Source organism: Lactobacillus isalae, assembly GCF_947539375.1.
Classification (GTDB): domain Bacteria; phylum Bacillota; class Bacilli; order Lactobacillales; family Lactobacillaceae; genus Lactobacillus; species Lactobacillus isalae.
In genome coordinates this window covers 57672-288357 of record NZ_OX443569.1, presented here as the reverse complement: position 1 = coordinate 288357, position 230686 = coordinate 57672, and the positions used below count along the sequence as shown (strand labels likewise).

The following is a 230686-nucleotide window of genomic DNA, read 5'->3' as shown; positions in this document are numbered from 1 at the left end:
CCCCATGGGCCAAAACTTTTACATGCTTTAATACCAGTTCCTGCGCCACTAGCAGCTGATAAAACAGTATCTCCCCATCGATTTCCACCAACAATCTTTGATAATTCTTTGTCATTTAATTTCATTGTCAAAATCCTACTTTCTTATCTTGCCAAAACCACCTGTTGCAGCTGTAACCCCTGTCCATAAAATAGGAAGATAATGGGCACCAGCTACAGCACATGCAGGTCCACAAATTGTACCACCAACTGTAGCCCCAATCATAGCTGATCCCACTGCTCCTCCCACATTTGTTTGCCAATTATTTCTTCCACCAACAACGACTGCTAAATCTTTATGTGATAAATAATTAAATTGTTTCATGATAGAAACCTCCTAAAATTTTATTTATATGCATAGCTTACTAAAGTTATCATCTTAAGATATAAAATTGACCAATATTGTTCTATTTGTGTCTAAAATTACTTTTATTAACTAAATTAGTATTTTTTACTTATTATTCCTTACCTTATCCAAAAGATATTTTAAATACGTACTCCTACCGGTCATTATCGTCACATTCCCCTGCATCCCATATTTAATATTCTCATCATTAACTTTTGCAGTCGAAATAATTTCGTACATATTTTGTTTATTCATGTTCACAGGATAGACTCCAATTTCCTTTACCTTACCAGTCAAGTGTCTAGTTAAGCCATCTCCAGTAGGTACAGAAAAGGTTAACGACTGTCCCTTTTTAATAGTCGAGATTTTATCACTTGTCACATAAGTTACAATTTTTACTTTGCTTTTAGGTTTCATAACAGGCATTAAACTAATCCCACCACCTTGATCAACATGAGCTACCCACTTTTGACCATATTTCGTAACGACTTGTCCCTCATCATAGTTAACATTTTTCCGCTTAATTACAACCGTTGGTTCAACAACGCCAACCGAAGAGACTGTATTCTGCCTAACTGCAAAAAAAGATCCAACAAATAAAAGTAAGACAAAAATAGCTGCTGGAATAATAATCATAGTCGAAAAATTTCTATACTTATAGGAATAGAATTCGGTACTTTCATAATTCTTTGCATCCATCTGTACTCACCTATCCCTTCACTAAGTCATAATAAAAGCCATGCATATTCATCAATTCGCTGTGACTGCCTTCTTCAACTATCTGGCCACGATCAATTACAACAACCTTATCTGCTCGTTCCGCAATTGCCAGACGGTGTGCGATAAAAATAATTGTCTTATCTTTGAGCTTCATCAAATTATCAATTACTCTCTTCTCAGTAATTGTATCTAAGCCACTTGTTACTTCATCAAAGATAAATACCTTTGCAGGAGATAATAATGCCCGAGCAATTGTTAACCTTTGTTTTTGTCCACCAGATAGAATTTTTGCATTTTCATCTAATTTTGTTTCAAATTGCAAAGGTAGATTAGCTATTTCTTGGTCAATCTCAGCAATCTGACAAGCCTCTATTACATCTTCTTCAGTGATATCTGGCCTACAACCTAACAACAAATTCTCTCTAACTGTTCCAGAAAAGATATATGGGGTTTGAGGTACATAATTCACATATGATCGCAAGCTATGCTTATTAATCTCACTTGTTGCATGGCCATTTAAAATGACTTGACCCTTACTTGGCGAAAAGAAATCTACTAACAACTTAACCATTGTTGATTTTCCAGATCCACTCATTCCAACAATCGTTAATTTTTCGCCCTGGTTAATTTTTAGATTAATATCTTTTAAGACATCTGCACCATAACCATAGCGATAATCCACATTCTTATATTCAATATTTCCTTCTAGGAGCTTACAATCTTCAATAGCAGTCTTCTGATTGAATTCACTTTTTACTTGATAGACCTCATTCAATCGATTTTGAGCAACACTAGCTGATTGAAGTCGCGGTTGCAGATTAATAATATTTTGCAGTGGATCAATAAAATATGCCAGCAACGCATTAAAAGTCATCAACTGACCAATGCTCAATTGTCCTTGCATTACAACTTTTGCACCAACCCAAAGAATAATTACATTAAGAGATAATTGAATAAATGTCTTGAGTGCTGTCTGCAAGCTCTCAGTTTTGCTGTATTTAAAAGATTTTTTTAAGTAATCTACAAACTGACTATCAATTCTTCTATATCTTGTATTCTCACTATTTAAAGCTTTAATAGTTTCAATTCCTTGAATATCTTCAATAACTGAGGAACTCAAAACAGCGTTACTTTCCATTTGTTCATTGTTTAATTTTTCGAACTTCTTAGTAAAGCCTAGAATTACAACTGCATATACTGGTAAAGCTAATAATGTAATCCCAAATAATGTCATATTTTGTGCTGCTAAGACTAATCCCATCACAATCACAATTGAGAGGTCTAAGAAGAGCGAAATAACAGTACTTGCTAGAGCATCAATAATTCTACTTGCATCAGAGAAACGTGAGGTTATTTCACCAGTTCTTCTAGTCACAAAGAATTCCATTGGTAATTCAAAAATATGTCTAATATATTGAAGATTTAAATCAATACTTAATCTTTGACCTAAAACATTTAATAAAAAATTCTGTCCATAAGAAAAGATTGAATTAAAAATATAAGCAATTAATAATCCAACAGCTAAAATTGAAAGAGTCTGATAAGTTCCATCTGGAATATAAGTATCAATTATTCCTTGAACAAAGTATGAACTACAGATACTAATTATGGTCATTAATAAAGCGGCTAAAATGATGTTAATCATCAGCCGCTTTTGTTTAAACATATATGGAAAGAGAGACCATAGGTTATTTTTCTTTTCTTTAATTGGTTCAAAATCTTCATTTGGAACCATAAAGAGTGCAATCCCTGTCCATTCTTGAGCGAACCTATCTTTAGGCATCTTTACCACACCAATTGATGGATCGGGATCCGCAATTACTAAATAGTTTTTAGCATTTTTAAGAACTACATAATAATGAAGTAATTCCCCTTGCTTAAGAACATGTGCAATAAAAGGATATTGAATACTATTCTCATTAAACAAAGACATGTCAGCTTTTACGGCTTCAGTTTTGAAATTTAATTTTTGCGCTGTCTTCACTAATCCCCAAGCTGTGGTGCCTTCAAGATTAGTGCGAGCTTCATGCCGTAAATGTGCTAAGGATACACGAGAATGATATTGTTTTAGAATCATTGCTAGACAAGCAACCCCGCAATCCATCTCATCGACTTGTGGCACGTATACGGATTTATATTTTAATAACATAAGTCTTACCTTTTATTTAACATTAATTTCTGGATATTTACTTAATAAATCTTTGACATTTCTTCTATAGCTACGAGCAAATATTACTTCATCGCCATTTGGAAATGTTATTGTTTTTTTCGAAAAATCAATGCTATCAATGTTATTTGGATTTACTACACTAGATTGAGAGACCTTAACTAAAAAATCATTTTCATCATCAACTTTTGAAATATTACTTCTAAATTCAGCTGAACCAGTTTCAGTTATTAAAGTAACCTTGTGTTGTGTAGGGCTATTTTCAAGATAATATATGGAGGTATCTTCCACCTTATTTATCCTGCGACCTACCTTATAAACAAGCTCTTTTCTTCCAGATTTTGTAAGATTGTTAATGCTTTGAACTGCATCCGTAATTGTTTCTTCTAGACGTTTCATCATATCTTTTTGGTCTAGCGCCTTATTAATATAATCGATTGCACCAATTCGTCTTCGATAAGTTAACGGTGCATACTTATCATAAGCAGTAACAAAAATAATTTGTGCATTAGGATCTTGTTTTTTGATAAATTCTGCTAAATCTACTCCATTCTTAGCTTCAGAGCTTTGACTTAATTCAATATCTAAGAAGTAGATCGCATTCTGAATATCCTTAGCTACTACATAACTTACAACTTGCTCAAAGGTAGTGGCAACTTGCTCTACACTAATCTCCACATTTTCATAAGCTGTATTGTCTTCAACAAAATTATCAACTGCATATCTCACATTATTTGCTAAATTATTCGCTAATGTTCTATCGTCATCACAAATAATTACTGGATATTTCAATATTTTTTCACTCCTCTGGTTCAATTACGAGATAGAAATCAAAGTATTCCTTTGGCACTTCATAAGAAATAGTCATATTTTCGTATTTATTCTTAATATTATTGATATTAGCTAAACCCACGCCAGAGTGACTTTTCTTAGTTGAATAACCACGTTGCTGGATCTGTTTAAGTGAAATTTTCGATTCTCTTCTTTTATTTTGAATTTCATATTCAAACTCACCATTATCATTTGAATTGATCATAATTTCAATATGGGCTTCTTTATTCCGCTCCAATAACTCTTTACTTTCTTCAATTGCATTATCACAACTTATACCAATAATTCTGACTAAATCTAATTCATTAATATTTTTAGGTAATTTAGTAATTTCATCGCTACATTCAAAATTATATGGAATATCTTCGCCATACATTTCTGTTAACTTAGCAATAATGATACTTTTCAGAGACTTTATTTTTATATGATTAACATCTCTATATTTTTCAAATGCTTTTGCATTTAAATTAGCCTTAGTATATTCATCAAGCTTTTGGATTACTTCTTTGGTATTCCCTTCTTGTGCACTGATTTTTAATGAGTTAAACATATTTTGGTAATCATGTCGAAAAGCACGAAGTTCATCTTCGCTCTCTTCTAAATATTGCGTGTATTCTTGAAGTTGTTTTTGCTCTTTTATTAGTTTGTCTTCTTGGGACTTTTTTAAAAGTATCTTTTGATTTTTTATCATCAAATAATACAACCCTATTGAAAAAACAAATTGGATTGTCAAAAAGGATATAAAAAAAATTGTAACGGGAGGAACATTTTTGGTTTCAGAATATACAATAGCAATAACTAGAGATACTAGATATAAATATATTAATAACCAAAAGAAAATTCTAAAATTACTACCTGTTAACTTTTTTCTAATCAAATCTGCCGAAAAATAGATACTTAAATATGTAATTATAAAAAAGAAAAAAATGCAGCTTAAATTAATCCATTCAATTACATTCTTTGATACAACAATTTTTTCAATTATGTCTAAAGAGATGCCTCGTAATAACTCTATAATTAAATCCACACTAAAAATATACACTAGTACACCACTAATTAGTGTAAGATTATTATTTCTCCTATGAATAATGTTCAGAATTATGATGGCACAAAGATTATAGATCAAAATAGTTTTATAGCCATATATACTACAAATAACTCCAATAGTTATTAACAGTACATAAAACAAACAATAAGTTTTTGATATCTTTAATTTAGTAACTTTATAAAAAAGAACTATATCTAGTAAAATGGATGCTAAAACAGCTAATAGATACAACCATGTCATTTATCTACCAAATTTCCACCATTTTATTTTACAAACACTTGATGGAATAATATAACCATTCACTGCTCTCCCACCAGTAACTTCACTCATTTCTTCTTCAGTTAAAGTAACTTTCTTAACAATATTTTCTTTTTTTATTTCTTTCATTGTTATTCTCTCCTCTAAAACAATTAATAACATTTTTATGTCTTAAATATTACCATCTTTTGCTATCTAAAAAATCAAAAAATACCAAATTGGTCAATTTGATGACTAATTTAGTATTTTTCTCTATCACATACTACTAGTAAACCTGACAATTTTTTAAAGAGAATTAGTTTTATACATATTAAATGAGGAACAATATATTTATTTTTTGAAAAATATTGTTCAATTTTTTCATAATAAAATAACTGATTCGGTATCAAATAATTAAATTGGTAAAAAAATTAGTTAATTTGGTACATTTTACACAACCAAATAATCTAGAGACTAAGATATAAGCGTAAACAAAATTAATATAACAAAGGAGAAAGATTATTATGAAATCTTTAAACGAATTAGATAATTTAGAAAAGATTGTTAGTGATGACGAATTACAAAAAGTAATGGGAGGTAACTGGAGAAAAGATATGATTCATTACTTTAATAATCCGGGCGTTAGAAAATTTTGGGGTGCCGTTGGTAATATGATTGAAGGCGGAGCAAATTCTTGGTCAAGATAACTTTAAGACGTTAACAAACTAATACTATAAAAGTGCTGCTTATTTTCGTTTATGATATTAAATGATAATATGAAAGCACTTTTTATTTTCAACTAACTCTCTAATTTAATCGTTTTTAATGATTATATGTACAGAATGAGGAGAAGCGAAAATGCTTAGATATAAAAGTACTAATCAAAATAAGTTTTATACTTTTAATAATGAGGAAATTCAAAATCCAATTCAGCTTACAGGTTTAATTATTGTAAAGAATCAAGAAAAATATATAATTGATTCTTTAAATTCTTTGAATAAAGTATGTGACCGAATCGTAGTAGTAGATACGGGATCTACTGATAATACGGTTAAAAATATTAAAAAATTTTTCCCAAATGTACAACTCAAACATCTGGAGTGGAGAGAAAATTACGCCTATATTAGAAATGCCGCATTAAATTTTGTAAGAGATGGCTGGATTTTTGTTCTTGATTCTGATGAAACTTTTCAGAAAATGTGCACGTACGACGAATTGCACAATTTTTTAGGCTGGCTAGAAATTAACAATGCTAATAAAGAACTAATCTGTACTACCAAATGTTGTAGCAATGGATATAGTTCATTTGTTCGAAAGAAAAATTTATATAAAATTTCCCCTCACCTTAAATATCATGGGATTGTCCATGAAGAACTTGTATCAGACAAATCAAATTTACAAATTATAGATACTGATTTAGAAGTATTAAATAAAGGAACAGATAGAGAGCAAGTACAAAAATTTGATAAAGAAAAAAGATATTCGCGTCTCTTGTTACAACAAATTAAATTAGAACCTCAAAATCCAAGATGGTTATCATTAATGTCCTTAAGTTATGTAGACTTAGGGCTGGTTTCTGCGGACTTTTTAAGAAAAAAGTATCAATATTTCTTATTTAAAGATAAAGTGAATGATTTTTCACTTGAAAATATAATAAAAAATAAGTATTTAAAATATAATCTGTTTAGATATGTAATGTTATTAGTTTTGTATTATAAAGATTTTAAATCTGCACTAAGTGGTGCAGAAGCAGGTATAAAATTATTTCCTTCTGACTCAAATTATGTGAGTCTATACATTTCAGTAAAGAATGAGGAACTAAATTTAGAATATAAAAAATTATTGAAAATGTCCCTCAACAAATTAAATGACTATAAGAATCAACTAGAGCTTGTTCATGAAGAATCTCAAGGATCAGAAAATGCTCTCGATGAGTTAATGGTGCGTTTATTAGTAAAATTAGGATATTATGGTGAAGCAAAGCAAATTTTAAAATCCATAGATGTTCCAGTGTACAGAAATAATTTGAAGGCAGAATTAGAATTATTTAATTTAGCATAAGCTCTTATTTAGTAAAAAACAATAGACCCTTGAATAAATTAAGACATAAAATCTTCTATTTTTAACTAGTCCCAAAATATATCACTATAAAAAACATATTTGTCAATATTCTTGCCTATAAATCTATCACAGAGCCTAATTTTAAGGTATTATTGTAATAGTTTAAAAAAGGAGATTTTATTGTGCAAAGTAAACGCCCTATTATCATTGGAATCGCTGGTGGTTCTGGTAGTGGTAAAACAACCATCGCCCATGAAATTTATGACCAATTACAACAAGACGACCATATCTTAATTATGACGCAAGATTCTTACTACAAGAACAACGACAACTTATCAATGGCAGACCGTAAAAAAATCAACTACGATCATCCAGATGCCTTTGATATGCCACTACTTGTTGAACAACTTCGTCAATTAATGGACTATAAGGCAGTTGAAATGCCAGTTTACGACTTTACTGCTCACACTCGAAGTGAAAAAACTATTCACACTGAACCAGCTGATATTATTATCTTAGAGGGCATCCTCGTTCTTGGTGAAGAAAACTTACGCGACCTAATGAGTATTAAAGTCTTTGTTGATACAGACGACGATATTCGTTTCATTAGACGTTTAGAGCGCGATACTCAAGAACGTGGTCGTTCAGTTAATTCAGTTATTACCCAATATTTAAAGACTGTTAAGCCAATGTACAATCAATTTATTGAACCAACTAAACGTTATGCAGACATCATCGTTCCAGAAGGCGGAGAAAATGATGTTGCTATCGATATGCTTACTACTAAGATTCGCTCAGTTTTAAGTACAGTCAAATAAAAATAACCTCGTGGTTTTCCACGGGGTTATTTTTCACCAAAAAAGAAACTCATTATAATTCCAGCAATCAGACTTCCACCTATTAATCCAAGATATTCTGACGTTTTTAGTATTAAGCTTTGGGTTTCACTCCAATTAGAAATTCCCATTACTATAGAGCTTATTACAAAGAATGAGACTGTATTAATAATAACTGATTTCAAGCTACTATAAATTCCTAAATTTTTCTGCTTAGATTTCTCTCTTTTCACCATTCTTCCCCTATTCCACCACATTATCTCCATCTACTGTTGTCATTGTTAAGACTACTCCAGATGGTTGTGGATCAAATGAAATATTATTTAGTCCATTAGCTGTTCTGACACGAGCATATTTTAAATTTGCACTCCAAACAGTATTATTTCCTTCGATATTCTTTATCTCATAATCACTCTTAAAAACAGCATGATCTAACGTAAAATTACCAGCTTTTAAATTTGCGCTGCCTTCATCAATTGTTACGTCAGTTAAATTCATATCGCCATCTGTAACATTCAACACTACTCGTGACAAGATTGAGCCAGAGACTTTAATTTCTCCATCATAGGTTGCAAGCTTTCCATCAGCTAAATCGCTATTTCTTACAGTCACGTTACCATCAGTAGATTCAAGTAACGATTCCGCTATTGCAACTCGTCTCACTCTCACTCTACCTGCAGTAGACTTGAGATATGCCTTTTCAGCTTTAATATCAACTATTTCGATATTTCCGCTATTAGTTTGAATATCTATGCTATCTAGTGTCACTTCTTGAGGAATGACAACTTTTAACTCAGCTTCTCCTCTTTCAAGCAAATTAATCTTCTGCTTAAGCTGCAACTTTCCATCAGATAATTGGACAAGAGGCAAGTAAGGTTTTTTTCCTATAAAACTAACACTAAAATTCTCCCCCTGCTCAATGATTACATCCCCCACGCCTAACTTTATTTTTAGCTTATAAAATTCTTTATTAGTTAATTTAACATCAACAATTTCATCTTTTTTATTTCCTTTAGAAAAAAGCTTTTCAAAAAACATAGCCTTCCCCCTAACTTACGCCTTAATTAAATTATCATTAATTATATTAATCTAGTTTAATAGATGCAACTATTACATAAAAAACAGCGTTGAAATTTCAACGCTGCTTTATTGTCTTAAGCCATTTAATTTGATTATCAAGCCTACTAATAGCACGCTCTAAAATCAAATAATGTCCATAATTTCTTTCTCTTTGTTCCCTACTACTAAATAAGCTGTTTTCTCTATCTTTTAAATGCTTAAGCTGATTTTCTAGTAGTCCAAGCTGCTCTTTAACAAGAACAGAAATTCTAGGATCATTTGGGTCTTGAATAAAAAATAATTTTAAGGAAAATAAATCTTCCATAACAGGTAATTCTGTAATCGGAATATCAATCCAGTCATGCAATTTTTCTTCTCCCTGCTTAGTTAAATGATAATATTTTTCTTTTTCATTATTACTATCACTCACTTGCTTAATCCAATTATCCTCAACCATTTTTTTCAACTCAGGATAAATCTGACTATGAGAAGCTTTCCAAAATTCTCCAATTTCATTTTTAAATTGATTAGTAATAAACTTTCCAGTCGAGTTAGGGTTTTGCCCTAAAATTCCTAAAATAATATAAGGTAAAATTCGCTTTTTTGGCATCTAATCTTCTTTTCTGTATGTGGTATTTTTATTCTACCAAAAAAGTCGTCTATCTAATTATTTTTCAAGATAGTTATGCCCATCCTTCTTAATAATCTGATAATTTTCATCGTAGTAATTGCCATTTCTAATATCATCAGTCATTTCCTCATAAGGAGCTTCTGCAATAGTTTCTTCATTATTTACTCCAGCATCCCCAATATAAGTAATCTTCGCGAATTCTGGAACTACCATCTTAGGATAAGTTTCATATTTTTTTCGTGACTCATGCATTAAGTCAATGTGATCATTCTGATAGCAAACTGTAATTTCCGGATGATCTTGCACCCACTTAGGGAAGAAAATAGTTCCATTTAATTTATGTTCATTTGGAACAAAATCTAATGCGACATCTGTACCAGTTGGTTCAGTCCAGGCAATTTTGTAAATTCCATCAGTTAAGAGATTAATATTAGCTTCTTGATCCTTTACCCAACGTCCCTTTACCATACCGCCGTGAATACGATAATCAACGGTATGATCGTTTTTACAATACCATTCATATTCCCAGCCATTATCATAAGTATAGATAAAGTGAGTACCTACAAAATCATCCAAAGTTTTAAATTTTTTATTCATCTTATTTAAATTAGTCATTTTTATCATCCTTTTTAGTTTTATGTTTTTATCGACATATTTTATTATATGACTATATCGACATAAAATGCAAATAAAAAAATAGAGAACTATTTTTCAATAATTCTCTATCTAGTAAGTATATTTTTATTTAGTTCCTGGTCTCTTCTTCTTTTCAACCTTAGCACCTTTAGTCATATTATCGTTATAACCCCAGAACCAAGTAACGATAAATGAAACAACAATTGTGACTGCACTAGCAATTAAGAATGTATAGAAACTTGATAAGTCAGTTGGATGTTTTGGATTAAAGAATGAAGAAAATCCAATTAATCCACCAGTAAAGCCATACATTGTTCCGTGCATTAAACCAGTAACAAGACCACCAAATGCAGAACCAATACATCCAGAAATAAATACTTTCTTGTATCTTAAACTAATACCATAAACAGCTGGTTCAGTAACACCACACATTGCAGAAATAGTTGAAGCAAAACCTAATTCCTTTAGGTCTTCCTTCTTAGATTTAATAGCAACTGCTAATACGGCAGCACCTTGAGCAATCATTGATGAACAAATAATTGCGTTTAATGCACTTTCACCAGTTCCGGCAATTTGTTGAGCAACAAGTGGAACGACACCCCAGTGCAAACCAAAAATAACCAACACTTGATAAAATCCACCAATAATGAAGCCGCCAACCCAGCCAGATGCATGAACTAACCAGTTAATGAAGACAGCAATACCGTTAGCAACACCTTGAATAATTGGACCAGTTACCATCAAAGTCAAAGCTGATACAACTAAAACAGTAATTAATGGAATAAAAATCATTTGTAAGTATGAGGGTAGCCACTTTTTAAGCCAATCTTCACATTTTTTAGCAAGCCATGCAGCTAAAATCATTGGGAAAATTGAGTAAGTGTAGTTCAAGAATTCAAACTTAATTCCGCCTACTTCAAACATCGTCTTAAAAGCTTTACCCCATTCAACCAATTGCGGATAAACCAGCACACCACCAATTACAGCTGCAATAATTGGGTCAGAGTTCAATCTCTTAGCTGCGCAATATCCAACAAGAATTGGTAAGAAGAAAAATGCGGAATCTGCAATTGCACTAGTAGTTATATAGGCTGTACTCTTTACACTAAGTAAACTACCTAATTGCGGTAATGTAAATAATGCCAAAATTCCTTTAATAATACCAGCTGCGGCAATTACACCAATGATTGGACTCATCGAACCGGTAATAAAGCCAATTAAATTACCAAAAGCCTTTGAAACTGGATTCTTACCATCATCTTCTGGAGCAGGAGCTGCTTCACTATCTAATGGTCCTAATTGTTTAACTACTTCGTCAAAGACATTAGCCACTTCATTACCAATTACAACCTGGTATTGACCTGAAGCATGCATAACGTCTAAAATTCCACGTTGATTCTTTAGAGCCTCATCATTTGCCTTGCTCTCATCCTTTAAGTAAAAACGCAAACGTGTAATACAGTGAATTACATTATTAACATTATCTTTACCGCCAACATTTTTAATAATAAAGGCTGCTAATTCTGGATAAGATAACTTTTTACTTGAAGTATCTTCTGTTTCAGTTGCTTTTAAATATGCAGTTGCTACTACTTCGCCTGCTTTTGCCTCACCTTCAGTTACATCAAGCCCTGAAATTTTATCAGCTGAATTAGTAATTAAAACCATGATTGTTGTATCTAAGCCCTTAGCCTTGATTTCATCTAAATCCATTTCAGCAATTTCATCGCCGGCTCGAACTTCTTGACCATCTTCAATCTTAATAGTAAATGGTGCACCCTTTAAGCCGACTGTATCAACACCCATGTGAACTAATACTTCTAGACCTTCATCGGTTACAATTCCGATAGCATGTTTAGTATCAGCAACCATACTAATTTTTCCTGAAACAGGTGCTACAACCTTTCCAATTGTTGGAGTTAAACCAAATCCATCCCCCATTGTTCCCTGAGAAAAAATTGGATCAGAAGTCTTAGCTAAAGCAATAACTGCTCCAGTGGCTGGAGCTAATAAATTAGTAGTATCTTGTACCATAATTTTCAATCTCCTCCTTGAAAGAATTCGCTTTCATTTATCTTGATTTAAATATTATGCTTGTCTGTACATGTTGTCAACATATTTTTATGAAAAAGCTTACTTTTCTTTAAAACTAATATTTTGATGCAAAAAAATATTTTGCTTTACTTGTCTAATCAAGTGTATATAATTAAAGACAAAGGAGGATTTTTTATGGCCCAATCAAAAGCCGGAGTTATCGCCCAAGATTTAGTTGACAAAATTAAGCATCAACAATATAAGCCCGGCGAATATCTCCCTAGTGAACACCAACTAATGGAACTTTATGGCGCTTCAAGAGAAACCATTCGTAAAGCTCTCAATAGTTTAAATGATCTCGGATTAATTCAAAAAATACGAGGAAAAGGATCAATAGTGTTAAATTTAGATCGTTATACATTTCCTATTTCTGGTATTAGTAGTTTTGCGGAATTAAATAATCAATTAGGACTTAAAGCTGAAACTAAAGTTTTACTTCTAAAAAAAGAAGATGAATTACCAGCTCAATTTATAAGGTATTTTCCAGAAGAAAAAAGCAACACAGGTTTTCATCTTGAACGATTACGTTTAATAGATGGACAAGCAGAAGTATTGGACTGTGATTATCTACTTTCCCCTCCTGTTAGTGCTCTTCCTATGGAAGCTGCGAAAAAGTCTATTTATGACTATTTAGAAAATAAACAAAAATTAGATATCTCCTATGCAACAAAAGAAATTTCTGTCTGCAAAGTTGATAAAAGAATTCAAGATTTACTTCAACTAGAGAACGAGCTTGCAGTTTTAGTCGCAAGTCGAAATTACTTAGCTGATACAACTAAATTTGAATTAACTTTGTCTTACCATAAACCTGATAAATTTAAATTTGTTGACTTTGCTCGTAGAAAAAAGATTAAGCTTTAGAAAGGTACTATCCAATGAATAATTTAGGCAATAAAGTAATTTACCAAATTTATCCAAAATCATTTTATGATTCAAACAATGATGGTATTGGAGACTTACGTGGTATCATCGAAAAAATCGATTACATTAAGAAATTAAATGTAGACTTCATTTGGTTTAACCCATTTTTTGTTTCCCCCCAGAATGATAATGGCTATGATATCGCCGATTATAAAAAAATTGATCCTCGCTTTGGAACGATGAGCGACTTTGAAGAACTGGTTTCTAAATTAAAGGCAGTTAATGTTAATGTGATGCTTGACATGGTCTTAAATCACTGCTCAACAGAACATGAATGGTTTAAAAAAGCCCTAGCCGGAGATAAAAAATATCAAAAGTTTTTCTATCTTAGAAAAGGCAAAGACGGACAACTACCTAATAACTGGCAATCAAAATTTGGCGGTCCTGCATGGTCAAAATTTGGCGATACTGATTATTACTATCTCCATCTCTACGATCCAACTCAAGCAGATCTTGACTGGCATAATCCTGAAGTTCGTGCTGCCTTGATAGATGTTGTAAACTTTTGGCGTAACAAGGGAGTTCATGGCTTCCGCTTTGACGTAATTAACGTTACTGGAAAGGATAATGTACTCGTTGATTCAACCGATCCAGTTCAAGAAAAATCTCTTTATACTGACACACCTGTGGTCCAACAATACTTAAAAGAACTAAATGCAAAATCATTTGGGCAAGACCCAGAATCAGTTACTGTTGGAGAAATGTCATCAACTACCATTGAAAATTCGATTGCTTATACTCGACCAGAGGATCACGAACTCTCCATGGTCTTCACCTTCCACCATCTAAAGGTTGATTACAAGAACGGTGAAAAATGGTCTAAGATGCCTTTTGATTTTAAGAAATTAAAAGATATTATGCTTACATGGAACAGCAAGATTGATCAAGGCGGTGGCTGGCAAGCTCTCTTTTGGAATAATCATGACCAACCTTGGGCTTTAAACCGTTTTGGTAACACAGGAAAATACCACAGCAAATCTGCCGAAATGCTCGCTTTAGCTCTTCATCTTTTGCGCGGAACGCCCTACATTTATATGGGTGAAGAGATCGGTATGATGGACCCCCATTACCTTTCCATGAAAGACTATGTTGATATTGAAGCCTTGAATGCCTACGACGCATTAATCAAAAAAGGACTTTCTGAAAAAGAAGCTTTTGAAATCGTTCAGTCTAAAGCACGGGACAACTCAAGAGTTCCAATGCATTGGGATAGTTCTAAATATGCTGGTTTTAGTGATCATAAGCCTTGGCTCATGCCAACAGACCAAGATAAAATCAATGTCGAAAAAGAACTTAAAGAAGGTGAAATTTTTAACTTCTATCAAAAATTAATTAAACTTCGAAAATCAGAAAAAATAATTTCCGAAGGCCACATTAAGCCAATTTTGATGGAACACCCACAAGTTATGGCATATGAACGCTATTTAGATCATTCTGATGAAAAACTTTTAGTGTTCGCAAACTTCTATGAAAAAGAAACTGAAGTTACGGTACCAGCAGACTATTTAAATCAAGCTGGTCAAATTCTAATTCAAAATTATAATGAAACTTTTGTTTCTCTTCCTTCAATTTTGCATCTGAAACCTTATGAAGCTTTAGCAATCAAATTTTAATTTAAGAAGATCATAATGATCTTCTTTTTTTCTTAAAAAATAAAACTCCTTTTTGCGTAATTAAAATTAGAGATCTTTCTCTAATACACTTAAAGGAGCGTTCTATGAACAAAAATGAGCTTGAAAAGCGCGTTGATGAAGCAGATATCACTGCTGATCCAATTTTTAGCTGGGTTATGGAACAAGGAACTAATTGCCGCGACCTTTTGCGGGCAATTGCACCTGAATTGCATATTCAAACTGCTAATTTTGAAACGCAAAAAAGATTGAAATTTCACCCTGCTATGCATGGCATTATTCCAGATATCTACGCTACAGACGACAAGGGACGAGTCTTTGATATTGAATTACAAATGACTCTGCCAAACTTTTTAGGAAAGCGAATGCGGTATTATTTTTCAATGATGGATCAAAGTCTGTTTATGCAAGATGAAAATTATCGCAATTTGCCTACTACATACTTAATTTTAATTCTGCCAACTGATCCTCTTGGGCTTGATCAGTATCGCTATGATACGACTTGGAGCACCAAGGGATTCAAGTATGATCCGCTAAATATTGGTCAAAAATTAATTTTACTTAATGCAAGTGGAACAAAGGGAAAAATCACGTCACGTCTACAAGGATTTTTCGATCTAATGCGTGGTAAAATTAATACAAATGATAGCTTTATTCAAAAGCTACAAAGCGACGTTGAGAAATACAAAACCAATCCAGAAAGAAGGAAAGAACTCATGGATTATCAAATGAAACTTGATGACATGCGATATGTCGGCGAAAAAACCGGTAAAGAAGAAGAACGAATTGATGCTATTAAAAAGATGATTAATGATTATCGTGACTTAAGTGCAGACAATCAAACTATTCTTAAATTTCTTACTAAAAATTATGGTGCATATTTTTCTCAAGAAGAATTAAAGCAATTTATTAAAAATAATTAGATAGTCAAACAGGCCACATGAATTTAAGTGTTCATGTGGCCTGTTTTCAATTTCTCAATCTTTATTTAAAAAAGTTTACAATACCAGTAAACAAGATTACTGTACTTATCATATAAATTTGCCATATGGTTAGATTGCTATCATCTTTACCCAACTTTTTTGCCATTTTATGTCCACGACGATACATTAAAATAGAGACAATAATCAATATAATTCCAAGAATAATGTAAAAAATATGAGGAATTTTAGGGTTAGTATCTCCTAACATAAACATCATAGGCACAATAATAAATACACCACTGACAAAAGTACCAAAATATATTACATATGGTGCTGTTGCGATTTTTTTAGATTTTTTATCCCATTTATAAAATTTAAATGTTCTATACAATTCAAAAAATCCCAGTAGCATTGTTACGATATATAAAGCTGTTAATCCCCAATCTTTCATTTTATATACTCTTTCTAGTAGCTTAGCCTTATAAATATTTATTTCATTATAAACTATTTTTCTATTTTTTAAGTAAAAAGGATCGAACATGTAAACTTATGTACTAATTTAGTATTTTTTACATCAAATTAGTCTATTTTTTAGATACAAAAGGCACGTGAACTTAACTCACGTGCCTTCTTTCATAACTAATACTTACTTTGCAAATGCTTAGCGATCATTGATAATGAGAAACAAACAATGAAATACATAATTGCAATAATTACATACATTGGAATCAAATATGTTGTATTTTGACTGTAAATAATCTGCGCATGGAACAGTAACTCAGGCAAAACAATAATTGTTGCCAAAGATGTGTCCTTGACTAATGACACAAATTGAGACAAAAGTGATGGAATCATCTTATTTAAAGCTTGCGGAATGATCACATGATACATTGCCTGCATGTAAGTCATCCCATTTGAGCGAGCTCCTTCCATTTGGCCTGGATCTACTGCCGCAATCCCACTTCGCACAATTTCGGCAAGCATTGCTCCTTCAAACACAACCAGGGCAATAATTGAAGCTACCGTTGGATTAGTAATAATACCTAATTCAGGTAATCCGAAATACGTAAAGAAAATTATTAGCAACAATGGCAAATTTCTAATAATATCAATCACAAAACCCACAATAGCTGAGAGATACTTGATCTTCACATATCTAATAAAGCCAAACACTAAACCTAGTATAAAACTTAAAGCAATCGAAATTAATGATACATATATAGTCACCCACAAACCTTGTAAGAGAAAGCGAATGTTAATCCAAGAATATGCATGAATAAAGTTTTCCATCTTTTTCTCCTTCCTAGGCTAATTTCTTTTCTAAGTGACGCATGTAATAACTTAATGGCAAGGTCAAAACTAAATAGAACAGACCTACTACGACATATGTATTAATGGTTTCAAAAGATGAAAAAGCAATTACATCTGCTTGATACATCAAGTCAAAACCAGCTACGAAGGCTAAAACTGACGAGTTCTTGATTAAGTTAATAAATTGATTACCCAATGGAGGAATCACAATCTTCAAAGCTTGTGGCAAAATGACGTAACGCATAGCTTGCGTATAAGTCATCCCATTTGAGCGAGCTCCTTCCATTTGGCCATCCCCAACTGAGTTAATTCCTGCTCTAACAGTTTCTGCAATAAATGCTGAAGTATACAAAGTCAATCCAATTGTACCAGCTGCGAAACCTGATACCTTAAACCAAATTTGCGGTACAACAAGGTAGAAAATCATTGTAATAACCAACAAAGGAATATTACGGAAAATCTCGATGTAGACATGAGCTACTGCTCTTCCAAATTTATTCGGTGCAACTTCTAACAAGGCAAAGCCAACCCCAAGAATTAAACTAAAGAACAGAGCAATTAGACTACATAAAATTGTGTTCCAAAAGCCTGATAAGAATTCAGACCAGTGATTTGTTAAAATTCCTATCACGAATTTTCAACCTCCTTAATATTAAATCCTGGAATACCACTAAACCATTTAACTAATAAGCGATGATATGTTCCATTTTTCTTTAACTCATTTAGTGCTTTATCGATATGATCAGCAAACTCATTTTGTCCTTTTTCTACGGCAATACCATAAGGCTCGCTTGTATAAGTACCACCCACTAATTTATAGCCCTTGTTTTCACTAGCAATACCTGCAAGCAATCCATTATCAGTTGTCATTGCTTGTCCTTGACCGGCTTTTAAAGCTGTAAAGGCTTGTCCATAATCATCATATTCTAAAACTTTTGCTTTAGGTGCAAACTTTTTAACATTATCAACTGCTGTAGTTCCTTTAACTGCTAAAGCAGTTTTACCATTAAGATCTTTAATATTCTTAATAGTTGAATCATCTTTAACCAATAAAGATTGACCAGCAATAAAATATGGCTCACTAAAAGTTACTTGTTTTTTACGATCAGGTGTAATCGTCATTGTTGCTAAAATTGCATCAATATTTCCATTTTTAAGTAATGGAATTCTTGTCTTGGGAGTAGTTTGCACAAATCCGGCTTTTGCACCTTTGCCCAACATTTGCTTGGTTAGTGCTTTTGCCAAGTCAACTTCAAAACCTTCAATTTTTCCAGTTTTAATGCTCATTAAACCAAACAAGCGAGTATCAGCCTTAACACCCCAGGTAATAGTCTTACTATCTTTAACTTGGTCATAAACATTACTTGACTCCTGTTTTTTTGCGCATCCAGTCAAAGTAATCAACAAAACTAATACTAAAGGCAAGATAAAAATCTTAGTTGATTTTTTCATTTTAGCCACCTAGCTTTTCAGTAATAACCTTACTTAAAAACTGACGAGCACGTTCAGTCTTGGGATGTTCAAAGAATTCTTCTGGCTTAGCATCTTCCAAAATTCTTCCTTGATCAAAGAAAATCAATCTATCGCCAACTTCACGTGCAAATCCCATTTCGTGAGTTACAACAACCATTGTAATTCCTTGATCTGCAACATACTTCATAACGTCTAAAACGTCTTGAATCATTTCTGGATCAAGAGCACTTGTTGGTTCATCAAATAAAATAGCCTTAGGTCTCATGGCTAATGAACGAGCAATTGCAACACGTTGTTTTTGTCCACCAGATAATTGTCTTGGATACATATCAGCTTTTTCTTCAAGTCCTACTTTTTTCAAAAGATCCATCGCAATATCATGATTTTCTTTATCTGGACGGTGTAAAACAATCTTTGGAGCTAAGGTTATATTTTCAAGCACAGTATGGTTGTCATACAGGTTAAAATGTTGGAAAACCATTCCCACATTTTTACGAATTTTATTCAAATCTGTATGCTTATCAGCTAAATCATAGCCAGTAACCATCAGCTTTCCAGAATTGATTCGCTCTAATCCATTCATTGTACGAATCAAAGTACTCTTACCAGAACCAGATGGTCCAATAATTGAAACAACTTGACCCTCTTCAATACTCAAATTAATATCCTTTAAAGCATGAAATTTACCATAGTACTTGTTTACATGCTTAAAATCAATAATTGCAGCCATTGTGCTTTCCCCTCTCTTTTTTATTCACGTTTTTCATTTTACTCTAAAATTACTAAAACTAACTTTAAAATGATTCAATGCCTGATTAACTAAGACTTACCTCTTTATCATAGATTGGAGTAAAGAAAAAAAGCCCTTCGCTCCTAAATTTCTCAGGACGAAAGGCTTCTTTCCGCGGTACCACCTAAATTGTCTATTTAAAGACCAACTTTGACTAGAGCACAGACATGCTCCAGCGGCTAGATAACGTACCGCTTACGGCTAAACTTACTCTCTTACTAGATTTCAGCCAGCAGCATTGTAAAAGTGTCTTTCAATAATTCAGGGTCTGCTAACTTTTCCACTACCGTTAACTCACTAAAAGAAATAAATTATCTACTTTTCTTTTCATCGCTTTTTAAATTTAAATGTTGATTACATTTAATAATATTTTTTCAAAAAAGGCAAGTAAAAATTTTATTTTTCGCCTTCCGCTTCTTTAATATTGAAGCCCGGAATACCGCTAAACCACTTCTTTACCAAGGCATCATACGTCCCATCTTTTTTTAATTTTATCAAAGCCTGATTAATTGCATTTTTCATTTGCGTTTGGCCCTTATTAACCGCAATTCCATATGGTTCACTGGTATAAGTACCACCCACTAATTTGTAGCCCTTATTTTCTGTTGCAATTCCGGCAAGCAAACCATTATCCGTAGTCATTGCTTGTCCTTGACCAGCCTTTAGGGCAGTAAAAGCCTGACCATAGTCGTCAAACTCTAAAATTTTGGCCTTTGGCGCAAATTTTTTAACATTAGCTACTGCTGTTGTACCCTTGACAGCTAAGGCAGTTTTCCCATTCATATCTTTTATGCTCTTAATTTTCGAATCATCTTTAACTAATAAGGATTGTCCAGCATAAAAATATGGTTCACTAAAATCAATTTGTTTTTTACGCTCTGGTGTAATCGTCATTGCTGCTAACACAGCATCGATATTACCATTCTTTAGCAATGGAATCTTAGTTTTGGCTGTAGTTTGTACAAATGTTGCTTTAGCATTTTTTCCAAGCATTTCTTTGGTGAGCGCGTTTGCTAAGTCAACTTCAAAACCTTCAATTTTTCCAGTTTTAATACTCATTAAACCAAACAAACGGGTATCAGCCTTAACGCCCCATGTAATTTCATTGCTCTTTTTAACTTCTTGATAAACATTGCGCGTATTTTTTTGGCATGCCGAAAGTAGAAAAACGCTAAATAAGACAATAAATAAAGAAAAGAATCGCAGCTTTCTCTTCACTTTTTTACTTTCCCCCTAACTAAAATTAGAGGGAAAGACTCCCTCTAATTACTATTCAAATGCCATTTGATTAGTATATAAGCCGTAATAGAAACCACGTTTCTTAATTAATTCATCATGGTTTCCTTCTTCAATGACATTTCCATCTTTCAACACTACTATTTTATCTGAATTTAAGATAGTCTTCAAACGGTGGGCGATAACAAAGCTCGTTCTTCCAGCAATAACTGCATCCATTGCCTTTTGAATCTTAGCTTCAGTAACCGTATCAACATTGGAAGTTGCCTCATCCAAAATTAAAAATTCTGGATCAGTTAAGATAGTTCTTGCAATTGAGATTAATTGTTTTTGTCCAGTAGAAAAGACTGAGTTCTCTTCTGAAACTTGAGTATCATATCCTTCAGGCAGCGTCATGATAAAATCATGAATATTAGCTTCTTTGGCTGCTGAAATCACTTCATCGCGGCTAGCATTTGGCTTTCCGTACCTGATATTATCCTCAACCGTTCCAGTAAATAAGACTGAATCCTGTAAAACAATTCCAACATTATTTCTTAAGGATTCCAGCGTGATATCACGTACATCGACACCATCAAAAGTTACCTTGCCGCTATTTACATCATAAAAGCGGTTGATCAAGTTCATGATAGTAGTTTTTCCCGATCCTGTTGGACCAACTACAGCAACTGATTTTCCTTTATTAACGTCAATGGAAACCCCATGTAAAATTTCTTTATCAGCGTTATAACCAAAATGAACATTTTCTAACTTCACGCCTTGTTTGATACCTTTTAACACTTTACCATTCGGTACAGTGTTTTCTTCATCTTGTTCTTCAACAGTTGCTAACCTTCTTGCACCAGTTAAGGCAAGTTGAGTCATAGAATAAATAGAAGTCAGTTGAGTTAAAGGCTGGAAGTATGTTTGAGAATACTCAACAAAGGCCACAATTAAACCTAAACCAACTGCCCGGCTTACTTGCCCAGTAACTATTAACCATGCTCCTCCACCAATTACAATCGCTAAGTTTAATAAAGAAATTCCTTGTAATAGTGGGAAAAGCATTCCGGAATAAAATTGACCCTTAAACATAGCGCTACGGACATCGTTATTGTATTTTTTAAAGTTTTGAACAGATTCTTCCTGCAAGCCATTAGTAATAATAACTTTTTCACCATTGATCTGTTCATTAACATAACCGTTTAGATCACTAATTTTATCTTGCTGCTTATCTAGGTAAATCCGTGCCTTTTTCATAATGACTAAACTAATAATCAAAATAAATGGTGTTGTAGCAACCGTAAACCAGGCCATGGTTGGATTTACGATAAACATCATAATAATCGTTCCTATTAATAACGCACCTTGAGAAATAATTTCGAAAATTGCATTGTTCAAGGCGTTAAAAATATTATCTAAATCTGAATTGAACAGGGATAATAGTTTTCCATCCTGATGAGTATCAAAATAACGAATTAGCATCCTTTGAAACTTAGCAAACAAGTTCTCTCTCATGTCATTTGTAGCATTTGCAGTAAATTTTGACATTACCATCCATGCAATGAATGAAGCAATAATTCCAGCTGCATATACGCTGACCATTGAGCCTAGAGACTGATAAAAACTGCTCAAATCGTGACTACGACTAGCTACCTTGCTGACAGCCTTAGTTAATTCTTGAACAGCATTTCCCAGGAAAAGTGGTCCCAAAACCTGACTTAACGTTGAAATCAAGGAAAGGACTATAACTATCGTAACTCCCTTCCAGTAGTTCTTTAAATACTTAGCAAAATACTTTAATGCTTTCTTAGTATTACTCATCAATTTCACCTCTCTTTTCCTTAGCTTTTTGCGTGCGATAAATATCTTGATAAATTGGCGAAGTCTTTAATAATTCTTCATGAGTTCCTTCTGCAACCAGCTTTCCATCGTCTAACACCAAAATCTTATCAGCATTCATTACTGACACAATTTTTTCAGCAATAATTACTGTTGTTGTATCCTTTAAATCGTGTTCTAATGCTTCTTGCACCAGCTTTTCGGATTTAGCATCTAAGGCAGAAGTTGAATCATCTAAAATTAAAATAGGCGGTTGCCCGATTACACCACGAGCAATAGAGAGCCGTTGCTTTTGACCGCCAGAAAAATTAGCTGAACGCTCTTCGACTTCATGATCAAATTCATCAGAATACTGACCAATAAATTCTTGTGCTTGAGCAATTTCTGATGCACGCTTTAATTCATAATCAGTTGCATCTTCTTTTCCTTGTCTTAGATTAGAAGCAATCGTTCCTGAAAACAGAATTGCTTTTTGCAAGACCATCGAAACTGTATTACGGAGTGATTTTTCACCTATTGTTTTTAAATCCTTTCCTCCGATCTTGATTGTTCCCTCAGTAGGATCATAAAGTCGAGGAATAAGCTGAGCTAAAGTACTTTTACCAGATCCAGTCGCACCCACAATTCCAACCATTTCACCTGGTTTTACCTTAAATGAAATATTTTTTAAAGTTGGTTTATCACCATCAGGATAAGTAAATGAAACATTGTCAAATTCAATGCTTCCTTTTTCTGGTGCAGTTGATGCATTAGGATCAAATTGAACATCTGGTTCAGTTTCAAGAACTTCCTCAATTCGTTTCAAAGAAACCATTCCACGAGTAAAGTTCATAATCACAAAACCACCAATTAAAATTGCGAAAAGTAAAGTTAAAATATAAGAAACATATGGTGATACCACAGCTACATCAGTTGGATTTAAATTAGCGCTACGTCCTACTAAAAAGACAACCAATGCAATTACTAAATAAGCAATTAACATAAATGCAGGCATAATAGTAGAAATCCAGTAACCAATTTTAATATTTAACTCATTCAAACCATCAGAAGTCTTGTTAAATCTCTCAATTTCATTTTCTCCTTGATTAAATGATTTAACTACACGAACTCCCTGCAAGTTTTCTTTAACATGAGTAGAAATTCTATCCATATATTTTTGGAATTTGGCAAATAACTTATTCATGTTTTGGATAACGATATAGCCAACTCCCATCATTAAGGCCAGCATTAATACAGGAGCCCACCAATAACGCGGAATGGTAATAATACTTAATACAAAAGATCCAATTAAAATAATTGGCATTCTAAGCAGCTGCATGAATAAGATCATCATCATATTCATCACTTGGTTCATATCGTTAATTAAGCGTACAACTAAGGAGCCACTAGAGAACTTTTCAATATTTCCAAAAGAAAAGCTTTGAATTTTAGCATAAGTTTCTTCACGTAAATCTGAAGTTATTCCTTGGGCAATTTTAGCAGCATAGTAAACATTAAAAATTCCCGCAATAATTGCTAATAATCCGAGTACTACTAACCCAATTCCATCTCTTAAGACAGTATCGTGATTATCAGCTAGAATTGCTTTTTGAATATTTTCTAACAATCTTGGTTGCCATAAAGTCGCAAAAGCAGAAATTAAAATTGTAATAATTGCTAAAATAATTTCCTTACGATAATTTTTGAAGTGTGGCTTCAAAACTCCCATTTATTTTTCTCCCTTCTTTCCTAAACACTTCCAAAAAGTGTCACTCCATTCTTCATTAAGAGCTACTAACTGTTTCATTTTTTTTACACCCATTTTTTGAGTAATTTTATCTTCTATTTCAAATAAAGAGGATAATTTTTCTTCAGCGTACTGTTTACCTGATTCTGTTAATTGACAATACTTTACACGATTATCTTCTGGATCAATTGTCAACTCTAAATAATCCTGTGCTTGTAAGCGATGAATTCCCTTATTAATAGATTGTTTGGGCAAGTCGCTTAAATTAACTAAATCTTTTTGAGTTAATTTTTTTCGCAATAATAACTCATATAAAATTATCGTTAAATATGTTGGCATTCCATGTCGTTTTTCCCATTCAAGATATGCTTTATTTCCACGAGTAATAGCAAAATTCATCTTTTCAGTATCAGTTAACTCCATAAATTCACCTCGAAAAAAATAGTCTCTGCAGATACTAATCTTTCAACTATATTAGTATCTGCAGAGACTATTTGTCAATATTTTTTTATTCATTTCCACAAAAAGTTAATTAACAGCTGATCTACCTCTTTATTTTCATGCAATTTACTATGTTGGGCATTCTTTCCTTTAATTTCAACTTCTCTATATGATTTTGCACGCCCGTTAATTAAATATTTATAGCTCTGCGCGGAAGCTACCGAAACGGATCCATCAGAATTTGAACCGTCTTCTTTATTTCCATAAATATTCAAAACTTCAATTTGTTTTGGATAATGCTTGCGCAAAGGCAATAACTGCTTAAAACCATCGCTATAGATATCTGGTTGACCAGTTTCTTTGTTTTTAATCTTAGCTTTTTGTCCAGCTTCTTCGCCTAAGTAGCCATCATAATGGCCAGCAATTGATACAACTTTATTGATCTTAGGTAATTTTTTATTGTTATAGTTTTCATTAATATAGTTAGCGATCTGTAAATTTCCCATCGAATGACCGACTAAATTAATTTTGGCATAGTGATATTTATTAGAGATTGCAGTAATCACATCTTTTACATATGAAGTTTTTCCACTTTGATTATCTTCTAAGTTAACCTCAATAATTGGATTTTTAGCATTTTTAGAAATAGTTCCATTAAGTTTTACGGTGCCATTTTTACTTACATCAGCCCGAATAACAGTATTAGTCACGCCAGCTTTTTTAGCCGCGTTTGCCATATGTTTTTCAGCATTTGCGCTAGATCCCCAGCCATGGAAGAAAAAGGTCGGGATCGTTTTATTATTAGTTAATGAAGCAGTAATTTTTTTAGCTGGAACTTCCTGTACCTTTTGACTACATCCCGCTAAAATAAATAAAGCAACAAAAAAACTAGCAAGATAAATTTTTTCTTCTTCATAATTGTTTTCCTCTCACACTTACTTTTCTCTAGTATACAAGGACAATTATTAATTAAAAAATATTTATTCTCACTAGTTTACTATTGCTAAAAGCTATATTACTTTGCTTCTTTTGAAAGGGTCTTTAAACCAGGCAACGTAATCATTACGATGAAACTAATAATGTATAAAGCTGATAAAAAGCCCATTACTACACCAAGATTATACCTATCCATCAAAATTCCAATTACTACTGATGAAAATCCACCAATTGCTCTACCAACATTAACAATAATGTTATTAGCACTAGATCTAATCTCAGTAGGATAGAGTCTACTAATCACAGCTCCATATCCGCCAAACATTCCATTTGAGAAAAAGCCAACAACAGCACCGATTACTAAAAGAGTCACCATATTTTGAGCCAAACTCAAAGTGTAGACCATTAATGCAGAACCAATTAAGAAAATTGCAAAAGCTCTTCGTGGTCCAAAATAATCAAATATTGAACCAAAAGTCATCATCCCGATGCTCATCCCAACGATTGTTGCAATCATCCAAAGACTAGAATTTGAAACATTTAAATTAAGTTGTTTTTGAACAATTGTTGGTAGCCAGTTCATCAAACCAAAGTAGCCCGCAATTTGTACAGTCATCATAATCATTAAGCCGATAGTCTGCCAAGCAAGACGAGGTGTAGAAAACATCTTTTTAGCTACATCTGATAACAATGAGTTCTTTTCATTTTGCTTAGCCTCAATAAATTCCTTACTTTCATGGACGTGTTTTCTAATAAAAACAGTTAACACAACTGGAATGATTCCTACTAAAAATAGCATATGCCAACCAGCAGTTGGAATAATCCAAGCAGCGATTAAAGCTGCGAAAATTGCGCCGATTTGGCCACCAATTGCTGCAATGGATGTCATCTTACCGATTTGCTCTTTATGAAAATTTTCAGCAATTAAGGCAATTCCAACGCCATATTCACCGCCAGCTCCAATACCTGCTAGAAAACGTAGTCCATAGATCATATAAATATTGTTTGCAAAAGCCATTAAAGCAGTCGCAACCGCAAAAATGATCACTGTATGACTAAAAGTCTTAACGCGTCCAATTTTATCTCCCAAAATTCCAAAAGCAATTCCGCCAACTAACATTCCAAGGTTAGTAATTGTAGAAATAAAACCGGCCGCTCCACCTGATAAGTGCAGATCAGCAATCATTGAACTCATTGCAAACGATAAAAAAAGCACATCCATATTCTCAAGAGCAAAACCCGAAGAAGTAGATGCAATAACCCACTTCTGATTTTTGCTTAGACTATGTCTGTGCTTTACCATTGTATCCATATTAAATTCCTCCAAAACGAATGCTCTCTGTCATTCAATTATTTCTTCAGAATTCATTCTACACGTTTTTCGTAAATTTACAATTTGAAATTATAAATCTGGATCTCTTCTAAAGTGTAATGGAGACTTCTTTATTTCTTTAGTAATTAATTTACCAATTAATTCTTGATAATTCTTAACTGCAGTATGTGCTAATTCTTTGTTAGCTTCGTTGATCAAAGATAATCTCTTCTTTGCATCCTTTTCTTTGTCAATCTTGACATCATACTCTTGCCGCATTTGACTTAATTTTTGTTGAGTTGCATTTCTAGTTTGATATAGTTGTAACCCATACTTTTCCCATGAACGGTCTGCCAAAACTTGAGCTTCTTTGTAAATCCAATAAGCTGAATTAGAACTATACTTATCCTTGCCATGCTTATAGAAGCTTGGAACAATACTGCCTTGTGGATAGAATGGAACATATACATTTTGACAAGTTATGCCAAGTGATAACCAGTGAATCCAATCCTTACCTTTAAGTTGTAACAAGTGAGATTCTTCAGTAAAGTCAACACTAATTGGACGATAAATAGCTGTATCCTTATTAACAGGATTTGCGACATCATATTTGGTTCCATCATAGTGATCTCTTAATACTCGTTGAGCATCAGTGATAGAAATTGGGTGATCAGCTTTTTGAATAAATGGAAGATCAAAACTATTTGGATCTTGTTTAATCGATGGACTTAAAATTCTTTGCCCGGTCCAAACACGAGCAGTGTTGTAAGTGGCATCTAATAAATTATGGGTTCCAAAAATTCTACGCCAATTAAATGGCTTGCCATTTGGCCATAAATCATTTTCTTCAACGAATTTTTGTAAACCTGGTGAAGTAATGAAATTGTCTGAATCATTAAAGTCAATTTCTTGAATTGCTAATTCATTAGCAGCAACAGCATAGCAGTCATCTGGAATACGTTGAGCTACCCATGTATGTGCGGTACCAATTTCAAAGTACCAAGCTTCATTTGGATCAGCCAATAAAATACCATCAGATTCACCAGCACCATGTTTCTTTATGATCTCACCAAAGCGTGCAATAGCTTCACGAGCGGTCTTTACGTAAGGCAAGATACATGTAACCATTGCTTCTTCAATAATACCAGTCTTCTTAAATGGATCATAAGCCTGTACTTGATCGTTAGCATAGGTAGTTTCCGTGGCACTCATTGCTACACCAAATTGGTTAATGCCTGATTCCTCATAAACACCCTTTTTATCACTCCAGTTAGGTGTTGATGAATAGCCATATCTATGAGTTGGTAAATCCATTTCAAACTTGTTCAAATTTGATTTGAAATGATTATTAGGAATATCTTTTTCCTCATGAAAAGCTAAGTGCTTAGCACAATTCGGCTTGTCATCTTCATTACGACCAATAATAATACTGCCATCAGTGGTAGCATTTTTTCCTACTAAAATTGATGTACATGCACTGTGATTATTTTCTTTCATTAGATATCACACTTTCATTTTAATAACATATCTTATTCAATTAGTATTGTATTACGATATCCTATTAAGCTTTAATAAAAAGCATTCAAAATAGCAGAATCTTATGCCCACATAAAACAAAAAAAGATTCGAAAATTATCGAATCTCTTAAGTAACTATTTAATTTTTTTATCTATTCAGCATCTGCCATCAAATTATGAATCTTTTTAGTAAAGAAGAACATTACTACACCAAATAAGACACTTACGATACCAACGGCTAAGAAGTATGCTACTTCTGTTTTACTTGAATAGTATTTAACAATTTGTGAATTGATTGCCTGTCCTGTAGCATCTGCTAAGAACCAGAGACTCATCATTTGAGAACGGAATGCTTTTGGAGCTAAACGAGTTGTTACGGATAAACCAATTGGAGAAATAAGCATTTCAGCAATTTCAACAATAAACCATGAACCAACTAACCAGAATGGACTAACGCGACCATTTGTTCCATAAAGCATACCTGGCAATGCCATCCACATGTAGGATAAACCAGCAAATACCAAACCAGCTGCGAATTTTCCAGCTGCACTTGGTTGCTTCTTCCAGTTATCCCATAGCCAAACGAAGAATGGGGTTAAAATCATGATGAACAATGGGTTTAATGTTTGGAAGTTAGCTGCAGTAAAGTGCCAGCTTCCAATATGAAGAACAGTTCTTTGAGCAGCAAACAAGGCTAAAACAACAGAACCAGATTCTTCAATTCCCCAGAAAATAGAAGCAGCGATGAACAATGGAATATAAGCCCATACTTTTGAGCGTTCTTCTTTAGTCACCTTAGGACTTCTAAGCATTAAAACAAAGTAGTAAATTGGCAATGCAATAGCAACAACAGTAATTAATGTAATGATGTTATCGATATTTAATTGACCAAATGCAGCCAATAAGCCTAAAACAATCGCTAATGCTAAAACGCCTAAACCGATTCTCTTTAAGATCTTATTACGAGTTGCTGGATCAATTGGATCAGTTGGATGCATTCCATCTTCAGAGAGATACTTTCGACCGCCCCAAACATATTGTACTAAACCAAAAAACATTCCAACTGCTGCTAAAGAAAATCCAGCATGGAAGTTAAAATGATTTCCAAATAGATTCAAGCCGAATCCTTCACTTGCCCAAGGAACAAGCCAAGGAGCAAGAGCCGAGCCTAAATTAATACCAAAAACAAAGATACTGAAACCTGCATCCCGTCTGCGGTCATCTAATGAGTATAGACCACCAACCATATCAGAAACATTAGGCTTAAGTAATCCTGTTCCAACCACAATAAAGGCAATTGATATGTACAATCCAAGTTCTGCCATTGGTAAAGCTAGGATTATGTGTCCAATCATAATTAAGACACCACCAAAGAAGACAGTACTTCTTGCACCCCAGATTCTATCTGCTAGCCAACCACCAGCTACCGTAGAAAGATAAACTAATGATCCATAAATAGACATAATCGAAGCGGCAGTCGTCTCATTCATGCCAAGTCCGCCACGTTCTACTGCATAGTACATGTAGAAGAGCAAGATAGCACGCATACCGTAGTAACTAAATCTCTCCCACATTTCTGTAAAGAACAGAGTAGACAAGCCACGCGGCTGTCCAAAGAACGTCTTCTCTGTTGTTGAATTATTCATTAAAAACTATCCTTTCTGTTTTATGTGTTTTATTCACACAGAAAGGTTTATTTTATAACTATTTATAATAATTAGTCAAATCGGTATAGATCAATATGAGCAATATGAGTATTTTGAAATTAAAAAATACTCATTTTAAACTCATCTACTCAGCACTATAAACTTTGCTTTCAAATGGCTTTAAAATAACCTCTCCCCTATCTTTTTTATCTCCTATAAGGTCAATTAGCTCCTTATCTAATTTAATCTTTGTCTCTTTATTAGAAAAGTTCTGAACAAACCAATACTGTGTATTCTCATTTTCACGCACTTGAATCGAAACTTTATTGCTAGATTTACAAATTGGCAAATCTGGAATCAAATCACTGGCTACTTTTTCATAGAATTTTTCTAGCAAATCATAATCAGTACGGCAAGCCAGATAATATCCTTTTCCTAACCCATCTTCGTGTTCCACAATAGCAGGCGTATCTCGATAGAAATCACTAGTATATTTTGCTAATACCTTACCCTTACAATTAATTAGAGTCTCACAATAATCATGTGCCTGATATTCATGACCATCAAAATTCAATGTGTTGCTTTGCCCCTGATATAAAACATCAGTCTCAAGCGGTTCTACTCCGTAAATTTCTTGTAATTCTTTGGGCCATTCATCCATATAAGCCAGATCATTTTCATCTACAACGCCGCTTATATATGTTCCAACTATTCTACCGCCATTCTTGACATAGCTAGCAAGTTTCTTCAAATAAGCTTTACTCATCAAAAAGTGCATTGGATCAATTAGCAACGTATACTTTGAAAAATCATCTTCAGGACTAACAAAATCAACTGGAATATCATGGTCATAAAAGTATCGATAATGTTTTTGAATTGTTTGCCAAATCTTTTTATCCTTACTATAGCTTTCAGCATCTTGCAAAGCCCAATAGCTGTCATAGCTAAAAACAATAGCAACTTTAGGTTTAGCATAATTAGTATTAATAATTGACCTAATTTTCTCCAGATCTTTTCCAACCTTCACTACATCTTTAAAGGCACGTGTTTGCTCAGGATGGCGATGCTCTATTACCGCCCCATGAAACATTTCAGACGACCCGCGAGAAGCTCGTAATTGAAAATATAATACTCCTTGACTACCATGTGCAATATCCTGTAAACTAGCTAGTTCATGCATCCCCGGACGTTTTGCTCGGTCAACGCTATGCCAATTAACACGAGATGGGGTATTTTCCATTACTAAAAAATTCTGATGTTTTAAACTTCTAAAGAAATCATGAATTAAACCAACATTTCTTCCTAATTCTGCCGTAGTTTGACTATCATTGCCCCAGGCAGGATAAGAATCCCAAGAAATAAAATCTAAATGTTTTGCAACTTTTTGATAATCAAAGCCAGCAAATGGGTCCATTAAAGGATTGCCCGCCATCATATTTGTAGTAACTGGAATAGTAGGGGTTATCTTTTTCAAGGGTGCTGTTTCATTATCAATAAAGGAAATTGTTTGATCAGTTACAAATCTCTTCCAGTCCAGATTCATCCCTTTATTACCCATCTCGCTTAACGGACTAGGCGGGTTAACTTGTGACCAATCGTTATAAGTGTGACTCCAAAAAGTATTCCACCAAGCATGATTCAGATTATCAAGAGTGCCATATTTGTTCTTTAACCAATTTCTAAAAGCATTTTTACATAAATTACAATAGCATTCGCCTGAATATTCATTAGAAATATGCCAAAGCACTAAACTCTTTCTTTGACCAAAATGTTCTGCTAATTTCGTATTAATCTCGCGCACTTTTTCACGATAAATGGGCGACGTCAAACAATGATTGTGACGCCCACCAAAACCACGCTTATTTCCCAGGTTATCTGTTCGAAGAACTTCAGGATACTTTTGGGCCAGCCATGCAGGACGAGCACCACTTGGCGTTGCTAAGACGACATGACCATTCATTTTTTCTACTCGATCAAATATTTCATCCAACCACGAGAAATCATACGTGCCTTCTTCGGGCTCTAACTTTGCCCACGAAAAAATTCCTACTGTCACTGTATTTATCTTTGCTTGCTTAAACAGTGCAAAATCTTGATTAATAATATCTGGTTCGTCCCACCATTGTTCAGGATTATAATCTCCGCCGTGTAAAAACTGGTTGGTATTTAAGATACGTTTCATGATTTTATTCCTTGTTTCTTTCTATCTGCAATTCAGAAAACGTAGCTATCCTTTAAAATAATCATACCGCTTTTATTCTGCGATTCGACCATTATTAGTACTTAACTTTCGATCTTCTTTTCCTGCATCATGAATGATTAAATCAAATTTTTTCACTACATCACTATATGCTTTAATCTTGCCATCCTTCTTTTCAACAACAATTGTTCCAATCTTTACACCATAATTATTAGTGATAATTGTAGAAATCTTACCGTCTTTCATTTCATATACATTGACTATCGGATGATCTGCATAGTCATACATGGTTTTATCGTTATAGTGACCAGTAACAATTACTGAATTAGGACGAGCTAAGAGGGGCAAGGTAATATCATCAAACTTCTCTTTATACCATCTACCACCCTCATAAACTTTCCCAGTTAAGAAACTGATCCACTTACCTTCGCCTTCCGGAACATAAAAAGTAGCTAATCCTTGATCATTAAAAATTGGAGCTACTAATAAGTTGCTTCCAAACATATATTGCATGTCTAAATCTTCACAGCCAGGATCATCAGGAAATTCTAAAACCATGGATCTTAAAATTGGTGTGCCATGATAGTGTGCTTCGTTTGACATCGCCATTAAATATGGCAATAACTTTAACTTTAGATTTGTGTATTTCTTAGTATTTTCAACTGACTTTTCTCCATATAACCATGGAACCTTATAAGTAGTTGAACCATGGTAGCGTGAATGTGAACTAAGCAAACCGAATTGAGTCCAGCGACGATATAGATCTGGTGTAGCGGTTGCTTCAAAACCAGAAATATCGTGAGACCAATATCCAAATCCACTCATCCCAAATGATAAGCCACTGCGCAATGTTTCAGCCATTGACGAATAATTAGAGGAAGAATCTCCACCCCAATGAACTGGATAGCATTGACTTCCAACAGTAGCTGATCTTGCAAATACTAATGCTTCTTTTTTACCTTTTACATCAGCAATAGCTTCCGTTACAACCTTGTTATACAAAAGAGTGTAATAGTTATGCAGCTTTTGAGGATCTGATCCATCAAAGAATTTAACTCCTTCACTTGGAATTCTTTCACCAAAGTCTGTCTTAAAGACATCTACGCCCTGTCTAAGAAGTTCCTTTAAGTAACCCTGATACCAGCTAACTGCATCTGGGTTAGTAAAGTCCACAATTGCCATACCGGCTTGCCACTTATCCCATTGCCAAACATCCCCATTTGTCCGCTTAATAAAGTAGCCATTTTTCATTCCTTCGTCAAACAACCGAGATTTTTGTGCGATATATGGGTTAATCCAAACGCATACCTTAATTCCTTTGTCATGAATCTTCCTAAGCAATCTTTCTGGGTTCGGAAATACATCCGGATCCCAAACAAAATTACACCACTCGCTTGGCTTCATCCAACAACAATCAAAGTGAAATACCGATAATGGAATTTTTCTCTCTAACATTCCATCAATAAAACTCATTACCGTTTTTTCATCATATTTAGTTGTAAAGGATGTAGTTAACCACAAGCCATAACTCCAAGCTGGCAATAAAGGTGGCCTGCCAGTTAAAGCAGTGTAATGATCTAAGACTTCTTTATTATCATTTCCACCAATGAAGTAATACGACAAAATTTGGTCTAGCACAGAAAATTCTACTCGATCGACTTGCTGAGAGGCAATTTCATAGGATACTTTCTCACTTGAATCAACAAAAATTCCATATTTACGATTAGATAGGTACAAAGGGATATTCTTATACGACTGCATCGTCTCAGTGCCACCATCTGCATTCCACATCTCTATTTCTTGTCCATTTTTAACAAAATTAGAAAAGCGTTCGCCTAAACCATAAATTTTCTCACCAGGTTCAAGTACGAAAGAATTAGACATATGTACGTTGCCCTCTGGATCAAAAATCCTAGCAATTGAACGTGGAGCAACTTCTGCTTTCAATTCATTTTCATAATAATAATCAAAAAGAATTTGGCTACCCTTCATTATTTCCAAACGTGTTTTTCCAGACTTAACTATAAATTTTTGATCTGTTTCCTTTATTTCCGGGGAAATATTTTTATCCGCGTTTAATTTGAAATTTGGGCCATGATCAATAACGCCCCGATAATTAATAATTTTAGTATTAATGATATTTTCTCTTGGAGATGAAATTTCTAAAGTTAGCATTCCATCGTCAAGAGTCATTCCTGAATCTGTAATTTCTTTAAAAGGCACCCATAATATTAGTTTATTATTTTCAATTTTGCTATCAAAAACACTTTGACCATAGTCAATTGAAAAGCCATCTTTAACTAACCAATTTCCATTTAGATATTTCATTTTTATTCTCCATGTTTTAACAAACTGAGTTTATTACCATTAGTCAAAATTATCTGTTGATACCAGCTATAACTCTTTTTCGGAATTCTTTTCAATGTTCCGTTTTGTGTATCATCTTGGTCAATATATACAAATCCATAACGTTTTGAATAACCATTCAGCCAACTAAGTAAATCAGTAAATGACCAGGCACAATAGCCTATTAAGTCGACCCCATCGCTAATTGCTTCTTTCATAGCCATTACATGGTCAGCCAAATAATTTATCCGATATTGATCATTAACTTTTCCATCTTCAAGCACGTCTTTTGCTCCAAGACCGTTTTCTGTAATCATAATCGGTAATTGATACTTTTCATATACCTGTCTTAACGCAATTCTAAGTCCAGTTGGATCAATCTCCCAACCCCACTTAGTCTTATCAACATAATCATTTTCAACATTATTAAACATAGGTACTTCTGGATTTTTAGCTTGATCGCCCTTAGGCTGCATCAAATATGGATCTACTTGGTTAAATTGCTTTTCCTTATTTTTTGTGTTAGATTTCTGTAATCTATTTTCTTGAACTGTTCCACCATGATAATAATTGATACCTAGAAAATCCGGATGTGCCTGAGAGTTTTCTAAGATTGCTCGATCTTCTTTAGTCACATCGGGCATTAAGTTAAGATTTTCCAGCTGCTTTTTAATAAAAAATGGATATTTTCCTCGGCAATAAACATCTAACCACCAATTATTATTGAAATCATCAGCGTTTAAAGCTGCTAGGACATCCTCAGGATTATTAGTCTTAGGATAAACGGGACCATAACCAAAGCTAGGACCAATCTTGCCAGTTGGAACCATTTGATGAAATTTAATAGTTGCTAACGCATTAGCCAAATTTACATAATGATTAGCTAAAAACATTGTTTTTACATCTTGCTTCTTCGGCGGATGAGTTCCCCAACGATATCCCATTGAAGTAAAAACATTTTGTTCATTAATTGTTACCCAATATTTGACCTCATCACCAAACTCTTTAAATAATAACTTGGCATAATTAACAAAAGCAGTGATCGTTTTTCTAGATTCCCATCCCTGATATTTTTCTTGTAAAGCTAAGGGTAAGTCCCAATGGTACATCGTAAGAATTGGTTCTATTTTATTTTTTCTCAATTCATTAATTAAATTATGATAAAAAGCTAATCCTGCTTGATTAACTTTACCTTCCCCATCTGGTAAAATTCGGCTCCAAGAAACAGAAAAGCGATAAGCCTTCAATCCCTGCTTAGCCATTAATTTAATATCTTCTTTGTAGCGATGATAATGATCAACTGCGACATCACCAGTTGTACCTTTAAAAGTATTACCTGATTGATGAGAGTATTTATCCCAGATAGAAAGGCCTTTTCCACCTTCTCTAGCTGCTCCCTCAATCTGATATGCAGCTGAACTTGCACCCCATAAAAAACCTTTTGGAAAATCATCTAATTGCTTATGATACATCTTTCTTACTTCCTATATATGCCCAGTAGGCTCCATATAGACTTGCATCATTATAAAAACGACAAGATTGAATTTCTGTTTCAAAATCTGACCAATTTGGAATTTGAGCCAGTCTACTTTTAAGAATTGGAATTAATTCATTATTTTGACTTAGCGCCCCACCAATTAAAAATCGCTCTGGATTCAAAGTACAAGCTAAATTAAAAATACAAATTGCTACATAATTTGCCCATTTTTTAACTACTTTTCGAACTTTTGGATTATCAAGTTCAGACATGACTTGATAATCTTCTACCAATTCACTGGGAACCCCTCGCATAGTTGCATAATCGTTAATCAAAGCTGATGTTGATGCTAATTCATGTGCTGTCATAAATTGATGTGCTGAGTAATCCGTAATCATCATTCCAAATTCACCCGCAGAATAACCTGGCCCGCGTAATAATTTATCATTAACAAATATTCCACCACCCACGCCATGTCCTAAAGTAATAACCACAAAATCTTTAACATCTTGGGCATTTCCATTTAGTTTTTCTGCGATTGCGGCACAATTTGAATTATTCTCAATAAAAATTTCAATGTCTTGGTTTATATATTGATGTAAATCTTCACTAATATTATGTCCGTCTAAAAATCTTAAAGAACCTGCACGAATAGCAATTTTATCCTTCACATTGATAAAACCTGGAAAACTAATACTGATAGCGTTAATTTTCATGTCACTTTCGTCCACTAAATCTGCTATAGACTCGTAAAAATCCTTTGCTGATTTTTTAGGAACTTGATATTGACCCTTTTCAGTTAAATTTCCTTTTTCATCAAAGAAACCATAACGGATAAATCTTTGACCTACGTCAAGTGTTAAGATTGCCATAATGCTTTCTCCTTTTTAAGTTAGTTAATTATCTTTACTTACAACACAAATAAAGCATATACTAATTATTAAATAATGTAAACACTTTCATTAAATAAAACTTGTATAATAGTACATATATTTTCAAAGGAGTTAGGCCTATGTTTATCAATAAGCATACTATGCGTTTAAATAATGAACGCTCTGTAATTAGACATGTCATTAATTATGGTCCCATATCAAGAAGTAAAATTTCTCGTGATCTTTCGATTAATAAGGTAACTATCTCTAGCATTCTTGAAGACTTACTTTCACAGCAATATGTAGTAGAAATTGGTGAAGGTGCAAGTACTAAAAATGGTGGTCGTAAGCCAAAACTAATTGAATTCAATAAAAATTTTGGCTATTTCATTAATATTGAAATGGGTCAAGATTATGTAAACATCATGTCCACCTGGGCTAACGGCCAAATTGCAAGATTTGAAGAAATATCAATTATTGATAAATCAGACAGCCAAATTTATCAAACTATCAAGAAAAAAATACGTAATTTTGCGTTAAAAAACACTGTCCATCATCTTCTAGGTATTTCACTTGCTGTTCATTGTCGCGTTTTAAATAATGTTTCGCAAAAGCCAATTTTAAAAGAGATTGATCTATCCCAAGTTTTAGAGGAAGATTTTGGAGTACCGGTAGTTTTGCTTAATAGCGCTAATGCAGCGGCAATTTTTCAAAGGGACTTCTCTTCAAATAATGAAATAAAAAATTTAATTTCACTTACTATTAATGAATCTATTGATGCTGGAATAATAATTGATGAAAATCTTTACCTCGGCAATCAAGCAGCAGCAGGCGATATTGAAGACATGAAGTTTTTAATACAAATCGATAACAAGATAAAGGAAATTAATCCAATTTCTTATTGTTCTCAAGATGCTATTTTAAAAGAAGTATATAAGGATAAGGGATTAAATAATCTTTCTTTGCAGCAAGTTGCCAAATTATATGTTCAAGGAAATGACCAAGTTGTTTCTTCAATTAATCAATTTATTAATGGTCTTTCCCTTGTATTAAACAACTTAATTGCTAGTTATTCTCCTCAAATTATTTTTCTTGATTCAACTCTAATTGAAAACTTGCCACTACTATTAATACAACTCCGTAATCATCTTCCAATTTTGCAAAAAACAGATACTAAATTAGAAATTTCACGGCAATCTACTTTTGCTCCATTGCTCGGAAGCTATTCATTTTTGATGAGACAAGTCTTTCATCTTGGTACCAAGCGCTTACGTCTAATTCCTTAGACATAAGCCTTTTTTTATGATTTTAGAAATTAATTGTTGACATTTTTGAAGAAAGGGCTTACATTTTAGATGGTTAGTTAATTAACTTTACTTACTTAAATGATTACTGGTTATCTTTTTTTGGAGGTCTAACTCATGCAAAACAGTAAGTTCATGAACCTTATTAGGTCAAAAGTCCTGCCAGCTCTAGGAAAATTTGGCAATAATAAATATATGATCGTCTTAAGAGACGGTATGATTATTTCGGTTCCATTTACTATCTTTGGCTCAATCTTTATGATTATTGCCAATCTTCCTATTAATGGCTGGAATAATGTTATTAAACCTTATCTTCCAATTTTAAATGCGCCAATTAATATGACAACTGGCATGATCGGTTTAATTGTTGCAATTGGTATTTCATATACTTTAGCTCGAGAAAATAAAATAGATAAATTATCCGCATCTGTAATCGGTGCTATTGCATTTATTATCTGCGAATTAAACGATAAGATGGCTCTTGACCCAGCCAACTTAGGCTCAACTAGTATGTTTACGGCTATCGTCATCGCTCTCTTATCCGGAACAATTTATGATTTCTTTATCAAACATAAGATTGTCATAAAATTGCCCGACTCTGTTCCACCTGCAGTCGCAAGTTCCTTTGTTTCGTTAATTCCAGCCATTGTGATCTTGGGGCTTGCCTGGGTATTAAGATGTTTACTTCACCTAGATATTAATGCCTTTATTACTTGGATCTTTTCACCATTTACTGCCGGTCTTGGTAGTTTCTGGGGAATGGAAGTTTTACTATTCTTTACTCTATTTGCTTGGACTATTGGTATTCATGGAAACAACACTGTCGGTGCTATTTCTGGTCCTGTTTATGGTGCTTTCTTAATGGATAACATGCATAAAGCTATGAACGGAGCAGCAGCTACCCACATTACCGCTGATGGATTCTTAAACTTTGGTATGAATATGGGTGGTACTGGTGCTATTTTAGGATTAGTTATTTGTATGATGTTTGCTAAAAGTAAACGCTATAAGCAACTAGCTCACTTAGGATTTGTTCCATGTATCTTCCAAATTTCTGAACCTATTATGTTTGGTCTACCAGTTGTTTTAAACCCTATGCTTTCAATTCCGTTTATTCTAGTTCCTATGATTTTACAGGGGATCTCATACTTCTTAATTAAATTTGGCGTCATTCACATGGTAATTGCCAGTGTTCCTTGGACTACTCCTATCTTCTTAAATGGTTTCTTAATCACTGGTGGTGACTGGAAAGCTGTTGTTTGGCAAGCAATTTGTTTAGCCTTTGCTGTTGTTTGCTACTGGCCATTCTTCAAGGCCTTAGACAGACAAGCTCTTAAAGCTGAAAATAGAAGCGAAGAAAATAGTACATCACAAAATACAGCCGTAGGTGATGCCGTAAAAGACTAAAAATTATTAATAAATTAAATGTATGCAAAAACAGATGAATTTTAACTGATATATGATAATCCTATATATTTATCTACGAACCATATCAGTTATGCCATCTGTTTTTTATTCTAAAATACGCTTTTTTTGACCACTCTTAGATTTAGCCTTATAGTGACAGTGAAAGTGTGCACATTTTTATTAAGTTTAGTGTTATTTTTTCATAAATATCGAGGTATAAATTATGAAAAAGAATATTCAATACAATGTAGGACAATGGTTACCTAGCGACCAAGAGTTTTACAATAAATGGTTAAAAAAGGTTCTAAAAGAAGCAGAAAGCGAAGAAAATAAAAAATTACTTCCACCAGTTCAAGCTTTAAAGAATCTAATTGAATCTGATAGATATTTATACAATATTACTCAGATGATGTTTGATGAAATACCTGAAAAATATATTGATACTCCAATGGGAACACCACAGGTTCGTAATTATAAGCAAATGTTATTAATGCTTAATCGTATTATTCAAAGAGCACCTGAATTTAATACTACTGGACTAGTTGGAACACCAATTAATGCAATTTTAGATTATCCAATGGCTACTAAAGCCGGATATGTCTTCTTTATGAATCCAAAAATTAACGAAAAATTAAGAGATATATTAAACTATTGGGGTAAATATCTACAAACTCCAGCCTCTACCTATGTTCTTAATACCTCTAAAAATGGATGGTTAAGTGACTATGCATTAAATGAAATGTCTAAAGTAGCTGATGGTGATAAATTTACCACTATTTTCAAATGCGAATCCGATGATCGAGAAAAGCATTTGGGATTTACCTCATGGGATAACTTCTTTACCCGTTTATTTAACCCTGGAATTCGTCCTGTCCAAGATCCAGATGATCCTGATTCTATTGCAAATGCTTGTGAATCCGCACCATTTAGAATTGCTCGTAATCTTCCAATGAAAGCAAAATTCTGGATTAAGGGCCAACCATATTCATTAATGGATCTTCTTCACAACGACCCATGGACATCTAAATTTGAGGGTGGCACTTTATATCAAGCATTTTTAAGCGCTTTAAGTTACCACAGATGGAATAGTCCAGTTAGTGGAACAATTGTAAAAGCTTATAATTTACCAGGTTCATATTATTCAGAAAGTCTATATCAAGGATTTGAAAATGAACGTGGCGCCGATCCTGTTGCAGCCAACGACTCACAAGCCTTTTTAACTGCTACCGCTACTCGTGCTGTCATTTTCATTAAAGCTGATAATCCAAAGATTGGCTTAATGTGCTTTGTTGCCGTCGGTATGTCCGAAGTTTCAAGCGATGAAATTACTGTACGCGTAGGTCAACACGTTAACAAAGGCGATCAACTAGGCATGTTCCACTTTGGCGGTTCAACTCATGTACTTCTATTTAGACCAGAAACTAATGTTGAGTTCAATTTACATGATCAAGAACCTGGTTTAGGAAGCTCAAATATTAAAGTCCGTGAAGAAATAGCTCGTGTTAAGTAAGTTAGATTTTTAATTAAAAGAAAGAAGATCTCAAAATGACTAAAGCTAAAAGTCATAAAATTGGTCTCTTTGGTTTAATAGCTATGGTAGTCGGTGCCATGATTGGTGGCGGGATTTTTGATATTCCACAAAACATGGCTGCCTCATCATCCCTAGGTGCCGTTATCATTGCTTGGATTCTAACTGGTATTGGCATGTTTGGACTTGCTTTTACTTTCAAAATCTTAGCCGAAGAAAGACCAGATTTGAATATCGGTATATATTCTTATGCACGCGCCGGTTTTGGTAAATATGTTGGTTTTAACTCGGCATGGGGATACTGGATTGAAGCAATTACAGGAAACGTTGCTTATGCAGTTATGCTGAATGACTCATTCGGTCGTTACTTTCCAGTTTTACTTAAACACCAATGGCCAACTGTTATATTCGGTATTGTTTTAATTTGGATTTATAACTTCTTAGTTCTGAATGGTGTCAAAGAGGCTACTTCCCTCAACACTATTACTGTTATCATCAAATTTATTAGCTTAGGCATTATTTTTATTTGTATGCTAATTTTCTTCCGTTTCCCAACATTTTTCTGGGGATTCTGGGGACAAGGCCTACATTTAGGAAACTTTGTTTCACAAATTAAATCTCCAATGTTAGTAACATTATGGTGCTTTATCGGGATTGAAGGAGCGGTAGTTATTTCTAACCACGCCAAAAATCCAAAAGATGTTGGTAAAGCAACCGTTTTGGGTTATTTAACATCATTAATTGCCTACGTTTTGATTAGTATTGTCGCTTATGGTATTTACCACCAACCAACTCTTTCTAAACTAACTGATCCATCTACAGCCTATATTATGAAAAACTTATTAGGTCCATGGTTTATAGACTTCGTAACAATTTCTGTAATTATTTCTGTTGGTGGTTCATGGGTTGCATGGACAGTTATGATGGCACAGCTTCCATACGCTGCAGCTAAAGGCCATGTATTACCAAAATTCTTTGCTCATGAAAATAAGAAAAAAGTACCAAGCACTTCTCTATATATTTCCAGTGTATTAATGTCTTTATTCATGATCTTAGTTGTTACAGCTAACAATGTGTACTTAGCTTGTATCGATATTACCGGGGTAATAATTTTACCTTGTTATCTTCTTAGTTCAATGTATTTGTGGAAAATCGCTCAAAAACGGGAAATATTCACTAATAACTCTAAGAAGAGAAATGAAAGCTTATTTATCGGTATTCTATCAACGATCTACTGTTTATGGCTATTATATGCAGCTGGATTAAATTATTTATTAATTTCAACCATTATTTATGCTGTAGGTATTATTTTCTATTACTTTGCAAGAAAAGAATATGATAAAACTAAAGCTCCTTTATTTAACAAATGGGAACTGGCTCTTGCCATTATCATTTGTATTCTTGCTGTTATTTCTATTTATCTTCTAATTACTAAGAAGATTGCATTTTAGTTAATTATTATAAGGTGGTCAAAATGAAAAAAGATATAAAGTTTAATGTTGGACAGTGGTTACCTAGTGATCAAGAATTCTACAATAATTGGCTAAAAAAGGTTCTAAAAGAAGCTGAAGCAGAACAAGATCAAACTCTTTTGCCACCTGTTCAAGCCTTAAAAGATTTAATTGAATCTGATAGATATCTTTGGAATTTATTTCACATGATGTTTGAGGAAGTTCCAGCTAAATATGTAAAAACTCCAATGGATACTCCAGCTGTTCATAATTATCATCAAATGCTCAGAGTTATTAATCGGGTTATGCACCGAGCTCCAGAATTTAATACTACTGGACTAGTTGGGTTTCCAATTAATGCAATTTTGGATTATCCAATGGCTACAAAAGCGGGATATGTTGCTTTTATGGATCCACGTGTTAATCAAAAACTACGTGATATTCTAGATTATTGGGGAAAATTCTTGCAATCTTCAGATTCAACTTATGTTTTGAATCGTTCTAAAGAAGGTTGGCTTGGAGATGAAGCATTAAAGAGCATGTGTGATGCCGCTTATGGCAAAAACTTTCATGATATCTTTGCTTGTCCTAATAATGATATTGATCAACAATATGGATTTAAATCTTGGGATCATTTCTTCACCAGAACCTTTAATCCTGGAGTTCGTCCTGTAGAAAATGCTGATGATCCAGATTCCATTGCTAACGCATGTGAATCAGCTCCTTATAGAATTGCTCATAATTTACCTCTTAAGGCAAAATTCTGGATTAAAGGACAGCCATATTCACTTATTGATTTGCTTCATAATGATCCGTTAACTTCTGAATTTGTTGGTGGTACGCTATATCAGGCCTTTCTAAGTGCATTAAGCTATCACAGATGGAATAGCCCTGTTAGCGGTACTATTGTTAAAGCTTATAATTTATATGGTTCATACTATTCAGAAACATTACCACAAGGATTTGAAAATCCAAATGGTCCTGACCCTGCTGCTCCTAATGATTCTCAAGCATATATTACTGAAACTGCATCACGTGCTGTTATCTTTATTAAGGCCGATAATCCAAAGATTGGCTTAATGTGCTTTGTTGCTGTTGGGATGGCAGAAGTATCTGGCAATGAAATAACTGTTAAAGTTGGTCAACATATTAATAAAGGCGATCAACTAGGCATTTTCCACTTCGGTGGATCAACACATGTTCTTCTATTTAGACCAGGTGTTAATGTTAAATTCAACCTTCATGGTCAAGAGCCAAGTTTAGGATCACACAACATTAAAGTACACGATGAAATTGCTCGAGTAGAATAAAATATTTAAATTAAATAATAAAAACAGGAGATAGCTTCATTCTATCTCCTGTTTTTATTATCACTTATTTTTCTTAGGCCAAAAAATCGCCAAAACACAGAAAATGCATCCTAGTATAAATACCCATATTAACGGATAATCCCATGCAAAAAATGATTCAATATCACTTGCAGTATAGCGAACTATCAAAACCAGAAAACTAATCAAACATAGCATCCAGCACGTAATTGTTATCTTCCTAAAAAAGCTTTTCCAATCCATTAAATCACCTTAAAACTATCTAATTTTTCTTGTGTCATATCACGAATAATTGCAGTTGCTAAATCAACTGAAGCCTTAAAATCTTTATAAGCAGAGAAACAATATGGAGAATGTTCATAACGCACTGGAATTCCAATCACAATTGTTGGCGCACCATATTCATAGTAAATCGCAGCTCCATCTTGTCCTCCACCCGTTCTTACAGAACGTGTATATGGAATATGATTTTTATCAGCTAAATCGCAAGCATATTGTTGGAACTTAGGATTTGGTAAAAATGTAGTATCCATATCTCTAAGCATTGGTCCCCGCTTCAATCCTGTTTGCGATAACCATTCTGGTTCAAAAGTATCATCGGCTGGACAACTTTCTAACACAATACATAAGTCTGGCTTGATCTTTCTTCCAGTTACATATGCACCGCGTAACCCGACTTCTTCTTGACTGGATAAAGCAGCAATAACGTCAAAATTGGTCTCTTCACCTTTTAAATTGTCCAAAACGTCAATCATTGCGCCAGCGCCAAAACGATCATCAAAATCCTTACCAAAGAAAAGACCTGATTTTTCATGATATTCGCATTTTACATCTACAAAAATTGGACAACCAGTATCAATTTTATAATCTTTAATTGTTTCTTCCCTACTTGATGAACCAACGTCAATTGACATATCAGCCACTTCCGGAATTGAATTTCTTTCAGCTGCGGTCATGAAGTGCGGAGGCTTGGTAGCAACTACGCCGGGGATATACTCTCCGTCACGATTTCTAATTTTCACTTTTAAAGCGGGAATATTATATTTTACCCATCCACCTAGTGGAACAAATTTAATTAACCCATTTGGTCTAACTGCTTGAGTAATGAATCCTACTGCATCAGAATGTGCATCCATTTGAATTACAGGACGATTTCCCTTATTTTCTTTTTTCGCAGCATATACATTAAGCATTCCATCAACCGTAATATTTGCAGTGTTTTGAGCATAAGTCGAAAACAATTTTACAAATTCTTCTTCAAATCCAGAGGTTGAATTTGCATCAGAAAATTCTTTTAGCATTTCAATTTCTTGTTCTTTTTTCATTATTTTCCCTTTCGTAAACGCTTTTATTCTCATTATATTTGCTTCTTTAAACTTTTTAAAGAAATTCTTTGCAAATTTTAAATCTTATGCCTACCTTTATTTAAAAATTAAAAGGTATTCTATTAGACAAGTAAGGGAACTTCTACACCTTACTTATTCTCCCAAAATAACATACGACATTAAAAAAGTAGACTTCTAATCCCCCGAAGATCTACTTTTTTATTTTGCTGTTAAAAATATCATCAATTTTCCTAATTTTTTGCTATACTTATGACAAAATTCATATCATAAGGAAGTTAAAAAGCATGAAAAAGCTGATTCTAGTATTATTTTCAACCTTATTGCTCACTGCTTGTGGCAATAATTCGTCTAACAATAATAGAACTAAATATTCTAGTTCTAAATCTTCAAGCATTACTTCAAAAAAGAGCAAAAGCGTTACTCCTAAACCAAATTTAGATAAAAAATATCCAGGATTTAAACTAGCTACAATTCCAAAGGCCTTTCAAGGAACTTGGTATCAAACAGATATCTATAGCAAGCAAGCTCGAAAATTTATCATTAACAAGCATACGATTATGAACTCTGTTGTTTATCAGAAAACTGATCCCAACTTAAATTTGAATCATCGTTCTGAAAAGGATAATAAAACTTATGCTGGAGATGCAACGATGATTTCTTTTGAAGATAAAAATGGAGCTCAGTGGTTACGTGCGCGTGGCTTTTTAGATACTGTAGATATTATTTATATTACGGGTACTTTTAAGGGGAATACCTGCCTTTATCTAGCATATTCCTCTGGTGATATTCACAGCGCAATGTTTAAGGATAAAAAAGCTGCTTTAAAATATCGTAAGTATGACTTTTCTACAGTTACTAATTCAAATAATTAGTTCATTGCATTAGAATACCCAGCCAATTGAATATAATTTAAAACATTTAATATTTTTTGTGCATTTTTATCTCACAAATTCATTCATTAACTTCGCTCTTCTTTACTTATAAAATAATATACAACACCAAAAGTAGACTTCTAAATTCTTAAAAAGTCTGCTTTTTTAATTTAGATAATTATGAATTTTATGTTTTATAGACAATAGAAAATTATTCACTAACAAACTTTAGAAAAATCCATAAAAAAAGAAGGTGACTTCCGTCACCCTCTTTCTTCAAAATATTCAGTTTTAGTTCTTCTTCTTACGATCAATTGCTAATGTAATGATACCTGAAAGAGCAAGTGCTGCTAAACCAACAACTGTTGTTAAGTTAGAATTCTTCTTTTCACCAGTTTGTGGCAAAGTTTTAGTTGCTTGTTGTGATACAACCTGTTTATTTGACTTTGGAGTCTTGTAAGTTGCACTTGGTGTGTGCGCTACACTTGCAGTTTGCGACAAGACAGGAGTTTCAACTGACTTCTTAGTAGTCTTAGTAGTTCTTTCTTCCATCTTATTCTTGTTGTCAGCACTAGAAACTTTAACAGCTTGGTGTTTAGAATCTTCTGATGATGCAGGTTCTTCGCTTGGTTTTACAACTTCTTTGTAAACGTAAGTTACATCAACATCCTTACCATCAACAGTTCCAACTGGGCTTTCGCCTTTCTCTACACGAGTAAATTCGTAGGTCTTACCATCGTATTCAATAGTTGTGTCTTTCTTACTGTTTTCGTCGTAAGATTCGCCATTCTTGTAGTCAACTGGGTCCTTAACTGGATCCTTGATTACATTGCCATCTTCATCAACGTAGTGAACTGTTACGTGGTAAGTTTCTTCTGTTGGTGGAGTTACTGGAGTTTCCTTCAACTTGTAAACGTAAGTTACATCAACGTCTTTTCCATCAATGGTACCGGCTGGAACGTCGCCTTCCTTTACACGAGTAAATTCGTAAGTCTTGCCATCGTGTTCAATAGTTGTGTCTTTCTTACTGTTTTCGTCGTAAGATTCACCATTCTTGTAGTCGACTGGGTCCTTTACTGGATCCTTGATTACATTGCCGTCTTCATCAACGTAGTGAACTGTTACATTGTAAGTTTCTTCTACTGGTGGAGTAACCGGAGTTTCCTTCAACTTGTAAACGTAAGTTACATCAACGTCTTTTCCATCAATGGTACCGGCTGGAACGTCGCCTTCCTTTACACGAGTAAATTCGTAAGTCTTGCCATCGTGTTCAATAGTTGTGTCTTTCTTACTGTTTTCGTCGTAAGATTCACCATTCTTGTAGTCGACTGGGTCCTTTACTGGATCCTTGATTACATTGCCGTCTTCATCAACGTAGTGAACTGTTACATTGTAAGTTTCTTCTACTGGTGGAGTAACCGGAGTTTCCTTCAACTTGTAAACGTAAGTTACATCAACGTCTTTTCCATCAATGGTACCGGCTGGAACGTCGCCTTCCTTTACACGAGTAAATTCGTAAGTCTTGCCATCGTGTTCAATAGTTGTGTCTTTCTTACTGTTTTCGTCGTAAGATTCACCATTCTTGTAGTCAACTGGGTCCTTTACTGGATCCTTGATTACATTGCCATCTTCATCAACGTAGTGAACTGTTACGTGGTAAGTTTCTTCTGTTGGTGGAGTTACTGGAGTTTCCTTTAACTTGTAAACGTAGGTTACATCAACGTCTTTTCCATCAATGGTACCGGCTGGAACGTCGCCTTCCTTTACACGAGTAAACTCGTAAGTCTTACCATCGTGTTCAATAGTTGTGTCTTTCTTACTGTTTTCGTCGTAAGATTCGCCATTCTTGTAGTCAACTGGGTCCTTTACTGGATCCTTGATTACATTGCCATCTTCATCAACGTAGTGAACTGTTACATGGTGAGTTTCTTCTACTGGTGGAGTAACCGGAGTTTCCTTCAACTTGTAAACGTAAGTTACATCAACGTCTTTTCCATCAATGGTACCGGCTGGAACGTCGCCTTCTTTTACACGAGTAAATTCGTAGGTCTTACCATCGTGTTCAATAGTTGTGTCTTTCTTACTGTTTTCGTCGTAAGATTCGCCATTCTTGTAGTCAACTGGGTCCTTAACTGGATCCTTGATTACATTGCCGTCTTCATCAACGTAGTGAACTGTTACATGATGAGTTTCTTCTACTGGTGGAGTAACCGGAGTTTCCTTCAACTTGTAAACGTAAGTTACATCAACGTCTTTTCCATCAATGGTACCGGCTGGAACGTCGCCTTCTTTTACACGAGTAAATTCGTAGGTCTTACCATCGTATTCAATAGTTGTGTCTTTTCTACTGTTTTCGTCGTAAGATTCGCCATTCTTGTAGTCAACTGGGTCCTTTACTGGATCCTTGATTACATTGCCATCTTCATCAACGTAGTGAACTGTTACGTGGTAAGTTTCTTCTGTTGGTGGAGTTACTGGAGTTTCCTTCAACTTGTAAACGTAAGTTACATCAACGTCTTTTCCATCAATGGTACCGGCTGGAACGTCGCCTTCCTTTACACGAGTAAATTCGTAAGTCTTGCCATCGTATTCAATAGTTGTGTCTTTTCTACTGTTTTCGTCGTAAGATTCACCATTCTTGTAGTCGACTGGGTCCTTAACTGGATCCTTGATTACATTACCATTTTCATCAACGTAGTGAACTGTTACATGGTGAGTTTCTTCTGTTGGTGGAGTTACTGGGGTTTCCTTCAGCTTGTAAACGTAAGTTACGTCAACATCCTTACCTTGAATAGTGCCAGTTGGATTGTCGCCTTCCTTTACACGAGTGAATTCGTAAGTCTTGCCATCATGTTCGATAGTAGAATCTTTTCTGCTGTTTTCGTCATAGGATTCGCCGTTCTTGTAATCAGTAGGATCCTTAACTGGGTCTTTGATTACATTGCCGTCTTCATCAACGTAATGAACTGTTACATGGTGAGTTTCTTCTACTGGTGGAGTTACTGAAGAAATTGTGTAAGTTACAACGGTAGTTCCTAAATCAGTTTTATCAGAATTTGGATCTACGGTGATTGCAGGAACTGATTCAATATCAACCTTGTCATAACCAACTTCACTAGGCTTCTTGGAATCTACACGCGCCATAGTACTATCAGGAGCTGTCCATGGATCAGTTTCAAGAATTGTTACCTTACCATCCTTATTAGTAGTTGAGAAAATATTTCTAGTAAAGGTTACAGTTTGCTTGTAAGTGTTCTTACCATCTGGTGAACCATTTACATCTTGGTAAGTCTTGCCACCATCTTTAGTTCCGCGGTAGACAATAGTTCTAGTGAAGGTCTTTGTTTCTTGCTTAACGTCAACCTTTGGTAAATCATGATCTTCATCTGGACCTGTTTCATGCTCGTTCTTTTCGTAAACTAATTGAAGGTCCTCAGGATTATCTGAAGTTGGTGTCAAAGTAATCTCGTCAGCCGTACCACTAATCCAGTGCCAAGTACCAACCATATCATCAGAAGTTGCGTACTTGTCGCCCTTGTTCAAAGTAATGTACTTCTGAACTACTTCATCCATAGTTTGAGTGTCATGGTTCCATTCAATATTGCCAGCTTTAGTAGTTGCAACTTGTGTAGTCTTACCATTTGCATCCTTAACAGTTTCTGGAGTGGTAGTTTGACCAGTTACCATATCTACATAAATATGACCATCAAATTCAACTTTTTGAGGAACTGCATCCTTCAAAGGACTCTTGGCATCATTATTTGCAACAAAGGTAATAGTGCGAGTAAATTCCTTATGTAAATCGCTAGGATCAACGGCACGTTTTCCATCTGGATCTTTTGGCACTTCATCAACTGGAGTGTTTGGTGTAATGTCCTTAACTGCGTGCTTCAAGTATACGTATTGATCTTGGACGCCATGAGTTAAAGTTTGCTTACCGAGTAAATCACCCTTGGCATTATCAGATAAACCAACTAAAACATAGCCAGCTTTTTCATAGTCTGCTGGACTCCATAACTTGCTGGTTGCATCTGGAGTATCACCAACAAAGCTACCTTTGTCTTCACCAACGTTTTGTACTAAATAATCAGTAAGTTCATGACCGTCAGTTGGAGCATAAGTAGTCTTATCTTCAACGCCGTTAACATCAATGTAGTGAATGTTGTATTGAGCTTTTTGCTTGTAAACAAGGGTCTTGTCGTCTGGATTCTTAGAAGCTGGAGTTAAGTCAACTTCACCAGCCTCACCATCAACTAAGTACCAAGTACCAATCATATCGTCAGAAGTTGCGTATTTGTCGCCTTTCTTCAATTCAATAGTTGGTTGGTTAATAGCACTAAACTTATCATTTAGCTTATCCCAACTAATAGTACCATCCTTAAGAGTAGCTACTTGAACATCCTTGCCATTAACATCTTTAACAGTTTCTGGGGTAGTTGTTTTACCAGTTACAACGTCATAAGCGATCGTACCGTTGAATTCAGTCTTTTGATCGGTTTGACCCATTAAAGTTTGACCGTCAGTTGTATTAGCCTTGTAGAAGATAGTCCGGTGGAATTCTTTATGTAAATCACTTGGGTCTACAATTGGATTGCCCTCTGGATCTTTTGGCACTTCATCAACTGGAGTGTTTGGCGTAATGGTCTTCACTGCGTGCTTCAAGTATACGTATTGATCTTGGACGCCATGGGTTAAAGTTTGCTTACCGAGTAAATCACCCTTGGCATTATCAGATAAACCAACTAAAACATAGCCAGCTTTTTCGTAATCTGCTGGGCTCCATAACTTGCTGGTTGCATCTGGAGTATCGCCAACAAAGATACCTTTGCCTTCACCAACGTTTTGTACTAAACGATCAGTAAGTTCATGACCGTCAGTTGGAGCATAAGTAGTCTTACCTTCAACGCCATTAACGTCGATGTAGTGAATGTTATATTGGGCCTTTTGCTTGTAGACCAAGTAACCATCAGCAATCTTATTAGGAGTATCGCTCTTCCAAGTGTCGCTAGTTGGATCGCCGTAAGATACTTCACCGTTCTTGTCAGTTGAAACTAAGTACCATTCGCCTCCATCAGTTCCACGCTTTGCAGCTTCGGCAGCATCTAAGGTAATAGTTTCTGGAGTTGTAATGGCAGCAAAGTTCTTATTATCTGTTGTCAAGCCAGTACTCTTGTCAGCATTTACAGTCCAAGTAATTGCAGGAACCGGATCAGTATTAGCGGTATCTACAATCCAATCGCCATTTGCATCTTGTTTTGCATTTACGCGGTTGCCTGTTACAGCATCCGTATAGTAAGTACTGCTAGTTAAAGTTACATTTTGTGTGGTGTCATCTTGTAACTGCTTGCCGTCTTCACTATTAGCTACATAGTGAATGGTACGGTTAGCAGTCTTAGTATCAGTATGTGCAACAGCACGGTGAACCAATTTAACTACGCGCTTTTTATGTTGCAAATTGCGGTTATTATCATAGACATCTTCAAGTTCATAAGTTAAATCATCTGGATCACTTGAAACTAACACATAACCATTATCGGTGTAAGCTTTTAAGACATCAGCATAGTTTAAAGATTTACTTGACTTTAAAGTACCTGATGGATCAACGTTGATGGCACTTGCATCATAAGTGTTGTCGTCAGCTTGATAGCTGTAAGCTTCGTACTTTTGGTTTTTATTATTTTTCTTATCCTTTGGGGTAGTGTGTGGCTTGCCAGGAATGTATTCACTGTTTAAATCTACCTGCAAGTCTTTACTTGCAGTGAAGTTAGACAAGATAGATGCATTTGCATCCCCGTTAGTTACATCTTCAAAGGTAATGTCCACCGGTTGATCGTGATAGTAGTAAATAGTAGTTGTAGCAGGGTTATTTACAGGAGCAACGTTAACACCACCAATACCTTTGTTAAACGCTCCTTGTACTGTGGAATAGGTGTTTGTATCAGTAATATCATCACTACCCGTGTCTGGTACATCAGGATCAAAAGTATGCCAACCATCTATTTGCTTTACTGGCTCGCCTTCAAATAAAATAGTCCCACTTGGATATATCGGAGTTGCCTTTCCGTAATTATTTAAGTTGCCTTGGTTATCTGTGATTAATCCTAGGGCCAAGTCAACATATCTGCTATTAATTGTATCATGAAGTACTTTGGTTTGATCTTTGGTAGTTTTTAAATCATCAGGTAATAGTCTTGTTTCAAAGCTATTGGCATCACTAATATCTGTTTGATTTACCCTATTATTATCAATTTTTGGCAAATTACTGAAAACCGGCTCACCCGTATGATTGATAAATTGCTTAGGCTGGGCTTGATTATATTTTCCATCATTATAGTAACCATTTTTAGTAACAGAATCAGCAGCCTGATCGTTTTTATCATCTTGTTTGTAATAATACTTAAACTCAACTGTGCGCTTTAATTCGGTCCAGTGGTAAATGTTCACAACCGAAATTTGGTGATTAACATAAATATTATAAGTCTTGCCAGCTTCAATAGGATCATCAAGATTAATAGCTTGTTCATCTTGATCGGCTAATTTATAACCAGCTAATGCAAAATGAGCTTTCTTATAATCAAGCCACTTATTATACTGATCAACTAATTGGGTTTGCAGATCTTTAGTATACTCTGGTGTTGTCTCATAGCGAAAATGATAACCTCCAAGAGTATTATCGCTAAATGAAGAATAAACTACCGGTGATACCCCAATTTCAGTAGGAAGGCCAGCTTTATCAGGAACAATTGCAGTACCTTGGTCTTTATAAGCTAATTGCTTTTGGGTATCTTGATCAATTTGCGCCTGAATTGCATCCCTAATTGATAAACCATCTGTAAATTTTCCAGTGTAGGTGAATGCTACTCCCTCACCTCTATTTACATCAGGTGTCTTTAGATCAGTATCATCATAATCATAAATATTAAGAGTTGCCGTAACTTGTTTGGTAGGTTCAGCAACTTTAGATTCTTTAAGAGCAGAAGCCACTACTGGTTGTGCAGACTGAAGATTCAAAGTAGTAGTTTCTTTAGAATCTTGAGCACTCTTATTAGTAGTTGCAGTTACGTTATTAGATTGATCTTTTTGAACTTGATTACTTTCTTGAGTTGAAGCAATTTTATCTTCAGTAGAATCTTTTGAAGTTTGAGTATCATCTACATTGCTTTCAGAAGTCTTATTTGCTTCGAAATTCACATTATCTTGAGCAGTATGATTGCTTGTAGTTACTTGCTTGTCTTGATTATCTGCATTGCTTGCATTAATAGTCGCAATACTATTGTCATTTACATTACTATCGGCATGAGCTACTTGCGTACTTACGCCAAGCATTAATGAGGTACCAAGTAATACACTGGCAGCCCCAACGTTAAACTTTCTAATGCTGAAACGTTGCTTTTCATCAGCTAAATTTTTATTTAAGTCTTGGTTTCTTTTAGAAAGCATATTTTTCCTCCCACAATCAATTTCAATTTTTTTACAACAATATAATAAAATAACACTATACTATTTTCAATATTTTTTTAATATTTTCTATACATAATTATTTCCTATAATTTAATAACATATTTTTGAAATGATTTATTTAACTCAAAATAGCACAAGTTGTAATTACAAGTAGTTAGACTATAATTATTACTAGTTTTAGTTGTAATTTAAACTTTTTCAAGCAGGAAATCTATGAGAAAACGTCGCCCAGCCAATCTTTTTTATCATATTGGCAAATTAGAAAATATTTTAATCAATCAAAGATTAAGTTCAATTAACTTAAGAATGTCACATGCACGCGTACTACGTTATATTCAAAAACATCCCGGCTGCATTCAGAAAGAAGTCGCTGATTATCTTTTCTATCAACCAGCCAGTTTTACTAACGTAGTTAAAATGTTAGAAAAAAAGCAAATGATTAAGCGTAAAACCAATCCAAACAATGGTTTGCAAAAACAGTTATTTCTTCTACCAGCTGGTAAAGATGTACTTAAACAAGTAAATAGTGCATTTGAAGAAGTTAATGAATTAGTTAGCAATGTCAATTCGGATACTCTATTAGAGCTAGAAGCAATTTCTGCAAACTTAGAAAAGCAAGTTCAAAACATAAAAAATAAAACTATATAATTTTAAAAAAACGGAGGAATCTAATAAAAATAAAATGACAACAAAAAAAGATAAACCAATTTGGAAAAAGAATCTTTATGTCCTTTCAATTGCAGTTTTTATTGCGGGAATTGCATTTTCAGAAATTATGCCTTTTTTACCACTTTATATTGATACTCTCGGACATTTTACTCATCAACAACTCAACTTTTGGTCTGGATTCATTTTTTCAGGGGTATATTTTGTCTCAGCACTTATTTCACCCTGGTGGGGAAAATTAGCCGACAAAAAAGGGCGAAAACTAATGATTCTGCGAGCTTCTCTAGGAATGGCAATTGTTCTTGGAAGTATGGGATTAGTTACCAACGTCTGGCAACTATTCTTCCTAAGAATGCTACAAGGAGTTTTTGCTGGTTTTGTTTCAAATTCAAATGCTCTAATTGCTACAGAAACTCCAAAAGAAAAATCCGGTCAAGCCTTAGGAACCATGGCCTCATCTTTTACTGCGGGAAATTTACTTGGACCATTCTTAGGCGGAGCTTTAGCTTCTGCATTTAGTTACCGTATTACTTTCTTTATCACTGGTGGTTTATTATTAATCTCCTTCCTTCTTTCTCTATTCTTTGTTCATGAAGATGGCTTTAAGCCAATAACCGAAAAGAAACTTGATAAGGCTAGTGGCGTTATTGCAACTCTTCGCTCTCCGGCTCTGATCTTGGGTCTACTATTAACAACCTTAATTATTCAAGCAGCCAATAATTCAATTAATCCGATTGTTTCTCTATACGTTAAGCAATTAATGAATGGAAATGGTAATGTTGTTTTTGTTTCTGGAGTTATCGCAGCTCTCCCTGGCATTGCTACTTTCTTAGCAGCTTCTAGATTTGGAGCTTTAGGCGATAAAATTGGTACTCATAAGATTATTATTGGTGGTTTTATCGGAGCAACGATTCTTTTCTTTTTAACAGCTTTTGTTCATAACACTATTCAGCTCGGTATTTTAAGATTTTTAGTAGGATTCACTGATGCTTGTCTTTTCCCACAAGTACAAACTTTACTAACTAAAAACTCCCCAACGGCCGTTACAGGAAGAATTTTTTCATGGAATCAAAGTGCAATGTATATTGGCAACATTCTGGGTCCTCTGCTTGGTTCATTTATTGCTGGTATTTCAAGTTATAGCATGGTATTTATTGTCACAGCAGGTATTGTGGTCTTAAATTTGATTTTGTTCAATTTTAATGTTGTTAAAAATCTGGCAAAATAATTTAAAGTAGCATCCCTCATAAACTTGAGAGGTGCTATTTTTAACGACAATTTTAATCTATACTAGATAAAGTAAAAAAATATAAGGATCGATTTTAGATTTATGAATATCAAATTTAAAAATAAGTCACCGGGTTATTTTTAGTAATACCGCATAATTACTTATTACTAGAAAAGAGAGAAAATTTAAACGTGGATGAATTAAATGATTTAAACCCTAATAAGAAATTTATTTCTTGGCAGACTTTATTTTTGATGGCGCTCTGTACTGTTATCGGCTTAGACGATATCATGTTCAATTTTCAAAACCAAGGAATGGCAGTTATATTTTCCTGGATTGTAATGGTTTTATTCTATGTCATTCCTTACTCTTTAATGGTTGGACAATTAGGTTCTGCCTTTAGTACAGAAGGCGGAGGGCTTTCTTCATGGGTACGTGGAACTGATGGTGAATTTCTTGGATATTTCACTGCTTGGACTTATTGGGCAGCTTCAATTCCTTATGCTGTTGATTCAGCTAATGAAGTTATCGTTGACTTAGGTTGGGCTCTTACTGGATCAGAAAAATTTCAAGATCAAATCCCCAACTCTTTATTTGCCCTACTAACCTTTGTAACTTTTATTGTCTTCATTATTGTTGAACACCATTTTTCAAATTCAATGGAATTTTTATCAACAATTGGTGGCGGCTTAATGGTAATTATGACCATTCTTTTTGTTGTTCTTGCCTTTGTCGGCTTAGTAAAATCAGGTGGTCATATGGCAACAACCAATTTCACTTGGAGAGACATTTTCCCTAAGTTTGACTGGCACTATTTCTCAACGATTGCCATGTTAATTTATGCTATGAATGGTGCTGAGTTAGTTGCGCCATATGTAACTAAGATGAAAAGACCACAGTACGACTTCCCGAAAGCAATGATTGCTCTAGCAGCAATGACTGCATTTTTAACAATTTTGGGCTCATTTGCACTTGGAATCTACTTTAATGCCAACCATATGCCTAATGACTTAAAGATGAATGGTGCTTACTATGCCTTTAAGATGATTGGCCACCAATATGGTTGGGGAGACTTCCTTCTTTACTTCTGGGCTTGGACATCCTTCTTCTTCAACTGTGCTTTGCTAGCAGTTTTACTCGATGCCATGACTAGAATGCTTATCTCTGATACTGGGGATCGCTACATGCCTAAATTCCTTCGTAAAAAGGATAAGAATGGTTTACCAATTAATGGATATATATTAACTGTAGCTTTATCATCATTCATTATGATCTTAGGTATCTTTTTGCCTGACATGAACGATATTTTTAACTGGTTGCTTAACTTAAACGCAATCGTTTCACCAGGTGTTACCTGTTGGATCTTCTACTCATTTATGCGAGTTAGAAAAGATTCCAAAAAATTCCCTTCAAAATATGTCTTTATTAAAAACGACAAAATTGCCTATGCTGTCGGACTAATTCTCCTTCTTGTTACTGCGATAGCAACAATTATGGGAATTACACCACAAGATGTACCTGAGGGTAGCAACATTTGGTGGTATGAATTAATTATCAACATTGTTGCAGTAATCGTTTTGATTGGTTTAGGTACAATCTTACCTGGAATAAGAAAACGTGAAGTTGAATACGGGATTGCCTTTGATAAAGTGCAATGGATTTCAATGATTTCAATCATTATCGTTTCTATTGTATTAGGTCTCTACCTTGGTGGATTAAAACATCTAGCTGCACGAGGAATCTACATTGCTGTTGAAGGTGTACTTAGTTTACTAATTGTTTGGCTAATTGGTAGAAGAAAGCCCAACCTTGCTAATGGTTTTAAGGCTGAAGAAGATTAACAATTAACTTTATTAATTATCGTGAAAAAGCATATTCTGTGATAAGAACCATATTTCGATATTCAATCGGAGTATGGTTTTTTGTTAATTCCTCAAAATTAATTTATAAAAAATAATTTAATTTGCGTAATAAATATATGGGATCACTCCTCAAATATCTCTAGAGAGGACTACTCATATGGTAAAGAAAATCGAGCCCTGGTTTGGGTTCACAGAAGATAAGGTCTTTGGAATGGTGATGGAAAATAAAGAATTCTGCAAGTATTTGCTAGAAATCATCATTCCAGATTTGAAAATTAAAAAAATCGATTGGTTAGACAAGCAGGTCGAGATTAATAATCTTAAGCGCAAGAACGAAGCTAAAGAAGTTAGACTTGATGTATTAGTCACAGACCATGAAGGACGCGTGTTTAATATCGAAATGCAAACAACGGATCAGGACGAGATTGGTAGACGAATGCGTTACTACCTTTCCAGACTTGATTTACGTTATACTTTAAATAAAGGAAAAACCTATCGAAATTTGAAAGACGCCTATATTATTTTTCTCTGCAATTTCAAACCTAAGAAAGACGATAAATTTTATGAGTCGTACCATAACTTACTCTGATCAAGATAAGTCGAAACAATTGCAGGATGACGTGACAAAGATTATCATTAATTCACAAGTTTCAGCTGAAGGACAAAGCGAAGATTTAAAAGCATTAGCTAAACTGATGAATAAATGAACCAGTTAAATTAAATAAACATTTTGATTACGCGCAAAGAAGAATCAAAGAAATCAATGAAGATCCAGAAACGAGGGAAAAGATTATGCTTTACGAAACAAGAATGTTAGAACGTGAACAAGCCGCTGGAAAAGCTGGATATGAGCAAGGGAAAATTGATGTAGCTAAGGTTATTCTTGAAAATCAAATGGATAATGGGAGTACTTTAGAGCAAGCTACTGAATATATAAGAAACTTAAAGATAATTCCTAATGAAAAATTAGAAAAAATTGTTGCTATGTATAAATAGTAAAAAATGCTTAGGAAATTTATATCCTGAGCATTTTTTATAATTATTTATTTTGATTATACGCAAAGAAGAATTAAAGAAATCAATGAAGATCCAGAAACGAGGGAAAAGATTATGCTTTACGAAACAAGAATGTTAGAACGTGAACAAGCCGCTGGAAAAGTTGGATATGAGCAAGGGAAAGAAGAAGGAAAAATCGATGTAGCTAAAGTTATTCTTAAAAATCAAATGGATAATGGGAGTACTTTAGAGCAAGCTACTGAATTTATTAGAAATTTAAAGATAATTCCTAATGAAAAATTAGAAAAAATTGTTGCTATGTATAACTCACCTAAAAATTAATACATTTATATTTTTAGGTATAATTTTAAAGTTGTAGGAAAAGCCCAATCTCTTGCAATTTCATGCACGACTTACATCTATTTCTTCCAGCACAATAGATGGGCATGATCTTCACATGGCTGATATCAATCAAACACAAATAAAAAGGACGAGTATTCAAAATAAAATACTGATCCTTTTATAAATTATTTTAGTCCGATTGCGTAGTAATAAGATATCATTTCAGCAAATACGTATAATACTGCTCTACTATCTACTCGGTGAAGTGTATTATCATCATGTTCAACATGCGTGGATGGCAAAACAATTGAATTCGAAACTTGAGATAATAATTTACTCTCTTGATTCATTGTTATTAGATAAGTGCGTACCCCTCTTTCGCGAGCCTTTTTTATTAGCTTGCCATATGTACTTTGCGGAGCCGTTACAGAGAAAATAATTAACAAAGTATTTTTATCAACACTATTAGCTAAATAATCTATTTTAATACTAGTATCAACGGCATCTAAAAACTTATCCTCCGAATACATTGAATAGACTAGTTGTTTAGCTGACAAAGCCGTATTACCATTACCGATTGATTTAATATTTTGAAATTCTCTTAAGTCCTTAATTAATGGTTTTAAGAAATTATCTAAATCTAAATTTTCTAACAAGTGAAAAGATCTAATATATGCATGAATAATAGGATTATGAGTAGATAAAGTAGAGGGATGCTGCTTCTTAGATTCTTCTTGTTTTTGCAATGCAAGCTTAAATTCTGGGTATCCACTATATTCAAGTTTATTAATAAATCGTTGAATGGAGGCAACAGAAACTCCTAAATCTTTTGCTGCTTTTTGAATAGAATTATTAATTATAGTTTGTGGATTTTTTGTTACCGCCTGATACACTTTCTTTTCGCTTTTGGTTAAAGAAGTGTAATATAAGCTAATTTTGTCTTCTAATTTCATTAATTATTCCCTATTTTTATTTTTAGCACTTTCCTCAAGTAACTGTTTATCATACATCTTAATAAATGGTGCAATTATAGCTAGATCAATAAAGAATTCTATAAACCATACCACTCCAGCACGCCAATCTAAAGTAGAGATAATTGCATAAAGCGGAGCCGGCATAGTCCATGGTAAGCTCAAAACAGTTTTATTCATCAAGCCCAGTTTAGACGCATAGTAAGCAATTGGCAAATTAATTAATAAACATATAAAACTTGGTATAAATGTAAACAAATTCATAACAGTAGGAATACCAAAAACCTGTGGCTCATTAATATTAAATAAATTTGCTGGTAAAGAAAATCTTGAAAGTGCCCTTAATTTGGCTGACTTTGAAAAAAGTAACATACTCCACAAAATTGCACAATAAACAACTGCTTCTCCAAAAATAAAGTGAAAGTTATTGGCGAAAATATTAGTTACAGGATTACCAGCAGCATATTGTTGCATATTTTGTGCAATATTTGCAGTAATAATAGGAGTAATTACAGCACCAATCATATTATCGCCATGAATACCAAAGAACCAGAAAATCAATGCTAATTCACATAAGAATAGCATAGCTGGTAAAGATGCACCCACATGTAAAATAGGTTCAAAAATCTTAAATATTAAATCAGTCAAACCAGCATGCAACCAAGCTTTCGATGCGCTATTTAACCCCATCCAAAATATCACATTTACTACTAATGGCATCATAGCTTGAAATGGAGCGGCAACATTTGGAGGAACAGCGCTTGGTAATTTTATAGTCATTTTCTTTTTATCCATCCAATGACTAATTTGAACACTGAGTAATCCAATTATGATCGCGGCAAACATTGAATTGGTACCTAAACCAGCTAAACTTATATGCCATTGTTGTGCTTTATCCATGGTTGGTGGCGTAGCGACACACATAAACGACATTAAGGAAACTAAAGCGGTTGAGAATGGTGGCATTTTATAATGCTTTGCAAGTTCATAAGCCACGCCTAATACTACATAAACAGAAATAATCCCAATAGATAAATTATAAGGCACTAATAAAGCATTATTATTTGCTTTTGCCCAATAATACCATCCTAATAAGACTTGATAAAACCAGTTTGTAGGTTTTATCAGATCTGGACTAACTGGTGGACTAGCTAATAAAGTAGAAAAACCACCAATAATAGTAAAAGGAATAAGATTAGTTAATCCATCCCGTAAAGCAGCTAAATGCGGTTCATTTGACATTTTAGTAGTTACAGGAACTATTTTTTCCTGCATAAACTTTTGCATTTTTACTGTATATTCATTTGAACTTTTCACAATGATTGCCTCCTTGCATTAATCATTATTCTGGTTCTCTTTTCACCTGTATGATATCGCTTTCTAATATAAATATCAATATAAATTTTAATTTTGATATTTATATCATTGGTGACTATAATAAAACCTAGAAGGAGGCAAACTATGAAAGTTGGTTTTTCTATAAAAAAAATAAATCCTAATATTGGATGTCAAATGGAAGGATATGCGCCTCGTAATTCTACAGGAATTCATGACGATTTAACTGTTTCTGCTATATTTATAAATAATAGTTTTATTTTGATATCTTTAGATTTAATTGCTATTCCAGGTTTTAGAGTAGATCAAATAAAAAGAAAATTGCATGAAAAATTTGATATTAATAATAATCACATCATTATCAGTGCTATTCACACACATTCGGGTCCTACGATAACTGACCTATTAATTGATTATCCAAAAATTGATGCTGAATATTGGAGATTAATAAATAACCAAGCTATCAAAGCAGTTAGTGATGCCAAAAAAAATCAAAGTGAAAGTACAATTTCCTTAATTAATTACAAAGTTCCAGATGGAATATACGCAAATCGAAACAATCTTAAACTTCCATACAATAATAATATCTTTGAGCTTCGCTTTAGTAATAATAAAGTCATTAAGGCTAGTTTATTATTAATTGCTACACACCCTACTGTACTCAATATTACTAACACTCTAATATCCGCCGATCTAATTGCAGGAATTAGAGAACAATATAGAAAGATTCATGACATTATTCCAATGTGTATGCTTTCAGATTGTGCTGATACCAGTACTAGATTTACTCGTAAAGAAAGTAGCTTTAATGAAATTACTCGCCTTTCAAATATAATTGGTGAAGCATTACAACATCCCCTAAAAGAAAAAACATTATCGTGGGATCTATTAGCAATCAAAAGAGTAGAACAAAAATGTAACTACGATCCTATCAGTAATCCTAAAGCAATCGATCTATATCAAGAAATTCAAAAAAAGTATAATACAGCACCAAATAAAGAGGAAAAAGAAAAATTAGTAGGTCTATTAGATACTTATAAACATATTCGGTATTTTGGACATACTCATTTTTCAACATCTGCATATATCTATGAATTCAAAAATTTCAGAATTATTACTTATCCCGGTGAATTAGTTTTTGCTTTAGGAAATAAAATTAGACATATTGACGATAAACCAACGCTACTCATTACATTGGCAAATGATTATCGCGGATACTCTGTAGACAAGCAAGAATTTGGTAAATATTTTGAAAGTTATAATAGTGTATTTTTAAAAGGAATGGCAGATGAATTTGTCGATAAAATAATTGCAACTTGCGCTGTTTTGAAATAATTTCGCTACAAACAAAAAATGTCTGGAAATCCAATATAATTTCCAGACATTTTTTTCTACTTTCAAATATACTTTAAACTTATAAAAACATACAAAAAATGAAGCATACCCTATTTCAACATAAAAATTAGTTCAAATTGGAATACACTTCAAAAAACTTTATTAATTAATTTTGTTTTTTAGTAATATTTGGATGATTCTTCTGCTCTCTAACTGCAGTTGGAATGCCACCCATTTTAGCTAATCTCTTTTTACCTAAGAAGAAATAAAGTATAGCAGTTACTGCAGCAACAACAACTGAAAGTAAAATAGTTTCCCAAGTAAAGTTAAATATCAAATAGCAAGCTACTAATAAAGCCAAAATTGGAATGGTATAACCACCAGGAAGCTTAAATCCATGGTTTGGATATTGACCTGTATGCTTAAATTTAATCACTGCAAAAATTGATGGTACATACTGAACGAATGAAGCTAAGACAATACATCCAACTAAGAAGAGGTATGATTGGGTAATTAAAAGTAATGTAACAGCTGCTGTTAAAATAATACCAACCCATGGAGCATCAAATTTATTTTTCTTACCTACCCAGTTTGGTAATAATTGGTGTTCAAGAGATAAGGAAGCAATTAATGCTGGTGTATTAAATGAACAAGTAAATGCCACACCAAAAATACTCAATAAAACTCCGACAACAATCAATACATATCCCCATTCACCTACGGCAGCCTTAAAGGCATTAGCAACAGGAATCGTATACCATGACATCTTGTGTCCTAAAATTCCAATAGCAATCAAAAGCATTAATATATATAGAATACTTACACTTACCATAACTGCAACCAACGCACGTGGAATATTCTTAGCAGGATTTTCCATTTGCGAAGCAGCAATAGGAATAAAAGAAAAGCCACTAAATAAATAAAATACAACACTGAATGCCTCACCAAAATGATGAGAAAATGCACCAATGCTCTTTGTAGCTGCAACTGGAACAACGGGATGAAAGTTCATCGTATGCATAAAAAACATGCCAACAACAATAAAGATAATAATTGTTGCTAACTTTGCAACAGAGGAAGTATTATCAATCACTTTGACTAAGCCACGACCAAAGAAGTTAATTATTGAAAAAATAATAATTAATCCAATACCTGTTGCAAAATATGTCGAACTTTGATTATAAGCAGGAATAAAGCTCTTTAAAGTTGTTAAAAAAGCAACAACTTCGGCTGCATAAGTACAGCATCCCAAAAACCATGTAAATACACCTAACTCATAACCCGCAAATCTTCCGAAGGCATTATAAGAATATAACCAAGCAGCTCCTGAACCAGTAAATCGACTTGCTAAATCTGCATAACAAAGCGCAATTAATCCAACTGTCAGTGCAGCACAAAGCAAAACGACTACACTTAGCAAATTCATATCCTTATACATAGATTGCGGAAGTAAAAATGCTCCTGAACCTATAATTCCATTAATTCCCAAAAAGTAGATCGACATAAATGTTAGCTTTTTAGGAACATTTTTTTTAACCATAATCCTTACCACCTTTGAAATTATCAATTTATTAAAGTTACATACTTACTCTCATCTTCAACATAACAGTCACAACCTAAAAAAACAAATTTTTGTACTTATATAGTCAATAAAAATAACAAAAATAATTTTATAATCTATATGTTTTGCTTTTGTGAACAGTTATTTAATCATTGAGAAATAGATGATTTATATTCAAAATCATTCTAAATATAAACTGGTTTTACGCTATTTTCTCAATAGCGTAGTCCTCTTAAAACCGCAAGATCATAGCGCTAAAGACTAATATATTGCTTTTTTTTTTTTTATTATACTAAAGGCGAAAAGTCTAAAAGGGCGTTATTTATTAACGCTTAGTGTTTTTTTAAGGAGGACATTATGGAAGATTTTAGTAGCAAAGAAGAAGAAAAATTAGAAAAACTAGGAGCCTTTGAAATAAGCAGAAAAATGTTGGCTTTAGCTCAAAAAAATAAGCAAAGCAATATTTTCTTAAATGCAGGTCGAGGAAATCCAAATTGGATTCAAACTATTTCTCGGTTAGCTTTTGCGCGCCTAGTACAATTTGGAGTGTATGATTCAAAACAAACTATTGACAACGGTATAATGGCCGGCTATATGCCAACCGAAGGAATTAGAGAAAGATTATTTGCTTTTTTAGATCCAGATAAAAATGAAGAAGATAAATTCCTAATTGATGCTGTTAATTATTGCCAAGATACTTTAAATCTTAACCGTGATGACGTAGTAGCTGAGTGGGTCAACGGTGTAATTGGAAATGATTATCCAGTACCTGATAGATGTCTAAAAAACACAGAAATAATAATCAATCATTATCTTCAAGGTCTGTCATATGAAGGAGCAGACTTAGCGAATAAAACGCAGCTATTTCCAACTGAAGGTGCCACAGCAGCAATTGTATATGCATTTCATTCCTTATCAGAAAATCACTTACTAAATAAGGGTGACAAGATTGCTATTAATACTCCAATTTTTACTCCATATCTAAGAATTCCTGAACTAAATGATTATGATTTGGTTGAAGTAGATTTACATTCATATGAAAAGAATAACTGGGAAATTAATCCAAAAGAAATTGAAAAATTAGCAGATCCATCAGTAAAAGCCTTTATTGTGGTTGATCCAACAAATCCTACTTCAAAAGAATTTGATAAAAATGCTTTAAACGCAATTAAACAAGCCACTACTAAAAACCCAGATTTAATGATTATTAGTGATGAAGTATATGGCGCTTTTGTTCCCCACTTTACTAGTATTTACAGTGTTGTTCCATATAACACTATGCTCGTTTATTCATATTCTAAACTATATGGTTGTACTGGCTGGAGACTCGGCGTTATCGGTTTAAATAGTAAAAACGTATTCGATCATAATATTTCTAAATTGGATGCTGCAGATAAAGAAGAATTGAATAAACGGTACGGTAGTAACGTACTAGATCCTGCAAATATGAAATTTATTGATCGTTTAGTTGCTGATAGCAGATCAATTGGCTTGTACCACACTGCTGGTTTGTCAACACCACAACAAATTATGGAAAGTTTATTCTCATTAAGACATATGTTAACAGCTACTCCTGACGGAACAAGTGATCCATATATTGAAATTGCTAGAAAGCTAGTTAATAAGAGATATCAAGATTTACATAAAGCTATGGGTGCTCCAGAAGATAACACTGATACAAATACACATTATTATTCATTAATTGACGTCTACAGATTAGCTGAAAAAACTTATGGCAAAGAATTCAGAGATTACTTAGCAGATGACTTTCAACAAGTTGATTTCTTATTGAGATTAGCTGAGAAGAATGGTGTCGTCTTAGTCGATGGTGTTGGATTTGGTGCAAAGCCAGGTGAACTAAGAGTGTCACAAGCTAACTTACCAACTAATGACTACTCTGTAATTGGAAAACAAGTATTAGATGTATTGAAAGATTATTACAAAGAATTTGAAAGCACAAAAAATAATAAATAAAAGGTAGATGAGAAAAAATGAATGTATGGCATTCAATATGTAACTTTGTATTAACAAATCCTTCCGTAGCCATCTTCCTTACTTTAGGATTAGGTTATCTACTTGGTAGATTTCACATTAAGAGTTTTAAACTTGGTGCTACAGTTGGTGTGTTACTAGTAGGTTTAGTTATCGGACAAATGGGTAAATTCCAAATTGCACCTGTTGTTAAAAACCTCTTTTTTGATCTCTTTATCTTTACTATTGGATATGAAGTTGGTCTAGTCTTTATTGATAGCTTTAAGAAAAAAGGTATTAAATTTATTATTCAAAGCATTGTCTTTTCAGTAATTGCTTTTGGAGTAGCTTTTGGTTTATTTAAGGTATTTCATGTTAAATTTGGTGAAGCTGGCGGCATCATTGCAGGAGCTTTAACTCAATCAGCTTGTATTGGTACTGCTAATTCTGCAATCGAAGCCTTACATATTTCTTCTGCTGCAAAGCAAGCAGCAATGTCACAAGTAGCTATTGCTTATGCCCTAGCCTATGTATTTGGTACTGTCGGTGTCTTAATCTTTTTAAAGAATATTGCTCCAGCAATTCTTCATGTCAACTTAAAAGAAGCAACTAAGAAATACATTGAAACTAATCATATTAAATCTCAAACTCAAGGTGTTAAACTCTCTTCTAACATTCGTATAAGAGGCTTTGAGATCACTAAAGGTTCTAGCTTAGTTGGAAAAAGCATTCAAAACTTCGATAAAGAAAATATAGGATTAATTATTGAAAAAATTTACAGAAACAAACAACCTTTAACTAGCTCTAAAGCCGTATTAAAGCCAACCGATGTAATAATTACAGTTGGCAGTATACAAGGATTTGCATCTTTTGTTAATACATACACTGAGTTAAAAGAAATCGATGTTAATAATTACCCAATTCAATTAAAGAAAGTAACAGTGTTATTAACTAAGGAATATTCATATAATACCTTAGAAAAATTCCTTGCTAACGGTGTTTTAATTGATAGTGCACAACACGACGGTAAAGATATAAAAGATTATACAAAATTGACTACTGGCGATCATATCACACTTGTTGGTCCAGAAAATTATCTAAAAAATAATATTAAACTGATCGGATATGTAAAAGCTGCCGGTACTAAGACTGATGTAAGTTTTATGTCGATTGGGATCTTTTTAGGTATCTTATTGGGAGCAATTGTTATTACAATTCACAAAATTCCTTTAACCCTTGGTGGCGGAGGAGGTGCCCTATTTGCTGGCCTATACTTTGGATGGTTACAAGAAAAACATCCAAATATCGGAGTTATTCCTCCTTCAACAGCTTGGCTATTAAAGAGTTTAGGCTTGAACCTATTCATTGGCGTTGTAGGTCTTGAAGCTGGTAGCGGATTTGTTACTGCCCTAAAAGAAATGGGATGGCTAGTATTCGTAATCGGTGTACTTGTATCAATTTTGCCTCATTTCTTTACACTACTTATTAGTAAATTCATTTTAAAGATGAACATTGTTGATAATATCGGTTCACTTTGTGGATCCGGAACAATCACCGCTGCTTTAAATGCTGTAAATGCTGAGACTGATTCTACAGTATTTGCACTAAGTTATACTCCTACTTATGCTTTAGGTAATATTTTCTTAACCGTTATGGCTCCATTAGTTGTAGCCTTATTAGCATAAATCTCATATTAAGTAATTACTTATTACATAGCACTTATATTTATCACTATCTGTTTACCACATGATACAAATGTTTTTAGGTATGGTCATAATTGTATCAGAAAATTCCCGCTATCAACCCTTACCATAAGTAAAAGGCAATTATAGCGAATAAAGTATTTACTCTTCATAGTTAGTAACTAAAGTATCACCTTTCATAAAATTAAAGTTAACATACATACGATTACGGGAATAAAGCTATTACTTATAAGCTTCTAGTTCTTTAACAATTATGACTATTCTTAAACATTTGTATCACAAGATAGTCCGTATTTAAAATTTTTGAACTTTCAAAGTAAGCGATTAATGGTTAAATATACTCCTGAAAATAAGTAATAACTAATTACAATAAATAAAAACATATTTCGAGTTTTATTCGAAATATGTTTTTTAGTATAAGTTACAATTTCTTATAAAAATAAATATGTGTTACATGTACTAACTATTTAATTGATTCTTTAATATTCTAACAACTATAGAGTAAATTCTCATTAAATAACATAAGAAGTCTTTTTATTTGCTTTTTTAGTACCTACCCTCTATCTTAAGAGACGAATAGATTAATTATTATTTTGACTTGCAAGTTGTTATATATAACTATCTATTTTAATATTTCAACTTTCTATTTTGATGAGAGCTCGTGGATATCGCTAGTTTTAGCGTTTTTTAAATCTATTAATTATAACATAAGTTATATTTTATATAGATTTTCACAAGCTAAGCATCTTTTTAGTTAGCTTCTTTTGCCTTTCTAGTAAGGAGTTGGTATTTTCATGGAAGACGAAAAAACCAAAACAAAAAAGACCTATATATCCGTCCTTGCCTTGACAATGATGAACGTATCAATGGTTGCTGGTCTTGCTAATGATGTTCAACAATCATTCTACGGACTTGCATCAGTAACGTACTTCGCAATCGGAGCTATTTGTTTCTTCATCCCAACTGCTTTAGTTGCGGCTGAACTTGCTTCTGGTTGGAGTAACCGCGGAGGAATCTTCCGCTGGGTTGGTGAAGGTTTAGGTAAAGGCTGGGGACTAACCTGTTTACTTATTCTATGGTTCCAGACAATGCTGAACTTTGGAATGGGAATGCCTAGTTTTACTGCAACGATTATGTTCTATACACCGAACTATGATGCCGCTGTAAAATTTGCTCAAAATCCACAACATGAACTATTGATCATGACAGGCTGGATCATTTTATATTGGCTTTTAACCTATTTAGCAACCAGAGGTGTTAAAACATTCTCTAATCTTGCTAAATACGGAGTTATCATCGGAAGTTTAATTCCTTTAGCAGTGATGGTTATTTTAGCTATTGTTTGGGTAGCTCAAGGACATACTCCTGCTATTCCAATGACACCAAAGGGATTAATTCCTAAGTGGAATGGAATGAGCACCTTAGCTTTAGCCGCTGGGGTATTCTTCTCATACACCGGTATTGATATGAATGCAGCCCACATCAAGCAACTAAAGCATCCTGAAAAAGACTTTACTAAGGCAATGTTCATTTCTATTGTTCTTGCCTTCTTAATCTTCGTAGTCGGTACTGTCATTATCGCAATGATTATTCCTGAAAAACAAATTAACGTTTTATACACTCTCTACTCTGTATTCAGAATTTTAGGATCGACTATCGGAATGCCATGGTTATACATGGTCCTTGTTTGGGCATTACTATGTAATACCATTGCTATGGTTGTTACGAATATGGCTGGACCTTCATTTATGTTAGGTCAAGCTGGTGGTAGTGGATTTTTACCAAACTGGTTCCAAGAAAAGAATAAGCACAAGATGCCAGCACACTTAATGTATACGCAAATCGCAGGCATGACGATTATTGCTTACTTAGTAAAATTAATTCCAAATGTTGAAGGATTCGTTATTTTGCTAACTCAGACAATTACCGTTTTATACATGATTTATTACATTCTCATGTTTACTGCATTCTTACGTCTACGTTATGACCAACCTAACCGTCCTCGTTCATTTAAAGTTCCAGGTGGTATGGTTGGAGCATGGATTGTTGCAGGAGTTGGCTTAATTTCAAGTGCTTTCGCAATTGTTTTAGCCATTTATCCACCTGCACAAGTTAAATCAGAGGTTGGTTCTCCAACGGTTTATATTTCAGTCATTTTAATTTTAGTTGCAGTTATTCTTGCAATCTGCTTTGGCTTATATCAACTTTCAAAGCATCACGATTGGGTTGACCCAAATAATGAATTTGCTCCATTTACTTGGGAAATTGAAGGTCTTAAGAAACCTGGCAAGGTATTGTCAAACGTACCTACTACAGTTATGTCAAAAGATCAAAACCCAATGGGAATGCCGATTAAGCGTCCATATAAGCCAGATGAACAAGTTTCTGATCATGTAGTTAAAGCTGATGAAAACAACGATATTTCTACTGATGAAAACTAAATAAATTATCGATTTTAAAGAAAAGAGATTATTATGGTACAAATTGATAATGAAGATTTAAAACAAGTTAGATCAGAATTTTTAGATACTCCAAAGTATCGTAACACTCAAAATGCCGTAATGAAGAACGGCATCAAGAAGTCAATTACAAATCAAAGTGAAATCAATTCACACCCATTTGTATTCTCAATTGATGTTGATTCAAATAAACTTTTAAACCAAAAACAATCTGGTCGTTGCTGGGACTTCTCAGGTTTAAACTTCATTCGTTACCACATTGAAAAAGAACACCACATTAAGGACATGGAATTATCACCTAGCTACGTTTACTTCTACGACAAGCTAGAAAAAGGTAACTACTTCTACCAAAACATTATTAACACCGCTGATCGTCCATTGTCCGATCGTCTAGTTAACTGGTTACTTACCACTCCACAACAAGATGGTGGTGACTGGCAATTATTAGTAGACTTAATCGAAAAATACGGTATTGTTCCAATGGAAGCCATGCCAGAAGATGCAGTTAGTGCTAACTCAACTGAATTAAACCGTATGTACGATAGAAAGTTACAAAAAGATGCTTTGAAATTACGTGATTTAGCTAACAGCGACGCATCTGATGAAAAGATGAAGAGTGTTCTACGTCGCTTAAATGCAGAAAATTACCGTATCTTAGCCATTTCTTTAGGTACTCCTCCAGAGAAATTTACTTATGAATACCGTGATGAAAACAATGAATATCACACCACTGGTCAAATTACTCCATTAGAATTCTTCAAGAAGTTCGTAAACATTAACTTTGATGACTACGTTGAATTAATGAACTTACCTGGTGAAAACTATCCATACAACACCCCATTTGGCGTTGAAATTTCTGGCAACATGGTTGGTGGTCAACCAAGCCGCTACTTCAACGTTTCAATGAAGGATATGGAAAAGACTGCCATTGAACAATTGAAGGATGATGAACCTGTATGGTTTGGTTGTGACGTTCTTCAAGAATGGGCACCAGATGCTGGTCTTTTAACTGAAAAAGTCTTTGACTGGGATCGTTCATTTGGCATTAAGTTAGGCACTGACAAGACTAAGAGATTTGAATATCGTGAAAGTTTACCAACACACGCAATGCTTATTTCAGGTGTTGACATGCGTGATAATAAGCCAATCAGATGGAAGATTCAAAACTCTTGGGGCACTAAGCCAGGTCACAAAGGTTACTTTATTATGGGTAACGACTGGATGGAACAATACACTTACGAAACTGTAGTCAACAAGAAGTACTTGACCGATGAACAACTTGCTGCATACGAAAAAGAACCTGTAATGCTTCCATACTGGAACGCAATGAACCCAATTTAAAGAATAATTCTTTAGAAAGGACGATTATATATGGCATGTACCACTGTTATAGTTGGTAAAAAAGCCAATATTGCTGGTTCTACAATAATTGCACGTGATTGTGATGCAGAAGCTTGTAACGTACCAGTAAAGTTTGTAGTTGTTCCTGCCAAATCAGAAAAACAAACTTTTCACTCATATGTAACTGGTTTAGATATTCCTTTGCCTGAAAATGCACTTCGTTATCAAATGGCACCCTTTGTAGACTATAAGATTCACGGTCAATTCGGTGAATGCGGAATTAATAGTGAAAATGTAGCTATGAGTTCAACTGAGAGCCTTTATGGTAACCCTCAAGTTTTAGGACTTGATCCACTAGTAAGTAATGGGATTGGTGAAGATGCTTTATTAAGTATTGTCTTACCTTTCATCCACTCTGCTCGTGATGGTGTGCAATATCTTGGTAAATTAATTGAAAAATATGGTTCACATGAAGGCAATGGGATTGCTTTTAGTGATAAAGATGAAGTTTGGTATATGGAAATTCCAACCGGTCACTATTGGGTAGCCGAAAAGCTTGATGATGACAAAGCTGCTGTAATTGCTAACCAAGTTTCTCTTCAAAACATTGATTTTGACGATAGTAGTCGTTTCATGTGGGCACCTGGTATTCGTGAATTTGTAAAAGATAATCACCTTAATCCAGATCCAAATGAATTTAATTTCCGGCATATTTTTGGCACTTCCAATGCACGTGATCGCTGCTATAACACACCACGTGTTTGGTTTGGACAACGTTATTTAGGTCATATTGCTTTCTCACCTACCAGCAATAATTTAGACTTTAGTTTTAAACCAGACCGTAAATTAAAACGTGAAGACGTTGGCTATGTTCTTAGTTCTCACTATAATGAAACTATTTATGATCCATTAGCCGATGATACGCCAAAAAACGACAGAACTAAATTCCGCCCAATTTCAATGGCAAGATGTGCAGAATCACATATTCTTGAAATTAGAAATAACGTTCCAGCCGGAATTGCTGGAATTGCTTGGTTTAACTTTGCTCCAACTGCTTTTAATCCATATATTCCATTTTATGCTAATGCAAACGGTACTGCTCCTCAATATGAAAACACTACTGATGCATATAATTCTGATCAAGCTTATTGGCTTTCAAGAACAGTTGCTGCCTTGATTCAACCAAGTTATAACGAAATGAAATCTCTATTAAATGGCTTAGATGGTTTCTTGCCTACTGCCGATCAACTTACAAATCATTTAGTTCATCAAACTGATATTGAAGCTGAAAAGTTAAGTGGACAAAAGTTAACCCAGTACTTAACTAAAGCTAATGCTGCTAATGCACAAAAGGTTCTTGACCTTACCCATAAAGCTGTTGGTAATTTAGTAAAACATGAGTTAACTTTATCTCGTTTAAGTTTTTCAATTAATACTGATCGACTACAAAATTAATAAAAAAGCTAGGTGAATTCACCTAGCTTTTTCTGTAATGTTGATATTATTTTAGGAGATGAAAATAATGATGGATGATGCAAAGGATAAAGAAAAAAAGTCTATCAAAAAGATTTATATTTCTGTTCTTGCACTGACATTAATGAACGTTACCATTATCGCTGGGATCGGTAATGATGTTCAGCAAGCCTTCTATGGTTTGTCTTCTGTAACTTACTTTGCCATTGGTGCTATCTGCTTCTTCATTCCTACTGCTTTAGTAGCTGCTGAATTAGCATCAGGTTGGAGCAACCGTGGTGGTATCTTTCGATGGGTTGGTGAAGGTCTTGGTAAAGGCTGGGCACTAACTTGTTTATTAATTCTATGGTTTCAAACGATGATTAACTTCGGTATGGGGATGCCTAGTTATGCTGCTACGATTATGTTCTATACTCCAATGTATGACAAGGCCGTACAATTTGCACAACACCCTCAACACGAAATTTTAATTATGACGGGCTTCATTATTTTATATTGGATCTTAACATTTATTGCAACCAAAGGTGTTAAAGCCTTTTCTAATGTCGCAAAATATGGTGTTTTGATTGGTACCTTTATTCCCTTAGCCTTAATGATTATTTTAACCATTGTTTGGTTATGTGAAGGTCACCAACCTGCCATTCCAATGACACCAAAGGGATTAATTCCTAAGTGGAATGGGATGTCTACTTTAGCCTTAGCTGCCGGAGTATTCTTCTCATACACTGGTATTGATATGAACGCTGCCCACATTAAGCAATTAAAGCACCCAGAAAAAGACTTCACTAAGGCTATGTTTATTTCTATGATCTTAGTGTTCTTAATCTTCGTTGTTGGTACTGTAATTATTGCGATGATCGTTCCAGAAAACCAAATCAACGTTATTTATACGCTAAACACTGTCTTTAGAACATTAGGTGCTACTATCGGAATTCCATGGTTATACATGGTACTTGTTTGGGCTAGTTTATGTAATGTTTTAGCTAGTGTTATTACTAATATGGCTGGTCCTTCATTTATGCTTGGTCAAGCTGGAGGTTCTGGCTTCTTACCACATTGGTTCCAAGAAAAGAATAAACACGAAATGCCTGCTCACTTGATGTACACACAAATTGCCGGCATGACAATCATTGCCTACTTGGTTAAGTTACTTCCAAATGTTGAAGGCTTCGTTATTATGTTGACTCAGACTATTACTGTTTTGTATTTGTTCTACTACATCTTAATGTTTACTACCTTCTTGAAATTACGTTACGACCAACCTAACCGTCCAAGAGCATTTAAAGTTCCAGGCGGAAAATTCGGTGCATGGTTTGTTGCAGGCCTAGGCTTACTTTCTAGTGTATTCGGGATTATTTTAGCAATCTATCCACCAGCACAAGTCAAGGCTGAAGTTGGATCTCCAATAATTTATATATCAGTTATTCTGATTTTAGTAGCACTAATTTTAGGAATCTGCTTTGTTATGTATCAACTTTCAAAGCACCACAACTGGGTTGATCCAACTAACAAATTTGCTCCATTTACTTGGGAAATCGAAGGTTTAAATAAACCTGGTAAAGTTTCTTCTAACGTTCCAACTGATATTATGTCTAAAGATCAAAACCCAATGGGGATGCCTATCAAGCGTCACTACAGCCCGGATGCTCAAGTTTCAACCAAAGTTGTTAAGGCTGCTGAAGATAATAAGCTTACCCCACCAGACGCAAACAATTAGTTTTATTAGAAAAGAGATTGTATTATGTCTGAACTTAATCCTACTGATTTAAAATCTATTAGATCAGACTTTCTTGATGATCAAAGATTTCGCATTACCCAAAATGCAGTAATGAAAAATGGTATTAAAAAAGCGATCACCAATGAGCGTGCAATTGAAAATAGTAGTTTTAACTTTTCAGTTGATGTTGACTCAAATGAAGTTATGAATCAAAAGCATTCTGGTCGCTGCTGGATGTTTAGTGGTTTAAATTTTATTCGTTTCTTAATTGAAAAGAAACATAATTTGAAAGACATGGAGCTTTCACCTGACTACCTATTCTTCTACGATAAGTTAGAGCGTGGTAACTACTTTTATAACAATATTGTAAAAACTGCTGCTAAGCCTCTATCCGATCGTGAAGTTACGTTCTTGTTATCTACTCCACAAGAAGATGGTGGTGACTGGTCATTATTGACTAACCTAATTGAAAAATATGGTTTAGTTCCACATGAATTAATGCCTGAAACAACACCAGCATGGAACACAACTGAAATAAATCAAATGTATAACAGAAAACTAGATAAAGATGCAATGAAATTACGTGATCTAGTTAATAACAACGCTTCTGATACAAAAATTAAGAGTGTAATTCATCAATTAAATCAAGAAAACTATCGCATCTTGAGTATTTGTTTTGGTACTCCTCCAGAAAAGTTTACTTACGAATATCGCGATAAGAACAAGAATTATCACACCACTGGTGAAATTACACCTTTAGAATTTTACAAGAAGTTTGCTGATGTTAATTTAGACGATTATGTCGAACTCATGAACTTACCTGGTGGTGGCTATAAATACAACCAAACTTATGGTATTGAACTATGTAATAACGTTGTTGGCGGTAAAGACATTCGCTACTTAAATGTTCCAATGGCTGATATGAGACACATGGCAATTGAACAACTAAAAGACGGTGAACCAGTTTGGTTTGCTTGTGACGTTTTACAAGAATGGAATAATCCTGCTGGCCTACTTTCCCTAGGCGTTTATAATTGGAAACGTTCATTTGGCATTAGCCTAGGTAAAGACAAGGCTACTAGAGTTCAATACCGTGAAAGTATGCCAACACATGCCATGTTAATTTGTGGTGTTGATTTACATGATAATGAACCTACTAAGTGGAAAGTTCAAAATTCATGGGGCGACAAGCCTGGTCACAAGGGTTACTTTATTATGGATAATTCTTGGATGGACCAATATACTTATAACACTGTAATAAACAAGAAGTACTTATCTGCTACCCAATTAGAAGCCTACGAAAAAGCAGAGATTAACCTTCCATATTGGACTGCAATGTTATCTGATTAGTTTTTAATCTATTGAAAACGAAGGTGAATGCTATGACATTAACAGATACACAAAATAAAATCGTTGCAAAAGCTAGTAAAAAAGATATTAATGGTTGGCACTACTTATCAGTTCAAGGTGATCCATACGAAATCGGCTTTCAACATGGCTATCTTTTAACTGATGAGTTTAGGGATGCAATTCGCGTCTATACGCATATGACACTTGAACTGTATGGAATGGATTATTCATTCTTTGTAGAACAGGCTGTTAAAATGCATAAAGATAAAATTCCTGAAGAATATATGGAAGAGATGCAAGGAATGGCCGATGGTTTCACTGCTAACGGCTTTGAAACTAGTGTTGATGACATTATTGGTTGGAATGACTGGATGGAATTAACTGGCTATTGGTGGCCACAAGTTGCAGCCGATTATTCTAATAATCCACCTCAAGGCCCACGTGGATCCCACTGCTCCGGTTTTGTCGCAACTGGTTCTGCAACTCGGGATGGAAAACCGGTAATTGCTCACGAAAGTTTTGATGACTTTTGGAGCGGTCAATACTTTAACGTTTGTGAAGAAGTACATCCAACTAATGGTCATGCATTCAAGATGCAAACTGTTCCTGGTTATATCGATTCAATGACTGACTTCTATGTTACTGATGCCGGTTTAGGAATTACTGAGACAACTATTGCTGGCTTTGTTGGCTATGATGTAAAAGGTATCCCAGAATTTATTCGTGCTCGCAAGGCTACCCAGTATGCTAATAATATTGATCAATGGGTAAAATTAGTTAATGAAGGTAATAATGGTGGCTATGCAAATATTTGGCTCCTTTGCAATATAAATACTGGTGAAATTGCTCGCTATGAACAAGGATTAAAACATCAAGAATTATTAGAGTCAACCGATGGCTTCTATTATGGCTGCAATGCTTGTCACAATCCACGTATTCGTAATCTAGAATGTGTTGATAATGGATATAACGATACTCGTCAGCAAACCGGTGCTCGTAGAGCACGCTTTGAAGAGTTACTACCAGAAGTATCCGGCACTATTGACGATGGAGTTGCCAAGCGAATCTTAGCTGATAAGTATGATCCATATCTAGGTTATCAATGTGCTTCTTCACGTAATATTTGTGCTCACTATGACGTTGATCCACAATACTACGCTGACGATCCACATGGCGTTTGGAATATTCCATTCTTCCCAGGTGGCTCATGTGATGGTAAATGTGCCGATGCTACAGATATTAAGAACTTAAATATGTGGGGCATCTTTGGTAGAGCTGATGGCGAACCATTTGACGCAAAAGACTTTATGAAACAACACCCAGAATGGAACTGGCAAAAGGGTTATTTATATGACAGACCAAGTCAACCTTGGACCTTATTCGATTAATAATTTTTATAAATAACATAACCAAAACTACTCACGCAAATAGGGTTAAGCATTAAGCTTAACCCTATTTTGTTAATTATTTATTTGTTTACCATTTGCTTAATTTTTTCAAAAACGAATTGCATAATAGCAACCCAAGTTAAGGCAATTGCAACAGAACCACAAACATCTGATGGATAGTGAGCATATACATATACTCTTGAAATCATTACAATGACTAACCAAACAATTAAAAGAAAATCAATCCAAAAACGTTTAGTTCTATCTTTCAAGACAACTGGCAAAAGAACCATAATAATCCAAATTACAATCATTCCCATCCCTAAGGTATGACCACTTGGAAAACTAAAACCATCGTCAACTGCCAAGTGCTGGACTGGACGTGCTCTTTGAATTAAGTGTTTAATTACCCAACCTACTGCATCCCCAGTAATCATTGTTAAAACCAAATTAGTTGCAAGAGGACGTTGTTTTCTAAACCATAGAATTACAGCAATTAAAACCATCCAAACTAAATCAACCTTAGTATCAGCTAAAAATGTAATCTTTAGCATTAGACCTTTTAAATTAGGCACAATATGAACTAATCCTTCAAAGAAATTATCGAAGGCATTAATCCAACCTAAATGCAAAATAATTGAAATAGCAAGGATTAAACTGATTGGTAATCCCCAATATATTGCTTTTGCGTACTTTTTCATTTTTACTCCTATTTCCATTAATGTTTTTTATTATTTTACCACTTAATTGACCATATATGATTTTTACATACGTTTTCATATCATATATGAATTTTTATTATTTTATAACCAATAAAACAGCTTCTCAGTTAATACAACAAAAAATAGGCATACTCACAATTAATGAATACGCCTAATTCTTTATTTATAATCAATTTAATCTTTAATAGTTAATGGCTTAAGTTGCGCTTCAATCTCATCTAAACCCACTCCTGCTTGAATTAAAGAAGCAGCTGTATAAGCTCCTTCAATTAAAGCTGTGTCATATAAATGAATTTTTTTATCACTCATTTCCATCGCCATTTCAAGATTCATTTTTGCACTTCCTAAGTCATAAAAAGCTAAAATCTCATCAGCTTGATTATCCTCAAAAGCTTGCATGATCTTTTCCATACTGGTGCCAATATCACCATCATTCATACCACCTGCGGTAGTAATAGAAACATCCTTTGCAACTTGATTTAGTAATTTTGGTAATCCCGTTGCAATTTCTGGAACGTGAGAAACTATTGTAATTCCTAAACTCATAGTAAGTCCTCCGTTTCAAGAAGAGCTTCAAATAGATATCCACTTGACTCAGAGCCTGGATCAATATGTCCCTTTGAACGCTCGCCTAAATAACTAGCACGTCCCTTTTTAGCAACCATATCTTTTGTTGCTTCAACAGCTTTATGAATTTTGTCTTCTGATAAGTTACCCGCTTTAACTTCTGGAACTGATTCACTCCAAACATCAACCATGGTCTTATCACCTGGCTTTGCTCCACCACGTTTTTGAATTCCAGCTAAGGCTGCTTCAAGTAACTCACCAAGATCATCTGTTGAACTACTCTTTTTTGCCATCTCAAGAAAAGCTGTTCCATAAAGTGGACCCGATGCACCTCCAACAGTAGAAATTAATACCATCGCAATTGTTTTGAATGCTGCAGGAACATCAGCTGGCTTAGTTGCCAACTTATCTTTTACTGCTTTCATTCCGCGGCTCATGTTAAAGCCATGATCTCCATCTCCGATTGGGGTATCAAGATCACTCAAATATTGTTTATTGTTTTCAATCTTATCAGCAAAATCATTCATCCAACTTGTTAATGTATCAACCGTTAATGTCATTTTTATTCCCTTCTACCATGCAATTGTTTCAACTGGAAAGTTCAAATAATCAAGCCATTTATCTTCTTTAATCTCAAATAAGGTCAAAGAAATACCAGCCATATCAAGTGATGTCATATAGTTTCCAACTTTCATAAAGCTTGGCTTAATATTGAAATCTTCTAACTTATTTAAAACATCATTTGCAAAAATATATTGCTCCATTAATGGAGTTGCACCCATGCCATTAATCAAACATGCATACCTCTTGTTACCGTCGAGATGCATCTCTTCATTTAACTTTCCGACCAATTCTTCAACTAATTCTTTAGACGGCTTAATTTTCTCACGGCGATAACCTGGTTCACTGTGAATGCCGACACCATACTCGATTTCATCTTCTTTTAAAACAAAACCTGGTTTACCAACTTCGGGATTGGTCGCTGCAGAAAGTGCCACAGCAATTGTCTTAATGTTTGGCAAGACTTTCTTAGCTAGATCTTTAATTTCATCTAAACTAGCGCCTTGTTGCGCAGCTGCTCCAAGAATCTTATGCATAAACAAGGTACCAGCAACTCCACGTCTACCTTGTGTGTATAAACTATTTTCTACTGCAATATCATCATCAACAACGATTGACTTTACTTTAATGTCATCCATCTCGGCTAAGTCTTTAGCCATATCAAAGTTCATTACGTCACCTGAATAGTTTTTAACTACCATAAAGACGCCATGACCTTGATCAACTGCTTTAATAGCAGCGTAAATTTGGTCAGGAGTTGGTGAAGTAAACACCTGACCACAAATAGCAGCACTCAACATACCTTTACCAATATAACCAGCATGAGTTGGTTCATGTCCAGAACCACCACCGCTAATAATACCAACTTTTCCTTTCATTGATTCTTTATCAGAACGAACAACGGCTTCGGTGTCAGGAATTTTTTCAATAAATTGTGGATAAGACCTTGTCATTCCTGATACCATTTCTGGTACAACATTGTGTGGATCATTAATAATTTTCTTCATGTTTTTATCTCTTTTCTTTTTTGAAAATGCTTTCACAGCTTATTATAACTTAATCCACCTTCTAAGTTTAATTTATTACTTAAAATAAAAAGCAGCCACAAGGTCTGCTAGGATATTCCATTTTTTTAGCAAAAATTGTATAATTATAAAAGAAAAGGAGCTAGTGAGTGTCGGTCACTAACTCCAATCGTAACTTAAGATGACTTTTGAGTTTAGCTAATCCTTGTGATTAGCTTTTTTTATTATTGCGTAAACAATAGCTACGCGAATATATATAGATATTTTATAGAATTAATCTAAATCTTTTCCATTTGAAGCTATGACATTCTTATACCAATAAAATGAATCTTTAGGATATCGTTTCAAACTACCATATCCTAGATTATCCATATCAACATAAACTAAACCATATCTTTTATCCATTTCACCGGTACCGGCTGAAACTAAATCAATACATCCCCAAGGCGTGTAGCCAATAACAGGAATCCGATCTATCAAAACAGCTTTCTTGATTTCCTTAATGTGGTCTCGCATAAAACTTATACGATCTTTATCATGAACTATATGATTTTCTTCTAAAGTTTCTCTTTCACCAATACCATTCTCTACTATAAATAATGGTTTTTGATATCTATCAAAAAGCTCATTAAGAACAAAACGTAATCCTTCGGGATCAATCGGCCAACCCCAACTAGTTTTATCCAAATAGGGATTAGACGCACCTTGTTGTCCACCAGTTGTCGTTAATTGCTTTTGATTAGAACGATATATAGTGGAACGGTAATATGAAAATGCCAGAAAATCTGCGGTATTATCTGCTAAAATTTTTTTATCGCTCTTATCCTGCTTTAACTGAAAATGATATTCATCAAATATACTTTGGGCATAGTTAGGATAACTTCCTCGCATTAAGACATCCGAAAACATTAGTGCTTTACGTCTAAATTGATATGCTCCCATTACATCATCAGGTTTACATGTTGCAGGATAGATCCCAGATAAAGCCAACATAACACCGATTTTAAAATTAGGATTTATTTTTTTCCCAATACCTTTAGCTTTGGATACTGCTACCATTAAATTATGCAATGCTTGAAGTTTTATTCCTGCATCTGCAGTAGGAATCTCACCTTGATTTGCGTTTGCACTAATCTTCTTTTCAGCTGAAAAAGTGCCTAAAGTCCAATATCCACCTAAAACATTAATTTCATTAACTGTTATCCAATATTTAACTTTATTTTTCCATCTGTGAAAACATGTTTCCGCATATTTATCATAAAAATCAATTAGTTTTCTATTTTTCCATCCACCATACTTCTGTGCTAAATGTACAGGCATGTCAAAATGAAGGAGGGTAACTAATGGCTCGATATTATATTTATTTAATTCGTCAATTACACGATCGTAAAATTTCAACCCTTTTTCATTTGGCGTATTTTCATCTCCATTTGGAAATATTCTAGTCCATGAAATTGAAAATCTAAAAGTTTTAAATCCCATTCTTGCCATCAATTTAATATCTTCTTTATAGTGATGATAGAAATCGGTAGCTTTATGACTTGGATAATAACAATCATCTTTAAAAACTGGTGTAGCACCTTGAGGAAGTCCTTCCCCCTCTACAATATAACCATTACTACCATCCTCTTTGTTATAGTATATTCTACGAGGATGTGTATAATCACCATTAGTTAAGAAGTCTCCTACACTCAAGCCCCGACCATCTTCATCATATCCGCCTTCATATTGATTAGCAGCAGTAGCTCCACCCCATAAGAAATTTTGGGGAAATTCTTTTTTATCCATTTTGAACCTCCATAACTGGTGCTCCAACAGATACGATTCCAGTAGGATGAACTCTAAATTCTTTATAATTACCGCTATTTGTTACTATCGTCATGACTATCGGATCATATCCTTCTTTTTTAATTTTATTAATATCTATTTTTTCAATTAATTGTCCCTGTTTCACATGATCTCCAACTTTAACCAAAGGCTTAAAACCTTTTCCTTTAAGTTCAATTGTATCAATACCAATATGGACTAAAACCTCCATTCCATTATCACCAATAATACCAATTGCATGTTTGGTATCCTCAGGTAATACTGAAATCTTTCCTTCAATAGGAGCAACAATATTTCCATCATCAGGGACTACTGCGATTCCCTTTCCCATTACTTCAGAAGCAAAAGTATCATCTTCTACCTGCTTAATTGATTTCAAATTACCGACAACAGGTGATACAACTTTTAAGTTGTCATCTGAATTAATAGGCGCTTTTTCATTAATACCACCGAAAAGAAAAGAAAGAATAAAAGATAAAGAAAAACTAATAATTACTGCTACTACCGCCCAGATAAAATTCATTACATTATCTTTATCTACGAATGCAGTTAAAAATGGTAATCCAGGAACTCCCATAGCAAAACACTTTACTCCAAACCAACCAATTAGAGCACCAGCAATTCCTGCGGAAAACATACTAAAATAAAATGGCTTTTTATATTTCAAATTAACGCCATACATAGCTGGTTCAGTAATTCCCATCAATGCAGAAAATCCTGATGACCAAGCTAATTGTTTTATCTTTGTATCTTTACTACGTAAAGCAACTCCAAAGGCTGCTCCTGATTGTGCCAAATTTGTTACCTCATTAATTGGAATGATCATATTGTCGTATCCCATAGTCGCAATGCTATTCATTGCAACAGGCGCTAAGGCATGGTGCATTCCAGTTAAAATCATTAAAGAATAAGTTGCGCCAAAGATAAATCCAGCTAGTGGTCCTACAGTCTTAAACATTTGATTTAATACATTCGCCACTATTGTACCAGCATATTGTCCTAAAGGCCCTAATACAACTAATTCAATTGGTACTGTAATAAGAAATGCAATCATCGGTGTAAACATGAAGTCCAGTACTGATGGCATCCATTTTTTAATCCATTTATATACATACTTGAATAACCAGACGCTTAATATAATAGGAATAACTGAGTTATTATACTTCACCCATGGTACTGGAAAAATATTTAAAAAATTAATAGGAGTAACTGCAGCTTTTGTCCCCACCGCATTAGCAGCATTTATTATTGTTGGATAAAGTAAAACACCTGCTAACGCTAATGCTAGATACTCATTAACTTTAAAGAATTTTGCTGCTGATACAGCTAACAAAAATGGTAAGAAATAAAATACGCAGTCAGAAAGAACATTAAGTACAATATAAGTACCATTCGTAGTATTAATCCACTTTAAAGCTACAGCTAATGTGAGAAATCCTTTAATTAATCCTGTTCCTGCCAATGCAGGTAAAATGGGTGTAAAAATACTAGTCAAACAGCTTATCATTTTTTGCCAAATGCCTTTTTTATCAGCATTATTTTCACTAGTATTTTTATTTTGAACAAGACCTTGGATAGCTTCAAATACATCGTTTACTTTACTACCTACAATTATTTGAAATTGATTACCAGACCATTGAGTTCCAATTACTTCAGGTATTTCTTTAATATCCTGCTCTTTTATTTTATTTTTATCTTTTACAGTAAATCGTAGTCGCGTTACACAATGCCATGAACTATTAATATTATCTTTACCGCCAAGATCTTCAATTATATTTTCTGCTAACTTCTTATATTTCATAATTGCCTCCTAGAAAATACCCAACAAAATTCATGTGCTTGCTAGGTTATGCCTGATCTACAATCAGTAACAGTCCTACTTTCTAGTTAATCGCCAAATATGAATAGTTAAGTATAGTATTTCTTCTTCATCAATCTTCCAAGATTTATCTCGATTAAGTAATTCTGCAACTTTTGTCGCAGTACTATAACATTCAGGAAAATTTTTAACTATTACGTGGATTAATTCAGTACTTATCTTTTCTTCATTCGTCTTTTTATTACTCATTTCTCTAGTAAAAAAATATCTAATATGAGTTATAAACCTAGAATAGTTGATCGAATTTTTATCGATTGAAACTTGCATAGAGTAAGAAATGACACGAGTAATCTTTTCAATTAATTCAGTCATTTCTAATGTTTCATCAAGATAAGAATCATTAGTTGCTGCATTAACATAATGCAATGTTAAATAATTTGCTTCTATTTCTGGCAATGTAACATGTAATTTTTCACGAATAATTCGTAATGTATATATAGCAGCTTCATATTCTTTTGGATATATATTCTTCAATTGAAAATCTACATGTTCAATCTTCTTATACTGAGGATCTTTTTGCTTTTGAATAACAAAATTAACATGATCAGCTAAAGCTAAATAGTTATAATTGCTTAATTTAAATCCTAAAAATTTTTCAATTTTAGAAGAAATATTTGTAATAACTAATAACACCTGTGGATTTATTTTTGATAAAACCTGCGATATAGCTTGTTGGGAGCCAATTTCTTTTTCTTCTGCTCTAAATCTTTTTTCTATTCTTTCATTTCCTATTGCATCTCCTTTTTTAAAACCAAATCCCAGACCCTTACCGACTAATACCCATTCTTTTCCATCCTTATCCAGAGCCAGAGCCATATTGTTATTAACTTTCTTTTTATATTTCATATTCATCTCTCCGTTCAAAGGAATAAAAAAACCTATTACAATACACCTGTATGTTTAGGTATTGTAATAGGTTATGCCTGATCGAATCAGTAACAGTCCTTTAATACTATATTCATAGTAAAACTAATTGTAAGCGGTGTCAATATTTTTTTTTTATAAAATAACTTCTTTAGACTTTTTCCGACTCTTTCGATAGTTCATCACATCATTGTTACCCCAGCAATTCTCATACTTAAAACCAGTAAGATCTTCTACTACTTTCTTAGTTTCTGGGGTAACTTCTCTCATTGAACCACCACTACGTAATCTCTTAATTTCATTCAAAATAATCGTATGATTTTCAACATTTAATTTACAAATATAAGAAAAAGCAATTCCTAACAATAACAAGCAAATTGGGACAGCTATATATAAAATCATCAACGCATTTACTGTTGTAGCTGACTGAATCTTTGCGCCTGGTTTAAATCCGGTAACTTGCAAAACGACACCAACAATTAAGGTAAATAGAGAATCTAAAACTGTATCTAAAGTTGTATTAATACCTGCAAATTCACCTTCTCGACGCTTCGAAGTTACCATCTCGTCAATATCTGGTATAAAAGTAAAAATATATTGTGATGAATTAACAACTCCTGTAATACCGAAATTCAACGCAATCATTGCCACAATCCACCATAAACTTAAATGTGCTGGTCTAAAGATAGCCAAGCATCCGATGAACAAAAAAACGGCAATTCCGGACCAAGCACCAATACGATATGAAAGCATCCCATTTGTCTTGCTCTGCAGCCACATAAAGAATAGTAAAAACAAAATACCAAAGAAAAATCCAACACTAGTCGAAACTGCAACATCAGATGGTGTTAATAACAATACAAAAATAATAAAGTAAGTATTAATATCACCACGAATTGTTCTAAAAAGTTCCTCACTTTGCCACATCAAAACATAAGTCCAATAAGATTTATTTTTAATTGCACTAAAGAAATTCCAAAAAATATTAACTAATCTTTCCCATAATCCTAACCCATTATTTTCAAGAATAGTTGATTCATCTACTGGCCTTTCGTAAACTGAATTATAGAAAATTATCAACATAATGGTACCGATAATGTCGTAAATAATTGCTGCAATTACAAAACTTTTCAGATTGTTTTGACCACAAAGCTTAAAAATCCAAGCAATGAATAAAGAACCGAAAATACCAGCAATTGCACTACCGGCTTGATTAAACCCAACTAATTGTGCTCTTTGTCCAGAACTTTCTGACATTTCTGAAGTCAAAGTCAATTGAGAGGTAGAAAGCATTGGCGTTACAAGGAAATACAACATGAAGAAAATAAAATAAAATGGTGTTGATAAACCAGGTATCCACATTACAATATAAGTAATTGCTTTAAGGGGTATGCCAATTAGAAACATTGATTTACGCCTACCGTGTTTACGTCCAAATTTTGTTTGGTATAAACGATCTGAAAAATAGCCATAAATTGGTGTAATAACCGCACCAATGATTTTTGCTGTCGTAAACATCAAAGTTACAGTAACAATTGGTATTTTCAAAAATGTTGTATAGTAATACATTAACCATGTTGTGACCAATGTCATCATAATATTAGACATTTGAAATGCTGAAAATCCTAATTTACGCCACATAGGAATCTTTGTATTTTCTCCACCTAGCGCTAATTTTTGTAATTTTATTTTCTTTTTATACATTTCTCTTACACTCCTCTCCTAATTGGATTGCGTCATACATTAAATATCCATCAGTAGTAAAACTAATAGTATTAACTTGATTTTGCTTTAATTGATCATAATTAATCGGCACTGTTATCAAATGATATCTTCCACTCTTTAACGCTGAACGATATGCAGTTCGATCATTTTCAAATCTTTCAGAAAAAATCTTTTTTCCATTTAAATTGATATTAATCAGGACCCCATTTCCTTGATCCATTTGTTTTTGCGTTGCTCCCGCTAAGGCAAGCTTAAGTACTAAATTTTTATTAGATAAATTATTAGAAGAAAATTCAATATTCCATTTTCCACTATCATTTTGGAGATAATACCAATCATCATTTTTATCAACTTGATATGTTAAATTACTTGGCACTAATTTTTGCCAAACATAATTACGCAGCTGATCACTATACTTAAATCCATCGGTTGTATGTGAAGGATAACCAATTTGCCAAATAGTTTTTGTAGATGGATGAATTTCAAATTTTCCTAAATCAATCTTTCTTTGATTGATTGAAATATCTTTTATCAATAAATGTTTATCAAGATCTGTACCATCTAAAGCGTAAGCATATAAGGAATAGCTATCTGGTCGAATATTTTTTAAACTAAATTTTCCTTTTTCATCTGTCTTAACACAATAAGTACTAGAATTTTGGTGCTCGATAAGTGTCTTTTTATCCTTAGGATTACTAATCAAAATGATTTCATATTTTTTAGAAACAGCTGAACTAATCTGACCAATAACATTGCTTAACTCTAACGGATAATCTTGATCATCCAACCAGAAATATGGCCAAGCCTGTTTTTCTTTCTTACTTCTTTTTACTACATCTTCAAATGAACCATTATTTAAATATAGACACCATGGTCCATACATTTTCTTAAAGTCAGTTGACAGAACATTCAGGCCCTTACCAAAATGTTCACTAAATAAGTAATTCAAGATTAATCCATCATAATGAATCATAAGATCTTGATTTAACGGGCCTGAACCATAAAAAGATTTATCTGGTGTAATTAGCCATGCACCAAAATTATCTCCTGCTTGTCCCCAGAAATCTGTGTCTTTATAGTACCCAGCATAATCATATTTGGAATAAATCTGACTGTTTGAAAACAGATTTCCTCGCTTCATCTTATAAGTCTCATCTTGGATTTTTTTACCTGTAAGCATTTCCTTCGATGAAGGTTGCCTGCCGAATCGAACTCCATTTGTACTCCAATTAAACAAACCTTGATTGAACCGATAAACAGTTCTTAATTCATTTACTTTCAAGGAACGATCAGTATTGTTCCATGCCTTAACATACGAATAAATGCCAGAATCGTTATTTTTCAAAATGATATGATATTCAATTCCAAGTTCACTTTTTGAATCAATAAACGCCAAATGAATCATCTGATCATTATTTTCAATAGTTTTTATTTGATCAATATGCATATGTCTTGTTTTTCCATCCATATGATAATCACAATAAAAACTATGATTTTTATCGGGATCATGAGGTTCGCCTTTTAAGTCTTCTAAGACATTTTTTCCTTTATACAGAAGCTTTGTGACATAGCCTTGTTTAGTGAAAGTTATTTGTACTTCATTATTGCTTAAAGATAATTCTTTATTACTATCTTCTATATGCGCTTTTGATTTAGATAACATCGCTCTTTCTCCTAATAAAAAAAGCCAAACATAATATGCTTGGCTTTTATATATAATTAAAATATTACTTTATAAAACATGATGTCTTTCCTGTCCAGGAGTTGTTTGAAACATCTTTTTATACTGTTGAATAAAGTAAGAAATATTCGAATAGCCAACTAACGAGGCTATTTCATCAATACTAATCTCTGGCTTAAAATCTACCAGTGTCTTAGCCATTCTCAAGCGAAAACGTGTTAAATATTCCATTGGAGTAACCTCAACTTCGGCTTTAAATAATCTTACAGTGTGAGGAATAGAATAACCACTAAGTGATGCAAGCATCTCATTACTTATTTTTTCTTGATAATGAAGCCTAATGTACTCAATAATTTTATTGACTATTTTACTTTGCGAAAAATCTAATTCATTAATATAGGCATTACGCTTTAAATACATCAAAAATGTATAAATTAAGGTAGATTGTTCTAATGAAGATAAATAATCATACGTCGTAAATGACTTGTAATTATTCTCAATAAAATTCTCCAGATTTTTATCGAGATCCTGATAAATTTGAAATTCATTTAAATCAAGAAATGATGCCAAGGAATCAATCATTGTTCCTTCAAAAGTTAAAAATGACGTTATCCAAATTTGATCTGTATCAGGATAGCAAGAATAGGGAGTATATGGTCTCATTAGAAAACCTTGATGGGGAGATAATTTGATTACTTGTTGACCGATTTTTATAAAACCAGTACCTTTATCTGTTTGAAGCCAATGATAATATCTAAATCCATGAGGACGATAAACTTTATGTTGTATCCACTTTAATCCGATATCATAAAACTTTAGTGGATATTCGCTTTCTGAAGAATTGAATTTTATACTCATCTTATCTACGCTTTTCATCTATAGTTACAATTTAATTGTAGCATAAGATGTATTCGCTTACATTTTATTAAAAAAGAAGTCTCTAATACCATCACCTAATCGAGGAATAAATTCATGTCCATACTCTGGAGCCAAATAAATTTTCTTTTTAGACGTAATCCGATTAAAAGCAGCCATTTGTGTTTAAGGAAGAACTTGCTTATCCGAACCACCCATTTCCCACAATACTTGAGCTTTTATTTTATCAGCAAAAAATTTAACATCGATATAATCTAAAAGAGTAAATAAATCTTTTTCTTTTTTATGAAGAGGATTGCGATAATGAAACCAATAAGATAGTTCGCCAAATGCTGTCGTTGGCCCATACTGATATGCTTTTCGATAGTCCGACAAAAATGGATACGCAACTTGAACCTTATAAATTTCTGGAACTAAACCTGCACATGCTAATGCTAAACCTCCACCTTGAGATATTCCTTTAATGAATATTTTCTTTTCATCAACATGAGTCATATTCATGAGAATGTTTGCAGCGTGGCAAGTATCTAAAAATTGACGATAAAAGTATAATTTCTCCGGATTCCAATTTTCAACACCGCGAATAATTAGTCTATTCATAATATCCCCTTTTACAGAAATATGATCTTCAGATAAACCTCCTTGTCCGCAACAATCTAAAGCAAGAACAATAAATCCTTCAGCTGCCCAACCAACTTTATCTTCAAAATCACCTGCACTACAATGATAACCATGAAAGTACAATAGTCCAGCATGCTTACCAGTTAATTTTTTAGGCACAATTAGCTGAGCATGAATTTTGGCTCCACCGATTCCATAAAAATATAAATGATAAAAATCTACAATATTTGAAGGCTCACTTACTCTTTGCAGTTCATAATTAAAACCTATTTCGTCTACTTTCCTTTTCCCTTGATTCCAAATCTTGTCAAAATCTTTTGGTCTTTCACCGACTCCTTTATAATTTTTATACTTATCTAAATTAGTTAACATAATCATTTCCTTTCACTCAGAAAGGTATTTCCTACATTTTTAGCAAATTCAACAAATTTTTCTGGCCAATTTGTTACGCAAGGAACAATATCGTGACCACTTTTATGGGCTGTTTCAATAGTCCCCAAGCTTAATCCATGACCACCTTCTGGATAAATGGTCAAAGCAAATTTGATATCATTTTGTTTCAAAGCGTTCGCAAACATTAAACTATTATTTACAGGTACAACATCATCTGTTGCTGTATGCCAAATGAAACTTGGTGGGGTAAATCTATCTACATGCAACTCTAAAGATACTTCATTTAAATACTCAATTTCATTTGCTTTGTCTTTACCTAGCAAATTAACAATTGATCCTCGGTGAGCATACTTACCTGCTGTAATTACAGGGTAACCTAGCAATAATCCATTAGGTTTAATTTCTTCAGCTTGATAACCATATTTTTGTAGAAAATCCGTATGCCAATAAACTCCTAAGCTCGCTGCTAAATGACCTCCAGCAGAAAATCCCGCTACCCAAATAGCATCTGGATCAATATGAAATTCTTTAGCATTTTTTCTAACATCTTTTATTGCAGTACTTAATTCAGTTAAGGCTATCGGAAAATGTGCCGGTGCTAGGCTATAATTCAATACAAAAGCTTGAAATCCATAAGACATCATCTTAATTGCAATTGGCTCGCCTTCTCGATCTGCAATTTCTTCATAGCCCCCACCAGGACAAATAATAATTGCTGGTCTTTTCCTACCTTGAGCACATTTCTCTGTGTTTTGAATATAGCAATCTAATACTGCTTTTTCAGAAAGTGGTGAGCTTATTTTTTGTGAAAAATACCTCATTTTATCTCGTCTCTATTCTTTATTAGTCTTATTAACCACCTTTAGTTTTGCGGATACTTTCTCTAATTCTTTTTTACTTAATGGATACCAGAAAGTTAAAATTAAAGCGCCGATCATTAATAAAACAAATGGAACTAATGTTGCTAAAGCATAAATTCCTTTTAAAACTTCTGGTGATTGAGTCAAACTACCAGTTGTTGATGCTTTATAGCCAATGGCTGTCAAAATTGCACCACTAAAGAAAGAATTCAAGGTTTGTGCAATTTTACGTCCAAACATATTTACACTATAAATAGTCCCGTCTTCACGCATCCCTGAAACATATTGATGATAATCGATAACATCAGTCATAAAGGCCCAAGTCATAATATTAAACATAGAGAAACATAGAGTGGTAAAAAAACTTAAAACTAAGTAAAGCCATACATTGTGAATCTGCATAATATAAACAATCAAATACAAAATTGATGACATAAATAATGCAATTGAAACAATTTTCTTTTTACCAAATTTTGAAGCTAATGGTTTTGCAAAGAATGACAGCACAATCGTATTAGCATAGTTAAACAGCAATGCAATTGATAAAGCTTGCTTACTTTGGAAGTAAGTTGAAAACATATAAGTAGTTAAGAATGATGAAAAACTAGTTGATAAAACAATAACAATTTCTGCAACTAAAAATGAAATTAAAGCACGATCTTTAAATAATGAAGCAGCTAATTTTCCACCTTTAACTGGATTTTTATGTTCAACCACAACTCTTTCAGTGGTTAAAGTATACATAATAGTGTAGCAAATCATAGCTAATACAAAACAACCTATTGCACAGTAGAATAACCGCGTACCAGATAAAATTTGTTGTCCAGTCTTTGAAGTTGTGTAAACAAGATATGGTAAAACAAAGCCTGTACCGCCAGCACCAATAGCAGACCCTACGCTACGATAAATTGAAAGAGATGTTCTATCATCTGGATCAGAACTAATCGCTGCAGCTAATGATCCATATGGAATATTAAAAGCCGATAAACAAGCAATATAAAAAATACTTGCACATGAAATATATGTAATTTTTGCTCCCATTGACCAGCTTTGAATAAAAGGCATATAGATCAACAAAACTGACAAGCCTAATGCCCACTTCATTGATTTAATCCAAGGATGGAAACGTCCTTTCTTTCCTAAATGACGCTTATCAGCCATTCTACCAACAGCTAAATCAGTAAATGCACCAACAATTGTTGTAACTGATAAGATCGTCCCGCTAATAACTGGCGAAATTCCCAAAACGTTAGTAAAATAAATTGATTCAAAAGAGGCTAAAATTCCCATTAAAAAGGTAGTCCCAACATCACCAAAAGCATAACCAATTTTATCTCTCAACCCAAACTTAGGTATTGGTTTTCCGCCATTAACTTTTACGGCCAATGGTTGTTCATCACTCATTGCATCCATATTTATTTCCTCTCTTTCTGAATTTAAAAATTTGATATGTGTATGGTTCAAATTTATGTAATCCTACACCTATTTCTTCATTATTTTCGTTAAGTATTTTTTCTTTATCTACTCGAATATCCCTACCTTTATCAGACATATTGGCAATAAATATATACACAAATTCATCATTTTCTCGTTCATATTTATAGATACCATCATCCATTTGTTCAACAATTTGCTCACTGTTTGGTTTAATATATTTATTAATTACATAATCCCAAAAACAACTTTTCATACAATCTTCTGGCATTCCACCTATGTAGATTACATTTTTATTTTGATAAGTAATTGATCTCTTTCCTGCTACAGGGGCGACTGTCTTTACTTCTTGTATTTCATGATTAGTATCAAATAAAGTAACTAAGCCATCAAACCTGTCCTCTTTTTCGCCTATTTGAACTCGAGCAGCGGTCTTTTCTTCACTAGAAAGATATTGGACGACATTTTTTACACCTAGCCAAATTCCTAGTTGCCCTAAGCCATTATCATTATTGTGCCAATTTCCTTCAAAGGTTCTATCTCCTGTCAAAGGTCCTAAAATTAACTGTCCACCTTTTTCTGTAAAATCCTTGAATTTAGTTAATAATTTTTCATCAACTGAGCGAATATACGGAGCAAGAATACAATTAAACTTATTAAAATCTGCATTTTGCTGAATTACTTCAACTGATATTCCACGTCTTGTAATTGCTTCGTATACTTTGGTAAAGATTGAGCGATATTGATACATTCCACCAGATTCGGTATTCATTCTACGTTTTGTTTCATCAGAATAAATAATGGCTACTTTAGATTTTTTAATAGTAGTTTTTTCTAAAATTGGCTTTATCTTATTTAAAATTCTTTGACCTTTCAAAACATCGTCATAACCTAAATCTGGGGCTCCTGCTTGTGTAACAACTGCACTATGCGTTTGTTCAACTCCGACACGTTGGGCTCTGTATGGCCAATATAAAATTGAATTTAATCCAGCCGCATATCCCAGGAATACTTCTGTCGGAAGATATCCTTTAGGATAAGGCGAAACATAGTTACCAATATATCCAACATGAGAAGTACATGTCTCTAATAAGTAAAAGTTGTTGTTATTTTTAATATTTCTAAATAAATCTAAATTAATAGGGAAGTTCCAATATTGATCAAACCTAGGATAAGTGTCGTATCCCGCAATATCTAATTGATTAAACAATTCAAAATTATTCAAGTTAAAATTCATTGAAGAATTATGAGTTATCGGCACTTGAGTATTAGCAATTAGTATTTGAATTGTACCTGAAGCAAAATCATTAATTGTATCTGCGGTAAAATCAGCAAAAGTATTTTCTAAACCTGTATTATGCGTAAAGGGCGTTTCAGTTGGCATAACTACTGAATCAAAACTTGGATATCTTTCACTCCATAGATCTGTGCCCCAAGATTTATTCAAATTATCAATTGTTCCATACTTTTCTTTTAGCCACCTCGGCCATAATTTCTGACATGACTTACAGAAACATTGATCAACGTGACACTTATATTCATTATCAATTTGAATAGCGACTATATTATCAAATTCATTAACTACCTTCGTGATTTTCTTAGTTAACCCATAAACCTTCTTTCTAAAAATCAAATTATTCGTACAAACATGCTGTCTTGAACCATGCTCATCAACTTGACCGTCTTTGTTAACTATTCTCGCTTCTGGATAATGTAGAGTAAACCATCGAGGGGGAGTTGGGGATGGAATTCCCAAGATCACATTAAGATGATGCCTCTTTAATTTCTCTAATAAGTTTCGAAGATATTCCATATTATAGTGATTTTCTTCTGGTTCTAATTTACTCCAGAAAAATTCACCAATTCGAACCGTATTAAAACCAATCTTTTCCATATGGTCCATATCTTCTTCATTGATTTCATCACTCCATACTTCAGGATAAATTGAGGCTCCATATAAGTATTGAGAGCGATTAGGTTTAATAAATTTACGATATAACCAATTAGAAATAAAATTTTCAAATAATTGTTGCTTTATACCTGACTTGAGTTGCTGTTCATTATCGCTATATTTAACGGATTCTAAATCACTCTGTTTTCTAACATCACTTAAATACCATGAATTAAGAAAACTGTATACATCTAAAACCGGTAATCTATTTTTCCAGGCTAGATTATGAATAGCCATTCCATCGGAATCTTTATCAAAATAATTTTGATAATAATTAAAATAACGATACTCTGTTGCAAGAGCGACTTTAACTTTTTTCTTCAAGAAATAACTAACTTGAGCTTTTATATCACCTCTTACATATTCTGGGTTAAATAAATGACCTAATCCTAGGATAACAACATCATCTTGATTAATATCAGTTTTTTTCCATTTGTTGCCTTTATACGTTAAACTCTTTATTTCAAAATTACTTGAGGGAGAAAATTTTTGCTTAATTAAATCCAAAATACGTGATGGATTTATCACAATATTGTCATTATTTTGTATAAAAAATATTTTCAAATTTTTCTCTCCTTTCTCAAAAACATCTTTTTATTGCTAAATTATTTTTGATATCCTTTTGATTTAAGCGCTTTCATTGATATCTATAATTATTATCTATTATTTTGATTGATATAAATACCAGAACTTTATCAAATAAATGTTGTGATTTGATCATTTTTATATTTATAATTTCTTTTAACCGCATAATAAAAAAGCTAAGCCTCCCGCAAAAAAAGCGAGAAAGCTTAGCTTTTTTAGATCAATATAGATTTTAGTTAACATCTTTCTGATTTAAATATGCATACATCTAATTTTAAAAGCTTTAAATCTTAAATTTTAAAATTACTTCCTTATTTTTTACTATTTTCTGACACTCAGATTTTTTCAATTTATCGGATACTGTATATTTAATTTTCCGTGGAAGCTTTACTTGATATAAAAATACTGAGTCTTCAAATTTAGTTGACGTTTTGATCAAACCATGAATTGTATTGAGTGATGTATTTATATTTGAAATCTTGGGTGTTAAATATGGATTGATTTTTATTTTGTCAAATCCTTCTGCATATTCATCAACACAAATTCCACCAAGAGCTTCATAATACCATTTTAGATAACTCGCAAACATTGCATGATTAGCAGAATCAGAAGTTTCATTATTTCTGAGTTTTTCTTTTAAAACTTGATCTCCACTCTTAAGCATTGATTTAAATCCTACTTCACTACCTTGGATTAGCCAGTCATAAACAATACTATCTTCTCCCATCTTGTGAAGCTCAGTATACAATAATGATTGTCCAAAAATACCACAATTAAATAATTTTCGATTTTCTTTAATTTTTTGAACTAATCCTCTTTCTAATTTCTTTCGATCACCTAAATTAAGTGCTAATGCAAAAGCATATGACGTTTGAGTCCCTTGACCAAATGAACCATCATTATTTAAATATAATTTTTCTATTCTCTTTCTTATTGCTTTATTCTCATTACTTAAATTAATAGTTTCTTTACCTAATATATGATTTATCTTTAACTTAAGTTCATTAAACATAAGAATTGTACAATAACCTACAAAAATCTTATCTGGAGTTGAATCATAAAAACCAGTAATAATTGGGCTTCCGTGATCACCAATGCATCTTTGAGCTAAATCAGATAAATTCCAGCTCATTAAATATTCATATTGCTTTTTTATTGTTGAATAATAGGTATTTAACCAACTCTTATCCTCATAAAATTGATAATCTTTATACAACATATACGGAAGTACCAGCTGCCAAAGCAAAGGACCTTCTCCTCGGCCGGTACCTTGACTTTCTATTCCCACATAAGGTGCTGTTTCAGGGATACCACCCGCTATTGTTTGACCATAAACAAAATCAAGAATCACTTTTCTATTAAATCTGCTTAGATCGAATGTAAAAAGCATAGATGTCAACAATTCAACTATGTCTCCTCCATACTGCAAACGTTCTCTAGCACAGTCCTCAAAAATTCCGTGGACATTGTTCAATCTCGTTGTAACACCTACATGATATAAAGTATTTAAAAATTTATCATTTGTCTTTACATCACTTATTCGAGCTAAATTAGTATGAACCGGAATAGCAAATATATCTACAATTTCTCTAGGAGATAGGCCCAAAATTTCAATATATCGAAAAGAATGATACGTAAATTCATTTTTAAAATCCGTCGTACCTGGATAAACAGCGAGCCGATCTTCTTCATAAATTTTTTTCGGTGCTCCTGGACCACCACTCACACCTTCAATAGCTCCAATTCCTCCAGCAAATGATGTCGCGTAGTCTAACTTTCCATCTTTTTTAGTTTCACAATATCTAAAAATTACTTTTTTCGTATCTTTACTATTAATTTTAATTTTTAAAAAGCCAGAGATGGTTTCGCCAAAATCTACTATTAAGCTTTTTGAGCTTTCGCTCATATTTTTTACCGGTAAAGAATCGAATTCTCGTACTTTAGGAATAAAACTTTTTTTGAATGAACTTAGATCATGTTGAGATAAAGATATAGTTTTAATTTGTATCTTCTGTCCTTGATAGTGGGAGTCTACATATTCACCCATATATAAATTATTAAATATTCTGTTTCCAGTTACTGCCTTCCAAGTACGATCCGTGGTTAGTAAAACTTTATCATCTGCTAGTAAATTTAATATAAATTTTGGCTCACCGGTATCTTTTATTCCTTCTCTTAAATTATGTTTCGCAAAAAATAGCAAAGGAAATGGATTATACATTCCACTACCTAATTCAATTTCTACTTTATTTTCTCCAATATGAATTAAATTCGTAACATCATACTCGTCAAAATATTTACATTTTGAGTAATACGTCCATTCATTATTCAAGACATCTTGTGTTACAAGTTTTCCATTAACATAAGCAACATAATAGCCCAACGCGCATATTCTTAACTTTGTCTGTTTAACCTGTGCTAGATTAAATTTTTTGAAATATTTTATAGTTGGATTTTTTTGATAATAGTTAGCTGCATTCTTTCCATAATCAACATGTCGCCTAGTTAACCATTTACCATCAAAAATGCTCATATATTTATTCTCCTTCCTTAGCCAAAATTTTTCTATCAGCAATTTTTACAAAAGGAATCCAAATTAAAGTTACTACAATTACATCTATCAATTGTAATAAAGCTCCAGTCCAACTACCGGTTACTAGAAATCCACTAACTAATACAGGAGTGGTCCATGGAACTTGTACTAAGCCACTAGGCACTGGAACTAACTTCAATGCAAATGCAGTATATGAAATAATAATTGCAGCAGCGTTACTAAATACAAGTGGAACAAAATATGTAATATCTAACATTAAAGGAATACCAAATAAGGTAGGCTCACCAATATTAAAAATGTAAGGAACTAAAGCTACTTTCTTTAATGCTTTATACCTTGCACTATGAGCGACAATAGCAATAGCTATAATTGCACCAATAACACCAATTTGAACATATTGATCCCAAAAGCTTTGACAAATAATATTTGGAGCAGTGTGATGTGCTAAAGTAGCTGTTTTATTTTGATCTTGTAATACCTGCAATACTGGTGTCATTACACCATTTACAATACTATCTCCATGAATACCAAAGAACCATAAAAACTGTGCAAAAGTTTTAGCTAATAATACTCCGATTAATGATCCACCAATCGCCTTTAATGGCGTTCCCAAAAAGACATTAATCAAATCAAGGGCACTTTTTCCAGAAAACTGATCTAAACATAATCTAATAATCCAAAAAGTTGTAATTACAGCTAATGATGGAACGATTGATTCAAATGGTTTTGAAACTGCTGGTGGAACTGAACTAGGTAATTTAATTGTTATACCTTTCCTAGCAACCCATCTATATATAATAGCAGCAAGAATAGCTACAATAATGGCTAGAAAAATTGATTGAGCACCGACATGAGCAACGTTTAATAAATTATTACCCGCTTTATCTTGCTGATAAGGCGTCAAAATAAAAAAGGCCACTAAAGTTGTTAATATTACAGGCATCATGTCTAATTTCATTTGATCAGCTAAGTTTTTAGAAATTGCTATCAAAACAATTAATCCACCAATTACTAAACTTGCATCATTTACAATGTTTAATTTAGCAGCAAATTGAGCGGTCGTTAAATGAAACAATGAAGCCATCCATTGCGCAACTGCAGGTATTGGAAACGTTCCTATTATCAAAAATACAGATGCAATAATTGTGAATGGAACGTATGCCAGCATCCCATCTTTAATTGCTTGAATATAAACATTCGAATTAAAGAAACTCGTAATTTTTCCGAGCTTTTGCTGAATTTTTCCTGTATTCATATTCTCTTCCCCCTAAGATCTTTATTCCTTAACTGGTTCAATTACTATTGTAAGCGGTATTATATAGAGAGAACAATGACATAAATTTTATATAAAAGTATCAAATATACAGGTTTTAATTATGAATACTAAATTACTAGATCTTTTACTTGAGCCATCTCCAATTGAAATAGAACAGCTTCGAGACCATAAATTTCACAGTGATATACCAAAAGAACTCCAATTTTCTATCCAAAAACAACAAAAAATCCCAGTACTAACTTCAAATTTATTTAAAAATCAAAGTATATATGTTAAAAAACACAATAGATTTGCTCCTTATCCAACTCATATGCATACATTTTTAGAATTAAATTATGTTTTGCAAGGAACAGTAAAAGAAAAGGTTAACAACGAATTTATAGTACTAAAGAAGGGAGATTTACTTCTATTAAATAAAGGTGCTATTCACTCAATAGCACCTCTCGATAAAAATGATTTAATGGTCAATATAATTTTTAATAGTCAAAAGTCTGATTTTCAAAACTTAATTCAGCAAGATCATGATTATTTAAAACAGGTCTTTCTTACTACAATCTTGAAATCTAATTTTCTAGTTTTTCGTCACAAAAATATTGATGATTCTTTAAAAAAATTAACTAATATAATTATTGAAGAATATTATTTTCCTAAAGAATATAGTACAGAAATATTAGCTAATCTAACTAATACGTACTTTCTGCTACTCTATCGTAATATTCAAACTACTTCTAAATTTTCAACACAACATACTGAGAACGACATATTATTGATTCTTTTACATGAAATAATGGAAAACTATAACTATATTTCTCTAACCCAAGTAGCTGAAAAATATAATTACAATAAAAATTATTTAAGTAATTTGTTTTCAGAAAGACTAGGACAAACTTTCTCACAAGTTCTCATAAAAAAGAGATTATCTATCGCTTACAACCAATTACTCACTACCAACAAGTCTATATCAGATATTCTAACCAACGTTGGTTTTACTAATAAGACATTTTTCTATAAAAAATTTGAGAAACAATTTCAAATGAAACCTAGTGAAGTCAGAAAAAATAATTAAATTCAAATTTTATTATTAGATCATACACATAAAATGAAGAACTATAAAAAGCTAAGCATCCCGCAAAGAATAGCGAGTACGCTTAGCTTTTTTCTATACAAATTTTTAACTAATCAAAAATATCTAAGCCCAAGCCTTCAACAATATCTTTCAATAAACCTAACCCAGCAACACTATTGCCAGCCTGATCAAGAGCTGGACTAAAGATTCCAATACCATATCTACGTGGAGCAGCAGACATTAACCCACCGCCAACTCCACTTTTAGTTGGAACTCCAATCAAACGAGAATAAGTTCCCGATTGATTATACAGGCCTGTTGTCATCATCAATGACTTAATACATCTTGCTTCCTCAACAGAAATAATTCTCTTATTATCCCAAGGTTTCACACCGTTATTAGCAAGAACAGCTCCTAAATTTGCTAAAGAACGTGCTGTCACCATCATTGAACATTGCTTAAAGTACGTATCCAAGCTCGTTATTAAATCTCCAAGCATCATATTCTTAGATTCCATATAATACGCAAGTGAACGGTCAAGATTACCAGTTCTTCTTTCTGAATGATAAATTATTTGATCTAAATAAAGATTAGGATCATTACAAATATCCCGAGCAAAAGAAAGTATTTCTTCAAATGCATCTTCGCCAGTCTTGCTTACTACCATAGAAGTCGTAGCAATCGCACCAGCATTAATAAATGGATTCAGCGGATACTTTGCCTTTTCAATCTCCATATTAAGAATTGAATTAAAGGCAAAACCAGTTTGACGCGATCCAACATGTTTGAATACTTCTTGAATCCCCATTTTCTTTATAGCAAGCATTAAAGTGATTACTTTTGAAATACTCTCGATTGCAAATCGCACTTCACTTTGTCCCGCTTCACCAATTTCATTATCGGCTAAATCATAAAGGGCAACTCCTAATTGCTTAGGATCAACCTCTGCTAGGGCAGGAATATAGCTAGCAACCTTGCCTTCCTTTTCTTTAGGTAAATTCTTTTCAACTAATTTCTCTAATTGAATCATAGCGATCTCTTTTCTATGAAAAATACACTCTCACTTTAAGCATATATGATTCGATTAATTAGGTGAAATATTTTTTACCAAAAACCAATTATTTTAGTCCAAAGCAGACCGCCACCGAGCCATACAATATTAAAAAATACACCGAAAACTGCGGATAACTTCCACCAATCTGATGATTTTACATATCCTGTAGTTGAAAGAAGTGCTGCTGGTCCAGCTGAATAAGGAGTAGTTGAACAAAAGATTGAGCCTGCAAATCCAAGCATTAAGCCCGCCATTAATTTTGGTACACCCGCTCCAAGAGCAATTGAAAGAAATCCTGCTAATACTGCTGAACTCTGAGTAGTAATAGATGGAAACATATAGTGAATATAGAAGTAAACTAAGAATAAAATTACTAAAACACAAACCCAGTTAACGCCATGAAGCATTAGGCCTAATTCCTTTGAAAACCAAGGGAAAAATCCTAACTTCATTAATTTTTGTGACATGAGCATCACAATTGATAACCATACAATCAAACTCCAGGCGCCCTTTTGTTCAAGCATATCTTTTACCGTGATTACACCTGAAATCAACAAAATTGAAACTGCAATAAAACCAACTAAAGTTGCATCAATTCCAATACTTGAGCCTAATAGCCATAAAAGCAAAGCTAAGACAAATACACAAGCCATAATTTTTTCAGCAGGTGTCATTTTTCCCATTTTTTCAAGTTTTTTACTTGCCCACGCATTAGCGTTGGGTGTTTCTTTAACTTCTGGTGGATAAATTTTATACAAAATAAATGGTACTAAAATTAAAGAAATAAGTCCGGGAACAATTGCTGCCAAGAACCACTGCATCCATGAAACAGTAATTCCTTGAGTTTTAGCAATACCTAAAGCAACCATATTTCCAGCTAGTCCAGTTAAAAACATAGTTGAAGTTACAATATTTACTTCGTACTCGTTAAAAATCAAATATGATCCTAACTTTCTTTGTGTACCTTCTTTTGGATCTGACCCCATTTGTCTAGATAAGGCATCAATAATTGGGTACATAATGCCGTTGACACGTGCAATATTACTTGGAATAGCAATTGCCATCAAAGTTTCAACGGTTGAAAGTGAATAAGCCAATCCAATTGTTCTTTTACCAAAAGATTTGATAAATAGATAAGCAACACGTTTACCCAAGCCTGATCTAATAAATCCAGCGGACATGAACAAGCACATTGCAATTAGCCAAACAGTCGTATTACCAAAAGATGCAGATACTTCTTTAATATTAAAAATATGAAGCAACGTACCAATGGTAACAGCCACCAAAGTAGAACCAACCATCGGCAATGGTTTAGTAATACATGCCACAATAGTAGCAATAAATAAAGCAAATAAAAGCCATGCAATTGGTGTTATTGCGGTTGGTCTAAAAGGCGTAATAAACCACAACACACATCCAATAATTACTGGAAGTATAAATCCCTTCCAATTTACTTTTGCCAACATTTTCTATATTCTCCCCTAACCAAAGCTATTTGCTTTTACGAGCATTTTCTATAGCTTGTTTAACAGCATCTTTAAATGCTCTACTAGTTGTACTTGCACCAGAAACTGAGTCCACATCAACTGAATTATGGTCAAGCATTTCTTTAGTCAATTTTGGTATTGCCTGACCACCTAAATCACCGGATTCTTTTTCTTGAAGTGTTTCGATATTCTTTAAGTTTTGATTTTCATCTAAAGTTACACGAACAACAATTGGAAGATCATTAATTCCCTGATCGCTTGACCCAATTCCTTGATTTTCACCAGCTTCAAAATGCTGCTTAACTTGATGTGCATCACTCTTTAAGTCTTCAGGAACTCTACTTGCGCTAGTAACAGTATCTGGAAGATCTACATTATTCTTTATTTTTGCTGCATTAGTTCCAGCAATTTTTCCTGAAATTAATAAGTCGGCAATTGAATTTGCACCTAAGTATTTTGTAGCAAAAATATCCCCTAATTCTCCGGCTTCATATAAATTAGGAATTACTTTTCCATCAAGTCCAATTACTTCACACTCAGAATTTCTTTGTGCACCACCATGTGTATGTAAAATATTATGGCGTACAGGAATAGCATAATATGGACCTTCTTTTAAAGATCTCATTGTTTGAATTTTTCTGTTCAAAAACATGTCTCGTTTTTTAACATCAGTTAAAAAATTAAAATCTTCAACTGCCTGTTTTAAGTATGGAGCATCAATCTTTTCAGATAATTCTTCAATTGAATCTGCCTTAATTGCATATGAAATCAATTCTTTAATTTGATCTGCCTTAGGTGACTGATCTTTAGAAAGCTGTTCATATTGAGCCTGATCCATAATAATATGGGGATGATTTTGATTAGGAATCATAACCCAATTTCCATGATTGTACTTGTAGCCGTGACGATCTTCTTCATCTTCTCTAAAGTAACGAGTACCATCATCCCCTGCTACAAAAATTGAGCCATTAAATAAGCTCTTCCAATTAATCATGTAAGCAAATTTCTCTCGTGGTTCATTTTGTCTAAGCGATAAGCCATGCGAATCATAATTAGACATATGCCATAACCGTGCACCTGCTTCAATAGCAAGATCAATACCCTTACCACGGTTATACAAAGTACCTATTGGAGCAAGAGAACCTTGACCAAGAAAATCTTGAACCATATCTTGGTTATTTTCAAAACCACCTAGGCTTAAGACAACGCCTCTTTTAGCAGCAACATTTACTTCTTTATTATTTCGCTTAATAACAACTCCAGTTACAACATTAGTATCAGGATCTTGAATCAAGTGTTCAGCGGGTGATTCAAACCAAATATCAATTTTATCTAGCCGATCAAAAACTTGCTTGCGGAGTAATTTCCAAAATCCACCATTGTACATTCCCTTAGTCATACTTTGAGATTGCATTGAAGCTGCATCTTTATATTCTGGATATTCTCCGTTTGGTCTTCTGCCTGTTGGTTGAGCTTCAATTCCAAAGTACTTTTTTGAGTACTCCTTCATCTGCATTACATTCTTAATAAAAGTATCTAAGGCAGCTTCATCATATTTAAATGGATAATACGTTTGCTTGTAATATTCCTTTAACTGATCAAAATTTGATCCCCAAGCAAAAGCACCACCAGCGTATCTAGTATTACCGCCTTCACTTCCTTCAGGAGCAGCATCAATCAAAAGAACTTTTGCATTATTATCAGCAGCAAAACGTGCTGCCCCTGCTCCGGCGCCACCAAATCCAATTACAATTACATCATATGTAGCATCCCAAGATACTTTCGTCTTATATACCATATGCTATTATCCTCACAAACTTGTTTCATCCTTTACACATAGCAATTTATATCTCTTTATAAACTTTTTCTAGTGGGTAATTGTGAATAAAAATCGGTTAGTTAACTCTTTAAAACGGCATAATATCATAGCTTCCTTGTAATTGTGAAAAATGTAACTTATAATTAAAAAAGATTAGTTTATAAAAAATATTTATAAAAGAGATAAGAATATGAATGACAAAGATCTATTATATTTTTGCAAATTAGTTGAAACGCAGAATTATACTCTAACTGCTAATTCATTTAATGTTACACAACCAACAATTTCGATGGCAATCAAGCGACTTCAAAACAGATTTGATGACCCTTTGATTTTTCAAAAAAATCGCAAAAGTAAAATTACACTTTCACCAGCAGGTGAATTACTTTATCAGAAAGCAAAATATCTTTTAAAAGAAATAGCAAGTATCGATTACGACGTTAAACACGCTAATATTAAAAAAATTAGAGTAGCTTTTTCTGGGATTGCTGGTAGTATTTATATTCCCGAAATTATAGAAAAATTTTATAAAGAAGATATTGTTAACCTGTTAGATGCTCGCTTAGAAAGAAGTGCTACCGCATTTAAAGATTTAAATAATGGCGATGTAGACGTTGCTATCTATTCTTGGATGGTACCGATCAACGATCCTGCCTATTTTATCCGTAATTTAGATCGGACTGAGTTAGTTATTATTACCGGTAAAGATGACCCTTGGAAAAATAAAAAAATTATTGATGCCCAAGAACTAAGGAACCGCAAGTTTGTGGCTAGACAAAAAGGTTATCTAACTAGAGAATGTTTGGAAGAAGAGGCAAAGCTCGGCGATTTTACTCCAAACATTTTATACACGGCTCGAACAATGAAACTAATGATCGATTTAGTTAAAAGAAATGTTGGTATTGCTCTAGCAATGGAGAATTCCGTTAAAGATGAAAAAGATCTCCACATAATTCGCTTGCGTTCAGGACAAAAACTCTGGGCATACATGCAAATTGCAATGAGAAAAAGTTTTATTCCTAATAAATATCAAAAACAAGGAATTGATATTCTTCGAAAGTTTCATCTAAATTAAACAAAACCAGCTAAGCACTAAATGCTTAGCTGGTTTTTAATATCCCCAATAATATGTTGAATCGGGATCTTCTGTTTGTTTTAAATACTCATCAAAATATGGAAGCGTATATTGTACTAATCCATACCCAGCTGGAATTATCAACTTTCGTTCAATAGCTTTTCTTCGATATTGGGCTACAAAGACTTTATCTTTTCCTAAAATCTTTACTGCATCTTGAAGTCGTTTATTTCCCTTAACTGCTAATAAATATTTTCGACCCCATTCCGATAAATCAATAAAGATTTTCTGATATGCATTATCAAATAGTTGCAATTTTAGAAATCAAATCATTAATTCTAGTATCTGTATCAAGAAATATTTTAGGGACATCACCAAATGTGGGATTAAAAGGATTATTCACCTTAATGTTTCCTTTCATTTTTAAACTCTTTTAAACTTCTCTATCAAAAAAAGCCTAAATATCTTTATTCAATGCTTAGGCTTTTCACTATAATTATTTTTTTAATCAATAGAAGGAATTGCTCGAGTTTCAGCTAATTTCTTATACCAATATGCACTCTTTTTTGCATAACGCTTCTGCGTCTTAAAATCGACATAGAATAAACCATAACGCTTAGAATAACCGTTTGTCCAAGAAAACATGTCTTGTAGCGACCAGACAAAGTAACCATTAACTGGCATGCCAGCTTCAATTGCCTTAGCAACCTGTTCCATATGCTGTTTTAGATAATCAATTCTTGGAGTATCATCAATAACCTTATCCTCTCCTTCAAACTTATCCTTATAGCCCATTCCATTTTCAGTGATATATATTGAATGAACGAGTGGATAATCATCATAGACGCGCTTTAATTGATCATACATCCCTTGCGGATAAATAATCCAGTCCCAATCAGTTGCTGGTAGATCTTTAGGGTGAACCTCTTCACCAACACCTTTCATACGATTAACGTCCGTCCCCTTTTTACCAGTACCGTTATGAACAATTTCGGTATCGCCATGATATTCTTTCATAAACTTCGAGAAATAATAGTTAACACCAACAAAATCTAATTGTTTTGCAGCTTTAAGAAGTATTTTTTCTTCTTCTGGCTTGATATCAATCATTTGTTGACCATTAGCATCAATAATTTCTTTCACTAAGGCAAGAGTATGCTTAGAATATTTACCAGCTAATGTTCCATCAAGATAAAACTTATTTTCTAAAATATCTTTCAATTCAGCTGCATGTCTATCGCCTTCACTGTCTGTTGCTGGATAAACTGTCTGAAGAGCATGAACAATACCAATTTGACCAGTATAGCCTGCTTCTTTATAAGCATTAACAATGCGTGCATGAACTAAATTCTGATTATATTCAGCTTCAAAGCACTTAGCAAATTGATCCCTATATGCTGGTGGAAAAGTACCACTAACATATTGTTGACCAGCCATTGAAGTTGGTTCATTAATTGTAATCCAGTATCTAACTTCACCTGCATATTCCTTAAAACAAAATTTTGCATATTCAACAAAAGCATCTAACATTTCTTGAGATAACCAACCGCCTTTATCCTGCAAAGCTTGAGGCGTATCAAAATGATGAAGCGTTACAAAAGGTTCAACGCCTTCTTCATGACATTTCTTAAACAACTTATGATAGTATTCCACACCTCTTGGTTCAATCTTTCCTTCGCCTTCTGGAAAAATTCTAGCCCAATCAATTGAAACCCTTATCGCATTAATATGGAACTTTTTACATAATTCCAAGTCTTCTGGATAACGATGATAAAAATCACATGCTGGATCTGGATTAATCGTTCCTTGCTCCCGCAAGTACTTATCCCAGATCACTTCACCTTTACCGTCTTCGTTTGTTGCGCCTTCACATTGGTAGGCAGCGGTTGCTCCACCAAAGTAAAAATCTTTTGGAAATTTAAACTGTTGCATTTGGTACACTTCCTGTTGTATCTTCATCTTTCTTTTCATCATTTTTACCAGCTAAACTGTCAACTACAAACTTAAATGCCTTATCAGGATTTTGAGTTAATTCAATGTATTGCCGTCCTGTAGTTGTGACAAGTTTTGAGCCGTCATGATCAGCAATTTCTTGCAAGTTACCCTTCATACTGTCCATTTGAGGAGCTAAAATAATTAAATCCATATCGTTAATAATATCCATATGCTGTCCATAAGCACGAGCAGCTGCATGAAGTGGTAAGTTACGTTCTTTGGCCATCTTGTTTAATGCTTTGGCTAAAATTCCAGAAGTACCACCACCGGCACAAATAACCATAACGTTGGTATCTTTAGTAATACCATCTTTAGCTTCTTTGTCAGTAGCTGCAAGAGTAGCAGCTGCATCAGCAGTAGAATCACTAACTACGCCAGCAGCTTCTTCTTTAGCGAGCTTAGCTTGTTCTTGTTTGTACAAATCATTGTCGTAGAATTTAAAGAATGGAAGCCAAATTAATGTATCGATAACTAAAGTTAAGATTACATAAACAAATGACAAACCTGCAAAACCAGAAGATACGATAATACCTATTGGAGCTGGTACAGTCCAAGGTAATGTGTTATACAAAGCGTTCATATGAAGAACTTGAACAAAGAATTTATAAGCACAAACATTGAACATTGGTGTTACCAAAAATGGAATGAAGAATACTGGGTTCATAATAATTGGAGCACCGAACAAGATAGGTTCGTTAACTGAGAAACATCCAGGAATAACAGCAGCTTTACCAGCAGCCTTGTTTTGAGCTGATTTAGCTAAAAGTAAGAAGATAAATGGAACTACAAAAGTTGATCCAGTACCACCCATATTCATAATGTAGTCTTGACAGTTAATAGTTAAGGCATGGCTTGCTTGCATTCCTGCATGAACTAATTGTTGGTTTAAGCCAACGTTAGTCGTTTCAATTGCAGCTACAGCTGGTGCAACAATTGAAGGACCTTGTACACCAACGAACCAGAAGAATGCCATCGCACCAGCAACTAATGCCAAACCGCCATAAGTATCACTTGCGTGGAATAATGGTGAAAGAACTTTTACCACACATTCAGATAAGTTAGCACCAAAGAATTGATTTAAGACAATTTGTACCAACCAGAATAATGCTACTGAAAATGTCATTGGAAAAATATCTTTAAACGTTTGAGCAATATTTTGTGGTACTACATCTGGCATTTTAATAGTTACATTATGTTTGATACATTGATAGTAAATATTAGGTACAATCAAACCAACAATGTATGAAGCAATTAATCCCTGCGTACCTAAGTAAGTTAAATCTAATCCATTCTTACCAACTTTTATAGCAATGATAATAAATGAAATTTCAGCAGCTAAGATAACATTCATTGAATTAATTTGGTTTGTCTTAGGTAGCTTTAAGTTCTTATAATCCGTTAAATTCTTTGCACAGGTTGCAGTTACATATAAAGCTAACAATCCCATTGAATAGTTGTAAGGCAAAACCAATGCATTCTCTACTGCCTTAGGCCAATAAAATCCCCATGCGTTTGGTACATAAGCAATCAATGTAAACAAACTTGAAAACAAAATAATTGGCATAGCAGCAATAAAACCGTCACGAATTGCTGAAACATATGGATTAGCAGCTATCTTTTCAAACTTAGGCTTCATCTTATCCATTGTTTTGGTAAAACCATTCATCTTTTCTTCCTCCTCTTTCACAAATTTTTAAAAACTATTTGTTTTTAATCACTTTATTCAATACTTTTTCCTTCGAGCTTATTTACTCGTTCATAAAGATTAATAATTGTCTTCATCTGGTCCTTCAAAAGCATTGTAGTCATCAATGTATCTTGACCGTGAACCATAATGAAGGTCACATCCATATCATCTCCTCCAGCTTCTTTACTCAAAAGCTTAGTTTGTTCATTGTGAGCTAAGTTGATTGATTCTTCCGCCTTCTTAACAAGTTCTTTTGCTTCAGTAATCTTTCCTTCACTAGCTTTATCCATTGCCTGCATTAAGTAAGTTCTTGCATCACCTGAATATGCAACAATTGAAAAACCAGTCATTGAAATTTCTTCTTTAGTAATTTGATTTTCTGCGTCCATTTTTCTTCTCCTTAGATCAATCTCTGAATATGAATTGTTAAATATGTTTGTTCACTTAACGATAACTTTATTTCTAATTTTTCCTGCATTAATTCTTTTATTCTCTGAACTATTCTCCAAGCTTCTGAATAACTGGCTTCTATTTCTCCAATCATTCCCTCGGAAATTGGTAAACTATCTGGTTCATGATTATGAAGTCGATCAATAAAGTATTTCAAATGAACTAATAATCTATCGTAATCATTAGCATTCTTTTTCGTTCGATATATTCCATTCCTCTCTAGTTCTTTTTGAACAACCTCAATAATTTCATCATTTTCTGTCTGACTCTTTTCTTCTTTAACGCTTCCACTAGTATGAGCATTGATAAAATGAAGAGCGATACTCTTATGTTCTGATTCTGGGAAAGAAATATCTAAACCATTTTGAAATCCCTTAATTACATCATCTGCAATTTGATAAGCAACTGGATAGTTATCACTTAAATCTGGTAAATAATTAACATTATCCTCACCATTGATTAGACGCTGATACGCACCAAACAAGTGCGTTGTCAACGTTACATAAATATAAGGCTCAGCAGCAAAATTATATTTAGCCTGAACTTGATCAATTAAGTCATAACTAGTAGTTACAAAATCTAGCGGAACATTGGATAATAACGTAGTTAAATCATTAACCGTATTTTTATCTTTTATTTCAAATACCTTATCTACACTTTCTTCTTGAATTAGATCTCCTTTTTGTTTTTGAAAAGCAATCCCCCTTCCCATAACAATGTTTTGTTTACCTTCTCCGGTATGAACAATGGCAACATTGTTGTTTAATATTTGTATGATTCTATATTCCATACCTTATTCCTCCCAGAGAAAACAAAAAACCGCGAAATTTCAATACAGAGTACAGGCAGTTATTCTGTATCAAAAGTTCGCGGTTTTGCCTAATCGTATTAGTTACAATCCACATTTATTTTTGCTTACATATGTATAATAGCATTCAATCCCATTAATGTAAACGCTTTTATTAGTAATATTTTATTAAATTATCATGTATATATAAAAGAGACTGTTTTCTAGCAGTCTCTTTTTATGTGCGGTTTTTATAAAAATATAAATATTATTTTTTTAATTTCTTTTTTCTAAAAGTTTCTACTTTCTATTTTTTTACGTCTAACGGTCTACCCTTCCAGTCATAATACTTACGGCTGAGACGATTCTTCTTGTTATCAAATACTACTAAGCGATAAAGAGCATAGATAGTGCCAATCATTGCAAAGCCTTCAATAAAAATATTTTTAAAGAAAAGTTGTGGAATATTAATAGCAATTACAAATATTGTCCAATATAATACTCGCTTACGTCGTGCTTCTTCTTCGCGACTAACTTTCTTAGTTTTCATCATAATCATCTCTACCGTTTCTAAACAATACTTTTAATTATGCTTCTTTAGCAGCTGCAGCATATTTAGCATTACGCTTCTTCATTTCTGTTGAGTACCACCAGAAAATTAAAACATAAGCTGCAATTGCCAAAATTGCGTAAACAATAAACATGCCTTGTTGTTTCCAAGCATTACCTACCAAGTAGCCTAAGAACTTTTCGATAGGACCTTCCATAGTAGTATCTGATACTAATGCGTGGGCAGGGATGTTAGCACCAACTTGGTGAGCTACTTGAGTTACAAATGGAGCAACTAAAGTACCTGCCCAAAGGAAGATTGGTAGTTCAATCGTACCAATGATAATCATTCTAATGATCTTACCACGAGTTACGACTAGTAAGGCTGGAGTAACACCCATGGCGATAATACCACCTAAAGGCATTAATCTGTTGCCTGGAATAACCATAGCTTCAATCATCATAATTGGAGCTAAAACATTGGCAGCTGCCCAAATTTCTGCACGTCCAGCGATGAATGGCCAGTCAAGACCAACATTGAATGTACGTCCCTTGAATTTTGAAGTAGCAAAGTTTGAAATACCTTGTGATAATGGTTCAACAGAAGCAATGAACCAAGAACCAATAACTGAGAACAATTCAATACATGCACCGGCTGTAAAGGAAAGAGTAAACATTGTCTTCCAACCTTGTTCAGTTGTGAAGTTATAGCCAGCAAGTAATGAAACAAAGATACCTAAGTAAACACCAATTGCGAAACGACTGCCCCAGAAACCAATTTTTTCATTTAATTTAGCTGAGTCAAAGTCGTATTTATCAAGCCATGGTAAACATTTATCAAAGAACTTATTGAAGACCATGATTACTGGATTCATCATGTAGTTCATGTGAGTAGTAGTCATTGGGTTGCTTGATGGAGCATCTAGCAAGTCGTCAAAGGTTGGCTTCATTAAGTCTGAGTTGACGATCTTTAAGTAACCAATAAGTAAAATTAATAAAGTTGCTAACCATAGTGGTGCTCCGCAGAATACTGCGAATAAACCAACGAAAGCTGAGTGCCAAACATCAAAGATATCAACATCTAGTGTGTTAGTTCTCTTGAAAATCAACATTAAAACATTCAAGATGATTAAAACTAACAAGAAGTACAAAGTATATGGTGAACCCCACGTAATAGTAGCAAGTGGCGCCCATCCCATATCCATAATATCTTTGTGCATACCAGTATTCTTAACGAATTGGTTCATCGCTGGTGCAAAACTGGTAGTCAGCAAATTCATAATATCGCCGATCGCTGTTAAGGCAATGGCTAACTTCATACCACCTTCAAGCGCCTTACTAAATTTAACTCTGAAACACAGAGCAATGATAGTAAGAACAACCAACATGATTGTCGGCGCTCCCATATCAATTAAAGGCTTAAAGATAGCATTCGCAAAATCAATTATCGCGTTCATTTTCTATTCCCCCAGGAATAATTGCTATTCGTTTTCTACCTTCTTAACTACCTCTTCAACCTTGTCATAGACTGGCTGAGCCATTGCTGGAATTCTGTAAAGAATTGGACCTGCTTCAATTAAAGGAATTTTAGGTTCAAATGCTAGATCCGTTTTAGCAATAGTCAAGTATGCATCATAATGGTTAAGCATGTCCTCATTTACATCTTTAATCATTACTGCATCAACATGAACATTGTGACCGCGTTTTTTCATTTCTTCTTCAACAGCATCTTTAATTTGGTGTGAAGAGTTAACTCCTGCACCACAAGCAGCTAATAATTTAACTTCCTTTGCCATAATAAATACCTCCCAAAAAACATATTTCCTATTCTTGCTTAAAATTCTCACTCATAAAATCAAATATTTCTTTAGTTGAAGTGAGATTAAACAGCCTAATTAAATCTTCAACTGGCGTTGTGGATAAGAACCCCATAATCTGTGCCAATACATTTGCTTGCCCTTCTGGATCATTGTTTAGAATCATAAACAAAAATTTCACTTCTAAACTTTCATCTGGAGCAATCATGTTTTGAAACTTGATTGGATCTTTCAAAGCGATTGGAACAATCAAGCGAGCATTTACAAATTCACCTTCTGTATGAGGAATTGCGACATTTGGCAACTCTTTAGAAATTGGCGATGTGTCAATTCCAGTTGGATAATGCTCTTCTCTTTCAATAATATGCGAAAGGAAATTTCCTTTTACATAGCCAGCTTTTAATAATTTGCCATAGACTTCTTCTAAGACTTCTTCCTTACTTGTCTTGTCGCTGGTATAAACTGCGTCAGGAGCAAATAAACTAGTTGCCACTGTCATATGAACCACCTTTCCAGTATCTGTAAATGAACTTTTTTGCTTTTGTTTTTATGTGTTAGTTTTTGTTCATTTACTACACCATCATCATATAATATTGTTCGATAAATTACAAGCGCTTTCATAAATAATTTTTAACTTATTTTAGCATAAAGAAAATGGAGCATATAATCATATGCTCCATAAGTTTCTATTACTAAAAATTGAGGGAAATTTATAAATATTGTAGTTTATTGCTATTTCATTTTATTCGTCAAGGGGCGTAGTTTTAATTACATCCCCACTTAAACCGACTTGATAACCTTGTGCAATTTTATCCTTTCGAGAAGGATGGACAACTTGAAATTTTCCACGTTTAACTACTCGTGGATTCAAGCTTTTAACGCCTTGAGGGAGAACAGCGTTAGTTCCATGAATTACAGCAACAATTACCTTATAGCCTTTTTTAGTTATCTGAATCGGTGCATAGTGCAGAGTATCATTATAGAGTTCTACAATTGTACCTTTTGGCATATAAAACATTCTAGCTTCAGTATTCGGATCAACAAAATGCTTCTCTTCTAAAGTCTCACGTTTTCCAAGCACCATTAACACATCATCAAGCATAATGTTCACTTCTGAACATTGGTGATATTCAAATGCTGTAAAGATATCGGAATGCCCTAAGGTAACACCAGCGTCAATTGGAATTTCGCCGAAAATATCACGCTTAACAGCAAGCATGGTATAAGTATCAGCTAGTTCAGGAATATTAGCGATATACTTCATGCCAGTCTCAGGAATTGGGACATTTTCCATTACTTTATAAACATCATCTAAGTTAAAGTCATTAGTATATAGTACACCGTACTCTTTAAATGATGGATCGTCTAAAGTTAAGATCTTATATTGGGGATTTGCTTTCCTAAATTCTTCTAATTTACTCATATTATTACCCCATTCTAGCTAATCGTGGTAAACACCTTCAGCCCACTTCTTGTTTTCTTCATCAAAGAAGTGTTCGTTATCTTTTTGATCAGGATTTGGTTTAGCAATGTTATCAATCTTTTCAATTAACTTCTTATTTTCTTCAGTTGGTTGATACTTTTCATTCAAAAATGCATCAGCAATGTAGAAAATAAAGTCTCTTCCTAAAACAATTCCGCCCATGCCTAAAACATTAGCATTCAATTCACGCTTAGCATACTTTGCTTGCACAACATCGCCAACCATTGCTGCACGAATGCCTTCGTTCTTATCAGCTGCAGTTGAAATACCGATACCAGTACCACACATTACAATACCAACATCAGCTCTACCATCAGCAACTGCTTCAGCAACACGCTTACCATACATTGGATAGTGAGTTCTAGTGTTGTCATAAGTACCAAAGTCTAACACTTGGTAGCCTTCTTCTTTTAAGTGGTCAGACAATGCCATCTTAATTGGTGTAACAATATGGTCATTTCCCAATGCAACAACAGTATGCTTATCAAGCTTTGGGTCTACAAATTCTGGTTGTGGTCTATCATTATCAAACATTCTAAAGCCTCCTCTAAATCATCTTTTCAAGCATGTCTAAGCGAACTTGGTGACGTCCACCTGCATATTCAGTATGCAAGTAGTAATCAATGATTGATTCGGCAAGTTTTTCACCAACAACACCGCTACCAATTGCCAAGGCTTTAGCACCATTGTGCATCGCAGTCATATGACCCGTTCTTTCTTCGTTAACATCAGCAGTTACCATGCCTTTTACTTTATTTGATGCCATTGCTGATCCAACACCATATTCATCAAACATGATGGCCTTTTTAATACCATGGTCCAAAACTTCATGCGTAACTTTTAAGCTAGATTCAACAAAATCCTCAGCTGGTTCTGGTGTTACATCTAATACTTCATAACCACCATCTTCTAGGTACTTTTTTACTTTTTCTTTTAATTCAAACCCATTCTTATCACTACCAATAACAACTTTCATGTTGTTCTCCTTTCGCTATTCACTACCCTGATACAAAGTCGTGATTTGGCTATAATGCTTTACAATATCCGGATCAAGTCCAGGACTGGTGATTAAGCCATCAACATCATATAAGTGATAAAACTCATAAAAGTCATTACGGTTAATTTTGTGATAATCAGCCACAACATACTTTTTACGTGAGCGATTCAATCCCAATCCTTGCGTTTGTCCTTCTTCTAAGTTAGCAGTCATCATCGAGGTGTCCTTAATTCCGTTTACGCCTACAAAGCCACGATCAAAAGATATTCCTCTTAACTGATTATTTGCTAATGCCCCAATGAAGGCACCACTAACTCGACGATATGATCCACCAATTAAAATTAGTTCATAATTGTTCGAATTCTTTTTAGCAGCTTCAAATACCGGCAAAGAATTAGTAACAATCCGCAAATTTTTTTGATTCAATTTAGCAACCATAAATTCTAAAGTCGTTCCTGGTCCAACATATATCGTCTCGCCATCTTGAACAATTTTACTTGCTATTTCAGCAGCTGCTTGCTTTTCAGAAATGTTAATTTCTCTCTTTTGCATATAATTCTTTTCAACTGAATCTTGTTGAGAAATTACCTGTGCTCCTCCATGAATTCGCATTACCTTTCCAGTAGTGTTTAATTCATTTAGATCCCGTCTAATTGTCATATCTGAAACTTGCAGTGCCTTAGCTAATTCATCAACAGTTACAAATTTTCTATCAGTTACAATTTCTAAAATATTTCTTAATCGTTCTCTCTTTAGCATTATTCACCTTAATTCTATTTGGCTAACTAACTCATTACATCTTTATTATATATGTTCATTTGTGTTTGTCAAAGTTAATTTATGTTCATTATTAATTTAGATAGTCAAATAGCCTTTCTAAGCCGTATTATAGCAACGATATCGCTTACATACGAAATATTTAAAAATTTTTATGAACTTTTAAATTAACAAGTTAGAACAGCTAGAATTTTATACTTGACTTTTTTCCTATAACTTAGTTAAATAAAAAAGAAATACAAGTGATGACCTTTAATTTAGTCCCGTGAGGCTATCAAGGAAATCTGCGCGTAAACTATTTTGGCATAGTTTTAAACAGAAACGACTATCTTAAAGGAATTCTTTAGATAGTCGTTTTTTCTTTAGGTCATCCAAATGTCGTTTTCAAGGAGGAAAAAATGAAAAAGATGCCTAAAGACACATTTCATAATGATGATGCGATCTTAGACGTTTATGAAAAACCTGAACTTGGACAAGGAATTTTGCTTTCAATGCAGCACTTGTTTGCCATGTTTGGTTCAACCGTTTTAGTTCCAATTTTAGTCGGAATCAATCCAAGTATTGCCTTGCTTTCATCTGGTGTAGGTACATTAGTCCACATGCTTCTTACCCACTTCAAAATTCCAGCATACTTAGGTTCAAGTTTTGCCTTTGTTGCTACTATGCAAGCCTTAATGAGACAAGATGGCTATCCAGCAATTGCTCAAGGTGCGATTGCTGCTGGTCTTGTATATGTAATTGTAGCCTTAGTCATTGCAAAAGTTGGTTCTGATTGGGTTAACAAAGTTTTGCCACCAATTGTAGTTGGTCCAATTATTATCGTAATTGGTTTATCTCTAGCAACTACTGCCGCTAACGACGCCATGATGAAAGGCACTAAGTACAACTTAACTTACTTTGGAGTTGCAATTTTCACATTAGTTATGACGTTAATTTTCCAAATGTGCTTCAAAGGTTTTACCAGTTTAGTTTCAATTATGCTTGGAATTGTCTGTGGTTATGCCTTATCTTGCGTCTTAGGAATTGTTGACTTCTCTGGTGTAGCAAAAGCTGCTTGGTTCTCCATGCCTGCTTTAGATGTACCCGGAATCAGCTACCACTTTAAATGGTACCCAGCTGCGATCTTAACTATGGCTCCAATTGCCTTTGTTACTATGACTGAGCACATGGGACACATTATGGTTCTTAACTCCCTAACTAAGAGAAACTTTTTCAAGAATCCTGGTCTTCACAGAACTATGATGGGTGATGGTCTTTCAACAATTATTGCTGGTTTCATTGGTGGTCCACCTACCACTTCCTATGGTGAAAATATCGGTGTATTGGCAATGACTAAAGTACACTCAGTTTGGGTATTAGCCGGCGCTGCTGTTTTTGCAATTGTTTTCAGCTTTGTTGGTAAGGTCGCTGCGGTTATCGAATCAATTCCAATGCCAGTTATTGGTGGTATTTCTTTCTTATTATTCGGAACTATCGCATCTAACGGACTCAAGATCTTAGTTGATGACAAGATTGACTTTGGTGAAAAACGTAATATGTTAATTGCCTCAGTTATCCTAGTTATCGGGATTGGTGGTGCTTACCTTCAACTTGGTAATTTCCAATTAACTTCAGTTGCTTTATGTACAATCTTCGGTATGTTAATGAACTGGATCTTACCTAAGAAAGCAGCTAGTGAAAAAGCATTAGAAGCAGAAAAGAAAGAAAAAGAGCAAAAATACTTTAATTAGCTGAATATATGTAAAAGCTAGAATCCGTATAATGTGAATTCTAGCTTTTTTAGTAGTTCTTTAATTGATGGGATTTTACCAAAACTAGGATTAATAGGATTATTCATCTTTACACCTAATATCTAACTAATTTTTATATATCTCTGTATATCTTGCTTTATTATTGCTTTAAAATAAAAATAATATAAAAAATACGAGGAGGAAATAAAAATGATTAAATTAATTGCCTTGGATACAGACGGTACACTTTTAAATTCTAAAAATAAAATTCTCCCCTCTACTAAAGCTGCAATAAAAAAAGCTTTAGATCAGGGAATCAAAGTTGTTCTTTGCTCTGGTCGACCAATCGCTGGTCTTGCACACTTCATGAAAGAACTTGGAATTGAAGGCAGTGATCAATACGCTGTCACTTTAAACGGTGCAATTACGAGAAATGCAGACGGCAAAATAATGACACAAGATCTAGTTAATAATGAACTTTACCGCAAACTAACTAAATTTGCTAAGGAGCAAAAAGTTCCTTTTAATATTGTTGATCCAGATTCAAGAATTATTACTGCTGATCGTGACGTAGACTACTTTGAATTACTACAAGCCTGGGAAAATACTGCTCCAATGTTCATTAGAACCCCTGATGAAATGCCTAATGATTTTCAGATTTCTAAAGGATGTTTTGTCGGCGATAAAGATCTTCTTGATCAAGTTGAGCCAGTATTAAGAGCAAAGTTCAGCCACGAATTATATATCGTTCGTGCAGATGACCATTTCTTAGAATGCTTACATCCTAATGTAAACAAAGGAAGTGGTTTAAAAGAATTAGGCGAAAAGATTGGCATCAGTACTGATGAAATGATTGCATTTGGGGATGAAAGGAATGACATTTCAATGTTTGATGTTGTAGGAACTGCTGTTGCAATGGGCAACGGAAGCAAAGAAGCAAAAGATCATGCAGATTTTGTTACTGCGTCAAACGATGATGACGGTATTGCTAAGGCTTTAAATAAGTTTGTTTTTTAACAAAAAAATCGATCCTTCAATCAGAAAGATCGATTAATTATTTTACCAATATTGATTAGTTAAGGTCTTAACCTTTTGCTTAGCAATTAAGTAGTACCCAACTGCTGCAATTGACCAGCCCCATACAATATGGCCGAAGAATTCAGAAAAGTGTTCTGCAAATGGCATTTGCCAAGGTGCTGGTGTAGTACCAAGAACTGGCATGATAATTAGATGCCATGCGACCCAAATAATAATTCCATATAATGCACCTTCCCAAAGGCCAGCCCATGCAGTTTTCTTAAATTGAACCATATAAATCAATAACCAAGCAAAGAAAATTGAAAAGCTAAAGTGCAAAATTAATGCAACCCAGAAAACCTTTTGATCAGTATTATAAATTACATAAGCATGAGTGAACTTATAAGAAGCACCAATTTGCTGCAACATATGTTGTGGCGGATTAACAAGGTCACGAGCTAAAGTTCTCGGCGGTAAGATCTTCTCCCAACCAATCTTAACCATTCCAGAAATCATCCCAGCAATAATACCAAACCAGACGCTCTTTAAAAAGACGCGCCAACCATTTGAACTTTTATTCATAGTTTTCCCCTCTTTTATGAATTACATAACTAATTATAAAAAATAAGTTCAATTTTTCAACACATCCTTAAATATATTATTGCTAGAAACATGTAACTAAAGGAGATTATTAAATGACAAAACTAATTGCCGTAGATATGGACGGTACTTTTCTCAGAGACGATAAAAGTTATGACAAAGAAAAATTTGCTGAAATCTATCAGGAATTAAAAAAAAGAAACATTAAGTTCACGGTTGCAAGTGGTAATCAATACTATCAAATTATTTCTTTCTTTAAGGATTTTCCTGATATGGTTTACGTTGCAGAAAATGGAGCTTTAGTTAGAACCGAGGAAAAAATTTTATCATTGCACTTTTTCCCAAAAGAAACAGTTAAAAAGGTCGAAGAATTTCTTTTAAATCAAGCTGAATTACAATTTTTGGTATCAGGAGCAGAAAGTGCCTACTTCCCAGTTCAATTCACCGACGATTATTACAAAATTTCTACTAAGTACTACTACCGCTTAAAGAAAATACATGACTTTAGTGAAATCGATGATAAAGTTCTGAAGTTTTCTATCTCCTGCCCCGATGAAAAAACAGATTATTATGTTGATTTTCTAAAGAAGAATCTTGGTGATTGCTGCAATGTAACAAGTAGTGGTCATGGTGATATTGATCTTATCTTACCTGGAATCCACAAGGCACATGGCTTGGCAGAATTAGGTGAAGTACTTGAAATTCCTCTTTCTGAAATGACTGCTTTCGGTGACGGCGGGAATGATTTAGAAATGGTTAAAGAAGTTGGCGATGGCGTGGCTATGTCAAATGCAGATCCAGCGTTACTAAAAATCGCAGATCATACAACAACCTCAAACAATGAACAAGGTGTTCTCACCTACATTAAAAATAATATTCTCTAGTAAAAGGCATTTCTTTATATTCAGGTAATATAATTTGTAAAGTGTTATCAGTGATTAGTTTATCTTCTGTATCCCAAACTAGATAACTTAATAATTGAAATGCATATGCATAACCAGCTGTCATTCTAACAATTACAGTATTTAACTGTTTAGTTCTATCTAAAAATATTTTTGGGACATCACCAAATGTTGGATTAAATGGGTTCAATTTTCTCACCTCATTGCTTTCAGTACTTTTATACTGTTTTATACTCTTTTATACTTTTTCATAAAAAACAGCCACTCAATAATTGAGTGACTGCAAATATTATTTTTCAATTCTAAAGCGATAAAAGCCTAAACTCATTTGCTTCAAAGTCTTAGCAAAATCCTTTTTGTCAAAATGATTTTGATCAACTAAAGCTTCAAATTCACCATCTGCGTCAACTAACATCTGATGAGTTCTACGCCATCCATTCTTTTGATAAAAACGCAGACGGCTAACACGTTGATGATAATTCTCGGCATCAGGATCAAGTGGCTCAATATCTAATACAATCTGTTGCTCTGGACATTTTTCCTCAAGCATATGTAAAATCTTACTTCCATAACCATTGCCCCGTAATTCCGGTTCAACAGCTAAGTAGGCTAGATAAACAGTATTGTCACTAATGTAGTAACAAACCATCCCGCAAAATACTTCTCCATCATAAACAGCATTAAGTTGGAGTTTCTTTCGCAAGCTCATTAATACCATTGAGATCCATGAGAATCTTTCCCATTCTGGAAAAGCACTATAATATAAATCTTTAACTTTATGATAATTCGTAGAGCCCCATCGGGCGGGTTGTTCGTCTAAAATAAGAATCCTTCTCTTTTCTAATAAATAATTTACTTCTCTAATTAAAAAATACTTTTATCTAAAAAGCAAATTTCTAATGCTATACAAAATAGGGACAAGCTAATCTGCTCGTCCCTATTGCTTTTAATAATTAAATTTTTTCTCGTCTAAATCAACTTATACTTCTTAAGTAACTCTTCAACGTAGGTTCCCTTAACTTTCTTCAAGCCTTCTTTAACCATCAATTTTTCAGGTAAAGACAAATCAAGCTCAGTTAACTTCTTTCTGTCGTTCAAGTAATACATTGCATTCATTAACATTCTCACATCAAAAGCAGATGCAAATACTTCAGGAACACCGCGATCTACATTAAGCAAAGTATAAACAGCTTCCATAGCAGTACGTACTGAATATTCAGTAGTAAAGACAGTATCTCTTTCAGTTTCAGCAAAATTACCGATAAAAGCTAAGTTCTTAGACTTGTCTGGTACTACTTTTGGACGATCGCCTAATGCACGTGGCATGAAGTAAGAAGTAATATATGGCATATGATTTGGAATTGTAGTTGCATCAATTGCCATCTTTTTAATTTCTGATTCAGGAACTCCCATGTGATAAAGCCATTCTTCACAAAGTTCAATACCATCACATTCAGGCATTGTCTTTTTGACATAGTTACCCTTAGTATTTGAATACAAGCCATATAGCCATACAATTAATTCATTTGGCTTTTGCTTATGGAACTGCGGCTGACGACTAATTGAATAACCCAATAGCCAATTAGAGTCCTTAATCGTTGTTGGTCCACTAGTTACAATTGAACCAGAATGTGGATCCTTCTTATTAACCTTTTCAATATAAGGCACAATATCATCATTAGTGAAAGTAACTGTAGCAGAAATTACCCAGTTAGCGTCAGGAATATTTTCACAGAATTTTTCTGGATGACCGAAGTCCTCATCTTGAGCTGCTAAATTCTTCCATAATTGCCAACTTGGTCCAAGCTCATGTTTCTGTTCCGCTGGGTGGGTATTATCGCCATATGTTGTACTTTCAGTAATTGAGCCATTAGTTACGAAAACTAAGTCATTAGGGGTTAACTTAATAACTTTTTGTTCGCCCTTTTCAGTCATCTTAATCTCAGTAGCTACTTTTTCATCCTCAGTTCGGTTAACAATAATATTATCTACAATTGTATCGTAATGGAATTTTACTCCATGCTTCTTTAAGTAACTAATCAAAGGCATAATTAAATCTTCGTATTGATTGTACTTGGTAAAGCGAAGTGATGAAAGATTCTTCAAAGTTGCTACATGTTGTACAAACCGCATTAAGTAACGACGCATTTCCATTGCACTTGCCCAAGGCATAAATGCGAACATCGTTTGCCAATAAAGCCAGAAGTTTGACTTAAAGAATTCATCATCAAAGACTTCATTAATCTTCTTATCTTGTAAATCTTTTTCTGGTGTCATTACTAAGTTCAAAATTTCCTTAACAGCCTTTGGTGAAAGAAGTAAATCACCGTCAGTTGGTAATTCTTGACCTCGATTTTCAATGACACGGGTCTTTGAGTAACATGGATCTTTTCTATTTTCACGATAAAACTCGTCTAAGACACTTTGATCAGGATAATCCAGTGATGGAATAGATCTAAATAAGTCCCACAAAGTTTCAAAATGTGGTTCCATTTCACGGCCACCACGCATTACATAAGCTTGATCAGCCACGTTATAAATGGCGTCCATACTACCACCAGGAAGAGCCAATTCTTCAAGAATATGAATCTTATCGCCCTCCATATGACCATCACGAATCAAGAAAACAGCAGCCGCTAAAGCAGCTAATCCTGATCCGACAATATAAGCTGATTTATTATCTACATTTTTTGGCTTTTCTGCATTGATAAAAGCTTCATAATTTCCGTTGCTATAATGCATAAGACACACTTCTTTCAATAATCGTTACACTTGTAACCATTTATACTTTATATCATAATGATAGCGCCTACATTTGTCAAACTTGTTTTTTTGAGAGAAGATAGACAATTATGAATAAGAAAAGTCTCAAAACTCAACATCAAATCGAAAATGCACTATTTTCACTATTAAAAAAGCATCCCTATAATTCACTCAGCATTTCTCAAATAGCTAAACAGGCTAACGTATCCAGGATGGCTTTTTATCGCAACTATGAACAAAAAGATCAGATCTTAATTACTTTTTTACGTGATCAATATCAAAAATTTATTGATGATTTATCAGACCACAAGCTAACTAGCTTTGAAGATCAATTAGCAGTCTATTTTAAATTTTTCAAAGATCATCCTGACCTAATGAAATTATTCCTTAATGCAGGTTTAGAGGGTGAACTGCTTAATCAACAAACTAATTTTTTAAAGGAATTAATTAATTATTCCCACCCTAATTTAAATCTTCCACCGTATGCGATTAGCTATCAATCTGGTGGTATTTATATGCTTTTAGTTTGGTGGGTTGGCCATGATTATCAAAAACCAGTTAGTGAACTACTTTCTTATATTGAAAGTCATATTGTGCTTAATAGTTAATATAAAAAATCAGATCTTAATTTATATTTACTCTTAAGATCTGATTTTTTATAATCTTATTTATTTATTTCTTTTGTTTAAACATCCATGGAAATAAATCTTTCTCATGATATGCGAGTTTCCAAGAATTATGCGGATTATTACCTAACATTCCTGCATTATAAATAGTTTCTCTAATATTTTTATTACCCGCCTTTTTTATCACTTTTACAGTGTGTCGAGTACCATCAGGATTCACTACATTATCATCAGCTGCAGCAAATGCCCAAATTGGCATATCTTTTAATGCGTTCGCTTCATTCTCAGTCGGTTCCATATAGCGTCCTTTACCTGGGGCTTCTAAAAAATATTTTTCATCATTATAAATATAGCCACAACATGGAGCAATTGCCGCAAACATATCTGGATTTTTTTCTGCAAAATGCCAAGTACCTGCTCCACCATTAGATAAACCTAGTAAATATACTCTCTTTTGATCTATATTCTCTATCTTAATTAGATAATTAATCAAATCCAACAGTGTTTCACGTACACCCTTTCTAAACCAACCATTTAATTCCTTTCTCCAGGTGGCTTGGGGTGCTACTACAACTGCATCTTCATGACTTTTCACATATCTAACAATTTGTTCAGTAACATCATTTCCCCATAGTGGATATCGATCTCCATAGCCTCTTTCACCAGATCCATGAAGAAATACTACCATCGGTCGTTTCTTAGATTTGCTTTGACTCGTATATAAATAATAGGATAATGTTTCTTTTCCATGATAGAAATTCGTTGCAAATTTTTCTGCTATCGGATCTTCTTTAAACCTTGAAACAATATTATCGTCTAAATTATCAATATGAACTGATATTTCTGGTAATACAAAATGATCTTGAAAATTTGTACCAAAATGTATTGTAGCTAATTTATCATTTTGACCAAAATAAAATTTATTTTTCGAAATCTTCTTAACTTCAACTTTTTCACCATGAATAGTAAACTTCACATTGTTTAAATCAATTTTTCTATCTGAATTAAGACTTGCACTCGTTACATAATCCCCATCTGGCAATACTTCTCTTTGAAATTCAACTTTAATAGTCATTATCTTACACTCTCCAATCTTTTAATTGTTTTCTTTGCAATATTAATTGATAAGATAATTGCCATTCCAGCTAATACATAAAGTATTACGTTCAACGTTAATGGGAAACTATATGAATGTGACATATCAAAGAATAAACCATCAACACTAACAGCAGCTGCACTGGATACCGAACCAACCATAGAGATAATTGAAAGAATATTTGAATAATCTTTACTACCAAATTGTTTTCTAATGAAATAAGGTAATGAAACTAACATAATACCTTGTCCCAGACCTAAGATAAAACCTGAACTAATTAAAAGCACATTACTTCTCATCATTAATAGGCCACCCCAACCTATAACACCAAATAAGGTGTAAATAGCGATCACAATAGAATTATTAAACTTATCTAGAAAATAACCAATTGAAATCTTACCGGCTGCTGCTCCAAGCATCACACCAGAAACCACAGTAGCACCTACTGTTAAAGGCAACCCTATATTTACAATATGCGCAGAAATATGTTGTACAAAACCTGCAATAAATTGAAGAGAAATCATTGCAAAAACTAAGCAATAGAACATCGGTGTTCTTAAAGCTTGAATTAGTGTCAAGCCTTTATTGTTGTTTTCACTACTCTTATCAACTTGTTGGTCCTCATATCCATAAGCAGGATGTTTCTCGTCAGGCTGACCTTTAATCGTTAAACAAAGTGGTACTAAAATTATTAAAACTAATATTCCTTCTAATAGAAGACCATTTCTCCAACCTAAAGATGTAATAGCTGCACCAATTATTGGATTAAATACAGTACCTCCAAATGCTGAAACACCCAGCGCAATCCCCATTACGGTACCATATTTCTTCTTAAACCAATTCCCCAGTAATACTGGTGTAGCAAGTCCTAATGCAAATGGCTGAGCAATACCTATTATTGACCAAGCAATATAGAACATTGTAATTGATTGTGCCCTATTTAATAGAATTAAGCCTAATCCCATAATTGAAAAACAGGTTGTCAATAACCACTTAAGATTGACCTTAGACATTAATTTACCTGCAAACAATAACGTAATGGCTTGCGCAACATTTTGAAAAGTAGTCATTAAAGCTACCTCTGCCCGTCCAGTATGAAAAGCTGTACCTATTGGTGCATAAAATAAGCCTACCGTATTAATAATCAAACCAAAACCAATAAAATTAATTAAGGCACATACTATAAACATCCACCAAGCGTACTTTGTAGATTTTTTCGCCATAATATTTTTCTCCTCGCTTTTTCTGCATTTCATTTATGAATACGCTTACATAATAATAAAAAACGAGCCTTTCTGTAATTCTTATCTTATCTACAATATGGCATCTATTATCTCATTTATTTTTAATATCTTTTTTTAACTCTGAGGCAGTTTGTCCGTATAATCTTTTAAATGTCCTATTCATCGTCTTTACACCAGAAAAGCCATTTAAAGAAGATAAATCTGTCAAATTATATTTTCCACCTAACATTTGCGAATGTGCATTTTGAGCTCTAACGTTATTGATATATTCGTTAACAGTAATTTCCATCTCCTGCTTAAAGAACCTAGCTAAATAGTTTTTAGATACGTTGCACTTTCTAGCTAGCAAGTCTAAATGAAGATCTTCTGTATAATGGTTATTAACATACTGCGTTATAAATTGTAATCTATTTACAATATACGCCTTTTTACTATTTTTCATCTTACTTGGCATATCTACAGTAAACTTTGTTAATAAAATCAATAGAATTTGATCTGCGAGTTTTTGCATAATAATAAACTTAAATTCATCATCTGATTCTGCCATAGCGATAAATTGGTTTAGCAGGCCCTGCAATTTTGCATAATATAGTCTTTGTTCTGCATTAAACATGGAAGGATCATTAAGTTGAATAACTTTGTTTACAATATTAGGATAGAGTCTTCTTATTGTATTAAAAGGGAAAATGATTCCTAGAGCTGTATGATATTTTTGAATTCTATTTGAAGATCCGTGTATAACTTGAGAATTAACTATTAATATACGTCCAGCCTTAGTTCTATAATGTGTTCCTGCTATATGAAAATCGTCAATCTTTCCTGTCTGGGTATAGCTTAACTCAATGCCACTATGCCAATGTGGGGCAACATATGTCTGCGTATTTTGATTAACAAATAAGCAATACCAAAATGAAAGAGGATCTGTTGGTATAACTATTTCGTGTAAATTTTGTCTAATATTATAATCCATGACTATAACCTTTTTTGGTAAATATTATCCTTTTTACTAAAACTTTTGATATTATCTGCACATATTTTACTATATAGTGCAAAATAAAAAACATTCTCAAATTTCGACTTAGGCCAAAACTTTTAAAGAATGCTTTTATCTTTTTTCAATTAATTATCTTTATAGCCACATTTAGAAATAAAATAATTAGCTAACTCTTTTTGTTAAAAATAAAATTCAAAACAATCGCAATTAGGAGCAACCCAGTAGCACACCACATAATTTCTTGCAGTCCTAAATGAAAAATATTTCTCATTGTTGGCAATAACCTTTGTGGCAAACTCTTAGCGGAACTGGCATCACTCAATTTATTAAGCATACTCATCGTAATCCCTGAATTTTCAGCTACACCTTTAGCTAGCCGCATATTCATAATAACGCCATAAACAGCTGCCATTACAGTTTGAGCCAAGATTCTGATTAAATAAGAAAGCGATGTTGCTGGTGCCATATTCTTCTCACTAGCATCAACTTGCACTTTAATTTGAAGCAAAACGAAAATAAATCCTACACCAAAACCAGAAAAAGTTCCGATAATAGAAAGCCACCAAATATTAGTATTTTGAGGAGCAAGTGCCAAGCCTAATGATGAAATCAAAATACAAATTAATCCCATTGAAAGCAATGTTCGATTGTTAAAATGAGCTTTCAGAGGATTTACTACTAAAGTTCCCACTACATCAACTAACGAGTTGGGAATTAAAGTCATTCCACCAATCAATGCAGTTGTTCCAAGCAAACCTTGTGCCCACATTGGTAAATATGTATTGATTGCTAAAAATGCACCCCAGCTAAAAATAAAAAGTAAAAAGTCTCCAACTAAAGCTCGATTTTTAAACATACTAATTGGAACTACAGGATTTGGATGCCCCTCTTCATGCATAAAGAACAAGATTAATAATACTAAGCCTGCAACAATTAAACTTGCAACAATCCAAGCTTTAGTTAAGCCAAGCAATTGAATCCCTAATAAAAGTGATGTTAATCCTGCAATGATTAGAAATGAACCAAGTACATCAAACTTCGGAGTTTCTCTAATTTTTCCTTCATGATAATAGACTAGTGATAACAAGATCGCTAATAAGCCGATCGGAATATTAATATAAAAGACCCAATGCCAGGAAAGAGAATCTACTAAATAACCACCTACTAGTGGTCCTACAATCGCTGCCACACTAAAAGCAGCACCCAAATATCCTAGAATTTTGGTTCTTGCCTTAATATTATCAAAAATAAAGCCGGCCATAATATAGGGAAGTGATCCCATTCCCCCAGCACCGATGCCCATTAAAGCACGTGCTAAAAGAAAGAAATACATATTATCAGCCAAGCCCTGAAAGAGCGAGCCTAAAACAAAAAAGAGTAGCGACAGCTCAAAGGTGGTTTTATTACCAATTTTTTCACCAACTTTAGTCCAAATCGGAGTTGAAACGGACATTCCTAAGAGCATAATTGCAATAATCCACCCCATAAATTGAATTCCATGTAAGTCTGCAATAATGGCGGGAATTGCTGTATTAATAATCGTACTATCTAACCCTGCCATTACATTAGCCAATACCATGGCAAACGTTACCATCGTTACTTGCTTTTTTGTCATATCTACACCTACTTTTCTAAAAAATAAAAAGCCCCAATTATTTCGCAATAATCAAGGCTAATAATCTATTTAAAATATACTTGCTCACTTACTCAAAAACAAGAACTATTTTGAAGAATTTCGAATTTTTTTGTTAGGTTGCTTAAAGTTAAAATAGAAATTAAAGATAGTAGCAATTAGCAGCAAAATAAATGAAACTGCCATAATTTCATGAATACCACCATGAAAAATTTCACGCATTTCTGGTAACAATTGTTGCGGCAAAAGCTTAGCGGACTTGGCATCACTTAATTCATTCATCATGTGCATCGTTATGTTATGATGCTGGCCAATACCACTAGCTAAAGCCAAATTCATAATAACACCATAAACAGCCGCCATAACGGTTTGAGCTAAAATTCTAATCAAGTAAGACGTCGAAGTGGCTGTTGCCATATCTTTTATCCCTGCATCAATCTGTACTTTTACCTGAAGTGCTACAAAAATAAAACCAACACCAATTCCAGAAAAAGCTCCTACTACAATTAATACCCACAACGGTGTTTGATTGTTCGCTAAGAAAAGTCCTCCAGATGAAATCATCATTGTAATAATCCCAATCATCACTAAAGTAAAAGTTCTAATTTTTTCTTGAATTGTAGCAACAGTCTGGGAAGCAATAATTTCAACAACTGAGTTAGGAATCAAGGTCATTCCACCCATTAAAGCCGACATCCCTAAAAGTGCCTGTGCCCACATTGGTAAGTAAGTATTTACAGCAATAAAGGCTCCCCACGTAGTCGCAAATAAGATTAAGTCTCCATTCAAATCTTTATTTTTAAAGATAGATAAAGGAATAATTGGGTTGTCTGCCTTTGCCTCGTGGAAAAAGAAAAAGATTAAAAGAACTAAACTGAATAAGATTAGTCCAACTACAATCCAAGTTGCAGTTAATCCTAAAAGCTGAATTCCCATTAAAAACATAATTAAACCACTAACGAGTAGAAATGCACCACCTAAGTCAAAGACTGGCGCTGATTTTGGCGTTACCGGCTTGTAGTAAATTAATGAAATTAACAAAGCCACTAATCCAATCGGAATATTGATATAGAAAACCCAATGCCAAGACAAAGCATCAATTAACCAACCTCCGACTAATGGTCCAAGAATTGCCGCCCCATTAAAGCTTGCTGTTAAATATCCCAAAATTTGAGTTCTCTTTTTGATATTTGGAAAAACATATCCCGCAATGATATAAGGTAGTGATCCCATTCCACCGCCACCAATACCCATAATCATTCTTGCGACTAAGAAGAAATAAATATTGGGTGCTAATCCTTCTAATGTTGACCCCAAGACAAACAATGCTAGAGCAATTTCAAAGGCTAACTTATTGGTGATTTTCTCACCAATTTTAGTCCAAATTGGAATTGAAACTGACATCCCTAAAAGATAGATCGCTACGATCCAACCCATAAATTGAATTCCATGTAATGCCGATACAATCGCAGGAATTGCAGTATTCGTAATTGTCCCATCTAATCCAGCCATCACGTTTCCGAGCATTAAAGCAATCGTAACCATCGTGATCTGTTTTTTATTCATTAAATAACTTCCCCCAACAATGAAAAAGAGCTCTATTACATCAAGTAATTAGAGCTAAGACATTTATCTTTATATTATGCAAATATTTTGCTCAAAAATGCAAGAATCTTAAAAAATATCTATGATTTTTCCAAAACTTTCGGTATAATCAGTAGCTGTGTTTATTTTTCACTTATTTTTTCAAGAGAGGAAAAAGTATCTATGGAACATAGTTGGATACTCAAGTATTTTGCCGAATTTTTCGGTACTTTAATTTTAGTATTATTTGGTAATGGTTCAGTTGCAAACTCCTTCTTAAAGGGTACAACTGGTAACGCTCCTGATGGTAAAGCTAACGGTGGTTGGATCTTAGTTGCCTTCAGTTTTGGTTTTGGTGTAATGCTTCCAGCAATGTTATTTGGTTCAATTTCAGGTAACCACATTAATCCGGCTGTTACTATTGCACAAGCAGCTGCTGGTAACTTCCCTTGGTCACAAGTTGCTCCTTACATTGCTTGCCAATTATTAGGTGCAATTTGTGGTCAATTGCTTGTTTTAGCCGTTTACTGGCCACACTTTAAAGAATCTACTAATCCTGATATCGTATTTTCTTGTTTTGCCACTAGCGATTGTACTAACAGCAAGTGGAACGGTTTCGTTTCCGAAGTAGTTGGTACTGCAGTTTTAATGTTTGTAGCAATTGGCCTTTACAAGGGGATGTTCTTCAAGCAAGCTGTTGATATTGCTAACATCGGTGTCGGATTCTTAATTACTGCTTTAGTTATGGCACTTGGTGGTCCAACTGGTCCTGCTCTTAACCCAGCACGTGACTTCGGTCCAAGACTTGTCTACTCACTCCTACCAATCCCTAATAAAAAAGGTGGCGCACACTGGAGTTATGGTTGGATTCCTGTTGTTGCTCCTACTTTAGGTGCAATTATTGGAATTTTCCTTTACAAGATTCCTTTCGGACTTTAATTAAATGAAAAAGGTAGATCGATTGATCTACCTTTTTTTAGTGCTCAAATACCTTATTAGCTCTTCTATTAAATGCATAAATAGCAAATAAAGAAACAATCATTGCTGTACCGTAGATTAATAGAATTAATCCCCATGGAGATGCCTGTGCTTCCATCGTTCCAATATTGGGCTGTAAATCCCATAAGAAGTGTATAACGATACACAACCAAATGCGATTAGTAAAAATGTGAACGTATGATAATATTAATCCGCTAGCTGCAGCGTAAAATACTTGTTGCATAGTAGCATTAATAGCTGCTCCATGCATTAAATTAATTAAATGGAATAATCCAAATAAAACAGATGAAGCTAAACAAGCCCAGACTAAAACATATTTTCTATTTTCAAAAATTTTAGCAAATAAATTAAATAGTAAAACTCGGCATAAAACTTCTTCGCCAATTCCTGCAGCCAAAGCAACACAAATGGATCCCCACATCATTTCAGGCATTGACTCAAAAACTTCTGCCCAACTTACTACGCTACCCAATAGAGCATAGAGTAAGATCACTAGAGCACAAAAAATAATTGTGACAATCTTTACTTTTCCTTCTTTAGGCAATTTAATAAAAACTTTGTCTGTCTTATAGAACTTTTTAAACATTATTGCCAAAACGCAGACAATACCTAAATACAAAATTTGCATCCAAATCGATTGAGACTGAAATTCTAATCTCCCTGCTAGGGAATAAATCACTAGATAAATTATAGAAGCAATTAGCATCCATTTAATTGATGCATTTGTTTCACTGATTGCTAAATAACTATCTTTTTTCATTATCTTTCCTCAACTTTTAACCTATAAACCTATCAATGTAGCCAAACAAATCACTAAGGGAATAGTGATAATTGCCACCAAAGTCGATAAACACATTAATTTTGTTGGAAACTTCACATCAAAATTACTGAGCAAACTAAAGAGAACTACAACACCTGCAACGGGGCAAGACGCCATAATTAACGTAGTCATTTTGGCAATTGCTGGTAATGGCAAAACGCATAAGATCCCTAAAATAACTATTGGAAAAAACAGATTTCTAATAAAAACCCCGCTCCAAGCTAATTTATCATGCCAATCCTCTTTTAAATTAATTGCACCAAGATTTGTACCAATTACAATCATACTTAAAGGTGTATTCAAATTAGCGATATAATTCATCGGATCTGAAACCACATCAGGCAATTTAAACTGTGTTATGAACAAAATCATCCCAATGACTGCCGCAATAATATTAGGATTAATCACGGCTTGCCCTAAACTTTCTCTAAATGACTGTTTCTTTTGTGTAAACATCCTAATTCCGTGCGTCCACATGAAAATGTTATAAACAATCAAATAAGGAACTGCAAAAAAGACCGCTTTAGTTCCTAGAATTGCCTGTACTAAAGGAACTCCCATGAAACCGGCATTAGTATAGGTGCCTGCATAACGCAATACTGTTCTTTTCTGACGATCTTTAACCCAATTTTTACCAAAAATAGCATTACTAGTAATAATTTTAAAAACAAATAAAAAAACTACAAGCGAAAATACCAGACCAAATTGTAATAATCTAGCAGCCGAAAAGGATTGTCGAAATGAGTTAATAATCAAACAAGGAGACACTACATATAAAAGTATCTTAGTTAGGTCCTTAACTGTTTGCTCATGTAGAAACTTAACTTGATAACAAATCCAACCAACAATCATCAAAATGAACATAATTACTACTTGTTTTGTTGGTAGTAATAAAGACATCAAAGTCCTCCATTCTTAAAGCTACAATTTTCTAAGTGATCATTAATTAATCCAATAGCTTGCAAAAAAGAGTAGATAGTTACCGGTCCAACAAATTTAAAGCCTATTTTTTTCATTTCTTTTGAAACTTCTTTTGACAAATCATCTGAGGCTGGAACATCTTCCATTTTTCGCGGATGATGCATTATTGGCTTAGGAATGAATTGAGTAAGAAATTCACCCAAAGTTTGATTTTCTTTTTCGAGTTTAACTAACATTTTTGCGTTATTAATTGCTGCATTAATCTTTAAGCGATTACGTACAATTTCTTTATCTTGCATCAATCGTTCAAAATCATTCTCATTAAATTTAGCAACTTCATGATAATCAAAATTTGCAAAAGCTTTTTTAAAGTTTTCCCGTTTATTCAAAATTGTTTCCCATGATAATCCTGATTGAAAACTTTCTAAAACTAACATTTCATATAGATAGTTTGAATCTAAGTTTAATTTTCCCCATTCTTGATCATGATACTTTTGATACAGAGGATTTTTACTGTTTCCCCAACTACAACGTCTTACTTCCATACCTGCCATCCCCTTTTCACCAATTATAACAAAATAGACAGACCCAATAGTCTGTCTATTTTTAAAATTTTTCAACCTGATATATTCGATTCATCAAAGTAGTCAGATCGCTGTTTCGTTGATGATAGGCAACAGTCAAATAAAGACAATTGCTTGTTACTTGTATTCCTTCAAATTCAGTACAAAAGTCTAGTGCATCTAATTTTAAGCTGTTGTCTAGATTTACCACTGACCATTTACTTGAATCAGATATTCCCCAGGGAATTTTAACAATTTCACGTGGTTTACCTTGTTTTGGAAATCCTAAGAAAGTTGTATGCGGACTGGGCTGACTGGAAATATAAATGTCTTTATTATCATCGATGCCGTAGCCTTGAATTGAAATAATCTTCTGATCGTTAAAATGCGGAATATTAAATGCACCTAAACAATTCAAATTTTGAATATTAATATCTTCAGATTTTTCTTCTGCCTCATCTAACTTTTCATTAACTTCATTAAGATCATAAATAGCAAAGTGTCCTGTATGATTAATGTCTATACTTGCAATTAAGAAATATTGACCATTTGGTGATACAGCTGCTTCTACTCTAACTAAATCTTTCCCAGGATAGGCTACACCTCCATCACCATAGTTTGAACCAGCTCTATTAAGATAAGAAAGTCGTGGCAATTCAGTATTATTAGTAAAAGTTTGAGTTTGATATCCAGAAACTGCTACTCGCGCAATCTGAGTAGTCCAATAGGTATTGCCATGCCTTTTAGGCTTAGTACCAACAAACCACTTGTTATCTTCTCCGCTTTGTACCCAAGTTTGAGTATGTCCACCTGCTGTACCAGCTGAATTTGGTCCTTTTAAATATAAAATTGGCTGCTCCTCATTAAAAGTCACAGTTTCACTGTCATTGGGAGTTTGATAAACAATAATGTCACTCTGTTTATGAAGTAGTTGTAAAACAAAAACGTTACTTCCATCGATTGCTGAAGCCTGAACAACAACGTGATGTATATTTTCTAATTTATTTACTAAACGTATTTGTGTCTCTTTTCCAATCATAACTGGACAAATCCTTTCTTTATCTATCCTGCTTTCAACTTTATTATGAGCGATTTGAATCTAGACAACAAATAAAGTAAACTGCTAACATAAATCTAATTAGGATGGAGAAAAAGATGAATCAAAAGAAGATAAATATTTTTACCTTTAGTGGCATCTGGAGTTTTATTATTGGAATCTTAACTGCTTTATATTTAAATATTATCAATTACATTATTGATTTTATTTGGGGATATTTTAATCATCATGTCTCTTCTCCACTACACAATTTTTATCCTTTTCTTATTTGTATACCCATGGGAATTATTATTGGAATCTTAGTCAAGAAACTAGGTTCTTATCCACTCACTATCGAAGAGGTACTCCATAGCGTCCGAAGTACTGGCAAACTTGACTACCATTCTTGGTGGAAATCACTTACTCTCGGTCTATTATCTTTAGGTGCAGGCGGAAGTATTGGTCCAGAAGCCTCAACTACAGTTATTTCCTCGGGAATGATTAATTGGTTGGGCGATAAAATCAGGATCATCTCTTCTAACTATCATGGCTGGATCCATTTCTGGCAAGTTGGAGTCTCAAAAGAAGAACTTGCTAACTCGCCTAAATTTAGCGAACTTTTCAAATCCAAGACTCATAAAAAATGGTTTATAATTTTTAATATTTTAATTGGACTACTTGGAACAATTTTAATTTTTAAACTCTTTCCTGAAGAAGGAGCTTTTGGCATTCATAAACGTCCTATTACTTGGTCATGGTCTATTATTTGGTACGGCATCATTCCAATCTTAACTGGGCTAGTCTTTGCCTACTTTTTCTTATATTTAGAAAAAGTATTTACCAAGTTAGAATCTTGGAAATTGTCACCAATTTTTAAAGCAGGTCTATGGGGACTTATTCTTAGTTGCTTAACTTTGATTACCAACTACGCCTTATTTTCTGGAGAGTTTCATATCGTACCATTTTCTAAGACTGCACTTTCATATTCTCCTTTGTTTTTGCTTTTAATCGCACTAGTTAAAACTCTTTCTACCCATGCCGGTTTTGCATTAGGCTGGAGAGGCGGTAAGATTTTCCCTGCTATTTTTGCCAGTGTAGCTGTTGGAGCAGCTGTAGCTCAGTTCATCCCAATTCAACCAGCAATCACTGTATCATTAGCAGTAGTTGCAAGTATTACGATTATTTTAGAAAAGCCGCTACTTACAGCTATTTTATTAATCTTCTTACTTCCAATTTCTTTGGCTCCATTGATCTTTCTTACAGCTTATGTTGTCATCTTGATCCATAAATTTATTTTGTCCAAAGTTGACCTAAAATCTTTTTTCTAATTCAATTTTGTTCCTATGTCAACATGACCAACCGTCTTCTTTAATTTAATATTTTGGCCATTAAGATTAGTAATAATTAACATAGTAGTCAAATCATAACCTTCTTTTTCAATAGTCGCTCTATTTACCTTTACGATGGGTTGACCGGCCTCAACTTTATCACCCTGATCTACTAAAATATCAAAACCTTTTCCTTGAAGGTTTACCGTATTAATTCCGATGTGAACTAATAGTTCTACTCCTTTTTTGGTAGTGATACCAAATGCATGTCCTGTTGGAAACAGAGCTGTTATCTTACCATTAGCTGGGGCACAAACAAAGTCACTATCTAATTTAATTGCCACTCCTTTACCTAATGCTCCACTAGCAAATGCTTCATCTTTTACTTCTGCTAAAGGCTCTAGTTCCCCTTTAGCCACAGAGACGATTGCATCATCAGGATATTTTTTACGAACTGGTTCTGTTAATTTCTTTTCTTGCTTATCATCAATTCCTAAAACAAACGTTACAGCTGCCGCTACCACAATAGTAGTAATAATTCCGACTACAATGGCTAAAGCAGTCTTTTCAAAAACTGGAATTGCAAAAATATTTGAATATCCCATAATATACGCACGCGCACCCAGAAGGCCTGCTACAATACCACCCACGAAGCCTCCAGCCATGACGCCATACATTGGCTTTTTATATTTCAAATTGATTCCATATAATGAAGGCTCAGTAACACCTGCTACAATCGCACTTACTGCTAAAGACCATGCCTCACTTTTTAGTTTTTTATCTTTAGTTTTAAGTGCTACACCAATATTGGCGCCACCCTCAGCCATATCATGAAGTAGAAAAGCTGGTTTTAAAATTGGGTCATATCCCGGATTGCTGATTAATTGTGGCATAAATGGGGCTAAGGCTACGTGCATACCCGTCATTACTAACCAAGGTAAAGCTGCTGCCAACAAACCTACAGCTAATGGGCCAACGGTTTTACTTAAGAACATCACTGCTATAGCAATTCCTTGTCCAAGGATATCTCCAAGAGGACCTAGTATTAAATACCCAAGAGACCCAGCAATAAAAATAGTGCCCATTCCAACTAAAACAGATTTAAAAATATTAGGTACACTTTTATTCAAAAATTTTTCTACCCAATATGCTAACAGAGAAATAAGTAACGCAGGCAACAATGAAGTCCCATAATTAATTACCTTAACCGGTAAATTAAACAAAGTGACATTTATTGAACCCGGATATGCTGTTATACGGGTTAACAAATTTCTAAAAGTTGGATAAAGCAACGCAGCTGTCGACATCATTGCATATGCAGGTGTACTACCTAATTTTATTGCAGCACCATATGCAACCATAATTGGCATAAAGAAGAATGGCGCATCTGCTATTGCTGAAATCAAAATATAGTCGGTTGACTTAGCAAAAGCGGGACTTAAAAATGTAACAATTAACAATAAAACAACTTTTAACATACCACCTGCAATTAGACCGGGAACCATAGGCGTAACCGCAGCCTGAACAAAACTAAGACTCTTATTTCCTAACGTTTTCCAAGTCAATCTTTCTTCTTTGGACTTCTTCAAATTTTCATTATCTGGTGAAATAGTAGTCAATTTAAAGTCATTATTAATCGCCTCAAAAGTTGGAATTAAATTTGGTCCTAAAATCACCATATATTGCCCACCAGAGTAAACTACACCCAAAACTTCTTTAATGTTTTCTAATGCTTCTTTATTAACTTTTGATATATCTTTAAGTATAAAGCGCAGACGAGTCGTACAATGAGCTAAGCTTTCAATATTATTTGGGCCACCAAGATTTTGAATAATTTCCTTTCCCAATTCATGATACTTCATTTTTATTCCCCCATTTAAATACATACGAACTTATCTTATCACCTATAAAAATCGTCCTCAATAAAGCCCTTAAGGAAATAATATTATTATTATAAAAATAAGTGGGAGAATAGCATTGGTTTAACGCAGACACACTAAATGATATTTGTAAATTTCTAATATTTTAAATTTTAATATGTACAAAAAAAGACTCCCTCATGGAGTCTTTTTCTAGTTATTAAACTTCTTTTAGAGCATCGTCAATTGGCGTGTTCCCACTACTCATCGGAATAACCTTATCAACTGTATTTGGATATTTCAAAATTTCAGCTAATGTTTTAGCAACATCAGGAATGGGATTTGAATCTGATGGCTCAGCATCAAGTTGAATATTACCAGTTCCTGCTTTTTCAGTGAGATTGCTTGGTTGTAAAATTGTATACTCAAGTTTAGTTGAATTCATCAAATAAGTATCAGCAAAGAACTTAGCTGCAAGATAATCTTCAAGTCCTGGAATTTTTTTCCAAGCATCTGTATCTAAGCTAAGCATTGAACTAAGCATAATATAGCGTTTCACACCAGCTTTTTCTGCAGCCATCATGGTCTTAATTGCACCCATTGCATCAGTTTGAATTAAGTCTTTACCTCTTGAACCAGCAGTAAAATAAATAACGTCAAAACCGGCTACTTGCTTAGCAATGTCATCAACATCAGCATGCAAATCTAACTTATCTGCCGTAACGCCATCAAGTTTAATAATATTTTCTGGATGACGTGCAGCTGCTGTAACAGTATTGCCGTCTGCTACTAAATCTTTAATTAAATCAGTGGCTACTCTTCCGGAGCCACCAAATACAAAAATTTTAGCCATAATTTTCCTCCTAAGAAAAACATTACAAGGTAATCATAGCTTACTTTTTATTAGTAGTCCAAAATTTACACTTATTTTTTAGTAGCACATTGATACAGACACATCTAATTTGCATATACCTCATGCTTTAAAATTCCCACATAAGGTAAGTTTCTATACAAACCATTATAATCTAACCCGTAGCCAACTAAAAACTCATCTGGAGCCTTAAAACCATAATAATCGGCATGAAAATCTACAACACGAGTTTCAGGCTTATCAAGCATTGCAACAACTTCAACGCTCTTAGCACCGCGATCCTTCATCACTTCACTAAGTGCTTGTAGGGTACGACCAGTATCAATAATATCTTCCATAAAAATCACTGGACGTCCCTTTACATCTGACTTAATATCTTGCGTAATCTTTACTTTTCCTGTTGATTCAGCGCCAGCATAACTAGAAGCCTTAATAGGATCAATAGTTAACTTAAAATTCAATCGCTTAATCATATCACTAGCAAAAATCATGGCACCATTTAAGACTGGAATAACAATTGGTTCTTCATCTTTATACTTTAGGTTTAATCCTGCAGCCATTTCATCCATACGACCATCTAAGTCGTTTTGAGTATACAATATACGTTCGATATCGTTATTCATTCTATAATTCCTCTTCATTAAAATCGTCAATGATGAAATTTTAACATAAATAGAGAGATTTTTTTAGTCTTTTTACACTTATTTATTAATTATTTTTGTAAAACCATATAAAATTGTTCGTATTTATCAAAAGCAATAAAATTATTTATAGTTTTTTAGACTTTCTCTTAAACATAAGTCACAAAAAATTCACAAATCCACTCTAAGATGGATATCAATCAAGTAAAGAAAGGAATGGTTTACATGATATTATTAATAATTTTAGGTATTAGCGCTGCAGCAATATTAGCTACAAACGCGGCTATTGTAAATAAACCAGTTCCAGTTCCTGTAAAGGTTCGTAGGAAATAAAACCATAACTCTATTCTTCATTTTCCTCTTTTTTAGTATTAAACAAAAACCTCGTTGCTACTTAGAACAACGAGGTTTTTGCGTTTTCTTATTCTTTTCTCTGATAACTATTTTTAATGCCTAGCCTTTGACGATATTTAGAAATCGTCCTCCGACTAATTTGAATATTTCTTTCTTTAAAGCTAATTACTAATTGATCATCACTTAATGGAGTACTTTTATTTTCTTTTTCAATTAGTTTTTGTAGCATCCCTTCAAGTTGCGTTTGAGTTACGTTATTAACGCTCTTTCGTGGAAATAATAATTTAAGACTAAATATTTTTCCCTGACACTCTACATATTTATCTTTAACTGCTCGACTAATGGTACTGGTAGCTAGATTTAATTCTTTTGCTACCTCATCTAATTTCACACTTACTAAATCCTCTTCATTCATAGAAGACAAGTATTTCCTTTGTTTTTTTCCTAGAACTTTTCCCAATTTTAATAATGTTTCTTTACGTTGTTGAATAGCGAAATATAGATTATCAAAATTTCTTTTTTGACTAACAAAATATTTTTTATCTTTATTTTCACTATTATCCTTTAATTTGGAAAAATTTTCTTTGTTAAAAATTATTTCTGGTAAGTTAGAACTAGAAGTAGTAATCATTAGTTTGTCATTATCAAAATAGAACTTTATATCAGGAATAAGATATTGCGCTTGTTCACCAACCTCATATTCACTTGCAGGCATTGGATTTAAAGTTTGGATTGATTTCAAAGCTAATAGTATTTCTTTACGCTTAAATGAAAGTTCGTTCCACCTATTTGGATCAGCTATTTTTTCTAATTCTTCATGTTCTAATAAACTCAATGCTAATTTATTAAAATTAACCTTATTTTTAGCTTGAATTAATAAACACTCAGTTAAATCCTTAGCACCTATTCCTAAAGGGTCTAATCTATGTAACTTTTCTCGTCCTGCTTTAAGTTCTGCTAGAGAAAATATCGATCTACTTTTTAAAGACTCTAACTCGACTCTTAAATAACCATCACTCTCTAAATTATAAATTAAAAAAGTAACAACTTTCTTTTCTTTATCAGACCAATCGCTCATTCTTACTTGGCTTAATAAATGATCTATCAGATTTTCAGTATCTTCAGATTGAATCCAATCTAAGTTTTGCAATTCTTTCTTTGTATATTTCAGTTCAACAAATGGATTCTCTTGTGCAAATTCTTGAACTACTTCGCCTAAATCATGAGCATTATACGATAAAATTTTCAAATTTTGTTGTAGCTTTGTAGACAAAAAAAGTCGAGTCACAAGCTTTTCCTGTACTTTAAGTGCCATACCTTGAGCTTGTATCATCAACTTTTCTCCTAACTAAATACTTACCATTTGTATCCGCATAATATTTTTATTCATTGAAATATCTTCAATAACTTCTGTATAGTTTAATGAATGAGGAATTTCTATCTCGTAAATATTAACATAGATCAGTCCTTCTGGCTTTTGTGTAACCTTAAAGTTAACATTCATTACAGTAATATGATTTTTTTCAAAATAATGTTGAATAAATTCTTTTGTTTCAATTTTATGTTTATATTGTATTTCTAGCCTTTTCATAGCATGAACTTGAATTAATTTCTTTGAAAAAACTAAAACCAAGACTACTGCTACCGCGCCAGCAATACCTATTGTATAGTCTCCCATTCCAATCGCCAGTCCAATTCCTGCAACTGCCCAAAGACTAGCAGCTGTTGTTAAGCCCAATACTGTTCGATGTTGAACTAATATTGTGCCAGCACCTAAAAATCCTATTCCTGAAACAACTTGCGCAATTAACCTTGCCTCGTCTGCTCTCACTATTCCAGCAAGCTTAGGTTGATGAATAGCGATTTGAATAGCATCATAACCGATCTTCTCCTGAATTAAAGCAATAATACAAGCGCCAGCACAAACCAAAGCATGTGTCTTAATTCCAGCAGGACGATTTTTATGTTCGCGATCATAGCCAATGACACTAGCAATGAAAACAGAAAGCGCTAAGCGCACAATTATTTCAGGGAGCGTCACTGCTACATGCATTTTAAACCACTCCGATTAAACCTAAAACAATAGAAAGAACTAATACCCCTAACAAAATCCAGTTAACATTGACTTTCTTAGATAACAACCAGTAACAAACAAGAGTTACAACCAGCGGTACCAAGCCAACCCATAGTTGATCCAAGTAGGTCTGAATCTTAATTGGCTTACCACCTTCAATTGGAATACTTAATTTAGATTCAAATTTAACCATAGTTGCTGTCATACAGCCAATCATTAATAAACCCAAAGTTGAAGCTGCCTTATTTAATAGCTTCATACTGCCACTCTTATACATATCTTGTATAAAAGTATCTCCGACAGTAAAGCCCATATAAGTTAAATAGTAACGCGTAGCAATTGAAGGGATATTGTAAATCAATAAAAATAAAATTGGACCTAAAATAGAACCTTGACTTGCTAAGCTAATACCAACACCTGCAGCAATAACTCTTAATACACCCCAGAAAATTGAATCACCAATTCCTGATAATGGTCCCATCAGAGAAGTCTTAATAGCAACCGTAGAATCTGGATCAAAATTTGGATCTTGCGCAGTTTTCTTTTCCATTGATGCAACTAAGCCCATTACAAAAGTACCAACATTTTGTGTAATATTGTACCAAGTTGTATGGCGCATCATTGCTTTACGATGTCCTTCTTTATCTCCTTTAAAATATTCGTCTAAAGCAGGCATGATTGAATACATGAAGCCTGGTGCATGTGCTTTTGTAGCTCCAGCTCGGCTAGCAAAAACTGTAAAGGAGCGCCAAAAGATTTTGTTGATTATTTTTCTGTCTTTAGGTGAAACATTCTTAGTGATTTTCATGAGAAAAAGTCCTCCTCTTCTTCATCCATTTGATTATTTGCTTCTGTATGACTAGCTGTATTTGCAACTGGTACTGCTTTTTGCTTATTTTCAATGTCCATAATTTGCTTATCACGAATCCATTGCAACACAACAATAATAATTCCGATTGCTGCTACGGCTACTGAAGGTAATTTCATATAAGCTGCTAAAACAAATCCTAAGAAATAATATGGTGATAATTGTTTACTCCATAGCATTCTCATCAAGATTGCAAAACCAACTGCTGGTAATAGTCCACCTGTTGCAGATAATCCAGCCATTAAATTAGCAGGAATTTGATTTACTAAGTGTTGAACTGGACGAGCACCAGCTAAGACTGCAAAGAAAGTTGCTAAAGAAAAAGTAAAGTAATTAATAAACCACATTCCGAAATGCAATCGCGTTAATCCTTTTGGATTATCATCTGCAGCTACTTTATCAACAAGTGGTGCAAAAATGTTCATTACGACATTCTTTAAAAACATTGAAATAAAAGCTGCAAACACACCAATTGGCACTGCTAAAGCTAAAGCAGCTTTAGTATCTACACCTAATGTAATAGCAAACGTAGTTGCTAAAACAGTAGCTGTAACAGGTTCAGATGAAATTGCACCACCAATATCGACAGCCCCCATAAAAATAGCTTCTAGTGATGCTCCAATTAAAATACCTGTTCGAATATCACCAAACATTAATCCAGCTATCATCCCTACAACTAAAGGACGTTCAATCATTGTTTGTCCCCAAAGCCAGTTACCGCCTAAACAGACAAACACACAAATCGCTGCTAGCGTTGCTGTATGTAACATATTTTTACCTCCTCGTTCTAATTAGCATCTTTCAAAATAGAAGAAATTGGAGTTTTAGCATTATTTGGTACAATTTGATGAAAGACAGGAATATCAAGCTTTGCTAGTTCCTTTAATGCTGCCAATTCCTCCGGTGTCATCATTAACGTTGATGATAATTGAATAGCATTTTCAGCATCTTTAGTAAAACGACCAACATTAGCTACATTAATTCCTTCAATATCTTTTACATTTTGAGCAATTTTTAGAGCATCTTGAACATTATTAGTTAAGGCGAAAATTCTCATTTTTGCTCCCTTAGGATTATTAAAGACTTTTATTGCATCCTCAACATTGCGAATTAATAATTTTTTTCCAGTTGGCGTAGCCATCTTCAAAGTCATCTGCACCATCTCATTGTTTGCCGCATTATCATTAGCTACTACAATTCCTGGTGTATTCAATTCTTTAGTCCAAACCAAAGCAACTTGCCCATGAATTAAACGGTCATCTACTCTTAATTGTGCAATCATAATTTTTCTCCCTTTTAAAATTTATTATGCAAAGAAGTCATTATCTGATTCTTGCTCTTTTTTATCATTTTTAATTTCAATTAATTCAACTTGACTTTGTTTAATCAAATCTTTTAGGTGTTCCTCAGTTAAAGGTTCACTATCTAGTAAAACTGACATAATTATTGCTAAATTCATTTGAGTAACAATATAAATATCTTTTTCATTAGCAGCCTCAAGCATCACCTTTTGATTTACGCTTCCTCCTTTTAAATCGGTAAAAATTACCGCTGGTCTTTTAGCTGACTTAATAAATTCTTCAATTTTAGGAGTATAGTCACTATCATCAACGTAGGCATCAATTACTTTCACTTGTTTTCCCATTCCCGTAAGGATGTCCAACGAGCTTTGTAATCCACTTGCAAAGTGTCCATGGCTAGCAATTAAAATATCCGTCATATTTTTAGCTCCTCTCTTTTTATTCTTTACACCTATTTATTAGCAAAAAGCGTGCCAAGTGATTAAAAGGCCTATTTTACAGCAAAAAAAATAAAGTGTTTATTTCTTAAACACTTTATCTTCCGTGATTAAACACTAATTAGTTATTAAATTTATTCATTAATGAATTGCTTAAATAGTTCATATAAAAGCGATATTTCATAATTGGAGATATGAATATTATATTTGAGCTCAATGGGTTGAAAAATACTATGCGAGATTTTGAAAAAATCTTTTTCAGCCTCTGTCTGTGGTTCTACCTTAACCTCCGCTGTTTTTTGAACCATTAATCTTTCAATCATTAATGCAATATGCATATATAAATTTAGCTTAACTTTTCCATCTAAATTCAAGCCATAGTACCCTTCATATTTGCTATTGATCACTTCAACTTGTCTAATTACAACATCCGGATTTAAGAAAGATAAACGTTCAGAAATACCCTCTTTAGAAAAGAAGCGTAATAATTGCTGACTAAAGAGATCAATTTCTTCCGAATTCATATAAGGAGCTAACCAACGTTTTAAATTATTTTCACCGCTCGCATCCAAAAGATCGTATAAATTCATATGCTTAAATTTAACAGCTTCTAAAATATCTAGCGTAGTTAGTACAAAAAGCGTTCGATCAAAATATGCCCACTCTTTTGATTTAATCTTTTCTTTTAAGGAACTATAGTCAACTGGAATAACCTTAATTTCTCTAGGTAAAAATGGTTGAATAATTTCACTAACTTTTTGCGCAATCCCCATCCCTGAAATACAAGAAACAAGAATATTAGGTGATTGAGAAAATCCTTCATAATACTGAACGCCTATCTCATAATCACGATCAGCAGCTTCCGCAATTTGCTTAAATGAAACATTTTGTTGCATTTTTAAGCCTAAATCAAGAGCCGTTAATGTTGTTAAATTATTAACTACTAATAAATCTCCATCTAGATGTGAACTAATTTCTGAATATAATTGACCTAAAGATCCCATATCAACCATTAAAATGAAGCCTTCTGTCGTATTAAAAGACGCCAGCAATTTTTTAGCTTCATCAATAATCGGATCAATCCCAGTATCAATTGGCATATCTAACGCATCAAATACATAAGTTCCACATAACGAATTAACAACAGTCTGAATACTCGTGGCAGTACTTTCACCATGAGCCACTATTAATCCACGAAGCCTAATCCTTTCATCTACGTGATCACTTAATAGAAGTGCCAAAATCAACTCAAGAGTTTTTTGACTTCTCAATACTAATACAGGTAACTCGCTATAAAATCTTTCTGCTACATGTAAAGAGCGAGGAATTATACTAGAAAATTCTTCACGTAAATTAGTAATTATTTCATCCTTTATTTCAAAATGATACCTATAAAGTAAATATAGGACTGGTTCTAAATATGAAGTATTAGACAGACCAAATTGCTTTTCAATTATCTGATGAAATAGTTTGTTATGTTGCAAATATAAACCTGATTTAATTGATTCTCGTTCTACAAAGCATTTTAGACTCTGAATTACTAATTTACATTTACTTATCTCTTCATGAGAATAGTTATTTTCGAGCTGTTTTAAACTATTTTCTAATTTCAAAAAACTTTGTTTAATCAAACTATCGCCCGAGCGTTCAAGTGGACAAGTAGGATCGATTAATAAATTTCCATATTCCACAAAATTAGGCAAATCGTCTATCATAATATTATCTAGCTGGATTTTGATTATTTCACTATTTTCTTGGTCACGATAAGCTGCTGCGCACGAAACTTTAATAATATTCTTTAAGTAGCCAATATTTCCGGGATGTTTAATCTTCAATAATGTAGAAACTACATATTTATCTACATCAATTTTTCTTTTAATGAGACGTGCTTCTTGGTAAAAAATATAGCGTAACAATTCTAGTCTTTCATCAATTGGACGACTAGCAAAATCTGGTAATTTAACATGAACAGGAACACGTCTTAAAAAAGTCGTTAACAAAACTTCTTTAGGATCTTCAGTAGTTGCCATTATTAAACGAACTTTTGACTTTATCGCACGTGAATTATCCCCCATTGGATAAAATTGTCCCGAATCAATAAATGAAAATAATTTTTCTTGATTTTCACTGCTTAACCGATGTACCTCATCTAAAAACAAATATCCACCATTTGCCTGCTTTAGAAGCCCATCCTTCGCTTGATCAGCTCCCGTATACGCTCCTTTTACATAACCAAATAACATGCTAGAAACAAGTTCTGGATTATTAGCATAATCAGCACAATTTAAAATAATATACGGAGCACTCTTTGCAATAATTCCTCTACTTTTTGCAAGTTGAAAAATTTTACTAGCTAAATAACTTTTACCTACTCCAGAATGACCCGTAATTAAAATATTTAGCCCATCTGGAGGATACATAATTGCAGCTGAAATTTGCTCGATAGCATATCTCATAGATCCACGATATCCAATAAAATCGTCAAAATCGTGATTCAAATTGGGAGTACTCTCCTTTTTGATCCATTTTACTGGACGACCAGAAATTTTCCGGATTTTCTCTTCTCTAACTAATTCATTTAAATAGTGACTAACTACAGATCTAGATAAATTTAATCCAGCAGCTAGTTCAGTAGTAGTTAACGCATGATCATGGCTAAGCATATTTAAATAAGTTAAGACATTGTTTTTTCCTTTATCCATGATTTTTCTCCATAAATTTAATGTTATAAGTATATCATAATTATGAAACCGATATCATCAACTATGCTCGTATACGTTATATAAAAGAAACTCAACTTAAATTAAAAGCCTCGTTGCTATTTAGAGCAACGGGGCTTTTTGCATTTCTTATCTTCTAATAAATTTCTGATCACTAGCTGGTATTCCATTTTCATCTGAAATATAGCGTTCCACATGCATGTGAAGATCATATTTTTCACGTAAATCTGCCAATTCCTTCATCATTGGAGACGCATGATGAGCATCAAGTGACTTTTGATCTTTCCAGCTATCAATTAAAAGGATCGTCTCTGGATCATTTAAAGGAATGAAATAGTCATATTTTTCATTACCTGACTCTTGCCTAATACGATCTGCTACACCTCTTTTTTCCATTTCTTCAGCAAATTTTCTGGCACTTCCATTTTTACCTGTATAATAAAGATTAACTGTTAATGACATGGTTAAACTCCTTCTTTCCTAATGTGAAAATCTCTTTATTTCAATTCAGTTAATGTTTTTTCAAACTCTTTACTAAAAGACGATTTCTGAATATTTTTACTAATAAAGTAAACAATTGCTTGATTATCAAAAGCTGAAAAAGCAATTCGGGCAGACCCGACAGTACCAAGGTTTAATCGAAATTCATAAATTTTTTCTTTATTAATTCTTTTTCTGCTAGCTAATTTAACCTTAGTCATCCCTGTTTCTATCTCTTTAGTAATAGCTTTCTCAATTAGCTCTTTTATTAATGTTCTTTGCTTATTGTATTTTTTTAAAAAACTTTTACACCCATGTTCATCAAATTTTATTTGCATTTTTATATATCCAAACAAAAAAAGACCCCAGAAAATCTGAGGTCTTTTTCTAATATACTTATTGATTATTCTTCGTTTAATGAAGCTTCATCAAATTGAACTGATGATTCCTTTGAGTCGATTGGTGCAGTACCCATCCATGAAATCATTTCCTTCATAGAATCAGTAATTGCGTCAGTACCAGCTCTCAAAAGCTTACGTGGGTCGTAACCCTTGTTGCCCTTGTCTAAGTCCATCTTGTCTTCGATGTACTTACGAGTTGCAGCTTGGAATGCTAATTGGAATTCAGTGTTGATGTTGATCTTAGCAATACCTAATTGGATTGCCTTTTCGATTTGGTCTTGAGGAATACCAGAACCACCGTGAAGAACAAGTGGTTCACCTGGTACAGCTTCTGCGATTTCCTTCAAACGATCGAAGTTCAAACCTTTCCAGCCTTCTGGGTAAACACCGTGGATGTTACCAATACCACAAGCAAGCTTGTCAACACCAGCAGCAACGAAAGTCTTAGCGTCTTCAACAGATGCTAATTCACCGCCATCGGCACCTTGGTTTTCACCAATCTTACCGATTTCAGCTTCAACAGAGATACCTCTTTCGTGAGCTAACTTAACGATTTCCTTAGTCTTAGCTAAGTTTTCGTCAGTTGGTAAGTTGTGACCATCAAACATAACTGATGAGTAACCAAGTGCGATACATTCCTTAGCAGATTCGAAGTCACCGTGGTCCAAGTTCAAAATAACTGGAACGTCGATGTCCATGTTGTCCATTTCGTTAAGAACTAAATCCTTAACAGTCTTGTAACCACCCATGTACTTAGCAGCACCAGTAGAAACTTGAATCAATAAAGGAGTTCTAGTTTCCTTAGCACCTCTTAAAAGTGCGCGAGTCCATTCAAGGTTGTTAGTGTTGTATGCACCTACAGCGTAGTGGTTTTCACGAGCAGCTTTGAAAATGTCATTACCATTTACTAAATAAGCCATTAAAAAAATACCTCCTAAATTTTTAACACATCATTAGTTTAACCCATTAGTGCAAAAATTAACATACTTTAGCTCAAAAAATTTCAGTGAATATTTTTTATTAAAAAAATATTACATTTCTTTTGGCGCATTTACACCCAAAAGTCTCAAAGCTTCAGTTAAAACGATTGAAGTTGCTTGAACTAATGCAAGACGAGCATTTAATTGATCATCTTCATCCAAAATTCTTACATTTGCATAGTATTTGTTAAACTTCTTACTTAAATCTAACGCATATTTTGCAATTATAGATGGTTCAAATTTTTCTGAAGCTTTTTCTACAATAGCTGGGAAATCAGCTAAAGCTTTAGCAACTGCAAATGACCAATCATCATCTAAGTTCAAATTATCCATTGAGATTTCTTTATTAGCCTTGCGCAAAATACTTTGTGCTCTAGCGTTTGTGTATTGAACGTATGGACCAGTATCCCCTTCAAAACGAACAACTTCTTCTAAGTCAAAGTCAAAGTTATCCATTCTATCATTCTTTAAATCATGGAATACTACTGCACCGACACCAACATCATGAGCAACTTGATCTTTATTAGATAAGTTTGGATTCTTTTCTTCAATTTGTTGTTGTGCCAAAGAAACAGCATCTTTTAATACCTTATCTAAGAAAACAACATTACCTTTTCTTGTTGATAACTTCTTTCCACCTTGAGTAATTAAACCAAATGGAATGTGGTGAATATTATCAGCCCAATCATATCCCATCTTCTTTAAAACTTGCTTTAATTGCTTAAAGTGACCACTTTGTTCGCCACCAGCAACATAAAGAGACATAACGAAGTCATATTCTTTTTTACGGTATAATGCAGCAGCTAAATCACGAGTCATGTATAAACTTGAACCATCAGATTTCAAGATTAGAGCTGGGTTTTCATCTTCACCCAAGTTAACAACCTGAGCTCCGCGAGATTCTTCTAGTAGTCCCTTTTCTTTCAATTCATCAACTACAGGTTGCATTTTATCGTTAAAGAAAGCTTCACCATTATAAGAATCAAAAGTTACGCCTAACTCCTTGTAGATACGATTAAATTCTTGAAGAGAAACTTCACGGAACCATTTCCATAATTTAATTTCTTCTTCGTCCCCATTTTCAAGTTTCTTAAAGGCAGCACGTCCTTCATCATCTAACTTAGGATCTTTTTCAGCCTCTTCATGGAACTTAACATAGTAATGGAAAAGATTAGTAATTGGATCTTTCTTAACGTCCTCTTCATTACCCCATAAGCGGTAAGCAGTAATTAATTTCCCAAATTGGGTACCGTAATCGCCAAGATAATTAATCTTAATTGGAGTGTAACCAACCTTTTCTAAAGTCTTAGCAATTGAATTACCAATAACAGTAGAACGTAAGTGTCCCATTGACATTGGCTTAGCAATGTTTGGAGAAGACATATCGATTGGGACATTACCTTCACCTAATTTTTGATCACCAAAATGATCTTTTTCAGTTAAAACATCATTTAAAGTTGCATTAACAAGCTTAGCATGATCAATTGCGAAGTTAACGTATGGACCAACTGCTTGAATACTAGTAAAGTTATCATCACTAATTTTTTCCGCAATGTCTTTTGCAATCAAAGCTGGATTCTTGTGTTCAATTTTAGCCAAAGCAAATGCTGGAAAAGCGTAATCTCCCATCTTTGCGTTCTTTGGTCTTTCAATTAACATTGCAATTTTTTCTTTAGGTAAATCTACCTGTTCACTAACTAAATCAACAACTTTTTGTTTAAAATCCACTTATAACACCTCTTACATAAAAAAAGTCCCTTCCTAGACAATCTAGAAAGAGACGAGAAAGTTTCCCGCGGTACCACTCTATTTGATACAAAGTATCCGCTTATTAATTGATTTTAAAATTATAGTTAAACACGCCTTCGTATTGTTCTATTGTCTAACTCACACCAAACATAGACTCGCTGAAAATAGATTCAATATTACTACTTTTAACTCTTTGTCATGAAGATTATATCAGCAATCTTAACTTATGTGCAATATTAAAACGAATTCATAGTCAAAATTTAATTAAAACAGTAGTTCAACAATTTCTTTGTTTCTGAAAACCGCTCAACATCATTCTGTGCACCGAGAATTACAGTAATTACTCGCTTACCATTTTTATTCACTGTACAAGTAAAGCATGAACCAGCTTCATCAGTTGTTCCAGTTTTCAAACCATCGATAGGATAATTTGGATCATAATCTGAAAGTCCGTTTAACATTTTATTGCTATTAGTCATTAAAGTATTTCTAAAATAAGCTTTTGATATTTTAGTTGTGTTTAAAACATCAGGATACTCAACAATTAATTTTCTAGCTACAATTGCCATATCATTAGCACTCATTTTATTTTCAACTGTAGTTGTCATTCCAAAGAAATTTTTCTTTTTCTCTGGTAAACCATCAACTGTCACAAATTTAGCATTATGAAGATTCCATTTCTTAGCTTGAGTGCGCATTTGATTTAAGAAATTTTCCTCATTTCCGCTGACTGCAATTGCCAGTAAGTGTGCCGCATTATTAGCTGATTTTATCAAAGCTGCATCATAAAGCTCTTTAACAGTATATTTTTGACCCAAGCTAAGTGGCACACTAGCATAATCAGGATTAGACCCTAAGTTAATGATTTCTTGAGTGGGACTAACGGTTGTATCCCAAGAGATTTTCTTTTCTTTTATTGCTTTTAGAGTTAGGTAAGCAGTTAACAACTTAGTCATTGAAGCAATCGGCAAACTTTGATTGGCATTTTTTGCGTAAATTACTTTTCCGTCTTTAGAATTAATTGCAACAGCAGCTTTAACATTTAAGCTGACTTGATCAGCATGATAATTTGATGGCATTTTATTTGGACCAAAGTTGTTTTTCCATAGCAAAAAACAAATAGCAATTACTACTATTCCTATTATCCACAAGAAATTTTTCTTAGACTTTTTCTTTGCATGTCTCATCCTGTCACCCATTTCTTGTTATGCATTTTAACTTACTTATCTTTTACTACAACTTTTGTGCCTACAGGCAATTTTTCATATAACCATTTAGAATCTGGCAAACTCAAACGAATACAACCATGAGAAGCCTGAGTTCTCCCAAGCTTTTTTGCTTCATTTTTCATAATTTTATTGTCACCGTCTATTGGGACAGAATGAAAGAGATAAGTCCCATGACCATGCCAGCTCACATAGGTACGAGCACCTACTTGAAGACTCTGATTGAAAAAGCTAGCTCCTTTTTCTGCTTCAACTGCATAAGTTCCAGTTGGTGTGGCAGATTTACCATGATGATAGACTCCACAAGATGCAAGCATAGTGTAAACCGGCTTTTTACCATCCATAATGTACACACGATTACCTTTAATCGATACCCTTATCCACAACTTGCTTAGGCTTAAAAGATCAGGATGCGCTTTATTCTCACTTTTAACTTTCCAGCTACCTGCAGGCTGCAAATCTTTAGGATCGGGATATGGTAAATTAGGATTTTTTTCTGCAATATCTTTTCTTTTCTTAACTACTTTAGTAGTTGCAGTTTTAGTTGGCGTGGCAAGCGAAACATTACGATGAGGAAATAAAATGACTGCTAGAGCTAAAATAGCTAGTATTGTTCCCATAATTAAAACAGAATTTTGATATTTATTCATCTTTTTCATTTTAATCACTTCTCATATTTCTTCATCATTTCTGGAAGCATACGCGACAGCTGCGTTGGGCGCACAATATATTGATGCTCTGCAATTTTATCAGCTACAAGAGAATGAATGCCTACAGCACCTGCTACAATTTCTAAACTAGGTGTAAATTGGCCACAGAAGCCACCAATGATTCCTGCTAGAGTATCTCCCATTCCGCCAATTGCCATTCCAGGATTTCCATAAGGATTTCGATAAATATTTCCTGCTTGATCATAAACTTTAGTATGATTAGATTTTAATACTAAAATTGCATTTTTCTTTGGAACTAGTTTATTTAGTGCTGCTTGATTTAATTGATCAGTTTGCTCAGAAATTTTTATTTTGCTTAATCTTTGCCATTCCATTTGATGAGGTGTAAAAATCATTAACTTTGAATTTACTGGCAATAGGTTTTCTTGCTGACTAATTAAATCAAGGGCACTTGCATCTAAAATTAACGTTTGCTTTAAGCTGATGCTGTCTCTGACAAGAGCTAGTATATCTTTTGCTTGCTTATCTAAACCTAATCCCATTCCGCAAACCACTACATCAGAATTCTTAATTAGACTTTTTAACTCATCTTTTTCATCCCAACTAAGAGCCATAATTTCTGGATCTCTTGTATGCAAAGCCGTAATATTGACTGGATTTGTAACAACTGTTACCAAGCCAGCACCACTATTTAATGCACCTTCTGCTGACATCATAAGCGCGCCACCATATTTTTTACTGCCTCCAATTAGTAGTACATGCCCATAATTACCTTTGTGAGTAGCGCTCTTTCGCTTTTTAATTACTTCAGATATTAGTTCTTTTGAAATATTTTTCATTTTATTTTATCCAAAAAAGCCCATCTAACCGATGAGCTTTAACTTTATAATTTATCGTTATTTTCTTTTTCTGCAAGTTCAACTGCATATTTTGTTAACTTATCAGCTGCAACTTCGCGCGCATCAGTTTGAACACTTAAAGCATAATGTTCTAAGTCATCTTTTAGCTCTTCAGAAATCGCATTTTCATATTTTCCTAGTTCATTATCACTAAACGGCTTCAGAAAATCAGTTATATTGTTAAATAGTCGCTCCATGGCATAACGAAGCTTTTTATCGTCTACGCGCTTATTTGAAGAAATTTGTTTCTTAATCCTTTCAAGACTATGAATCGTATGTGGCAATAAAATATATTCATCTTTTCGTCTTTGCCAAATAATAACGCCATTAGTCTCAATATCATTTAAATTATTTTGAACTTCATCCAAATTACTGTCAGGACCAAACGAATAGCTTAATGAATTATCATCTAAAAAAGCAGCATAATTGTCATGCTTATCGTCAGCATTACCATTATAGTTATCTAAAAAATCACGTGCCGCATTAATATCATGTTGTACTTCTCTCTTTTGAGCAACACTTAAGTATTCTGGATCATAATCTTGATAAAGATGAGTTCCTTCTTCAAATTGAATTAAAAGTTGCTCATCCTGTGCATCTTTCAAGATTTTGTCTATCTTTTTGTATGTATCAGTTCCTAAATAGAAATCTTTCTCATCAATATCAAAATTAAAATCGTTATAACAGGTATCACGCAATCCTAATAAAGTCATATATGTATCTTTTTTCAATTTTGTCCACCTCTTTCAATCGTTATTTTACTCTTTTTCCAGAAAAGCAGGAAATTTTTAATTCAATTCTGTTACTTACGTTGGTCATCTAAAATATTCTTAAAATTTTCTAACTGATTTTTTCTCTGCTCACTAAGGGCTGCTGTTCCCGAATTTACATAAGCCTTAAATAATTTTCTAATTATTGGTTCCCACACTTCTTTTTGAGCAGAACTATTTTTGATTAAACGAGTAGCTAATTTATACGTTGTCTTTGGTGTTAATAAATTTCTAAAATAAATTTGATTACTATCGCTAACTGTTAAATACAGCATTTCAATAAAATCTTTTCGTTCGGTATCACTTGTATTTTTTAACCATTCAGCAATTGCTTTCCAAGAAATTTCAGAGCCGCTATCCAATTGCTTTACTGTCACAAATTTATCCTTTTTTACACGCCAGGTAAACATATCATGTTGTAGTAAATTAGCTCCTGAGGCTGCAACAATCGTACAGTAATCTTTTTCTCCAATAAGGTCATCCTGAAGTATTCCAATTAGTGATCCTTGCGGAATATATTTATGGATCTTGTTTTTCAATTTTAAGAATTTTTTCTTTAGCCTATCTTGATTGTGAAAACCGGGGCCGTCAAAACAATCAATTCTAACAATATTTGAAAGATCTGACTCTTTTAAACTTAATGCAACCGCAAAAGCTAAATTACCGCCTTTTGAATGTCCACCAAGATAAAATTTCCCAGGAAATAATTCTTTAATTCGTCGATAATATGAGCGAGCAAAATAATGCGCTGGTACCCAATTATTAAAAGACATATTAAAGTTCTCTTTCCAGCCAATTGTCGTGGCTGTCGTTCCACGATAAGCAATATAAGACTGACCATCAGCAATATAAAAAGTAACGGCATTAAATTGCATTTGTGTTTTTGCATCTATTTTACTTACAGCCTGATGCCAAGATACGTTTTTAAAACGTCGATTCTTAATCATTATTTTGATTAATTTTTCAGTATTTTTTCCGCCCAGATTTCCTTTTGTTAAAGTTTCAATTTCTTCATCTGAAGCTAAATCCTGTAAACTAGTGATCCGAGGAAGAGCATCAAAATTACAATATGCCAATTGAGAAAAAATCATGCTATCTATTTCATTCAAAGGAAATTCGCTAAAGCTCCTTCTTTCTTTTGTGGCATATCCAAGCATATTATCCATTTTTCTTCCTCACTTTCTCTAAAATATTATATAATGAACTTCCTTGGCAGGGGCAAAAAAGGGAAACTTAAGTAATTATTACTTAAGTTTCCCTTTTCTATATATTTTAAATTCTAATATGTAATCTTGCCAAAACTCTGTTAACTTTTGGTCCAATGATCTTTTGTGCTAAGCCAAATTTCACCGATAAGAATGCATATAATATTCCACCGATAGCTACAGCAAGTGTAACTAAAATAAAGGAAGTTGGACGACGCTCAGGCGAAATAATTTTCCCACCAAAATCAACCACCCCAGTAACTACAACAAACATAGCCATTGAGAAAATTGCAATTCCAATAAATCTTCTTGATGTACGACCACTATTATACTTATATCTAACCTTTAAATGCTTCAAAGAAAGCCAAATAGTAATAATTAATCCGATATTAGTAGCTAAAAGTGGACCGTAGACTTTGAAGAATTTAATCATCGGCAGTTGAACCGCAAATTTGATAATAATTCCCAAAACTAGGTACTTTATCGCTAATCCATTCTCTGATAGTCCCTGCAAAATCGCCATTAAAACTGTAAACAGCCCTAAGCTGATTGCCGTAAACGATGACAAGTATAAGACGTTTGAACCTAATGGATCATACCCATAAAAAATTGTATAAATTGGCGTTGCAATAGCAGCCATCCCCAGAGAAGCTGGAATCATAACAAATAAGAATAATTCCAATGTATTTTCAATTTGATTAGAAATGCTAGCATAATCACGTCTTGCATGTGCACCTGATAAAAGCGGAATTGCCGTTACAGACATCGCAGTGGCCAAAGATACGATAATCATGATTAACTTATTTGCATTTAACCCAAATAAGGCATACCATGATTCGATTTGATCAGAACTTGCATGAACAAACATAGCAATCATCGGATGGAAAGTATACTGGTCAATTAATTGGAATAGTGTAATCCCTGAATCAATGATGATAAATGGAATTGATTGATTAATAATTTCCCAAAAAATTCCGGCTGTTGAAATCTTAATAGCATGATTTGATTGTTCCATCAATGCATTTAATTCATCTCTTCGACGATATAAGAACCATACTAAAAGTAAAATTCCAAATACCGCACCAATAGCTGCAGCTAAGTTTGATTGAACAACAGCATGGACGTAAGAACCATGTTGAACTTGCATGATGATATATGCAGTCAAAAGCATCCATAATACACGAGCTAACTGTTCAACAAATTGAGACATAGCTGGTGGCATCATGTCTGCATAACCTTGGAAATATCCACGCATGATACTCAAAATCGGAATAATCAAAACTGCATAAGACAAACTTCTCATTACGGCAACTTGACGCGGATCACTCTCTGCCCCATGTAAAATTGCCCCCATGATATCATCAGTAGCCAAAATTGGAGCTCCAAAATACATTATTGCAGCACAAATCACACCAAAAATTGCCATCAAAATTAAGCCACGTCTAAACAGCTTGCGCCCAATGTCATATTCATTTAACGCATTATATTTCGCTACTTGTTTAGCAACCGCACCCGGAATACCAGCAGTAGAAATAATGATAAATAAGCTATAAATATTATAACTTTTCGCTGTTAGTGCATTAGCAATATTCCCATGGCTTCCCATCCAGGCATACCATGGAATAATGTACAATGCCCCTAAAATTCGTGACACAATTGAACCAAAGGTCATCCAAGCGGAGCCTTTGACCATTGTCTCTTTAGTATTTTTAGTATTATTTTCCATAAAAATAAATTTTCCCTATATCCAGTTAAGCGTCTGAATTATATATTACTCATTAATGTAAACAGTATTTACAAATATTAATTATTTAGGAAAAACTTAAATTACTTAGCAACAATGTTGACAATCTTATTTGGAATAACGATCACTTTCTTAACATCTTTTCCATCCAAGAATTTTTGAACATGGTCAAGAGAAAGAGCTTCTTTTTCTAAATCATCTTTAGCAGCATCTTTAGCAGCCTTAAATTTACCACGAAGCTTACCGTTGACTTGAACCATAATTTCAACTGTTGATTCAACTAATTTTGCGGGATCATATTCTGGCCATTTAGCATAAGTAATTGATTCATCATGACCAAAAATAGACCAAATTTCTTCCATCATGTGTGGTGCAACTGGTGCGAGAAGTTTTACAAAACCTTCTGCATATTCACGTGGAATAGTCTTAGCTTTTTGTGCAGCATTCATAAATACCATCATTTGACTAATTGCAGTATTGAAGTGTAGAGCTTCAAAGTCTTCAGTAACTTTCTTAACGGTTTCAGCATAAACCTTATCAAGTTCACCGTCATTTTTATCAACAATCTTTTCTTGAGGAATTGCGTTTAAATCAAGATCATTAACAAATAAGCGCCATACACGATCCAAGAACTTCTTGGTAGATGCAGGACCGTTATCATCCCAATCAATAGATGCATCTAATGGTCCCATGAACATTTCATACATTCTAAGAGAATCTGCACCATACTCATCAATTACTTCATCCGGGTTAACTACGTTTCCCTTAGACTTAGACATCTTTTCGTGATTCTTCAAGATTAAACCTTGATTATATAATTTTTGGAATGGTTCTTTAGTTGGTACAACACCCAAATCATAAAGAACCTTATGCCAAAATCTAGCATATAGAAGATGGCGAACTGCATGTTCTGCACCACCAATATAAAGATCAACTGGAAGCCACTTTTTAAGTAAATCATAGTCAGCTAATTCTTTATCATTGTGCGGATCAATATAGCGTAAGTAATACCAAGAAGATCCAGCCCAGTTAGGCATAGTATTAGTTTCTCGCTTACCTTTTCGACCATTTTTATCAACAACATTTACCCAGTCGGTCAAATTAGCAAGTGGACTTTCTGGAGTACCAGATGGCTTAATATCAGTTGCATGTGGCAAACGAAGTGGTAATTCATCTTCAGGAACTAATGAAGTAGTGCCATCTTCCCAATGAATAACAGGAATTGGTTCACCCCAGTAACGTTGACGAGAAAAGTCCCAATCACGAAGTTTATAGTTAACTTTCTTTTGACCCACCTTGTGATCTTCAAGCCATTCAATCATTTTCTTTTTGGCTTCTTCAATATTTAAACCATTTAAAAATTCGGAATTGATGTGCGGACCATCACCACCATAGGCTTCTTTATCTAAATTACCTCCGTCAATAACTGGAGTAATAGTTAGACCGAATTTTTTAGCAAATTCATAGTCTCGCTGGTCACCGGAAGGTACACCCATTACCGCACCAGTTCCGTAACTAGCTAAAACATAATCGGAAATCCAAATTGGCACTTCTTCACCATTTACCGGATTAATTGCATAAGCACCAGTAAACACGCCAGTTTTATCTTTATTAAGGTCTGTTCTTTCAAGATCTGACTTTGATTCAATTTTCTTAATATAAGCATTAACTGCTTCTTTTTGTTCCGGAGTAGTGATTTCTTGAACTAATTTACTTTCTGGAGCAAGAACTGTGTAGCTAACACCAAATAAGGTATCAGGACGAGTAGTAAAGACATCAAAAGTCTTATCGCTATCCTTAACCTTAAAAGTAACTTGTGCACCTTCTGAACGGCCAATCCAGTTACGCTGCATTTCTTTAACTGGTTCTGGCCAATCTAAATCATCTAAATCTTCAAGTAAACGATCAGCATAAGCAGTCATTTTAAGCATCCATTGACGCATATTACGGCGGTAAACTGGATATCCACCACGTTCAGTCTTGCCATCAACGATTTCTTCATTAGCAACAACTGTACCTAAGTCTGGTGACCAGTTAACAGGTACTTCCGCCTCATAAGCTAGGCCTTTTTTATACATTTGTTCAAAGACCCATTGAGTCCACTTGTAGTAATTAGGGTCAGAAGTCGTTACTTCACGGTCCCAATCATATGAGAAACCAAGTTTATTAAGTTGCTTTTTGAAATTAGCAATATTTTCTTTAGTAACTTTTTCTGGATCTTCACCTGTCTTTAAAGCATATTGCTCAGTTGGCAAACCAAAAGCATCCCAACCCATTGGATGAAGCACATTATAGCCTTGTGCACGCTTCATTCTAGACATGATATCTGTTGCAGTATAGCCTTCTGGGTGCCCTACATGAAGACCTTTACCTGATGGAAATGGGAACATATCTAAAGCATAGTAGTTCTTCTTCTTAGGATCAGTTCCTGTCTTAAAAGTATCATGCTCTGCCCAATATTTTTGCCACTTTTTTTCTACGGTTTTGTGATTGTACACCTAAATCTCTCCTTAAAACTAAAAAACGCCCTATGATTAAAAAATCATAGGACGAAGTTAATTTCGCGTTACCACCTAAGTTCCACACAACATTACGTGTGACACTCATGCCCCTTAACGCGGAAAGCAAACGATAGACTTATTCATCAGGGTAAGTTCACAACACAATTGTTAAGCTTTGCACCTAACCAGCTCATCTCTAAAAACAATTATGATTTGCTACTACTCCCTAGTCTTTATTTTTTTATGGATAATGATTATAATTTACCACATCTACTAGAAATTACAAGGGGAGAAATTTTTTTGAAAAAGAAACATGATAATCTAGTTATCCACGATACACTAATTCCAGGATTTATTTTTTTAATACTTTATGTAAGCTGGGCACTCTTAGTCATATATAAGAATCCATTTATTCATTCTTTTGACCAAGCTATTATTCACCTTGTTTCTAATAATAATCCAGTTAACGTAGCAATTGCCACTAAATTGACTGTAATTGGGAATACTAGTACCTTAACAATAGCTACAATTGTTTTATTTATTGGATTACTTCTTGCCAGAAAATTTGCCTATGCTTTCTTTTCAGCTGGATTAATGATCTGTGCCAATGGTTATAACTGGATTACAAAGCATGCTGTTGAACGCCACCGTCCTCTAGTTCACCATCTAGTTTTTGCTGACGGCTACAGTTTTCCCTCTGGACACTCTGTCGGTAGCGCCACATTCTTTGGTATTTTAATTATCCTGACCATCTTATTAGTCAAAAATAAGTTTTGGCGTACTATACTAATTATTATTTGGATTATCTTTCCATTGTTTATTGGCTATACTCGAATCTTCTGCCATGTTCATTACCCTTCTGATGTAGTTGGTGGATGGTTAGAAGGAACTACCTTTGTTTTACTTGGCTTTTCTATTCTCTATCATTCTTACTTAAAGAAACATAATTAAAAACGCTAACTGAGTTAATTAGCTCAGTTAGCGTTTTTGTTTTTATTCAACAATTTTCTTTTGTTTATACAGTTGGTTAAGAATCAAAGATAAGATGATCACCACTAAAGAAACTACATAAACAGACTTCAAACCACTTAATAATACTTGTCTTAAGCCAGGTATTAAGTTAGCTGCCAAATGTTTAGCCTTATCAGCAGAAACAATATCATTCATCATCTTTTGGGTTAAATTTGGATGATGTGCTAATTGCTTAGCCACGACCATATTGAAAGTAATACCATAGATCGAAACCATCATAGTTTGTCCTAAATACTTCATTAAAGTATTAAAACTAGTAGCAACGCCAATCTTATCGCGCCCTACCAAAACCTGAGAGCGAACTTGAGAAGCTGTAGTAATAGCTCCAAAAGCTGTCCCATTAAAGGCTGCAATTATACAAAATACCCAAAATGAAGTATAAATTGGAACCATAATTAAGGCTAAATCAGCTACTACCAAAATAAGCAACATATAATCATATGTTTTCTTTATTCCCCAGCGCCCTAACATGCCACCAATCAAAAATGATCCTACAATCCACATTAAAGAACTAGGTGTCACTGCAAAACCAGCAACAGAAGCGCTTGTTGCATTTATTCCTTGCATCCAAGTTGGAATATAAAATTCAAACCCAATAACCACACCAGAAATAAGAAGCGTAATCAAGTTGATCATTGTAAATTCTTTACTGCTTAACATGTCAAGTGGCATGATTGGATCTTTTGCCTTCTTTTCAGTCTTAAAAAAGACAATAGCTGAGGCAATGATGATAATTAACAAAGCTAGCAATAGTAAATTAAGACCCTTTTCCAGCTCCTGTAAAAATATCATTAATGACAGCAAAAAGATTACTAAACAAGTCGTTCCTTTTAAATCTAAGGTTGAATTGCTGCTAGTTTTCTTTTCTCTTAAGAAGAAAACAACCAAAAGAAAAGCTAAGATACCTAATGGTACGTTGATATAAAAAATCCAATGCCATGACAAATGCTGCACAATAAAACCACCTAGTAAAGGTGCAATTACTGAAGCTACGCCCCAAAAACCAGAGTTTAATCCTAGCATCTTCGCTCTTTTTTCAAGCGTATAAAGATCAGCAATAATTGTAACTGCTACAGGCTGAACTGCACCAGAACCTAATCCTTGAATTACACGAAAGAGGATTAACTCCACCATGTTTTGCGCAATTCCACAAAGCGCAGATCCAATTACAAAAACTGCAATTCCAAATAGAAAAACTGGCTTTCTTCCAATACTATCAGCTAATTTTCCATAAATGGGCGTTGAAACAGCTGTCATTAATAAAAAGATTGAAACAACCCAGTTCATAATTTCTAACCCATTCAGATCAGAAACAATAGTTGGCATTGCGGTAGAAACGATCGTTCCCTCGATTGCAGTCATAAACGTCGTCAAAAAGATGGCAATTGTCACAATTTTAGTATTACTTTTATTCTGCATGCTCACTCACGTATGCTTTTAGCGCTTCTACCTTGTCTGTGTGTTCCCAAGGTAAATCTATATCTGTTCTTCCAAAATGACCATAAGCGGCTGTTTGACGATAAATAGGACGTCTCAAGTTAAGCATTTCAATGATACCTGCTGGTCTTAAGTCGAAAACATTTCGAATAGCTTCAACTAATAAATCTTCGCTTACCTTACTTGTGCCGTGAGTATCAACCATGATTGAAACTGGGTGAGCAACACCAATAGCATAAGCAAGTTGGATTTCACATTGATAAGCTAGATCAGCCGCAACAATGTTTTTAGCTACATATCTAGCTGCGTAACTTGCGCTACGATCAACTTTAGTCAAATCCTTACCTGAAAATGCACCACCACCATGGCGAGCATAACCACCGTAAGTATCAACAATAATTTTACGACCAGTTAAACCAGAGTCTCCTTTAGGACCACCGATAACAAAACGGCCAGATGGATTAATTAAGAATTTGGTATTTTCATCAAGATATTGTGAAGGAATAACCTTCTTAATAACCATGTCGATCATAGCTTCACGAATTTCATCATTAGATACTGTTGCATCGGTTTGAGTAGATATAACGACTGTATCTACACGCTTTGGTTTATTATCATCATCGTATTCAACAGTTACTTGTGCCTTTGCATCTGGTCTTAGCCAATCAAGACGTCCTTCTTTGCGAAGACTAGCAACACGTCTCATTAAGGAATGGGCTAAAGAAATAGGAAGCGGCATTAATTCTGGTGTTTCTTTAATGGCAAAACCAAACATTAAGCCTTGATCCCCTGCACCAATCTTATCTAAATCATCTTTATCTTGATGATTTTCACGTGTTTCAAGCGATTCGTTAACACCACTAGCAATATCACTAGATTGTTCATCGATATCGACTAAGATAGCACAATTATTACCATCAAAACCAAGTTCTGGACGATTGTAGCCAATCTCCAAAATTGTCTTTCTAACTACAGATTGAATATCAACATAAGCAGAAGTTGAAATTTCACCAACTACTAAAACAAGTCCAGTAGTAACTGTAGTTTCACAAGCTACACGACCATTTGGATCCTTTGCTAAAATCGCATCTAAAATTGCGTCAGAAATTTGATCAGCAACTTTATCAGGATGTCCTTCAGAAACTGATTCTGAAGTAAATAAACGTTTTTCTTTACTCATAGAGTCCCCCATCTTTCGGTTACAAGGCATCTTCGTCAAAAAACGAATCCTTTCGGGACCTTAACCGAATAACAATATATACAATTCAATTTCGTTCATTTGTTTTTAAACACAAAAAAAGGACTACCATATCGGTAGTCCATGAACGATGGAGGATACAGGGCTCGAACCTGTGACCTCCTGCTTGTAAGGCAGATGCTCTCCCAGCTGAGCTAATCCTCCAACAACCATATTTAATATGGCAATGACCCGTACGAGATTTGAACTCATGTTACCGCCGTGAAAGGGCGGTGTCTTAACCACTTGACCAACGGGTCAGATCTCACAATTGAGCACATATATTACTATACCAGATCTTTTTCAAAAAGCAAGAACTTTTTTGAAAAAATTTACTCAATAAATGAAATACATATTATGGCGAAAAATATTCTCCAACGGAGTGTGAGAGATTCGAACTCTCGATACAGGTAAAGCCCGTATACATGATTTCCAATCATGCTCCTTCAGCCACTCGGACAACACTCCATTATTTTATTAATGCCATAAACTCCGGCTGTCAGACTCGAACTGACGACAACCTGATTAACAGTCAGGTGCTCTACCAACTGAGCTAAGCCGGAATATTAAAAAAGAGCACGGCGACTGCCTACCCTCGCAGGCAGTTTCCCACCAACTACTCTCGGCGTTAAGAAGCTTAACTTCTGTGTTCGGCATGGGAACAGGTGTATCCTTCTTGCCATCGCCACCGTACTCTTTCTGAGCTTTTACACTCAAAACTGAATATAATCTCTTGCTTTAAAAACCTTTGAGCTTTGGTCAAGTGCTCGACTGATTAGTACTAGTCCGCTCCACATATCACTATGCTTCCACTCCTAGCCTATCTACCTCATCGTCTTTAAGGTGTCTTACTGCTTGCGCATCGGAAATCTCATCTTGAGGGGGGCTTCGCACTTAGATGCTTTCAGCGCTTATCCCTTCCATACATAGCTACCCAGCGATGCCTTTGGCAAGACAACTGGTACACCAGCGGTATGTCCATCCCGGTCCTCTCGTACTAAGGACAGCTCCTCTCAAATTTCCTACGCCCACGACGGATAGGGACCGAACTGTCTCACGACGTTCTGAACCCAGCTCGCGTGCCGCTTTAATGGGCGAACAGCCCAACCCTTGGGACCGACTTCAGCCCCAGGATGCGACGAGCCGACATCGAGGTGCCAAACCTCCCCGTCGATGTGAACTCTTGGGGGAGATAAGCCTGTTATCCCCAGGGTAGCTTTTATCCGTTGAGTGATGGCCTTTCCATGCAGTACCACCAGATCACTAAGCCCGACTTTCGTCCCTGCTCGAGGTGTACCTCTCGCAGTCAAGCTCCCTTATACCTTTACACTCTGCGAATGATTTCCAACCATTCTGAGGGAACCTTTGGGCGCCTCCGTTACATTTTAGGAGGCGACCGCCCCAGTCAAACTGCCCACCTGACACTGTCCTCCAGAACGCTCAGCTCTGCGAGTTAGAGGATCCATCAAACAAGGGTAGTATCCCAACATTGCCTCCGGTAAGACTAGCGTCCTACTTTCTCTGGCTCCTACCTATCCTGTACATGTTTAACAAATACTCAATATCAAGCTACAGTAAAGCTCCATGGGGTCTTTCCGTCCTGTCGCGGGTAACCCGCATCTTCACGGGTATTATAATTTCACCGAGTCTCTCGTTGAGACAGTGCCCAAATCATTACACCTTTCGTGCAGGTCGGAACTTACCCGACAAGGAATTTCGCTACCTTAGGACCGTTATAGTTACGGCCGCCGTTTACTGGGGCTTCAATTCAAACCTTCGCTTACGCTAAGCTCTCCTCTTAACCTTCCAGCACCGGGCAGGTGTCAGCACCTATACGTCATCTTACGATTTTGCAGATACCTGTGTTTTTGATAAACAGTTGTTTGGGCCTATTCACTGCGGCTGATATTTTACTATCAGCACCCCTTCTCCCGAAGTTACGGGGTCATTTTGCCGAGTTCCTTAACGAGAGTTCTCTCGCTCACCTGAGTGTTCTCCACTCGACTACCTGTGTCGGTTTGCGGTACGGGTAAAATTGCTCTGGCTAGAAGCTTTTCTTGGCAGTGTGACATCATGACCTTCGCTACTTTTATTTCGCTCCGCGTCACAGCTTGAAATCTAAAGACAAGCATTTGACTCATCTTTTTTCTTACTGCTTGCACATGTATTTCCAGCAACATGCGTCATTAGCCTCCTGCGTCCCTCCTTTGCTCATATCGAACAATTTCAGTACAGGAATCTCTACCTGTTGTCCATCGGCTACGCCTCTCGGCCTTACCTTAGGTCCCGACTTACCCTGGGCGGACGAGCCTGCCCCAGGAAACCTTAGTCTTTCGGCGGATAGGATTCTCACCTATCTTTCGCTACTCATACCGGCATTCTCACTTCTAAGCGCTCCATTAGTCCTCTCGATCTAACTTCGCCGCACTTAGAACGCTCTCCTACCACGCATATAATATATGCATCCACAGTTTCGGTACTATGCTTAGCCCCGGTACATTTTCGGCGCAGCGTCACTCGACTAGTGAGCTATTACGCACTCTTTAAATGGTGGCTGCTTCTAAGCCAACATCCTAGTTGTCTACGCAACTCCACATCCTTTTCCACTTAGCATAGATTTGGGGACCTTAACTGGTGATCTGGGCTGTTTCCCTTTCGACTACGGATCTTATCACTCGCAGTCTGACTCCCGTGCATTGATATCTGGCATTCGGAGTTTATCTGGATTCAGTAACCCCTGACGGGCCCCTAGTCCAAACAGCGCTCTACCTCCATTATCATTCACACGAGGCTAGCCCTAAAGCTATTTCGGAGAGAACCAGCTATCTCCAAGTTCGTTTGGAATTTCACCGCTACCCACAACTCATCCCCGCGATTTTTAACTCACGTGGGTTCGGTCCTCCAGCGTGTTTTACCACGCCTTCAACCTGGTCATGGGTAGGTCACTTGGTTTCGGGTCTACGTCATGATACTCTTTCGCCCTATTCAGACTCGCTTTCGCTCCGGCTCCGTCTTTTCTGACTTAACCTTGCACCATAACGTAACTCGCCGGTTCATTCTACAAAAGGCACGCCATTACACTTTAATGTGCTTTGACTACTTGTAGGCACACGGTTTCAGGTTCTCTTTCACTCCCCTTCCGGGGTTCTTTTCACCTTTCCCTCACGGTACTGGTTCACTATCGGTCACTAGTTAGTATTTAGCCTTGCGAGATGGTCCTCGCGGTTTCAATCGGGATTCCTCGTGTCCCGACCTACTCAGGATCCTGCTAAGTCTCTCCGCAATTTCGCTTACGGGGCTCTCACCCTCTCTGGCTTATCTTTCCAGATAATTCTGCTATCGCTTCAAGTACTACATCGCAGTCCTACAACCCCAACTGGCAAGCCAGCTGGTTTGGGCTCTTTCCTGTTCGCTCGCCGCTACTTGGGAAATCGATTTTTCTTTCTCTTCCTGCAGCTACTTAGATGTTTCAGTTCACTGCGTCTTCCTTCATTAACCTTAACAGCTAATGATAATACCTCGCGGTATTGGGTTCCCCCATTCGGATATCTCCGGATCATTGCTTACTTACTGCTCCCCGAAGCCTTTCGTGGTTCGTCACGTCCTTCATCGGCTTCTAGTGCCTAGGCATTCACCATGCGCCCTTTTCTACTTGACCTATTTTCAAGTTGAGTTTCTCTCTCTTCTCGGTCGCTCTTCAATCTGTTCTTTTCGATTGTCTCGGTTTTTTTGCTTTCGATTATATTCAGTTTTCAATGTACTAACTCTTGAGGTATTACCCTCAAAACTAAACAAAGTTTCTCAGTGTGCTTCCGCTTGGCTTTCTCGATGACTTCTCTTTAGTGCTCTCGCACTCTCCATCATCTTTCGCCTTCCTTAGAAAGGAGGTGATCCAGCCGCAGGTTCTCCTACGGCTACCTTGTTACGACTTCACCCTAATCATCTGTCCTACCTTAGACGGCTGACTCCTATAAAGGTTATCCCACCGGCTTTGGGTGTTACAGACTCTCATGGTGTGACGGGCGGTGTGTACAAGGCCCGGGAACGTATTCACCGCGGCGTGCTGATCCGCGATTACTAGCGATTCCAGCTTCGTGTAGGCGAGTTGCAGCCTACAGTCCGAACTGAGAACGGCTTTAAGAGATCCGCTTGCCTTCGCAGGTTCGCTTCTCGTTGTACCGTCCATTGTAGCACGTGTGTAGCCCAGGTCATAAGGGGCATGATGACTTGACGTCATCCCCACCTTCCTCCGGTTTGTCACCGGCAGTCTCATTAGAGTGCCCAACTTAATGATGGCAACTAATGACAAGGGTTGCGCTCGTTGCGGGACTTAACCCAACATCTCACGACACGAGCTGACGACAGCCATGCACCACCTGTCTCAGCGTCCCCGAAGGGAACACCTAATCTCTTAGGTTTGCACTGGATGTCAAGACCTGGTAAGGTTCTTCGCGTTGCTTCGAATTAAACCACATGCTCCACCGCTTGTGCGGGCCCCCGTCAATTCCTTTGAGTTTCAACCTTGCGGTCGTACTCCCCAGGCGGAGTGCTTAATGCGTTAGCTGCAGCACTGAGAGGCGGAAACCTCCCAACACTTAGCACTCATCGTTTACGGCATGGACTACCAGGGTATCTAATCCTGTTCGCTACCCATGCTTTCGAGCCTCAGCGTCAGTTGCAGACCAGAGAGCCGCCTTCGCCACTGGTGTTCTTCCATATATCTACGCATTCCACCGCTACACATGGAGTTCCACTCTCCTCTTCTGCACTCAAGTTCAACAGTTTCTGATGCAATTCTCCGGTTGAGCCGAAGGCTTTCACATCAGACTTATTGAACCGCCTGCACTCGCTTTACGCCCAATAAATCCGGACAACGCTTGCCACCTACGTATTACCGCGGCTGCTGGCACGTAGTTAGCCGTGACTTTCTAAGTAATTACCGTCAAATAAAGGCCAGTTACTACCTCTATCTTTCTTCACTACCAACAGAGCTTTACGAGCCGAAACCCTTCTTCACTCACGCGGCGTTGCTCCATCAGACTTGCGTCCATTGTGGAAGATTCCCTACTGCTGCCTCCCGTAGGAGTTTGGGCCGTGTCTCAGTCCCAATGTGGCCGATCAGTCTCTCAACTCGGCTATGCATCATTGCCTTGGTAAGCCGTTACCTTACCAACTAGCTAATGCACCGCAGGTCCATCCAAGAGTGATAGCAGAACCATCTTTCAAACTCTAGACATGCGTCTAGTGTTGTTATCCGGTATTAGCATCTGTTTCCAGGTGTTATCCCAGTCTCTTGGGCAGGTTACCCACGTGTTACTCACCCGTCCGCCGCTCGCTTGTATCTAGTTTCATTTAGTGCAAGCACTAAAATCATCTAGGCAAGCTCGCTCGACTTGCATGTATTAGGCACGCCGCCAGCGTTCGTCCTGAGCCAGGATCAAACTCTCATTTTCCTTTTTGAAAATGAGCTTTTTATCGTTTAGCTCTAAAACTTTCTTTGAGTTATCTCAAATTTATTGCTTGCGAATTGACTTCGCTTTTGTTTGGGATTTTTATTTATCCCGCACACTTTCAGCGAAACTTTGTTCAGTTTTCAAGGTACTACCGTTGTCATGTGACAACTTTTATATTATATCATGTCTTTTGATCTTTGACAAGAACTTTTTAATCTTTCTCATCTCTCTCAAATGACAGCTTTATAATATTATCATCTTTTCCCTGCTTTGACAAGATCTTTTTTAACCTTTTTATTGGCTCTTTTTGCTCTTGCCTCAAACAGCATGTATTACTTTACAGACTTTTTTCCTTTTCGTCAACACGGTTTTTAACAAAATTGTGAATCACGAATATTAATTATATCTTTAATCCAATTGTATGATTTCTATGATTTTGCTATTGAATTTGAAAGAAAGATTCAAAACTAAAATTCGGATATTAAAAAAACTGTGTTAAGCATAATCACTTAACACGATTTTTCACTCTTCATTTAAATATCTATTTTTTGCTTCTTCAATTTGCCTATCTAATACATCTTTTAAAGGAGCAAATCCTTTTTTCACTCGTTTTGACGTCCAAAAATGTACCCTCTTTTTTCTAGCTTCTTTTACTTCGGGTAAAACAGCTCGTCTTGATAAACTAATTTGATTCGAATATGGATCAATATCAATTACTTGTACTTTAATATTCTCTCCTACTTGATATTCTCTTCCTATATCTTTGACAAATCCACCATGAATTTCTGAAATATGAATTAGGCCTTCTCTCTTACTGTCTAATCTCACAAAAATCCCGTATTGCTGTATACCACTAATTTTTCCATCAACTATATCGCCAATTTTAACTTGCATACTATCTCATCCCTTACTAATATTAATTATAACTGTCTTTTTAATTAACGCTAAAGACATGACTTCTATATTAATTTTTATGAAGGAGTTCTTATAAAATGAAAAAATACGACTTAGCTATTATTGGAGCAGGTCCCGTTGGTTTGTTTGCTGCTTCTTTTGCTAATTTGCATGGATTAAAAACTATCTGCTTCGATGCTTTAGAAGAAGTTGGTGGTCAAATTAATATGCTTTATCCGCAAAAAAACATTAAAGATATTCCAGCCTTTCCTTCAATTAAAGGGAAAGATTTAATTTCTCAATTACTTAAACAAAATGTAGATACTAACTTCTTACTTTCTCATAAGGTAAAAAACATCTCTTTCTTAGAGGATAAAAATATCTTAATTGACGAAGAATACCAGGTTAAAAGCCTATTAATTGCTACTGGTCTTGGCGCTTTTAAGCCTAAGATGCTTCCCTTAGCTACTACTTCCGAGACCAAGTCGCATATTCATTATTCAATGCAACATCCCGAAATTTTTGCCAATAAAAAGGTAGCTATTCTTGGCGGGGGTGACTCTGCACTTGATTGGGCAATGGAGTTAGCAAATACCTCGGATATTTTTTTGATTCATCGCAGAAATGAATTTCGCGGACTAGAAAGTTCAGTAAACAAACTCAAAAGTTTAAAAAATGTTGAACTTTTAACTCCTTATCTTCCCAAAGAACTTCAATTCAACAATAATAGAATGGAATTAGTTTTGCACAAAGTTGGTAAGAATGATGATTTTGTCACTAGAAATATTGATGAAATCTTAGTTGCATATGGTTTTAAGAGTGATAATCGTCAATTACGCAAGTGGGGCATTAAATTAGAAAATAATCTGATTTCTGTTTCTCAACAAATGAGAACGAATCTCTCAAATGTTTATGCAATTGGTGACGCTGTTACTTATCCAGGAAGAGTACCAATGATTGCTTTGGGTTTTGGTGAAGCTCAAATTGCGATTAGCAACATTATGCAAGACCTATTTCCAGAGAAAACAATGACGTTTCATTCTACCAGTATTTAAATTTTGAAAGGAATCTATTTTTATTTATGGGACTTATTGATTTTATTCTTCATATTGATGACCACTTAGTCACTATTGTGAATATGTTTGGCAATTGGACATACCTGATCTTGTTTGCAATTATTTTTATCGAAACAGGGTTGGTTATTTTTCCATTCTTACCAGGTGACTCGCTAATCTTTGCTTGTTGTGCAATGGCTGCAACACCAAAATACAATCTGCATTTTTGGATTTGCTACTTAATTTTCATTGCAGCCGCCGTGTTGGGTGACACAATTAACTATGAAATTGGACATTGGTCACAAGCCGAAGGCGCCAAACATAGCTGGTTTAATAAGTTAATTAATCAAGAAAAACGAAAAGCAGCTGAAAACTTCTTCGATCGACACGGCGGAATTACTATCGTAATCGGAAGATTTATTCCATTTATTCGTACTTTTGTTCCATTCGTATCTGGTGCAAGTAAGATGCACTATAGAACTTTCATCATTTACAACTTCATTGGTGGTTTTCTCTGGGTAACTTTATTTGCAGCTCTCGGATTCTTCTTCGGAAATATCCCAGTTGTTCAAGAACACTTCTCATTGATCGTCATTGCAATTATTTTAATTTCAGTTTTACCGGTATTGATTATCTGGTTAAAGAAAAAATTAGTATTAAAAAAGGAGCTTCGTTAAAGCTCCTTTATTTTTTTGCCAAAATAAAATATGAGAAATACAATTCATAAATTATGCCACCGGTCGCAAAACAACCAGCAAAAAATTCTTCTGTTAAGACATTAATAATCGGATCTGTTGTTGGATCAAACAGCCAATCATTATTATTGAACAATAAATGATGAAATGAAATAAAGAATTCATCAAAGTTCATCAAAGCAAACGGCAAAATTATTACGGGTAAAATCATAAAAATCAAAGCCGTTGTTTTTGAAATATAAATATAATTCATTCTATTTCGCATTTTTAAGAAAATAAGAATGATCAATCCAACTATAAATACAATTATTGCTAATTCAAATAATAACTTGCACTCATAGAAGTGACGTGCCGCACTTGGAGATGTAGGAAAATCAGACATTTGCAGCTTATTTTTAAATGGTAGCAGCAAATAATCTAAAAGTTGAGTATAATTCTTCATCACTGTTCCAAGCGAAGTTTTTACTATTAAATTAGTCTTTTGAATTTTTACAAAAATTGCTAGCAGTGGCCAACTTAAAACTAATGCAATGATCGTAGCCGTAGCAAGTGACATTAGTCCATTATAAACAACCGCAATTATTGGCTTTCTTTTCATAGTTTCCACTCATCTAGATTCTCTACAACATATGTTGGCTGCTTATCTTTTTCTGCTAATTGTTCTTTGCCAGTTACACCCGTTAATGTTAGGAGAGAATCAATGTTGCAGTTAACACCTGCCATAATATCTGTATCATAATTATCTCCAACTAAAATTGCATCTTGGCTCTGCGCATTTAGCATCTTTAATGCGCTAGCCACAATAATTGATGAGGGCTTTCCAATATAGATTGGCTTAACACCAGTTGCCACTTCAAGCATAGTGCAAAGAGAACCATTTCCTGGCAATAATTCATCCCCATAAGGCAAATTCTTATCAGCATTTGTTCCAATAAAGGTAGCACCATTTCTAATTGAGCGAGTAGCTACGCGAATTTTATGGTAGGTTAAATCCGTATCCATCCCTACGACAACATATTTAGGATTTCTATCATCATAGTAAAAACGTTCATTTTTCAACAATCCCTGCACTAATCCAATTTGTCCAATAATATAAATTGGTATTTTAGAAGCATCAGGATTTTGTGCAAGCAAATAAGACTCTGTAGCCAAAACAGGTGTATAAATATGATAAATATCTGTATTAACCCCATGTCCACGGAGCTTATCAACTACCATTTGCGGAGTACGAGTTGAATTATTAGTTAAAAATAAGTGAGGAATGTTTTTCTCCTGCAAGCGATGAATAAATCTTACGCCACTTTCAATCGTATCGTTTCCACGATAAATAGTTCCATCCAAATCAATTAAATAGCATTTATAGTCTTTATGTTCCACAATTAGCCCTTTCTTTTCTTAATCACAAAGCCCTTATTTTTATGATTTCCACGTTGAAATTTTACTGCTGTTTTATGCCCACCAATTCTCGTCTTATGTACACGACGTTCCTTAAAATATGGACGTTTAGTATGATATCGATTATTGCTGGCATTTTTTCTTTTATTTTGTCTACCAAAAGCAACCTTTTTAATTTGATTTTCTTGTGCTAGGCGTAAAACAAAATATGCACTACCGGGATTACAGTATTCTTCTAAATAATCCACAATTGCATTGGCCTTTTTATCAATTGCAACGCGATCATTTTCATCATAAAATCCCTTTAATCTTAGATGCTCACTTGAAACATCCCCTACTAAATAATCATATTGATCAAGGTAAGGGTCATATTTTTCTTTTAACATTTCAATATCCAAAGCATCTTTTACATTAGCTAAAACTTCATACTTTCGCCCATTGATCATAATCAGATCATCGCTAGCAATAACATGGGCCAAAGGATGATAAAGCGGTTGTTCTTTATCTGCTTCTTTATACTCCATTATTTTTCTTTCTATTATCTATCGGGTATTTCTTTTTTAAATAATTTCCAATTACAGTTCTGAGATAGTCAGGGAATAAAAATTTATTTTTACCTATAATTGAAATGGTAGGGAAAAATGGAATTAATACATAGTGATCAAGTAAGGCTAATGTATATTCTTTTTCAGGATCAATTTCTTTTCCATTAATGTAGACAGTCCTACTTGCATGATCCACCTGAATACCTTTATATACAAGATCACCAAAAATTTTCCCTCTAAAACTCATTCCTTTAAGCGCAAATTTACTTAAAAAATGACGGTTCTTCTCCATTTCCATTACCAAACGCCAAACATCGCTTCCCAACAGCTTAGTTTGAACTACGTGCATTGGATGAGGTAATGCTGCCTGTAAATCAGCTTCAGTCAAAATTCCTTGATGAAATGGTTTTAAAAATAGACCACTATTTAACACTGCAATATCTGTTCCTGCAAAATCACTAATTGCATCTAAAGAAACTTGAATAGCTGCCATTTTATCATTATTAAATTTAGCTGGTAAATCAGCAATTTTACGGGATTGAAGCATCTGCTCCCCCTGCCTACGCCAGCCAGAAATTTTTTCTTGATCAGATTCTAAACTCGGCAAGTCAGCAGTTTGAACAGTATTCGGTTTAATTGAAACTACTTGATGATCATCGTTTAACTGAATTGCAATATCACCAATATGTTGGCCCCATTTTCCAGTTTGAGTGATCCAAGTATGATTTACTTTTTCTCCCTTTGGAAGATAATCGTGACTATGTCCACCAACTATCAAATCAACTTCTGGGTAGTGATGAGCGATATAGCGATCCATTCTTAAACCAATATGGCTAACAATCACTAACATGTCGTATTGTCCTTTAATTGTAGGAAGTAGCTTATCTAAAGTATCAGAAATTAATTTTATATGCCAGTGGTTAGGTCCGTAAGTCATTGGATAAGCAGCAGTTAAACCAACAACTGCAATTCTTGTTTTCTTTTTGGTTTCAAAAATTTTATATAAAGTACACCATTTTGGCATGCTTTCATCTTCTTCGCGCAAATTAGCTAAAACAACTGGGAAATTAGCATGATCAAATAAACGCTCTAAAACTGCGTGTGAATTAGAGATTCCCTCATTATTGCCAATCGTGATTGCATCATAGTTAAATTCATTCATTAACTTGATATTGGCTTGTCCTTCGGTTGCATCGGACAAAGGATGAGAGCGATCCATAAAATCACCAGCATCAAAAGTAAAGGTTTGATCAACGCTTTTATCATTTTGCGCTTGATGTAAATATCTTTTTATTTTAGGAAACTGTTCAAAATGAGAGTGCAGATCATTAGTGTGAACAATACGTAACTTTTCCATAGTCTACCTTCTTCTAACCAATATGGTTGGCTTTTAATACAGTGTTAAAGGCATCTAAAACTTTTCCTTTAGGTTTCTCCCACTCTACCCATTGAGGATCTTTCCAATCATCTTCATTAGTTAAAGTTTCTAATTGGTAGGTTTTATTAATATATTCTTCGTACAATTGAAGTGCTTTAGTTCTAGCTAAATTTAGCTGAAGTATCCGTACTTTCTTTATTAATCCACGATCTACGGCTAGTTCAGCAATTCCATTTTGATCAATATTTGAAATTTCATAATATTTTGATCCGTCATTGCGAGTAACCTCTTCGATTAAATCTAGTTGCTCATAAGCCATATTTCAGCATCTACTTTCTTAAAATGATTATTAACTACTATATTAATTATAGAAAAAAGTATACATCCATGCTATTGTTAAAAAGAATAGAGGTGTACACATGAAAACAAGTCGGGTTTATTTTTTAGCCCTTTTTTTTAGTATAATTTTTATTTTTGAATCAGGATTTCTAGTCATCGGACACCGAGGCAATCCTAGCAAGTATCCAGAAGAAACAATTCAAAGTGACAACTCAGCCTTTGCAGATGGCGCGGACTATGTAGAACTTGACTTGCATGTTTCTAAAGATAATGTTTTAGTTGTTTCTCATGACCGCGACTTAAGCCGAGTTGTTGGATCATCGGTTATTGTATCACAAAATAATTTTTCCTATTTAAACAGCTTAAAACAGGCTAATGGCGAATCAATTATCTCGTTAGATCAGTTATTTGATTACTATAAAGATAAGCCAAACACCAAATTTTTACTTGAAACTAAAAAGACTAAACATAATAGTCCTAAAAATATGGAAGAATTACTCGCTAACAGTATAAAAAAATATCACATGCAAAATCGAGTAATGATCCATAGTTTTTCTGCCCCTAGTCTAAAAACGATGAGTCAATTATTACCAAATGTTCCAAGAATTTTTATTGTTGGTTCCCTTCAAAGAATCAATTTTGAAGTACTTAGTTATGTTAATGGAATCAATATTTCATCTGATCTAATCACTCAAAATCCTAAGCTCATTAGTCAGTTACATGCACTGCATCAAAAAGTATTTGTTTGGGCAGAAATGAATGAATCGCCTAAATTATGGAATTGGTTAATTAACAACGACGTAGATGGGGTTGTTACTAACTTTCCTGCAAGAGGCTATAAATATAAGTTAGCTAAAAGTGGAACTAAAAAGTACGCTGTTAACAAAGACGGGATTTACTTTGGTCGTACACCTACTACCGTAAGTGTAAATCCATACCTAAATGTTAAAACTTCAAAACAAATTAACTTTTTAGAACCTATTCATGTTTCTTCAGCAGTAATTGCTTCAGGACAAACTTTTTACCAAATTGGCGATAAAGAATTCGTTCCAGCTGATTTAGTAAGTTTAGACTTACAACCAGAATGGATTTTGCCATACTGGAATTTAAGTATTATTAACCCTACTCAAAATCCAATTTTCACTTATAATAAACCTGATAAGCAATCTGGTAAAAAGAGTCAACTCATGCCGCGAAAACGCTATAAAATATTAGGCGTAAGTGGCGGAGTTAACGATTTATGGCTTCTTACAGACTATGGCTGGATTAAGTCATCCAAAATTTTATACTACGGTTTATTTGATAGAAACTCATTTGCCTACCAAAACTATAAACAGCTTGATCCCGCTTATCGTCAGACAAATGTTGCACTCTTCCCTTATTTACCTGTAGAAAAAGTTCCTAATAAAAGCTTTTGGTCGACTTATTCAGATGTAAATGCTGTAATATTTAATCAGAGATAAAAATTAAAGGAGTATATTATGGAAGAACTAGATTATAAGAAATTAGCTCAAGAAAAAAAGGATGCTATTTTAAACGATTTAAAAGAATTGATCGCAATTGATTCTTCTGAAGATTTAAACAATACTAGCAAAGAATATCCTGTAGGTCCCGGCCCAGTTAAGGCTATGAAAAAGTTCTTATCATTTGCTAAACGTGACGGCTTTGATACTGAAAACTTTGATAACTACGCAGGTAGAATCAACATGGGTTCTGGCGACAAGCGCGTTGGTATTATTGGACACATGGATGTAGTACCTGCTGGCGAAGGCTGGAAAACTGATCCATTTAAGATGACTATCAAAGACGGCAAAATTTATGGACGTGGTAGCGCCGATGATAAAGGTCCATCCCTTGCAGCTTACTATGGAATGCTCATTTTAAAAGAACACGGATTTAAACCTAAAAAGAAAATCGATTTCGTAGTTGGAACTAATGAAGAAACTAATTGGGTAGGAATTGACTACTACTTGAAGCATCAACCAGCTCCTGATGTTGCCTTTTCACCTGATGCAGAATTTCCAATTATCAATGGTGAACAAGGAATTGTTACCTTGAAACTTGATTTTAAATTTGATCCAAGTCAAGGTAACGTTAAGCTTTGGACATTCCAATCAGGAATTGCAACTAATGTCATCCCTCAAACTGCACATGCACAACTCGAAGGCGACATTGATGGCATCAAAGAAAAATTCGACTTGTTCCTTAAAGAACATAAACTTGAAGGAAAGGCAGAAATGCTTAGTGGTCGTCTATCATTAACTTTAACTGGTCATGGTGCTCACGCTTCAGCTCCAGAAACTGGTAGAAATGCTGCAACTTACCTTGCTCTCTTCCTTGATGGCCTTAACTTTGATGGTCAAGCAAAGAACTTCTTACACTTCCTTGCAACTGTTGAACACAAAGACTTTAATGGTAAGAAATTAGGTATCTTCCACCACGATGATTTAATGGGCGATTTAACTAGCTCACCAAGTATGTTTAACTTTGAAGGTCAAAATGCATACCTACTAAACAATGTTCGCTACCCACAAGGTATTGAACCAGAAGAAATGGTCAAAAACATTAACGAAAAATTTGGTGACATCTTAGACGCTAGAGTTGAAGGTTCAGCAGAAGCTCCTCACTACGTTCCTGGAGACGATCCAATTGTTAAGACTCTTCTTTCAGTTTATGAAAAGCAAACTGGTAAGAAAGGTCACGAAGTTATTATTGGTGGTGGTACATACGGCCGTTTATTCAAGCATGGTGTAGCCTTTGGTGCTCAACCAGAAGGTGCTCCACTTGTTATGCACCAACCAAATGAATACATGAAGGTCGATGACTTAATCAATTCAATTGCAATTTATGCAGAAGCAATCTACGAATTAACCAAGTAAACTAAAATATTAATAAATTCGTAAAAAAGGACAGCATCAAAGCTAGTCCTTTTTTTGCTATAATAGGTGAAAAGTAATTAACAAAGGATCCTGATCTGTGAAAAATTTAAAAGAAAAAATCAGAAAGTTCCTAACTGCGGGGCCGAAAGTTAAAACACTTCAAAGCGAATCAGACGAAAGCCAATGGAAATTTTACAGTGGCATCGTTTATTTGACTTTGCGTCGTGTTTTTCATTATTTGATCTTAATTGCATTTTTTGGTCTATTTCTGCTAATCGGTTTTAGTGGTGGCTATGCGCTTGGCATTGTTCGCCAACAACCTATTCCAACTATTAGCGAATTAAATCATCAAATAAATCATGCTCAAAATTCAGCTACGCTTTACTATGCTGGCAATAAAAAAATTGCTACCGTTCGTCCAGATACGGTTACTAAAAAAGCCAGCGAAAGCGAACTGACTCCACTAGTTAAGAATGCTGTTACGGCTACTGAAGATGAGAATTTCTATATTCATAAGGGTGTTTTACCTAAATCATTAGTCAGAGCTGTACTTTCTGAATTAACTGGTGTCGGAGTGCAAACTGGTGGGTCTACCTTAACTCAGCAGTTAGTTAAGATGCAATTTTTAACTAGCCAGACAACCTGGAGAAGAAAAGTCACAGAAATGTTTTATGCTCATAAGATCGAAAAGCATTTCTCTAAAGAAGACATTTTACGTGCCTATTTAAATGCCGCTCCCTATGGTAAGAATAACCGCGGAGAAAATATTGTCGGCATTAAAACCGCGGCTGAAGGAATCTTTGGTAAATCAATATCTGAACTTAATTTACCTCAAGCTGCCTTTATAGCTGGGCTACCACAAAGTCCTTCTGTTTATACTCCGTATCGTTTAAACGGAAAAGTTAAGAAAGATCTTGATTTAGCAATGCGAAGAAAAGATATTGTCTTATTCCGGATGTACCGAAATGGCGATATCAGTAAAAAAGCCTACCTTGCAGCTAAAAAATATGATCTACGTGCAGACTTCCTTGAACCAGAAAAAGCACCTAAGCAAAAGAAACAAAGTGGCTACTTATATAACTTAGTGATGAATAAGAGTGCCAGTCTTTTAGCTGAAAACCTGATTGAACAAGACGGTTTGAAAGTGTCAGATGTTAAACAAGATACTAATCGCTATAATCAATATTTGACTAACGCAACTGAACTACTCCATCAAAAGGGTTACCATATTAAAACTACAATTAGAAAACCGCTTTATCAGACCATGCAACAAGTTGTTAAACAAAATAAGTATGGTCAAGATAAAACCTCTCGTGATTTTGACTCTTCAACTAATAAGTGGGTCAACACTACTGAACACGTAGAAAATGGTAGCGTAGTAATTGATAATGCAACTGGTAAGGTATTAGCATTTAGTGGGGGTGTTGATTTTAAGAACTCACAAATCAATCACGCCTTTGATACTTACCGTTCACCTGGTTCATCCATTAAGCCATACCTAGTTTATGGTCCAGCAGTTGAACACAAGCTTATTTCTAGTCAAACAGCACTGGCAGATTTCCCTACCAGATTTGGCAACTATATTCCAACTGACTATAACTCAACTGTTGAAAACCGCTTTATTTCAGCTCAAGAAGCTTTAAGTAAGTCTTACAATCTACCAGCTGTAAACTTATACAGTAAGTTAGTCAACGATAAAAATATTAACTTACGCCAAGATATGAAGAAACTTGGCTTGAACTTAAGTAAGAGTGAATTTGAAAATCTCGGTTTGGCCCTTGGGGGTACAGACTATGGTTTCTCAGTCGCTGATAATGCTAGTGCTTTCTCTAACTTCTATAACAATGGTAAGCGTGCTGACCCTTATTACATTGAAGAAATTCAAGATCCATCAGGTAGAGTAATTTATAAACATAAGCAAAATTCGCAAAAGGTATTCTCTACTGGTACTTCTTACATCATGCAGAAGATGCTTCACCAGGTAGTAACTAAAGGTACTGCATCAAGCTTGACCGGTACTTTGAAATTTAACTATAAGAATTTGATTGGTAAGACTGGAACCAGTAACGACTATCGTGATATTTGGTTTAACGGTTCTACTCCTGGAATTACAATTTCTAGCTGGATGGGTTATGACAACTTCTATGGTCACTCGTATAACTTAGATTCTAATTCTAGTGAGACTAACTTAAATCTCTGGGCCAATATAGCTAATGCACTTTATAAAGAAGATCCATCAATCTTTAAATTAAATGACGCACCAAGCAGACCAAGTTCCGTTTACAAAAATAGAGTTTTATCAAGAACTGGTACTTTACCAGGAACTGTAAGCTATGACGGCGATAATATTGAGCTTTCTGGTAAGAAGACAACTGCATTAAGTTTGTCTCCTGCTCCAGCTGCTACTGCTAGATTTGGTATTGGTGGTTCAACTAAAGACTATAACCTCTTCTACGATTACCTAGAAGGTAAAAACAATGACTATGGTAAAGTCTTGATCTACACAGGTAAGACAATTTCTAAGAAGAAAAACATTAATAGTCTCTTTGCGGTAGCCGATGGTTCAAGTTCAGAAGATGCTAAAAACTATTATGGTAAAAACCATGAAGTTTACCGAGAATCTAGTAATAATTCTTCCTCTTCAACTAATCGAACAGTAGGAGCAAATGACCAGCAAGCTCGAAGTACTGGTCAAGGAGGAAATAATAATAGTTCCTCCTCATCTACTTCTACTAGGCGAAATAGCTCTAGTTCGACAAGTGAATCCTCTTCATCTCAAAATACTAATTCTGAGAGTAGTAATGCAGCAAATGAAGTAAATTCAAATATTAGTTCTAGTGAAAATACGACTAATACTAATGCAAACAATACGGAAGCTACTGCTGGAGATGCAGCAGCTGATAATGCTCCTACTGCTCCATAAAACTAGAAAAATAGATAGAAAAAATCCCTTTAGGTAATTAATTCAACCTAAAGGGATTTTTATTTGTATTGCTATTACTTAGTAGAACGAGACTTCTTCAAAGTGTATGGTAAGATAACATGAGCGTCATCTAATTCTTCGTCATTCATCAACTTAGTTAACATTCTCATTGCAACAGCACCAATATCATAAAGTGGTTGTTGAACTGTAGTTAATTGTGGACGAACAATTTTAGCAACATTAGTTGAAGCAGCAGAGATAATTTCTAAATCTTCTGGAATCTTTACACCTGCATCAATAGCCGCATTAACAATACCTGCAGCTGTTACATCACGAGTAGCAATAATTCCATCTACCTTATCAGCTTTGATTTGTTCAAATAACTTATAGCCATCTTCATAAGTCTTGGCATCTTCATAAATGTGAATATTCTTTAAATTATGTTCTTCCATGAAGTCCTTGTAAGCTACAAACCGGTTATCCTTGTTAACATAAGCTTTTCCGTCACCTACAACTAAGGCAAGGTTCTTCTTACTATTTTCTAAAAGAAGGCTCAAAGCTTCCTTTTCAGCAGCCTTGTAGTCAATAGTTACACTAGAAAATTCTTGGTTAGCATCAGCAGTACCAGCCAAAACAACTGGTGTGTTAGTGCGCTTAAAGATTTCTTGGGCTTTTTCGCTCATCAAGTTAGACATATAGATTACACCATCAACTTGCTTATTAAGTAAGTTTTGGATAACTTGATCTTCGTTCAATAAAGTATTACCAACACTTGAAAGTAAGATATTGTACTTGTACATTGTAGCAATATCATCAATTCCCTTAGATAATTCAGCAAAATGCATGTTTGTTAAATCAGGGACAATCAAGCCAACCGTTGTCGTTCTCTTTGAAGCTAATCCTTGAGCAACTGCATTAGGTTGGTAATGCAAACGATCAATGACAGCTAATACTTTTTCACGTGTTTCTTTACGTACATTATTATTTCCATTTACTACTCTTGAAACAGTAGCCATAGAAACTTTTGCTTCACGAGCAACATCATAAATAGTTACTTCTTGCTTTTGCATAAATTTCTCACACTCCTGTAAAAACACTCTTTTATAACTTATCAAGAATATTCGCACATTGCAACCGTTTACGACTAAAAACTCATTATTTTACCATATTATATGGTATACTCCCAGTATATATTAGAAAAGGAGTTAAAATTATGAACTTAGACAAATTACAAAATTGGTTAATTTCAACTAATAATGATGTTGCCTACATCTCTGACCCAATCAGTATTAACTACTTTACTGGCTATAGCATGGATCCACACGAAAGAATTTTTGCTTTACTTGCTTTTAAAGACAAACCTGCTTTTATCTTTGCACCTGAATTAAATGTTGAAGAAGCTAAAAATTCTGCCTGGGATGGAGAAGTCTACGGCTATCTTGACCATGAAAATCCATGGGCAAAAATTGCTGATTTAGTAAACCAACGTGTCAGTGAACCTCATAACATTGCAATTGAAAAATCTCATCTCTCCGTTGATCGTTTAGAACAATTACGCATTGCTTTTCCTGATTCTTCATTTACAAATAATGTTTCTCCATTCGTAGCTGAAGCACGTTTACGTAAAACCCCAGAGGAAGTTGAACAATTAAAAGCTGCTGGTGCAGAAGCTGATTTTGCCTTTCAAATTGGTTTCAATGCTCTAAGAAACGGTGTAACTGAACGTTATGTTGCTGGACAAATTGATTATCAATTAAAACTTCAAAAAGGCGTGATGCATACTAGTTTTGAAACAATTGTTCAAGCTGGTAAAAATGCAGCTAACCCTCACCTTGGTCCAACTATGAACAAAATTGAACCAAATGAATTAGTGCTATTTGACCTTGGAACTATGCATAATGGTTACGCTTCTGACTCAAGTAGAACTGTCGCTTACGGTGAACCAACTGCTAAAGAAAAAGAAATATATGAAGTTGACCGTGAAGCACAACAAGCAGCTATTGAAGCTGCTAAACCAGGTATTACTGCTAGCGAATTAGATGCAGTAGCTAGAGATATTATTACCAAAGCTGGCTATGGAGAGTACTTTATTCACCGCCTTGGTCATGGTATTGGAATGAACGTTCATGAATTCCCACAAATTATGGAAGGAAATGACGTAGTTCTTGAAGAAGGCATGTGCTTCTCCATTGAACCTGGTATCTACATCCCTAACGTAGCTGGCGTTAGAATTGAAGATTGTGGTGTAGTTACTAAAAATGGATTTGAAACTTTTACTAAGACAAGCAAGGAATTAAAATACATATCAGTTAAAGATTAACCTCAAATAATGCATTTCAAATTTAAAAACCTGCTGATGTAAAAAAATTATCAGCAGGTTTTTTTAATGCAAAAAAATCAAGTATTAAATACTTGATTTTCTTTGTAATTATTTATTTTTAGTTAGTTTCCGCATTGTTTAAATCGCTAACAGTATTCTTATCAGCTTTTTCATCTTCGCCAAGATCCTTGTTAGTGTCATCAATTACGATATCATCAAAATCTTTTAATTCTGAATCATCTTCAACTGACTTAGGAAATGATGCCAATTGGTTTTTAATTGCTTCAGTTCCCTTATCATATTTTTCTTTTAAATCTTGCAATTTTTCGTTTTCCGCAATTTTTTTCTTTACATCATCAGTTGCGTCTTCTGGTAATAATAAAGATCCTGCAATTAAACCAACACCTAAACCAACAACGCTACCTAATAGAAATCCACCTAGTTTACGCATATTTATTTCTCCTTTTTATAAAAAATTAGTCTTCACCACGACGACGCTTACGTCTTGCAAACATTCGACTAACTAAAGATGAAAAAATGCCAATTCCGGCTCCCCTAATACCCATACCGGAGAAGCGCTCAATCATTCTTCGAGATGAAGAATTAATATCTGACACACTTTCACCCAAATCTGCAGCTGCTTTAACAACCGGTTCTAATTCTGTTACTTTACCATTTACGTCTGCTAAAAGAGCATTACTCTTTTCTAATAGATCTTCACTTTGTTTCATCAATACAGCTGTTTGTTTTGTTAAATCATCAACAGCTGTATTAACACTATCCATAGTTGAGTCAACTTTCTTCATTGTCTTAGTGGCTCTAACAATTAAAGGCAAAGTGAACAAAACCAATATTAAAAAGGCAACTGCTGCAATTAAGCCAGCTAATGCACCATATGAAATTGACATAATCTATCCTCCATTAACTAATTCCTCTCAATAAAAAGTCTAGCATTATTCATCCCTCCAAGCAATGAAATAGTACCTTAGTTTTTGATATACTATGTTAAAGAAACTACTAAGGAGATGACGATTTGAACTGGTCAACCATTTTAAAAGGAACTTCTACAACTAAAAAAACTAACAATATTGATTCTATTATTAACTGGAATACTGTATTTCATACGCTCTTACATCGTGGTAGTCAAATTATATTTACTACAATAATTTTCTTTCTAATTTGGCATATAGGGAAACACTTATTAACAAGATATTTACTTAAAAATCCTAAGTTTCAAGAGCATATGACGGGCCGAAAAAAAACTTTAGCCCAGCTTGGACTTGCGCTTTTTCAGTACACAGTCCTTTTATTTTATTTATATAGTGTTTTAACTTTGATGGGTATTCCTGTTGGCACTCTTCTTGCCAGTGTGGGGCTGGTTTCTCTAGCCTTAGGTATGGGAGCTCAAGGTTTAGTTAGTGATGTAATAACTGGAATGAACATCCTTAGCGAAGGAGAATACAATATTGGAGATACAGTAAAAATCGGCACTTATACCGGAACAGTTCTTTCTTTCACATTACGCAACACACGCCTTAAAACTTCTAATGGTGCAGTTATTTATATTCCTAATAGAACTATTACTGTTGTTGAAAATTTAACTCATGGTTCGCATTCGGGATGGAGTATGAATATCAATTTAAACCTATCTGTTGAAAATAATCTTAGTGATGTTAACCATGCAATTAATACTGTAAATGCTGCTCTAAAAGATAAGTTTAAAAATCAAATCAAAAAAGGGCCACAAATCATCGGTATTATCAATCAAACAGGATCAAGTATTATTTACCAAATTCATTTCCAAGTAATCGCTAATAGTCAAAATACAGTTAAAAACGCCTATCTTAGTGCATATATAAAAGAATTTAATCATCAAAATATTAAGTTTAGCACTGTACCGACAAAGCAGGAAAATACCTCTACTTCTTAAAAGATTAAATAGTTAGACATAGATCTAACTATTTAATCTTTTTTTATTGCAAAACACGAACTACCTCCCGTGCAATCATCAATTCTTCATTTGTAGGAACAATAAGAGCTTTTACTTTAGAACTAGGTTTAGAAATAAATTTCTCTCTATCAGTTTGATTAGCTTTAAAGTCAGGATAAAGACCTAAATATTTTAATGATGACATGATTCCAGCCCTAATTCCAAAATCATGTTCTCCTACTCCACCAGTAAATATAATTGCATCAACTCCGTTTAATTCGGCTACGTAGGCACCCACATATTGAACAACACGGTTAATAAATATCTTTCGAGCTAGTTTTGCTCGCTTATCTTTACTTTCAATTAAATCTCTCATATCAGAGGATATACCTGAAATACCTAGTAATCCTGATTTATAATTCAAAACTTCAATTACTTTATCAATATTCATTCCTGTTTTATGCATTAAATATTGCAACACAGCTGGATCAATATCACCACTTCTAGTTCCCATAGTTACTCCAGTAAGAGGACTAAGTCCCATAGAAGTATCGAAAGATTTTCCATGTTTTATTGCAGTAACAGATGCTCCAGATCCTAAATGACAAATAATGAAATTAACCAAGTTAGGATTTTTTTTAATCATTTTTGCTGCTCGAAGCACAACATAAGAAACTGAAATCCCGTGTGCTCCATATTTCCTAATCCCATAATCTTCATAATATTCATAGGGTATCGAATACAAATAATGAACTTTATCCAAAGTTTGATGATATGAGGTATCAAAAACTGCAACTTGGGGCACATTAGGAATAATATTCATGAAAGCTTTGATACCTTTTGCTTCAGAAATATTATGAAGAGGTGCTAATTCTCCAAGATTAAATATTTCTTCTAATTCTTTTTCTTTAACATGAACTGAATTTTTAAAAATTTCTCCTCCATTCACTACTCTGTGACCAACACCACTAATTTCTCGTAGATCATCAACTACGTGAAATTTTTTTAAATATTCAATTAATAATTTAACTGCCTCTTCTTGATTATGAATAGGCATATTCTTTATATACTCTTGTCCACTACTTAACTTAATTTTAAAAACAGCATTCTCTTTTCCAACTCTATCAGCTATTCCTGAAGCCAGTACTTTTTCATTAGGAAAAGAAAATAATTTATATTTAAAGGATGAACTTCCAGAATTAATTGCTAAAACTTTTTTCATATGCTATAACCTCGGAATCTTTTTAAACTTATATAAATATCTTTCATTTTTAGTATAGCGCTTTCAAAGATAAGTGAAAGGTACTATATAACATATAAAAAAGAAGCAAGCTACATTAGCTTGCTTCTTTCGTTACTCTCACACTTTAATTTTTATCTTTTTTCTTTCTCCGATCACTTAAACCAAATAATCCTAAACTTGCTGCTAACATACCTAAAGCTGCAAAAATTGGATTTTCAGAATGTGCTCCAGTTTGTGGAAGCATATGTCTACTTTCACTATAAGTCCGTGAAGAAGCATTTGCATCCTTTCTTGTAGCTTTTTGATTAATAGCAACATGGTTAGTAGCTACTGATTTTACTTCATGAGACTTAATAACTTTACTGTCTTTTGAAGATAAATTATTTCTATCAATATGAGTATGAACACTAGGAGCATTTGGTCTTAAAGAAGGTTTCTGTTTGTTATCAGAGTTAGGAATAGAATGTTTATTTTCTGATATTACCTTGATAGTTATTGTACCGTTTTCAATTGTAATTTGTGTTGGTAATGATTGATCATTACTCAAACTGTAACCTTTAGGAACTGATAAGCTAATAGCAATAACTTTACCAAGTTTTCCAGTGTAGACTTTACTCTCAACTAATTTATCTTTTTCATCAACAAAACGAATAGTTTGAGTGGCAGTTACTACAGGATGATTAATTGGAGTATAGGTAATTTCTATCTGAACATTAGCTGTATCCGGAGTGACATTTTCTTGGTTTACATTCATAACCGTGTATCCTGAAATACTCATTGGTGCATAAGCTGCCCAAATAGCTTCATGCTCGCCAGAATCACTTAATTTCCATGCACTATACGTTACTTCGCCAGTTACTTCATTGAATGTAGCAGTTCTAGTAAAGATTACCTTTTGAATAATGTTTTCTCTGCTATCATCTGGTTTCACAAGAATGATTGTACGAGTTGGTGATACTTCAAGTTCTTCCATTTCAGGATACGTACTACTTGGATTACCAGGTACTTTCCCTTTTGGAATATCTTTTTCAGGTGTTTCTGGAGTAACAATAATACTTGAAGCCTCAACGTGGATTACCACAGTTGGAATACCTTCGGCTGTTGCTGTAACAGTCTTGGGAACTTCTTGACTTGGTACTAGCTGCCAACCTGCTGGAATTTCTGGTTTAACTGCTACTGCTTCTCCAGTCTTTCCGCTAAGCAGACTGGTACTTATTTCGTTGCCTTCTTTGTCTTGGTAAGAAATAATACCGCTTTGTTCATTCGCTGCGTAAGTAACTTCAATAGTCTCATCTTTTTGACCATTCTTAACTTCAACTGCTGGAATTACTTCTTCACTTGCAGTGTAGCCTTTCACTTCTGCTGGAATAAATTCTTTCCAGCTTGCAGTTGACCATTCTCCATAAGTTACTTGGCCTGTTACATCATCGTAACTTGCGTCACGGTAGATCTTCGCAGTTTGAACTTCTGTACTCTTACTTCCATCTGGGTTAATTACATTGATCGTACGAGTAATTGCTTGGTTCAACTCACTTTCATGAGCTCCATCAATTTCTTTACCCGTTGGTGTCTTTTCACCTTCTGGAATTGGATTATTATGATCAACATTGGTTGTTCCATGTTCAACCTGAATTACCACAGTTGGAATACCTTCGGCTGTTGCTATAACAGTCTTGGGAACTTCTTGACTTGGTACTAGCTGCCAACCTGCTGGAATTTCTGGTTTAACTGCTACTGCTTCTCCAGTCTTTCCGCTAAGCAGACTGGTACTTATTTCGTTGCCTTCTTTGTCTTGGTAAGAAATAATACCGCTTTGTTCATTCGCTGTGTAAATAACTTCAATAGTCTCATCTTTTTGACCATTCTTAACTTCAACTGCTGGAATTACTTCTTCACTTGCAGTGTAGCCTTTCACTTCTGTTGGAATAAATTCTTTCCAGCTTGCAGTTGACCATTCTCCATAAGTTACTTGGCCTGTTACATCATCGTAACTTGCGTCACGGTAAATCTTCGCAATTTGAACTTCTGTACTCTTAGTTCCATCTGGGTTAATTACATTGATCGTACGAGTAATTGCTTGGTTCAACTCACTTTCATGAGCTCCATCAATTTCTTTACCTGTTGGTGTCTTTTCACCTTCTGGAACTGGATTATTATGATCAACATTGGTTGTTCCATGTTCAACCTGAATTACCACAGTTGGAATACCTTCGGCTGTTGCTGTAACAGTCTTTGGAACTTCTTGACTTGGTACTAGCTGCCAGCCTGCTGGAATTTCTGGTTTAACTGCTACTGCTTCTCCAGTCTTTCCGCTAAGCGGACTGGTCCTTATTTCGTTGCCTTCTTTGTCTTGGTAAGAAATAATACCGCTTTGTTCATTCGCTGTGTAAGTAACTTCAATAGTCTCATCTTTTTGACCATTCTTAACTTCAACTGCTGGAATTTCTTCTTCACTTGCAGTGTAGCCTTTCACTTCTGCTGGAATAAATTCTTTCCAGCTTGCAGTTGACCATTCTCCATAAGTTACTTGGCCTGTTACATCATCGTAACTTGCGTCACGGTAGATCTTCGCAGTTTGAACTTCTGTACTCTTACTTCCATCTGGGTTAATTACATTGATCGTACGAGTAATTGCTTGGTTCAACTCACTTTCATGAGCTCCATCAATTTCTTTACCCGTTGGTGTCTTTTCACCTTCTGGAACTGGATTATTATGATCAACATTAGTTGTTCCATGTTTAATCATAATTAAAGTAGTCCCATTATCAACAATGATTTCAGTAGGTACATCACTTGGATCACTTGCTACCCAACCTACTGGAATTTCAGGAGTAAACGGAAGTTTTGTTCCTTTTATATGACCATCAATATTAACTGAACTAATTACATTATTATCGGCATCCACGTAGTTAATAGTTTGGCTACTATTTTCCAAAGTAAATATTGCTGTGGAACTGAAGTCAATATTGTAATTTGGATTTTCATGACGAATCTTATTGATTACATCTCCACTAAGCTCGACATCATAAGTCCCAGCTTCAGTTAATTGAGCTGGATGACCATCTTTACTGAATACAAAATCACTTGCTGTTAATCCAGTAATAGTTTGTTGTTGTCCATTTAACACTACAACAACTGAGTAATTATGCGGATCAAGTTTTAAGTCTTGAGTAGTTTGAGAGCCACTTATTGTTGCATTCGTCTTAGCAGGAATAATTACTAATAATCCCTGACTGCCGTCATAGCTGTAGTTGTAGTTACTATCAGCTACTTTGATAGCATCAATACCAACTTGACTTAATTCAACTTGATACGTACCTACATTTACTGGATTTCCAGCAACTTGAATATCTTTATCAGTTAAGTCATAAGTTTGACCATTAGAAAGTTTAACTTCAAATTTATCAAGATCTAATGCAACTGTACTTCCTGTATAAGGAGTTTCTTGATTACCATTAAAGCTAATTGTTGCATTCGCTTTACTAATTGTGACACTAGCTAAACCATTGAAACTCCAAATGTAATTATTGTTTGTAGCAATTTTACTTTGACTAGATTCCTTAAGCTTTAAGTAATAAGTACCTACATTTATTGGGTTAACAATTATTCTACCAGTTTCATCAACCCACTCATAGTCATCAGCAGCTAAAGTAGGTGCTACAAGATTTACGCCATTGTTAGTTGCGATGTTATTAGTAATCTTATCAATATTAATTACAGGAGTTTGACCATTGTAAACCACTTCATATGAACCTGAAGTAGTTACATCAGCACTAGCTTTATTAATGGTGTAAGTACCCGCAACAGGATTACTCCAATCATAATTTGGATAGTCTTGTTTAATCTTATCAAGAGCCTTTTGACTTAAAGTAACGTTATAACTGCCTGCATCTACTGGATTTGAGCCAGCACTAAAGACTAAATCACCTGCAGCTAATGGAATATTAATAGTTTGACCATTATTAGTGCTGATTTCTAACTTATAATTATCTACATTCAAGTTAGCTGATTCACCATTATAAATCATACTATCTAAACCATTTGAAACGATCTTAATTCCCGCAGAAGCTTTTTTAATAATAAAGTTCCCATTGCCTGTTGAAGTATAAGTGTAATTCTTTGTTCCAAAGTGCTTTTCAATATTCTGCAATCCTTGGTTAGAAAGGATAACCTCAAATGTGCCTACGCTAGTTGGAGTTCCATTTTCAAATTGTAAGTCACCGGCAGCAGGAGTATAGGATAAAGTTTTATCGTCAGCTGTTTCAACACTAATCGTGTAATCATTTGGATTTAAAGTAGTAGCTTCACCGTAAATAATAGTCGGCACCACAGTAGCTTTATCACTTACAGTAATGGTTACAGGCATTTGAATTACATCAAATGGTGCTGTATTGGCATCATCTGAAAGTAACCAGTTGTAATCCAAACTATTTAATTTTCTAATGTTTTCAAGTGCTTGTTTAGTTAACTTAACTTGATAATTACCAACTTCATTTGGCGTAGTTCCTACAAATTCAAGATCACCAGCTTGTAAAGTATAGCTATAGTCATCCCCATTAACTAATCCTGAAATTGAAATAGAGTACTTACTGTAATCAATTGGCTGATCCTCACCAGTATAACGAACACTTTCACTACCATTTAAAGAAATATAAGCATCAACTGGCGTAATTATGTAGTTAGCGCCTTTTGTATGTTGCTTATCAACATCTGTATTGTCGGAATCAGAAGTAATATCTGAATTTCCGTTACTTATAGTACCGTTAGTTGCAGCAAATTCTTCTGATTTACTATCACCAAAATCATAATTTGGATAATATTCTTTTAAAGCATTATAAAGTTTTTGAGTTGGCACTAACTCATAATTACCTACCTGCGTTGGTAAATTATTATCAGAATATTGAGTATCCTTAAATTGTAAATCACCTACTGATAATGGTGTTGGATAAAGAATATCTTTCCCATTCATAGTATCAGTTAAAGCAATTGTAAATTTAGTTGGATCAATTACCACTTGACGACCATATGGCGTAGTTTGAGTTCCACTTAAGGTAATGCGTCCTTTACGAGCATAAATAATGTATTGAGCCAAATCTTTAGTTGACTGAGTAATATCATAATTTGGATTCTCTTGGTTCAAACGTTTAATGGCTGCTACACTCAACGTGATTGAATATTTACCAGTTTCAATTGCGTCAGCTCCACCATTAATTACTACATCTGACGGTTGAAGAGTAAACTTCACTCCGTCAGGCGCACTATCATAGCCACCCCAACGAAGTTTTAGATTCTTCATTTGATCTTGATTAGTAATTTTAACTGGAGTGCCATCGTATACACTTGAAGCAGTTCCCACAATTCCTACCGTTAATTCTGCAGGAGTAATGTTTAATAATGCTGGTGTATTAGTAAATGTCCAATCATAGTTACTATTAATAGCTTCTAAATGCTTTTTACCTTGATCAGACAAGTATACATCATAATTAGCAGCATCAGTTGGAGCTGAAACAGTCGTCATTAAGTCACCAGCTTGTAGGTTGTAATTCAATGGTTGCCCATTGTTAGTAATAATTACAACTTGGAAATTACCAGTGCTTAAGTCCACTACCTTACCTGTATAAGTACTATTTTGAGTACCAATCACCCCAACTTCTGCCGTAGCTTTTTCAACTGTAAAGGCTACGGCATCATTATTGTAAGTATAGTTATAATGATTACTTTCAAGATTCCGAATTTGACCTAAAGCCGTATTAGTTAATTTTACCTTGTAACTGCCAGCATTAGTTGGCACAGCAACTTGATTACCTTGGCTATCTACAAATTCAAGATCTTCAGGCTTTAATGAGTAGGTTTGGCCATTTGATAATTTCACACTAATACCATTAACAACTCCATTGGTATTTGGAATTACTACTGGATTGCCGGTATAAATTGTTGAGCCTGAACCTTCAAGAGTAATAGTTGCCGTTGCCTTTTCGATATGATAATTACCTTCACCTTGATAGTTCCAAGTGTAGTTGGTGTTTCCAGTAATCGAATCTTGAACCTTTTGCCAGCCTGCTTGTGTTAAACGAACTTGGTAAGTTCCAATCTCACTTGGTGCAGAAATTACCTTCCCATCTTGTAAGAATTCGTAATCACTTGCAGTTAATTGCAAAGCGCTTGGTAAAGTAATTGTCCCTTCATTTGGATTATTGGTGGTGATTTCTGGAATAAAGTCAGCTGGATTAATGGTTGCTGGTTTACCTGTCCAAGTAATAGTTTGAGCACTAGTATTTGGTAAAGTAATTAAAGCATTCGCTGGTTTAATGATATATGTACCACTACCAGCAACTTGAACATTTGACCAGTCTAAATTATTAGCATTTACTGCTTTAACTTTATCAATTCCTGTTTGTGTTAATTGAACTGTATAAGTACCTACGTCACTTGGCGCAGTGGTATAAGTTTTTCCATCCTTAACCCATTCAAAATCACCAGTGGTTAAAGTTAGTGAATTGTTTCCAGGAGCTGTAATTGTAACTATTGGAATATAACCATTTATTGGCGTTCCATCATAAATCTTTTCAGCCGTTCCTCTGAAGGATGCACTTGGAATAGCTTTAGTAATAGTTACTGTTCCAAAGCCAGCCTTACTAAAGTCATAGCCATAGTTATCAGCCTGAACTTCGGCAATATTTGCACGACCCTGGTCAGATAATTCAACCTCATAAGTGCCCACGTTGGTATTAGCACCTGCTGTAGTATTAACAAACTGTAAATCACCAGCTTGTAACTGATAAGTTAGACCGTTACCCAATTCAATCTTAAAGTTGGCTGGATCAATAACAGCTGTAGAGCCAGTGTAAACAATATTTTCATTACCAGAAATAGCTACTGAAACATTGGCATTTCTAGTAATTGACAAAGTACCAAAACCAGCCTTATTCCAATAATAATTGTCAGTTTGTGATTCAAATTTCTTCAAACCATTATCAGTTAAGGAAATCGTATAAGTGCCAATAGCAGTTGGTTGTGAAACTACTTCTCCTGCTGTATTAGTAATTACAATATCATCAGCACTTAAGTTTACATTTTCTGGAAGATCGATAGTTACTCCATTATTAGTTGTAATAGATAATGGGAAATTCTTGTAGTCAATCGTGACAGGTTGACCATTATATTTATTACTTTGGCTACCAGAAATATTAAGAGTTGCCGTTGCCTTATTAATTACATAAGTGAAGGCACCATTAATATCAGTAAAGTTATAATTTGGATTTTCTTTATTTAATTTATCAATATAATCCTTGTTCAAAATCAAGTAGTAAGTACCAACATTAACTGGTTGACCCTCAAATTTGACATATTGATCCCCACTCTTGGTGTACCAAGCATAATCATTAGCAGACAGATCATGATTTAAAGTGAAATCAACATCATTGGTTGTATCATGAGCAGTCCAGGTAATTTTTCCATAGACCGTTGTCCCCTGAATAACTTGACCATTATATGAGCGCTCGTAATTGCCACCAATTGTCGCAGTGGCTTGAGCCTTGGCAATATCGTAATTAGCACTTCCAGTAAAGGCATTATCCGCAAATACTACATTTGAAGTATTATTTTGACCATAGCCTGCTAAACTAAGAATGTACTTTTCAATATTAGAAATACCAGTAGGTGTCAAAGTAATTGTGTAGGAGCCAACGTTACTTGGTGCCGAACCACTATTCCAAGTGTAGTCACCATCTTTAAGAATATAAGTCTCGTTAGCATCAGTAACACCTGGGAAGTTTACTGTTACTCTAATTTGACCATTACTATTTACTTCAGCAGTTGTAATACTTTGACCGTTGTATAGACGTGAATTAGCGCCACCCAATACACCGCCTGCTTGAGCTTGAGTAATGGTATAAACAGCTAATCCCGTATTAGTTAAAGTGAAATTAGGATTATCCTTTTGTAAAGTAGCCAATGCACTATCTTTAAGCTTGATATAGTAAGTGCCGACATTTTCAGGATTACTGATCGGATTTCCGCTTGCATCTACCCACTCATAGCTATCACTAGTAAGTCCAGTCGTATTTAAAACAACTTCGCGATTGTCAAAGTAAGTAGTAAATTTTAATTTTGAAGGATCAATACTAGTAGTAGGTTGAGCGTCGTAAACCTTGGTATAGTTTCCTGATGTCTGATTGCTTAAAGTAGAAGTTGCTGATGCTGGAGTAATAATATAAGTAGCAGTACCAGTAAAAGTTGAATTGCCATCGTCATCGGTCCATTTAATACTATTATTACCACATTGCTGTATAATTGCTTCTTTTCCCTGATCAGTCCAACGCAATTCGTAAGTACCAACATTAGTTGGCATGTCAAGAGACCAAGTTTTACCATTATCAGATGAAAATTCAACCCACCCTGCCTCTAAGGAAGATATCGTATCAATTGGCCCTCTAATTTCGGCCATAATTGGATCATCACCATCTCCATTATTAAGGTCATTAACAGTAATTTGATTACCAGTATATGTTGATTGGTTTTCACCGGACAAAGTTGCCGTTGCCGTTGCCGTAAAAGTTACGTTTATTACGGTCGGAAGAGTATCGCCAGTAACTTTCTGGCTTGGAATAGGTCTAGGAGAAATAATATTTAATGTAGTTTCAGTAGTTGTACCATCAGGATTAGTAACTATTTGTTTAATAATTCTCGTATAAGGGTTAATTGAGGGTATAGTGTTACATCGTGGCCATTCACTTGTGGTCCACCCACTTCCAGTAAAGCCATCAAACACTACACCACTGTCATCAGCATTTACTTTCACAGGTCTAGTAATCGTAGCTGATTGTGTTATAGTTTGAGTAATTGATGGGGTCCCTGGATTATTAGGTAGCGTGATGTTAATTACACGATTGACTGTTTTTTCTACTAATGATTTAGGTACATAGTAAGTTGTCACTTCATTACGAGCATACCATTGAGAAGCATTGTTAGTAGTAAAGACGGTATTTGAATTATAATTTGGATTAGCAAAGTTGATAGTAGTATATGTACCAGTAGAATTAATATTTGCTATGACATAGTCACTACCACCATTAGGAGGAGTAACAGTAAATTGTCCACCGTTTTGAAAATTCCAATTTCCAGAAATCATATGGAAACCTAAATTTGCCGTATCTCCCTTACTTTTGTCCCATTGCCAATTGCCACTATAGACAACTTTATCGGTTGTAGGATCAATTGTACCAGTTTGATCATAAAAGACTTGAATTTGTGCATCTGGCGCAAAGGATTGACCATCCTTATCACCACCAGCAATCGTAAATTTAGCAGTTACTGTTCTAGTTTCGGTTTTATTTGGAACATAGAAAATAGTGTGAACGGGTTGAGCTTCATAAAGAGATGCAGCTGTAGTATATGCAGTCGAATCTTTAGAAACATCAGTAGTACTGCCATTCCAGCTAGGAAAGACAAATTGATTAGCTGGAATTTTATCAGTGTTTGAAGCAGGGCCACCAGTATAAGCTGTATACCCAGTCAAGGTTGGTACATCTGCAGTTACATTAGCCCATTCCTGTGGTAAGTTAGTCCAAGTACCAGAAACTACACGGTAGCCAGGAGTATTGCTATCGCCTTTTTTAGTATTCCATTGCCATGGACCATAGGTAATATCTCCAGTTGCCAAATCTTTTGTAGCTTGGCGAGTATAATAAACATCTAAGACTGCAGAAGTAAAGGCGTTCCCATCTTCGGTATAAGTACCGTCTTCATTAACTTTAGTCTTAACATAATTTACTGTTATAGTTCTAGTTTCTTGTGCTTTTGGATCAGTATCGGTTACATTTTGAGTTTTATGAACTAAGTGAATAACAATATTTGCATCAAATAATGAAGAAGCTGCCTCAGATGTCCATTTATAATTCGGGACTGTCCAATTACAATCTGGCTTTGTGAACGGTACATTAAAACTACCATTGAAGGTTACCCCAGCTGGTACTTCACTGACTCCAACAGATTGATATGTTCCTAGATTTACGCCCTCTGGAAACTTAAGATCATTACTATATCCACCGTTAGCAGGATTTTTTATATCAAATTGAACAATCTGTTTATTTTCCGTATCATCCCAGTAAGTAATTGTAAACTGCATTTGATTAGTAACAATAACTTTAGAAGTAGCTGGATCAGTTACGATAGTATCTTGCTGTCCATTCACAGAAACTGGATAAGTTGCTGCAATTTTAACATTGTATGTCCCTACTTGATTCCAATTAGGCTCACTATTATCAACATATTCGAATGTAGTATCTTTTGGAAAATCGGCACTGTTAGTAACTAAATCTTTAGCAGTTAAAGTTGTACCCTCATAGACAGTCTTATCTTGAGTATGAACCTCTTTCTTTTGATCTTCAGCAGAATCAGAAGAAGTAACTTTGGTAGGCTTTATTTCTTGAAGGGTAGCCTTATCAGAAGTAGTTTTAGCTACATCAAGCGTATTCGCCGTCTGCTCCTTATCTGTAACATCATTTTGGGAGATTACAGAATTTGCTTCACCTTTAGTTTGAGTTGTAACAGACTTTGAAGTTTCAGCCTTTTGGTTAGTAGACTCATCGCCTGAAGATTGAACAGGTGTAATCTTCTGATTACTATTTTGAGTAGTAGATGCAGTATTCTTCTCAGTTTTATTAGACTTTTGCTCTACGCTCTTATTTTCATTAGCTGAACTATAACCCAGCTTTTGTGCATCATTATTTATAACAAGTGTAGAATTACTATTTTTAGATTGACTAACATCAATATCTTGATCTTTTAGATTGTCCTTTTTCTCAACTTGAACAGCTCGATCTTGTATATTATTAGGTAAAGTATCGGCATGAACTACTTCACTATTATTTAACTCTAAAAATAAAGTTGATAATAGCACAGAACACGTTCCAATAGTTAACTTCCTTATACTGAATCTTTGTTTTGTATCTAAGTCAGGTTTATTGAATAACATGCGCCTCAGGCTCCTTAAAATAACCCCTTTAATTAAATATATTTTAACTCTAAAATGTTATCAATTCTATTAATATATAACAAAGACTTAATCCCAATAAAATATCAGAATTAAGTCTCAAAGCAGTTACTAATATTTATTTACTTTCCATTTTTTGCCACCAGCTAGGTAATTCAGCAAGTAATTTTTTTAATGCTTGTCCCCGATGAGAAATAGCGTTTTTTTCATCTACTGTCATTTCAGCAAATGTTTTTCCCTTATCAGGAACAAAGAAAAGTGGATCATATCCAAAATTTCCTTGTCCTTTAGGATAAGTTAAAATTTCACCACGGATTTCTCCTTGAGTTACCAAATCATCATCAAATCTCCCTGGCCATGAAACGACCATTGTAGTGTGGAAAGTAGCCTGCCTTTTTTCTCGTGGAACGCCACCTAATTCAGCTAATAACTTTGCATTGTTTAAAGCATCATTATGTGCCTCACCACCATAGCGAGCCGAGTACACGCCTGGAGCACCATTTAACTTATCAACTGATAGACCTGAATCATCAGCAAGAGTTGGTAAATTACTGAACTCTGCCATTTTATGGGCCTTTAGCTTAGCATTAGCCAAAAATGTTGTTCCAGTTTCTAAAACATGCGGCGGATCAGTTAAATCTTGATTAGTAATCACATGAATCGGAAAGTTATTCTTTCGTAAAGCTTCTTCAACTTCCTTAGCCTTATTCTTATTGTTAGTTGCAAATAATAAAGTATCCATTTTTTAATCCTCAGCATTTACATGGTGACCGATAATTGTATCATCATTCATCCATTGACGCGTAATTTCAGTAAACTTCTTTGCTTCGCCTGTAGTGTAATATTCATGTTTAGTATCAGAATCTGCTGAAAATAAATTATCACGTTGTAAAACATTATAAGTATATTGTGCCACTTGATCAGCTGGATCAACAATTTTTTTATCTTGACCAACCACTGCTACAATTTCTTCTCTTAGTAAAGGATAATGTGTACATCCTAAAACAAGAGTGTCGTAATCTGCATCTTTTAATGGTGTTAAACTTTCATTAACAACTGCCCTTTTAATATCTTCAGCTGGATCTGCTTCAGCTAAAGGCGCTAATCTGGGTTGAGCAAATTCACTTACTTTAATTTCTGGATCACGATATTGAATTTCTTTTAAATAGGAATGACTATCAATCGTTGCATTAGTTCCAATTACAGCCACATTTTTACTTTCTGTAGTTCTGGCTGCAGCTAATGCACCAGATTGAACCACTCCAATGATTTGCAATGGAACTTCTTTTTGAATAGTAGACATTGCTACAGCAGTGGCAGTATTACAGCCAAAAATAATGATTTTTACATCTTTACTTAAGAGGAAGTTTACACTGTCGCGAGTCAAAGAAATAATTTCTTCTTTTGAGCGATCGCCATAAGGCATATTAGCCTGATCACCAATAAAAATAGTTGATTCATTAGGCATTTTTTCAATTACTTTTTTTAAAACCGTTAAACCACCTAAACCCGAATCTAAAACTCCAATTGGTCGATTATCCATCAAAAAACCCCTTTAAACAAATGATGATTAAATTTTCTTTTCTCCTTCACCTATTTTAAGTTAAAATGTTATAGAAGACAAAAGGAAATGAAAGCATGGAACATACAAACGAACATCTTTATTTTTTAAATTCATTATATCGCGACTTTATCTTGCCAACTATTCTAGGTAGCGAAGATAAAGAAATTCTTTACTGGGCAGGTAAACACGTTAGTCGCAAATATGACTTATCAGAGATCGATGACTTAATTGAATTCTTTGACATGGCTCAATTTGGCACCTTAAAAGTTCTTAAAGATCGCAAACATACTGCAGTTTTTGAACTTTCTGGACAAGTTGTTACTGATAGACTAGACAGTCAAAGCGATGAATTTTCTCTTGAAAGTGGAATTATTGCAGAGTGTTTAGAAAGACAAAATGGTACACCTACTGAAGCGTCAGCTACGGTCACTAAAAAACATGTCGTTCAAATTACAGCTCAATCTGATTAATCATTTAATGATTTTAATCAATATAAAAAAGCGCCTAAATTAGGCGCTTTTTTATATCTCTAAATATTAATAAATTTTAGATTTTAACTCTAATTAAAAAATCAAATATTTAACAATAGCAGGCTTATTTATATGCATCAGCTTTTATCCATACTTAAGTAAAAAGTTCGAGACACTTTTGCTTAAGTGTTTTTTATTGTACAAATTGTGGCAAGTTGTTCTTTATTACAAATTATCATGCTCCTATAATCAATCAAAGTTCAATACAAATTGTATGAAAACAAACACTATATCTAGAATTGAGGTAAAACATGAATAAGACTGATGAACTTGTCGCCCAAGTAAAAAAGGCTGATGCAATTATAGTCGGTGCAGGCAGTGGTATGTCAAATGCTGCTGGAATGGATTTTTGGTATTCCGCAAGTCCTTTATTTATGAAACATATGAAATACTTCCATGATAAATATCATTTCAATGGTATCTTCAATGGATTTTATAATAAGTTTGACTCTAAAGAAGAACACTGGGCTTTTATGCTTGAAGCGATTAAGATGATTTCAACTATTCCACCACAAAAGCCTACCTATGAATATTTAAAATCTTTAATTAAAAATAAGCCTGCTCATTTTGTAACTACTAATCAAGATACCTTATTTAAAAAATTCTTTTCTAACGATCAAGTAAGTGAAATTCAAGGTTCATGGGATTATTATCAAGCTTCTGATACTACTACTGATCAAAAATTATATGATACAAAAACGCTAGTTGAAAAGTTATTACCACAAGTTAAAGATCATCGTCTACCAACTAATCTTATTCCAAGAAGTGATATCAACGACTCTGAATTAATTCCGTGGGCACGTAGTCCTGAATTTTTAGAAGGAAAAAAATACTATGAAGAACACCAAAAATGGAATAATTTTATGTCTAATCACCGTGATGAAAAAATACTGTTCTTAGAATTAGGTGTTGGTAGAATGACTCCAATGTTTATTCAAGAACCATTTTGGGAAATGACTAAATATCTAAAAAACTCTTTCTATATTAATGTAAATCCTAAAGATGCTTTAACTAATCCCGTAATTAAGGATCGATCACTATTGATTAGCGATGATATCAACAATGTCCTTAAAGAAGCCAGTGAAAAAATGAAAGGAGAAAATAATGACTAAACAAGCTGCTGAACTAGCAAAAAAATGGTTAAACGACGCAGAGGCAATTTTAATCACAGCTAGCAATGGTCTTTCTATTTCTGAAGGATTGAATCTATTTGCTAATAATCAAAAATTGAGAGATGTAGTAGGCAATGAACTGATTGAAAAATATCATCTACCTAACCTATTAACTGCTTTCGCTTTTCAGTACCCAAATAAGCTGGATTACTGGCGCGTAGTTGCTAGAGTTGTTGAATACTACAGCAACAAATACACACCTAGTGTATATATGAAAAACTTAAAACAAATAGTTGGTGATAAGCCTTATTTTGTTTGGACATCAAATGTTGATCACCATTTTTCTTTAGCTGGATTTAATAATTTATTTGAAATTGAAGGAAATTGGCTTGAAGGAGTATGTAGTGAACATCCCGAAAATCATGGCACCTATAATCTAGCTTCAAAAATTCACGAATTATATGAAAAAGATCAAGCGGGAGAACTAACTGAAACTGATATTCCAGTATGCGAACAATGTAATTCACCATTAGATTTAAATATGGCCGGCGATAATTTTCAAATTAATCAGCACCAAGTTAATAATTTTCAAAAGTTTATTCAAAAATATGAGAATAAAAAATTACTCATTCTTGAACTAGGAATTGGCCCAAGAAATCAATTAATTAAGGCTCCAAGCATGCAATTAGTAGCTGCCAATCCTAATAGTCGCTACATTACAATTAATAAAGGTGAAGTGTTAATTCCAGACTTAATAGCAGATCGATCAATTGGTTATTCAGCCACAATTGGGGATGCTTTTACAGAAATATTAACCGGTAAAAGTTATGGTGCTAAAACACAGGATCCTATCAAAAAAAATATAGAAAATAACCCTTCTCCTCAAGAACTTCAAAAGCAAGAACAAGCAATACAAAATTTTTATCCCAATTACATGGTCGACCAAAGCTTTCGTCCAGGAAGCTTTCCAATGTATTTAACTATCGATAAAGATCATCCTTCATATTTACATACCGTTAAGTACGGTCAATCTTTCATGTACTCAATTGGAGATGCAGCTATTGTGCATTGCTTTACTCAAAATGGACAATACTATAAAGTTAGACTAGGACTTGATAAAAGTAAAAATGAAGTTCATGGCTTTTACGCTGATCCAGGGACCTTTATTGCTATAGAAACTACAGATAATAATGGTGTAGGCTTCTCGCAAATTTCTACTGAAATCCCTAGTGGAAGCAATGGTGAGATTTTTATTCCGAAAAAAGAGAAATTACTACAATTGTTCCCAAATCAAAGTAAAATTATTGAACGTTTATCTATAAAAGAATAACAAGATTGGATTTGACCGCTAATGTCAGAAAATAAAACGAGAAAAACAGATCGTAGAACCTTATATACAATTAAAGTAATTAAAGATGCCTTTATAAAACTGGTTAAAGAAGAAGGTTACTCTAAAATTACAATTACACAAATTTGTCGCAACGCTGACATTACTCGTTCAACTTTTTATTTACATTTTTCATCTATTACTGATGTCTTAAATACAGTATTAGATGATGCCTTATTCTTAGTTGATGAAAATACTTTTAATTTAGATAATAAAAACTATTCATTTGATTACTTAAATAAAAATGAGTCTTTAGTACCAGCATGTCAACGAGTCGGTGATACAAATAAATATCAAAAGCTTTTAATGGATCCAGACTTAAGTGAATATATTATTGGACGGATTATAAAACACGAACGTAATAAAGTTATTCCTGCAATTATTGAGAAAACTGGACTAAATGCAGAAGACGCAGAAACGTTATTTATTTATGTAATTCACGGCTCATTTGCTGTTAATCGTGCTAACCATTTTAAGAAAAATGAAAAATGGGCTCACGATGTACAATTACTTAATCAGTTTACCAAGGCCGGGTATCAACAATTAAAAAAGAAACATTAGTAAAATTATCAATACAATTAATTCAAAAATAACTTAATTTTTAAGATCAAATCCTTTAAATTTTTTAGTAATTTTATATAAAATCACGTCAAATCTGCATTAATAAAAAATGGCTCTATAATAAATCCTGTTGATGGATATCTATGATATTCTATCGACAGGATTTTTTATTGCATAAATAAAGAGGCCATAGCTCTCTTAACTTAAAATCCTTCTTCGACCAATTCAATTAAGTTTACTAAGAGTTTGTGCTATGTCCTCTTTTAACGATTATATTAAATTCTCTCTTGATATTGAAGATCAAAACATTGTTTTTACTGATTATTTTAAAAAGTTTATTGATGGTAAATTTCATAAGGTCTATTTAGCTGAACTTATTCAGTCTTCTTGTCCTTATTGCCATTCTCATAATATTAAACATAATGGTCACTATACTTCTAACGTACGCTTTATTACTGCTGATGCTAGCAAGCCGATTACTATCAGACTTAGACAGCAACGTGTTCTCTGCAATAATTGCCTTAAAAGATCAATGGCTCAATCTAACCTTGTTAATAAATATTGCCACATCTCTAATAATTCTAAACGTAAAGTATTAGCCGCTCTTACAGAAGATCGTTCTATGACTAGTATTGCTCGAGAGCATAACTTATCAGTTAATACGGTTCAAAGAGTCTTGGAATCTTGTTCTTCTAAGTTCTACGATGATTTAGATCATTTTCCTGAGCACTTAGCTTTTGATGAGTTTAAAGGCGTTGGCAAAAAGCTCCACTTTATTTGCTTAGATGGTGATTCTCAACAAGTAGTCCAAATTCTTAGAACGTGTTTTAAGCCTGAGATTTTGCGCTACTTCTATAAGTTTACTCCGAAGGCTCGGGCTATGGTTAAGATAGTGACCATGGATCTTAACTGCTATTATCCAATCGTGGCTAGAGAGCTATTTCCTAATGCTCAGATTGTCATCGATCGTTTTCACATCGTGCAAATGCTCACCAGATCTTTTAATAGCTTATGAGTTCAGACTATGAAGCATTTTAAGAAGCAAAGCCGTGAGTATAAGCTATTAAAATCTACCTGGGAGCTTTATCTCATGAAGTATGACAAGCTCAACAAGTATCCGAGGTAAAGTGAGTAGATAAATCATTAAATCCACTTTTATTATGATTAAAAGCAAAAGTTCTTTTCTCAAACTCATCAGTTATTTGCGTTGCATAACTTTTACCTTGGCTAACCTCTATTCCTATAAAATTCACAAGATCACCTCACAATATTTATTGAGGCTAATATATTTTACTTACTCAATTTCTAAAATACGATCTTAACGATCAACAACCTAAATCTAGCTTTAAAAGAAAAATATATTAACGGGCCATTTTGACACAAACGAATTATCAATTCTTTCCTGTTGTCGACCTCAACCTCAACTTAATTTTAAACAAAAAAATAAGAGGTAAATCATAACATCGTCATGTTATGATTCATCTCCTACTTTAGGTTGTTTGACAAACAGCCTTAGTTTTTAGTTATTTTTCCCAGTAGTATGTTTAATTTCTAATACTTTTCTCGCAAAGGGTTGTGCAATAAGGGCTTCTACAAATAAAGCTATTCCAAAATTACGTGGCCAAATTTTTCCAAAATTCAAAATGGGATCCCAACTCAATTTTCTGCTCCCAATCCAAGAACCGATAATAGTCATCAAAAAGGAAATAATTAATACATCAAAAATTGTCAATACAATAATTTGCGCACTAAAACTATCTTTTCGATCCAATAATTGGTCCTTTAAAAAAGCTGCTGGCTTTTCAGCAATTATAACAGACACAATAACTGCAACCCAAATGAAGGGTAAAATTCGAAGTGTCATTACATAATTTTCCAACGTAAAACCAATTTCCATCATTGAAATTATTGGTCCTATGATGTTTACAGAGATCAAAGATACTATAAACATAAATAGTATCTTCTCTTTTAAATTACGTGGCAGTTTCATATAAAATTCCATAGTATCCTCCTAAAAACAAAAAAATCAGCACATCTAAAAATGTGCTGATTTCTTATACGCGCTTTATATTTGACTAAGATTATTATAACAGATATTTTAGTTTTAATTTAATAAAATTAGTCAGTATATTGATCTAAAATTTGTTCAAGTTTTTCTTTAGGAGTGTAGCCAGTTAAACGGTCAACAATCTTACCATCTTTTTTAATTAATAAAGTTGGGATTGCCATAATTCCTAGATTACGAGCAGTTTCTTGGTTTTGATCAACATCCATTTTGGTGAATTTTACATCATCCATTTCTTCTGAAAGTTGGTCAATTACTGGTGATTGCATCTTACATGGACCACACCATGTTGCCCAGAAATCTGTTAAAACAACACCTTCACTAGTTTCTTCATCAAAAGTTGCATCTGTAATTTCATCAACCATAGTTATTACCTCACAAAAAATTAAATTCTTTAAGTTATAAGTATATTTTAGTAGAGCTACTTACTTTTTGCAAGTATATTGCTTATTGCAAATGAACTATTGTTGCCCCAGTTCCACCTTGATTAGCTGGAGCATAGCTATAACTTTTCACATGACGATTTCTCTTCAAGTATTGCTGAACTCCATTTCTAATCGCTCCAGTTCCAATACCATGAATAATTGTAACAGTATTTAAACCTGCTAATAATGAAGCATCAAGATATCTATCTAAATTAGTTAACGCTTCTTCGTAGCGTTGTCCTCTCAAGTCTAATTCGCTACTTGCACGAGTAGAACGAAGACCACGACTAGAACGAACCGATTTTTCAGGTTTCTTTTGGCTAGTTTGGGCAGCAACTTTTTCAACATCGCGGTCAGTTACCTTGACCTTCAAAATACCAATTTGTACTTCAAATTCATGGTCACCTAGTTTTTTAGTAATCACACCTTGTTGACCGTATGAAAGAACTTTTACATTATCGCCTACATTTACATCATGACGACGCTTTTCCCGTTGCAATACTTTATTATTAGCCAAGTTTTGATTTTCACGCTCAAGCTTGTTCAAAGCTCCTTTAGCTTCAATAACCTTATTAGTTCTAACTTGACCACCAGCTCTTCTTTGCTGCTCAAGATCATTGATAATTTTATCAGCTTTTTGACGCTTCTTAGCAAGCAATTCATCAGCTTTTTCTTGAGATTTTTCAAGTTGTTTTTGTACTTGCTGGTTATACCAATCAAGTCCATTTTGAAGTTGCCGTTTAAGAGTGATACTTTGATCAACGTTTTGCTTTAAAGTTTCATGAAGTTGCTCAGCTGCCTTAGTCTGTTCAGTTAAGCGCTCAATCATCCTATTAATATCACTATCTTCATCATCCATCAAACTTCTAGCCTTATTAACTACAGCTTCATTCATCCCGAGCTGATGTGCAATCGCAAAAGCATTACTCTGACCAGGAATTCCAATTCTCAAGCGATACGTTGGAGCTAATTTCTTTAAATCAAACTCCATTGATGCATTCGTAGTTCGATCGCGATTATAGCCATAAAGTTTCAACTCTGGATAGTGAGTAGTAATCGCAATCTTAGCTTGTGCTTGGCGTAGATCATCTAAAATCGCAATCGCTAAGCTTGCACCTTCTTCTGGGTCAGTACCTGCACCAAGTTCATCAATTAATACCAAATCATCTTCAGTTACATCTTTCATAATTTTAATAATTTGATCCATATGTGATGAAAAAGTACTTAATGATTGCTCAATAGATTGTTCGTCCCCGATATCCGCATAGATTTCATTAAAGACTGTTAATTGACTACCTTCTTCAGCTGTAATAAATAAACCAGCTTGAGCCATTAATTGCAACAAACCTAAAGTTTTTAAGGTAATAGTTTTACCACCAGTGTTTGGCCCTGTAATTAACATTGTGTCAAAAGTAGTTCCTAATTCAATATTATTTGGAACTACCTTTTTAGAGTCAATCAATGGATGGCGTGCTTTTCTTAACTTAATAACATGATCCTGATTTAAAACAGGCTCTGTAGCCTTCATTTCTTTAGCTAATTTACTTTTAGCACTTAAAAAGTCTAGTTGAGTTAAAGCTACTGCATTATTCTTAATCTCTTTTTGATAAATACCAGCAAGTTCTGATAACTCAATTAAAATACGGTGAATTTCTTGACGCTCCTGAGCCATCAAATTTTGCTGACGATTATTAAGTACTAAAACTGCTTGCGGTTCCACAAATAAAGTCTGTCCACTAGCACTCTGGTCGTGAACAACTCCACCGAACTTATTCTTATATTCCTGTTTTACTGGTAAAACATATCGTCCATCTCTGATAGTCACAATATTTTCTGACAAATACTGAGTATGTTTTCCACTGATATAGTCATTCATATGATTCTTGATATCAGTCTCATTGCTTTGAATATCATGGCGAAGCTGCATTAATTTCGATGAGGCTGTATCTTTAACGGTTCCGTCATATTCAATTGATTGGTTTAACTTTTTAAACAAATCTTCTGAAACTGCTAAATTCTTAAGATATTTTTCAATAGGACGAGTATCAATTTCACGCTCTTCTAAATCGGACGTAAATTGATCAACATCTTTAGCTAAGCTAAGGATTAGAAAAATATTTCCTAGTTCTTCACCATTCAAATTAGCCTTAACTTTCAGTCTCCTTAAACTAGGTCCCACATCTTTAAAATCAGTTATTGGCATTGGCCCTTTAACTCTTAAGATATTAGAAAGTACTCTAGTTTGATCAATTGATTTTTTTACTTCATCAAAGTTACTACTTGGCATTAATTTCATAGCCTGACTCTTTGCAGGAGCTGTAATTGCCAAGTCACTTAATTGTCTAATTATGCGATTATATTCTAATTTTTCAATAATTTTAGAGTTCATATCTTTCACCTAGCAAAAAGGTCCCATAATTGGGACCATTTTTTATATTGTTGTAATAAATAAATTTATGAAGATTTGTGAAATTCCTGGAGAAAAATGCAAAATACCACTTGCTAAAATAGAATGTCCTAGCATATTTTGTAAACCATCGCTAGGAATTGTAGCTAAAATAAACAAAAGTAAATAAACACTAATCTGTGTCACAATAAAAGAAATAATTAAACTTCCCCAAAGATTTAAATTGGAATTTACAGTTACATACCTCAGCTGATTAAAACCTAACATTACAAAACGCCATAAACAACAAACCACCAATAAGATAATTGAAAAGGCAATTGCAGCATAAAATGACTTATCCAGGGTCAAGCCAGTAGTTTTATCAAAAAATGCAAAACTACTACGATCATTAGCTGAAGGATATGGAACCCAAAGATTTAAAAAGTTACTAAATGGTTTATACAATAAGGTAGCAAAAATTAATCCTACCACATATCCACCAGCAGCCAAACCTTCATATACTATCCCACGTCGATAGCCAACATAACAACAATAAATAAAAATTAATAAAATGAGAATAGAAATCATTGTTCATCCTTGATTAAGCAAAAAAGACTAGCTTCAATCGCCAGTCTTTTTTGAAGATTATTCGCCACTTAAGCGATCGTCTGACAAAAATGTATTTAAAACTCCTTGTACCATATTCCACTCGTCATCATCTGTGATTTCATGCAAGTCAGAACTAGTTACATCACCATCATCATCTGCGTCATAGCTGAAAGCTTGTACTTCGACATCATCATCGTCACTGACAGCTGCTGGATACAGTAAAACGTAAGATTTACCATAATCTTCAGACGTAAAAGTGAACAATATTTCAAATAATTCTTCATTACCTTGTTCATCAACTAAAGTAATTTGACGATCATTATCTTGGTTAGCGTTAATTTTTTCACTCATTTTGATTATCCTTTCTGGTTGCTTCTAAATAATTTTGTAAGATTAAAACAGCAGCCATTTGGTCAATAACTTTTTTTCGTTCAACACGATCATGGACACCGGCCTCTTCCACTAAAATTCTATCAGCCTGCACAGTTGTAAGGCGTTCATCCATATAATAGACAGGTAAGGCAAACTTTTCTTTCAAGCGTTCACCATACTGTCTACTTCTTTCTACTGAATGTCCGCTACTACCATCCATATTTTTGGGCAAGCCTAAAACAAAGCCCTCAACCTCATATTTACGCACAATTTTTCTAATTTGGCGCATACCAAAGCTAAATTTGCTTTCATCAATTTTAATTGTTTCAAGCTCTTGAGCGGTAATTCCCAAAGGGTCACTAATTGCAACACCGACAGTTTTAGAGCCAACATCAAGTCCAAGTAATCGCATTATTTATTTTTACCTAAATAACTCTTAACCAATTCCTCAATAATTTCATCACGTTCATGTTTCAAGATTAAATTACGTGCATCATTATGCCGAGGAATATATGCAGGGTCGCCTGAGAGCAAGTACCCAACAATTTGATTGATTGGGCTATAGCCTTTTTCCTCAAGTGCATTGTATACATCTTGTAGAGTATCGTATACATTTTTACCCTTATTTTGGTTAAAGTCAAAATGCATTGTTTTATCTAGCGAACTCATAATAAAATTCCTCCTATTCTTCTTAATTCTACTTGAAATATCGAACGAACTCAATTAATTTTGTTTTTCTTCAACTTCTTGTAACACTTTATCAATAGCATCTTTTAAGCCTGCTGGATTCTTACCACCAGCTTGTGCCATATTTGGACGGCCACCACCGCCACCACCAAAGATAGGAGCAGCGGTTTTAATTAAGTTACCAGCCTTAAGACCAGCCTTAATTGCCTTATCGTTCAAGCTAATAACCATGTTAGCCTTGCCATTAACTTCAGCAGCTAAAACTAAAACGTCAGACTTATCACTGCTCTTCCAATTATCAGCAAGTTCACGCAAGTCATTCATGCCTTCAACATCAGCTTGTACAGCAATTACAGTTAAATCTTTAACTTGCTTAACATCATTGAACAAGTCACCAGCTTTAGCCTTGTTAATTTGAGCTTTCAATTGTTCAGCTTCTTTTTGACTTGAACGTAAGTCTTCTTCAAGGGAAGAAATCTTGTTAGTTACATCTTCAACCTTAGTTGCCTTAACTTCATCTTGAACTTCCTTCAAGATTTCGTCACGGTCTGTTACATACTTGTAGGCTTCTGGACCAGTGACAGCAATAATTCTACGAGTACCAGCACCAACAGCAGATTCAGAAACAATCTTAAGCATACCAATTTGGTCGGTGTTTTCACAGTGCGTACCACCACAGAATTCAGTTGAGAAGTCATCGATTTGAACAACGCGAACTGTATCACCATATTTTTCACCAAATAAGGCTAAAGCACCCATCTTCAAACCAGTATCAGGATCAGTAACAGTTGTTTTAACTGGAATTTCTTCCCAGATCTTTTCGTTAACGATCTTTTCAACGTTAGCAATTTCTTTCTTAGTCATTGGCTCTAAACTAGTAAAGTCAAAACGTAAGTAATCTGGTTCAACCAAAGATCCAGCTTGGTGAGTATGTGTACCTAAAACTTCACGTAAAGCTGCATGCAATAAGTGAGTAGCAGTATGGTTGTGCTTTAAGCCACGACGACGTTTTTGGTCAACTTTCAAGATATATTCTTGTCCCTTTTCAAGTGGCAAAATAACATCAACAAAGTGCAAGTTTTGATCGTTTGGTGCATGTTGTACATCAGTTACGCGGGCAACTAATTCACCATTTTGGTTCAAAATTTCACCGTGGTCAGCAACTTGTCCACCACGTTCTGCGTAAAATGGAGTCTTATCAAAGATTAAAGTTGCGTGTTCACCATCAGCCTTGTCAACTAATTTGTCGTCTACAACAATATCTATTAACTTAGCATGCTTTTCTTCTAAAGTGCCGTATTCAAACTCACTCTTGTCCTTGATATTCATCAAAGTAACATCTTGTGATCCCATTGATTGCAAGTTACCACGAGCCTTACGAGCACGTTCTTTCTGGGCTTTCATTTCTTCATCAAAGCCCTTCTTATCAACCTTAAGGCCAGCATCTTGAGCAGCTTCAAAAGTTAATTCGTATGGGAAGCCATAAGTATCAAACAACTTGAATGCATCTTTACCAGAAACAGTCTTGTCATCGCTCTTCTTAGCTTCAGCAATAATGTTATCAAGTAAGTTCAAACCAGAAGAAAGAGTTACTTGGAATCTTTCTTCTTCATTCTTAATTACTTTTTGAATAAATGCTTGTTGATCAACAACTTCTGGATAGTGGCTCTTCATAATTTCGCCAACTACGGGTACTAATTTGTATAAAAATGCGCCTTTAATGCCTAAACGTTGCCCGTTTAAGTCAGCACGTCTAATTAAGCGACGTAAGACATATCCACGACCTGAATTTGAAGGAAGAGCACCATCAGCAATTGCGAAACTTACTGCACGAACGTGGTCAGCAATGATCTTAAATGCTACATCGTCTTCTTTATTTGCAGCATACTTCTTACCATCACTTAACTTTTCAGTTTCTTTAATAATTGGCATGAATAAGTCAGTTTCAAAGTTAGTTGGCGCATCTTGAATAATTGAAACCACACGTTCTAATCCCATACCGGTATCAATATTTTTATGTGGTTGATCAACATATTTACCATTTGGTAAGTGGTTGAATTGTGAGAACACAATATTCCAAATTTCAAGGTAGCGAGCATTTTCCCCACCTGGGAAGTTTTCTGGATCATCTTCAGCAACGTCATTATTTTCTTGACCACGGTCATAGAAAATTTCTGAGTCAGGACCACATGGACCTTCACCGATATCCCAGAAGTTATCTTCTAATTTAACAATGTGATCTTCAGGTAAGCCAACAACATCATGCCACATGTGGTAAGCTTCTGTATCTTTAGGATAAACAGTCACATATAGTTTGTCTGGGTCTAAGCCTAGCCATTTTGGGCTAGTTAAGAATTCCCAAGCCCAAGGGATAACTTCTTTCTTAAAGTAATCACCAACTGAGAAGTTACCAAGCATTTCAAAGAAAGTTTGGTGACGTGCAGTCTTACCAACATTTTCAATATCGTTAGTTCTAATTGATTTTTGAGAAGAAGTAATTCGGTGATTCTTAGGTACAACAGAACCATCAAAATATTTCTTCATCGTAGCAACACCAGAGTTAATCCATAATAAGGTTGGATCATCTTGTGGAATTAATGATGCACTTTGCATAACCATGTGGCCATGCTCTTTAAAAAAGTCCAAGAACATTTGACGTACTTGTGAACTAGTCAATTGTTTCATAAAAATCTCCTACAACAATACAAAAAACACTATTGCATTTAACAAGGACGCTCCCAGCGCGGTACCACCTTGATTGCAACAGTGTTTGTTACCTCTTAATTATTTATTATTTATCAATTTAAAGTTAGGTAGCATTACTTAGTACTTCTAGATCTTCTCACCTATATTAGATCCTCTCTTTGAAGAAAATACTCCAGTAATATGTCCTAAACGTGATTTATTTTACTACAAATTTTCTAGTTGTCAAAATTACTACGTGCTTGTTCACGTTCGCGCTTACGTCTGCGTTTAGCTTTTCTGACTTGATGACGTTCTTCAATCTTCCGCTTTTGCTGACGGTCCTTTTGAATAGCTTGCTTAATTTTCTTCTTATAACCTGGCTTTACTTTTTTCTTAGTCTTCTTTACCATCCCGATCATTCGATTATCAAGCTTATGGTTACGCACTTGACGATTATCACGACGATGATAGTGAGCTCTTTCAACTAGTTCACCATTTTTAATTTCCTTAAAATCAAAATGGATACCTAATTTTTCTAAGTCTTCAATTTGTGACATTTCATCATCATAAATCAAAGTAATTGCATGCCCTTCAAGACCGTTTCTACCAGTTCTGCCGATTCGGTGAATTACAAATTCAAGATCTTTAGGAATTTCATAGTTAATTACTAAACTAACGCCAGGGACGTCAATTCCTCTTGCAGCTAAATCGCTAGCTACAACATACTGATATTGCCCCTCTCTAACTTGGCGAATAATTCTTTTACGTTCACGTTCTGTAATTCCACCATGGATCTTAGCCACTTTAAGGCCTTGCTCTTCCAGATAATCAGTTAGTTCATCCACCGTCTTTTTTGTATTGGCAAAAACTAAGGCTAAGTATGGTTGTCCCATAGTTAGTAACTTATACAAAATTTCTTTTTTATCTCGTGATCCAACATCAATTAGGTCATTTTGAATCGTTGGTGCAATAATAGCTGGATTATCAATAACGATGAATTCTGGCTTTGACATATACTTTCTTAAAAAGTTTTCAAGCTTGACTGGAATAGTTGCTGAAAAAGCACCTAAAACAACTTTTTTGTCTAACTTAGATATAATTTCATCCATTTGACTTAAAAAGCCCATGTCTAAAGTCATGTCTGCTTCATCGATAACAAAAGCTTTAACATTATCTAAATTAATGACTTTCTTAGATGAAAAATCATGTAAACGACCAGGAGTGGCAATAATTAACTGAGGCGCTCTACTTTCAGCTTTTTCAATTTGGCGATTACGATCGTTTCCACCACCTAAATATTCAATTGAAATGTTTAAACCACTAGCATCCCTCAATTGACGTGCCACTTTATACAATTGATTAGCTAATTCACGACTTGGAGCAGTCACCACAGCTTGCGTCACTGGTGCAGTTTCATCAATCATATTTAAAATTGGAATCAAATATGCATGTGTCTTACCTGATCCAGTTGCAGCTTGTACAACAACATTTTTATTATCTAAAAGTGCTGGAATAACTGAAGCTTGTACTTTGGTTGGTTTTTTAAAATTAATTTTTTCTAGTCCAGCTTGTAATTTTGGACGAATTTTCTTGCTTTGAAATATACTACTTGTTTGTGCCATGTTCCTCATTGTATTTCTTAGTTACTTCTACTACTTCATCAAAGACTTGCTTTACTTCGTTCATATCTTTGGCATTGGCACCAGAGGCTAATGCATGGCCACCACCATCATGCTTTTCTGCTAAATGGTTAATAACTGGGCCCTTTGAACGATAATGAACACGGAAAGTACCATCCGGCTTTTCAACAAAAACATTCCAAGCCAAAACATCTTTAATTCTACCTGGAGTTGAAACTGCCACATTTGCTTGATCGTCAGTTAATCCCATTTTCTTCAAATCGTCTTGCATTAAAATTGTGTATGCTGCTCCAACTGGATCAATTTCCATTTTATCCATTGCCAAAGCTTGTAATTTTGCTTCGTCAAAAGTAACGTCCGCAATTTCTCTCGCAATATCAGTAATGTTAATTCCTGTTTTAGTTAATTCAGCTGCTACATCGAAAGTGTGAGCTGAAGTTTCAGGATACATGAATCTACCAGTATCACCCACAATACCTGCATACAAAGCTGCTGCAACTTCCTTAGTTATTGGCAAATTTTCTGCTTTTAAGAAATCAAAAATGATTTCAGAAGCAGCTGGTGCATCTGGATCTACGTAACTCATATCCGCATATGGATCAACATCTGGGTGGTGATCAATCTTGATTAACAAGTCACCTTTATCATAATTTTTGTTAGAGATACGTGGAGTATTTGCTGTATCAGTCGTAATTACCAAAGCGCCCTTGTAGTCTTCAGGTGTAACCTTATCCATTTTGTTAATCCAAATTAGGTCACCTTCGTCATTCTCACCAGCACAAAGGATCTTTTTATCTGGAAAAGCTAATCTTAATGATCTTGCTAAACCAGCTTGAGAACCAATAGCATCTGGATCAGGACTAGTGTGACGGTGCAAAATAATTGTTGGATATTCTTTTATTTTTTCATAGATTTCATCAAAAGTTGCCATTAATTTTTCTCCTCAATTTTTCTTAATTCATTTTATCATTATTAGTTTTCAAAAATATCTAACGATAAATTTTCAACTGGATGTTCTTCAAAATCTGTTACGGTAAGACCTAAAAGTCTAATTCCTGTTGAAAGCATACTTTTTTCTGTTTCAAATAAAGCACGCCCCGTGTCATAAATAACAATTTTATCATTAGTTCCCTGTTTTAGCTTTCGCCTTTTGGTAATAGTTTTAAAGTTTACATCACGAACCTTTAGAACTACACAATTTGCAAGGAAATGTCGCTTTTTCAGCCTAGCCTCAAGTTCACTGCTATAAGCTCTAAGTCTAGTTAGAGCTTCATTTTCGTCAAATAAACTTTGATTAAAAGTTCGCTCAATCCCAATTGATTTACGATTTCTTTCAGAATCAGTTACTACTGTACGCAAATCAATCCCATGAGCATGCTGAGCAATCAAGTAACCCATCCGATTAAATTTCTTAATTAAAATCTCTGTTGGAATTTTTCTTAATTCTGCCCCAGTATAGACTCCCATTTTGGCCAATCTTTCCTGCGTTTTAGGTCCAATTCCGGGAAACTTTTCGATTTTTTGTCTTGCTAAAAAATCAAGCGCACTTTCTGGGCTAATTACTGTTCTACCAAATGGTTTAGCGTATTCCGATCCCATTTTGGCTAAAAACTTGTTGTAAGACACGCCAAATGAACTCGTTAATCCAATCTTCCGGTAAATTTGTTCCTGAAGAATTGTAGCTATCCGAACTGGATCATCCAAATGAAGCTTATTTTTAGTAACATCTAGATAAGCTTCATCTAAAGCTACCGACTCTACTCGATCGGTCATTTGATGCATCAAGCGATGAATTTCAGCAGATACAGCACGGTATTTTTCAAAATTAGGTTGAATAATTACTAATTTTTCTGCTGGTATTAACTTAACCGCCTTAGCTGCCGGCATAGCCGAATGAACACCATACTGTCGGGCAATATAATTGGCCGTTGCAACAACACCATGTCCTTTATTTTTTTTAGGATCGCCACCAATTAAAACAGCTTTATCTTTTAAATTAGGATTGTCGCGAATTTCCACTGACGCATAAAAAGCATCCATATCCAAGTGAATAATTTTACGGCTAGTATTATTTTTAGGCAGTAAGTCCATTAACGGTAAATCCAGTGTTCACTATCTTTTTCAAAGATATGATTACTTGATTCAGTACCAAATTCATCACTTGGATATTGTTCAAGCTGCTTAATGTCTTTATTTTCTTCTTGCCATGCATCTTCAACTGCATCAACAAATTTCCAGTATTGCTTTAGTTCTGACCAATGAGTGAAGTTAGTACGGTCCGCTACAAAGACATCATGAAGCAATCTTTCGTAACCATCTGGAACTTGATCCATTTCTTCTTTAGAGAACTTATAGCTAAGATGCTCCCTTCTCAAGCCCTCAGAAGTAATTTTTTTACCGTTAATCGTGAAGAAAATTTCGCTTCTTGGATCAATAATAATTGAAATATTATTCGAGTGAGCATTCCCATATAAATTATTCATATGATGAAGCACAATATCAATTCTAGAAACCTTGTCCTTCATCTTTTTACCAGTTCTAAAGTAAATTGGGACACCAGCTACAGGACCTTTTTTGAAGTTAATTTCTCCAGCTACAAAAGTTTCTACCTTAGAATCAGGAGCAACTTGATCTGTCTTTAAGTACTCTACTTCATCATCACTAGCTAGATATTGTCCGCGTGAAAAATGTTTCTTGACCATTTCTGGAGTTGGAATTACCAAGCTATCTAACAACTCCTGCTTTGCTTCATGTATATGATCGGAATCAAGGGCTTTTGGTTCAGGCATTGCTAAGAGAGTAATAATTTGGAAAATATGATTCTGTACCATGTCTCGCAAAGCACCAGAAGTTTCATAGTAACCACCACGAGTCCCTACGCCCAAGCTTTCCGCAAGAGTTACTTGCATATTTGCTATGTATTTTTTGCACCAAATATTATTAACAATTGGATTCGTCATTCTAAGTGGCATAATATTTTGAACCATTTCTTTGCCAAGATAGTGGTCAATACGGTATACCGAATCTTCATTAAAACTTTCGCCAATTTCTTGATTTAATTTTTCAGCAGAGGCTAAGTCATGACCAAATGGTTTTTCGATTACCAAACGATTAAAGCCACTACCAACTAGTTTTTGATCGTTAATGTGAGTTGCAATTGTACCAAAAAATCTTGGAGCCATTGCCATGTAGAAAATACGATTTCCTTGAGCTTGATACTTATCATCAAGTTTCGTAGCTAATTCTTTTAAGGCAATATAGTGATCCGTATCAGTTACATCGTGAGATTGGTAATAAAAATGTGAAGCAAAATCCTTAGCATCGTGTTCATTAAAGTTATCGCAACTTTCTTTAATTGCTTCGACAACTTGTTCTTGTAAATATTCATGGCTCCATGGTCTTCTGGCCGTACCAATTACAGCAAAATGATCGTGAATCAAGCCTTTTTGATATAAGTTAAATAAAGCTGGATAAAGCTTTCTATGAGCCAAATCACCTGAGCCACCAAAAATAATCATGACAACTGGAATATTTTTCATTCTAACTACCTACCTATAAAATTAACTTTACCAATTTCTATTTTACAATACTAGCTAAGACAATAAAAAAATAAAAACGTCCTTGCGGACGTTTTTTATTTTTCTTCAGAATCAGTATTTTCAGTTTTATCAGAAGTAGTTGTCTCTTCTGGCTTACTGTTTTCAGCGGTCTTGTCTTCAGTTTCAACTTTTTCTTCTTTTGCTTCGTTAGATTTAACATCTTGAACAGGAGCTGCAGCAGTTGGAAGCACACGACGAATAGCCATTCTTTCAAATGTTAAGAAAATTCCATCTGCATCAATAACAACAGTCTTGTCGCTATCATTAATTGAATCAACTTTACCGTGAAGACCATCAACCATAATTACTTGATCGCCCTTCTTAAGTTCAGACATCATCTTCATACGTTCTTGTTGTTGCTTCTTTTGTGGCTTAATCATTGAGAAGTAGAAGAAAACAAAAATTGCAATCATTGCAATAATCATAAAAATGTTATTCATACCAGCTGCACTTTGTGCTAAGAAAAATGTATTCAAAGTATTACACCTCATTATTTTTATTAATTAACTTTCAAACAATAATTATACCGTATTTTTAGCTTAACTAAAAACTTACTCTGCTTTTTTTGGTGGATATCCTAATTGTAAATAAGCTTTTTGCGTAACGCTTCTTCCTCTAGGAGTTCGAGTAATAAATCCCTTTTGAAGTAAATATGGTTCATAAACTTCTTCAATTGTATCAGTATCTTCACCAACATTAGCTGCAATAGTCTTAATGCCAACGGGGCCTCCGCCATAATTTTCAATCATCATTCTTAAAAGTTTTCTGTCGGTTTGATCTAATCCTTCATCGTCAACTTCTAATAGATGAAGTGAATGTTTAGTAGTTGCTAAAGAAATAGCTTCTTCGCCCTTCACTTCAGCAAAATCGCGAACTCTTTTTAGCAAGCGATTAGCAACACGCGGCGTTCCACGAGAACGACGTGCAAGTTCAATTGCTGCTTCAGGATCAATCTTTGTATTAAAGACTATACTAGACCTTTGAATTATTTTTTCTAGATCAGCTACAGAATAGTACTGCATATGTTCAATAATTCCAAAACGATCTCTTAAAGGTGCTGATAACTGACCAGCCCTGGTAGTTGCTCCAATCAAGGTAAAAGGAGGTAGGGGGACATGGACAGCATGCGTTGTTTGTCCTTCTCCAACAACAATATCAATATAAAAGTCTTCCATTGCTGAATATAAAACTTCTTCAACAGGTTTGGCTAGTCGGTGAATTTCATCAATGAATAAGACATCCCCAGGATTTAATTCTGAAAGAAGTGCTACTAAGTCTCCCGCTTTTTCGATCGCAGGACCTGACGTACTCTTTAACTGTACCCCCATTTCATTAGCAATTACAAAGGCTAAAGTAGTTTTACCTAAACCAGGGGGTCCATAAAGCAAAACATGGTCTAAAGCTTCATCCCGCTGCTTAGCAGCCTTGATGTAGATTTTCATCTCGCTTTTAACCTTATCTTGTCCAATATATTGAGCTAGTAATTGCGGACGCAACGAAAGTTCAATCGTTTCATCTTCTTCACTGCTTTCAGCGCCTATAATTCGCTCTTCATCGTTCACATCTTTCACTTCCTTGTCATAAACTAACTAATTTTATTTTTTAAGCAATAACGATAATGCTTCCTTAACATAACCGTCTGCCGTATTTTCAGGCAACTTTGCAAGCTTTGGTGTAATTCGATCAACTTCTTTTTGCGTATAACCCAAAGCAACTAAAGCAAGCAAAGCATCTTGCAGACTTGGTGAAAGATCAGCACTTGGAACAGCTTTCTTCACATAATTGCCTAATTTTCCTTTTAAATCTAAAACAATTTGAGAAGCGGTTTTCTTCCCCACTCCAGGAAAGCGAGTTAAGTATTTTACTTCTCCATTTTGAATTGCACTAGCTAAAGAATCAGTATCTTCAGCAGCCATAATTGCCACTGCTGATTTAGGCCCAATTCCTGAAACGCTTAACAATTTTAAAAATAATTCTTTGTCTTCTAAAGATAAAAAACCATATAAAGTAATTCCAGTATCTCTGACTACTTGTTCAACAAAAATAGTTGCTGGCTGATTTTCTTGGTAACTATAGGGAGTGGGACAAAGAATCTTATATCCAACTCCATTTACATCTAAAACTACATAAGCTGGATCGATTTTTGCTACTATTCCTTTGAGATATTCAAACATTTTACCTACTCATCTTTTTTAAACATTTTATTGAGATCATTCTCACTCAATTGGACAATGATAATTTTACCCTCAAAATCCTGATATGGATCGCTACTATTTCTCAAATTTTTCAATAATTCTTGAGCTTCAATTGGATTTAGCGTCATTCTTCTTAAACTTTGTCTTCTTGTTATTTCACCGGCAATCTGGGATTTAAGTTTGATAGAATCTTCTCCATTTTGATTTAGATATAAATCTAAAATCATCCGCACATTCTTTTCTACATCTGGTTGAAGCCAAAGTGGATAAGTTCTTAAAATCAAACTATTTTGACCAAAATCTTCTAAAAATAGTCCTAGTTCTTGGAGATTTTCCAAATTTTCTTTTAATTTCAAATAGTCTACATTACTAAAGTCTAAAATTAACGGACTAAGCAAGCCTTGTTGAGAAATGTTTTCACCATTTAAATCTTGAAAAATCTGATCATATGCTAGTCGTCTATAAGCTGAAATTTGATCAATTAGGTACAGATCTTCGTCATGACGAGCAATTAAATAAGACTTTGTTTGTCCTAAGTAAGTTAATTCAGGAAGATTATTAGCTAAGATTTCATCGCCAGAAGAAATAATGCTATCATCTTTTCCTTGAATATCCTTTTCTTCATCAAATGGACTCAGTTGCACTTGCTTATTAACATTTTCATCCCAAGTTGGGGTAATTACATATTTATCATCGTTCCGTACCTTATCCAAACTAACAAAAGTAGCAGCTGTTTCATGAACTTCTGCACTTTTGTCAGCTTCAACTTGTGGTGTAAATTCAACTGGACGAGCCGTATTAACGACATCTTTATTTAAATTAAATTTTAATTGATCAATATTTGTTGATTTTTTAGGCGTTAATAAATTATCTAAACCTGAATCAATCTGACTATTTTCTTCTAAGGCTTCTGAAATGCTAGTCGTTAATAGACGCTCTAATTCTTGTTCTTTAGACAAACGCACTTCTTGCTTAGTCGGGTGAACATTGACATCCACTAACAGTGGATCAAGTTCAATCTTTACGACAGCGATTGGGTAGCGGCGCGGTCTCAGCTTACTACCATAGCCAGCAATAATTGCTTGAGTTAAACGATAATTCTTTATATAACGGCCATTCAATAATAAAGAAATAAAGTTTCTACTTGAACGTGTAGTATTAGGATCAGAAATCAAACCCGTGATCTTAAAATCAGGGCTGCTACCCTTTAGTACGTCCATTTTTTCAGCAAGCTGACGACCATAGATATTCGCGATATCTTGTCTTAAGTCATTACGTCCGTTGGTTTTTAATAAAATTTTACCGTTATTAGTTAGAGTAAAAGCAACATTCGGATGTCCTAAAGCAAGTCGATTAACAATATCAACAATCTTTAAAATTTCAGTTCTTTCAGAGCGTAAATATTTGAGCCTAGCTGGTGTATTAAAAAATAGATCACTAACCGAAATCTTTGTTCCCTTTGGTGAAGCAGCATCCTCTTGCAATTTTTTCTCGCTTCCAGCAAAAATTGCGCGAATGCCGCCCAAATTATCGCTACTTGTAGTTACTTCAACATGAGAAACTGCCGCAATTGACGCTAAAGCTTCTCCGCGAAATCCTAGGGTAGAAATATTGAACAAGTCTCTCTCAGTTGCAATCTTACTTGTTGCATGACGAGTAAAAGCTAAATCAATTTGATCTTTTGCAATTCCGCTCCCATTATCTTGAACTGTAATTTGCTTTAAACCAGCATCAATAAAATCAATTCTAATCCTGCTACTACCGGCATCAAGGGAGTTTTCACACAATTCTTTAACAACACTAGCTGGTCGTTCAATAACTTCACCAGCAGCAATTTGGTTAGTTAGTTCAGGTGAAAGTTCATGAATTTTACTCATGATTATTAGTCCTTATCTTTCAACTCTTGCTGCCACTGAGCTACAAGTTCCATAACTTGCAAAGGAGTTTTATCAGCAAGATACACATTTTGAATGTCATCCAAGACATCTTTTTCATCATCTGAAATTGCAGGTGCACTTGCTTTCTCAGCAGTAAAGAGATCAAGCTGTTCGCTAGCTGGCTGTAACTCTCCCGCTCCCTGCTGTTCTAGTCTCTTAAGCATCGTGGTTGCTTCCCTTAAAACCTTATGGGGTAAGCCTGCCAATTGAGCAACGTGGATACCATAAGATTGATCAGCTGGACCTGGCAGGATCTTGTGCAAGAAAATCAACTTACCATTTTCTTCGGTTGCTCCTACGTGAATGTTCTTTAAGTGATTCAATGTTTGGTCCAAGTCAGTTAATTCATGGTAGTGAGTCGCAAAAAGCGTCTTTGCACCAACTTTATCGTGAAGATATTTTACGATTGCTCCAGCTAAGGCCATTCCATCATAAGTAGCAGTGCCTCGTCCAATTTCATCAAATAAAACTAATGAACGTTTTGTAGCATGTTGCAAAGCATCATTGGCTTCACTCATTTCTACCATAAAAGTACTCTGACCAGAAATCAAATCATCTGCTGCACCAATTCGAGTAAAGATTTGATCAAAAATTGGTAAAGTTGCACTATCTGCTGGCACAAAACAACCAATTTGCGCCATGATTGCAATCAAAGCCATTTGACGCATATAAGTAGACTTACCAGACATGTTTGGACCGGTAATCAAGAAAATATCAGTATCTTGATCCATCTTTACATCATTTGGAATATAGCTACCGGCAGTCATAACTTGTTCAACAACAGGATGGCGACCATTAACCACATTAATTTCCTGTTTATCAACTGCAAAGCTTGGACGGACATAATTATTTTGTTCACTAACTGTCGCAAAATTTGTTAAAACATCTAAACTAGCAACTTGCTTAGCCAATTTTTGTAAGGCAGGAATATACTTTTTAACATCTTCTCTTAGCTTTACAAATAAGTCATATTCTAAACCAGTCGACTTAGCTTCAGCTTCTAAAATTAATGATTCATGTTCCTTTAAGTCAGGCGTGATATAACGCTCTGCATTAGTTAATGTTTGCTTTCTAGTGTAGCGATCAGTTGGCACTTTATCTTTATTAGAATTCGTAACTTCAATATAGTAGCCAAAGACCTTATTGTATCCAACCTTTAAATTGTTAATTCCAGTTACTTCACGCTCATGACTTTCCATTTCCGATAGCCATTTTTTACCGTTATTCATGGCATCCCGATAGCGATCCAATTGATCTGAAACACCTTCTCTAATTAAGCCACCTTCTGTGGTTTGAAGAGGAGGATTATCCACAATTGTGTTGATAATCAAATCATGAATTCCCTTTAATGGGTCAATTTGCTTAGCAAAGTTTTGCAAATGTGGATTATTTGTTTGAAGCAGAGATTCCAAAATATCCGGAATTGCACCTAAAGAATGAGCTAATTGCAACATTTCCCTTGCATTAACTGAGCCAAACGCAATTCGTCCAGTTAATCTTTCTAAATCATACACACCCTTTAAGCTGTCGATAACTTTTTCACGTGTGAAATAATCATCAAGAAGCGCTTGAACCATTTCTTGTCGGCGATTAATTTCGCTAACTGATAAAAGCGGACGTTCAATCCAAGACTTAAGTAATCTGCCTCCCATTGCCGTACTTGTTTTATCTAAGAGCCAGAATAAAGAGCCCATCTTCTTAGAAGTCTTAGCTGACTTAATCAACTCTAAATTTGTTTGCACAGTATGAGACATCTGCAAGTATTGCGTAGGTTCATAGCTTTGTGCAACTTGTAAGTGGGCTAAGCTGCGCTTTTGCGTTGAAAGTAAGTAGGCTACTAATTGCTTAGTTGCCTTAATTTCTGCGTCATCAGTTAAGTTTTGCGCTACATAAGAAATTTCTGCATGTTCACCTTCTACTTCAACCGGTTCAGAAACAGTAATATTAGCCTTCTTTAAAAAGTCCTTGTTTACGTCAGTTAGATGCCCGTTATATACAACTTCTCTTGTTTGGAGGGATAATAATTCGTTTGCGACACCTTCAAAGTCAGCTAAGTGTGTGGAAAAAGTTTCCCCAGTGGATAAGTCACTATAAGCTAAACCAAAGCCAGAATTTGTGGAGATAACAGAAGTTAAATAGTTACTATCTTTTGCCTGATCAGGTCGCTCTTGCATCATGGTACCTGGCGTAATTAACTGAATAATTCCGCGCTTAACCATCCCTTTAGCTTTCTTTGGGTCTTCAAGTTGTTCACAAAGCGCTACTTTATATCCCTTTTCTACTAAAGTATTAACGTAAGTATCCACAGCTAAATGAGGCACACCTGCCATTGGAATTGGATTTTTAGTTTTGTTTGAACGATGAGTTAGGGTTAATTCCAGAATTTGTGCACCTTTGATTGCATCATCTTCAAATAATTCATAGAAATCGCCCACACGATAAAACAAAAACGCATCGGGATATTGTTCCTTAATCTCGTAGTATTGCTTCATCATTGGTGTCGTATCTTTTTTTGCCATTCGTTACCAAATATCCTTTCTTCCAAAAACCTATGTTCTATTATAACGTAAAAACTGATAAAAAATCTTAACTGTTAAAACGCAAAAAAATTCTCCATGCCTGCTTGCATGAAGAATTTAATTATTTATCAAAATTTAATCTTACAGATATGCATCTTTCTGTAAGTCGTACATTTCTTTATATTTTGGATTAGTATGCAACAAATTATTATGCGTATCAAACCCGCTAATTTTTCCACTATCTAAAAATAGCACTTTATCAGCAAATCTAACTGCTGACAAGCGGTGAGTAACAAAGAAAATCGTCTTTTTATCATTTTCTTTCAAAAAGCGTTGATAAATTTCCGCTTCGCTCTTAGCATCTAAAGCTGCTGTGGGCTCATCTAAAAATTCAATATTCCCATTGGCATACAAGTCTCGTGCCAAAGCTACTTTTTGCCATTGACCACCGGACAAGTCAGTTCCATTTTCGAAATCCTTAGCCAGCATCGTATTCAGATTAAGATGATCATTAACTAATAAATCACCTAATCCAGCTGCTTTAAGAACATTATTTACCCTATCTTTATTGAATGAATATCCGGTAATCACGTTTTCTTTAAGCGTTAATTTAAAGCGAGAAAAATCTTGAAAAGTAGCTGATAGATTTTTATGCAAGTCGAAAATATTAATGTCTTTTAAATCATAGTTATCAACAGAAATTTTTCCATTAGTCGGGTCATAAAAACGCATTAATAATTTTACCAAAGTAGACTTTCCCGACCCATTTTCTCCAACAATTGCAACTTTTTCTCCACTTTTAACTGAGAAACTAACATTGTGCAAAATCTCAGTATCAGAAAATGGATAAGTGAAGGATAAATTCTTAACGTTAAGATTCTCGAAATCATCGGGGAAATTTTGCGTACCATTTTCAAAATTATCTTGATACTTAAGAAAATTAAAGTATTTTTCAATCCACAACAATGAGTCATATAGCAAACTACTATCTTCCACTACTCGCGCCATGCTAGTAGAAATATAGCCGATCACTGAAACAAACATCAATAAGACGCCAACTTCTAATGCACCTATTCTTACTGAATTAGTAAACCAATAAAAACCATAGCCAAACACTCCGACAGTTAATACAACAAACAGTGAACTAGTCGCAAGTTGCTTTTTACGAATTTGATTAACATCTCTTTTAGTTTGTTCAAATAAGCTTATATACTTTTCAATGATCTTTTGAAACATATTAAAAAGTCTAACTTCTTTAGCATCCCTGCGATCAAGCAATAGTCCACTGTAGTAGTGCAAATACCTAGCGTTCTTGCTTCTTTCAACCATTGTTTCAAATGACTGTTGTTGGATACGATAGTAAGAAATACTTTGTGGTACCATGACTACTAATAAAAGCAAAGCTAGCCACCAATTGTATCGTGCCAGATAAATTAACATAAAAGCTAGCGTTAGAAATGATTGCAAAACCGATACACCAAAAACAATTAAATTAACTGGACGCCAGCTTGCATCATCTCTGAGCATTTGTAAATCGTCAAAATACTTACTGTCATCAAAAATACTGATCGATTGTAAGTCCGCCGATTTTTTCATCAAGCTAATATTGATAAAACCTGTTAATTTATCAGTTAGAACTCCTTGAACCATTGTCGAAAGGGATGGTAAAAATTGTTGAAACGCAGTAGCTACAATCCAGACAATGATCATTTCCATAAATGGTGAATGATTAGTAACTTGATCAATTACCTTTTGCCCCGCTGCCACAGCAAGTAGAGGAATTACTGCTTGAAGCGGCGCAAGTAATAAGACACACGTGGCAACTAAAGGGGCTGATTTGAAGAACAGACGATAAGTTCTAGTTAATTCTTTGAAGTATTGGTTTAATTTTTGTAAATGTTTCATTTTGCCTCCTCGATGAACGGATTTAACAAAATGAAATTTAATTATTTTCCGTTCATCTATTATCTAGTGATTTGTATATTTTGATGTGCGTCTGATACTACCGTAATCATCTTTTCATCCTCCTAAATATAATATTTTTATTAAATTATATCATATAAACTTATTTTAAAATTAATCATTTAATAATTTATGCAAAAAAACATCTCGTAATCAATTAAATTACGAGATGTTTTTAGTCTATTTAATTATTAAATGTAACTAAATTCTAAATTACATTCCCATACCCATACCTGGGTTTGGAGCTGCAGGAGCTTGGTTCTTGTCATCTTCTGGAGCGTCAGCAACAACGGCTTCAGTAGTTAACAATAATGCAGCAATTGAAGCAGCATTTTGAAGTGCTGAACGAGTTACCTTAGTTGGGTCGATGATACCAGCCTTAACCATGTTTTCCCACTTGTTAGTTGCAGCATTGTAACCAACTTCTGGGTCTTCATGTTCTAAGTGGTCTAAGATAACAGCACCATCTTTACCAGCGTTTTCAGCAATTTGACGTACAGGAGCGCCTAAAGCTTTCATAACAATCTTAACACCAGTTTCTGCGTCTTCGCTGTCACCCTTAACAGTGCCTTGGATGGACTTCATAACATCAACTAATGCAGTACCACCACCAGCAACGTAACCTTCTTCAACAGCGGCACGGGTTGCATTCAAGGCATCTTCGATTCTGTACTTTCTTTCCTTTAATTCAGTTTCAGTAGCAGCACCAACCTTGATAACAGCAACACCACCAGCAAGTTTAGCAAGACGTTCTTGTAACTTCTCACGGTCAAAGTCTGAAGTAGTATCAGCAATTTGCTTCTTGATTTGGTCAACACGCTCTTCAATAGCTTCTTTAGAGCCAGCACCTTCAACAATAGTAGTTGAATCCTTAGTTACAGTAACCTTGCCAGCCTTACCTAATTGATCAATCTTAGTGTCTTTTAATTCAAGACCTAAGTCTGAAGAAATTACTGTACCACCAGTTAAGATAGCAATATCTTCAAGCATTGCCTTACGACGATCACCAAAGCCAGGAGCCTTAACAGCAACAACATTGAAAGTACCACGAATCTTGTTCAAAACAAGAGTTGGTAGAGCTTCACCATCAACATCGTCAGCAATGATTAACAAGCTCTTACCTTGTTGAACAATTTCTTGTAATAATGGCAAAATGTCTTGAATGTTAGAAATCTTCTTGTCAGTAATTAAGATGTAAGGATTGTCTAAGTCTGCTTCCATCTTATCATTATCAGTTACCATGTATTGTGATAAGTAACCACGATCGAATTGCATACCTTCAACTACTGAAAGTTCAGTATCAATACCCTTTGATTCTTCAATAGTGATAACACCATCGTGACCAACTTTTTCCATTGCATCTGCAATTAAGTTACCAACTTCAGTTGAAGCAGATGAAACAGAAGCAACTTGGGCAATTTCGTCTTTAGTACTTACCTTGTGACTAATCTTGTGCAATTCATCAACAGCTGCCTTAGTAGCAGTTTCAATACCACGGCGAATACCAACAGGGTTTGCACCAGCAGTAACGTTCTTCATACCTTCACGAACGATAGCTTGAGTTAAAACAGTAGCAGTAGTAGTACCGTCACCAGCAATATCGTTAGTCTTTTGTGCAGCTTCAGAAACAAGCTTTGCACCCATGTTTTCAAAGTGATCTTCTAAGTCAATACTCTTAGCAATAGTAACACCATCGTTAGTAATGTCAGGAGCACCATAACTCTTTTCCAAAACAACGTTTCTACCCTTAGGTCCCAAAGTTGTCTTAACAGTGTCTGCTAATTTATCAACACCCTTTAATAGTGAGTGTCTTGCATTTTCAGAAAATTTAATGTCTTTAGCCATATTTATATGCCACCTTTTATTTCAAATTTAATTACTTAACGACAGCTAATAAGTCGCTTTCACGAAGTACTAAATACTTTTCGCCTTCGTACTTCAAGTTAGTGCCAGAGTATTTATCAAAGAATACTGTTTCACCTTTTTCAACTGACATAGGAATTAAGTCGCCGTTTGCGTTGCGCTTACCAGTTCCTACAGCAATGATTTCGCCCATTTGAGGCTTTTCTTTAGCGTTAGAAGCCAGGACAATGCCTCCAACTTTTTCTTCTTCTTCGTCTTTAACTTTAACGATCACGCGATCACCAATTGGTTGTAACACGTTAGTCCCTCCTGTACATATTTAATCTATAATTACATTACTTAGCACTCATATATCATAAGTGCTAACTTACAATTACGATAGTACATTGTTTATAAAAGAAAAGCAAGTATTTAGACGTAAAAATTAGCACTTTTCTTACTCGAGTGCTAAAAAGTGCTAATTTACTTAGATATTTGTTTGAGGAGATGATGCCAATGGTGTAACACCTATTGCCTTGATTCTTGCTGAAAGGAAGTACACTTTGCTTGATGGTGGCCTTACTTGGCACTGTCATTGCTTTAGTCAGTCTCTTGGATTGTCTTGTTCTTGTTTTAATAAAACTTGCAAAAGATTTAACGGAGTTAGCAAAAGCTGTAAAACGACTGATAAAGGCTTTCCACGATTTGTGGAAGAAAAAATAGAGCAAACAAAAAAAAGCCGCTCCATAACTTTTGGTCGAGTTTGATAGCGACTTTTTAGTTTGCAATTAATCTTTACCACCGCACTTTTAGCGGCTTGTACTTTAGAGAGCTATTCCCAGTAGCTCTCTTTTTATGTACTACAAGTATTTGTTTACTACAAGTATTTTACAGCAAATTAATTTTTACTTCAAATTAGAGTTCTATTCTAAACTCTTTTAACGGTAATATCTCCCATATTAGCACGTCCTTGAAGCACTAGTATTGGACCATTTGTTGGTTGATCACCATCAATAGTGAAATCGACAAATTTCCGTTCAAGTCGATTATCAACTCGCCAAGAAGTTGGAATATAGAAATTCAGATCTCCCATCGACATATTAATATTAGCAATTACTTCATCCCCAGCAGGCTTAGCTGAATCAAGATATACATCAACATCCCCCATTGAAACATTCACAGTCACCGTTTCTAAATGTTGTGAATGAACATAACGTGCAGTAGAAGACATCTTTTCACTAATTACAATATTGTCACCACTATCTGAACTAGTTGTGTCCGAAAAAACATGCTCAGCCTTAAACTTATGTGGAGCCTTCAAGTCTGACCAATTAGCGTCAACCTTCTCGCCATTGATAATCACAGTCGGCTTCCAGCTTTTTTTGAAAATCAGTCTCAGCCCTCCCCAAATTAAAAATGCAGCTAAAAGCACTGTCCAAGGAACAATCTGTTCAATATGAAGTGGTTTTGCATAAATAATTAATAAGAATGCAATTGAAAAAATACTGCCTCCTAAACTTTTATTAACTAATGATGTAATCAAAGTTGCTCCAAAAACTACCGTCCAAAAAATTGCCCAAAAGCCTAATTCTAGTGGCATCAAGTGGAGCTGATCTAAAACTAAAAATGCAGCTGCCGCAAGCAAGCCTAATCCCCAAAGAACTCTTCCAAAACTGGCCTTTCTCATGATAATGCCCTTCTCTCTTTTAATCTCTCGTTCAAATCTCGGTAATATCTTCTAGAAACATAGACAGTTTTATACGAATCATGAAACTTAATCTGACAATTAGAAATCGACTTAGTAACAGCATAAATTTGATCTAAATTTAAAATTGTCGATTTCGATACTCGCATGAATTGTCCACTTAATAAGTTTTCTAGTTCATACAATTTGTACTTAACAAAATATGCATTCCTAGTTGTATGCGCCATTACTTGCTTAGCATCTGTTTCAAAAAAGAGAATATCGTTAATACTTAAATAATAGGAAGTATGGTCCATCATCCCTTCAATTTGATCAGGATGATCTGAATCCGCTTGAAGTTGATGATAAATTCTTTCTATTTCTGGTGTTAGTTGCCTAGCATGAATGGTTACCTCGGATTCTTTTTGATCTGGATCAAGTTCAAGCTTAACTTTCACAATTCTCACTTCCTTGTTTCATTTTCGATAATTATATTAAACATGGATGTAAGATTAAAATCTAGTGAAAGTAACCAAGTGGTCATTTTAAAGTTCTAAGCGGTCAAAAAAAGAAGTATGAATCAAGAGGGGGAATCTTGTTTCATACTTCTTTTAAGCTTTATCCCAGTAATCGCTCAGCTTGAGCAATTACATTTTTACCATTCATTGTGCCATAATCTTGCATACCAATAGCTTCTAATGGGATATGATGCTTATTAGCATCAGACTTAAGTTGATCTTCCATATACTTAATTTGTGGTCCAATCAAAATACAATCTGGTGCATCTTTTTCAATAATATCTTCTACTTGAGCTGCTGCAACAGCTTTAATTTCATATTCTTTTCCTTCTGCTTTAGCAGCTTCCTTCATCTTATTAACTAAAAGTGATGTTGAAAAACCGCCAGCACAAGAAAGTAAAATCTTTTTCATTTATAATGCCTTCTTTACACAATTAATTCTAAAAGGAGAAAGTGGATAATTTAGTTCATTATATAGACCAATATGATGAGAATAATTTTCATATGCATAACTTACTTCTTGAGGTAATTCATCTAAATCAATAATCAGCTTATTCTTCTGAAAATTATCACTACTTAACTTTATTTGTTCAACTTTTTTATCAAAATAACTAATCTTTAGATATGTCTCTTTTTCTAAATGTAGCCTTTGACAACGAACAACATTAAAAATTAATCTATATTTTTCACCTTTACTTTGAACTTCCATCTTATTCACATAAGGAGTTCCAGCATAATCATTGCCAGCAACGATTTTACCTAATCGCATCCCCATAATTTTTTTATTAGTAGGATGAATATTATGCTCTTCTCCGCCATCAATAAATGATATTAAATCAACTTGTGGAATTGTGCGTGCAACTTGTAATTGCGTTTGACGAATTTTAGCTCCTGAATCACCTGGATAATCTGCATATCCCGGTAATTGAA

Annotated in this window: 184 protein-coding genes, 4 tRNA genes, 3 rRNA genes, 3 pseudogenes, 1 riboswitch and 2 other annotated features (2 of these 197 only partly in view); of the genes and pseudogenes, 48 read left to right on the top strand and 146 right to left on the bottom strand. The window is 34.4% G+C overall.

The window, feature by feature from the left end; all coding sequences use genetic code 11:
- The 7 genes from QM512_RS01290 to QM512_RS01260 form a co-directional block, all read right to left on the bottom strand.
- A protein-coding gene (locus QM512_RS01290; protein ID WP_011161712.1) for a Blp family class II bacteriocin crosses the window boundary here: on the bottom strand, positions 1-125 show its 5' portion. It extends 64 nt beyond the left edge of the window; 125 of the gene's 189 nt are visible here — the first part of the coding sequence; it begins with the start codon at positions 123-125; the stop codon falls past the left edge of the window.
- Between the two features lie 10 nt (positions 126-135).
- Positions 136-363, bottom strand: a complete 228-nt coding sequence (locus tag QM512_RS01285; RefSeq protein WP_014567249.1) for a bacteriocin class II family protein — start codon at positions 361-363, stop codon at positions 136-138.
- A gap of 126 nt (positions 364-489) precedes the next feature.
- Positions 490-1083, bottom strand: coding sequence for an HlyD family secretion protein (locus QM512_RS01280; protein WP_011161710.1), 594 nt, complete (start codon positions 1081-1083; stop codon positions 490-492).
- Between the two features lie 10 nt (positions 1084-1093).
- A complete protein-coding gene (locus QM512_RS01275; protein ID WP_282805751.1) occupies positions 1094-3253 on the bottom strand; it encodes a peptide cleavage/export ABC transporter in 2160 nt (719 codons plus the stop codon).
- 12 nt (positions 3254-3265) lie between these two features.
- Positions 3266-4063 carry a LytR/AlgR family response regulator transcription factor gene (locus QM512_RS01270; RefSeq protein ID WP_094517356.1) on the bottom strand — a complete coding sequence of 266 codons (798 nt, stop codon included), beginning with the start codon at positions 4061-4063 and terminating at the stop codon, positions 3266-3268.
- A 7-nt stretch (positions 4064-4070) separates the two neighbouring features.
- The gene (locus QM512_RS01265) at positions 4071-5144 is read right to left on the bottom strand and encodes a sensor histidine kinase (RefSeq protein ID WP_282805750.1); all 1074 of its coding nucleotides are present in this window, start codon (positions 5142-5144) and stop codon (positions 4071-4073) included.
- 246 nt (positions 5145-5390) lie between these two features.
- Complete coding sequence (locus tag QM512_RS01260) at positions 5391-5537, bottom strand: lactacin F inducer peptide precursor (protein ID WP_282805749.1); 147 nt, start codon at positions 5535-5537, stop codon at positions 5391-5393.
- A gap of 374 nt (positions 5538-5911) precedes the next feature.
- On the opposite strand from QM512_RS01260, the gene QM512_RS01255 reads away from it, so the two are divergent.
- The 3 genes from QM512_RS01255 (at position 5912) to udk (ending at position 8266) form a co-directional block, all read left to right on the top strand.
- A complete protein-coding gene (locus QM512_RS01255) occupies positions 5912-6094 on the top strand; it encodes a hypothetical protein (RefSeq protein ID WP_270516135.1) in 183 nt (60 codons plus the stop codon).
- A 151-nt stretch (positions 6095-6245) separates the two neighbouring features.
- Positions 6246-7448, top strand: a complete 1203-nt coding sequence (locus QM512_RS01250) for a glycosyltransferase (protein ID WP_282805748.1) — start codon at positions 6246-6248, stop codon at positions 7446-7448.
- Between the two features lie 182 nt (positions 7449-7630).
- A complete protein-coding gene (gene udk, locus QM512_RS01245) occupies positions 7631-8266 on the top strand; it encodes a uridine kinase (protein ID WP_282805747.1) in 636 nt (211 codons plus the stop codon).
- A 26-nt stretch (positions 8267-8292) separates the two neighbouring features.
- On the opposite strand, the gene QM512_RS01240 is transcribed toward udk, so the two are convergent.
- The 5 genes from QM512_RS01240 to QM512_RS01220 all read right to left on the bottom strand — a co-directional run bounded on the left by QM512_RS01240 (position 8293) and on the right by QM512_RS01220 (position 12644).
- Positions 8293-8520: a hypothetical protein gene (locus tag QM512_RS01240; RefSeq protein ID WP_057719023.1), complete on the bottom strand. Its 228-nt coding sequence runs from the start codon at positions 8518-8520 to the stop codon at positions 8293-8295.
- Between the two features lie 7 nt (positions 8521-8527).
- Positions 8528-9322, bottom strand: coding sequence for a DUF4097 family beta strand repeat-containing protein (locus QM512_RS01235; RefSeq protein ID WP_282805746.1), 795 nt, complete (start codon positions 9320-9322; stop codon positions 8528-8530).
- A 97-nt stretch (positions 9323-9419) separates the two neighbouring features.
- Positions 9420-9953, bottom strand: a complete 534-nt coding sequence (locus tag QM512_RS01230; RefSeq protein ID WP_282805745.1) for a PadR family transcriptional regulator — start codon at positions 9951-9953, stop codon at positions 9420-9422.
- A 57-nt stretch (positions 9954-10010) separates the two neighbouring features.
- On the bottom strand, positions 10011-10571 hold the full coding sequence (locus tag QM512_RS01225) for a phenolic acid decarboxylase (protein ID WP_282806435.1): 561 nt from the start codon (positions 10569-10571) through the stop codon (positions 10011-10013).
- A 144-nt stretch (positions 10572-10715) separates the two neighbouring features.
- Positions 10716-12644 (bottom strand): glucose PTS transporter subunit IIA, encoded by a 1929-nt coding sequence (locus QM512_RS01220; RefSeq protein ID WP_282805744.1) that lies wholly within the window; start codon positions 12642-12644, stop codon positions 10716-10718.
- 195 nt (positions 12645-12839) lie between these two features.
- Between QM512_RS01220 and treR the strand changes: the two genes are divergently transcribed.
- From treR to QM512_RS01205, 3 genes are all read left to right on the top strand, one after another.
- The gene (gene treR / locus QM512_RS01215; protein WP_282805743.1) at positions 12840-13565 is read left to right on the top strand and encodes a trehalose operon repressor; all 726 of its coding nucleotides are present in this window, start codon (positions 12840-12842) and stop codon (positions 13563-13565) included.
- A 14-nt stretch (positions 13566-13579) separates the two neighbouring features.
- Positions 13580-15238 (top strand): alpha,alpha-phosphotrehalase, encoded by a 1659-nt coding sequence (gene treC / locus QM512_RS01210; RefSeq protein WP_282805742.1) that lies wholly within the window; start codon positions 13580-13582, stop codon positions 15236-15238.
- Positions 15239-15342: 104 nt separating this feature from the next.
- A complete protein-coding gene (locus QM512_RS01205) occupies positions 15343-16179 on the top strand; it encodes an Rpn family recombination-promoting nuclease/putative transposase (RefSeq protein ID WP_282805741.1) in 837 nt (278 codons plus the stop codon).
- 61 nt (positions 16180-16240) lie between these two features.
- Here the strand turns inward: QM512_RS01205 and QM512_RS01200 are convergent, their stop codons facing one another.
- The 17 genes from QM512_RS01200 to QM512_RS01120 form a co-directional block, all read right to left on the bottom strand.
- Entirely contained in the window at positions 16241-16630 is a 390-nt protein-coding gene (locus QM512_RS01200) for a hypothetical protein (protein WP_282805740.1), read from the bottom strand.
- 188 nt (positions 16631-16818) lie between these two features.
- Positions 16819-17469: an amino acid ABC transporter permease gene (locus QM512_RS01195; RefSeq protein ID WP_282805739.1), complete on the bottom strand. Its 651-nt coding sequence runs from the start codon at positions 17467-17469 to the stop codon at positions 16819-16821.
- A 13-nt stretch (positions 17470-17482) separates the two neighbouring features.
- Positions 17483-18121 carry an amino acid ABC transporter permease gene (locus tag QM512_RS01190; protein ID WP_282805738.1) on the bottom strand — a complete coding sequence of 213 codons (639 nt, stop codon included), beginning with the start codon at positions 18119-18121 and terminating at the stop codon, positions 17483-17485.
- Positions 18118-18942: a transporter substrate-binding domain-containing protein gene (locus QM512_RS01185; RefSeq protein WP_282805737.1), complete on the bottom strand. Its 825-nt coding sequence runs from the start codon at positions 18940-18942 to the stop codon at positions 18118-18120. Before QM512_RS01185 ends, QM512_RS01190 begins: the two co-directional genes overlap by 4 nt.
- A 1-nt stretch (position 18943) precedes the next feature.
- Positions 18944-19693 carry an amino acid ABC transporter ATP-binding protein gene (locus QM512_RS01180; RefSeq protein WP_282805736.1) on the bottom strand — a complete coding sequence of 250 codons (750 nt, stop codon included), beginning with the start codon at positions 19691-19693 and terminating at the stop codon, positions 18944-18946.
- A 150-nt stretch (positions 19694-19843) separates the two neighbouring features.
- Positions 19844-20093 (bottom strand) — a binding site (T-box leader).
- Between the two features lie 56 nt (positions 20094-20149).
- Positions 20150-20971, bottom strand: a complete 822-nt coding sequence (locus tag QM512_RS01175) for a transporter substrate-binding domain-containing protein (protein ID WP_282805735.1) — start codon at positions 20969-20971, stop codon at positions 20150-20152.
- A gap of 51 nt (positions 20972-21022) precedes the next feature.
- Positions 21023-22792, bottom strand: a complete 1770-nt coding sequence (locus tag QM512_RS01170; RefSeq protein ID WP_282805734.1) for an ABC transporter ATP-binding protein — start codon at positions 22790-22792, stop codon at positions 21023-21025.
- Positions 22785-24518: an ABC transporter ATP-binding protein gene (locus QM512_RS01165; RefSeq protein ID WP_282805733.1), complete on the bottom strand. Its 1734-nt coding sequence runs from the start codon at positions 24516-24518 to the stop codon at positions 22785-22787. The genes QM512_RS01170 and QM512_RS01165 overlap by 8 nt, the downstream gene beginning before the upstream one ends.
- Entirely contained in the window at positions 24519-24959 is a 441-nt protein-coding gene (locus QM512_RS01160; protein ID WP_282805732.1) for a MarR family winged helix-turn-helix transcriptional regulator, read from the bottom strand. It abuts the gene before it with no gap.
- 89 nt (positions 24960-25048) lie between these two features.
- Positions 25049-25879, bottom strand: a complete 831-nt coding sequence (locus tag QM512_RS01155; RefSeq protein WP_317133741.1) for an alpha/beta hydrolase — start codon at positions 25877-25879, stop codon at positions 25049-25051.
- Between the two features lie 113 nt (positions 25880-25992).
- The gene (locus QM512_RS01150; RefSeq protein WP_282805731.1) at positions 25993-27225 is read right to left on the bottom strand and encodes an MFS transporter; all 1233 of its coding nucleotides are present in this window, start codon (positions 27223-27225) and stop codon (positions 25993-25995) included.
- 90 nt (positions 27226-27315) lie between these two features.
- A complete protein-coding gene (locus QM512_RS01145; RefSeq protein WP_282805730.1) occupies positions 27316-28722 on the bottom strand; it encodes a C69 family dipeptidase in 1407 nt (468 codons plus the stop codon).
- A gap of 172 nt (positions 28723-28894) precedes the next feature.
- Complete coding sequence (locus QM512_RS01140) at positions 28895-30388, bottom strand: peptide MFS transporter (RefSeq protein ID WP_282805729.1); 1494 nt, start codon at positions 30386-30388, stop codon at positions 28895-28897.
- Positions 30389-30533: 145 nt separating this feature from the next.
- Positions 30534-32570: a beta-galactosidase gene (locus QM512_RS01135; protein WP_282805728.1), complete on the bottom strand. Its 2037-nt coding sequence runs from the start codon at positions 32568-32570 to the stop codon at positions 30534-30536.
- A gap of 72 nt (positions 32571-32642) precedes the next feature.
- On the bottom strand, positions 32643-34916 hold the full coding sequence (yicI, locus tag QM512_RS01130) for an alpha-xylosidase (protein WP_282805727.1): 2274 nt from the start codon (positions 34914-34916) through the stop codon (positions 32643-32645).
- Between the two features lie 2 nt (positions 34917-34918).
- On the bottom strand, positions 34919-36406 hold the full coding sequence (locus QM512_RS01125; protein ID WP_282805726.1) for a glycoside hydrolase family 1 protein: 1488 nt from the start codon (positions 36404-36406) through the stop codon (positions 34919-34921).
- A complete protein-coding gene (locus QM512_RS01120) occupies positions 36396-37283 on the bottom strand; it encodes an ROK family protein (RefSeq protein ID WP_282805725.1) in 888 nt (295 codons plus the stop codon). The genes QM512_RS01125 and QM512_RS01120 overlap by 11 nt, the downstream gene beginning before the upstream one ends.
- Before the next feature lie 140 nt (positions 37284-37423).
- On the opposite strand from QM512_RS01120, the gene QM512_RS01115 reads away from it, so the two are divergent.
- From QM512_RS01115 to QM512_RS01095, 5 genes are all read left to right on the top strand, one after another.
- Complete coding sequence (locus tag QM512_RS01115) at positions 37424-38569, top strand: ROK family protein (protein ID WP_282805724.1); 1146 nt, start codon at positions 37424-37426, stop codon at positions 38567-38569.
- Positions 38570-38704: 135 nt separating this feature from the next.
- Complete coding sequence (locus QM512_RS01110) at positions 38705-39994, top strand: PTS sugar transporter subunit IIC (protein ID WP_282805723.1); 1290 nt, start codon at positions 38705-38707, stop codon at positions 39992-39994.
- A 223-nt stretch (positions 39995-40217) separates the two neighbouring features.
- A complete protein-coding gene (locus tag QM512_RS01105; protein WP_282805722.1) occupies positions 40218-41504 on the top strand; it encodes a phosphatidylserine decarboxylase family protein in 1287 nt (428 codons plus the stop codon).
- A gap of 35 nt (positions 41505-41539) precedes the next feature.
- Positions 41540-42973: a basic amino acid/polyamine antiporter gene (locus QM512_RS01100; RefSeq protein ID WP_282805721.1), complete on the top strand. Its 1434-nt coding sequence runs from the start codon at positions 41540-41542 to the stop codon at positions 42971-42973.
- A 23-nt stretch (positions 42974-42996) separates the two neighbouring features.
- Positions 42997-44283, top strand: a complete 1287-nt coding sequence (locus tag QM512_RS01095) for a phosphatidylserine decarboxylase family protein (protein WP_282805720.1) — start codon at positions 42997-42999, stop codon at positions 44281-44283.
- A 260-nt stretch (positions 44284-44543) separates the two neighbouring features.
- On the opposite strand, the gene QM512_RS01090 is transcribed toward QM512_RS01095, so the two are convergent.
- Entirely contained in the window at positions 44544-45626 is a 1083-nt protein-coding gene (locus QM512_RS01090) for a M42 family metallopeptidase (protein WP_282805719.1), read from the bottom strand.
- Between the two features lie 305 nt (positions 45627-45931).
- Between QM512_RS01090 and QM512_RS01085 the strand changes: the two genes are divergently transcribed.
- Positions 45932-46519, top strand: coding sequence for a hypothetical protein (locus QM512_RS01085; RefSeq protein WP_282805718.1), 588 nt, complete (start codon positions 45932-45934; stop codon positions 46517-46519).
- A 291-nt stretch (positions 46520-46810) separates the two neighbouring features.
- Here the strand turns inward: QM512_RS01085 and QM512_RS01080 are convergent, their stop codons facing one another.
- The gene (locus QM512_RS01080; protein WP_282805717.1) at positions 46811-53959 is read right to left on the bottom strand and encodes a MucBP domain-containing protein; all 7149 of its coding nucleotides are present in this window, start codon (positions 53957-53959) and stop codon (positions 46811-46813) included.
- Between the two features lie 234 nt (positions 53960-54193).
- On the opposite strand from QM512_RS01080, the gene QM512_RS01075 reads away from it, so the two are divergent.
- From QM512_RS01075 to QM512_RS01050, 6 genes and pseudogenes are all read left to right on the top strand, one after another.
- Positions 54194-54628, top strand: a complete 435-nt coding sequence (locus tag QM512_RS01075; RefSeq protein ID WP_282805716.1) for a MarR family winged helix-turn-helix transcriptional regulator — start codon at positions 54194-54196, stop codon at positions 54626-54628.
- A gap of 34 nt (positions 54629-54662) precedes the next feature.
- Complete coding sequence (locus QM512_RS01070) at positions 54663-55874, top strand: MFS transporter (RefSeq protein ID WP_282805715.1); 1212 nt, start codon at positions 54663-54665, stop codon at positions 55872-55874.
- Between the two features lie 191 nt (positions 55875-56065).
- On the top strand, positions 56066-57715 hold the full coding sequence (locus QM512_RS01065; protein WP_282805714.1) for an APC family permease: 1650 nt from the start codon (positions 56066-56068) through the stop codon (positions 57713-57715).
- Between the two features lie 178 nt (positions 57716-57893).
- On the top strand, positions 57894-58325 hold the full coding sequence (locus tag QM512_RS01060) for an Rpn family recombination-promoting nuclease/putative transposase (RefSeq protein ID WP_282805713.1): 432 nt from the start codon (positions 57894-57896) through the stop codon (positions 58323-58325).
- Positions 58326-58344: 19 nt separating this feature from the next.
- Positions 58345-58732 (top strand): annotated as a pseudogene (locus tag QM512_RS01055) (hypothetical protein).
- 48 nt (positions 58733-58780) lie between these two features.
- A pseudogene (locus QM512_RS01050) lies at positions 58781-59074 on the top strand (Rpn family recombination-promoting nuclease/putative transposase); the annotation flags it as partial.
- Between the two features lie 185 nt (positions 59075-59259).
- Here the strand turns inward: QM512_RS01050 and QM512_RS01045 are convergent.
- Both QM512_RS01045 and QM512_RS01040 read right to left on the bottom strand, forming a co-directional pair.
- Positions 59260-60027, bottom strand: a complete 768-nt coding sequence (locus QM512_RS01045; protein ID WP_282805711.1) for a MurR/RpiR family transcriptional regulator — start codon at positions 60025-60027, stop codon at positions 59260-59262.
- A 3-nt stretch (positions 60028-60030) separates the two neighbouring features.
- On the bottom strand, positions 60031-61362 hold the full coding sequence (locus tag QM512_RS01040; RefSeq protein WP_282805710.1) for a PTS sugar transporter subunit IIC: 1332 nt from the start codon (positions 61360-61362) through the stop codon (positions 60031-60033).
- Between the two features lie 144 nt (positions 61363-61506).
- Between QM512_RS01040 and QM512_RS01035 the strand changes: the two genes are divergently transcribed.
- Complete coding sequence (locus tag QM512_RS01035) at positions 61507-62715, top strand: neutral/alkaline non-lysosomal ceramidase N-terminal domain-containing protein (protein WP_282805709.1); 1209 nt, start codon at positions 61507-61509, stop codon at positions 62713-62715.
- Between the two features lie 166 nt (positions 62716-62881).
- Here QM512_RS01035 and QM512_RS01030 read toward each other — a convergent pair whose 3' ends face one another.
- Entirely contained in the window at positions 62882-64255 is a 1374-nt protein-coding gene (locus QM512_RS01030) for an APC family permease (protein WP_282805708.1), read from the bottom strand.
- A gap of 378 nt (positions 64256-64633) precedes the next feature.
- Here QM512_RS01030 and QM512_RS01025 point away from each other — a divergent pair, with 378 nt between their 5' ends.
- From QM512_RS01025 to QM512_RS00990, 8 genes are all read left to right on the top strand, one after another.
- Positions 64634-66250, top strand: a complete 1617-nt coding sequence (locus QM512_RS01025; protein WP_282805707.1) for a bifunctional aspartate transaminase/aspartate 4-decarboxylase — start codon at positions 64634-64636, stop codon at positions 66248-66250.
- Positions 66251-66267: 17 nt separating this feature from the next.
- Positions 66268-67932: an aspartate-alanine antiporter gene (gene aspT / locus QM512_RS01020; protein WP_282805706.1), complete on the top strand. Its 1665-nt coding sequence runs from the start codon at positions 66268-66270 to the stop codon at positions 67930-67932.
- 812 nt (positions 67933-68744) lie between these two features.
- The gene (locus QM512_RS01015) at positions 68745-70391 is read left to right on the top strand and encodes an APC family permease (protein WP_282805705.1); all 1647 of its coding nucleotides are present in this window, start codon (positions 68745-68747) and stop codon (positions 70389-70391) included.
- A 33-nt stretch (positions 70392-70424) separates the two neighbouring features.
- The gene (locus QM512_RS01010) at positions 70425-71750 is read left to right on the top strand and encodes a C1 family peptidase (protein ID WP_282805704.1); all 1326 of its coding nucleotides are present in this window, start codon (positions 70425-70427) and stop codon (positions 71748-71750) included.
- Positions 71751-71780: 30 nt separating this feature from the next.
- Positions 71781-73205: a C69 family dipeptidase gene (locus QM512_RS01005; RefSeq protein ID WP_282805703.1), complete on the top strand. Its 1425-nt coding sequence runs from the start codon at positions 71781-71783 to the stop codon at positions 73203-73205.
- A gap of 67 nt (positions 73206-73272) precedes the next feature.
- Positions 73273-74940 (top strand): APC family permease, encoded by a 1668-nt coding sequence (locus tag QM512_RS01000; RefSeq protein WP_394358294.1) that lies wholly within the window; start codon positions 73273-73275, stop codon positions 74938-74940.
- 24 nt (positions 74941-74964) lie between these two features.
- Positions 74965-76290, top strand: coding sequence for a C1 family peptidase (locus QM512_RS00995; protein WP_282805702.1), 1326 nt, complete (start codon positions 74965-74967; stop codon positions 76288-76290).
- 32 nt (positions 76291-76322) lie between these two features.
- Positions 76323-77678 carry a C45 family autoproteolytic acyltransferase/hydolase gene (locus tag QM512_RS00990; protein ID WP_282805701.1) on the top strand — a complete coding sequence of 452 codons (1356 nt, stop codon included), beginning with the start codon at positions 76323-76325 and terminating at the stop codon, positions 77676-77678.
- 80 nt (positions 77679-77758) lie between these two features.
- On the opposite strand, the gene QM512_RS00985 is transcribed toward QM512_RS00990, so the two are convergent.
- The 16 genes from QM512_RS00985 to QM512_RS00910 form a co-directional block, all read right to left on the bottom strand.
- Positions 77759-78379, bottom strand: coding sequence for a phosphatase PAP2 family protein (locus QM512_RS00985; RefSeq protein ID WP_282805700.1), 621 nt, complete (start codon positions 78377-78379; stop codon positions 77759-77761).
- 195 nt (positions 78380-78574) lie between these two features.
- A complete protein-coding gene (dhaM, locus tag QM512_RS00980) occupies positions 78575-78946 on the bottom strand; it encodes a dihydroxyacetone kinase phosphoryl donor subunit DhaM (RefSeq protein WP_282805699.1) in 372 nt (123 codons plus the stop codon).
- Positions 78943-79527, bottom strand: a complete 585-nt coding sequence (gene dhaL / locus QM512_RS00975; protein ID WP_282805698.1) for a dihydroxyacetone kinase subunit DhaL — start codon at positions 79525-79527, stop codon at positions 78943-78945. Before dhaL ends, dhaM begins: the two co-directional genes overlap by 4 nt.
- A 12-nt stretch (positions 79528-79539) precedes the next feature.
- Positions 79540-80535: a dihydroxyacetone kinase subunit DhaK gene (gene dhaK / locus QM512_RS00970; RefSeq protein ID WP_282805697.1), complete on the bottom strand. Its 996-nt coding sequence runs from the start codon at positions 80533-80535 to the stop codon at positions 79540-79542.
- Positions 80536-80826: 291 nt separating this feature from the next.
- Positions 80827-82341 carry a glycoside hydrolase family 1 protein gene (locus tag QM512_RS00965; protein WP_282805696.1) on the bottom strand — a complete coding sequence of 505 codons (1515 nt, stop codon included), beginning with the start codon at positions 82339-82341 and terminating at the stop codon, positions 80827-80829.
- Positions 82334-84181 carry a beta-glucoside-specific PTS transporter subunit IIABC gene (locus QM512_RS00960; RefSeq protein WP_282805695.1) on the bottom strand — a complete coding sequence of 616 codons (1848 nt, stop codon included), beginning with the start codon at positions 84179-84181 and terminating at the stop codon, positions 82334-82336. Before QM512_RS00960 ends, QM512_RS00965 begins: the two co-directional genes overlap by 8 nt.
- A 75-nt stretch (positions 84182-84256) precedes the next feature.
- Positions 84257-85105, bottom strand: coding sequence for a PRD domain-containing protein (locus QM512_RS00955; RefSeq protein ID WP_282805694.1), 849 nt, complete (start codon positions 85103-85105; stop codon positions 84257-84259).
- Positions 85106-85258: 153 nt separating this feature from the next.
- Positions 85259-86827 (bottom strand): MFS transporter, encoded by a 1569-nt coding sequence (locus QM512_RS00950; RefSeq protein WP_282805693.1) that lies wholly within the window; start codon positions 86825-86827, stop codon positions 85259-85261.
- Complete coding sequence (locus QM512_RS00945) at positions 86820-88511, bottom strand: polysaccharide lyase family protein (RefSeq protein WP_282805692.1); 1692 nt, start codon at positions 88509-88511, stop codon at positions 86820-86822. The genes QM512_RS00950 and QM512_RS00945 overlap by 8 nt, the downstream gene beginning before the upstream one ends.
- Positions 88512-88580: 69 nt before the next feature.
- A complete protein-coding gene (locus QM512_RS00940; protein WP_282805691.1) occupies positions 88581-89387 on the bottom strand; it encodes a helix-turn-helix domain-containing protein in 807 nt (268 codons plus the stop codon).
- Between the two features lie 183 nt (positions 89388-89570).
- Entirely contained in the window at positions 89571-90398 is an 828-nt protein-coding gene (locus QM512_RS00935) for an acetylxylan esterase (RefSeq protein WP_282805690.1), read from the bottom strand.
- Positions 90399-90400: 2 nt separating this feature from the next.
- The gene (locus QM512_RS00930; RefSeq protein ID WP_282805689.1) at positions 90401-91240 is read right to left on the bottom strand and encodes an alpha/beta hydrolase; all 840 of its coding nucleotides are present in this window, start codon (positions 91238-91240) and stop codon (positions 90401-90403) included.
- Positions 91241-91252: 12 nt separating this feature from the next.
- Positions 91253-92692 (bottom strand): MFS transporter, encoded by a 1440-nt coding sequence (locus QM512_RS00925; RefSeq protein ID WP_282805688.1) that lies wholly within the window; start codon positions 92690-92692, stop codon positions 91253-91255.
- The gene (locus tag QM512_RS00920; protein WP_282805687.1) at positions 92676-95228 is read right to left on the bottom strand and encodes a beta-galactosidase; all 2553 of its coding nucleotides are present in this window, start codon (positions 95226-95228) and stop codon (positions 92676-92678) included. The genes QM512_RS00925 and QM512_RS00920 overlap by 17 nt, the downstream gene beginning before the upstream one ends.
- Before the next feature lie 304 nt (positions 95229-95532).
- Complete coding sequence (locus tag QM512_RS00915) at positions 95533-97782, bottom strand: family 78 glycoside hydrolase catalytic domain (RefSeq protein ID WP_282805686.1); 2250 nt, start codon at positions 97780-97782, stop codon at positions 95533-95535.
- Between the two features lie 4 nt (positions 97783-97786).
- A complete protein-coding gene (locus QM512_RS00910) occupies positions 97787-99058 on the bottom strand; it encodes a PTS sugar transporter subunit IIC (RefSeq protein ID WP_282805685.1) in 1272 nt (423 codons plus the stop codon).
- Positions 99059-99179: 121 nt separating this feature from the next.
- Here QM512_RS00910 and QM512_RS00905 point away from each other — a divergent pair, with 121 nt between their 5' ends.
- Entirely contained in the window at positions 99180-100145 is a 966-nt protein-coding gene (locus QM512_RS00905; protein WP_282805684.1) for an AraC family transcriptional regulator, read from the top strand.
- A gap of 109 nt (positions 100146-100254) precedes the next feature.
- Here the strand turns inward: QM512_RS00905 and glsA are convergent, their stop codons facing one another.
- The 3 genes from glsA to QM512_RS00890 all read right to left on the bottom strand — a co-directional run bounded on the left by glsA (position 100255) and on the right by QM512_RS00890 (position 104484).
- Complete coding sequence (glsA, locus tag QM512_RS00900; RefSeq protein WP_282805683.1) at positions 100255-101175, bottom strand: glutaminase A; 921 nt, start codon at positions 101173-101175, stop codon at positions 100255-100257.
- Between the two features lie 74 nt (positions 101176-101249).
- Entirely contained in the window at positions 101250-102665 is a 1416-nt protein-coding gene (locus tag QM512_RS00895; protein WP_282805682.1) for a DASS family sodium-coupled anion symporter, read from the bottom strand.
- 25 nt (positions 102666-102690) lie between these two features.
- On the bottom strand, positions 102691-104484 hold the full coding sequence (locus QM512_RS00890) for an FAD-binding protein (protein ID WP_282805681.1): 1794 nt from the start codon (positions 104482-104484) through the stop codon (positions 102691-102693).
- Positions 104485-104695: 211 nt separating this feature from the next.
- Between QM512_RS00890 and QM512_RS00885 the strand changes: the two genes are divergently transcribed.
- On the top strand, positions 104696-105580 hold the full coding sequence (locus QM512_RS00885; RefSeq protein ID WP_282805680.1) for a LysR family transcriptional regulator: 885 nt from the start codon (positions 104696-104698) through the stop codon (positions 105578-105580).
- 36 nt (positions 105581-105616) lie between these two features.
- Here the strand turns inward: QM512_RS00885 and QM512_RS00880 are convergent, their stop codons facing one another.
- The 13 genes from QM512_RS00880 to QM512_RS00820 all read right to left on the bottom strand — a co-directional run bounded on the left by QM512_RS00880 (position 105617) and on the right by QM512_RS00820 (position 116104).
- Positions 105617-105895 (bottom strand): hypothetical protein, encoded by a 279-nt coding sequence (locus tag QM512_RS00880; RefSeq protein ID WP_282805679.1) that lies wholly within the window; start codon positions 105893-105895, stop codon positions 105617-105619.
- A gap of 189 nt (positions 105896-106084) precedes the next feature.
- On the bottom strand, positions 106085-107512 hold the full coding sequence (lacG, locus tag QM512_RS00875) for a 6-phospho-beta-galactosidase (RefSeq protein WP_282805678.1): 1428 nt from the start codon (positions 107510-107512) through the stop codon (positions 106085-106087).
- The gene (locus QM512_RS00870) at positions 107499-109241 is read right to left on the bottom strand and encodes a PTS lactose transporter subunit IIBC (protein ID WP_282805677.1); all 1743 of its coding nucleotides are present in this window, start codon (positions 109239-109241) and stop codon (positions 107499-107501) included. The genes lacG and QM512_RS00870 overlap by 14 nt, the downstream gene beginning before the upstream one ends.
- Positions 109242-109294: 53 nt before the next feature.
- Complete coding sequence (locus tag QM512_RS00865; protein ID WP_282805676.1) at positions 109295-109651, bottom strand: PTS lactose/cellobiose transporter subunit IIA; 357 nt, start codon at positions 109649-109651, stop codon at positions 109295-109297.
- Positions 109652-109662: 11 nt separating this feature from the next.
- Positions 109663-110502 carry a PRD domain-containing protein gene (locus QM512_RS00860; protein WP_282805675.1) on the bottom strand — a complete coding sequence of 280 codons (840 nt, stop codon included), beginning with the start codon at positions 110500-110502 and terminating at the stop codon, positions 109663-109665.
- A 304-nt stretch (positions 110503-110806) separates the two neighbouring features.
- Positions 110807-111058, bottom strand: a complete 252-nt coding sequence (locus QM512_RS00855) for a hypothetical protein (protein ID WP_282805674.1) — start codon at positions 111056-111058, stop codon at positions 110807-110809.
- A 28-nt stretch (positions 111059-111086) separates the two neighbouring features.
- Positions 111087-112505: a PTS transporter subunit IIC gene (locus QM512_RS00850; protein ID WP_188884840.1), complete on the bottom strand. Its 1419-nt coding sequence runs from the start codon at positions 112503-112505 to the stop codon at positions 111087-111089.
- Between the two features lie 24 nt (positions 112506-112529).
- A complete protein-coding gene (locus tag QM512_RS00845) occupies positions 112530-112844 on the bottom strand; it encodes a PTS sugar transporter subunit IIB (protein WP_020806868.1) in 315 nt (104 codons plus the stop codon).
- Positions 112845-112872: 28 nt separating this feature from the next.
- Positions 112873-113364: a PTS sugar transporter subunit IIA gene (locus tag QM512_RS00840; RefSeq protein ID WP_282805673.1), complete on the bottom strand. Its 492-nt coding sequence runs from the start codon at positions 113362-113364 to the stop codon at positions 112873-112875.
- A 243-nt stretch (positions 113365-113607) separates the two neighbouring features.
- The gene (locus tag QM512_RS00835) at positions 113608-114288 is read right to left on the bottom strand and encodes a DUF4867 family protein (protein ID WP_282805672.1); all 681 of its coding nucleotides are present in this window, start codon (positions 114286-114288) and stop codon (positions 113608-113610) included.
- Positions 114289-114306: 18 nt separating this feature from the next.
- On the bottom strand, positions 114307-114882 hold the full coding sequence (lacB, locus tag QM512_RS00830) for a galactose-6-phosphate isomerase subunit LacB (protein WP_282805671.1): 576 nt from the start codon (positions 114880-114882) through the stop codon (positions 114307-114309).
- A 13-nt stretch (positions 114883-114895) separates the two neighbouring features.
- Entirely contained in the window at positions 114896-115324 is a 429-nt protein-coding gene (gene lacA, locus QM512_RS00825; RefSeq protein ID WP_282805670.1) for a galactose-6-phosphate isomerase subunit LacA, read from the bottom strand.
- Positions 115325-115339: 15 nt separating this feature from the next.
- Positions 115340-116104 (bottom strand): DeoR/GlpR family DNA-binding transcription regulator, encoded by a 765-nt coding sequence (locus tag QM512_RS00820; RefSeq protein ID WP_282805669.1) that lies wholly within the window; start codon positions 116102-116104, stop codon positions 115340-115342.
- 416 nt (positions 116105-116520) lie between these two features.
- Between QM512_RS00820 and QM512_RS00815 the strand changes: the two genes are divergently transcribed.
- On the top strand, positions 116521-117852 hold the full coding sequence (locus QM512_RS00815) for a solute carrier family 23 protein (protein ID WP_282805668.1): 1332 nt from the start codon (positions 116521-116523) through the stop codon (positions 117850-117852).
- Between the two features lie 210 nt (positions 117853-118062).
- Entirely contained in the window at positions 118063-118869 is an 807-nt protein-coding gene (locus QM512_RS00810) for a Cof-type HAD-IIB family hydrolase (RefSeq protein ID WP_282805667.1), read from the top strand.
- Between the two features lie 42 nt (positions 118870-118911).
- Here QM512_RS00810 and QM512_RS00805 read toward each other — a convergent pair whose 3' ends face one another.
- On the bottom strand, positions 118912-119451 hold the full coding sequence (locus tag QM512_RS00805; RefSeq protein ID WP_282805666.1) for a YagU family protein: 540 nt from the start codon (positions 119449-119451) through the stop codon (positions 118912-118914).
- Positions 119452-119564: 113 nt separating this feature from the next.
- Here QM512_RS00805 and QM512_RS00800 point away from each other — a divergent pair, with 113 nt between their 5' ends.
- Positions 119565-120353 carry a Cof-type HAD-IIB family hydrolase gene (locus QM512_RS00800; protein WP_282805665.1) on the top strand — a complete coding sequence of 263 codons (789 nt, stop codon included), beginning with the start codon at positions 119565-119567 and terminating at the stop codon, positions 120351-120353.
- On the opposite strand, the gene QM512_RS00795 is transcribed toward QM512_RS00800, so the two are convergent.
- The 3 genes from QM512_RS00795 to QM512_RS00785 all read right to left on the bottom strand — a co-directional run bounded on the left by QM512_RS00795 (position 120334) and on the right by QM512_RS00785 (position 123113).
- On the bottom strand, positions 120334-120561 hold the full coding sequence (locus tag QM512_RS00795; RefSeq protein WP_282805664.1) for a hypothetical protein: 228 nt from the start codon (positions 120559-120561) through the stop codon (positions 120334-120336). The genes QM512_RS00800 and QM512_RS00795 overlap by 20 nt on opposite strands.
- Before the next feature lie 99 nt (positions 120562-120660).
- Positions 120661-121089, bottom strand: coding sequence for a GNAT family N-acetyltransferase (locus tag QM512_RS00790; RefSeq protein WP_282805663.1), 429 nt, complete (start codon positions 121087-121089; stop codon positions 120661-120663).
- A gap of 251 nt (positions 121090-121340) precedes the next feature.
- Positions 121341-123113 carry an oleate hydratase gene (locus tag QM512_RS00785; RefSeq protein ID WP_282805662.1) on the bottom strand — a complete coding sequence of 591 codons (1773 nt, stop codon included), beginning with the start codon at positions 123111-123113 and terminating at the stop codon, positions 121341-121343.
- 110 nt (positions 123114-123223) lie between these two features.
- On the opposite strand from QM512_RS00785, the gene QM512_RS00780 reads away from it, so the two are divergent.
- On the top strand, positions 123224-123742 hold the full coding sequence (locus tag QM512_RS00780; RefSeq protein WP_282805661.1) for a TetR/AcrR family transcriptional regulator: 519 nt from the start codon (positions 123224-123226) through the stop codon (positions 123740-123742).
- A gap of 64 nt (positions 123743-123806) precedes the next feature.
- Here QM512_RS00780 and QM512_RS00775 read toward each other — a convergent pair whose 3' ends face one another.
- From QM512_RS00775 to QM512_RS00755, 5 genes are all read right to left on the bottom strand, one after another.
- Positions 123807-124835, bottom strand: a complete 1029-nt coding sequence (locus QM512_RS00775; RefSeq protein WP_282805660.1) for a carboxylesterase family protein — start codon at positions 124833-124835, stop codon at positions 123807-123809.
- Positions 124835-126079: an MFS transporter gene (locus QM512_RS00770; protein WP_282805659.1), complete on the bottom strand. Its 1245-nt coding sequence runs from the start codon at positions 126077-126079 to the stop codon at positions 124835-124837. Before QM512_RS00770 ends, QM512_RS00775 begins: the two co-directional genes overlap by 1 nt.
- A gap of 112 nt (positions 126080-126191) precedes the next feature.
- Entirely contained in the window at positions 126192-127070 is an 879-nt protein-coding gene (locus QM512_RS00765) for an AraC family transcriptional regulator (protein WP_282805658.1), read from the bottom strand.
- A 190-nt stretch (positions 127071-127260) separates the two neighbouring features.
- Positions 127261-128709, bottom strand: coding sequence for an MFS transporter (locus QM512_RS00760; protein ID WP_282805657.1), 1449 nt, complete (start codon positions 128707-128709; stop codon positions 127261-127263).
- A gap of 105 nt (positions 128710-128814) precedes the next feature.
- Positions 128815-130293 (bottom strand): MFS transporter, encoded by a 1479-nt coding sequence (locus QM512_RS00755; protein ID WP_282805656.1) that lies wholly within the window; start codon positions 130291-130293, stop codon positions 128815-128817.
- Positions 130294-130494: 201 nt separating this feature from the next.
- Here QM512_RS00755 and QM512_RS00750 point away from each other — a divergent pair, with 201 nt between their 5' ends.
- The gene (locus tag QM512_RS00750; RefSeq protein WP_282805655.1) at positions 130495-131250 is read left to right on the top strand and encodes an MIP/aquaporin family protein; all 756 of its coding nucleotides are present in this window, start codon (positions 130495-130497) and stop codon (positions 131248-131250) included.
- Positions 131251-131287: 37 nt separating this feature from the next.
- Here QM512_RS00750 and QM512_RS00745 read toward each other — a convergent pair whose 3' ends face one another.
- The 4 genes from QM512_RS00745 to QM512_RS00730 form a co-directional block, all read right to left on the bottom strand.
- The gene (locus QM512_RS00745; protein WP_282805654.1) at positions 131288-132070 is read right to left on the bottom strand and encodes a CPBP family intramembrane glutamic endopeptidase; all 783 of its coding nucleotides are present in this window, start codon (positions 132068-132070) and stop codon (positions 131288-131290) included.
- A gap of 21 nt (positions 132071-132091) precedes the next feature.
- On the bottom strand, positions 132092-133030 hold the full coding sequence (locus tag QM512_RS00740; RefSeq protein ID WP_282805653.1) for an AEC family transporter: 939 nt from the start codon (positions 133028-133030) through the stop codon (positions 132092-132094).
- Positions 133030-133596 (bottom strand): DNA-3-methyladenine glycosylase I, encoded by a 567-nt coding sequence (locus QM512_RS00735; protein ID WP_282806432.1) that lies wholly within the window; start codon positions 133594-133596, stop codon positions 133030-133032. Before QM512_RS00735 ends, QM512_RS00740 begins: the two co-directional genes overlap by 1 nt.
- 61 nt (positions 133597-133657) lie before the next feature.
- Positions 133658-134653 (bottom strand): class III bacteriocin, encoded by a 996-nt coding sequence (locus QM512_RS00730; protein WP_282805652.1) that lies wholly within the window; start codon positions 134651-134653, stop codon positions 133658-133660.
- 116 nt (positions 134654-134769) lie between these two features.
- Between QM512_RS00730 and QM512_RS00725 the strand changes: the two genes are divergently transcribed.
- Positions 134770-135978, top strand: a complete 1209-nt coding sequence (locus QM512_RS00725) for a chloride channel protein (protein WP_282805651.1) — start codon at positions 134770-134772, stop codon at positions 135976-135978.
- On the opposite strand, the gene QM512_RS00720 is transcribed toward QM512_RS00725, so the two are convergent.
- The 21 genes from QM512_RS00720 to leuS all read right to left on the bottom strand — a co-directional run bounded on the left by QM512_RS00720 (position 135975) and on the right by leuS (position 159726).
- On the bottom strand, positions 135975-137840 hold the full coding sequence (locus QM512_RS00720; protein ID WP_282805650.1) for a glucose PTS transporter subunit IIA: 1866 nt from the start codon (positions 137838-137840) through the stop codon (positions 135975-135977). The two genes, QM512_RS00725 and QM512_RS00720, sit on opposite strands and share 4 nt — an antisense overlap.
- 217 nt (positions 137841-138057) lie before the next feature.
- The gene (locus QM512_RS00715; RefSeq protein WP_282805649.1) at positions 138058-138690 is read right to left on the bottom strand and encodes an NAD(P)H-binding protein; all 633 of its coding nucleotides are present in this window, start codon (positions 138688-138690) and stop codon (positions 138058-138060) included.
- A 104-nt stretch (positions 138691-138794) separates the two neighbouring features.
- Entirely contained in the window at positions 138795-139331 is a 537-nt protein-coding gene (gene hpt / locus QM512_RS00710) for a hypoxanthine phosphoribosyltransferase (protein WP_282805648.1), read from the bottom strand.
- 439 nt (positions 139332-139770) lie between these two features.
- Positions 139771-141036: an RNA polymerase factor sigma-54 gene (gene rpoN / locus QM512_RS00705; protein WP_282805647.1), complete on the bottom strand. Its 1266-nt coding sequence runs from the start codon at positions 141034-141036 to the stop codon at positions 139771-139773.
- Between the two features lie 15 nt (positions 141037-141051).
- Positions 141052-141756 (bottom strand): MgtC/SapB family protein, encoded by a 705-nt coding sequence (locus QM512_RS00700; protein ID WP_282805646.1) that lies wholly within the window; start codon positions 141754-141756, stop codon positions 141052-141054.
- Between the two features lies 1 nt (position 141757).
- Positions 141758-142585, bottom strand: a complete 828-nt coding sequence (locus QM512_RS00695; protein WP_282805645.1) for a PTS system mannose/fructose/sorbose family transporter subunit IID — start codon at positions 142583-142585, stop codon at positions 141758-141760.
- The gene (locus QM512_RS00690) at positions 142582-143415 is read right to left on the bottom strand and encodes a PTS mannose/fructose/sorbose/N-acetylgalactosamine transporter subunit IIC (RefSeq protein ID WP_282805644.1); all 834 of its coding nucleotides are present in this window, start codon (positions 143413-143415) and stop codon (positions 142582-142584) included. Before QM512_RS00690 ends, QM512_RS00695 begins: the two co-directional genes overlap by 4 nt.
- Positions 143416-143432: 17 nt before the next feature.
- A complete protein-coding gene (locus QM512_RS00685; protein WP_282805643.1) occupies positions 143433-143927 on the bottom strand; it encodes a PTS system mannose/fructose/N-acetylgalactosamine-transporter subunit IIB in 495 nt (164 codons plus the stop codon).
- A gap of 24 nt (positions 143928-143951) precedes the next feature.
- On the bottom strand, positions 143952-144365 hold the full coding sequence (locus QM512_RS00680) for a PTS sugar transporter subunit IIA (protein WP_282805642.1): 414 nt from the start codon (positions 144363-144365) through the stop codon (positions 143952-143954).
- A 152-nt stretch (positions 144366-144517) separates the two neighbouring features.
- Complete coding sequence (locus QM512_RS00675) at positions 144518-147085, bottom strand: sigma 54-interacting transcriptional regulator (RefSeq protein ID WP_282805641.1); 2568 nt, start codon at positions 147083-147085, stop codon at positions 144518-144520.
- Positions 147086-147232: 147 nt separating this feature from the next.
- Positions 147233-147565 (bottom strand): putative quinol monooxygenase, encoded by a 333-nt coding sequence (locus QM512_RS00670; protein ID WP_282805640.1) that lies wholly within the window; start codon positions 147563-147565, stop codon positions 147233-147235.
- 35 nt (positions 147566-147600) lie between these two features.
- Positions 147601-147921: a hypothetical protein gene (locus tag QM512_RS00665; RefSeq protein ID WP_282805639.1), complete on the bottom strand. Its 321-nt coding sequence runs from the start codon at positions 147919-147921 to the stop codon at positions 147601-147603.
- 65 nt (positions 147922-147986) lie between these two features.
- The gene (locus QM512_RS00660; RefSeq protein ID WP_282805638.1) at positions 147987-148904 is read right to left on the bottom strand and encodes a class II fructose-bisphosphate aldolase; all 918 of its coding nucleotides are present in this window, start codon (positions 148902-148904) and stop codon (positions 147987-147989) included.
- Between the two features lie 111 nt (positions 148905-149015).
- Positions 149016-150692, bottom strand: coding sequence for an arginine--tRNA ligase (gene argS, locus QM512_RS00655; protein WP_282805637.1), 1677 nt, complete (start codon positions 150690-150692; stop codon positions 149016-149018).
- 281 nt (positions 150693-150973) lie between these two features.
- Positions 150974-151900: a D-alanyl-D-alanine carboxypeptidase family protein gene (locus QM512_RS00650; protein WP_282805636.1), complete on the bottom strand. Its 927-nt coding sequence runs from the start codon at positions 151898-151900 to the stop codon at positions 150974-150976.
- Positions 151901-151932: 32 nt separating this feature from the next.
- Positions 151933-152598, bottom strand: a complete 666-nt coding sequence (locus QM512_RS00645; protein WP_282805635.1) for a L,D-transpeptidase — start codon at positions 152596-152598, stop codon at positions 151933-151935.
- A 5-nt stretch (positions 152599-152603) separates the two neighbouring features.
- Positions 152604-153449 carry an NAD(P)H-hydrate dehydratase gene (locus QM512_RS00640; protein WP_282805634.1) on the bottom strand — a complete coding sequence of 282 codons (846 nt, stop codon included), beginning with the start codon at positions 153447-153449 and terminating at the stop codon, positions 152604-152606.
- Positions 153450-153493: 44 nt separating this feature from the next.
- Complete coding sequence (locus QM512_RS00635; RefSeq protein ID WP_282805633.1) at positions 153494-154240, bottom strand: hypothetical protein; 747 nt, start codon at positions 154238-154240, stop codon at positions 153494-153496.
- 71 nt (positions 154241-154311) lie between these two features.
- Positions 154312-155445, bottom strand: coding sequence for an Mbeg1-like protein (locus QM512_RS00630; protein WP_282805632.1), 1134 nt, complete (start codon positions 155443-155445; stop codon positions 154312-154314).
- Positions 155446-155551: 106 nt separating this feature from the next.
- Complete coding sequence (locus tag QM512_RS00625) at positions 155552-157210, bottom strand: putative polysaccharide biosynthesis protein (RefSeq protein WP_282805631.1); 1659 nt, start codon at positions 157208-157210, stop codon at positions 155552-155554.
- Positions 157211-157311: 101 nt separating this feature from the next.
- Positions 157312-159726 (bottom strand): leucine--tRNA ligase, encoded by a 2415-nt coding sequence (leuS, locus tag QM512_RS00620; RefSeq protein WP_282805630.1) that lies wholly within the window; start codon positions 159724-159726, stop codon positions 157312-157314.
- Positions 159727-159770: 44 nt separating this feature from the next.
- Positions 159771-159972, bottom strand: a binding site (T-box leader).
- Here leuS and QM512_RS00615 point away from each other — a divergent pair.
- On the top strand, positions 159973-160680 hold the full coding sequence (locus tag QM512_RS00615; RefSeq protein WP_282805629.1) for a phosphatase PAP2 family protein: 708 nt from the start codon (positions 159973-159975) through the stop codon (positions 160678-160680).
- A 42-nt stretch (positions 160681-160722) separates the two neighbouring features.
- Here the strand turns inward: QM512_RS00615 and QM512_RS00610 are convergent, their stop codons facing one another.
- The 10 genes from QM512_RS00610 to QM512_RS00565 form a co-directional block, all read right to left on the bottom strand.
- Entirely contained in the window at positions 160723-162180 is a 1458-nt protein-coding gene (locus QM512_RS00610) for an MDR family MFS transporter (RefSeq protein ID WP_282805628.1), read from the bottom strand.
- Positions 162170-163378, bottom strand: coding sequence for a methionine adenosyltransferase (metK, locus tag QM512_RS00605; protein WP_282805627.1), 1209 nt, complete (start codon positions 163376-163378; stop codon positions 162170-162172). Before metK ends, QM512_RS00610 begins: the two co-directional genes overlap by 11 nt.
- A riboswitch (SMK box riboswitch) is annotated at positions 163376-163447 on the bottom strand. (Overlaps the previous gene by 3 nt.)
- A gap of 80 nt (positions 163448-163527) precedes the next feature.
- Positions 163528-163600, bottom strand: a tRNA-Val gene (locus tag QM512_RS00600).
- A 23-nt stretch (positions 163601-163623) separates the two neighbouring features.
- Positions 163624-163695: transfer RNA gene (locus tag QM512_RS00595), tRNA-Glu, on the bottom strand.
- A 118-nt stretch (positions 163696-163813) separates the two neighbouring features.
- A tRNA-Ser gene (locus QM512_RS00590) sits at positions 163814-163903 on the bottom strand.
- A 22-nt stretch (positions 163904-163925) separates the two neighbouring features.
- Positions 163926-163998, bottom strand: a tRNA-Asn gene (locus QM512_RS00585).
- A gap of 13 nt (positions 163999-164011) precedes the next feature.
- Positions 164012-164128: ribosomal RNA gene (gene rrf / locus QM512_RS00580) — 5S ribosomal RNA — on the bottom strand.
- 62 nt (positions 164129-164190) lie between these two features.
- Positions 164191-167093, bottom strand: a 23S ribosomal RNA gene (locus QM512_RS00575).
- A 222-nt stretch (positions 167094-167315) separates the two neighbouring features.
- A 16S ribosomal RNA gene (locus tag QM512_RS00570) occupies positions 167316-168888 on the bottom strand.
- Together the 16S, 23S and 5S rRNA genes with 4 tRNA genes alongside form the textbook arrangement of a ribosomal RNA operon.
- A gap of 522 nt (positions 168889-169410) precedes the next feature.
- The gene (locus QM512_RS00565; RefSeq protein ID WP_282805626.1) at positions 169411-169782 is read right to left on the bottom strand and encodes a CvfD/Ygs/GSP13 family RNA-binding post-transcriptional regulator; all 372 of its coding nucleotides are present in this window, start codon (positions 169780-169782) and stop codon (positions 169411-169413) included.
- Positions 169783-169880: 98 nt separating this feature from the next.
- On the opposite strand from QM512_RS00565, the gene QM512_RS00560 reads away from it, so the two are divergent.
- Together QM512_RS00560 and QM512_RS00555 are read left to right on the top strand one after the other, a co-directional pair.
- Entirely contained in the window at positions 169881-170837 is a 957-nt protein-coding gene (locus tag QM512_RS00560) for an NAD(P)/FAD-dependent oxidoreductase (protein WP_282805625.1), read from the top strand.
- A gap of 26 nt (positions 170838-170863) precedes the next feature.
- Positions 170864-171514 carry a VTT domain-containing protein gene (locus tag QM512_RS00555; RefSeq protein WP_282805624.1) on the top strand — a complete coding sequence of 217 codons (651 nt, stop codon included), beginning with the start codon at positions 170864-170866 and terminating at the stop codon, positions 171512-171514.
- 7 nt (positions 171515-171521) lie between these two features.
- On the opposite strand, the gene QM512_RS00550 is transcribed toward QM512_RS00555, so the two are convergent.
- Genes QM512_RS00550 through QM512_RS00530 form a run of 5 tightly spaced genes read right to left on the bottom strand, consistent with a single transcriptional unit; the run spans position 171522 to position 175169 of the window.
- The gene (locus tag QM512_RS00550; RefSeq protein WP_282805623.1) at positions 171522-172130 is read right to left on the bottom strand and encodes a TIGR01906 family membrane protein; all 609 of its coding nucleotides are present in this window, start codon (positions 172128-172130) and stop codon (positions 171522-171524) included.
- The gene (locus QM512_RS00545) at positions 172127-172909 is read right to left on the bottom strand and encodes a TIGR01457 family HAD-type hydrolase (RefSeq protein WP_282805622.1); all 783 of its coding nucleotides are present in this window, start codon (positions 172907-172909) and stop codon (positions 172127-172129) included. The genes QM512_RS00550 and QM512_RS00545 overlap by 4 nt, the downstream gene beginning before the upstream one ends.
- A gap of 2 nt (positions 172910-172911) precedes the next feature.
- Positions 172912-173451 carry a YutD family protein gene (locus tag QM512_RS00540; protein WP_282805621.1) on the bottom strand — a complete coding sequence of 180 codons (540 nt, stop codon included), beginning with the start codon at positions 173449-173451 and terminating at the stop codon, positions 172912-172914.
- On the bottom strand, positions 173441-174829 hold the full coding sequence (locus tag QM512_RS00535; RefSeq protein ID WP_282805620.1) for a bifunctional metallophosphatase/5'-nucleotidase: 1389 nt from the start codon (positions 174827-174829) through the stop codon (positions 173441-173443). The genes QM512_RS00540 and QM512_RS00535 overlap by 11 nt, the downstream gene beginning before the upstream one ends.
- A 13-nt stretch (positions 174830-174842) precedes the next feature.
- Positions 174843-175169 (bottom strand): hypothetical protein, encoded by a 327-nt coding sequence (locus tag QM512_RS00530; RefSeq protein ID WP_003647701.1) that lies wholly within the window; start codon positions 175167-175169, stop codon positions 174843-174845.
- Between the two features lie 100 nt (positions 175170-175269).
- Between QM512_RS00530 and QM512_RS00525 the strand changes: the two genes are divergently transcribed.
- The 3 genes from QM512_RS00525 (at position 175270) to QM512_RS00515 (ending at position 180991) form a co-directional block, all read left to right on the top strand.
- Positions 175270-176652: a glycerophosphodiester phosphodiesterase gene (locus tag QM512_RS00525; RefSeq protein WP_282805619.1), complete on the top strand. Its 1383-nt coding sequence runs from the start codon at positions 175270-175272 to the stop codon at positions 176650-176652.
- 18 nt (positions 176653-176670) lie between these two features.
- Positions 176671-178068: a dipeptidase PepV gene (pepV, locus tag QM512_RS00520; RefSeq protein WP_282805618.1), complete on the top strand. Its 1398-nt coding sequence runs from the start codon at positions 176671-176673 to the stop codon at positions 178066-178068.
- A gap of 97 nt (positions 178069-178165) precedes the next feature.
- A complete protein-coding gene (locus tag QM512_RS00515) occupies positions 178166-180991 on the top strand; it encodes a transglycosylase domain-containing protein (protein ID WP_282805617.1) in 2826 nt (941 codons plus the stop codon).
- Between the two features lie 74 nt (positions 180992-181065).
- On the opposite strand, the gene QM512_RS00510 is transcribed toward QM512_RS00515, so the two are convergent.
- Positions 181066-182061, bottom strand: coding sequence for a substrate-binding domain-containing protein (locus QM512_RS00510; RefSeq protein WP_282805616.1), 996 nt, complete (start codon positions 182059-182061; stop codon positions 181066-181068).
- A 143-nt stretch (positions 182062-182204) separates the two neighbouring features.
- Here QM512_RS00510 and QM512_RS00505 point away from each other — a divergent pair, with 143 nt between their 5' ends.
- Positions 182205-183311, top strand: coding sequence for an aminopeptidase P family protein (locus QM512_RS00505; RefSeq protein WP_282805615.1), 1107 nt, complete (start codon positions 182205-182207; stop codon positions 183309-183311).
- Between the two features lie 118 nt (positions 183312-183429).
- Here QM512_RS00505 and QM512_RS00500 read toward each other — a convergent pair whose 3' ends face one another.
- Both QM512_RS00500 and QM512_RS00495 read right to left on the bottom strand, forming a co-directional pair.
- Positions 183430-183762, bottom strand: a complete 333-nt coding sequence (locus QM512_RS00500) for a DUF1269 domain-containing family protein (protein ID WP_282805614.1) — start codon at positions 183760-183762, stop codon at positions 183430-183432.
- Between the two features lie 25 nt (positions 183763-183787).
- Complete coding sequence (locus tag QM512_RS00495) at positions 183788-184219, bottom strand: DUF948 domain-containing protein (RefSeq protein ID WP_260316613.1); 432 nt, start codon at positions 184217-184219, stop codon at positions 183788-183790.
- 125 nt (positions 184220-184344) lie between these two features.
- Here QM512_RS00495 and QM512_RS00490 point away from each other — a divergent pair, with 125 nt between their 5' ends.
- Positions 184345-185241, top strand: a complete 897-nt coding sequence (locus QM512_RS00490; protein ID WP_282805613.1) for a mechanosensitive ion channel family protein — start codon at positions 184345-184347, stop codon at positions 185239-185241.
- 43 nt (positions 185242-185284) lie between these two features.
- Here the strand turns inward: QM512_RS00490 and QM512_RS00485 are convergent, their stop codons facing one another.
- The 4 genes from QM512_RS00485 to murI all read right to left on the bottom strand — a co-directional run bounded on the left by QM512_RS00485 (position 185285) and on the right by murI (position 199020).
- Positions 185285-186463 carry an acetate/propionate family kinase gene (locus QM512_RS00485; RefSeq protein WP_282805612.1) on the bottom strand — a complete coding sequence of 393 codons (1179 nt, stop codon included), beginning with the start codon at positions 186461-186463 and terminating at the stop codon, positions 185285-185287.
- 145 nt (positions 186464-186608) lie between these two features.
- Positions 186609-197459, bottom strand: a complete 10851-nt coding sequence (locus QM512_RS00480) for an MBG domain-containing protein (RefSeq protein WP_282805611.1) — start codon at positions 197457-197459, stop codon at positions 186609-186611.
- A 136-nt stretch (positions 197460-197595) separates the two neighbouring features.
- Positions 197596-198219: an XTP/dITP diphosphatase gene (locus QM512_RS00475; RefSeq protein WP_282805610.1), complete on the bottom strand. Its 624-nt coding sequence runs from the start codon at positions 198217-198219 to the stop codon at positions 197596-197598.
- 3 nt (positions 198220-198222) lie between these two features.
- Positions 198223-199020 (bottom strand): glutamate racemase, encoded by a 798-nt coding sequence (gene murI / locus QM512_RS00470; RefSeq protein WP_282805609.1) that lies wholly within the window; start codon positions 199018-199020, stop codon positions 198223-198225.
- A 95-nt stretch (positions 199021-199115) separates the two neighbouring features.
- Between murI and QM512_RS00465 the strand changes: the two genes are divergently transcribed.
- From QM512_RS00465 to QM512_RS00445, 5 genes and pseudogenes are all read left to right on the top strand, one after another.
- On the top strand, positions 199116-199511 hold the full coding sequence (locus QM512_RS00465) for a YslB family protein (RefSeq protein WP_282805608.1): 396 nt from the start codon (positions 199116-199118) through the stop codon (positions 199509-199511).
- Between the two features lie 311 nt (positions 199512-199822).
- Complete coding sequence (locus QM512_RS00460; RefSeq protein WP_282805607.1) at positions 199823-200683, top strand: SIR2 family NAD-dependent protein deacylase; 861 nt, start codon at positions 199823-199825, stop codon at positions 200681-200683.
- Positions 200676-202013: a cupin domain-containing protein gene (locus QM512_RS00455; RefSeq protein ID WP_282805606.1), complete on the top strand. Its 1338-nt coding sequence runs from the start codon at positions 200676-200678 to the stop codon at positions 202011-202013. Before QM512_RS00460 ends, QM512_RS00455 begins: the two co-directional genes overlap by 8 nt.
- A gap of 21 nt (positions 202014-202034) precedes the next feature.
- Positions 202035-202631 carry a TetR/AcrR family transcriptional regulator gene (locus tag QM512_RS00450; RefSeq protein ID WP_282805605.1) on the top strand — a complete coding sequence of 199 codons (597 nt, stop codon included), beginning with the start codon at positions 202035-202037 and terminating at the stop codon, positions 202629-202631.
- Between the two features lie 253 nt (positions 202632-202884).
- Positions 202885-203745: pseudogene (locus QM512_RS00445) on the top strand (ISL3 family transposase); the annotation flags it as partial.
- 405 nt (positions 203746-204150) lie between these two features.
- On the opposite strand, the gene QM512_RS00440 reads toward QM512_RS00445, so the two are convergent.
- The 24 genes from QM512_RS00440 to QM512_RS00325 all read right to left on the bottom strand — a co-directional run.
- Positions 204151-204633 carry a hypothetical protein gene (locus tag QM512_RS00440; protein WP_282805604.1) on the bottom strand — a complete coding sequence of 161 codons (483 nt, stop codon included), beginning with the start codon at positions 204631-204633 and terminating at the stop codon, positions 204151-204153.
- A 116-nt stretch (positions 204634-204749) separates the two neighbouring features.
- Positions 204750-205061, bottom strand: a complete 312-nt coding sequence (gene trxA, locus QM512_RS00435) for a thioredoxin (RefSeq protein ID WP_282805603.1) — start codon at positions 205059-205061, stop codon at positions 204750-204752.
- A gap of 82 nt (positions 205062-205143) precedes the next feature.
- Complete coding sequence (locus QM512_RS00430) at positions 205144-207510, bottom strand: endonuclease MutS2 (protein WP_282805602.1); 2367 nt, start codon at positions 207508-207510, stop codon at positions 205144-205146.
- Between the two features lie 42 nt (positions 207511-207552).
- The gene (locus tag QM512_RS00425; protein WP_282805601.1) at positions 207553-208095 is read right to left on the bottom strand and encodes a CvpA family protein; all 543 of its coding nucleotides are present in this window, start codon (positions 208093-208095) and stop codon (positions 207553-207555) included.
- Between the two features lie 57 nt (positions 208096-208152).
- Complete coding sequence (locus tag QM512_RS00420; protein WP_282805600.1) at positions 208153-208467, bottom strand: DUF1292 domain-containing protein; 315 nt, start codon at positions 208465-208467, stop codon at positions 208153-208155.
- Positions 208460-208900 (bottom strand): Holliday junction resolvase RuvX, encoded by a 441-nt coding sequence (ruvX, locus tag QM512_RS00415; RefSeq protein WP_282805599.1) that lies wholly within the window; start codon positions 208898-208900, stop codon positions 208460-208462. The genes QM512_RS00420 and ruvX overlap by 8 nt, the downstream gene beginning before the upstream one ends.
- The gene (locus QM512_RS00410; RefSeq protein WP_003647717.1) at positions 208900-209157 is read right to left on the bottom strand and encodes an IreB family regulatory phosphoprotein; all 258 of its coding nucleotides are present in this window, start codon (positions 209155-209157) and stop codon (positions 208900-208902) included. The genes ruvX and QM512_RS00410 overlap by 1 nt, the downstream gene beginning before the upstream one ends.
- Positions 209158-209211: 54 nt before the next feature.
- Positions 209212-211860, bottom strand: coding sequence for an alanine--tRNA ligase (alaS, locus tag QM512_RS00405; protein WP_282805598.1), 2649 nt, complete (start codon positions 211858-211860; stop codon positions 209212-209214).
- Between the two features lie 236 nt (positions 211861-212096).
- Positions 212097-213482, bottom strand: a complete 1386-nt coding sequence (locus tag QM512_RS00400; protein WP_282805597.1) for a DEAD/DEAH box helicase — start codon at positions 213480-213482, stop codon at positions 212097-212099.
- Entirely contained in the window at positions 213466-214431 is a 966-nt protein-coding gene (locus tag QM512_RS00395) for a DHH family phosphoesterase (RefSeq protein ID WP_282805596.1), read from the bottom strand. Before QM512_RS00395 ends, QM512_RS00400 begins: the two co-directional genes overlap by 17 nt.
- A gap of 41 nt (positions 214432-214472) precedes the next feature.
- A complete protein-coding gene (dinB, locus tag QM512_RS00390; RefSeq protein ID WP_282805595.1) occupies positions 214473-215591 on the bottom strand; it encodes a DNA polymerase IV in 1119 nt (372 codons plus the stop codon).
- Positions 215591-217039 (bottom strand): glucose-6-phosphate dehydrogenase, encoded by a 1449-nt coding sequence (zwf, locus tag QM512_RS00385; protein WP_282805594.1) that lies wholly within the window; start codon positions 217037-217039, stop codon positions 215591-215593. Before zwf ends, dinB begins: the two co-directional genes overlap by 1 nt.
- A 95-nt stretch (positions 217040-217134) precedes the next feature.
- Positions 217135-217590, bottom strand: a complete 456-nt coding sequence (gene yajC / locus QM512_RS00380) for a preprotein translocase subunit YajC (RefSeq protein WP_282805593.1) — start codon at positions 217588-217590, stop codon at positions 217135-217137.
- A 60-nt stretch (positions 217591-217650) separates the two neighbouring features.
- Positions 217651-218670: a Holliday junction branch migration DNA helicase RuvB gene (gene ruvB / locus QM512_RS00375; protein WP_282805592.1), complete on the bottom strand. Its 1020-nt coding sequence runs from the start codon at positions 218668-218670 to the stop codon at positions 217651-217653.
- A gap of 24 nt (positions 218671-218694) precedes the next feature.
- Positions 218695-219273, bottom strand: a complete 579-nt coding sequence (gene ruvA / locus QM512_RS00370; protein WP_282805591.1) for a Holliday junction branch migration protein RuvA — start codon at positions 219271-219273, stop codon at positions 218695-218697.
- A 5-nt stretch (positions 219274-219278) separates the two neighbouring features.
- Positions 219279-221171: a DNA mismatch repair endonuclease MutL gene (mutL, locus tag QM512_RS00365; protein WP_282805590.1), complete on the bottom strand. Its 1893-nt coding sequence runs from the start codon at positions 221169-221171 to the stop codon at positions 219279-219281.
- Positions 221172-221176: 5 nt separating this feature from the next.
- Positions 221177-223750, bottom strand: a complete 2574-nt coding sequence (mutS, locus tag QM512_RS00360; protein ID WP_282805589.1) for a DNA mismatch repair protein MutS — start codon at positions 223748-223750, stop codon at positions 221177-221179.
- A gap of 141 nt (positions 223751-223891) precedes the next feature.
- A complete protein-coding gene (locus QM512_RS00355) occupies positions 223892-225655 on the bottom strand; it encodes an ABC transporter ATP-binding protein (protein WP_282805588.1) in 1764 nt (587 codons plus the stop codon).
- 270 nt (positions 225656-225925) lie between these two features.
- A complete protein-coding gene (groL, locus tag QM512_RS00350) occupies positions 225926-227557 on the bottom strand; it encodes a chaperonin GroEL (RefSeq protein ID WP_282805587.1) in 1632 nt (543 codons plus the stop codon).
- Positions 227558-227588: 31 nt separating this feature from the next.
- Positions 227589-227873, bottom strand: coding sequence for a co-chaperone GroES (gene groES, locus QM512_RS00345; RefSeq protein ID WP_282805586.1), 285 nt, complete (start codon positions 227871-227873; stop codon positions 227589-227591).
- 609 nt (positions 227874-228482) lie between these two features.
- A complete protein-coding gene (locus tag QM512_RS00340) occupies positions 228483-229241 on the bottom strand; it encodes a LiaF transmembrane domain-containing protein (protein WP_282805585.1) in 759 nt (252 codons plus the stop codon).
- Positions 229238-229696, bottom strand: coding sequence for a LytTR family DNA-binding domain-containing protein (locus tag QM512_RS00335; RefSeq protein WP_282805584.1), 459 nt, complete (start codon positions 229694-229696; stop codon positions 229238-229240). Before QM512_RS00335 ends, QM512_RS00340 begins: the two co-directional genes overlap by 4 nt.
- Before the next feature lie 160 nt (positions 229697-229856).
- A complete protein-coding gene (locus QM512_RS00330; RefSeq protein ID WP_282805583.1) occupies positions 229857-230168 on the bottom strand; it encodes a PTS sugar transporter subunit IIB in 312 nt (103 codons plus the stop codon).
- Positions 230169-230686: the 3' portion of a sialate O-acetylesterase gene (locus tag QM512_RS00325; protein ID WP_282805582.1), read on the bottom strand. It continues 1024 nt past the right edge of the window; only the last 518 of its 1542 coding nucleotides appear in the window; the start codon falls outside the window, past its right edge; the stop codon is at positions 230169-230171.

What these genes read in the sequence shown, in the direction of transcription:
- QM512_RS01080 (WP_282805717.1), bottom strand. Translation starts at nt 53,959, where the DNA reads ATGCTTTCTAAAAGAAACCAAGACTTAAATAAAAATTTAGCTGATGAA.
- QM512_RS01105 (WP_282805722.1), top strand. Translation starts at nt 40,218, where the DNA reads ATGAAAAAGAATATTCAATACAATGTAGGACAATGGTTACCTAGCGAC.
- QM512_RS01165 (WP_282805733.1), bottom strand. Translation starts at nt 24,518, where the DNA reads ATGGGAGTTTTGAAGCCACACTTCAAAAATTATCGTAAGGAAATTATT.
- QM512_RS00690 (WP_282805644.1), bottom strand. Translation starts at nt 143,415, where the DNA reads ATGTTACATACAGCAACGCTAGCAGCGATTTGTGTGTTTGTCTGTTTA.
- QM512_RS00730 (WP_282805652.1), bottom strand. Translation starts at nt 134,653, where the DNA reads ATGATTGGAAAAGAGACACAAATACGTTTAGTAAATAAATTAGAAAAT.
- QM512_RS00645 (WP_282805635.1), bottom strand. Translation starts at nt 152,598, where the DNA reads ATGAAAAAGATGAATAAATATCAAAATTCTGTTTTAATTATGGGAACA.
- QM512_RS00895 (WP_282805682.1), bottom strand. Translation starts at nt 102,665, where the DNA reads ATGTTGGCAAAAGTAAATTGGAAGGGATTTATACTTCCAGTAATTATT.
- QM512_RS00740 (WP_282805653.1), bottom strand. Translation starts at nt 133,030, where the DNA reads ATGTCTTTATTACTACCAACAAAACAAGTAGTAATTATGTTCATTTTG.
- yicI (WP_282805727.1), bottom strand. Translation starts at nt 34,916, where the DNA reads ATGAAATATCTAAATGGAAATTGGTTAGTTAAAGATGGCTTTTCAATT.
- QM512_RS00800 (WP_282805665.1), top strand. Translation starts at nt 119,565, where the DNA reads ATGACAAAACTAATTGCCGTAGATATGGACGGTACTTTTCTCAGAGAC.
- QM512_RS00630 (WP_282805632.1), bottom strand. Translation starts at nt 155,445, where the DNA reads ATGGATAATATGCTTGGATATGCCACAAAAGAAAGAAGGAGCTTTAGC.
- QM512_RS00650 (WP_282805636.1), bottom strand. Translation starts at nt 151,900, where the DNA reads ATGAGACATGCAAAGAAAAAGTCTAAGAAAAATTTCTTGTGGATAATA.
- QM512_RS00410 (WP_003647717.1), bottom strand. Translation starts at nt 209,157, where the DNA reads ATGAGTTCGCTAGATAAAACAATGCATTTTGACTTTAACCAAAATAAG.
- murI (WP_282805609.1), bottom strand. Translation starts at nt 199,020, where the DNA reads ATGGATAATCGACCAATTGGAGTTTTAGATTCGGGTTTAGGTGGTTTA.
- QM512_RS00890 (WP_282805681.1), bottom strand. Translation starts at nt 104,484, where the DNA reads ATGGTATATAAGACGAAAGTATCTTGGGATGCTACATATGATGTAATT.
- QM512_RS00400 (WP_282805597.1), bottom strand. Translation starts at nt 213,482, where the DNA reads ATGGCACAAACAAGTAGTATATTTCAAAGCAAGAAAATTCGTCCAAAA.
- QM512_RS01275 (WP_282805751.1), bottom strand. Translation starts at nt 3,253, where the DNA reads ATGTTATTAAAATATAAATCCGTATACGTGCCACAAGTCGATGAGATG.
- QM512_RS00785 (WP_282805662.1), bottom strand. Translation starts at nt 123,113, where the DNA reads ATGCATTATAGCAACGGAAATTATGAAGCTTTTATCAATGCAGAAAAG.
- QM512_RS00750 (WP_282805655.1), top strand. Translation starts at nt 130,495, where the DNA reads ATGGAACATAGTTGGATACTCAAGTATTTTGCCGAATTTTTCGGTACT.
- pepV (WP_282805618.1), top strand. Translation starts at nt 176,671, where the DNA reads ATGGAAGAACTAGATTATAAGAAATTAGCTCAAGAAAAAAAGGATGCT.
- QM512_RS00715 (WP_282805649.1), bottom strand. Translation starts at nt 138,690, where the DNA reads ATGGCTAAAATTTTTGTATTTGGTGGCTCCGGAAGAGTAGCCACTGAT.
- QM512_RS00660 (WP_282805638.1), bottom strand. Translation starts at nt 148,904, where the DNA reads ATGGCTTATTTAGTAAATGGTAATGACATTTTCAAAGCTGCTCGTGAA.
- QM512_RS00935 (WP_282805690.1), bottom strand. Translation starts at nt 90,398, where the DNA reads ATGTTAACTAATTTAGATAAGTATAAAAATTATAAAGGAGTCGGTGAA.
- QM512_RS00755 (WP_282805656.1), bottom strand. Translation starts at nt 130,293, where the DNA reads ATGAATAAAAAACAGATCACGATGGTTACGATTGCTTTAATGCTCGGA.
- QM512_RS01035 (WP_282805709.1), top strand. Translation starts at nt 61,507, where the DNA reads ATGAAAGTTGGTTTTTCTATAAAAAAAATAAATCCTAATATTGGATGT.
- QM512_RS01120 (WP_282805725.1), bottom strand. Translation starts at nt 37,283, where the DNA reads ATGGCAATCTTAACACTTGACGTAGGTCAAAGATTTATCCGTTATGGT.
- hpt (WP_282805648.1), bottom strand. Translation starts at nt 139,331, where the DNA reads ATGAATAACGATATCGAACGTATATTGTATACTCAAAACGACTTAGAT.
- QM512_RS00950 (WP_282805693.1), bottom strand. Translation starts at nt 86,827, where the DNA reads ATGTATAAAAAGAAAATAAAATTACAAAAATTAGCGCTAGGTGGAGAA.
- metK (WP_282805627.1), bottom strand. Translation starts at nt 163,378, where the DNA reads ATGAGTAAAGAAAAACGTTTATTTACTTCAGAATCAGTTTCTGAAGGA.
- QM512_RS00945 (WP_282805692.1), bottom strand. Translation starts at nt 88,511, where the DNA reads ATGTTATCTAAATCAAAAGCGCATATAGAAGATAGTAATAAAGAATTA.
- QM512_RS00430 (WP_282805602.1), bottom strand. Translation starts at nt 207,510, where the DNA reads ATGAACTCTAAAATTATTGAAAAATTAGAATATAATCGCATAATTAGA.
- QM512_RS00670 (WP_282805640.1), bottom strand. Translation starts at nt 147,565, where the DNA reads ATGTCATTAACAGTTAATCTTTATTATACAGGTAAAAATGGAAGTGCC.
- groL (WP_282805587.1), bottom strand. Translation starts at nt 227,557, where the DNA reads ATGGCTAAAGACATTAAATTTTCTGAAAATGCAAGACACTCACTATTA.
- yajC (WP_282805593.1), bottom strand. Translation starts at nt 217,590, where the DNA reads ATGAGGTGTAATACTTTGAATACATTTTTCTTAGCACAAAGTGCAGCT.
- QM512_RS00565 (WP_282805626.1), bottom strand. Translation starts at nt 169,782, where the DNA reads ATGCAAGTTAAAATTGGCGATATAGTTGATGGAAAAATTAGTGGTATA.
- mutL (WP_282805590.1), bottom strand. Translation starts at nt 221,171, where the DNA reads ATGAGTAAAATTCATGAACTTTCACCTGAACTAACTAACCAAATTGCT.
- QM512_RS00615 (WP_282805629.1), top strand. Translation starts at nt 159,973, where the DNA reads ATGGATAATGATTATAATTTACCACATCTACTAGAAATTACAAGGGGA.
- QM512_RS00640 (WP_282805634.1), bottom strand. Translation starts at nt 153,449, where the DNA reads ATGAAAAATATTTCAAAAGAACTAATATCTGAAGTAATTAAAAAGCGA.
- ruvX (WP_282805599.1), bottom strand. Translation starts at nt 208,900, where the DNA reads ATGCGATTACTTGGACTTGATGTTGGCTCTAAAACTGTCGGTGTTGCA.
- treC (WP_282805742.1), top strand. Translation starts at nt 13,580, where the DNA reads ATGAATAATTTAGGCAATAAAGTAATTTACCAAATTTATCCAAAATCA.
- QM512_RS00965 (WP_282805696.1), bottom strand. Translation starts at nt 82,341, where the DNA reads ATGGATAAAAAAGAATTTCCCCAAAATTTCTTATGGGGTGGAGCTACT.
- QM512_RS00790 (WP_282805663.1), bottom strand. Translation starts at nt 121,089, where the DNA reads ATGGTATTAATGAGCTTGCGAAAGAAACTCCAACTTAATGCTGTTTAT.
- QM512_RS00510 (WP_282805616.1), bottom strand. Translation starts at nt 182,061, where the DNA reads ATGCAAAAGCAAGAAGTAACTATTTATGATGTTGCTCGTGAAGCAAAA.
- QM512_RS01115 (WP_282805724.1), top strand. Translation starts at nt 37,424, where the DNA reads ATGTTTATCAATAAGCATACTATGCGTTTAAATAATGAACGCTCTGTA.
- QM512_RS00870 (WP_282805677.1), bottom strand. Translation starts at nt 109,241, where the DNA reads ATGAATGGTTTTACCAAAACAATGGATAAGATGAAGCCTAAGTTTGAA.
- QM512_RS00955 (WP_282805694.1), bottom strand. Translation starts at nt 85,105, where the DNA reads ATGAAATATAAAAAGAAAGTTAATAACAATATGGCTCTGGCTCTGGAT.
- QM512_RS00420 (WP_282805600.1), bottom strand. Translation starts at nt 208,467, where the DNA reads ATGAGTGAAAAAATTAACGCTAACCAAGATAATGATCGTCAAATTACT.
- trxA (WP_282805603.1), bottom strand. Translation starts at nt 205,061, where the DNA reads ATGGTTGATGAAATTACAGATGCAACTTTTGATGAAGAAACTAGTGAA.
- QM512_RS00765 (WP_282805658.1), bottom strand. Translation starts at nt 127,070, where the DNA reads ATGGATTATAATATTAGACAAAATTTACACGAAATAGTTATACCAACA.
- QM512_RS00535 (WP_282805620.1), bottom strand. Translation starts at nt 174,829, where the DNA reads ATGGAAAAGTTACGTATTGTTCACACTAATGATCTGCACTCTCATTTT.
- QM512_RS00780 (WP_282805661.1), top strand. Translation starts at nt 123,224, where the DNA reads ATGAATAAGAAAAGTCTCAAAACTCAACATCAAATCGAAAATGCACTA.
- treR (WP_282805743.1), top strand. Translation starts at nt 12,840, where the DNA reads ATGGCCCAATCAAAAGCCGGAGTTATCGCCCAAGATTTAGTTGACAAA.
- QM512_RS00930 (WP_282805689.1), bottom strand. Translation starts at nt 91,240, where the DNA reads ATGAGGTATTTTTCACAAAAAATAAGCTCACCACTTTCTGAAAAAGCA.
- QM512_RS00675 (WP_282805641.1), bottom strand. Translation starts at nt 147,085, where the DNA reads ATGGATAAAGGAAAAAACAATGTCTTAACTTATTTAAATATGCTTAGC.
- QM512_RS01075 (WP_282805716.1), top strand. Translation starts at nt 54,194, where the DNA reads ATGAGAAAACGTCGCCCAGCCAATCTTTTTTATCATATTGGCAAATTA.
- QM512_RS01015 (WP_282805705.1), top strand. Translation starts at nt 68,745, where the DNA reads ATGGAAGACGAAAAAACCAAAACAAAAAAGACCTATATATCCGTCCTT.
- QM512_RS00555 (WP_282805624.1), top strand. Translation starts at nt 170,864, where the DNA reads ATGGGACTTATTGATTTTATTCTTCATATTGATGACCACTTAGTCACT.
- lacG (WP_282805678.1), bottom strand. Translation starts at nt 107,512, where the DNA reads ATGCAACAGTTTAAATTTCCAAAAGATTTTTACTTTGGTGGAGCAACC.
- QM512_RS00505 (WP_282805615.1), top strand. Translation starts at nt 182,205, where the DNA reads ATGAACTTAGACAAATTACAAAATTGGTTAATTTCAACTAATAATGAT.
- QM512_RS00500 (WP_282805614.1), bottom strand. Translation starts at nt 183,762, where the DNA reads ATGCGTAAACTAGGTGGATTTCTATTAGGTAGCGTTGTTGGTTTAGGT.
- QM512_RS00540 (WP_282805621.1), bottom strand. Translation starts at nt 173,451, where the DNA reads ATGGAGTATAAAGAAGCAGATAAAGAACAACCGCTTTATCATCCTTTG.
- QM512_RS00455 (WP_282805606.1), top strand. Translation starts at nt 200,676, where the DNA reads ATGACTAAACAAGCTGCTGAACTAGCAAAAAAATGGTTAAACGACGCA.
- QM512_RS01030 (WP_282805708.1), bottom strand. Translation starts at nt 64,255, where the DNA reads ATGGTTAAAAAAAATGTTCCTAAAAAGCTAACATTTATGTCGATCTAC.
- QM512_RS01185 (WP_282805737.1), bottom strand. Translation starts at nt 18,942, where the DNA reads ATGAAAAAATCAACTAAGATTTTTATCTTGCCTTTAGTATTAGTTTTG.
- QM512_RS01285 (WP_014567249.1), bottom strand. Translation starts at nt 363, where the DNA reads ATGAAACAATTTAATTATTTATCACATAAAGATTTAGCAGTCGTTGTT.
- QM512_RS00845 (WP_020806868.1), bottom strand. Translation starts at nt 112,844, where the DNA reads ATGGCAAAGGAAGTTAAATTATTAGCTGCTTGTGGTGCAGGAGTTAAC.
- zwf (WP_282805594.1), bottom strand. Translation starts at nt 217,039, where the DNA reads ATGAAAAATATTCCAGTTGTCATGATTATTTTTGGTGGCTCAGGTGAT.
- aspT (WP_282805706.1), top strand. Translation starts at nt 66,268, where the DNA reads ATGAATGTATGGCATTCAATATGTAACTTTGTATTAACAAATCCTTCC.
- QM512_RS01045 (WP_282805711.1), bottom strand. Translation starts at nt 60,027, where the DNA reads ATGAAATTAGAAGACAAAATTAGCTTATATTACACTTCTTTAACCAAA.
- QM512_RS01220 (WP_282805744.1), bottom strand. Translation starts at nt 12,644, where the DNA reads ATGGTACAAGATACTACTAATTTATTAGCTCCAGCCACTGGAGCAGTT.
- QM512_RS00460 (WP_282805607.1), top strand. Translation starts at nt 199,823, where the DNA reads ATGAATAAGACTGATGAACTTGTCGCCCAAGTAAAAAAGGCTGATGCA.
- QM512_RS00485 (WP_282805612.1), bottom strand. Translation starts at nt 186,463, where the DNA reads ATGAAAAAAGTTTTAGCAATTAATTCTGGAAGTTCATCCTTTAAATAT.
- QM512_RS00855 (WP_282805674.1), bottom strand. Translation starts at nt 111,058, where the DNA reads ATGATTATGATGAAAACTAAGAAAGTTAGTCGCGAAGAAGAAGCACGA.
- QM512_RS00720 (WP_282805650.1), bottom strand. Translation starts at nt 137,840, where the DNA reads ATGAAGTATCATGAATTGGGAAAGGAAATTATTCAAAATCTTGGTGGC.
- QM512_RS00885 (WP_282805680.1), top strand. Translation starts at nt 104,696, where the DNA reads ATGAATGACAAAGATCTATTATATTTTTGCAAATTAGTTGAAACGCAG.
- QM512_RS00695 (WP_282805645.1), bottom strand. Translation starts at nt 142,585, where the DNA reads ATGAAAATCACTAAGAATGTTTCACCTAAAGACAGAAAAATAATCAAC.
- QM512_RS01145 (WP_282805730.1), bottom strand. Translation starts at nt 28,722, where the DNA reads ATGAAAGAAAATAATCACAGTGCATGTACATCAATTTTAGTAGGAAAA.
- mutS (WP_282805589.1), bottom strand. Translation starts at nt 223,750, where the DNA reads ATGGCAAAAAAAGATACGACACCAATGATGAAGCAATACTACGAGATT.
- rpoN (WP_282805647.1), bottom strand. Translation starts at nt 141,036, where the DNA reads ATGATACAAGCTCAAGGTATGGCACTTAAAGTACAGGAAAAGCTTGTG.
- QM512_RS00940 (WP_282805691.1), bottom strand. Translation starts at nt 89,387, where the DNA reads ATGAGTATAAAATTCAATTCTTCAGAAAGCGAATATCCACTAAAGTTT.
- dhaL (WP_282805698.1), bottom strand. Translation starts at nt 79,527, where the DNA reads ATGACATTAACGGTTGATACATTAACAAGTTGGATGAATGATTTTGCT.
- QM512_RS01235 (WP_282805746.1), bottom strand. Translation starts at nt 9,322, where the DNA reads ATGTTTTTTGAAAAGCTTTTTTCTAAAGGAAATAAAAAAGATGAAATT.
- QM512_RS00530 (WP_003647701.1), bottom strand. Translation starts at nt 175,169, where the DNA reads ATGGCTTATGAGCAACTAGATTTAATCGAAGAGGTTACTCGCAATGAC.
- lacA (WP_282805670.1), bottom strand. Translation starts at nt 115,324, where the DNA reads ATGAAAGTTGTTATTGGTAGTGATAAGAATGGGTTTGAATTAAAAGAA.
- lacB (WP_282805671.1), bottom strand. Translation starts at nt 114,882, where the DNA reads ATGTTTGATAATGATAGACCACAACCAGAATTTGTAGACCCAAAGCTT.
- QM512_RS00550 (WP_282805623.1), bottom strand. Translation starts at nt 172,130, where the DNA reads ATGAAAAGAAAGCCAATAATTGCGGTTGTTTATAATGGACTAATGTCA.
- QM512_RS01010 (WP_282805704.1), top strand. Translation starts at nt 70,425, where the DNA reads ATGGTACAAATTGATAATGAAGATTTAAAACAAGTTAGATCAGAATTT.
- QM512_RS00725 (WP_282805651.1), top strand. Translation starts at nt 134,770, where the DNA reads ATGAATCAAAAGAAGATAAATATTTTTACCTTTAGTGGCATCTGGAGT.
- QM512_RS01200 (WP_282805740.1), bottom strand. Translation starts at nt 16,630, where the DNA reads ATGAAAGATTGGGGATTAACAGCTTTATATATCGTAACAATGCTACTG.
- QM512_RS01160 (WP_282805732.1), bottom strand. Translation starts at nt 24,959, where the DNA reads ATGGAGTTAACTGATACTGAAAAGATGAATTTTGCTATTACTCGTGGA.
- QM512_RS01085 (WP_282805718.1), top strand. Translation starts at nt 45,932, where the DNA reads ATGAAAAAGCTGATTCTAGTATTATTTTCAACCTTATTGCTCACTGCT.
- QM512_RS00840 (WP_282805673.1), bottom strand. Translation starts at nt 113,364, where the DNA reads ATGACAGTGGCAACTAGTTTATTTGCTCCTGACGCAGTTTATACCAGC.
- QM512_RS00495 (WP_260316613.1), bottom strand. Translation starts at nt 184,219, where the DNA reads ATGTCAATTTCATATGGTGCATTAGCTGGCTTAATTGCAGCAGTTGCC.
- QM512_RS00745 (WP_282805654.1), bottom strand. Translation starts at nt 132,070, where the DNA reads ATGAAAAAAGATAGTTATTTAGCAATCAGTGAAACAAATGCATCAATT.
- QM512_RS00330 (WP_282805583.1), bottom strand. Translation starts at nt 230,168, where the DNA reads ATGAAAAAGATTTTACTTTCTTGTGCTGGCGGTTTTTCAACATCACTT.
- alaS (WP_282805598.1), bottom strand. Translation starts at nt 211,860, where the DNA reads ATGAAACAATTGACTAGTTCACAAGTACGTCAAATGTTCTTGGACTTT.
- QM512_RS00440 (WP_282805604.1), bottom strand. Translation starts at nt 204,633, where the DNA reads ATGGAATTTTATATGAAACTGCCACGTAATTTAAAAGAGAAGATACTA.
- QM512_RS00480 (WP_282805611.1), bottom strand. Translation starts at nt 197,459, where the DNA reads ATGTTATTCAATAAACCTGACTTAGATACAAAACAAAGATTCAGTATA.
- QM512_RS00910 (WP_282805685.1), bottom strand. Translation starts at nt 99,058, where the DNA reads ATGAATACAGGAAAAATTCAGCAAAAGCTCGGAAAAATTACGAGTTTC.
- QM512_RS00905 (WP_282805684.1), top strand. Translation starts at nt 99,180, where the DNA reads ATGAATACTAAATTACTAGATCTTTTACTTGAGCCATCTCCAATTGAA.
- QM512_RS00395 (WP_282805596.1), bottom strand. Translation starts at nt 214,431, where the DNA reads ATGGCAACTTTTGATGAAATCTATGAAAAAATAAAAGAATATCCAACA.
- QM512_RS01240 (WP_057719023.1), bottom strand. Translation starts at nt 8,520, where the DNA reads ATGGTGAAAAGAGAGAAATCTAAGCAGAAAAATTTAGGAATTTATAGT.
- QM512_RS01225 (WP_282806435.1), bottom strand. Translation starts at nt 10,571, where the DNA reads ATGAATAAAAAATTTAAAACTTTGGATGATTTTGTAGGTACTCACTTT.
- QM512_RS01060 (WP_282805713.1), top strand. Translation starts at nt 57,894, where the DNA reads ATGGTAAAGAAAATCGAGCCCTGGTTTGGGTTCACAGAAGATAAGGTC.
- QM512_RS00860 (WP_282805675.1), bottom strand. Translation starts at nt 110,502, where the DNA reads ATGGAATATAGAATCATACAAATATTAAACAACAATGTTGCCATTGTT.
- glsA (WP_282805683.1), bottom strand. Translation starts at nt 101,175, where the DNA reads ATGATTCAATTAGAGAAATTAGTTGAAAAGAATTTACCTAAAGAAAAG.
- dinB (WP_282805595.1), bottom strand. Translation starts at nt 215,591, where the DNA reads ATGGACTTACTGCCTAAAAATAATACTAGCCGTAAAATTATTCACTTG.
- QM512_RS01260 (WP_282805749.1), bottom strand. Translation starts at nt 5,537, where the DNA reads ATGAAAGAAATAAAAAAAGAAAATATTGTTAAGAAAGTTACTTTAACT.
- QM512_RS00810 (WP_282805667.1), top strand. Translation starts at nt 118,063, where the DNA reads ATGATTAAATTAATTGCCTTGGATACAGACGGTACACTTTTAAATTCT.
- dhaK (WP_282805697.1), bottom strand. Translation starts at nt 80,535, where the DNA reads ATGAAGAAAATTATTAATGATCCACACAATGTTGTACCAGAAATGGTA.
- QM512_RS00560 (WP_282805625.1), top strand. Translation starts at nt 169,881, where the DNA reads ATGAAAAAATACGACTTAGCTATTATTGGAGCAGGTCCCGTTGGTTTG.
- QM512_RS00665 (WP_282805639.1), bottom strand. Translation starts at nt 147,921, where the DNA reads ATGCAAATAAAATTTGATGAACATGGGTGTAAAAGTTTTTTAAAAAAA.
- QM512_RS00985 (WP_282805700.1), bottom strand. Translation starts at nt 78,379, where the DNA reads ATGAAAAAGTACGCAAAAGCAATATATTGGGGATTACCAATCAGTTTA.
- ruvA (WP_282805591.1), bottom strand. Translation starts at nt 219,273, where the DNA reads ATGTTTGAATATCTCAAAGGAATAGTAGCAAAAATCGATCCAGCTTAT.
- QM512_RS00735 (WP_282806432.1), bottom strand. Translation starts at nt 133,596, where the DNA reads ATGGAAGTAAGACGTTGTAGTTGGGGAAACAGTAAAAATCCTCTGTAT.
- QM512_RS00340 (WP_282805585.1), bottom strand. Translation starts at nt 229,241, where the DNA reads ATGAGAAAGGCCAGTTTTGGAAGAGTTCTTTGGGGATTAGGCTTGCTT.
- QM512_RS01180 (WP_282805736.1), bottom strand. Translation starts at nt 19,693, where the DNA reads ATGGCTGCAATTATTGATTTTAAGCATGTAAACAAGTACTATGGTAAA.
- QM512_RS00925 (WP_282805688.1), bottom strand. Translation starts at nt 92,692, where the DNA reads ATGGATGCAATGAGTGATGAACAACCATTGGCCGTAAAAGTTAATGGC.
- QM512_RS00770 (WP_282805659.1), bottom strand. Translation starts at nt 126,079, where the DNA reads ATGGCGAAAAAATCTACAAAGTACGCTTGGTGGATGTTTATAGTATGT.
- QM512_RS01230 (WP_282805745.1), bottom strand. Translation starts at nt 9,953, where the DNA reads ATGCCAAAAAAGCGAATTTTACCTTATATTATTTTAGGAATTTTAGGG.
- QM512_RS00475 (WP_282805610.1), bottom strand. Translation starts at nt 198,219, where the DNA reads ATGGATACTTTATTATTTGCAACTAACAATAAGAATAAGGCTAAGGAA.
- QM512_RS00850 (WP_188884840.1), bottom strand. Translation starts at nt 112,505, where the DNA reads ATGAACGCGATAATTGATTTTGCGAATGCTATCTTTAAGCCTTTAATT.
- QM512_RS00865 (WP_282805676.1), bottom strand. Translation starts at nt 109,651, where the DNA reads ATGGACGCAGAAAATCAAATTACTAAAGAAGAAATTTCAATGACTGGT.
- QM512_RS01095 (WP_282805720.1), top strand. Translation starts at nt 42,997, where the DNA reads ATGAAAAAAGATATAAAGTTTAATGTTGGACAGTGGTTACCTAGTGAT.
- QM512_RS00915 (WP_282805686.1), bottom strand. Translation starts at nt 97,782, where the DNA reads ATGAGCATTTTTGATGGTAAATGGTTAACTAGGCGACATGTTGATTAT.
- QM512_RS01090 (WP_282805719.1), bottom strand. Translation starts at nt 45,626, where the DNA reads ATGAAAAAAGAACAAGAAATTGAAATGCTAAAAGAATTTTCTGATGCA.
- QM512_RS00525 (WP_282805619.1), top strand. Translation starts at nt 175,270, where the DNA reads ATGAAAACAAGTCGGGTTTATTTTTTAGCCCTTTTTTTTAGTATAATT.
- QM512_RS00680 (WP_282805642.1), bottom strand. Translation starts at nt 144,365, where the DNA reads ATGACGGATATTTTAATTGCTAGCCATGGACACTTTGCAAGTGGATTA.
- QM512_RS01100 (WP_282805721.1), top strand. Translation starts at nt 41,540, where the DNA reads ATGACTAAAGCTAAAAGTCATAAAATTGGTCTCTTTGGTTTAATAGCT.
- QM512_RS01125 (WP_282805726.1), bottom strand. Translation starts at nt 36,406, where the DNA reads ATGTATCATAAGCAATTAGATGATTTTCCAAAAGGTTTTTTATGGGGT.
- QM512_RS00700 (WP_282805646.1), bottom strand. Translation starts at nt 141,756, where the DNA reads ATGCATGTAGCAGTGACGCTCCCTGAAATAATTGTGCGCTTAGCGCTT.
- QM512_RS01005 (WP_282805703.1), top strand. Translation starts at nt 71,781, where the DNA reads ATGGCATGTACCACTGTTATAGTTGGTAAAAAAGCCAATATTGCTGGT.
- QM512_RS00815 (WP_282805668.1), top strand. Translation starts at nt 116,521, where the DNA reads ATGAAAAAGATGCCTAAAGACACATTTCATAATGATGATGCGATCTTA.
- QM512_RS00835 (WP_282805672.1), bottom strand. Translation starts at nt 114,288, where the DNA reads ATGAGTAAATTAGAAGAATTTAGGAAAGCAAATCCCCAATATAAGATC.
- QM512_RS00450 (WP_282805605.1), top strand. Translation starts at nt 202,035, where the DNA reads ATGTCAGAAAATAAAACGAGAAAAACAGATCGTAGAACCTTATATACA.
- QM512_RS01000 (WP_394358294.1), top strand. Translation starts at nt 73,273, where the DNA reads ATGATGGATGATGCAAAGGATAAAGAAAAAAAGTCTATCAAAAAGATT.
- QM512_RS00820 (WP_282805669.1), bottom strand. Translation starts at nt 116,104, where the DNA reads ATGCTAAAGAGAGAACGATTAAGAAATATTTTAGAAATTGTAACTGAT.
- QM512_RS00995 (WP_282805702.1), top strand. Translation starts at nt 74,965, where the DNA reads ATGTCTGAACTTAATCCTACTGATTTAAAATCTATTAGATCAGACTTT.
- QM512_RS00960 (WP_282805695.1), bottom strand. Translation starts at nt 84,181, where the DNA reads ATGAAATATAAGAAGTTAGCAGAAAATATAATTGAAGATCTTGGCGGT.
- QM512_RS01205 (WP_282805741.1), top strand. Translation starts at nt 15,343, where the DNA reads ATGAACAAAAATGAGCTTGAAAAGCGCGTTGATGAAGCAGATATCACT.
- QM512_RS01255 (WP_270516135.1), top strand. Translation starts at nt 5,912, where the DNA reads ATGAAATCTTTAAACGAATTAGATAATTTAGAAAAGATTGTTAGTGAT.
- QM512_RS00990 (WP_282805701.1), top strand. Translation starts at nt 76,323, where the DNA reads ATGACATTAACAGATACACAAAATAAAATCGTTGCAAAAGCTAGTAAA.
- QM512_RS01195 (WP_282805739.1), bottom strand. Translation starts at nt 17,469, where the DNA reads ATGGAAAACTTTATTCATGCATATTCTTGGATTAACATTCGCTTTCTC.
- QM512_RS01170 (WP_282805734.1), bottom strand. Translation starts at nt 22,792, where the DNA reads ATGAGTAATACTAAGAAAGCATTAAAGTATTTTGCTAAGTATTTAAAG.
- QM512_RS01250 (WP_282805748.1), top strand. Translation starts at nt 6,246, where the DNA reads ATGCTTAGATATAAAAGTACTAATCAAAATAAGTTTTATACTTTTAAT.
- QM512_RS00610 (WP_282805628.1), bottom strand. Translation starts at nt 162,180, where the DNA reads ATGCAGAATAAAAGTAATACTAAAATTGTGACAATTGCCATCTTTTTG.
- QM512_RS00685 (WP_282805643.1), bottom strand. Translation starts at nt 143,927, where the DNA reads ATGATTGCACAATTAAGAGTAGATGACCGTTTAATTCATGGGCAAGTT.
- QM512_RS00355 (WP_282805588.1), bottom strand. Translation starts at nt 225,655, where the DNA reads ATGAAACATTTACAAAAATTAAACCAATACTTCAAAGAATTAACTAGA.
- QM512_RS01140 (WP_282805729.1), bottom strand. Translation starts at nt 30,388, where the DNA reads ATGAATAATTCAACAACAGAGAAGACGTTCTTTGGACAGCCGCGTGGC.
- QM512_RS00425 (WP_282805601.1), bottom strand. Translation starts at nt 208,095, where the DNA reads ATGATTTCTATTCTCATTTTATTAATTTTTATTTATTGTTGTTATGTT.
- QM512_RS01025 (WP_282805707.1), top strand. Translation starts at nt 64,634, where the DNA reads ATGGAAGATTTTAGTAGCAAAGAAGAAGAAAAATTAGAAAAACTAGGA.
- QM512_RS01280 (WP_011161710.1), bottom strand. Translation starts at nt 1,083, where the DNA reads ATGGATGCAAAGAATTATGAAAGTACCGAATTCTATTCCTATAAGTAT.
- QM512_RS01135 (WP_282805728.1), bottom strand. Translation starts at nt 32,570, where the DNA reads ATGAAACGTATCTTAAATACCAACCAGTTTTTACACGGCGGAGATTAT.
- QM512_RS01150 (WP_282805731.1), bottom strand. Translation starts at nt 27,225, where the DNA reads ATGGATACAATGGTAAAGCACAGACATAGTCTAAGCAAAAATCAGAAG.
- QM512_RS00465 (WP_282805608.1), top strand. Translation starts at nt 199,116, where the DNA reads ATGGAACATACAAACGAACATCTTTATTTTTTAAATTCATTATATCGC.
- QM512_RS01110 (WP_282805723.1), top strand. Translation starts at nt 38,705, where the DNA reads ATGCAAAACAGTAAGTTCATGAACCTTATTAGGTCAAAAGTCCTGCCA.
- QM512_RS00805 (WP_282805666.1), bottom strand. Translation starts at nt 119,451, where the DNA reads ATGAATAAAAGTTCAAATGGTTGGCGCGTCTTTTTAAAGAGCGTCTGG.
- QM512_RS00625 (WP_282805631.1), bottom strand. Translation starts at nt 157,210, where the DNA reads ATGGAAAATAATACTAAAAATACTAAAGAGACAATGGTCAAAGGCTCC.
- dhaM (WP_282805699.1), bottom strand. Translation starts at nt 78,946, where the DNA reads ATGAGTTTAGGAATTACAATAGTTTCTCACGTTCCAGAAATTGCAACG.
- QM512_RS00775 (WP_282805660.1), bottom strand. Translation starts at nt 124,835, where the DNA reads ATGACTATTAAAGTTGAATTTCAAAGAGAAGTATTGCCAGATGGGGAT.
- QM512_RS01070 (WP_282805715.1), top strand. Translation starts at nt 54,663, where the DNA reads ATGACAACAAAAAAAGATAAACCAATTTGGAAAAAGAATCTTTATGTC.
- QM512_RS00760 (WP_282805657.1), bottom strand. Translation starts at nt 128,709, where the DNA reads ATGACAAAAAAGCAAGTAACGATGGTAACGTTTGCCATGGTATTGGCT.